This window comes from Erythrobacter insulae, from assembly GCF_007004095.1.
In the GTDB taxonomy this organism is placed as follows: domain Bacteria; phylum Pseudomonadota; class Alphaproteobacteria; order Sphingomonadales; family Sphingomonadaceae; genus Erythrobacter; species Erythrobacter insulae.
The window spans coordinates 115,344-339,507 of sequence record NZ_VHJK01000001.1 but is presented as its reverse complement, the minus strand read 5'-3'; the positions used below and the strand labels follow the sequence as shown (position 1 = coordinate 339,507).

Annotated in this window: 228 protein-coding genes, 3 tRNA genes and 1 riboswitch (1 of these 232 running past the window's edge); of the genes, 113 read left to right on the top strand and 118 right to left on the bottom strand. The window is 57.2% G+C overall.

All coding sequences use genetic code 11. From position 1 onward, the window contains the following. Positions 1-41 precede the first annotated feature (41 nt). The 10 genes from ftsZ to FGU71_RS01635 all read left to right on the top strand — a co-directional run bounded on the left by ftsZ (position 42) and on the right by FGU71_RS01635 (position 12,481). Positions 42-1,838: a cell division protein FtsZ gene (gene ftsZ, locus FGU71_RS01685; protein WP_142786963.1), complete on the top strand. Its 1,797-nt coding sequence runs from the start codon at positions 42-44 to the stop codon at positions 1,836-1,838. 134 nt (positions 1,839-1,972) lie between these two features. Then, the gene (locus FGU71_RS01680) at positions 1,973-3,499 is read left to right on the top strand and encodes a tetratricopeptide repeat protein (RefSeq protein WP_234035593.1); all 1,527 of its coding nucleotides are present in this window, start codon (positions 1,973-1,975) and stop codon (positions 3,497-3,499) included. A gap of 144 nt (positions 3,500-3,643) precedes the next feature. After that, on the top strand, positions 3,644-4,150 hold the full coding sequence (locus FGU71_RS01675; RefSeq protein ID WP_142786962.1) for a type III secretion system chaperone family protein: 507 nt from the start codon (positions 3,644-3,646) through the stop codon (positions 4,148-4,150). A 43-nt stretch (positions 4,151-4,193) separates the two neighbouring features. Continuing rightward, positions 4,194-5,006 (top strand): pyrroline-5-carboxylate reductase family protein, encoded by an 813-nt coding sequence (locus FGU71_RS01670; RefSeq protein ID WP_142786961.1) that lies wholly within the window; start codon positions 4,194-4,196, stop codon positions 5,004-5,006. Between the two features lie 111 nt (positions 5,007-5,117). Further along, positions 5,118-5,867 (top strand): Bax inhibitor-1/YccA family protein, encoded by a 750-nt coding sequence (locus FGU71_RS01665; protein WP_142786960.1) that lies wholly within the window; start codon positions 5,118-5,120, stop codon positions 5,865-5,867. 185 nt (positions 5,868-6,052) lie between these two features. Continuing rightward, positions 6,053-6,994, top strand: a complete 942-nt coding sequence (locus FGU71_RS01655) for a hypothetical protein (protein WP_234035592.1) — start codon at positions 6,053-6,055, stop codon at positions 6,992-6,994. Between the two features lie 16 nt (positions 6,995-7,010). Continuing rightward, positions 7,011-7,199, top strand: a riboswitch (cobalamin riboswitch). A 118-nt stretch (positions 7,200-7,317) separates the two neighbouring features. Continuing rightward, complete coding sequence (locus FGU71_RS01650) at positions 7,318-9,291, top strand: TonB-dependent receptor plug domain-containing protein (RefSeq protein WP_142786958.1); 1,974 nt, start codon at positions 7,318-7,320, stop codon at positions 9,289-9,291. A gap of 40 nt (positions 9,292-9,331) precedes the next feature. After that, positions 9,332-10,390, top strand: a complete 1,059-nt coding sequence (obgE, locus tag FGU71_RS01645) for a GTPase ObgE (protein ID WP_142786957.1) — start codon at positions 9,332-9,334, stop codon at positions 10,388-10,390. Between the two features lie 38 nt (positions 10,391-10,428). Next, the gene (proB, locus tag FGU71_RS01640; protein ID WP_142786956.1) at positions 10,429-11,562 is read left to right on the top strand and encodes a glutamate 5-kinase; all 1,134 of its coding nucleotides are present in this window, start codon (positions 10,429-10,431) and stop codon (positions 11,560-11,562) included. Positions 11,563-11,566: 4 nt separating this feature from the next. Next, the gene (locus tag FGU71_RS01635; protein ID WP_142786955.1) at positions 11,567-12,481 is read left to right on the top strand and encodes an NAD-dependent epimerase/dehydratase family protein; all 915 of its coding nucleotides are present in this window, start codon (positions 11,567-11,569) and stop codon (positions 12,479-12,481) included. Positions 12,482-12,508: 27 nt separating this feature from the next. On the opposite strand, the gene FGU71_RS01630 is transcribed toward FGU71_RS01635, so the two are convergent. The 9 genes from FGU71_RS01630 to FGU71_RS01590 all read right to left on the bottom strand — a co-directional run bounded on the left by FGU71_RS01630 (position 12,509) and on the right by FGU71_RS01590 (position 21,118). Beyond that, entirely contained in the window at positions 12,509-13,267 is a 759-nt protein-coding gene (locus FGU71_RS01630; RefSeq protein ID WP_142786954.1) for a phosphoadenylyl-sulfate reductase, read from the bottom strand. Next, on the bottom strand, positions 13,260-13,718 hold the full coding sequence (locus FGU71_RS01625) for a DUF934 domain-containing protein (protein ID WP_142786953.1): 459 nt from the start codon (positions 13,716-13,718) through the stop codon (positions 13,260-13,262). The genes FGU71_RS01630 and FGU71_RS01625 overlap by 8 nt, the downstream gene beginning before the upstream one ends. Beyond that, the gene (locus FGU71_RS01620; RefSeq protein WP_142786952.1) at positions 13,711-15,339 is read right to left on the bottom strand and encodes a nitrite/sulfite reductase; all 1,629 of its coding nucleotides are present in this window, start codon (positions 15,337-15,339) and stop codon (positions 13,711-13,713) included. The genes FGU71_RS01625 and FGU71_RS01620 overlap by 8 nt, the downstream gene beginning before the upstream one ends. 1 nt (position 15,340) lies before the next feature. Beyond that, positions 15,341-15,640 carry a DUF2849 domain-containing protein gene (locus tag FGU71_RS01615; RefSeq protein ID WP_142786951.1) on the bottom strand — a complete coding sequence of 100 codons (300 nt, stop codon included), beginning with the start codon at positions 15,638-15,640 and terminating at the stop codon, positions 15,341-15,343. Then, on the bottom strand, positions 15,637-16,395 hold the full coding sequence (cobA, locus tag FGU71_RS01610; protein ID WP_142786950.1) for a uroporphyrinogen-III C-methyltransferase: 759 nt from the start codon (positions 16,393-16,395) through the stop codon (positions 15,637-15,639). The genes FGU71_RS01615 and cobA overlap by 4 nt, the downstream gene beginning before the upstream one ends. Positions 16,396-16,474: 79 nt before the next feature. Then, positions 16,475-17,596, bottom strand: a complete 1,122-nt coding sequence (locus FGU71_RS01605; RefSeq protein ID WP_142786949.1) for a mechanosensitive ion channel family protein — start codon at positions 17,594-17,596, stop codon at positions 16,475-16,477. Then, on the bottom strand, positions 17,593-18,807 hold the full coding sequence (metC, locus tag FGU71_RS01600; RefSeq protein ID WP_142786948.1) for a cystathionine beta-lyase: 1,215 nt from the start codon (positions 18,805-18,807) through the stop codon (positions 17,593-17,595). Before metC ends, FGU71_RS01605 begins: the two co-directional genes overlap by 4 nt. After that, positions 18,804-19,658: a sulfurtransferase gene (locus FGU71_RS01595; RefSeq protein WP_142786947.1), complete on the bottom strand. Its 855-nt coding sequence runs from the start codon at positions 19,656-19,658 to the stop codon at positions 18,804-18,806. The genes metC and FGU71_RS01595 overlap by 4 nt, the downstream gene beginning before the upstream one ends. An 83-nt stretch (positions 19,659-19,741) precedes the next feature. Further along, the gene (locus FGU71_RS01590; protein ID WP_142786946.1) at positions 19,742-21,118 is read right to left on the bottom strand and encodes a hypothetical protein; all 1,377 of its coding nucleotides are present in this window, start codon (positions 21,116-21,118) and stop codon (positions 19,742-19,744) included. A 135-nt stretch (positions 21,119-21,253) separates the two neighbouring features. On the opposite strand from FGU71_RS01590, the gene queF reads away from it, so the two are divergent. Further along, complete coding sequence (gene queF, locus FGU71_RS01585) at positions 21,254-21,724, top strand: preQ(1) synthase (protein WP_142786945.1); 471 nt, start codon at positions 21,254-21,256, stop codon at positions 21,722-21,724. 121 nt (positions 21,725-21,845) lie between these two features. Next, on the top strand, positions 21,846-22,886 hold the full coding sequence (locus FGU71_RS01580; RefSeq protein ID WP_142786944.1) for an autotransporter outer membrane beta-barrel domain-containing protein: 1,041 nt from the start codon (positions 21,846-21,848) through the stop codon (positions 22,884-22,886). Here the strand turns inward: FGU71_RS01580 and FGU71_RS01575 are convergent. From FGU71_RS01575 to FGU71_RS01555, 5 genes are all read right to left on the bottom strand, one after another. After that, entirely contained in the window at positions 22,883-24,172 is a 1,290-nt protein-coding gene (locus tag FGU71_RS01575) for an NADH:flavin oxidoreductase/NADH oxidase family protein (protein WP_234035591.1), read from the bottom strand. The genes FGU71_RS01580 and FGU71_RS01575 overlap by 4 nt on opposite strands. 98 nt (positions 24,173-24,270) lie before the next feature. Further along, positions 24,271-24,346, bottom strand: a tRNA-Thr gene (locus FGU71_RS01570). 78 nt (positions 24,347-24,424) lie between these two features. Beyond that, complete coding sequence (locus tag FGU71_RS01565) at positions 24,425-25,201, bottom strand: hypothetical protein (RefSeq protein ID WP_142786943.1); 777 nt, start codon at positions 25,199-25,201, stop codon at positions 24,425-24,427. 15 nt (positions 25,202-25,216) lie between these two features. After that, entirely contained in the window at positions 25,217-26,116 is a 900-nt protein-coding gene (locus FGU71_RS01560; protein ID WP_142786942.1) for a hypothetical protein, read from the bottom strand. Further along, a complete protein-coding gene (locus FGU71_RS01555) occupies positions 26,116-27,429 on the bottom strand; it encodes a replication-associated recombination protein A (RefSeq protein WP_142786941.1) in 1,314 nt (437 codons plus the stop codon). Before FGU71_RS01555 ends, FGU71_RS01560 begins: the two co-directional genes overlap by 1 nt. Positions 27,430-27,535: 106 nt before the next feature. Between FGU71_RS01555 and FGU71_RS01550 the strand changes: the two genes are divergently transcribed. From FGU71_RS01550 to FGU71_RS01540, 3 genes are all read left to right on the top strand, one after another. Then, on the top strand, positions 27,536-28,180 hold the full coding sequence (locus FGU71_RS01550) for a PadR family transcriptional regulator (protein WP_234035590.1): 645 nt from the start codon (positions 27,536-27,538) through the stop codon (positions 28,178-28,180). Between the two features lie 163 nt (positions 28,181-28,343). Then, a complete protein-coding gene (locus tag FGU71_RS01545) occupies positions 28,344-28,778 on the top strand; it encodes a hypothetical protein (protein WP_142786940.1) in 435 nt (144 codons plus the stop codon). Positions 28,779-28,930: 152 nt separating this feature from the next. Further along, complete coding sequence (locus FGU71_RS01540; RefSeq protein ID WP_142786939.1) at positions 28,931-29,359, top strand: hypothetical protein; 429 nt, start codon at positions 28,931-28,933, stop codon at positions 29,357-29,359. 4 nt (positions 29,360-29,363) lie between these two features. Here the strand turns inward: FGU71_RS01540 and FGU71_RS01535 are convergent, their stop codons facing one another. Then, complete coding sequence (locus FGU71_RS01535; protein ID WP_142786938.1) at positions 29,364-30,566, bottom strand: glycosyltransferase family 4 protein; 1,203 nt, start codon at positions 30,564-30,566, stop codon at positions 29,364-29,366. A gap of 206 nt (positions 30,567-30,772) precedes the next feature. Here FGU71_RS01535 and FGU71_RS01530 point away from each other — a divergent pair, with 206 nt between their 5' ends. The 6 genes from FGU71_RS01530 to FGU71_RS01505 all read left to right on the top strand — a co-directional run bounded on the left by FGU71_RS01530 (position 30,773) and on the right by FGU71_RS01505 (position 37,437). Then, positions 30,773-31,951 carry a phosphoserine transaminase gene (locus FGU71_RS01530; RefSeq protein WP_142786937.1) on the top strand — a complete coding sequence of 393 codons (1,179 nt, stop codon included), beginning with the start codon at positions 30,773-30,775 and terminating at the stop codon, positions 31,949-31,951. A 102-nt stretch (positions 31,952-32,053) separates the two neighbouring features. After that, positions 32,054-33,637: a phosphoglycerate dehydrogenase gene (gene serA / locus FGU71_RS01525; protein WP_142786936.1), complete on the top strand. Its 1,584-nt coding sequence runs from the start codon at positions 32,054-32,056 to the stop codon at positions 33,635-33,637. Positions 33,638-33,810: 173 nt separating this feature from the next. Beyond that, positions 33,811-34,917, top strand: a complete 1,107-nt coding sequence (locus FGU71_RS01520; RefSeq protein WP_142786935.1) for an ATP phosphoribosyltransferase regulatory subunit — start codon at positions 33,811-33,813, stop codon at positions 34,915-34,917. A 15-nt stretch (positions 34,918-34,932) separates the two neighbouring features. Further along, complete coding sequence (locus FGU71_RS01515; RefSeq protein ID WP_142786934.1) at positions 34,933-35,334, top strand: RidA family protein; 402 nt, start codon at positions 34,933-34,935, stop codon at positions 35,332-35,334. Between the two features lie 152 nt (positions 35,335-35,486). Continuing rightward, entirely contained in the window at positions 35,487-36,776 is a 1,290-nt protein-coding gene (locus FGU71_RS01510) for an adenylosuccinate synthase (protein WP_142786933.1), read from the top strand. Between the two features lie 91 nt (positions 36,777-36,867). Further along, entirely contained in the window at positions 36,868-37,437 is a 570-nt protein-coding gene (locus FGU71_RS01505; RefSeq protein WP_142786932.1) for a L,D-transpeptidase family protein, read from the top strand. Here FGU71_RS01505 and FGU71_RS01500 read toward each other — a convergent pair. Next, positions 37,434-37,814, bottom strand: a complete 381-nt coding sequence (locus FGU71_RS01500) for a DUF6768 family protein (protein WP_142786931.1) — start codon at positions 37,812-37,814, stop codon at positions 37,434-37,436. The genes FGU71_RS01505 and FGU71_RS01500 overlap by 4 nt on opposite strands. Continuing rightward, positions 37,811-38,395 carry an RNA polymerase sigma factor gene (locus FGU71_RS01495; protein WP_142786930.1) on the bottom strand — a complete coding sequence of 195 codons (585 nt, stop codon included), beginning with the start codon at positions 38,393-38,395 and terminating at the stop codon, positions 37,811-37,813. Before FGU71_RS01495 ends, FGU71_RS01500 begins: the two co-directional genes overlap by 4 nt. Before the next feature lie 128 nt (positions 38,396-38,523). Here FGU71_RS01495 and FGU71_RS01490 point away from each other — a divergent pair, with 128 nt between their 5' ends. Continuing rightward, positions 38,524-39,528, top strand: coding sequence for a MarR family transcriptional regulator (locus tag FGU71_RS01490; RefSeq protein WP_234035589.1), 1,005 nt, complete (start codon positions 38,524-38,526; stop codon positions 39,526-39,528). A gap of 29 nt (positions 39,529-39,557) precedes the next feature. Here the strand turns inward: FGU71_RS01490 and FGU71_RS01485 are convergent, their stop codons facing one another. The 4 genes from FGU71_RS01485 to argH are packed head-to-tail and all read right to left on the bottom strand — an operon-like array spanning position 39,558 to position 43,299. Beyond that, entirely contained in the window at positions 39,558-40,415 is an 858-nt protein-coding gene (locus FGU71_RS01485; protein WP_142786929.1) for a precorrin-2 dehydrogenase/sirohydrochlorin ferrochelatase family protein, read from the bottom strand. Then, on the bottom strand, positions 40,412-41,671 hold the full coding sequence (gene lysA, locus FGU71_RS01480) for a diaminopimelate decarboxylase (protein WP_142786928.1): 1,260 nt from the start codon (positions 41,669-41,671) through the stop codon (positions 40,412-40,414). The genes FGU71_RS01485 and lysA overlap by 4 nt, the downstream gene beginning before the upstream one ends. A gap of 12 nt (positions 41,672-41,683) precedes the next feature. Next, positions 41,684-41,926 (bottom strand): hypothetical protein, encoded by a 243-nt coding sequence (locus FGU71_RS01475; protein WP_407644389.1) that lies wholly within the window; start codon positions 41,924-41,926, stop codon positions 41,684-41,686. Next, positions 41,926-43,299 carry an argininosuccinate lyase gene (gene argH, locus FGU71_RS01470; protein ID WP_142788917.1) on the bottom strand — a complete coding sequence of 458 codons (1,374 nt, stop codon included), beginning with the start codon at positions 43,297-43,299 and terminating at the stop codon, positions 41,926-41,928. The genes FGU71_RS01475 and argH overlap by 1 nt, the downstream gene beginning before the upstream one ends. A gap of 40 nt (positions 43,300-43,339) precedes the next feature. On the opposite strand from argH, the gene FGU71_RS01465 reads away from it, so the two are divergent. After that, on the top strand, positions 43,340-43,936 hold the full coding sequence (locus FGU71_RS01465) for a TlpA family protein disulfide reductase (protein ID WP_142786927.1): 597 nt from the start codon (positions 43,340-43,342) through the stop codon (positions 43,934-43,936). A 22-nt stretch (positions 43,937-43,958) separates the two neighbouring features. On the opposite strand, the gene FGU71_RS01460 is transcribed toward FGU71_RS01465, so the two are convergent. Continuing rightward, positions 43,959-44,034, bottom strand: a tRNA-Val gene (locus tag FGU71_RS01460). Between the two features lie 109 nt (positions 44,035-44,143). Between FGU71_RS01460 and FGU71_RS01455 the strand changes: the two genes are divergently transcribed. Further along, positions 44,144-45,124: an asparaginase gene (locus FGU71_RS01455; protein ID WP_142786926.1), complete on the top strand. Its 981-nt coding sequence runs from the start codon at positions 44,144-44,146 to the stop codon at positions 45,122-45,124. Between the two features lie 77 nt (positions 45,125-45,201). Here FGU71_RS01455 and FGU71_RS01450 read toward each other — a convergent pair whose 3' ends face one another. The 4 genes from FGU71_RS01450 to fmt all read right to left on the bottom strand — a co-directional run bounded on the left by FGU71_RS01450 (position 45,202) and on the right by fmt (position 48,588). Continuing rightward, complete coding sequence (locus FGU71_RS01450; protein WP_142786925.1) at positions 45,202-46,317, bottom strand: zinc-binding dehydrogenase; 1,116 nt, start codon at positions 46,315-46,317, stop codon at positions 45,202-45,204. A 95-nt stretch (positions 46,318-46,412) separates the two neighbouring features. Further along, the gene (truA, locus tag FGU71_RS01445) at positions 46,413-47,165 is read right to left on the bottom strand and encodes a tRNA pseudouridine(38-40) synthase TruA (protein WP_142786924.1); all 753 of its coding nucleotides are present in this window, start codon (positions 47,163-47,165) and stop codon (positions 46,413-46,415) included. Continuing rightward, on the bottom strand, positions 47,162-47,686 hold the full coding sequence (locus FGU71_RS01440) for a hypothetical protein (protein ID WP_142786923.1): 525 nt from the start codon (positions 47,684-47,686) through the stop codon (positions 47,162-47,164). Before FGU71_RS01440 ends, truA begins: the two co-directional genes overlap by 4 nt. After that, on the bottom strand, positions 47,683-48,588 hold the full coding sequence (gene fmt / locus FGU71_RS01435) for a methionyl-tRNA formyltransferase (RefSeq protein WP_142786922.1): 906 nt from the start codon (positions 48,586-48,588) through the stop codon (positions 47,683-47,685). Before fmt ends, FGU71_RS01440 begins: the two co-directional genes overlap by 4 nt. Positions 48,589-48,653: 65 nt before the next feature. Here fmt and recR point away from each other — a divergent pair, with 65 nt between their 5' ends. From recR to rmuC, 3 genes are all read left to right on the top strand, one after another. Beyond that, positions 48,654-49,250 carry a recombination mediator RecR gene (gene recR, locus FGU71_RS01430; protein ID WP_142786921.1) on the top strand — a complete coding sequence of 199 codons (597 nt, stop codon included), beginning with the start codon at positions 48,654-48,656 and terminating at the stop codon, positions 49,248-49,250. Between the two features lie 63 nt (positions 49,251-49,313). Beyond that, positions 49,314-49,886, top strand: coding sequence for a peptide deformylase (locus tag FGU71_RS01425; protein ID WP_142786920.1), 573 nt, complete (start codon positions 49,314-49,316; stop codon positions 49,884-49,886). Between the two features lie 172 nt (positions 49,887-50,058). Then, a complete protein-coding gene (gene rmuC, locus FGU71_RS01420) occupies positions 50,059-51,510 on the top strand; it encodes a DNA recombination protein RmuC (protein WP_142786919.1) in 1,452 nt (483 codons plus the stop codon). 104 nt (positions 51,511-51,614) lie between these two features. On the opposite strand, the gene FGU71_RS14035 is transcribed toward rmuC, so the two are convergent. The 8 genes from FGU71_RS14035 to FGU71_RS01380 form a co-directional block, all read right to left on the bottom strand. Next, positions 51,615-51,953, bottom strand: coding sequence for a UrcA family protein (locus tag FGU71_RS14035; RefSeq protein ID WP_185960174.1), 339 nt, complete (start codon positions 51,951-51,953; stop codon positions 51,615-51,617). 199 nt (positions 51,954-52,152) lie between these two features. After that, a complete protein-coding gene (locus FGU71_RS01410; RefSeq protein WP_142786917.1) occupies positions 52,153-52,956 on the bottom strand; it encodes a TrmH family RNA methyltransferase in 804 nt (267 codons plus the stop codon). 12 nt (positions 52,957-52,968) lie between these two features. Further along, the gene (locus FGU71_RS01405; protein ID WP_142786916.1) at positions 52,969-53,247 is read right to left on the bottom strand and encodes an HPr family phosphocarrier protein; all 279 of its coding nucleotides are present in this window, start codon (positions 53,245-53,247) and stop codon (positions 52,969-52,971) included. 7 nt (positions 53,248-53,254) lie between these two features. Continuing rightward, on the bottom strand, positions 53,255-53,680 hold the full coding sequence (locus FGU71_RS01400) for a PTS sugar transporter subunit IIA (protein WP_142786915.1): 426 nt from the start codon (positions 53,678-53,680) through the stop codon (positions 53,255-53,257). Between the two features lie 15 nt (positions 53,681-53,695). Then, on the bottom strand, positions 53,696-54,646 hold the full coding sequence (gene rapZ / locus FGU71_RS01395; RefSeq protein ID WP_142786914.1) for an RNase adapter RapZ: 951 nt from the start codon (positions 54,644-54,646) through the stop codon (positions 53,696-53,698). A 66-nt stretch (positions 54,647-54,712) separates the two neighbouring features. Continuing rightward, entirely contained in the window at positions 54,713-55,150 is a 438-nt protein-coding gene (locus FGU71_RS01390) for an HPr kinase/phosphorylase (protein ID WP_234035588.1), read from the bottom strand. Then, complete coding sequence (locus FGU71_RS01385) at positions 55,147-56,727, bottom strand: sensor histidine kinase (protein ID WP_142786913.1); 1,581 nt, start codon at positions 56,725-56,727, stop codon at positions 55,147-55,149. Before FGU71_RS01385 ends, FGU71_RS01390 begins: the two co-directional genes overlap by 4 nt. Next, positions 56,720-57,472 carry a response regulator transcription factor gene (locus FGU71_RS01380; protein WP_142786912.1) on the bottom strand — a complete coding sequence of 251 codons (753 nt, stop codon included), beginning with the start codon at positions 57,470-57,472 and terminating at the stop codon, positions 56,720-56,722. The genes FGU71_RS01385 and FGU71_RS01380 overlap by 8 nt, the downstream gene beginning before the upstream one ends. Before the next feature lie 287 nt (positions 57,473-57,759). On the opposite strand from FGU71_RS01380, the gene FGU71_RS01375 reads away from it, so the two are divergent. Continuing rightward, positions 57,760-59,376: a phosphoenolpyruvate carboxykinase gene (locus tag FGU71_RS01375; RefSeq protein ID WP_142786911.1), complete on the top strand. Its 1,617-nt coding sequence runs from the start codon at positions 57,760-57,762 to the stop codon at positions 59,374-59,376. A gap of 64 nt (positions 59,377-59,440) precedes the next feature. Here the strand turns inward: FGU71_RS01375 and FGU71_RS01370 are convergent, their stop codons facing one another. Next, the gene (locus FGU71_RS01370) at positions 59,441-60,424 is read right to left on the bottom strand and encodes an endonuclease/exonuclease/phosphatase family protein (RefSeq protein WP_142786910.1); all 984 of its coding nucleotides are present in this window, start codon (positions 60,422-60,424) and stop codon (positions 59,441-59,443) included. Between the two features lie 140 nt (positions 60,425-60,564). Between FGU71_RS01370 and FGU71_RS01365 the strand changes: the two genes are divergently transcribed. Further along, complete coding sequence (locus FGU71_RS01365; RefSeq protein ID WP_142786909.1) at positions 60,565-60,888, top strand: hypothetical protein; 324 nt, start codon at positions 60,565-60,567, stop codon at positions 60,886-60,888. Positions 60,889-60,917: 29 nt separating this feature from the next. Further along, a complete protein-coding gene (locus tag FGU71_RS01360) occupies positions 60,918-61,475 on the top strand; it encodes a DUF937 domain-containing protein (protein ID WP_142786908.1) in 558 nt (185 codons plus the stop codon). Between the two features lie 106 nt (positions 61,476-61,581). Here the strand turns inward: FGU71_RS01360 and FGU71_RS01355 are convergent, their stop codons facing one another. The 5 genes from FGU71_RS01355 to FGU71_RS01340 all read right to left on the bottom strand — a co-directional run bounded on the left by FGU71_RS01355 (position 61,582) and on the right by FGU71_RS01340 (position 67,760). Next, positions 61,582-63,135: a hypothetical protein gene (locus tag FGU71_RS01355; protein WP_142786907.1), complete on the bottom strand. Its 1,554-nt coding sequence runs from the start codon at positions 63,133-63,135 to the stop codon at positions 61,582-61,584. Positions 63,136-63,214: 79 nt separating this feature from the next. Beyond that, a complete protein-coding gene (locus FGU71_RS14030; protein WP_185960173.1) occupies positions 63,215-63,388 on the bottom strand; it encodes a hypothetical protein in 174 nt (57 codons plus the stop codon). 426 nt (positions 63,389-63,814) lie between these two features. Beyond that, a complete protein-coding gene (locus FGU71_RS01350) occupies positions 63,815-65,449 on the bottom strand; it encodes an FAD-dependent oxidoreductase (protein WP_142786906.1) in 1,635 nt (544 codons plus the stop codon). Between the two features lie 40 nt (positions 65,450-65,489). Continuing rightward, positions 65,490-67,346, bottom strand: a complete 1,857-nt coding sequence (locus FGU71_RS01345) for a DUF885 domain-containing protein (RefSeq protein ID WP_142786905.1) — start codon at positions 67,344-67,346, stop codon at positions 65,490-65,492. 48 nt (positions 67,347-67,394) lie between these two features. Next, positions 67,395-67,760 (bottom strand): DUF3597 domain-containing protein, encoded by a 366-nt coding sequence (locus FGU71_RS01340; RefSeq protein ID WP_142786904.1) that lies wholly within the window; start codon positions 67,758-67,760, stop codon positions 67,395-67,397. A 133-nt stretch (positions 67,761-67,893) separates the two neighbouring features. Here FGU71_RS01340 and FGU71_RS01335 point away from each other — a divergent pair, with 133 nt between their 5' ends. After that, the gene (locus tag FGU71_RS01335; RefSeq protein WP_142786903.1) at positions 67,894-68,103 is read left to right on the top strand and encodes a hypothetical protein; all 210 of its coding nucleotides are present in this window, start codon (positions 67,894-67,896) and stop codon (positions 68,101-68,103) included. Positions 68,104-68,157: 54 nt separating this feature from the next. Here the strand turns inward: FGU71_RS01335 and FGU71_RS01330 are convergent, their stop codons facing one another. Further along, on the bottom strand, positions 68,158-68,841 hold the full coding sequence (locus tag FGU71_RS01330) for an energy transducer TonB (RefSeq protein ID WP_142786902.1): 684 nt from the start codon (positions 68,839-68,841) through the stop codon (positions 68,158-68,160). A gap of 212 nt (positions 68,842-69,053) precedes the next feature. Beyond that, complete coding sequence (locus FGU71_RS01325; RefSeq protein WP_142786901.1) at positions 69,054-69,710, bottom strand: alpha/beta hydrolase; 657 nt, start codon at positions 69,708-69,710, stop codon at positions 69,054-69,056. Positions 69,711-69,811: 101 nt separating this feature from the next. Here FGU71_RS01325 and FGU71_RS01320 point away from each other — a divergent pair, with 101 nt between their 5' ends. The 3 genes from FGU71_RS01320 to FGU71_RS01310 are packed head-to-tail and all read left to right on the top strand — an operon-like array spanning position 69,812 to position 72,212. Further along, the gene (locus FGU71_RS01320; protein ID WP_142786900.1) at positions 69,812-70,810 is read left to right on the top strand and encodes a cysteine desulfurase family protein; all 999 of its coding nucleotides are present in this window, start codon (positions 69,812-69,814) and stop codon (positions 70,808-70,810) included. Next, entirely contained in the window at positions 70,807-71,880 is a 1,074-nt protein-coding gene (locus FGU71_RS01315; protein WP_142786899.1) for a cysteine desulfurase family protein, read from the top strand. Before FGU71_RS01320 ends, FGU71_RS01315 begins: the two co-directional genes overlap by 4 nt. Further along, on the top strand, positions 71,877-72,212 hold the full coding sequence (locus FGU71_RS01310; RefSeq protein ID WP_142786898.1) for a 2Fe-2S iron-sulfur cluster-binding protein: 336 nt from the start codon (positions 71,877-71,879) through the stop codon (positions 72,210-72,212). The genes FGU71_RS01315 and FGU71_RS01310 overlap by 4 nt, the downstream gene beginning before the upstream one ends. A 1-nt stretch (position 72,213) precedes the next feature. On the opposite strand, the gene FGU71_RS01305 is transcribed toward FGU71_RS01310, so the two are convergent. Beyond that, positions 72,214-74,850: a M14 family metallopeptidase gene (locus FGU71_RS01305; RefSeq protein ID WP_142786897.1), complete on the bottom strand. Its 2,637-nt coding sequence runs from the start codon at positions 74,848-74,850 to the stop codon at positions 72,214-72,216. Between the two features lie 180 nt (positions 74,851-75,030). Then, positions 75,031-75,585 (bottom strand): DJ-1/PfpI/YhbO family deglycase/protease, encoded by a 555-nt coding sequence (locus FGU71_RS01300; protein ID WP_142786896.1) that lies wholly within the window; start codon positions 75,583-75,585, stop codon positions 75,031-75,033. Between the two features lie 155 nt (positions 75,586-75,740). Between FGU71_RS01300 and FGU71_RS01295 the strand changes: the two genes are divergently transcribed. Beyond that, on the top strand, positions 75,741-76,508 hold the full coding sequence (locus tag FGU71_RS01295; protein ID WP_142786895.1) for an ion transporter: 768 nt from the start codon (positions 75,741-75,743) through the stop codon (positions 76,506-76,508). Between the two features lie 70 nt (positions 76,509-76,578). Here FGU71_RS01295 and FGU71_RS01290 read toward each other — a convergent pair whose 3' ends face one another. Beyond that, complete coding sequence (locus tag FGU71_RS01290; protein ID WP_142786894.1) at positions 76,579-78,114, bottom strand: hypothetical protein; 1,536 nt, start codon at positions 78,112-78,114, stop codon at positions 76,579-76,581. 635 nt (positions 78,115-78,749) lie between these two features. Between FGU71_RS01290 and parC the strand changes: the two genes are divergently transcribed. Next, entirely contained in the window at positions 78,750-81,044 is a 2,295-nt protein-coding gene (gene parC, locus FGU71_RS01285) for a DNA topoisomerase IV subunit A (protein ID WP_142786893.1), read from the top strand. Between the two features lie 71 nt (positions 81,045-81,115). On the opposite strand, the gene FGU71_RS01280 is transcribed toward parC, so the two are convergent. The 6 genes from FGU71_RS01280 to FGU71_RS01255 all read right to left on the bottom strand — a co-directional run bounded on the left by FGU71_RS01280 (position 81,116) and on the right by FGU71_RS01255 (position 86,170). Next, entirely contained in the window at positions 81,116-81,721 is a 606-nt protein-coding gene (locus FGU71_RS01280; RefSeq protein ID WP_142786892.1) for a hypothetical protein, read from the bottom strand. A 261-nt stretch (positions 81,722-81,982) separates the two neighbouring features. Next, entirely contained in the window at positions 81,983-83,176 is a 1,194-nt protein-coding gene (locus FGU71_RS01275) for a CCA tRNA nucleotidyltransferase (RefSeq protein WP_142786891.1), read from the bottom strand. After that, the gene (locus FGU71_RS01270) at positions 83,173-83,769 is read right to left on the bottom strand and encodes a CoA pyrophosphatase (RefSeq protein ID WP_142786890.1); all 597 of its coding nucleotides are present in this window, start codon (positions 83,767-83,769) and stop codon (positions 83,173-83,175) included. Before FGU71_RS01270 ends, FGU71_RS01275 begins: the two co-directional genes overlap by 4 nt. 4 nt (positions 83,770-83,773) lie before the next feature. Continuing rightward, positions 83,774-84,334 (bottom strand): DUF1285 domain-containing protein, encoded by a 561-nt coding sequence (locus tag FGU71_RS01265; RefSeq protein WP_142786889.1) that lies wholly within the window; start codon positions 84,332-84,334, stop codon positions 83,774-83,776. Between the two features lie 72 nt (positions 84,335-84,406). Then, positions 84,407-84,964, bottom strand: coding sequence for a GNAT family N-acetyltransferase (locus FGU71_RS01260; protein ID WP_142786888.1), 558 nt, complete (start codon positions 84,962-84,964; stop codon positions 84,407-84,409). A 45-nt stretch (positions 84,965-85,009) separates the two neighbouring features. Continuing rightward, the gene (locus FGU71_RS01255) at positions 85,010-86,170 is read right to left on the bottom strand and encodes a PQQ-dependent sugar dehydrogenase (RefSeq protein ID WP_142786887.1); all 1,161 of its coding nucleotides are present in this window, start codon (positions 86,168-86,170) and stop codon (positions 85,010-85,012) included. Between FGU71_RS01255 and FGU71_RS01250 the strand changes: the two genes are divergently transcribed. From FGU71_RS01250 to FGU71_RS01220, 7 genes are all read left to right on the top strand, one after another. After that, the gene (locus FGU71_RS01250) at positions 86,169-86,789 is read left to right on the top strand and encodes a ribonuclease HII (RefSeq protein ID WP_142786886.1); all 621 of its coding nucleotides are present in this window, start codon (positions 86,169-86,171) and stop codon (positions 86,787-86,789) included. The two genes, FGU71_RS01255 and FGU71_RS01250, sit on opposite strands and share 2 nt — an antisense overlap. 30 nt (positions 86,790-86,819) lie before the next feature. Further along, positions 86,820-87,743 carry a calcium/sodium antiporter gene (locus FGU71_RS01245; RefSeq protein WP_142786885.1) on the top strand — a complete coding sequence of 308 codons (924 nt, stop codon included), beginning with the start codon at positions 86,820-86,822 and terminating at the stop codon, positions 87,741-87,743. A 218-nt stretch (positions 87,744-87,961) separates the two neighbouring features. Further along, entirely contained in the window at positions 87,962-89,119 is a 1,158-nt protein-coding gene (locus FGU71_RS01240; RefSeq protein WP_407644388.1) for a site-specific DNA-methyltransferase, read from the top strand. A 164-nt stretch (positions 89,120-89,283) separates the two neighbouring features. Further along, positions 89,284-90,069, top strand: a complete 786-nt coding sequence (locus tag FGU71_RS01235; RefSeq protein WP_142786884.1) for an outer membrane protein — start codon at positions 89,284-89,286, stop codon at positions 90,067-90,069. 150 nt (positions 90,070-90,219) lie between these two features. Further along, on the top strand, positions 90,220-91,335 hold the full coding sequence (gene folP, locus FGU71_RS01230) for a dihydropteroate synthase (protein WP_142786883.1): 1,116 nt from the start codon (positions 90,220-90,222) through the stop codon (positions 91,333-91,335). Positions 91,336-91,461: 126 nt separating this feature from the next. After that, on the top strand, positions 91,462-92,232 hold the full coding sequence (locus tag FGU71_RS01225; protein WP_142786882.1) for an outer membrane protein: 771 nt from the start codon (positions 91,462-91,464) through the stop codon (positions 92,230-92,232). A 145-nt stretch (positions 92,233-92,377) separates the two neighbouring features. Further along, complete coding sequence (locus FGU71_RS01220) at positions 92,378-93,619, top strand: alkaline phosphatase D family protein (protein ID WP_142786881.1); 1,242 nt, start codon at positions 92,378-92,380, stop codon at positions 93,617-93,619. Positions 93,620-93,622: 3 nt separating this feature from the next. Here the strand turns inward: FGU71_RS01220 and FGU71_RS01215 are convergent, their stop codons facing one another. Both FGU71_RS01215 and FGU71_RS01210 read right to left on the bottom strand, forming a co-directional pair. Then, a complete protein-coding gene (locus FGU71_RS01215; RefSeq protein ID WP_142786880.1) occupies positions 93,623-94,381 on the bottom strand; it encodes an SDR family NAD(P)-dependent oxidoreductase in 759 nt (252 codons plus the stop codon). Positions 94,382-94,413: 32 nt separating this feature from the next. After that, positions 94,414-95,874, bottom strand: a complete 1,461-nt coding sequence (locus FGU71_RS01210; protein ID WP_234035748.1) for a sigma-54-dependent transcriptional regulator — start codon at positions 95,872-95,874, stop codon at positions 94,414-94,416. Positions 95,875-96,133: 259 nt separating this feature from the next. Between FGU71_RS01210 and FGU71_RS01205 the strand changes: the two genes are divergently transcribed. The 14 genes from FGU71_RS01205 to FGU71_RS01140 all read left to right on the top strand — a co-directional run bounded on the left by FGU71_RS01205 (position 96,134) and on the right by FGU71_RS01140 (position 108,529). Continuing rightward, positions 96,134-96,256: an aa3-type cytochrome c oxidase subunit IV gene (locus tag FGU71_RS01205; RefSeq protein WP_185960172.1), complete on the top strand. Its 123-nt coding sequence runs from the start codon at positions 96,134-96,136 to the stop codon at positions 96,254-96,256. Between the two features lie 16 nt (positions 96,257-96,272). Further along, complete coding sequence (locus FGU71_RS01200; RefSeq protein WP_142786878.1) at positions 96,273-97,397, top strand: NAD(P) transhydrogenase subunit alpha; 1,125 nt, start codon at positions 96,273-96,275, stop codon at positions 97,395-97,397. Positions 97,398-97,400: 3 nt separating this feature from the next. Next, entirely contained in the window at positions 97,401-97,682 is a 282-nt protein-coding gene (locus FGU71_RS01195; RefSeq protein ID WP_142786877.1) for an NAD(P) transhydrogenase subunit alpha, read from the top strand. Positions 97,683-97,685: 3 nt separating this feature from the next. Continuing rightward, positions 97,686-99,143 (top strand): NAD(P)(+) transhydrogenase (Re/Si-specific) subunit beta, encoded by a 1,458-nt coding sequence (locus FGU71_RS01190; RefSeq protein WP_142786876.1) that lies wholly within the window; start codon positions 97,686-97,688, stop codon positions 99,141-99,143. Positions 99,144-99,149: 6 nt separating this feature from the next. Further along, positions 99,150-99,542 (top strand): hypothetical protein, encoded by a 393-nt coding sequence (locus tag FGU71_RS01185; RefSeq protein WP_234035587.1) that lies wholly within the window; start codon positions 99,150-99,152, stop codon positions 99,540-99,542. Between the two features lie 60 nt (positions 99,543-99,602). Further along, a complete protein-coding gene (locus FGU71_RS01180) occupies positions 99,603-100,793 on the top strand; it encodes a parallel beta-helix domain-containing protein (protein WP_142786874.1) in 1,191 nt (396 codons plus the stop codon). Beyond that, positions 100,790-101,809 (top strand): SO2930 family diheme c-type cytochrome, encoded by a 1,020-nt coding sequence (locus tag FGU71_RS01175; protein WP_234035586.1) that lies wholly within the window; start codon positions 100,790-100,792, stop codon positions 101,807-101,809. Before FGU71_RS01180 ends, FGU71_RS01175 begins: the two co-directional genes overlap by 4 nt. Further along, positions 101,806-102,774, top strand: coding sequence for an alpha/beta fold hydrolase (locus FGU71_RS01170; RefSeq protein WP_142786873.1), 969 nt, complete (start codon positions 101,806-101,808; stop codon positions 102,772-102,774). The genes FGU71_RS01175 and FGU71_RS01170 overlap by 4 nt, the downstream gene beginning before the upstream one ends. Positions 102,775-102,866: 92 nt before the next feature. Further along, the gene (locus tag FGU71_RS01165) at positions 102,867-103,571 is read left to right on the top strand and encodes an aspartate/glutamate racemase family protein (RefSeq protein ID WP_142786872.1); all 705 of its coding nucleotides are present in this window, start codon (positions 102,867-102,869) and stop codon (positions 103,569-103,571) included. A 322-nt stretch (positions 103,572-103,893) separates the two neighbouring features. Further along, complete coding sequence (locus tag FGU71_RS01160) at positions 103,894-105,078, top strand: deoxyguanosinetriphosphate triphosphohydrolase (RefSeq protein WP_142788912.1); 1,185 nt, start codon at positions 103,894-103,896, stop codon at positions 105,076-105,078. Continuing rightward, positions 105,071-105,823: an NAD(P)H-binding protein gene (locus FGU71_RS01155; protein WP_234035585.1), complete on the top strand. Its 753-nt coding sequence runs from the start codon at positions 105,071-105,073 to the stop codon at positions 105,821-105,823. Before FGU71_RS01160 ends, FGU71_RS01155 begins: the two co-directional genes overlap by 8 nt. Beyond that, positions 105,823-106,269 (top strand): ABA4-like family protein, encoded by a 447-nt coding sequence (locus FGU71_RS01150; protein WP_142786871.1) that lies wholly within the window; start codon positions 105,823-105,825, stop codon positions 106,267-106,269. The genes FGU71_RS01155 and FGU71_RS01150 overlap by 1 nt, the downstream gene beginning before the upstream one ends. Positions 106,270-106,347: 78 nt before the next feature. Beyond that, positions 106,348-107,913: a long-chain-fatty-acid--CoA ligase gene (locus FGU71_RS01145; protein ID WP_142786870.1), complete on the top strand. Its 1,566-nt coding sequence runs from the start codon at positions 106,348-106,350 to the stop codon at positions 107,911-107,913. 16 nt (positions 107,914-107,929) lie between these two features. After that, positions 107,930-108,529 carry a DUF938 domain-containing protein gene (locus tag FGU71_RS01140; RefSeq protein ID WP_142786869.1) on the top strand — a complete coding sequence of 200 codons (600 nt, stop codon included), beginning with the start codon at positions 107,930-107,932 and terminating at the stop codon, positions 108,527-108,529. A 9-nt stretch (positions 108,530-108,538) separates the two neighbouring features. On the opposite strand, the gene FGU71_RS01135 is transcribed toward FGU71_RS01140, so the two are convergent. Both FGU71_RS01135 and FGU71_RS01130 read right to left on the bottom strand, forming a co-directional pair. Beyond that, positions 108,539-108,670 carry an entericidin A/B family lipoprotein gene (locus FGU71_RS01135; RefSeq protein WP_142786868.1) on the bottom strand — a complete coding sequence of 44 codons (132 nt, stop codon included), beginning with the start codon at positions 108,668-108,670 and terminating at the stop codon, positions 108,539-108,541. 56 nt (positions 108,671-108,726) lie between these two features. Beyond that, complete coding sequence (locus FGU71_RS01130) at positions 108,727-109,647, bottom strand: DMT family transporter (protein WP_142786867.1); 921 nt, start codon at positions 109,645-109,647, stop codon at positions 108,727-108,729. 65 nt (positions 109,648-109,712) lie between these two features. Between FGU71_RS01130 and FGU71_RS01125 the strand changes: the two genes are divergently transcribed. Beyond that, positions 109,713-109,961, top strand: a complete 249-nt coding sequence (locus FGU71_RS01125; protein ID WP_234035584.1) for a hypothetical protein — start codon at positions 109,713-109,715, stop codon at positions 109,959-109,961. A gap of 40 nt (positions 109,962-110,001) precedes the next feature. On the opposite strand, the gene FGU71_RS01120 is transcribed toward FGU71_RS01125, so the two are convergent. Then, positions 110,002-111,498 (bottom strand): CpaF family protein, encoded by a 1,497-nt coding sequence (locus FGU71_RS01120; protein ID WP_407644387.1) that lies wholly within the window; start codon positions 111,496-111,498, stop codon positions 110,002-110,004. A gap of 317 nt (positions 111,499-111,815) precedes the next feature. Between FGU71_RS01120 and FGU71_RS01115 the strand changes: the two genes are divergently transcribed. Further along, positions 111,816-112,949, top strand: coding sequence for a glycosyltransferase (locus FGU71_RS01115; protein ID WP_142786864.1), 1,134 nt, complete (start codon positions 111,816-111,818; stop codon positions 112,947-112,949). Here the strand turns inward: FGU71_RS01115 and FGU71_RS01110 are convergent. Genes FGU71_RS01110 through FGU71_RS01095 form a run of 4 tightly spaced genes read right to left on the bottom strand, consistent with a single transcriptional unit; the run spans position 112,894 to position 117,358 of the window. Next, entirely contained in the window at positions 112,894-113,850 is a 957-nt protein-coding gene (locus FGU71_RS01110; RefSeq protein WP_142786863.1) for a lysylphosphatidylglycerol synthase domain-containing protein, read from the bottom strand. The two genes, FGU71_RS01115 and FGU71_RS01110, sit on opposite strands and share 56 nt — an antisense overlap. Continuing rightward, positions 113,847-114,647, bottom strand: coding sequence for a class I SAM-dependent methyltransferase (locus FGU71_RS01105; RefSeq protein ID WP_142786862.1), 801 nt, complete (start codon positions 114,645-114,647; stop codon positions 113,847-113,849). Before FGU71_RS01105 ends, FGU71_RS01110 begins: the two co-directional genes overlap by 4 nt. 9 nt (positions 114,648-114,656) lie before the next feature. Next, positions 114,657-116,330, bottom strand: a complete 1,674-nt coding sequence (locus tag FGU71_RS01100) for an ArnT family glycosyltransferase (protein ID WP_142786861.1) — start codon at positions 116,328-116,330, stop codon at positions 114,657-114,659. 2 nt (positions 116,331-116,332) lie between these two features. Beyond that, positions 116,333-117,358 (bottom strand): glycosyltransferase family 2 protein, encoded by a 1,026-nt coding sequence (locus tag FGU71_RS01095; RefSeq protein ID WP_142786860.1) that lies wholly within the window; start codon positions 117,356-117,358, stop codon positions 116,333-116,335. 169 nt (positions 117,359-117,527) lie between these two features. Between FGU71_RS01095 and FGU71_RS01090 the strand changes: the two genes are divergently transcribed. The 3 genes from FGU71_RS01090 to FGU71_RS01080 all read left to right on the top strand — a co-directional run bounded on the left by FGU71_RS01090 (position 117,528) and on the right by FGU71_RS01080 (position 122,831). Beyond that, positions 117,528-118,442, top strand: coding sequence for a DMT family transporter (locus FGU71_RS01090; RefSeq protein WP_142786859.1), 915 nt, complete (start codon positions 117,528-117,530; stop codon positions 118,440-118,442). Positions 118,443-118,543: 101 nt separating this feature from the next. After that, complete coding sequence (gene glmS, locus FGU71_RS01085; RefSeq protein WP_142786858.1) at positions 118,544-120,379, top strand: glutamine--fructose-6-phosphate transaminase (isomerizing); 1,836 nt, start codon at positions 118,544-118,546, stop codon at positions 120,377-120,379. Between the two features lie 121 nt (positions 120,380-120,500). After that, positions 120,501-122,831, top strand: a complete 2,331-nt coding sequence (locus FGU71_RS01080) for a putative bifunctional diguanylate cyclase/phosphodiesterase (RefSeq protein ID WP_234035583.1) — start codon at positions 120,501-120,503, stop codon at positions 122,829-122,831. 36 nt (positions 122,832-122,867) lie between these two features. Here FGU71_RS01080 and purQ read toward each other — a convergent pair whose 3' ends face one another. From purQ to infA, 9 genes are all read right to left on the bottom strand, one after another. Further along, a complete protein-coding gene (gene purQ / locus FGU71_RS01075; protein ID WP_142786856.1) occupies positions 122,868-123,557 on the bottom strand; it encodes a phosphoribosylformylglycinamidine synthase subunit PurQ in 690 nt (229 codons plus the stop codon). Then, positions 123,557-123,808: a phosphoribosylformylglycinamidine synthase subunit PurS gene (gene purS, locus FGU71_RS01070; protein ID WP_142786855.1), complete on the bottom strand. Its 252-nt coding sequence runs from the start codon at positions 123,806-123,808 to the stop codon at positions 123,557-123,559. Before purS ends, purQ begins: the two co-directional genes overlap by 1 nt. A gap of 127 nt (positions 123,809-123,935) precedes the next feature. Then, a complete protein-coding gene (locus FGU71_RS01065) occupies positions 123,936-126,830 on the bottom strand; it encodes a M16 family metallopeptidase (RefSeq protein WP_234035582.1) in 2,895 nt (964 codons plus the stop codon). A gap of 67 nt (positions 126,831-126,897) precedes the next feature. Continuing rightward, on the bottom strand, positions 126,898-127,704 hold the full coding sequence (purC, locus tag FGU71_RS01060; protein WP_142786854.1) for a phosphoribosylaminoimidazolesuccinocarboxamide synthase: 807 nt from the start codon (positions 127,702-127,704) through the stop codon (positions 126,898-126,900). Positions 127,705-127,742: 38 nt separating this feature from the next. Next, positions 127,743-127,817, bottom strand: a tRNA-Phe gene (locus tag FGU71_RS01055). A 119-nt stretch (positions 127,818-127,936) separates the two neighbouring features. Further along, on the bottom strand, positions 127,937-128,125 hold the full coding sequence (gene yacG, locus FGU71_RS01050) for a DNA gyrase inhibitor YacG (protein ID WP_142786853.1): 189 nt from the start codon (positions 128,123-128,125) through the stop codon (positions 127,937-127,939). Then, positions 128,122-129,072, bottom strand: coding sequence for a ribonuclease E/G (locus tag FGU71_RS01045; protein WP_142786852.1), 951 nt, complete (start codon positions 129,070-129,072; stop codon positions 128,122-128,124). The genes yacG and FGU71_RS01045 overlap by 4 nt, the downstream gene beginning before the upstream one ends. After that, entirely contained in the window at positions 129,065-129,637 is a 573-nt protein-coding gene (locus FGU71_RS01040; protein WP_142786851.1) for a Maf family protein, read from the bottom strand. The genes FGU71_RS01045 and FGU71_RS01040 overlap by 8 nt, the downstream gene beginning before the upstream one ends. A gap of 15 nt (positions 129,638-129,652) precedes the next feature. Next, the gene (gene infA / locus FGU71_RS01035) at positions 129,653-129,910 is read right to left on the bottom strand and encodes a translation initiation factor IF-1 (RefSeq protein WP_108786584.1); all 258 of its coding nucleotides are present in this window, start codon (positions 129,908-129,910) and stop codon (positions 129,653-129,655) included. Between the two features lie 222 nt (positions 129,911-130,132). Here infA and FGU71_RS01030 point away from each other — a divergent pair, with 222 nt between their 5' ends. Next, positions 130,133-133,330: a TonB-dependent receptor gene (locus FGU71_RS01030; protein WP_142786850.1), complete on the top strand. Its 3,198-nt coding sequence runs from the start codon at positions 130,133-130,135 to the stop codon at positions 133,328-133,330. 111 nt (positions 133,331-133,441) lie between these two features. Here the strand turns inward: FGU71_RS01030 and FGU71_RS01025 are convergent, their stop codons facing one another. The 4 genes from FGU71_RS01025 to FGU71_RS01010 all read right to left on the bottom strand — a co-directional run bounded on the left by FGU71_RS01025 (position 133,442) and on the right by FGU71_RS01010 (position 138,880). Next, positions 133,442-134,266, bottom strand: a complete 825-nt coding sequence (locus tag FGU71_RS01025; RefSeq protein WP_142786849.1) for an alpha/beta fold hydrolase — start codon at positions 134,264-134,266, stop codon at positions 133,442-133,444. After that, entirely contained in the window at positions 134,266-135,885 is a 1,620-nt protein-coding gene (locus tag FGU71_RS01020) for a WS/DGAT/MGAT family O-acyltransferase (protein WP_142786848.1), read from the bottom strand. Before FGU71_RS01020 ends, FGU71_RS01025 begins: the two co-directional genes overlap by 1 nt. A gap of 183 nt (positions 135,886-136,068) precedes the next feature. After that, positions 136,069-137,286 carry a BaiN/RdsA family NAD(P)/FAD-dependent oxidoreductase gene (locus FGU71_RS01015; RefSeq protein WP_142786847.1) on the bottom strand — a complete coding sequence of 406 codons (1,218 nt, stop codon included), beginning with the start codon at positions 137,284-137,286 and terminating at the stop codon, positions 136,069-136,071. A 115-nt stretch (positions 137,287-137,401) separates the two neighbouring features. Next, on the bottom strand, positions 137,402-138,880 hold the full coding sequence (locus tag FGU71_RS01010) for a peroxidase family protein (RefSeq protein ID WP_234035581.1): 1,479 nt from the start codon (positions 138,878-138,880) through the stop codon (positions 137,402-137,404). A 216-nt stretch (positions 138,881-139,096) separates the two neighbouring features. Between FGU71_RS01010 and uvrC the strand changes: the two genes are divergently transcribed. The 5 genes from uvrC to FGU71_RS00985 all read left to right on the top strand — a co-directional run bounded on the left by uvrC (position 139,097) and on the right by FGU71_RS00985 (position 146,118). After that, on the top strand, positions 139,097-141,040 hold the full coding sequence (uvrC, locus tag FGU71_RS01005) for an excinuclease ABC subunit UvrC (RefSeq protein WP_142786846.1): 1,944 nt from the start codon (positions 139,097-139,099) through the stop codon (positions 141,038-141,040). Further along, the gene (locus FGU71_RS01000) at positions 141,015-142,421 is read left to right on the top strand and encodes a PIN domain-containing protein (protein ID WP_142786845.1); all 1,407 of its coding nucleotides are present in this window, start codon (positions 141,015-141,017) and stop codon (positions 142,419-142,421) included. The genes uvrC and FGU71_RS01000 overlap by 26 nt, the downstream gene beginning before the upstream one ends. A 58-nt stretch (positions 142,422-142,479) precedes the next feature. Further along, positions 142,480-142,962: a hypothetical protein gene (locus tag FGU71_RS00995; protein ID WP_142786844.1), complete on the top strand. Its 483-nt coding sequence runs from the start codon at positions 142,480-142,482 to the stop codon at positions 142,960-142,962. A gap of 363 nt (positions 142,963-143,325) precedes the next feature. Beyond that, positions 143,326-144,381 carry a BLUF domain-containing protein gene (locus FGU71_RS00990; protein ID WP_142786843.1) on the top strand — a complete coding sequence of 352 codons (1,056 nt, stop codon included), beginning with the start codon at positions 143,326-143,328 and terminating at the stop codon, positions 144,379-144,381. Positions 144,382-144,498: 117 nt separating this feature from the next. Continuing rightward, complete coding sequence (locus FGU71_RS00985) at positions 144,499-146,118, top strand: AbgT family transporter (RefSeq protein WP_142786842.1); 1,620 nt, start codon at positions 144,499-144,501, stop codon at positions 146,116-146,118. Positions 146,119-146,190: 72 nt separating this feature from the next. Here FGU71_RS00985 and FGU71_RS00980 read toward each other — a convergent pair whose 3' ends face one another. Beyond that, positions 146,191-146,802, bottom strand: coding sequence for a superoxide dismutase (locus FGU71_RS00980; RefSeq protein ID WP_142786841.1), 612 nt, complete (start codon positions 146,800-146,802; stop codon positions 146,191-146,193). 90 nt (positions 146,803-146,892) lie between these two features. Further along, positions 146,893-148,386, bottom strand: coding sequence for a carotenoid oxygenase family protein (locus FGU71_RS00975; RefSeq protein WP_142786840.1), 1,494 nt, complete (start codon positions 148,384-148,386; stop codon positions 146,893-146,895). A gap of 135 nt (positions 148,387-148,521) precedes the next feature. On the opposite strand from FGU71_RS00975, the gene FGU71_RS00970 reads away from it, so the two are divergent. Next, positions 148,522-149,340: a universal stress protein gene (locus FGU71_RS00970; RefSeq protein WP_142786839.1), complete on the top strand. Its 819-nt coding sequence runs from the start codon at positions 148,522-148,524 to the stop codon at positions 149,338-149,340. Positions 149,341-149,405: 65 nt separating this feature from the next. Here the strand turns inward: FGU71_RS00970 and FGU71_RS14265 are convergent, their stop codons facing one another. Further along, on the bottom strand, positions 149,406-149,531 hold the full coding sequence (locus tag FGU71_RS14265) for a hypothetical protein (RefSeq protein WP_267901805.1): 126 nt from the start codon (positions 149,529-149,531) through the stop codon (positions 149,406-149,408). Between FGU71_RS14265 and FGU71_RS00965 the strand changes: the two genes are divergently transcribed. Next, positions 149,530-150,132: a DUF1190 domain-containing protein gene (locus tag FGU71_RS00965; protein WP_185960171.1), complete on the top strand. Its 603-nt coding sequence runs from the start codon at positions 149,530-149,532 to the stop codon at positions 150,130-150,132. The genes FGU71_RS14265 and FGU71_RS00965 overlap by 2 nt on opposite strands. 12 nt (positions 150,133-150,144) lie before the next feature. Here the strand turns inward: FGU71_RS00965 and FGU71_RS00960 are convergent, their stop codons facing one another. The 8 genes from FGU71_RS00960 to hisG form a co-directional block, all read right to left on the bottom strand. Next, positions 150,145-151,065 carry an acyl-CoA thioesterase gene (locus tag FGU71_RS00960; RefSeq protein WP_142786837.1) on the bottom strand — a complete coding sequence of 307 codons (921 nt, stop codon included), beginning with the start codon at positions 151,063-151,065 and terminating at the stop codon, positions 150,145-150,147. Between the two features lie 31 nt (positions 151,066-151,096). Further along, complete coding sequence (locus tag FGU71_RS00955) at positions 151,097-151,996, bottom strand: cupin domain-containing protein (RefSeq protein WP_142786836.1); 900 nt, start codon at positions 151,994-151,996, stop codon at positions 151,097-151,099. After that, positions 151,993-153,168, bottom strand: a complete 1,176-nt coding sequence (locus FGU71_RS00950; protein ID WP_142786835.1) for a GNAT family N-acetyltransferase — start codon at positions 153,166-153,168, stop codon at positions 151,993-151,995. Before FGU71_RS00950 ends, FGU71_RS00955 begins: the two co-directional genes overlap by 4 nt. Before the next feature lie 176 nt (positions 153,169-153,344). Continuing rightward, entirely contained in the window at positions 153,345-155,450 is a 2,106-nt protein-coding gene (locus FGU71_RS00945) for a sodium-translocating pyrophosphatase (RefSeq protein WP_142786834.1), read from the bottom strand. Between the two features lie 194 nt (positions 155,451-155,644). Then, positions 155,645-156,505, bottom strand: a complete 861-nt coding sequence (gene thiL / locus FGU71_RS00940; RefSeq protein ID WP_234035580.1) for a thiamine-phosphate kinase — start codon at positions 156,503-156,505, stop codon at positions 155,645-155,647. 38 nt (positions 156,506-156,543) lie between these two features. After that, complete coding sequence (gene nusB, locus FGU71_RS00935; RefSeq protein ID WP_142786833.1) at positions 156,544-157,011, bottom strand: transcription antitermination factor NusB; 468 nt, start codon at positions 157,009-157,011, stop codon at positions 156,544-156,546. Next, positions 157,008-158,300: a histidinol dehydrogenase gene (gene hisD, locus FGU71_RS00930; RefSeq protein ID WP_142786832.1), complete on the bottom strand. Its 1,293-nt coding sequence runs from the start codon at positions 158,298-158,300 to the stop codon at positions 157,008-157,010. The genes nusB and hisD overlap by 4 nt, the downstream gene beginning before the upstream one ends. Continuing rightward, a complete protein-coding gene (hisG, locus tag FGU71_RS00925; protein ID WP_142786831.1) occupies positions 158,300-158,989 on the bottom strand; it encodes an ATP phosphoribosyltransferase in 690 nt (229 codons plus the stop codon). Before hisG ends, hisD begins: the two co-directional genes overlap by 1 nt. 89 nt (positions 158,990-159,078) lie before the next feature. On the opposite strand from hisG, the gene FGU71_RS00920 reads away from it, so the two are divergent. Then, complete coding sequence (locus tag FGU71_RS00920; protein ID WP_234035579.1) at positions 159,079-160,161, top strand: DUF2332 domain-containing protein; 1,083 nt, start codon at positions 159,079-159,081, stop codon at positions 160,159-160,161. Here the strand turns inward: FGU71_RS00920 and FGU71_RS00915 are convergent. The 3 genes from FGU71_RS00915 to FGU71_RS00905 are packed head-to-tail and all read right to left on the bottom strand — an operon-like array spanning position 160,158 to position 162,363. Continuing rightward, entirely contained in the window at positions 160,158-161,054 is an 897-nt protein-coding gene (locus tag FGU71_RS00915; protein ID WP_142786830.1) for an alpha/beta fold hydrolase, read from the bottom strand. The genes FGU71_RS00920 and FGU71_RS00915 overlap by 4 nt on opposite strands. Then, positions 161,051-161,863 (bottom strand): SDR family NAD(P)-dependent oxidoreductase, encoded by an 813-nt coding sequence (locus FGU71_RS00910; protein ID WP_142786829.1) that lies wholly within the window; start codon positions 161,861-161,863, stop codon positions 161,051-161,053. The genes FGU71_RS00915 and FGU71_RS00910 overlap by 4 nt, the downstream gene beginning before the upstream one ends. 50 nt (positions 161,864-161,913) lie before the next feature. After that, a complete protein-coding gene (locus FGU71_RS00905) occupies positions 161,914-162,363 on the bottom strand; it encodes an NUDIX hydrolase (RefSeq protein ID WP_142786828.1) in 450 nt (149 codons plus the stop codon). A 140-nt stretch (positions 162,364-162,503) separates the two neighbouring features. On the opposite strand from FGU71_RS00905, the gene FGU71_RS00900 reads away from it, so the two are divergent. Further along, entirely contained in the window at positions 162,504-163,109 is a 606-nt protein-coding gene (locus FGU71_RS00900; protein WP_142786827.1) for a DUF6445 family protein, read from the top strand. 19 nt (positions 163,110-163,128) lie between these two features. On the opposite strand, the gene FGU71_RS00895 is transcribed toward FGU71_RS00900, so the two are convergent. Then, positions 163,129-163,395: a BolA family protein gene (locus tag FGU71_RS00895; protein WP_142786826.1), complete on the bottom strand. Its 267-nt coding sequence runs from the start codon at positions 163,393-163,395 to the stop codon at positions 163,129-163,131. 70 nt (positions 163,396-163,465) lie between these two features. Between FGU71_RS00895 and FGU71_RS00890 the strand changes: the two genes are divergently transcribed. Together FGU71_RS00890 and FGU71_RS00885 are read left to right on the top strand one after the other, a co-directional pair. After that, the gene (locus FGU71_RS00890; RefSeq protein ID WP_142786825.1) at positions 163,466-164,059 is read left to right on the top strand and encodes a J domain-containing protein; all 594 of its coding nucleotides are present in this window, start codon (positions 163,466-163,468) and stop codon (positions 164,057-164,059) included. A 56-nt stretch (positions 164,060-164,115) separates the two neighbouring features. Beyond that, positions 164,116-164,760, top strand: a complete 645-nt coding sequence (locus FGU71_RS00885) for a DUF998 domain-containing protein (RefSeq protein ID WP_142786824.1) — start codon at positions 164,116-164,118, stop codon at positions 164,758-164,760. On the opposite strand, the gene FGU71_RS00880 is transcribed toward FGU71_RS00885, so the two are convergent. Further along, a complete protein-coding gene (locus FGU71_RS00880; protein WP_142786823.1) occupies positions 164,757-165,596 on the bottom strand; it encodes an oxygenase MpaB family protein in 840 nt (279 codons plus the stop codon). The two genes, FGU71_RS00885 and FGU71_RS00880, sit on opposite strands and share 4 nt — an antisense overlap. An 80-nt stretch (positions 165,597-165,676) precedes the next feature. On the opposite strand from FGU71_RS00880, the gene FGU71_RS00875 reads away from it, so the two are divergent. The 3 genes from FGU71_RS00875 to FGU71_RS00865 all read left to right on the top strand — a co-directional run bounded on the left by FGU71_RS00875 (position 165,677) and on the right by FGU71_RS00865 (position 169,630). Further along, positions 165,677-166,354: a cupin domain-containing protein gene (locus FGU71_RS00875; protein WP_142786822.1), complete on the top strand. Its 678-nt coding sequence runs from the start codon at positions 165,677-165,679 to the stop codon at positions 166,352-166,354. An 83-nt stretch (positions 166,355-166,437) separates the two neighbouring features. Continuing rightward, positions 166,438-167,427, top strand: a complete 990-nt coding sequence (locus FGU71_RS00870; RefSeq protein ID WP_142786821.1) for an AAA family ATPase — start codon at positions 166,438-166,440, stop codon at positions 167,425-167,427. Between the two features lie 40 nt (positions 167,428-167,467). After that, entirely contained in the window at positions 167,468-169,630 is a 2,163-nt protein-coding gene (locus tag FGU71_RS00865) for a transglycosylase domain-containing protein (protein ID WP_142786820.1), read from the top strand. 1 nt (position 169,631) lies between these two features. Here FGU71_RS00865 and FGU71_RS00860 read toward each other — a convergent pair whose 3' ends face one another. Beyond that, entirely contained in the window at positions 169,632-170,024 is a 393-nt protein-coding gene (locus FGU71_RS00860) for a PaaI family thioesterase (protein WP_142786819.1), read from the bottom strand. After that, complete coding sequence (locus FGU71_RS00855; protein WP_142786818.1) at positions 170,017-170,505, bottom strand: PaaI family thioesterase; 489 nt, start codon at positions 170,503-170,505, stop codon at positions 170,017-170,019. Before FGU71_RS00855 ends, FGU71_RS00860 begins: the two co-directional genes overlap by 8 nt. Positions 170,506-170,633: 128 nt before the next feature. Here FGU71_RS00855 and FGU71_RS14025 point away from each other — a divergent pair, with 128 nt between their 5' ends. From FGU71_RS14025 to FGU71_RS00845, 3 genes are read left to right on the top strand one after another with little or no spacing between them, the layout of a single operon-like run. Further along, the gene (locus tag FGU71_RS14025) at positions 170,634-170,792 is read left to right on the top strand and encodes a hypothetical protein (protein ID WP_185960170.1); all 159 of its coding nucleotides are present in this window, start codon (positions 170,634-170,636) and stop codon (positions 170,790-170,792) included. Positions 170,793-170,810: 18 nt separating this feature from the next. Then, a complete protein-coding gene (locus FGU71_RS00850) occupies positions 170,811-171,794 on the top strand; it encodes a hypothetical protein (protein ID WP_142786817.1) in 984 nt (327 codons plus the stop codon). Beyond that, a complete protein-coding gene (locus FGU71_RS00845; RefSeq protein WP_142786816.1) occupies positions 171,794-172,690 on the top strand; it encodes a transposase in 897 nt (298 codons plus the stop codon). Before FGU71_RS00850 ends, FGU71_RS00845 begins: the two co-directional genes overlap by 1 nt. Here the strand turns inward: FGU71_RS00845 and ruvX are convergent. Genes ruvX through pyrE form a run of 8 tightly spaced genes read right to left on the bottom strand, consistent with a single transcriptional unit; the run spans position 172,687 to position 177,687 of the window. Continuing rightward, on the bottom strand, positions 172,687-173,172 hold the full coding sequence (gene ruvX, locus FGU71_RS00840) for a Holliday junction resolvase RuvX (protein ID WP_142786815.1): 486 nt from the start codon (positions 173,170-173,172) through the stop codon (positions 172,687-172,689). The two genes, FGU71_RS00845 and ruvX, sit on opposite strands and share 4 nt — an antisense overlap. Next, positions 173,154-174,392 carry a DUF3089 domain-containing protein gene (locus FGU71_RS00835; RefSeq protein ID WP_142786814.1) on the bottom strand — a complete coding sequence of 413 codons (1,239 nt, stop codon included), beginning with the start codon at positions 174,390-174,392 and terminating at the stop codon, positions 173,154-173,156. Before FGU71_RS00835 ends, ruvX begins: the two co-directional genes overlap by 19 nt. 21 nt (positions 174,393-174,413) lie before the next feature. Then, a complete protein-coding gene (gene lepB / locus FGU71_RS00830) occupies positions 174,414-175,292 on the bottom strand; it encodes a signal peptidase I (RefSeq protein WP_234035578.1) in 879 nt (292 codons plus the stop codon). A gap of 22 nt (positions 175,293-175,314) precedes the next feature. Next, positions 175,315-175,725, bottom strand: a complete 411-nt coding sequence (gene acpS / locus FGU71_RS00825) for a holo-ACP synthase (RefSeq protein ID WP_142786813.1) — start codon at positions 175,723-175,725, stop codon at positions 175,315-175,317. A gap of 2 nt (positions 175,726-175,727) precedes the next feature. Continuing rightward, a complete protein-coding gene (locus FGU71_RS00820) occupies positions 175,728-176,033 on the bottom strand; it encodes a hypothetical protein (protein ID WP_142786812.1) in 306 nt (101 codons plus the stop codon). Continuing rightward, positions 176,030-176,332: a pyridoxal phosphate biosynthetic protein gene (locus FGU71_RS00815; RefSeq protein ID WP_234035577.1), complete on the bottom strand. Its 303-nt coding sequence runs from the start codon at positions 176,330-176,332 to the stop codon at positions 176,030-176,032. Before FGU71_RS00815 ends, FGU71_RS00820 begins: the two co-directional genes overlap by 4 nt. Beyond that, positions 176,319-177,074: a pyridoxine 5'-phosphate synthase gene (locus FGU71_RS00810; RefSeq protein ID WP_142786811.1), complete on the bottom strand. Its 756-nt coding sequence runs from the start codon at positions 177,072-177,074 to the stop codon at positions 176,319-176,321. The genes FGU71_RS00815 and FGU71_RS00810 overlap by 14 nt, the downstream gene beginning before the upstream one ends. A 7-nt stretch (positions 177,075-177,081) precedes the next feature. Beyond that, positions 177,082-177,687, bottom strand: coding sequence for an orotate phosphoribosyltransferase (gene pyrE, locus FGU71_RS00805; RefSeq protein WP_142786810.1), 606 nt, complete (start codon positions 177,685-177,687; stop codon positions 177,082-177,084). Positions 177,688-177,959: 272 nt separating this feature from the next. Here pyrE and coxB point away from each other — a divergent pair, with 272 nt between their 5' ends. The 16 genes from coxB (at position 177,960) to FGU71_RS00730 (ending at position 189,774) form a co-directional block, all read left to right on the top strand. Beyond that, positions 177,960-178,976, top strand: a complete 1,017-nt coding sequence (coxB, locus tag FGU71_RS00800) for a cytochrome c oxidase subunit II (protein ID WP_142786809.1) — start codon at positions 177,960-177,962, stop codon at positions 178,974-178,976. Between the two features lie 67 nt (positions 178,977-179,043). Continuing rightward, the gene (ctaD, locus tag FGU71_RS00795; RefSeq protein ID WP_142786808.1) at positions 179,044-180,768 is read left to right on the top strand and encodes a cytochrome c oxidase subunit I; all 1,725 of its coding nucleotides are present in this window, start codon (positions 179,044-179,046) and stop codon (positions 180,766-180,768) included. A 122-nt stretch (positions 180,769-180,890) separates the two neighbouring features. Further along, positions 180,891-181,838, top strand: coding sequence for a heme o synthase (locus tag FGU71_RS00790; RefSeq protein ID WP_142786807.1), 948 nt, complete (start codon positions 180,891-180,893; stop codon positions 181,836-181,838). Beyond that, positions 181,835-181,963 carry a hypothetical protein gene (locus FGU71_RS14260; RefSeq protein ID WP_267901804.1) on the top strand — a complete coding sequence of 43 codons (129 nt, stop codon included), beginning with the start codon at positions 181,835-181,837 and terminating at the stop codon, positions 181,961-181,963. Before FGU71_RS00790 ends, FGU71_RS14260 begins: the two co-directional genes overlap by 4 nt. Further along, positions 181,963-182,541: a cytochrome c oxidase assembly protein gene (locus FGU71_RS00785; protein ID WP_142786806.1), complete on the top strand. Its 579-nt coding sequence runs from the start codon at positions 181,963-181,965 to the stop codon at positions 182,539-182,541. Before FGU71_RS14260 ends, FGU71_RS00785 begins: the two co-directional genes overlap by 1 nt. 49 nt (positions 182,542-182,590) lie before the next feature. After that, positions 182,591-183,469: a cytochrome c oxidase subunit 3 gene (locus FGU71_RS00780; RefSeq protein WP_142786805.1), complete on the top strand. Its 879-nt coding sequence runs from the start codon at positions 182,591-182,593 to the stop codon at positions 183,467-183,469. Continuing rightward, a complete protein-coding gene (locus FGU71_RS00775) occupies positions 183,469-183,858 on the top strand; it encodes a DUF983 domain-containing protein (RefSeq protein ID WP_142786804.1) in 390 nt (129 codons plus the stop codon). The genes FGU71_RS00780 and FGU71_RS00775 overlap by 1 nt, the downstream gene beginning before the upstream one ends. Further along, entirely contained in the window at positions 183,855-184,424 is a 570-nt protein-coding gene (locus FGU71_RS00770; RefSeq protein ID WP_142786803.1) for an SURF1 family protein, read from the top strand. Before FGU71_RS00775 ends, FGU71_RS00770 begins: the two co-directional genes overlap by 4 nt. Positions 184,425-184,485: 61 nt before the next feature. Beyond that, positions 184,486-185,895, top strand: coding sequence for a threonine synthase (thrC, locus tag FGU71_RS00765; protein WP_142786802.1), 1,410 nt, complete (start codon positions 184,486-184,488; stop codon positions 185,893-185,895). Then, positions 185,895-186,803, top strand: coding sequence for a class I SAM-dependent methyltransferase (locus tag FGU71_RS00760; RefSeq protein WP_142786801.1), 909 nt, complete (start codon positions 185,895-185,897; stop codon positions 186,801-186,803). Before thrC ends, FGU71_RS00760 begins: the two co-directional genes overlap by 1 nt. Before the next feature lie 12 nt (positions 186,804-186,815). Next, on the top strand, positions 186,816-187,193 hold the full coding sequence (locus FGU71_RS00755; RefSeq protein ID WP_142786800.1) for a dihydroneopterin aldolase: 378 nt from the start codon (positions 186,816-186,818) through the stop codon (positions 187,191-187,193). An 8-nt stretch (positions 187,194-187,201) separates the two neighbouring features. Further along, a complete protein-coding gene (locus tag FGU71_RS00750) occupies positions 187,202-187,513 on the top strand; it encodes a Rossmann fold domain-containing protein (protein ID WP_142786799.1) in 312 nt (103 codons plus the stop codon). Continuing rightward, complete coding sequence (gene moaA, locus FGU71_RS00745) at positions 187,506-188,552, top strand: GTP 3',8-cyclase MoaA (protein WP_142786798.1); 1,047 nt, start codon at positions 187,506-187,508, stop codon at positions 188,550-188,552. Before FGU71_RS00750 ends, moaA begins: the two co-directional genes overlap by 8 nt. Before the next feature lie 5 nt (positions 188,553-188,557). Next, positions 188,558-188,800 (top strand): MoaD/ThiS family protein, encoded by a 243-nt coding sequence (locus FGU71_RS00740; RefSeq protein WP_142786797.1) that lies wholly within the window; start codon positions 188,558-188,560, stop codon positions 188,798-188,800. Between the two features lie 6 nt (positions 188,801-188,806). Then, on the top strand, positions 188,807-189,253 hold the full coding sequence (locus tag FGU71_RS00735; RefSeq protein ID WP_142786796.1) for a molybdenum cofactor biosynthesis protein MoaE: 447 nt from the start codon (positions 188,807-188,809) through the stop codon (positions 189,251-189,253). 83 nt (positions 189,254-189,336) lie between these two features. Next, entirely contained in the window at positions 189,337-189,774 is a 438-nt protein-coding gene (locus tag FGU71_RS00730; RefSeq protein WP_142786795.1) for a hypothetical protein, read from the top strand. Between the two features lie 47 nt (positions 189,775-189,821). Here the strand turns inward: FGU71_RS00730 and FGU71_RS00725 are convergent, their stop codons facing one another. Together FGU71_RS00725 and FGU71_RS00720 are read right to left on the bottom strand one after the other, a co-directional pair. Then, positions 189,822-190,526 carry a Crp/Fnr family transcriptional regulator gene (locus FGU71_RS00725; protein WP_142786794.1) on the bottom strand — a complete coding sequence of 235 codons (705 nt, stop codon included), beginning with the start codon at positions 190,524-190,526 and terminating at the stop codon, positions 189,822-189,824. Beyond that, entirely contained in the window at positions 190,523-191,032 is a 510-nt protein-coding gene (locus FGU71_RS00720) for a hypothetical protein (protein ID WP_185960169.1), read from the bottom strand. Before FGU71_RS00720 ends, FGU71_RS00725 begins: the two co-directional genes overlap by 4 nt. 236 nt (positions 191,033-191,268) lie before the next feature. Between FGU71_RS00720 and rplU the strand changes: the two genes are divergently transcribed. The 3 genes from rplU to FGU71_RS00705 all read left to right on the top strand — a co-directional run bounded on the left by rplU (position 191,269) and on the right by FGU71_RS00705 (position 192,835). Further along, on the top strand, positions 191,269-191,778 hold the full coding sequence (gene rplU / locus FGU71_RS00715) for a 50S ribosomal protein L21 (protein ID WP_142786792.1): 510 nt from the start codon (positions 191,269-191,271) through the stop codon (positions 191,776-191,778). Positions 191,779-191,790: 12 nt separating this feature from the next. After that, positions 191,791-192,060, top strand: a complete 270-nt coding sequence (rpmA, locus tag FGU71_RS00710; protein ID WP_142786791.1) for a 50S ribosomal protein L27 — start codon at positions 191,791-191,793, stop codon at positions 192,058-192,060. 229 nt (positions 192,061-192,289) lie between these two features. Next, positions 192,290-192,835 (top strand): GNAT family N-acetyltransferase, encoded by a 546-nt coding sequence (locus FGU71_RS00705; RefSeq protein WP_142786790.1) that lies wholly within the window; start codon positions 192,290-192,292, stop codon positions 192,833-192,835. A 74-nt stretch (positions 192,836-192,909) separates the two neighbouring features. On the opposite strand, the gene FGU71_RS00700 is transcribed toward FGU71_RS00705, so the two are convergent. Further along, the gene (locus FGU71_RS00700) at positions 192,910-193,839 is read right to left on the bottom strand and encodes a metal-dependent hydrolase (RefSeq protein WP_142786789.1); all 930 of its coding nucleotides are present in this window, start codon (positions 193,837-193,839) and stop codon (positions 192,910-192,912) included. A 30-nt stretch (positions 193,840-193,869) separates the two neighbouring features. On the opposite strand from FGU71_RS00700, the gene FGU71_RS00695 reads away from it, so the two are divergent. Next, complete coding sequence (locus tag FGU71_RS00695) at positions 193,870-194,466, top strand: TetR/AcrR family transcriptional regulator (RefSeq protein ID WP_142786788.1); 597 nt, start codon at positions 193,870-193,872, stop codon at positions 194,464-194,466. Between the two features lies 1 nt (position 194,467). On the opposite strand, the gene ygfZ is transcribed toward FGU71_RS00695, so the two are convergent. Both ygfZ and FGU71_RS00685 read right to left on the bottom strand, forming a co-directional pair. After that, positions 194,468-195,208 (bottom strand): CAF17-like 4Fe-4S cluster assembly/insertion protein YgfZ, encoded by a 741-nt coding sequence (ygfZ, locus tag FGU71_RS00690; RefSeq protein ID WP_142786787.1) that lies wholly within the window; start codon positions 195,206-195,208, stop codon positions 194,468-194,470. Next, positions 195,205-196,095 carry an ATP-grasp domain-containing protein gene (locus FGU71_RS00685; protein WP_142786786.1) on the bottom strand — a complete coding sequence of 297 codons (891 nt, stop codon included), beginning with the start codon at positions 196,093-196,095 and terminating at the stop codon, positions 195,205-195,207. The genes ygfZ and FGU71_RS00685 overlap by 4 nt, the downstream gene beginning before the upstream one ends. A gap of 64 nt (positions 196,096-196,159) precedes the next feature. Here FGU71_RS00685 and pyrC point away from each other — a divergent pair, with 64 nt between their 5' ends. Then, positions 196,160-197,197, top strand: coding sequence for a dihydroorotase (gene pyrC / locus FGU71_RS00680; protein ID WP_142786785.1), 1,038 nt, complete (start codon positions 196,160-196,162; stop codon positions 197,195-197,197). On the opposite strand, the gene rarD is transcribed toward pyrC, so the two are convergent. Beyond that, positions 197,194-198,114: an EamA family transporter RarD gene (gene rarD, locus FGU71_RS00675; RefSeq protein ID WP_142786784.1), complete on the bottom strand. Its 921-nt coding sequence runs from the start codon at positions 198,112-198,114 to the stop codon at positions 197,194-197,196. The two genes, pyrC and rarD, sit on opposite strands and share 4 nt — an antisense overlap. A 359-nt stretch (positions 198,115-198,473) precedes the next feature. On the opposite strand from rarD, the gene FGU71_RS00670 reads away from it, so the two are divergent. Next, a complete protein-coding gene (locus tag FGU71_RS00670) occupies positions 198,474-199,211 on the top strand; it encodes a hypothetical protein (RefSeq protein WP_142786783.1) in 738 nt (245 codons plus the stop codon). Positions 199,212-199,233: 22 nt separating this feature from the next. Here the strand turns inward: FGU71_RS00670 and astD are convergent, their stop codons facing one another. Together astD and FGU71_RS00660 are read right to left on the bottom strand one after the other, a co-directional pair. Further along, positions 199,234-200,646 carry a succinylglutamate-semialdehyde dehydrogenase gene (gene astD, locus FGU71_RS00665; protein WP_142786782.1) on the bottom strand — a complete coding sequence of 471 codons (1,413 nt, stop codon included), beginning with the start codon at positions 200,644-200,646 and terminating at the stop codon, positions 199,234-199,236. A gap of 163 nt (positions 200,647-200,809) precedes the next feature. After that, the gene (locus FGU71_RS00660; protein WP_142786781.1) at positions 200,810-202,219 is read right to left on the bottom strand and encodes a protein adenylyltransferase SelO family protein; all 1,410 of its coding nucleotides are present in this window, start codon (positions 202,217-202,219) and stop codon (positions 200,810-200,812) included. Between the two features lie 75 nt (positions 202,220-202,294). On the opposite strand from FGU71_RS00660, the gene FGU71_RS00655 reads away from it, so the two are divergent. The 5 genes from FGU71_RS00655 (at position 202,295) to FGU71_RS00635 (ending at position 208,145) form a co-directional block, all read left to right on the top strand. After that, a complete protein-coding gene (locus tag FGU71_RS00655) occupies positions 202,295-203,158 on the top strand; it encodes an alpha/beta fold hydrolase (protein ID WP_142788904.1) in 864 nt (287 codons plus the stop codon). Then, a complete protein-coding gene (locus tag FGU71_RS00650) occupies positions 203,158-204,303 on the top strand; it encodes a glycosyltransferase family 4 protein (RefSeq protein ID WP_142786780.1) in 1,146 nt (381 codons plus the stop codon). Before FGU71_RS00655 ends, FGU71_RS00650 begins: the two co-directional genes overlap by 1 nt. Before the next feature lie 165 nt (positions 204,304-204,468). Continuing rightward, complete coding sequence (locus FGU71_RS00645; protein ID WP_234035576.1) at positions 204,469-205,260, top strand: tetratricopeptide repeat protein; 792 nt, start codon at positions 204,469-204,471, stop codon at positions 205,258-205,260. Between the two features lie 64 nt (positions 205,261-205,324). After that, complete coding sequence (locus tag FGU71_RS00640) at positions 205,325-206,653, top strand: outer membrane protein assembly factor BamB family protein (protein WP_142786779.1); 1,329 nt, start codon at positions 205,325-205,327, stop codon at positions 206,651-206,653. An 82-nt stretch (positions 206,654-206,735) separates the two neighbouring features. Further along, positions 206,736-208,145 (top strand): methyltransferase family protein, encoded by a 1,410-nt coding sequence (locus FGU71_RS00635; protein ID WP_142786778.1) that lies wholly within the window; start codon positions 206,736-206,738, stop codon positions 208,143-208,145. A gap of 5 nt (positions 208,146-208,150) precedes the next feature. Here FGU71_RS00635 and FGU71_RS00630 read toward each other — a convergent pair whose 3' ends face one another. From FGU71_RS00630 to FGU71_RS00615, 4 genes are all read right to left on the bottom strand, one after another. Then, positions 208,151-208,453, bottom strand: coding sequence for a putative quinol monooxygenase (locus tag FGU71_RS00630; protein WP_142786777.1), 303 nt, complete (start codon positions 208,451-208,453; stop codon positions 208,151-208,153). A gap of 11 nt (positions 208,454-208,464) precedes the next feature. After that, a complete protein-coding gene (locus FGU71_RS00625) occupies positions 208,465-209,778 on the bottom strand; it encodes a CHAT domain-containing protein (protein WP_142786776.1) in 1,314 nt (437 codons plus the stop codon). Positions 209,779-209,799: 21 nt separating this feature from the next. After that, positions 209,800-211,173: a glutamate--cysteine ligase gene (locus FGU71_RS00620; protein WP_142786775.1), complete on the bottom strand. Its 1,374-nt coding sequence runs from the start codon at positions 211,171-211,173 to the stop codon at positions 209,800-209,802. An 83-nt stretch (positions 211,174-211,256) separates the two neighbouring features. Continuing rightward, positions 211,257-212,012: a 16S rRNA (uracil(1498)-N(3))-methyltransferase gene (locus FGU71_RS00615; protein WP_142786774.1), complete on the bottom strand. Its 756-nt coding sequence runs from the start codon at positions 212,010-212,012 to the stop codon at positions 211,257-211,259. Between the two features lie 39 nt (positions 212,013-212,051). Between FGU71_RS00615 and ubiA the strand changes: the two genes are divergently transcribed. Continuing rightward, a complete protein-coding gene (gene ubiA / locus FGU71_RS00610; protein WP_142786773.1) occupies positions 212,052-212,954 on the top strand; it encodes a 4-hydroxybenzoate octaprenyltransferase in 903 nt (300 codons plus the stop codon). 12 nt (positions 212,955-212,966) lie between these two features. Then, positions 212,967-213,596, top strand: a complete 630-nt coding sequence (locus FGU71_RS00605) for an SOS response-associated peptidase (protein ID WP_142786772.1) — start codon at positions 212,967-212,969, stop codon at positions 213,594-213,596. Positions 213,597-213,660: 64 nt separating this feature from the next. Here FGU71_RS00605 and FGU71_RS00600 read toward each other — a convergent pair whose 3' ends face one another. Further along, entirely contained in the window at positions 213,661-214,053 is a 393-nt protein-coding gene (locus FGU71_RS00600) for a VOC family protein (protein WP_142786771.1), read from the bottom strand. A gap of 102 nt (positions 214,054-214,155) precedes the next feature. Here FGU71_RS00600 and soxR point away from each other — a divergent pair, with 102 nt between their 5' ends. Further along, positions 214,156-214,611 carry a redox-sensitive transcriptional activator SoxR gene (gene soxR / locus FGU71_RS00595; protein WP_234035575.1) on the top strand — a complete coding sequence of 152 codons (456 nt, stop codon included), beginning with the start codon at positions 214,156-214,158 and terminating at the stop codon, positions 214,609-214,611. Here the strand turns inward: soxR and FGU71_RS00590 are convergent. The 4 genes from FGU71_RS00590 to FGU71_RS00575 form a co-directional block, all read right to left on the bottom strand. Further along, a complete protein-coding gene (locus FGU71_RS00590) occupies positions 214,608-215,150 on the bottom strand; it encodes a SixA phosphatase family protein (protein ID WP_142786770.1) in 543 nt (180 codons plus the stop codon). The genes soxR and FGU71_RS00590 overlap by 4 nt on opposite strands. Positions 215,151-215,337: 187 nt before the next feature. Beyond that, on the bottom strand, positions 215,338-216,207 hold the full coding sequence (locus tag FGU71_RS00585; protein WP_234035574.1) for a sterol desaturase family protein: 870 nt from the start codon (positions 216,205-216,207) through the stop codon (positions 215,338-215,340). 105 nt (positions 216,208-216,312) lie between these two features. Next, entirely contained in the window at positions 216,313-217,395 is a 1,083-nt protein-coding gene (locus tag FGU71_RS00580; protein ID WP_142786769.1) for an AraC family transcriptional regulator, read from the bottom strand. Then, positions 217,392-220,070 (bottom strand): ATP-dependent DNA helicase, encoded by a 2,679-nt coding sequence (locus tag FGU71_RS00575; protein ID WP_234035747.1) that lies wholly within the window; start codon positions 220,068-220,070, stop codon positions 217,392-217,394. Before FGU71_RS00575 ends, FGU71_RS00580 begins: the two co-directional genes overlap by 4 nt. Positions 220,071-220,337: 267 nt before the next feature. On the opposite strand from FGU71_RS00575, the gene FGU71_RS00570 reads away from it, so the two are divergent. Further along, the gene (locus FGU71_RS00570; protein WP_185960168.1) at positions 220,338-220,721 is read left to right on the top strand and encodes a nuclear transport factor 2 family protein; all 384 of its coding nucleotides are present in this window, start codon (positions 220,338-220,340) and stop codon (positions 220,719-220,721) included. Positions 220,722-220,781: 60 nt separating this feature from the next. Next, positions 220,782-221,405, top strand: a complete 624-nt coding sequence (locus FGU71_RS00565; RefSeq protein WP_142786767.1) for a TM2 domain-containing protein — start codon at positions 220,782-220,784, stop codon at positions 221,403-221,405. Between the two features lie 283 nt (positions 221,406-221,688). Here the strand turns inward: FGU71_RS00565 and FGU71_RS00560 are convergent, their stop codons facing one another. Further along, positions 221,689-222,060: a hypothetical protein gene (locus tag FGU71_RS00560; protein WP_142786766.1), complete on the bottom strand. Its 372-nt coding sequence runs from the start codon at positions 222,058-222,060 to the stop codon at positions 221,689-221,691. Between the two features lie 308 nt (positions 222,061-222,368). Here FGU71_RS00560 and FGU71_RS00555 point away from each other — a divergent pair, with 308 nt between their 5' ends. Next, on the top strand, positions 222,369-223,988 hold the full coding sequence (locus FGU71_RS00555) for a lysine--tRNA ligase (protein ID WP_142786765.1): 1,620 nt from the start codon (positions 222,369-222,371) through the stop codon (positions 223,986-223,988). A gap of 41 nt (positions 223,989-224,029) precedes the next feature. Here FGU71_RS00555 and FGU71_RS00550 read toward each other — a convergent pair whose 3' ends face one another. Further along, positions 224,030-224,164, bottom strand: the 3' portion of a protein-coding gene (locus tag FGU71_RS00550) for a prolyl hydroxylase family protein (RefSeq protein ID WP_142786764.1). Its footprint extends 534 nt past the window's final position; 135 of the gene's 669 nt are visible here — the last part of the coding sequence; the start codon falls outside the window, past its right edge; its stop codon occupies positions 224,030-224,032.

Here is a 224,164-nt window from a genome sequence, read left to right as displayed (position 1 = left end):
AATATAACAGGGGCGCCCCGTCTGCTTAGAGGAAGAGCAAAATGAGCATCAATATCGGACCGGCAGCAACTGATGACCTTCGTCCGCGGATTACCGTAGTCGGGATCGGCGGAGCAGGTGGCAATGCGATTGCCAATATGATCGCCTCTGAAATCGAAGGCGTCGAGTTCATTGTCGCAAATACCGATGCGCAGGCATTGAGCACGAGTCCGGCTGAAAAGCGGATCCAGCTTGGTCCCGATATCACGGGCGGTCTGGGTGCAGGCGCTCGTCCCGAAGTGGGTAAGGCCGCTGCTGAAGAAACCGTCGCAGAGATCGAGGAAGCGCTGGAAGGCGTGAATATGGTCTTCATCGCGGCAGGCATGGGCGGCGGCACGGGAACAGGTGCAGCGCCGGTCATTGCAGAGGCTGCGCGGCGCAAGGGTGTGCTGACCGTCGGCGTTGTTACCAAACCATTCCTCTTCGAAGGCACGCGCCGGATGCGGGCCGCCGATTCAGGGATCGCCGAACTTCAGGAATGCGTTGACACACTGATTGTCATTCCGAACCAGAATCTGTTCCTGATCGCCAAAGCAGAAACTACATTTAAAGAAGCGTTCGAGCTGGCGGATGAAGTTCTCCAGCAGGGTGTCCGCTCAATCACCGATCTGATGGTGATGCCCGGCCTGATCAATCTCGACTTTGCCGATGTTCGCTCTGTGATGAGTGAGATGGGTAAAGCCATGATGGGCACCGGCGAGGGCGAAGGCGAAACCCGTGCACTTGATGCCGCGGAACAGGCCATCGCCAACCCGCTGCTTGACGGTGTCAGTATGCAGGGTGCCAAAGGCGTGATCATATCGATCATCGGCGGCGAAGATATGAAGCTGCTCGAAGTGGACGAAGCGGCAAACCACATTCGTGAACTGGTAGACGAGGATGCCAATATCATTTGGGGTAGTGCGTTTAACCCCAACCTCGATGGGAAGATCCGCGTTTCTGTAGTTGCCACGGGTATTGAACCCACCTCTGCTGGTCGCGCGGATCAACGCACGCAAGTATCGCTGTCAAGCTCGCGCGCTCCGAAGCGCCCGGTCCTTGAACTTCCTGGTGAGAGCGAGGTCGCTGAAGAGGCGGGCGGTGATCTGACCGATGAAGAGCCGATGACCCTGACTGCGCCAGAGCTTCCTGATTTTGAAACCGAATCTGAGTCCGACGCGGAACCTGAATTCGAGCCTGCTAACGAAGCGGAACCGTTTGATCTCAGCGGTATGCAAGCAGGCGATGATATGGGTGAAGCTGAGGAAGACGATGATGTTGAAGGCATTGTCGATCCGCTTGCCGGGCTGCGCGGTGCAGATGATGAGCCTAATGATTCGTCCGATGCCGGTAACGCGGCACTCGCCGATCCGGCTGATGACAGCCATTTGGGTTCCGCTAGCCATAGTGGCTTCAAAAGCGGCGATACGGAAGAGCCACTGGATCTGACAGGTGAGTATGCCGCTGACGGCGATGAAGACAATATCTTCGGTGACGCTGATCGTCTGAGCGAAGAGGATAAGCCTGTTGAGGCGCGCCTAGGTGGAAGTCGGCGCAAGAGCCTTCTTGGAGGGTCTGCTGGCGCTGATGCCGATGGTGGGAAAAGCGAAGACGGCCCGAGCAGTGATAGCGGCTCTGCCTCGCAAGGCGGTTCTCCACCCGCCAAACCTGCCGCAGCATCAGGCGGGGGCAGTACGTTGTTTGAACGCATGGCCAACCTGTCCCGCACGGGATCGGATGAGAGCGATGATGACGATGACGACGATGATGCGCCCGCGCTCAGCATCCCGCGGTTCCTGGGACGTCAGAACAATCAGTAATATGGGCGCTTCGGCGCATCGCGAGATTTGAAAGCAGCGATCTTTCTCGGTTCGGCCTGATCACGGTGCTGTTCGCCCCGGGTTCAGGCTCAACGGGGTATTCGCGGCGCGAGTTTGGATTAGCTGACATTGCAATGATGATGCACATTTCAAATATGCTTCGCGCCGCTGCCCCCATCGCGATTGGTCTCTCGGCGCTGGCCGGTGCACCCCTTGCGGCGCAAGAATCGACCTCGCGCGAGGTGGTTCAGGCCCTGCCGTCAAAGGATGTTCAGCGCCTCAATCGAGCGTTGCTGCGTCTGGCAAAGCAGCCCGATAATGTCTCCGCATTGATCGAGGCGGGCGAGGCATCTTCCAATGCTGGCGATCTGGATGCGGCCATCGGGTTTTATGGCCGTGCCAATGATCTGGCGCCAAATGATGCGCGCATTAAATTGGGCATGGCCAATATCTATCTTCGGTCAGGCCGCCCGACTGAGGCACTGCCGCTATTTGCGGCTGCGCAAAGCGCGGGGGCAGACGCATCAGACCTTCTGAGCGACCGGGCGCTCGCGTTTGATATGCTTGGCGATACCGCCAGTGCGCAGGCCGCGCATTTGCGTGCTATAAGCCTCCAGCCCAAAGATACTGAGGCAAAGCGGCGGCTGGCCATCAGCTATGCGATTGCCGGGAACAGGGCCGGCTTTGAAGAAATCCTGCGTCCCCTGCTGGACCGCCGTGATTTTGCGTCCTTTCGTGCCCGCGCATTCGGATTGGCGATCATGGGTGAGCAAGACCGCGCTTCTGCGATTGTTGATGCGGTCATGCCGCGCGATCTTGCAGGGCGCATCAATCCTTACCTCGCATACATGCCGCGCCTCACAAAATCACAGCAAGCCGCAGCGGCCAATCTCGGGATTTTTCCCAAAGCGGCTGATATTGGCCGCGAGGACCCTCGTATTGCGGCCTATTCAAGCGGCGTCGCTAATAATGATGCGATGATCGCGCGCTCTGCGGGTTCAAAACTGGAGCCTGCTGGCGAGCCACTTGGAACGCCAACTGCGTCCCTCGCCAGTTCAGCGGATGCCGTCTCCACGCCCGTCTCCACGCCCGTTTCCGCGCCTGCGGAAAGAAAAGCGGCGCAATCTATGAATACGCCCGTTGCAGCGCCCGGGTTTGATCTGGCCAAGGCAGACACCTCCGCCGCAGCCAAACCCGTGGTAGCTCCTGCGCCAAAACCGGTGGTTCAAAAGGTTGTCCGAAAGGCCAACGTCGCAGATGCTTTCGCCGATCTGGGCGGTGTTGTATTGCCGGATACCGAGGCAAGCGGTGATGCGGTCGATCTGGCTATTATCGAGATTCCGCGCGAAGCCGCGCCCGAGCCAAAAGTCCAAGAACCGGAAAAACCCGATCACCCCAGCCGCATTTGGGTGCAGCTGGCGACCGGGCGTGATGTCTCGGCTCTTAAATTCGATTGGCGGCGGTTGAGTCGCAAATCGGCAGGCTTGCTTGATGATTTTGATCCGCATGTGACCCCTTGGGGACAAGCGAACCGGCTGCTTGCTGGACCGGTCAAATCGCTAAAGGAAGCGAGCGACCTCATCAATGCGCTGAAGGACAAGGGGATCGATACCTTTCGCTTCACCAGCCCTGAAGGCACTGAAATTAAATCAATAAAGTAACTGTTTGGGATCATCCCCGGCTTTCTGTGCACAAGGTTTGAACAGGCGAAATGGGTTCTCCCCAGCCGCCATCTGCCAGCGGATTGCCAAGCAAGGGGGCTTACAGGCATCTGTTTACATGATGTTAAAAAAGGCCCCTACTCAATGAGACCGCGCGAGCAGGAATTTGAAGCGCAGAATGACGCTCCGCCAGTCGATATGCTCGCCGCTTTGTTCGCAGCGCGCGGCTGGGATTGCGAGATCACGTCTGATGATGAGATGAGCGGCGAGGTACAGGGCAGTTGGGCCAAGTATCAATTGCGGGCGATTTGGCGCGAACAGGATAGCGTCCTACAATTCCTTTGCCTGCCCGATATTCGGGTTCAGGATGACAAAAAACAGCGAGCATACGAGCTGTTAAGTCTTGTGAATGAACAAATGTGGCTTGGCCATTTTGATATCTGGTCGAATGGTGATGTGCTGCTCTATCGCCACGGTGTGTTGCTGGGCGATGATCGAATGCTCAGCCTTACTCAGGCGCAATCTCTGGTCGAAAATGCAATTGACGAATGCGACCGTTTCTATCCGGCGTTCCAGTTTGTGCTTTGGGGGGATAAGAGCCCGCGAGACGCTTTAGATGCAGCAATGGTTGACGCGGCGGGGGAGGCATAACCACTTGGGGGCTTTCAAGGTTCATATTTAAAGGTGGTTTGCCATGTCGGGCATCAAACAACTTCTTATCATCGGCTGCGGAAATATGGGCGGCGCTATGCTGGCCGGATGGCTTGCGGCGGGTATCGATCCTGCACGGTTTGCGGTTCTTGATCCTGCGCTTGAGGCCGCGCCTGCTGGCGTGGCTTTGTATCGCAGTCCCGAAGAGGCCGCCGCAGCAGGCGGGCATGATGCGGTTATGCTGGGCTTCAAGCCTCAGCAGCTCGGCAAACTTGCACCTGGTTTACAGGCGATCACGGGAGGCGGTGTGGCGATTTATTCGCTGCTTGCCGGTCTTACTCTTGCGCAGCTTAAATCAGCATTCCCTGATGCTGCGGCGCATATCCGCGTGATGCCGAACCTCGCGTCGCGAATTAACAAATCTCCGATTATTCTTCTCGAAACCGGTCTGGATGCCGATGCGCGAGACGGCGTCTACGCGTTTTTCGATGCGCTCGGCACGGCGGTCTGGCTTGAAGCGGAGGAAAAGTTTGATCTGGTCACGGCGCTCGCCGGATCGGGTCCGGGTTTTGTCTATCGCTTTATCGATGCGCTTGCCGGGGCGGCAACGCAGCTGGGACTGGAAGCCAGCCAGGCCGAAGCCCTCGCCGTGGCGATGGTCGATGGCGCATCTTCGCTGGCGGCGGGCGAAACAATTTCTGCCGGAGAGCTGGCTGATCGGGTCGCCAGTCCCGGCGGTATGACGCGCGAAGGCATGAATGTTCTGGACGCGAACAGCGCGTTGCACAATCTGTTGGTCGAAACATTACAGGCGACCGCAGAAAAAGGCAGCGAGCTGTCGCGCGGTAACGGTTAATCCGCATCAACACTCTCATTCCGGTTTCGCTTGAAATTACGCCGGAAAACACCGATATTGCTGACAACTGGTGCGTATTGTCGCACCTATTTTGGAGACAAGGTATCCATTATGTCTGATTGGAATGAAACACAGCGCACCGGTTTTGGCTCGGTGCCACGCGCCGGCGGAGATGTCGCTGGCGTTGCTTACGATCAGGGCCTGCGCAAGCACATGCTCTCGATCTACAACTATATGGCGTCCGGCGTCCTGTGGACCGGCATTGTCGCGATCCTGTTTTCCTGGGGCGGAATGGAATCGCCGGCGGCTTCGCTCGCACTAAATGGCGGCATCCTGTTCTGGGCTGTTAAACTGGCTCCTTTGGCCTTTATCCTCGCCATGAGCTTTGGTTTGCACAAGATGAGCCAGACGACACTTCAGATCGTGTTCTGGTCCTTTGCGACTGTCATGGGTCTGTCTTTGTCGACGATTTTCCTCGTTTACACGGGTGAATCAATCGCGGTGACATTCTTCGCAACAGCAGGCGCTTTCGCCGGTCTTTCGCTGTTCGGTTACACGACGAAGAAAGACATGTCTGGCTTTGGCAGCTTCCTGATCATGGGTGTGATTGGCCTGATCATCGCCAGCGTGATCAACATCTTCCTGCAGTCCGAAGCCATGGCTTTTGTCATCAGCGGGATCGGTGTTCTGGTTTTTGCTGCGCTGACTGCATACGATACACAGCGCCTCAAGAGAGAATATCAGCACGTTCGCGGAACAGACTTTGCTGGCAAAGCGGTGATCATGGGTGCAACCAGCCTGTATCTCGATTTCGTCAACATGTTCATGTTTCTGCTTCAGTTTCTTGGCAGCCGCGAATAATCTCGCGTTGCTAACATGATCGGAACCGGTGTTTTTCGATCAAACTGGTGAAATCTACGATGCCCGGTGCCTTTCATTAGGTGCCGGGCATTTGCTTTGCTGTCCGAGGGGACTAACACTCGGTGCTTCATTTGCGAGTAAGGCGGGCTCTGGCATTGTCAGGGTAGCCAAAAGAGAGAGACAGAATGAGCAAAGCGGTTCGTGAAAACGCCAATCCTATCGGCCTTAAAATCACTTCTATCGCGGTTGCGATTGGACTGCTTGGTGCCTGCGCGACGCCCCCTCCGCCACCTCCGCCTCCGCCTCCGCCTCCGCCTCCTGCGGCAAAGATCATTCCGCTCCGGCCTCTGCCACCGGGCGGTGCATCCTATGTGATGAACATTCCTGGCAAAGATCTGCTGGGCCGCCGGATGACCGTCAATCGCGGGCTCTCCGACGATGAAAAAGTGTGGCATTTCCGGTCTGCATGGAATGTTGCTGCGCTGAATTGCACAGCCGCGCGGTTCCAACCTGTCCTCGATGCGTACAGCGTCTACATCAAAGATCACGCAACCGCGCTCATGAGCGTAAACCGCCGGATTGATCGTAAATATCGCAACGAAATGGGCGCCCGGCGGGCCGGAATTATCGAACGCGAAGGCAAAATGACCAGCGTGTACAATTTCTTCGCTCTGCCGCCTGCACGCAGCGGGCTTTGCGCAGCGGCGCTCGATATATCAAACCGGGCTCTGGCGGCTCCGCCCGCCGATCCGATTGCTTTTGCTATGGATAATTTCGAACTCCTCCTTGATCCTTTTTCTACGTTCTTTGACGAATATGAGGAATATCAGCGGCTTTCGGCACGCTGGGATCAAGAATACGGCGCTGAATACGGAGCATCGCAGCCCGGCTGGGTAGCCGTGCAGCGCGCGCTTGCAGACGGTATCGCAGTCCCAACCGTGGGCGAAAATCCGGCGGCGACATTGGCGACGCCAGCCGCGGCGGGTAGCACGGTCGTAGATAGCGCGACCGGAGCAGAAGTGCCTGTCATACCGGTTCAGGACGGATTCGTTTCGCAGCCTGTGGTCGAACCGATCCCGACCGAGGCAGCGCAAGATCCAGCGCCTGCACCGCGCGGCTTGCGATAAGCCATATTCGAGCGTAATCACGCGCCATCACTTCGGTAACGGGAATGCGGTTCGATTCCGCAGCTGTCCCTGCAACTGTAAGCGGTGAGCGATTGTTTCGCGCGGCCTTGATAGAGGGCGCAGCCACTGAGGGTAACCTTGGGAAGGTGAGATTCGACCGCGTCGATCCGTGAGCCAGGAGACCGACCGGAGCGAGTCGCTTGTTGCCCCTCTCAGGGATTGGAGAGGCGCGAAAAATACTTTCGTTTCGAGCGACGATAGATGGCCGTGCGGGACAATCCCGTGCGGTCAATACTGTTGCTCGTTCGGAAGGGATTACACCTGTGAGACTTGAATTACGAATTGGCGCTGCGATTGCGGCGCTTGGCTTTGCTGTGCCGGCCATTGCGCAAGATAATGCGGTGCAAAACACTCAAAATGACAGTGCCGGGGACACGGGTGAAGAGCCGGTCCTGCTCCATTCGAACCGCAAGGAATTGCTGGTTGTGGCCAGCCGATCGGAGAATCTGGCGATTGATGATTACACAGGGTCCGTGCAGCGTTTGTCTGCGGCTCAGCTTGAACAGCGCCAGACGCGCGACATCGCCGATATCCTGCGCGATGTGCCGGGCGTCGCCGTCAGTTCCGTCGCAGGGCAGACCCAAATCCGCCTGCGCGGTTCAGAGGCAAACCATGTCCTTGTTTTGGTGGACGGAATCGAAGTGTCTGATCCGTTTGCAGGCGAATTTGATATTGGCACATTGCAGGCAGAAATCGGAGCGGGCGTAGATGTACTTCGCGGTCAGCAGTCCGCGCTTTACGGGGCAGATGCGATTGGCGGCGTCGTTGCCTATCAAAGCGCAAGCGGCGCAGATCTGAACGGATTTGGCGGGCGCGTCGAAGCAGGAACCAACAATACGGTGAATGGATCTGCGCGGATCGGGATCGGTGATTATTACGGCGATCTGGCGGTCAATGCGACCATCGTGAGCACCGATGGGGAGCCAAATGCGAGAGGCGGAAACCGCAACCTTGCGCGCGACAGTTACACTGTTTCGGCCAAGGGATCCGTTCGCCCGGCCGAAAACTTTCAACTGCGCGCCGCGACCCGTTTCATTCGGACCGAAGGCGGATTCAACAATTCAGACTTTGATACCCAAAGCCCTACATTCGGACTGATTATCGATACACCTGACGCCGAGTTTGAAAACGAGGCAATTTATGTCCTCGCCGGAGCGAATTTGAGCACGTTTGACGGCGATTGGACGCATGATTTATCGGCCCAGATCGCGGATATCAATCGAGACACCTTTGGCGCTTTTGGTCGCAGCAGCGGAAGCGAGGGTGACCGGTTCAAGGCGTCTTATGTAAGCGCGGCGCAGCTCGGCTTTGCAGACCAGAAACACTATCTCACCCTTGCTGCGGATTGGGAACGCGAAGGGTTCCGCAATGACGATCCGTTCGGAACTGCATTTTCCGAGCGGCGCGTGATCGAGAATATCGGTCTTGCAGGCGAATACCGTTTTGAAGGCTATGATATTGATCTGTCCGCAGCGGTCCGCCACGATATCAACGACAGGTTCGCCGATGAAACGACCTTCCGCGTGGGGGCCGGGTATCAGGTGACAGATACCACTCGAATTCGTGCGAGCGCAGGCTCCGGCATCAAGAACCCCGGATTTTTCGAATTGTTCGGATTCTTTGATGGCCAGTTTATCGGCAATGAAGATTTGCAACCTGAAAAATCCACCGGCTGGGAAGTGGGTGTTGATCAATCCCTCGCCCGGGGTGATGCGGTGGTTTCTCTCGTCTATTTCGATAATGATCTGGAGAATGAGATATTTACGATATTTCCTGCCCCAGATTTCATTGCCACACCCGCCAATAGACAAACCATTAGCACTCGGCGCGGGGTAGAGGTCTCGGTCAATGCCATGCTGGGCGGGGGTTTCTCTTTTGATGCAGCCTACAGCTATTTGGACGCGCAGGAAGGCGGCGTGAAAGAAGTGCGCCGCCCCGATCACATCGCCAGCGCCGCCTTAAATTGGACTGCATCGGATGATTCCGCCTCTGTAACGCTGGTAATACGGCACAATGGCGAAACCGAAGATCTGGCCTTCACCGATCCCAGCTTTGTGCCGGTGCGCGAGACCCTCGACGATTTCACGCTTGTGAACATATCCGGAGAGATGCGAGTGAAAGAGGGGGTCAGCCTGTTCGGAAGGGCTGAAAACCTGCTGAACCGGACATATGAGCAAGTGTTCAGCTTCGTTTCGCCAGGCCGGAATGTGACAGTCGGAATTCGCGCAACGTTCTAATCCGCTCGCAATTTGGTGAGGAAATGCATAGGTGCACCTTATGCATTTCCTCGACCAAGCCAAAATCTATCTTAAATCGGGTGCCGGAGGGCCGGGAGCGGTCAGTTTCCGGCGCGAGAAGTACGTCGAATATGGCGGCCCAGACGGCGGTAATGGGGGCAAAGGCGGCGATATCATCTTTGAAGCCGTTCAAGGCCTCAACACGCTTATCGATTTCCGGTATTCCCAGCATTTTAAGGCCAAGCGCGGCAATCACGGACAGGGCAAGGATCGCACTGGTGCGGCGGCTCCTGATCTTGTGATCAAAGTGCCGGTCGGCACCCAAATCTTGTCGGAAGATAAAGAAGAAGTGCTCGCGGATTTTACCGAGATCGGGCAGCGGATCACCTTTCTTGAAGGCGGGATGGGAGGACGCGGCAATGCGTCCTACAAATCTTCCACAAACCGCGCTCCGCGCCAGCACCAGCCGGGCACACCTAGCGAGGAAATGTGGGTCTGGCTGCGGCTAAAACTGCTGGCCGACGTTGGCTTGCTCGGATTGCCCAATGCGGGAAAATCGACATTCATCAACGCCGTATCCAATGCAGGGGCAAAGGTTGGTCATTATGCCTTCACGACTTTGGTCCCGAAACTGGGCGTTGTGCATCACAAGGGCCGCGAATTTGTGCTGGCGGATATTCCGGGCCTGATCGAAGGCGCAGCCGATGGTGCAGGCATTGGTGACAGGTTCCTCGGCCATATCGAGCGCTGCCGGGTTTTGATCCATTTGATTGATATCGCTGGCGATGACCCGGCACAGGCAATGCAGGTCGTTCAGGATGAACTTGCAGCCTATGGTGCGGGTCTGGAAGACAAACCGCAATTGATTGTGCTGAACAAGCTGGATCTGGCCGATAAAGAACTGTCGGAGGCTTTTGCCGCCGAACTGCGCGACGCGGGCGCCGAAAGAGTTTTTTCCGTGTCAGGCGCCACAGGTGAGGGTATCGGGGAACTTATGGATGCGGTTCTTGGTTATTTACCTGACCGAACATCGACCGAAACGAAAACCGTCGAAGTTGAAGACGAATCTGAGGCGGATGCCGATTGGTCGCCAATCTGAATTCAGTCCGCCGCCGCGCGGACCATTAAGGTAGCTGCATGTCTGTCGAGAATCTCCTCGATTTCCGTGATGTTGAAAAATGCCCCCGGCTTGTAATCAAGATCGGGTCGGCATTGTTGATTCACCCCGATGGTGAGCCGCGTTTTGAATGGCTCCGCACCGTGGCGCACGAAATCTCCGGAGCGCGTGAACGCGGGCAGGAGATCATCGTGGTGGCGTCTGGATCGGTCGCGCTTGGTGCCTCTATGCTGGAATTGCCTGATGGAGGGCGCGGGACACTTGCCCATGCACAGGCCGCCGCATCCGTTGGCCAGGTGTTCTTGGCGTCCACCTGGGCGCAGCTGCTGGCTGAGTATAACCTTAAAGCCGGACAAATGCTGCTGACTTTGGATGATCTGGAAGGGCGCAGCCGGTATCTCAATGCGCGCAATACCCTGCGCGAATTGCTGGAACGCGGTGCCATTCCGATCATCAACGAAAATGATACGATCGCGACCAACGAAATCCGGTTTGGCGACAATGATCGTCTCGCAGCGCGCGTGGCGCAGGTCGCAGGTGCCAACGGTATCTTGCTGCTGACCGATGTTGACGGCCTGTATGACAAACACCCGGAAGAACCCGATGCACAAATGCTTTCAGAGGTCCGGGGCGTAACCGAAGAAATCCACGATATGGCAACCGGCGGGTCTGGGTCCGGGATTGGTTCGGGCGGGATGACGTCCAAATTGCTCGCCGCAGAAATTGCCGAGCGGGCGGGCATCGCGCTTGCGATCATCAAGGGCAAGGACGATTATCCGATCGGCCGCGCCATCAGCGCGGATACGGGTACCTTGTTCTTGCCGAAACGCGACGATAATGCGTTCAAGAACTGGATCGGCGGGCGGCTGCGTTTCAGCGGATCAATCCGCATTGATGATGGCGCGCTCAAGGCGCTGCAAAACGGCAAGAGTCTGCTCGCCGCCGGAATAACGGGCGTTTTCGGAGACTTTGAACGCGGCGATGTCATCGCGATCGAAGATGCCCAGGGTCGGATGATCGCCAAAGGCATGATCGAATATGACAAGGAAGACTGCGTCAAAATAAGAGGGCTGCGCAGCGATCAGGTCGCTCGCCGGCTTGGCCATGTCCCACGCTCTGCGGTGATCCACCGCGACCAGATGGTTATGTTGTAAGACCATGAGTGTCATTGCCATGACCGGCGCAACCGGCTTTGTTGGCAGCGCGACGTTAGAGGCCGCGTTGCACCGGGCGCACGGCGTTCGCGCACTCACCAGAAGCCCCCAGCCGGCGCATAATCGCACCCAATGGGTTCGCGGTACTCTAGACGATACAAAGGCTCTCAACGAGCTTGTCACAGGTAGCGATGCGGTGATCCACATTGCAGGCCTCACCAACACTCCCAATCCCGGCCGCTTTGAAGCAGCGAATGTCACAGGCACAGCCAACATGATTGCCGCGGCCAAGGATGCCGGGGTCCAACGGTTTGTGTTCGTATCGTCGCTATCTGCGCGTGAGCCGGACCTGTCGGCCTATGGCCGGTCAAAGGCCCGCGCCGAGGAACTGGTAAAAGACAGCGGTCTTGATTGGACCATCGTTCGTCCGCCTGCCGTGTATGGGCCGGGTGATAAAGACATGTTCGAGCTTTTCCGCGTGGCAAGGTTCGGCTTCGTACCGGTTCCATCCGCAGGCCGTACGTCCATTATCCATGTGGAGGATCTTGCCCGGCTGTTGGTCGCTTTAGTCCCGGAAAACCCGGTAACTTTGCGCCGGATTTACGAACCGTGGGATGACAATGCCTTTGGGTATGAACATTCCGAACTCGCCCAAATGATTGGTGAGGCAATGGGCAATGACAACGCCAAAGCTTTGCCGCTATCGCCTGCAATTATGCAATTCGGGGCGAAGGTTGATGGCTTTCTGCGGGGGGCGAACGCGAAACTCACGCCTGACCGTGTCGGGTACATGCTCCATCCCGATTGGGTTTGCGACATGAAGAAAGCGCCGCCGCTGTCGGTTTGGCAGGCGGTGTGGTCCGGGCCAGAAGGCCTGAAGATGACAGCCGAATGGTACCGTGAGCAGGGGTGGCTGTAAGGGCCGCTTAGACTTGGTCTTGCGTCCTTACAAAAACGGTTCCTCGCCCGGCTGGTGAATGCCGCATTCGACTTTGTCCCAGCCTTTCCACCGGCCCGAGCGCGGGTCTTGGCCATCTGCGACCTTGTGGGTGCAGGGTTCGCATCCGATCGACGGGAATCCTTGTGCGACGAGAGGGTGACGCGGCAGGTCATGTTCTTCAAGATAGTCCGCGATATCGTCTGCCGACCAATCGATCAGCGGATTGATTTTGAGCCGGCCTTGATCGTCCGATGTGTCCACCTCAAAACGTGGCAGATTTGCGCGGGTCGCGGACTGGAATGCTTTGCGCCCGGTAAAGCTCGCGTCGTAATTGGCGAGCGCTTTCGCAAGCGGAATGACTTTGCGGATTTCGCAGCAACCATCGGGATCATATGACCAGCGAAGCCCGGTTTCGTCCTTGGCGGTAAGGACGGTCTCTTGCGGTTTCAGAACCACCAGGTTCGTAAGAGAGAGCCGTTCGACAACGTGATCACGGTATTTCAAAGTGGCCGCAAAATGCTTCCCCGTGTCGAGAAACAAGACGGGCACCGACGGATCGACCTGCGCAATCAGGTGGAGCAGCACAATGCTTTCTGCGCCAAAACTCGAAACGGTTGTGACATCGCCTGCAAGGCTGCCTTTGATCACCGCGTCGAGCATTTCCTGCGTCGACGACCCGCGAAACATCCGGTTAAGCCGAACGGCATCATGTTCGGTAAAGCGCGGGCCTGCATCGATCCGATCAATTTTGCGCACTTCATTCATGGCGCAATTCCTGAATCGTGCGGCGGCCATCCACCGTGCTTTGATAGACATTTTCCCACGTTTCAAAGGCGCGCCGGGCGTCTTCTTCATCAAGGGGGACGTCCGGTGCAAAGGCATCAAAGCCGCAGCGGCGCATATGGCCGAGCTGATCGATCAGCACATCGCCAACCGCTCTGAGTTCGCCATGATAGCCCGCTTCGCGAAGGATACGCGCCGCCGAATAGCCGCGCCCGTCTGCGAAGCTGGGAAAGTTCACTTCTATCAGGGATAACCGGTCGAGGAAGGGCAGCAGCGTGCGCGCATCATCGCCGGGCTCGATCCGGACTGCGGCGGCATTGGTCTGGTCGCAGCAGGCATCGACTGTGATAGTGCCGTGATCAACCACTTCATCATCGCGGAACCGGAATTGCACTTCGTCCGGGCTTGTGCCGAGATCATTGGACTTATCCATAAAGCGCCTCCTTGAACGGGGCCATGCCGATGCGGCGATAGGTGTCGAGGAAGCGTTCTTCGCCTTCACGCTTATCGAGATAGACATCGGTGACTTTTTCGACCGCTTCGATAACGCCGTCTTCGTCAAAACCGGGGCCGGTGATCTTGGCGAGCGAGACGTCTTCTGCCTCGCTCCCGCCGAGCGAGAGCTGGTAGTTTTCCTTGCCCTTTTTATCGACGCCAAGGATGCCGATATGTCCGGCATGGTGGTGCCCGCAGGCATTGATGCAGCCGGAGATTTTGAGCTTCAATTCGCCGAGCTTTTCGGTCTTGCCGCTGGCATCGAATTTTTCGGAAATACGTTGAGCAAGCGGGATCGAGCGCGCATTGGCGAGCGCACAATAATCGAGGCCGGGGCATGCGATCATATCTTCGATCGTGTCCATATTGGGGGAGCCAAGCCCAGCCGCGTCCAATTGCGTCCAAAGCGCATGCAGATCGGCGATCTTCACATGCGGCAACACGACATTTTGCGTGTGCATAATGCGCAGCTCGTCAACGCTGTATTGTTTGGCGAGCTTTGCCATCAGACGCATTTGATCGCCTGTCGCATCTCCGGGGATTCCGGCGACCGGCTTTAACGAAATGACGGCGCTGACATAGCTATCATGCTTGTGGCGATGGGTGTTGCGATCAACCCACAGCGCAAAATCGGGATCAGAGCGATCGACGGTCTTTGCTCCATCCTCAAATGCAGGGTCGGCGAAAAATGGCTTGATCCGTTCCAGCTCCTCGCGCGGCGGCTCGACCCCTTGGTCCAGCATGTGCGCGAACTCTTCTTCGACCTGCCGGGTGTATTCGTCCTTGCCCAGTTCGTGAACGAGGATCTTGATGCGCGCCTTGTATTTGTTATCGCGGCGGCCATAGCGGTTGTAGACCCGCAGGCACGCCTCGGCATAGGTGATCAGCTCGTCAAGGGGCACGAAATCGCGGATCATCGGGGCGATCATCGGGGTTCTGCCCATGCCGCCGCCAACATAGAACGCAGCGCCAATTTCGCCATTTTGTTCGACAATCTGAATGCCGATATCGTGCAGGCGCATGGCTGCACGGTCTTTTTCCGACGCGATCACACAAATTTTGAACTTGCGCGGCAAATAGGTGAATTCCGGGTGGAAGCTCGACCACTGGCGCAGCAATTCCGCATAGGGGCGCGGATCGACCAGTTCATCATGCGCCGCGCCGGCGAAATGATCGGATGAGATATTGCGGATGCAATTCCCGCTCGTCTGGATCGCGTGCATCTCAACCTTGGCAAGATCGGCAAGGATATCAGCTGCATCCTCCAGCTTGATCCAGTTGTATTGCAGGTTTTGCCGGGTGGTAAAGTGACCATAACCGCGGTCATATTTGTCCGCGATATTGGCCAATGCCGTCATCTGATCGCCGTTCAGCGTGCCGTAGGGGATGGCAACCCGGAGCATATAGGCGTGCAGTTGAAGATAGAGGCCGTTCATCAGCCGCAATGGCTTGAACTGGTCTTCGGACAGCTTGCCTTGCAGGCGGCGGTTGGCCTGATCGCGGAATTCCTCGACGCGGGCATTCACCATCGCTTGGTCATATGAATCGTATTTGTACATGTCAGATTACCCAGTCGAGAGCTTCGGGGTCTTGGGGTTTAAGCGTGAGATCAGGCCGAACGGTTGGGCCAAGCGCGCGTACGCGGTCTTTGATATGGGCAGGACGGATATGTCCGTTCTCTTCGCGTGTTGCTGTGATCGTGTAGGGCACGTTTACGCGCCGCGCGGCTTCTTCTGTCGCAAGGATTTCTTCCGCCCGTTCGCCCGCATCGGCAGCGTCATCGACATGCCGCGACCAGCCAGATCCAGTCCACCAGATCACATCGCCGGTTTTCAGGTCATTGCCTGTCAAAACTTTCATCGGGCGGCCTCCAAAGCGGTGTTTGCAAGGGCAATATTATCGCGCGCGGTCACTTCCCCGATGACAATCAAGGCGGGGCTTTTGATGCGCTCGCGCCGAACAAGGTCAGGCAGGCTGGCAAGCATACCGCGCACAACCCGCATATCGGTGCGGGCCGCATTTTCGATCACTGCAACCGGCATGTCAGGAGCCAGGCCGTCAGCCATCAGTTTTTCGGCGATCTGCGGGGCTGTTTTCACGCCCATATAAATTACCAGCGTGCGGCCCTTTCCGGCAAGACCAGACCAATCCTGATCGGATAAGCCTTTGCATTGCCCCGCGACAAAGCTGACAATGCTGGCGGCATCACGGTGGGTCAGCGCAATCTGTGTGGCTGCTGCTGCGCCATTGGCAGCGGAAATACCGGGGACGATTTGCACCGGGACACCAGCGGCTTTGGCATCTTCGGCTTCTTCGCCGCCGCGCCCGAAGATCAAGGGGTCGCCGCCTTTCAGCCGCACAACGTCGCGTCCTTCGAGCGCCTCTTTCACGAGCAGAGCGTTGATCTGATCTTGAGGTAGAGTGTGTTTCGACCGTTTTTTGGCGACAGAGATCAACCGCGCCTCAGGCGAGGCCATGGCCAGGATTTCGGGACTGACAAGGCCATCATGCACGATCACCGAAGCGCGTTCGATCAATCGCGCAGCGCGCAGGGTCAGCAGATCAGGATCGCCCGGACCTGCACCAACGAGGTAAATTGTTCCGACATGTGTCATGCGGATCAAATGATCGAACCACGGGCCGTCCGCCAGTGAGAATGAATTTGTGCGTGCTAAGGAAAGCTATCGCCGCCGATCAGTCCGGCTTTGGCTGATTATTTGCAATCGCATCGATCAACCGATCCATTTGCGCACTAGATCGCAAATTCAGATCGCGTTGAGGGAATGGAATCTCGATGTCATGCTCTTTGAAGAGCTCCCAGATGCGCATGTAGACATCGGACCGGATGTTCGCGAGCCCCTCTTCAGGGTCTTGAATCCAAAACCTCAAATCGAAATCGACAGAACTGTCGCCAAAACCCATCAGATTCACCCGTGGTTTCGGGCGCGGCAGGATTCGATCGGTATCGCTTACTGCCTGATACAGCAGCTCCACGACCAATTTCAGATCGCTGCCATACGATACGCCAACGGGCGCCTTCACACGGACATCGCGTGAGGAATAGGACCAGTTTACCACCTGATTGATCATCAGGTTTTCGTTCGGGATAAGATGTTCTGTCTGATCGCGCGTAATGACGGATATCGCGCGGATGCCGATCTTGCGGATCTGGCCGATCGCTTCGTTGCCCGCCTGATCCGTCACAGAGATCACGTCGCCCGGCTTGATCGACTTATCAAGCAACAGGAGGATGCCCGAAATCAGGTTACCAAAGGTTTTTTGCAGACCGAAACCAATGGCAAGGCCAAAGGCACCGCCGAAAAACGCGAGCGCGGTTAGGTCAATCCCCAGCATGTCGATCCCGATCAGGAATGCGAGCGCCCAAATCGCGACTGTGCTCAACTTTTCTGCGAGCAATTTTTGAGTGCTGTCGAACCGCGTAATACGCCGGATCAATCCGCGCGACAGTCGCGTCGCGAGCCATGCAAGGGTGATGACAAACAGAATGACGCCGATAACCAGCAGCACATCCAACAGCGAAATGCGCAGGTTACCGATTTCAAACGCGAAATCCTGAAATGATTGCAGAATTGCGCCTGCAGTTTCGCTTTTCTCGCCAACCCCTTTTACAATTTCCTGCGAAGCCTCGATCGCCTCTACGGCTTCATCGGGCGCGGGATCGGGCGCGGGATCGGGCGCGGGGGTTGGTGTTGCCTCGGCGCCTTCGGCTGATGTGCCTTCGCTGCCCGCTTCGCCATCGGCGGCCGGGTCTGTGGTTTCTGTAACGTCGGCGGGAAGGGCTGCGGCAGTGGTCATTGCGTATCCATGGTTGCGAGCGCCTGCGCGAGGTCTTCGATCAGGTCGTCTGTATCTTCAAGTCCGATGGATAGGCGAACGGCGGGACGTATGCCAGCCTCCTCGGCGGGCTTTGTAGGAGATGCCATGGTGGCACGGTGATCATGCGGGAAGATTGGCAGTGCAAGGCTCTCATACCCGCCCCAGCTATAGCCGATCCCGAACAGATTGAGCGCATCGACCAATGCGCCGCTTGCCTCGGGATCCGAACTGTTCAGTACAAAGCTGAATAATCCGCAGCCGCCTGTGAAATCGCGCGCCCACAATTCATGTCTGGGATCATTCGGCAGCATCGGGCACATCACTTGCGCTACCTGTGGCTGCTCGGCCAGCCACTGTGCGATCCGCAGTGCGCTTGAACTCGATTGTTTGAGGCGGATAGCCATCGTTCTCAGCCCGCGTGCTGCGAGCGCAGCATCGTCGGGCGATACAACCTGCCCCAATTCCTGCGACGTCCGGCGCAGCGCCCGATACCACCGCTCGCCCGCGCTCGCCGAACCCATCATCAGATCAGAATGTCCGCCGACATGCTTGGACAGGCTCATCATAACGATGTCACACCCGTGTTCCAAAGCGGCAAAGCCAAGAGAACTTGCCCAGGTGTTGTCGATCAGGCTGACCGCCCCGTTTTGCCGAGCGATAGCGGTGAGAGCGGGGACATCGCACACTTCCATGGTGAGGCTGCCGGGCGATTCCAGCCAGACAGCTTTCACCGGAGCATCAAACTTTGCCTCAAAGGCTGGCATGTCCAGCGGATCGAAGAAATCATACTCGATCCCAAGCCGTTTCAGCAGGCCGGTGGCCATACTGCGCGAGGGATCATAGGCATTGTCGCTCATCAACAGCCGATCGCCGGGGCGAAGCACGGTAAGCAAAGCCCCCGCAATCGCTGCGACCCCGCTGGGGTACAGCACGGTACCATGCGCGCCCGGTTCGATCTGGGTCAACGCCTCGGCTAATGACCACTGGGTCGGTGCGCCCCGCCTGCCATAGAAAAAGCCGCCATCGGCATTGCTTTTTCCAGCCGCTTTGCGGTCTGCCTCTGTCTCATAAAGATGGGTGGAGGCTCGCCATACTGGTGCATTGACCACCGGACCGGTCCATTCTTTTCGCCGGCCCGCATTGGTCACGCGCGTTGCAGCGCGCATCTCTTTGGGGTCTTTCCCGCTCATGCCGGTCCTTGTTCCTTCGGCGTTTCCGGATCGGCGCTCCATTCCATCCAGCTACCATCGTAAAGCGCGGTATCATGCTTTCCGATCAGGTTGAGCGCGAACAGCAGGACACTTGCGGTTACGCCGCTGCCGCAACTGGTGATGACCGGACGCGAAAGGTCAATTCCTGCGGCCTCGAAAGCGGCGCGCAGATCATCGGGTGACTTATAAGTTCCGTCTTCGGCAAAGACTGCGCCGAACGGCAAATTCAACGATCCGGGTATCCGCCCGTTCTCGCCGCCATGAACCGGGTCTGTGCCAGCGCCGAACACGCGCTCTGCGCTGCGTGCATCAAGCACTTGATGCACGGGCCGATCCACATTGGCCAAAACTTCAGCTTTGCTCGCAACGCGCTTCACGGCGAGAATACGGTCGGTTTTGATCGGGACAAATTTTGCCGAAACGCGTTCAACAGGACGGTTTTCGGTACGCCATTTGCCAAACCCGCCATCCAGGATCGCAGCGCTGTCAATCCCGTGAGAGACAAGAATAAACCACGCCCGGGCCGATGTTTTCACATCGCTATCATCGTAAAGCACAATTTTGCTGGACGAAGTAATGCCAAGATCGTCCAAACGATTGGCCAATTGACGCGCGCTCGGCATGGCTGCGGGCACAGGCGATGCTGTATCCGTCAGGCTCGCCAGATCGAGGAACCGCGCGCCCGGAATATGGGCTTTTTCATATTCGGCGTGCGCATCGCGATTGGCGGCGGGCAAGTGCCGCGAGGCATCAATTACCACAAGCTCAGGATTGCCGAGGTTCTCAGCGAGCCATTGAGTCGAAACCAGACTTGGAAATGTATTGGTCATGGCAAAAGACGTAGCGCGCGCTGCACGGCACGCCAAGGGGCATCGGGCTGTCCGAATTCAGGTCAACGGTTTTGCCGGTCAATCTATGCCGCGCTTGCTGTTTCTTTGATCTCGTTTGCGCGCAGACCCTGAATACCGCCGGGTGCTGTATCAAGCGGGATCGGGTGAAGCCGCGTCGCGCTGGATGCGCTTGGCATTCCGACCACAAATTTGTGTGTTTTGGCCGATTGGCCAGCGGGGCTGATTGAAATCTCGATCAAAGGAATGAGCAATGGAACTGTCCCTTGCCGCAATGGGCTGATCTCGCTCAGGGGCAATTGCACAGAGCCGGAAATCGCGCCGCTTTGGTGGGGGCCGATCCGATCGACCGTTTTACCTTTGCTGACTGTTTCCGGTGATCCATTGGCTGCCCGCCGCGCGCAAACCAGCCGGGCGCTGATATTGAGATCACGCAGCGCCTTATCGCCGCGGTTTGCGATCTCAAGCCGGTACTCGACTGTAAACATCATCAAACTGCGTGAGGCGCTGGCGATCTCAAGCTTTAAAGCCATTCTCGGCAAGTCTGCAGCCGCCATCGGTGCGAGCGGAGCGGCCTGTGCATTGGGCTCTACCATCGCGGGTTCAGCCGGCTGCTGAGGTGTGACCGTTCGGGGCGGGCTTTGCGCCAGAGCAGGAGCAGGCATCAACGCGCCTTTAGGCGCAGCGCGCCGCTTCCGTAGCCAGACCCACCAACCGGCCGCCGCCAGTGCCGCCAGCACCGCCGAAAGCGCGATAATAAGCTGCCAATTGCTGCTGGCATCAGCCGATTCATCCTCGGCAGTCGAGCTTGCCGTGTCCGATGGATCGCTGACAGGACCAACCGGAAGCGCCCCTCCGCCTGGATCGTTCAGAGGGGCGATGCTGTTACCGGCAAAACCGGACTGCGCGCCTTCCGGGGCAGTGTTTGCAGCAGTGTTTGCAGCATCGTTTTCTGCGGGGCCCGGCCCTGCGGGAGCGCGTGACGGTGACGATGACGATGATGGAGCGGTGCTCTCTGGCTGCGAATTGGGAGGCGCTTGATTACTCCGCGACGGGCTTGGGGAGGGTGAGGGCGTACGGGTCGGCGCAATGCCGGAGACAGATCGTCCAGCTTCCGTTGGAGGCGCAAGGGTTGATGGTGCGGCCGATGGCGAGGTCGTTGATGTCGGCGGGGCAGCGGGAGAAGCAGCGGGCGTCGGGGCAGCCACTTTCGGTTGGTCAGGAATGCTGCGCGGGCCAATCACAACACCATCGCGAATATCCACCGGGCCTTGCGGCGCGGGTGTTGGCGTCGGCGTGGGTTCAGGAAGCGAAAAGCTGCCGGGCGATGATTGCGCGGATAATGGCCCTGCCGTCAAAGCGGCAAGAACCGTCAGCCCAAGAGTGATGAGCCGCAAATGGTTAGCGGTGTTGTTATGGTTTGGATCGTTGTGCGCGCGCATGGTGCGGGGGTCAGGCAATCATTTCTAAATACAGTCGGCCATCGGGGGGGGTGGCCGCCTATAGCCATAGATATTGCAGCGTCGCAGTCCAGTTCCATGCTTGCGTATGATCCACTTTCACGGCAACAGCGCGGCATGGAAAGCACACCTGAAAACTCGCTCAATCCCGCGTATCTCGGCAAAGATACGCCTCTGCCAACGTCTCCCGAGGAGGCAAAGCTCGATTACGTGCCAAACCCGCGAAGCGGCGCGTTATTCCTCGTGCGATTTGCGGCGCCTGAATTCACCTCGCTTTGTCCGGTTACCGATCAGCCCGATTTCGCCCATTTGGTGATCGACTACGCGCCGGGCGAAACCATCGTCGAGTCGAAAAGCCTAAAGCTGTTTCTCGGCAGTTTCCGCAACCACAACGGTTTTCACGAAGATGTCACGGTCGGCATTGGTCAACGACTGGCGGAGGAAATGAAGCCGCGATGGCTGCGCATCGGCGGATATTGGTATCCGCGCGGCGGAATCCCGATTGATGTTTTTTGGCAGACAGGTACGCCGCCTGCTGAATTATGGGTTCCAGATCAAGGCGTTAGTGGATATCGCGGACGCGGTTAAAGCTCGCGTATTTGTAATAATGTGTCATTGAAGGTCTCTTTTAACCATAATCGGCTATGACAGCCCCGTCTGTTTTGCGGCTGACAAGGTTTGCTTGCCGTACAATGCCAGGAGAGTTTCGTTGACCGTATTCCGATTTGATCATTTTCGCGTTCTATTTACGGCGGCTGCTGTGCTCACAGGAGCCGGATTGACTGTTCCTGCGGCAGCCCAATCGGCGCCAGCACCTTCTGATCCATCCACTCTTTTGAACGCTCTGCCATCGACCAGCGAAGGGGCGGGGCGAGAGATTTTCGAAAGCGCCAGCGCCGCGAGCGAAGCGATGGATCGGCATATTGCCAATGATCGTTCGTCGATTTGGGGCGAGATCATGGTCCGCGGAGCAGAGCAGGAACCGTTCGATGCGTCGGCTGCGGGCTATGACAGCAGCCAGACTATCATCACAGCCGGCGGTGATTTTAAATTGAGTGACGATGTCCGGTTAGGTCTGATCGGCAGCTATGCCGATATCAGCGTCGATGACACATCCCGCAGAGCCAGCGTTGGTGATGCCGAAATCGAAAGTATCAAGCTCGGCGTTTATACGGCAATCGAGCTGTTTGATCGCGGCTTCTTTAACGCCGAGGTCGCATATCTGACCGGGAATGTTGAAACAGAAAGAGCCGGGTTTTCAGGCCCGATTGCCTCTGCTTTCGACTTTGACGGGATCATGGGCCGCGCAGCAATCGGATATGATCTGCTCGAAGATGAGAATATCTGGATTGTGCCCACCATCGGTTTGAATGTCGCGAACATCAATTTCGATGACACTACCGAAACAGGCGGGCTTGGCCTGACCGTCGAACGAGGCGATGCGGAATTTGTCGAATTGCGCGGCGGCATAGAATTCGGAGCCGAAATATCTGATGACGTTACCGGTTTTGTCAAAGGCACGATCATTCACGATACCGTGAATACCGTTCGCAGTTTCCGTGTGTCGTCTTCGCAGGTTTCACCGCGTCTGATCGAATTTCCATTGCGGGGACAAGACCGGTTTGAATTCGCTGCGGGATTAACCGCTCAGCTTTCTGAGACTGTCGCAATCGCAGCCGGATATCAGGGTGATTTCAACGAAAACTATAAAGCCCACGCCGCCCGCCTGACGGTGCGTATCGGGTTTTAGCTGCGCGCTGCCATTATCGCTTTATTGCGGGCCTCGACTTGGCGGAACGCTTTGAAAACGGGATAGCTTTCGTCAACTCGTCCTTCGTGGCCGAGCATCCACAGCTGCTCATAAAACCAGTAGATACCGGCAAACCCGTTCACCGCCTTGATCGTTTGGAACCGTTTGAGAAACCCTAGCCAATCGGGGATCAGGTCCAGTTTGTCTTCGTAACGCGGCAGCATTTCGAGGCCGCCGATCAATTGCTTCGGAGCATCCGTCATCAAACACATCGGCCGGCCAAGCCCGATGACATCGGCGGCTCCCATTTCCAGCGCCTGCTCCATGGCTGCGCGGCTGCGAAAGCCGCCTGTCACCATTAAGGGCACATCCACTTCGGCCTGCATCGCTTTGGCAAAGTCGACAAAATAGGCTTCGCGCGCGGCGGTGGAGGGGGCAACATTCTGCACCTCTTCCGCTTCCATCCCCTCGACACCCATCAATTTGGGCTGTTCATAGGTGCCGCCGGAAATTTCGATCAAATCAATCGATGCCGCCTCCAGCCATTTGACCACAGAAATACTGTCTTCGAAAACAAAGCCGCCTTTCTGGAAATCGGCGCTGTTGAGCTTAACCGAAATGGGAAAGGCGGGGCCGACGGCTGCGCGAACGGCCTTAACCACTTCCAGAAGAAAACGTGCGCGGTTCTCCAGTGACCCGCCATATTCATCGGTCCGCAGATTCACGCGCGGGCTCAGGAACTGCGATATGAGATAGCCGTGCGCACCGTGAATTTGAACGCCGGTAAACCCTGCATCCTGACAGGCCTTGGCTGCAACGGCCCAGCGTTCCACCAGATCGGCGATTTCTTCCGCGGTGAGAGGTGTCGGCTTGCCAAATTGTCCGCCGGGCAAAGCCAATGCGACATCGGATGCGGATTTGGGATGCGGATTGACCAGTTTCGAGGTTTGCCGCCCGCCATGGCTGATCTGCGCCCAAAGATGATTGCCTGCACGCGTTCCGGCTTTGGCCCAGCCCGCCAGCCGCGCGGCCATATCGGCGTCAGGTGCACTGTCGATGACGACATTACCGGGCCGCTCCAGATGGTTTTTATCAATGATGATGTTTCCGGTGAGCAACATGCCGGCACCGCCATCGGACCAAATGCCATAGAGGCGTTCCAGCTCTGGCGTGGGGCGACCGTCAGGCGTTGCCAGCCCTTCGGTCATTGCGCCTTTGGCAATCCGGTTTAGCAGCACTGCCCCGCAAGGCAGCGTCAAAGCTCTGCTTAATTCTATGCCCATCATTCGCTCCCAACCCAATAGTGATCTGCACCGCGATTAGCGCAGCAGCGTATAATCACCAAACAGGCTGACAATCGCGGGTATGGGCGGAGATGGAAAAGTGGTGCCGGCTGCAGGAGTCGAACCCGCGGCCTGATGATTACAAATCAACTGCTCTACCAACTGAGCTAAGCCGGCACTCTCATTTCGAAGGCGCGCTTATCGCCAAAATGCGTCCAATGTCCAGCCCAGTTTCGTGCAAAATGACCGAAGTGGTCACTTCTTTACCCGCCAGTCTTTGCGATAGGTCGATTCTTCAGTGTATTTGCGCGTCGCTGCGCGGTCTTGCTGTGCGAGCTCGGCTTCGGTCGAAACGCGCGCTGTATGGCCTTTGATCAAGGCGTCGCGCCGGATCGGGATGATCTGTGCAATGGGCGATCCGGCAGGGATCATGAATTCGCCCGGTCCGCCGGTCCAGATGAAAGGAAGATTGACTGTCGTGTCAAAGCGGTCGCAATCGACCAGCCCGGAAAAGCAATAAAACGGCAATTCGGGCCGGTTCATCACCGGTTGGAACAGCACGGAATACCCATCGGGCACCTTGATTCGCCACGGATTGATGAATTTCAGTGGCATCACCTGCTGGAACGGCGGCTCTGGCGCGCCCAGCTGTTCTGGCATGTGCTGTTCCAGCGGCGCAAAAGCGCAGTTCTCCGCCCAACCCATTGCAATGTTTACGCCGTCTTCTGGCACGCGCAGATGCACATCGTAGGGCATGGGGATCACAAAACCCAAAGCGAACGCATCGGTCATCGGAAGGCAGGCTTTTGCCGTTAATCCGGGCAGGCCGTTGGCGTCGGGGATGCCCATATCCGGTTTGAGATTGCGGAACCAGTCGGGCGCAAACCGGACCGCGCGCTGTGGCTCAGGTATGGTCCCTGCGAGTGCGGGATTGCACAAAAATTCAATTTGCGCCTCGTCCTGTCCAGCTGAAGAAGTTGCCGGAGCCGACGGCTGATTATCAAAGCCGAAACTGATGGAGAAATCGCTCATATCAATCAGATAGTCTTACAGCGCTCCGAAGGTCCAGCCTTCGGTGTAGGCAATCTCCGCTGTCAGGCATTTCGGCTCCCATCGCTCTTGCTCGGGCGCGACCTTGCGCAGCCAGGCGGCGGTTAGCAGAGCGTCTGATGAATGGTCATCGATTTCGCCTTCGCTATCTACCGGAGGGCACTCCAGCACGGATAAAGCCGCGTTGAGATCGGCATAGGTCAGCAATTTGGTGCGTCCGCCCAGGTCAGCGGTCTCTTTGGATGCAAGGCCGGTGTAAATTTCGACCAACATAGATCCGCCCGAGGTGATCCGTTTTTCGGGCACCGGGTCCATCGGCCAGACGGGTAGATCGCCGCGCAATTGATGCAGCATTCGCATACCGGTGAGCGATGATTTTCCGACCTGCGCCGCCCCCACGAGATTGAAATTGCTGACCGGACGGCATTTTTGCGCGCGCTGAGCGGTCTCCGCTTCACGAAAGCGGCCCTCACGCGATACAGCGCCGGGCAGCAGGAACTGATCCCCCGTATGGTCTTTGCCATGCCGGAAATAGCGCGAGGCGACAGGGTGGGTGACGAAGGTATTTGCGCCAAGATGCGGTTCATTGGCGCAAATCTCGTCGATCATTGCCCAAAGCCGCTTTGCGCTTTTCGGGCTGGCTTGCCATCCGGGGAAGAAAGCACCTGCGTCGTTGAACGGCAGGCTGATGCCAAGATCGATGCCCACCAGCGAATTTGCAGGAAGATCACTGCGCAAGATCTCCATGACCTCGGGCCGAGAAAAGCCGCGCGCGGGCGGATCTACCAGCACCGGCGGCCCGCCTTTGCCATCGGCGATGGCGATTGCGATACCCTTGTGCCGTTCCCCTTTGGCGCCGGACCAATCGATGGCGACAAAATGATCAAATTCGCGCATTATGATCGCCCCTCACGCAGACGGTTCCAATATTCGATGCGCTCTTTCACTTTGCGTTCAAACCCGCGCTCGACCGGCTCATAGAATACCTGCGGGTCCATGCCATCGGGCCAGTAATTGTCGCCTGAAAAGCCCTCTTCGGTGTTGTGATCGTAGGAATATCCCTCTCCATATCCGATATCCTTCATCAGTTTAGTGGGCGCATTGAGGATATTGGCGGGCGGCATCAGGCTGCCGGTTTCCTTCGCGGTTCGAAAAGAGGCCTTTTGCGCATTATAGGCCGCATTCGATTTGGGCGCAGTCGCAAGGTACAGGCACGCCTGCGCGATGGCGACTTCGCCTTCGGGTGAGCCGAGAAATTCGTAAGCCTGCTTTGCCGCAAGGCACTGTGTAAGAGCATTCGGATCAGCAAGTCCGATGTCCTCGCTGGCGAAACGCACCAATCGGCGCAGCACATAAAGTGGTTCCTCGCCCGCAGTCAGCATTCGAGCCATGTAATACAGCGCGGCCTGCGGATCTGACCCGCGCAAGGATTTGTGCAGCGCGCTGATCAAATTGTAATGCCCGTCGCGGTCCTTGTCATACACAGCAACTCGGCGTTGGAGGAACGCCCCAAGAGCGGCCGGGTCCAAAGGCTCGGGCAGCGCCGCATTGTACAGCGTCTCCGCCTGACCCAGCAGGAACCGCCCGTCGCCATCTGCGCTGGAAATCAAAGCGGCGCGGGCATCCTCGTTCAGGGGAAGGGGGCCTTCCAATTCTTCTGCGCGGACCAGCAAAGCCTCCAAAGCGGCATGGTCGAGCCGTTCAAGGATCAACACCTGAGCACGGCTTAGCAACGCGGCGTTGAGTGCGAAGCTCGGATTCTCTGTCGTCGCGCCCACAAGCGTGACGGTGCCGCGTTCAACAAAGGGCAGAAATCCATCCTGCTGCGCACGGTTGAACCGGTGTATCTCATCAACAAACAGCAACGTACGCTGGCCTGCGCCCGCCATTTTTTCCGCTTCGGCAAAGGCTTTCTTCAGGTCGGCGACACCCGAAAATACCGCACTGATCGAAGTAAAGCGCATGCCCACTTCATCCGCGAGTAACCTCGCTATGCTGGTTTTGCCTGTGCCGGGCGGGCCCCAAAGGATCATGCTGGATAGCTTGCCGGCGCCGACCATTCGGCCAATTGCGCCTGCTTCTCCGGTCAGGTGATCCTGCCCGATGACATCCGCGAGGGCACGCGGGCGCAGACGGTCGGCCAGCGGTGCGTCCTTGGCGGGCGCATCGCCTTTGACGGGCGCGGGGTCATCTCCAAACAGATCAGCCATTCGTCGTCCGGAATAAGGCGCTCGTCGGAAAAAGCCATCCACCTCTTGCAACGACATTCCTAAGATATATCTTGAACCTATCAAAAGTAGTCTGGAGTAAGAAGTTATGACTTGGCAGAAATATGGCAAAGGCGGCTGGAACAATCTCGGCCCGATGATCGCAATGATGGCGGCTTCGGCGGCGAGCGAGTGGGACAGTGGCGAGCAACGTCAGCGGCGCAGCCGCAATTGGCAGGACGGCCCGCGCCGGAGCAAACGCCGCGGCCGGATGTTTGGTCAAGGCGAGCTGCGCCTCGCTCTGCTTGCGCTCATCAACGAAGAACCGCGCCACGGTTATGAGCTGATTCGTGCAATTGAAGATATGACGGGCGGCGGATACGCGCCGAGCCCGGGGGCGGTCTATCCGACGCTGCAAATGCTTGAGGAAGAAGGCCAGATCAAACAGGCCAAGCCCAAGAACAAGGAAAAAGACGAGGACACCGGCGGTAAAAAGCCGTTCAAAGCCACGAAAACCGGTGTGGCCGAACTTGAAGAGCGCGCCGATGAGGTGGAGCAATTGATGGGCCGCCTGACAGAACACGGCGACCGCGCAGAGCGTGTGAAGGAAAAATCACCCGATCTGTTTCGGGCGATGGGCAATCTTGCCAATGTCCTTAAAAATCGCGCGGCGAGCGGCAAGCTCGATAAAACCGCGATTGACCAGATCGTCGATATTATTGACGAGGTATCCAAGCGAATCGAGCGGATGTGAGCCGCACAGAACCGGCTGCTGTCTGCAAAAGCGTGAACAGCGGCCGGTTAAGGCATTAACCATTTCGAAGCACTAATATTTGGCGGTGCGTTCATATCTGTCCGCTATCAGAGGTTCCATAATAACAAAACAAAACCCCTTGGAGGGCATGATGGAACTCGCAATGCAAAACGAACCAATGATCGGCCAGACGGGCACCCTTCAGATCAGGTTTGTCGGCGGACTGACGTTGATCTGGGCGCTATACGGTGCTGCGCGGTTTTTGGCGGTCCAATTTGGTATTCTGGGTGATCCACACACGGCGTCGGCAGAATTGGCGCACTTTGCGTCCTACCCGATCTGGGCAAGTGCATTTTGGGCGCTAACTGTTTGGGGCTGTATTGCTGGTAGCGCCATGTTGCTGCTTAGATCCAGCTGGGCGATTCAGGCCTTCGTTGTGGCAGTTATCGGATTGATCGGAACGTCGGCCTACCAATTGTCCCTTTCTATCAACCCATTCGCGTTCGAAGCGATGCCGATTGCAATGGCAACCTGGATCATCGCCGTCGCCTCGATCCTATTTGCCTCGATTGCCGACAATGCCGGCCAGCTCGGCTGAAATAAGGCGCGAACAACAATCTTGGGAAAAGGCGGCTGCGGCCGCCTTTTCTGTGTCTGGGACCAAACCCTTAATCCGTTTGCCGCATTTTGCCTGGTCTATTATCCTGTCTCACGGGAATGCCGGGTCGCGCCGAGCGAGGAGGGATAGATATGGAACAAATAGGACGAGAAAAGACACCTTGGCACCTGTGGGTGGTAGGCATTTTGACGCTGTTATGGAATTCGGTCGGCGGGTTTAGTTACACGATGACCCAGCTTGGCAAACTCCATGATCTTGGCATGTCGCAATCAGAAATCGCATATTTCGAAAGCCATCCTGCTTGGGCCAATGCATTTTGGGCTTTGGGCGTTTGGGGCGCGATTGCAGCCTCCATTTTGTTGCTGCTCCGGTCGCGTTTCGCAGTTCATGCGGTGATCATCGCGGTGATCGGGTTGCTGGGGTCAAACGTCTATCAATACGCGATGTCAGATATTCCCGAGACGCTGCGAAGCCCCGCATTGACGGTGATGATCTGGGTAACGACCCTGTTCATGCTGTTTTACGCGTCGCGCATGACACGTGCCGGTGTGCTGAAGTAAAGTTTTAGGCAGAGGCGGCTGCAATGGCCTCTTCTGCCTGCAAAGCGCGCCGGTCTTTGATCAGCCGTATGTACGTGTCGGCTACCGCCTGATTGATAGCTTCCCAGCTAAATTCGCGGCTGCGCGCTTCGCCCGCGGCACCATGGGACATGCGCAATGCAGGGTCGGTACAATAGGGCGCGATTGCTTCGGCGAAAGCTGCGGCGTTCGTTTCTTTATCTTTGGTCGGCGGCACCAGCTGACCGGTGATGCCGTCATTTACAAGGCTCGCAGCGCCTGTTGCGCCGGCGGCGGCCACGGGCAGGCCGCAAGCCATGGCCTCCAACGTAACATTGCCAAATGTCTCGGTGATGGACGGGTTGAAGAAGATGTCACCGCTGGCCAGTGCCTGACCCAGATCGGCGCCCGTTTTGAACCCGGCAAAAATACCCCCCGGCAAATTGGTTTCAAACCATTCGCGCGCCGGGCCATCACCGATAACCAGCACTTTATGCGGAACCTGACGTTTCCGCAGCTGCACGATCGTTTCGGCAAACACGTCCAAGCCTTTTTCCATAACGAGCCGCCCGAGGAAAACGATCGCAACATCATCGTCCGCCAGTCCGAGCGAGCGCCGCCAGTCCAGATCGCGTTTCTCCGATGAAAAAACGGTGCGTTCTACGCCGCGGCTCCACAGCCCGATATCGTCGTGCATATCCATCGCCAGCAATTCTTCGATCATGCTGTCAGATGGCGCGACCAGAGCATCGCAGCGGTTGTAAAAACGCTTGAGCAGCTTGACCACGAGCGGTTCCATAAAACCGAGCTTGTAGTAGCGCGGATAGGTTTCAAACCGGGTATGAACCGACGCGAGCACAGGAATATCCTGATCTTGAGCCCATTTGAGCGCCGCGTGGCTGGCGGGATCAGGCGAAGAAAGATGCACGATATTAGGCGCGAACTTTTCCAGATCCCGCTTCACTTTGCGGCCAAGCCCGGTGGGAATGCGATATTCGCCGCGCCCGAATGGCAGGCCCGCTGATGGCACACCGATAAGATCGCCGGTCGGTTCAAACGCGGGCTCTGCGACGGTCGGTGAATAGATGCGCACCGACGCACCATTGCCAAGCAACGATCCGACGAGCCGGTTCAAAGCCTGATTCGCGCCATCGCGCGTATAATTGTAATTGCCACTGAAAAGGGCGATGCGAAGATCGGACGTTTCCATCGCGCCCGTCTAGGCGACCGCTGCTTGACGCTCAATGTTTGTTTTTCATTCGCCAACCGTTGCAGGCAAAAAACATCAGGCTCAAACCAAATAAAACGGATAACAAACCGGACTCGCGCGTTGACTATCTGAAAGCCGCCACTATTGCGGCCAGTGGGCCACGCGGTCCCAACGCCGCGCGAGCTCTCTGTAAGGAGAGAATACAAATGACTGATTACGCACGTGGGCTCAGCCATGAGCCGCCGCTCAAGCCTGAGCGTCCTCAATTTTCATCCGGTCCGACTGTCAAGTTCCCCGGATGGTCCCTCGATAAAATCAAAACCGCCTCGCTTGGCCGGTCGCACCGTTCAAAGCTCGCCAAAGGCCGGCTGAAATACGCCATCGACCTGACGCGTGAACTTTTGGGCGTTCCTGACGATTACCTTGTCGGCATCATGCCAGCATCGGACACGGGCGCTCTCGAAGCGGCCATGTGGACCATGCTCGATCCCGCGCGCCCGGCAACGGTCGCGGCATGGGAAAGCTTTGGCAATGTCTGGATTCAGGATGCGGTAAAGCAGCTTAAACTGCCGAACCTGCAAACCCTTTCTGCCGATTACGGCGAAATCCCCGACCTTTCGACCATCCCGCAGCGCAATGATGTTGTGTTCACATGGAATGGCACAACGTCGGGCGCGATGATCCCGAACACCGACTGGCTTGAGCCGGGGCGCGAAGGTATCACCATCAACGATGCGACCAGCGCCATTTTCGCCATGGAGATGGATTGGGCAAAGCTCGATGCGACGACATTCAGCTGGCAAAAAGTGATGGGCTCAGAAGCTCAGCATGGGATGTTGATCCTCTCGCCCAAGGCCGTGGAGCGGATCGAAAGCTATGATCCGTCATGGCCGCTGCCAAAGCTGTTCCGCATGAAAAAAGGCGACAAGATCAACACTGGTATCTTCGAAGGCGCTACCATCAATACGCCGTCGCTGCTCGCCACTGAAGATTATATCGCCGCGCTTGAATGGGCAAAGTCGATCGGCGGGCGTCAGGCGATGTTTGACCGGGCCAATGCCAATGCGAATATCGTCAAAGACTGGATCGAAGCCAAGCCGTGGTTGCGCAATATGGTCGCCGACCCGGCGCAGCGCACCAACACCGGCGTTTGCATGATGTTCCAGGGCGACTGGTATGAAAGCCTGTCTGCCGAAGAGCAGGCCGATGTGCCGAAGAAAGTCGTCGCGATGCTCGAAGAGCGCAACGTCGGTTATGATTTCAACGGTTACCGTGATGCTCCGCCATCGCTTCGCATCTGGTGCGGCGGCACGGTTGAACAGGACGACATCCAGCGTCTCCTGCCGTGGATCGAGTGGGCTTACGAAACCGTCAAGAACGGCTGATCGGTGCGCGGCCCGAGTGGATCGGGCCGCCGCCACCCCTTCATATAAGAATTGCAGACCGCGCGGCCTGAACGGGCGCGTGGCTGGCCAAAGGAAACACCTATGACCAAACCTAAAGTGCTCATCTCTGACAAGATGGACCCCAACGCAGCGCGCATTTTTGAAGAGCGCGGCTGTGATGTTGATGTGATCACGGGCGAAAACCCCGAAGAATTGAAAGCCCGCATTGGCGAATATCATGGCCTTGCGATCCGTTCTTCGACCACCGTCACTCCTGAAATTCTCGATGCTGCGACCAATTTGAAAGTGATTGGCCGTGCGGGCATCGGCGTCGATAACGTCGATATCTCTTATGCATCGGGCAAAGGCGTGGTGGTGATGAATACGCCGTTCGGCAACTCGATCACCACTGCTGAGCACGCGATCGCAATGATCATGGCGCTCGCCCGCATGATCCCTGCGGCGAACGCGCGCACACAGGCCGGCGAATGGCCCAAAAAAGACTTCATGGGCATCGAAGTGACCGGCAAGACGCTGGGCCTGATCGGTGCAGGCAATATTGGCGGGATCGTCGCCAGCCGTGCTCTGGGCCTGAAAATGAAAGTGATCGCCTATGATCCCTTCCTTACAGAAGACCGCGCGATTGAATTGGGCATTGAGAAAGTCGACCTCGACAATCTCCTCTCGCGAGCGGATTTCGTTTCGCTGCACACGCCTTTGACTGATCAAACGCGCAACATCTTGAGCCGCGAGCGGCTTGAAAACGCGAAGCCGGGTATCCGCATTGTAAACTGCGCGCGCGGCGGATTGATTGACGAGGCGGCGCTTAAAGACTGCCTCGAAAGCGGTCAGGTTGCAGGCGCAGCCCTTGATGTGTTCGCCGTAGAGCCAGCCAAGGAAAACCCGCTATTCGGTGCGCCAAACTTCATCTGCACACCGCACCTTGGTGCATCAACCACCGAAGCGCAGGTCAATGTCGCGCTGCAGGTGGCTGAGCAGATGGCCGATTACCTCGTGAATGGCGGCGTCACCAACGCTCTCAATATGCCATCTCTTTCTGCTGAAGAAGCGCCTAAGCTGAAACCGTATATGGCTCTCGCAGAGCGGCTCGGTTCGCTGGTGGGCCAACTCGCGCATGGCAATCTGACAAAGATCAGCATCGAACGCGAAGGCGCCGCAGCGCAGCTCAACGGTAAACCGATCACTGGCGCTGTTCTGGCTGGTTTCATGCGCCGTTATTCCGACACGGTGAACATGGTCAATGCGCCTTACCTTGCCAAGGAACGCGGACTTGAAGTCAGCGAAATCCGCCATGAGCGTGATGGTGCGTTCAACACCCTAATCCGCGTAACCGTGGAAACGGAATCGGGTCCGCGTTCGGTTGCCGGTACATTGTTCGGCAGCGACAAACCGCGGCTGGTCGAGATTTTCGGCATCGGTATCGAAGCCGAGCTGGATGGTCACATGCTTTACATTGTCAATGACGACAAGCCGGGCTTTATCGGCCGGATCGGTTCGCTATTGGGTGAGCGCGGTATCAATATCGGTACGTTTAATCTGGGTCGCCGCGATGCGGGCGGCGAGGCTGTGCTTCTGCTCAGCCTGGATGAAGCGCCAACGGTTGAAACCATTGCCGAGGCTGAACAGGTCGAAGGCGTGAAGATGGTGACATCTCTGGTTTTCTAAGACCTTTATTCGATCGCGGGGAGCTGGTTCCGCCAGTTCCCCGCCTCCCTTTGCAAAGGGGGCAGCTTTACGGCCTGCGAACGGTCGCCTTTGCGGTTCGCAGGTGAACCGGTTTTCGCGTCTGTCTGCTTGTGCTTGTCGAAGGGCTGCGGATTGGCTAGCGCGCGGGTGAAATGACAGACAACACCGACCTCCTGCCCGAAGGGCTAGAAGACCGACTGCCGCAATCGGCAGAGCGGATTACCCAGACCATGCGCGCATGCCTCGATGTGCTGCATGGCCACGGATATGATCGTGTGCGCCCGCCCTTGCTTGAATATGAAAGCTCGCTGAGCCGGCGCATGAAGGGGCTATCCACCCGCTGGATGTTCCGGTTTGTCGACCCGTCGAGCCTGCGCACGCTCGCCCTTCGGAGCGATATCACACCCCAGATCGGCCGAATCGCGGCAACCAGCATGGCGGATCGCCCGCGCCCGCTTCGCCTTGCCTATTGCGGCGATACGGCTGTCATTCGTGCCAACCAGCTTGATCCGGCGCGTGAGCGTTTGCAGCTTGGTGCGGAATTGATCGGTGCCGATACAGTGGCCGCGGCCGGTGAAATTGTTGCTCTGGCGGTGCGTGCGCTCACTGCAGCCGGGCTTACCGGGATATCGGTCGATTTCACTTTACCTGATTTGGTCGATACGCTCGCGGCTCAAGATCTCACGATGCAGCCGGACACCGTGGAAGCGATCCGGCGCGAACTCGATACGAAGGATGCCGGCGGACTTAAAGCGGTAGGCGGCGAAGCCTATCTGCCGCTTATCCATGCGACTGGGCCGTTCAACGATGCGATGGCCAAATTGCGCAAACTGGATGCAGGCGGCGCGCTTGGCAGCCGGCTTGACGGGTTGGAGGTAATCGCTGCGCGTATCGGCGATTTGGCGCGGGTCACGCTTGATCCGACCGAGCGCCACGGGTTTGAATATCAAAGCTGGTTCGGCTTTACGCTCTACGCCAAAGACGTACGCGGCGCAGCCGGGCGGGGCGGAACCTACAAGATCGGCGGCAGCGATGAGCCCGCGACCGGTTTTACACTGTATGCTGACGCGCTGGCCGACGCCGCGCCCCAGCCAGAAACAACGCGCACTGTCTATTTGCCGATTGGATTTAGCGAAAGCAAAGCGAAACGCCTGCGCGCAGAGGGCAGCCGAACCATCGAGCAACTGACCCAAGACGAAGATCCGATCACGCTGGGCTGCACGCATATTCTCCAGGGTGGAAATCCCGTCGAACTGTAAAGGGGTGCTGAAAATATGAGCGACAAAGTTGGAATGGTTTCGATTGAGCCTGATCCGCTCGCGCCGTATTTTATCGCACCTGCGCGGCGAGTGGGGGATTTGCTGTTCCTCTCTGGCCAGGCCGCAATAGACGAGGATGGTTCCATTGTCGGCGCCAAGGGAGAGCCAGGCGATTTTGATGCTCAGCTTGAGCAAACATTTGCCAATATCCGCCGCGTGCTCGAAGCCGCTGGAAGCAGCATGGCAAACATCGCCAAGGTTACGATTTATCTCACCGATATGGCCGAATTTCCAAAGATCATTGAGGCCCGCAAGGCGCATTTCACGCCGCCCTATCCCGCTGATACCACTGTACAGGTCACAGGGCTCGCCCTGCCAGAGCTGCTGGTAGAGATTGATGTGATCGCCGCGGTTTGATCCCGCCGTGCGGCAAGCGGCCCGATTAAATGACGCATATGTTTTGCACGGTTCAAAAAATAGGCTTGGATGGCGGTGCAATCGCCTTGCTCTCGCTTGCTCAAAGGCCTAGGCCCGCGCGGTTTGTCGCATCCGATTAGAAAGCAGTTTCCATGGCTAACGTTACCGTGATTGGTGCCCAATGGGGCGATGAAGGCAAAGGCAAGATCGTAGACTGGCTTGCGAGCCGTGCCGATGCCGTTGTCCGGTTCCAGGGCGGCCACAATGCCGGGCACACTCTGGTGATTGATGGCAATGTCTTCAAACTCAGCCTGCTTCCATCCGGTATTGTGTCTGGTACAATGAGCATGATCGGCAACGGTGTGGTGCTCGATCCGTGGGCGCTGCGCGATGAGGTCGCCAAGCTCGAAGGGCAGGGCGTTCGTATCGATGATGACAATCTGGCCGTGGCTGACAATTGCGCGCTTATCTTGCCGCTTCACCGCGATCTGGATGGCCTGCGCGAGACTGCGGCTGGCAAAGGCAAAATCGGCACCACGGGCCGCGGCATTGGCCCTGCCTATGAGGACAAAGTCGGGCGCCGGGCGATCCGCGTATGCGATCTGGAACATCTCGATGATCTGGAGCCGCAGCTGGACCGGCTTTGCGCGCACCACGATGCACTGCGCGCAGGCTTTGATCAGCCGCCCGTTGATCGTGAGGCTCTGCTGGCTGAATTGCGCGATGTTGCGCCGTTCGTGCTGCGATTTGCCCAGCCAGTCTGGAAACGATTGAAGAAGGTCCGCAAAGCGGGCGCGAAAATCCTGTTTGAAGGCGCGCAGGGCGTGCTTTTGGATGTCGATCACGGCACCTATCCATTCGTCACCAGCTCCAACACGGTCAGCGGCACTGCCGCTGCTGGCAGCGGCCTGGGTCCGAATGCCACCGGTTTCGTGCTGGGCATTGTAAAGGCGTACACCACCCGCGTGGGCTCTGGGCCGTTCCCGACCGAGCTTAACGATGAAGTTGGTCAGGGCATTGGCGAGCGCGGACATGAATTCGGTACGGTCACCGGCCGCCAGCGCCGCGTCGGCTGGTTTGATGCGGTTATCGTTCGGCAAAGCTGCTCGATTAGCGGCGTAACCGGCATCGCGCTGACCAAGATCGACGTTCTTGACGGGCTGGAAACAGTCAAAATCTGCACCGGATACCGGCTGCGGGGGAATGTATACGATTACCTGCCCAGCCATTCCGGTGATCAGGCCAATGTCGAACCAATTTATGAAGAAATGGAAGGCTGGAGCGAAAGCACCGTCGGCGCCCGCAGCTATGCCGATCTGCCAGCCAATGCGATCAAGTACATTCAGCGTATCCAGGAATTGATCGAATGCCCCGTGTCGCTGGTGTCCACCAGCCCAGAGCGTGACGATACGATCCTGATGCGCGATCCGTTTGAGGATTAATCCTGCAAACAATAGTGACGGAGTCCTTAAGCGGGACATAGGCCAAGAGGCGCAATTGTGCTGCGCGGCGTTGCGCGCTATTTATTGGGGCATGGAACGCGCACTTGCCTTCTTGCTCCTGGTTACCCTAGCTGGCTGTTCTTCACCGGCAAAAGACGTGGTGCATTCGCCCGCGTCAGATCCGCGTGTTGCTGGTGCGCGTTCCATCCCAACCCCTGTACCTCAGCGACCATCGTCTCAGGTCTGGGCCGATTATCTGATCGTTGATAAATCGGAACGGCTGTTGATCGCGTATAATAATGGCAAGCCGATCCGGGCCTATCGCGGATTGAAATTTGGCGATGCTCCATCGGGTCATAAGCGTTTCGAAGGCGACGAGCGTACGCCCGAAGGCATCTATCGCATCGATACCCGCAATCCGCGCAGCAGTTTTCATCTCAGTTTGCGCATTTCCTACCCCAATTCGCAGGACCGCGCCTTTGCCGCGCAATATGGCCGATCGGCGGGCGGAGATATCTTCATTCATGGTCAGCCGACCGGCTATCGCGGACCGCCCTTGCAAGGCGATTGGACCGATGGCTGTATCGCGCTGACCAATGAAGAGATCGAGGAGCTGTGGCAGATCGTGCCCGATGGCACCCCGATCGAAATTCGCCCTTAATCCTGTTTTTCAGACAAGATCGCGACTTGAACCTGCAGCTTTTTGACCTCGCGCAGGATGGTCAACATGTTCATGCGGGCAAACATCCATTCTTTGGCAAAACCGATCATGACAAGCAGGGCAACGCCGGAAATCGCCCAAAGAGCGTGCACAATCGGTTCATTTGTCGAATGGGCGACTTGCCAGATGACGAACACGAATACGAGACCCATGATGACCGTGAAAGCAAAGATCAGTTTTGACCACCCGCCCAGCGGCCCTTTCCATGTGTCACCGATCTGCTGGAACAGGCCGCGGTCCCCTTCGAGTGTTTTTAGAAATTCAAAGTCATCGTCATTCAGCGCATCTTTGATGCGATCATCGATGTCGGTCATCATACGTCTCCTTGGTTTAAGCTGGGGTCGAGCGCCGCTTTCAATTTGCGGCGGGCGTGGAACAGGCGGCTTTTGGCGGTGCCTGTCGGGATGGATTGCACGTCGGCGATTTCTTTGAGCGTGAGCCCTTCAATAAAATGCAGATGAGCCGCCAGCCGCTGATCCGGTGGCAATTTTGCAAAGGCTTGGTTCAGCGCGATCGCTTCATCCTGCTGCGCGGTGCCTGTGCCTTGGCCAATGTGTTCGGCGGCCGGAGGGTTCGCCATGTGATCGCGATCCCGGATCTTGGCGCGCAAATGCGTCGCCCCGCGCCGGTGCAGAATTGCAAAAGCATAGCTGCGAAAGCGGGCCGGTTCACGCAGCTGGGCAAGCCCGCGCCAAATGCCGATCCAGCATTCCTGAGCCAGATCGCGCGCTAGATCGGCATCGCCAGTATATCGGTACGCCGCACGGATAAGGCGCGCATTCCAACGTGCATGAAGACGATCAAGCGCAGCGCGCTCCCCCTGCTGTACCATCACGACGAGAAGTTCGTCGAACAAGACACCGGAATTCGGCGTTGAAAGAGGGTTTTGATCGGTCATTACATTGGTAGTCTGACCATAGCGCCAAATGGTTCAATTGCCCGGCGCAGAACCCGAAGATTGCGCTAAAATCTTGACCTGATCTTGATTTGTTCTACTCTCGTTCCGTTCTTAACGGAGGCGATTCGATGGGTCAGGCTACATATACAACCGGTGATTTCGGCTATGAGACGGCTGGCGACACGGCTGACGACATGGCCTGCGACGCTGCCGGATTGCCAGCGCGCGTTGCGATTTTCGCAGATCGGCCGAATATGCGTAGTGAAATCGCGCAGGATTTGACGGGTGCAGGCTTTCGAACGCTGGATGGCGGGGAGATTGCGGTCCTGCTTGACGGTCCGATTACATTGCTGGGCGATGTGGTGATGGTCGATTGTCCGGTCATGGATCCTGCAGGAATGGCGGCTTTGGCGCGGCTGGACATGCGCATTGCCCGCGCCGGCGCGCATTTGATTGTATCGACATCGCTCGATGCGCTTGATGATGTGTTTGCTGCGCTAGATCAGTCAGATCCGCAGATTCTGGTTCAGCCCAGCCGGGCGGAACGGGTCGTTGCGGTTGGCAGAGTGCTGGCCAATGTGTCGAATGCGCGCTTGCGCGAGATGGGTGAAGAAGATCGGATTGCGTTGCTGCGCCTGTCCCAGCAAGTGGATTCGATTGCTCAGCAGCTGGACCGCATTTCGCTCATCGATGATAGCGCGCCGTCGCACATGAACGAATTTAAGCAAGATTATCGCGGCAAGGATGATCGCCCGATTGCGGGCTTTGGTGGTGGCCGTTTGCCGCTCCCCAATCCGGCCCTGATCCGGCAAATCATCGCCAGCCGTCAGGCGCGCACGCGGTTTTTCGATGCGGAGCTTTTTGCCGACCCTGCGTGGGATATGTTGCTTGATCTGACTGCGGCCCATGCCGAGCAGAGCCGGGTCTGCGTCACGTCCTTGTGTATCGCAGCGGGAGTGCCAGCGACAACTGCGCTGCGGTGGATCAAACAATTGGTGGATACCGGCGTGTTTGAGCGGATCGCGGACCCTGCGGATAAACGCCGCGCCTTCATCGCGCTAAGTGACAAGTCAGTCGAAGCGATGGCGCGTTATTTTGCCGAGGTCGAAATTCCGCTTGCGCATGCTGCCTGATCGGCTGCCCGCCGCCGTCGTGCGGCCCTTTAGGCTGCGGGATGATATCGCAGGATTACGGTGAGCTGTGCAGTGGATTGATTCTTGAGACAGGCGGGCAGGGTGCCTTCTTTGCGTGCTTTTGCGCAGGCGGTACCAGGACATTGGAACCGCTCGGCGTCGGCGCGGGCTCTGGCCAGGATCGCTGACGGTACATCTCCATCTGCGCATACGGCATCGGCCTCTCCCAGAAGCCGTGCCTGTTTGATTGTCAGATCATCGGGATCGGCGCTTGAAAGGACAAATTCGGCTGTTCGCGCTGAAGGTTTTGGTGCGCAATGCGCCGCCCATTCCTGCACTTTTGCATGGGCATTCGGGTCGAGCGGATCGAGCACCCCGCCTTCACCCAGCGCGTGATCCAACGCTTTGCGCCGATCGGAGCCTGCGGGATAATTCTTACGCAGGGCCGGGCGCGCAGCAAACAGAGCGTTTGCCAGCTTACCAAGAGTATCGGGTAAAATCCGCTCCAGACGAAGCCGGATATGCTTGGCGAGCCCCGCCGACGCTCCGCCTGTCCCGACTGCGATTAATAACGGATTGCGGTCCAGAATGCTCGGCGTGGTGAAATCGCACAGCTCCGGGCGATCAACCACGTTCACCAGCATACCAGCGCACCGCAGGTTAATGGCGGCCACTTCGCACGCTTTGGGATCATCATAGGCAATGAAGGCGATCCGCACGCCTTCATCGATGGCGCGCTGCACATCATCGACAATCACGCCGCCCGCGCGCGCAACCAACCGCCGTTTGGGTTCAGCAGCCTCGCCTTCGCCCAAAACCAGAATCTGACTTCCGGCGATCTGGTGGAACAGCGGCAGGCTTCCCAATTCTGGGCTGCCCGGTGTCATGCCAGCCAGTCCGGCACCCGCTCTGCGTCCATAATTGAACCAGCGTCAATACGGTCTGCAACAACCGCAAAGGCATCGCCATCGACCAGCACTTCGGCAACGAAACCGCGCGAATTATAACTTGATGCCATCGTCGCGCCATAGGCGCCCGCAGTGCGAAAGACCGCAAGATCGCCGCTTTGCAGCGCGTCACATTCGCGGCCCATCGCAAACGTATCGCCGGTTTCGCAAATCGGGCCGACAATATTGGCGGTCATATCAGCGCCGCTTGGCTCAACCGCCTCAAAATGGTGATACGCTCCGTAAAGCGCGGGCCGGGCCAGATCGTTCATCGCCGCATCGACAATCACAAAGGGGTGATTGAGCCCGCGTTTCACCCGCACCACGCGGGTCAACAAAACGCCCGCATTGCCCGCGATCACGCGTCCCGGTTCAAAGATCAGCGATACGCCCCAATCTTTTGTCACTCGCGCTACCATCGCGCCATATTCGGCCGGGGCGGGTAGCACTTCGCCTTTGCGATAGGGCACACCAAGACCGCCGCCCAGATCGACATGCGTGATGGTGTGACCCGCTCCGCGAAGCGATTTTACCAGCGCGCCCAATTTTTCAAACGCATTTTCCAGCGGGGCAATCTCTGCCAACTGGCTGCCGATATGCACTGCGACACCGCGCAGGTTCACGCTTGGCTTGGCGGCGAGTTTGCCGAAAATCTGCCCGGCCTGATCGATGGGTACGCCAAATTTGTTGTCGGCTTTGCCAGTTGAAATCTTGTCATGCGTGCCTGCATCAACATCGGGATTGATCCGCAGCGCGCATTGCGCGGTGAGGCCCATCTCCGCAGCGATCTCGGCGAGCTCCAGCCCTTCCTCTTCGCTTTCAATGTTGAACTGGCCAATGCCTGCCTCCAGCCCCGCGGCGAGTTCTGCGGCGGTTTTACCAACCCCGGAGAAGACTATTTTTTCCGGGGCAATACCGGCGGCCAGCGCGCGGCGCATTTCGCCAACAGATACGCAATCTGCGCCGTAACCCTGTTTTTGCAGGACTTTGAGCACCGAAAGGTTCGGGTTGGCCTTTACCGCAAAGGCGATCAGTTTGTCAGGCACATCGCCGAGCGCTTCGCGAAAAACGCGGGCATGGCGCTCCAGTGTGGCGCGCGAATAGACATAGACGGGCGTGCCGACAGCTTCCGCGATACGCGGCAGCGGTACATCTTCGGCGTGCATCACGCCGTTCTTGATTGCGAAATGATCCATCAGCTTTTGTGCTTATTCCGGAGGAAGGTCAAAGGGGTCATCGCCGCGATCCTCGGATCTGCGGCGCAATTCCACACTGCGCTCGGGCGCAGCCAGCGTGTCGAGTTTGAGAAGTTCATCGGTTGTCGGCTGCGCAGCCGCGCCATAGGGGGCGGGGGGCAGGCTTGCGCCTTCAGGCGCCGCAAGCGGCGCGCGGGTACCGCAAGCGGCCAGCGTGACGCCCAATCCCAGACTTAGAACAATCCGTATCATCATCAATCCATACCCAACTGTTCGCGCGCACGCTTCACTTGGTTACGTACCTGAGCGGGAGCGGTTCCGCCATAACTTGATCGCGCCGCAACCGAAGCATCGACGCTGAGCGCGTCGAACACCCGCGCATCAATGCGCGCATCAATGGCTGTGAGGTCGCGCAAAGGCAATTCGTCGAGCGCAACGCCGCGCGATTCGGCCAGTTTTACAGCTGCACCGGTGATGTGATGCGCCTCTCGGAATGGAATATCCGCTGCGGTCACCAGCCAATCGGCCAGATCGGTTGCCGTGGCATAGCCAAGCTCGGCGGCTTCGCGCATTCGGTCGGTCTTAAACGTGCTGTCTGCAACCATGCCGGTCATTGCCGCGATGCTGAGCGCCATCAGGCCCGCGGCCTCGAAGACCGGCGGCTTATCGTCCTGCATATCCTTGGAATAGGCCAGCGGCAGGCCCTTCATCGTGATCATCAAAGCGGTTTGGCATCCGATCACACGCCCCGCATGGCCGCGCACCAGCTCGGCGGCATCGGGGTTTTTCTTTTGCGGCATGATAGAGCTGCCAGTGGACAGCGTATCGGGCATGCGCACAAAACCATAAGGCTGGCTGGCCCAGATAATCATTTCCTCGGCGAGCCGCGAGAGATGCAGCGCGCAGGTGCTGGCCGCGTAAAGGTAATCGAGCGCAAAATCACGGTCCGATACCGCATCGAGCGAATTGGCGGTTGGCCGGTCAAAGCCCAGCGCCTCTGCTGTCATATCGCGGTCAATCGGAAAGCCTGTGCCCGCCAGAGCTGCGCTGCCCAGCGGGCTTTCATTAAGCCGTATGCGCGCATCGGCAATGCGCGAACGGTCGCGGCGGATCATTTCGTAATAGGCCAGCAGATGGTGACCAAGGGTCACCGGCTGAGCGGTTTGCAGATGGGTAAAGCCGGGCATGATGGTTTCGGCATGTTCTTGCGCACGGGTGACCAGCGCGCGCTGCAATGCGGCAAGTCCTGCGTCCATATCATCAAGCGCCTCGCGCACCCAAAGCCGGAAATCTGTCGCTACCTGATCGTTGCGGCTGCGCGCGGTGTGAAGGCGTCCTGCGACAGGGCCAACAATCTCGGCCAGTCGGGCCTCGGTGGTCATATGAATGTCTTCGAGGTCCCAGTCCTCCGGCACGCCATCTTTCTCATATTCTGCCGCAACCTGAGCAAGACCGTCCTGGATCGTTTTGGCGTCGGCATCGCTCACTATGCCTTGTTTCGCCAGCATCGCCGCATGAGCGAGGCTTCCGGCGATATCCTGACGCCAGAGCGCTTTATCGAACGGGATCGAGGCATTGATTTCGCGCATGATCGCGCTAGGCCCTTCTGCGAACCGGCCGCCCCACATGGTGTTGGATTGCGGGCTGGTCGTGTTGGAGGTGTCGCTCATGATCCGGTCTTTGCTCATTCTTGCCGCGTCGGCGTTTACTCTTGCTGCGTGCGATAGTGCGAGCGAGACAGCGACGCAACGGGCTGAGGACACGATTGGCCCGAGCTACACCCCGCCGCCCCCGGCTTTGCCCGGACAAATTGTGCGCTTTAAAGCCGGGACCCAGCTTCCGCCGCTTACCGTTATGGACCCCGATGGCGCACAATTGAGCCTCGCCGACTTAAAAGGCACGCCGGTGCTGCTTAATCTATGGGCGACATGGTGCGCGCCATGCGTGATCGAAATGCCGACGCTGAATGCATTGGCCAGCGAGCTTGAAGGCGAGGTTAAAGTTCTCACCATAAGTCAGGATGTGCGCGGCGCAGAAGTGGTCGCGCCGTTTTTCGCAAGCCGCGACTTTGCCAATCTGGAACAATGGCTGGATCCGGACGCACAGCTTAATCAGGCCCTGAATGAAGAAGGCTTAATGCCGGTTACGATTCTGTTCGATGCCGAAGGCAAGGAATTGCTGCGGGTCGCGGGCGGTTATGAATGGGATTCAGAAGAAGCCATCGCCGCGATCAGGGAAGCATTGACGCCCGAAGGCGGTGATTGATCCATTGCGATGTCAGGAAACGTGGTGGGCGATGACAGGCTCGAACTGCCGACCCTCTCGGTGTAAACGAGATGCTCTACCAACTGAGCTAATCGCCCCACGTTGAGTCGCTTATAATCAAGCGAGAGAGCGCTATCTAGCGGCAAAAAGTGCAAAATCAATCGCTGATGTGGTGGAAAATGCACTTCGTGGGTAAAGGCGGTGCATATGAGCAACCCAAATCTCCTCGTTCTGGCCACTGGCGGCACCATTGCGGGCTCCGCCGATTCGGCGACGCGGCACGATTATCGGCCCGGACAAATCGGCATTGATGATTTTCTGGCTCGAATCGAAGAATTGGGGATTCCGGCCAATCTGACCGGCAAACAAATCGCCAATATCGGTTCGGAAAACATGACGCCTGCCATCTGGCGCGATCTGCACCGGGCAGCGGTAACGGCAATTGGTGATCCGGTATGCGATGGAATCATCATCACTCACGGCACCGACACGGTCGAGGAAACCGCATTTGTGCTCGATGTGACGCTGCCTACGAGCAAACCTGTGGTGCTGGTTGGCGCGATGCGTCCGGCTACGGCTGTGGGATATGATGGTTTGCGCAATTTTGCGAATGCCATGCGGGTCGCAAGCGATCCCGACGCGGCGGGCCGCGGTGTGCTCGTTGTGATGGGGGACCGGGTGTTTGCGGCGCGCGATATTCGCAAAAATCGCACGCGCGGCACCGATGCTTTTGCAGGATTTCCGCGCGATGCGGTCGGACTTGTCACGCCAAGCGCACTCGATTGGTTTGGCGCGCCGTGGAGAATGGACGAAACCGCGCGATTCGATTTCAGTGCTGACCTGCCCGATGTCCCGGTGCTGTTCATCCATGCTGGCATCACGCCTGAATATGTCGACCGGTTGGTGACAACAGAGACGCGCGGGATCATCGTGTGCGGTGTGGGGGAGGGCAATATGCCCGATAGCGTTCGCGAGCGTTTGATAAGGCTCGCCCAAGGCGGGCTTCGCGTTGTCCGGGCGAGCCGTCTGGGCGAAGGTCTGGTCGATCGCGAGCCAGAGGATGACGCAAACGGCTTTGTCGCTGCGCGCGCGCTCAATCCGGCAAAGGCGCGCATATTGTTGCAATTGTTGATCGCGGCGGGAATTTCCGATCCCGCCGCGATCCAATCAGAGTTTGATAGAAGGTAGTTTTCCCTACGCACGCCGTCCGGCGCGCCACATCCTCGCTATCGCGATCAAAGATCGCCTGCGAACACTCATGTCAATTACCCCCAAGGCGTGACGAGGTATTTCTCGCCCGTTTTCATCTGCCGATAATCTGTGATCGCTTCCTTGGTCAGCATACCTTCGAGATCGACTTTCGCTTTGTAGCTTGAGGCAAAGGTCGTGCCGAGGTTCTGTTGAACGCGGGCACGCATTTTCCCGACTGTTTCCATGCCGGCCTTGGCGAGGAAAGGGGTGAGTAGCCAACCCGAAACGGTCCATTGCAGACCGTAAGACGGGGTTAGAATGGTCGGGTTCTGGAGATCCAGACGGCCATATTGATACATTTTCTTGTCTTGGTTTGAGCCATAGCGCGAATATTCGCTCATCTGTTTGACCGCGACCTGCTCCATCGCTTTTAGGACGTGATCGGTGTTCTGACCGCCGCCAATCGGATCAAAGCCGAGAAACGCACCGGTTTCGGCAATCGCTTCGCGTAGTTTGCTCATGTAATCATCGTCAGAAGAGTTCACGACATATTTGGCGCCTTGGCTTTTCAGCAGATCGACATGCTCCTGGCGGCGCACAATATTGACCAGCTTCATGCCGTCTTCGATGCAGATTTTGTTGAGCATCTGGCCAAGGTTGGATGCCGCCGCGAGATGCACGATCGCATCATGGCCTTCCATCTTGGCGGTTTCGACAAAGCCGAGCGCGGTCATCGGGTTCACAAAACTGGATGCGCCTGCTTCGGCGCTGTGATCACCCAGCGGCAGGCACATCATCGCGTCTGCAATGGCATATTGGCTGAAAGCGTTGCCCGGTACGCAGGCGACACGTTGGCCCATCAGAGCCTTTGCCATGTCGCTGTCACCTGTGGCCACAACAGTGCCTGCGCCTTCGTTACCGGCTGGCAGGCGTTGACCATGGCGGCTTCTCTGGCCGGAAAGGAACGGTTCGGGCATCTGCGCCACGACTTTGCCTTCCGAATATTCGGCATTTTCAAAGTCGGCGGCGCTGGTCAGGATCGCGAGATCAGATGGGTTGATCGGCGCGGCTTCCATTTTGACCAGCACTTGATTGCCGGTGGGATCGGGGAACTTCTCTTCGCTCACCTCAAGCGTGAGCTGGCCATCGGCCGTGAGCGTGGTGAAAAGTTGTTTGCCGGTAGTGGTCATTATCCGTCTCCTAAAATTGTGTTGCCGCCGAGCTAGGGCACGGCGCCTTGCATTGCTAGGGTAACGTTAGGTCAAGTGCGGCGCGCTTTTCCGTTTTATGGATAGATTGCCTCGACAAAATAGAGCCCATAGGGCGGAGCGTTCAGGCCCAAAGCTTGCCGATCGCGCGCTTCCAGGGCTTCGGCAATTTGCTCTTCGCGCCATGTGCCTTGGCCCACCAGTCGCAGGCAACCAACCATCGATCTGACTTGATGATGCAGGAAACTGCGCGCCGCGACCCGGCAATGGATTTCAGGACCAAACAGGCCATCGACCTGTTCAACATCAAGCCGGTCCAACGTCTTTACGGGATCTTTTGCCTGACACATTGTAGACCGGAACGTGGTGAAGTCATGGAGCCCGATCAGCGATTGTGCGGCGCGGTGCATCGCATCAACGTCCAGCTCCGGTGCGACCTGCCAAACGCGGTTTTTCGCCAAGGCAAGCGGTGCCCGCCGGTTTACGATGCGGTACAGATACCGGCGTCCGATGCACGAAAAGCGCGAATGCCAGTCGTCATCCACAATCTCGCAATGGTTCACACCAATGGGATTGGGCCGCAAATGCGCATTCACAGCCTCCATCAGGCGGAACGGGGTCAGGTCTTTTTCAATATCGACATGGCTGACCATCGCGATCGCGTGAACGCCTGCATCCGTGCGCCCGGATGAGTGCATTGTGACCTGTTCACCCGTCACCTTGAACAGCGCCTCCTCCATCGCCTGTTGCACGCTCGGCCCATGCTTTTGCCGCTGGAGCCCCTGAAACGGGGTGCCATCAAATTCATATGTCAGCGCGTAGCGGGTCATGGTCCAGAGTTCACAAGGATGCCGAGTGGAGGTTTCTTGGAGGTGCAAGGCACAATTGGATTGAGTGTTGGCTCTAAATCCATGTTTGAGAAATTAAGATCGACTACTTCGTCCATCTCAAGCTTTTCGAGATCAACTAAATATGTGTAGGTCCGGCTGGGAGCAACCTCGATGACCGCGAGGCGCCCTTCAAACCACCCCATTTTGCAATTCGCGTTCGCGAGAGTGCAATCCCGATTGGCAATGTTGTCAAAGCTGTCGTATCTCCAGACTTTTCCATCAAGCACCAAGAAATCATAGAGTACAGAAACCGCTCCTTGGTCGTCCTCACAGCTGATTAGCTGATCCAGAACGGGATCGGCGATTGTTTCGGCAATATCTGCTGGTTTGACAATGGGGACCGGATCAGTTCGCGGGGGCAAGGGAGGCTCTGGCTCCACCGAGCATGAATTGAGTTGATAGGTAAAGAACCCTATCGAGGCCACCGCAACGCAAAGGGCAAAGACAGGTTGCCTGCTCATGATAGAACCGTGCTCGGTTCGACCGGTCGCCCACGCAGAAAGTCCTGCGTATCCATCGCAGGCTTGCCAGCGCGCTGCAGGCGCAGGGGGCGGATTGCACCAGTGCCGCAAGCGATAGTGAGCGCTTCATCGAGGATAGTTCCGGAATCGCCCGTTTGATCCACTTCTTTTGCACGCAACAACTTGATCCGCTCGCCTTCCAGTTCGAACCATGCACCCGGAAACGGGGCGAGGCCTTGTACGTGGCGCACCAGTTCGCTTGCGCTACGCGACCAATCGATCCGCGCTTCGGCTTTGGCGATCTTGGGCGCGTATGTGGTGTCTCCGTCATCTTGAGGTTGCGCGTCGTAACTGTCGAGATCAGCCAGCACTTCCACCATCGCGCCCGCACCAAGTTCGGCAAGTTCGGCGGTAAGATCACCCGTTGTCTTGTCTGCAATCGGTGTGCGGACAATATGCAGCATCGGGCCGGTGTCCAGCCCTGCTTCCATCTGCATGATGGTAACGCCGGTTTCCTCGTCTCCTGCCATAATTGCGCGGTGGATCGGTGCCGCTCCGCGCCAGCGCGGCAGAATCGAGGCGTGGATATTCAAGCAGCCATGCGTTGGCGCATCCAGCACCGCTTGCGGCAGGATCAGTCCATAGGCCGCGACAACCGCAACATCGGCATTCAGCGCGGCGAATTCGGCCTGCGCCGCTTCATCGCGCAAGCTTTTGGGTGATCGAACCGGGATGCCAAGCGCCTCCGCCTTGGCCTGAACCGGGGAAGGGCGCAGCTTCTTGCCCCGACCCGCCGGACGCGGCGGCTGGGTGTACACGCAAACGATTTCATGCCCCGCTTCGTGCAGCGCGACGAGCGCAGGCACAGCAAAATCGGGCGTCCCCATGAAAGCTATTTTCATTTTTGGGCGCATAACGCGGTGCCTTGGCCTTTCTCGAACATCGCCAAGCCCCTATCTCTACCCCCATGGCATCGCAAGAGATCGAAGCGCTTTCAGGCGTATTGGCCCGTTTGCCGGGGCTGGGGCCGCGCAGTGCGCGGCGGGCAGTGCTGTGGCTGGTGAAAAACCGCGAACAGGCTCTGCCTGCTTTGCTGGAGGCGCTGGATGCGGTGTCGGAGACGCTGGTCGAATGCCAGACATGCGGCAATGTCGATACCAGCGACCCGTGCGGGATCTGCGCCGATTACAAGCGTGATGCAAAATCGCTGTGCGTGGTCGAAGACGTGGCCGATGTGTGGGCATTGGACCGTGCGCGCCTGTTCCAAGGGCGCTATCACGTATTGGGCGGAAAATTGTCCGCGCTTGACGGGATCGGTCCAGAAGATCTCAACATCGCCAGCCTGCTCGATCGTGTTTCAGGCGGTGAGGTTGATGAGGTTGTGCTCGCCATGAATGCCACACTCGAAGGGCAAACGACCGCGCATTACCTTGCCGAGCGGTTGGAGCCGTACAATTTGCGGATCACGCAGCTGGCCCACGGCCTGCCTGTGGGCGGAGAGTTGGATTATCTCGACGAGGGTACATTGGCGCAGGCATTAAGAGCGCGGCGACCCGTCACCTGAACTGATTACGCAAATCGAACTGTTCTGCTTGCGAGCGGGCGCGGCACGCACTAAATTGCGCCTATGGCTATTCGCGAAATCCTTGAAGTGCCGGATCCCCGGCTCAAAACCGTGTCCGTCCCCGTCGAAGCAGACGAGTTTAACGACGATCTCAAAACGCTCGTCGAGGACATGTTTGAAACCATGTATGATGCGCCGGGCATTGGCCTTGCCGCCATTCAGGTTGGCGTGCCCAAACGGGTATTGGTGATCGATCTGCAACCCGACGATCCCGACGCGGAACCGGTCGAGTGTGACCATGACGGGCACAAGCACACGCACCCCGCGACCAAGAAAGAGCCGCGCACCTTCATTAATCCGGTTATTGTCGATCCGGCAGACGAGCTTTCAACCTATCAGGAAGGCTGCTTGTCCGTGCCTGAGATTTACGCGGACGTAGATCGCCCCGCGACCTGCACCGTCAAGTATCAGGATCTGAACGGCAACCATCACGAGGAAAGCCTCGAAGGGTTGCTCGCGACCTGCCTGCAGCACGAGATGGACCACCTCGAAGGCATTCTTTTCATCGACCACCTCTCGCGTTTGAAGCGCGGCATGGCTTTGAAGAAGCTGAAGAAGATCCGTCAATTGGCGTGATGGTTTGCGCAGAGCATCTGCGCTGCGATGCCATTGAATAGGCTTGGGCGGGCGGCCACTCTTGCGGTTTTCAATGCGAGCCGGCTTGTTCTGGCCAGTTTGAATTACATTGTTGTGCATCAAGTTGTTCTTGGCTCTGGCGTTCCCTGTCCGTTCCGCCTAGATTGCAGCGATGGACTCGACACTTCTCAGCATTCTCGCGCTTGTTCTTGGTCTCATTGTTGGCGGCGTAGCGGCATGGTTTTTTGCCTCACGCCCTGCATCGGATTTGCGCGAGCGGCTTGGCGTGCGCGAGGGCGAGTTTAAGACCGCGATTGCCGAACTGGGCGAAGCTAAGGTCGATCTGTCGGCTGCGCAGGAACGCGCGAGCCGCGCTGATGCGCTCGCGGTTGAATTGCAACAGGCGCAGCAGGCCAGGGCCGCTTTGTCCGAACGCCTCGCTGCAATCGAAAGCACCGCGCAAGAGCGCGAAAAAGCGTTTGAGGAGCAGAAACGGCTTCTGATCGAGTCTCGCGAAGAAATGCTCACTCAGTTCAAGGCGACCGGGTCCGAAGTGCTCAAGGCCAATCAGGAAGAATTCCTGAAACGCGCCGAGGAACGTTTTAAACAGTCGGAGGAAACCGGCGAACAGAAGATCAAGGCGCTGCTCAATCCAGTCGGCGAGCGGTTGGAGAAATACGAAAAACAGGTCGAAACGCTCGAAAAACAGCGTGTTGATGCATTTGGCCAGCTCGGCGGCCTGATCCAGTCCATGCGCGAAGGGCAGGAAGAAGTCCGGCGCGAAGCGCAGCGGCTCGGCAATTCGCTGACCAATGCACCCAAGGCGCGCGGACGCTGGGGCGAGCGGGCTTTGCAAAACCTGCTCGAGCAATGCGGGCTGGCCCAGCACACCGATTTTATGATGGAACATTCGGTCGATACCGAGGAAGGGCGCCTGCGCCCCGATGCGATCATCAATGTGCCGGGCCAGAAAAAGCTCGTTATCGATTCCAAAGTTTCCCTCAATGCGTATCAGGCGGCGTTTGAGGCAGAGGATGACGATACGCGCGATTTTCAGTTGAAAGCGCACGCCAAATCCATGCGCAACCACGTGCAGACGCTCGGCGCGAAAAGCTATCAGAGCCAGTTTGAAGAAGCGCCCGATTATGTGATCATGTTCATTCCCGGTGAGCATTTTGTCACCGCCGCTTTAGACGCCGATCCGACTTTGTGGGATTTCGCGTTTGAACGCCGCGTCTTGCTGGCAACGCCGACCAATCTTGTCGCCATCGCACGCACGGTCGCGCAGGTCTGGCGGCAGGATGGACTTGCCAACGACGCACGGGAAATCGGCCAGATGGGCGCAGAGCTTTACGGGCGTCTGCGCACCGCCGCTGAACATCTCAAAAGAATGGGCGGCGGGCTGGATAGCGCGGTCAAAAACTACAACAAATTCGTCGGCAGTTTTGAACGCAATGTATTGTCATCTGGCAAGCGTTTGGCGGACAAAGGCATCGAAATCGGCAAGGCCGAGATTGAAGAAGTACCGCTTGTGGAAAGCACACCAAACTATAACGCCGCAGACGCTGATGAAGCCGATGCGCCCGAGGAAACCAAAGCGCTCGGGCGGGACGCGGCTGAGTAGGCCGCTCCGGCGCTTTTCTAAACGCCTTGCACTGCCCTTTGCGCATTGACCTCTGCGCACTGGCCTCTGCGCACCGCCGTCACGCCTGGTGCTCTCTCCGATCGTCAGCCGCCGCGCGCCCGGTCGAGCGCCCGTTCCATTTGCGGCCGGGCACTGGCCCAGGCATAATCGTGGCAATATCGGCGCATTCTCAGGTTACCGACATTTGAGCAGACCCTCCGCACGGCTGAGGCAACTCGGTCTTCCATCTTGTCCGCATCGCGGGGCTTTGAAAGGTCGAGGTCATCGATATTCACCGCTCGGCTGACTGGTTCAAAGCCTCTGGGAATTTCCAGCTTTCCGGTGACGACGATTTCGTCATCCTGCGCGATGGCAGGGTCCGCCAAGAGCAGAACACCTGCCACAGCAATAAACGGTAATGTCAGTGTGCGAAGCATGGTCATGATCAATCCTTTGCTGACTGCCCTCGGACTTTGCCTCCCACACCGAGGTGTATTTTTGGAATCGTGCGCGCACGTTTGTCCGGCCCGGCTGATGCCGCAGTCCGCTGGGCAAATCGCAAGCGCAGCCCTGTATTGATGCTCCGGATCGCTGTTCCGGGTCATACGTATTGCTACGCAGGACGGCGCCTGACGCCGAAACCTAGCTCTTTTCGAGTCCAGCCAACACTTCATAAGCCAGCACTGCGCCAGCTACGGCCGCGTTCAGGCTGTCCGCGCGCCCGCGCATGGGCATGGTTACGCGCAGGTCGCATTCGGCTTCGTAAGATTCCGGCAGGCCTTGGGATTCGTTGCCGACAAGGATGAAGCATGGCGCCGCGTACGGAGCTCCGCGATAAGGCACAGCGTCGCGCAGGCTTGCGGCGACCAATTGGCCAGACCCGCTGCGCAGCCATGCCGTGAACTCATCCCACCGTGCCTGCGCCAAGGATTGGGTAAACACTGCGCCCATGCTCGCGCGCACGGCCTCGGCGCTGAATGGATCGGCGCAATCGTCAATCAGGATCAAACCGCCAGCGCCCACTGCATCGCCGGTGCGCAGCATCGTGCCAAGATTGCCCGGATCGCGCAGCGCCTGTGCGACCAGCCAAATTGGCGCGGCGTCCCGGTCTAACTGATCCAGTCCGGTATCCCATTCATCGAATACGCCGACGACGCTTTGCGCGTTCGATTTGCCGGTGATCTTGGTGAGAATATCGGGCGTGGTTTCGATGATTTCGCCCCCTGCTGCGATCACGTCTGCTTCCAGCCTGTCAATCAGTGGATGCGCGTCCCGATTTTCGGCCATCACAACCTGCCGCGGCAAGTGGCCACTCTCTCGCGCATCCTCCAGCAGCCGCAATCCCTCGACCAGAAACTGGCCTGAGCGTTTGCGGTGTTTTTTATCGCGCAGGGACCGCAGGTATTTGACGGTCGGGTTTGAAAATCCGGTGATCTGTTTGCGCATGACGTGGCCGGGTTATTCTTCGCCGAATCCGTCCTCGATCAGCCCCGCCAGATCGACGAGCACGCCGTCTGCATTCTCGCCCGAGACAATCACATCCACGCAATCGCCCTTTGCCGCGCCTAACATCATTAACCCCAGGATTGATCCGCCTGCGGCTTCATTCGCGTCCTTTGCCACGCGGACTGAAATCGTGCCGGGCAAAGCGGCCACTGCGCCCACAAATTTGGCGCTCGCACGGGCATGGAGCCCGCGTTTGTTGACGATGGTTACCGTTTTGCGCACTTCGCTCATTGCCCGCTCACCCTTTTGCCGCCGCCGGTTCCGCATTGTCGCCAAGCAGTTCGCTGGCGACTGTAATGTAATTGCGACCGGCATGTTGCCCCGCTTCAACCGCTTCGATGACGTTCATTTTCTTACGCGCACCGGCAAGACGGATGAGCATTGGCAGATTGATCCCCGCGATCACTTCAACCCGGCCAGCATCCAACAGCGATATTGCGAGATTGGACGGCGTGCCGCCAAACAGATCGGTCAGGATAATTACGCCGCTTCCGCTGTCGACATTTTCAATCGCAGCGGCGATTTCATCGCGGCGCCGCTCCATATCATCATTGGGTCCGATACAAACCGTCGCGACATTGGCCTGTGTGCCGACGACATGCTCCATCGCTTCGACAAATTGTTCCGCCAGGCGGCCGTGGGTGACCAGGATCAAACCAATCATGAAGGGGAGTGTCCGTTAGTTACCTTGACGCTTGCCGCGTTCGATTTCGTCAGCGGCGCGCGAGCCCAAATTGCGATGGCGGACAGTGGGCGAAAATCCCGCATCGCGCAAGCCTTGGGCCATGCTCTCTGCCGTGAAGACAGAGCGGTGCCGCCCGCCGGTGCAGCCAAAGGCGATATGGACATAGGATTTACCTTGCGCCTGATACCGCGGCAACAGCGTTAGAAGCAGATCGTGAATTTGATTGAAGGCGGCTGAAAAGGCGGGGTCTTTTTGAATATGCTCGCCCACCGGCGCATCCTGCCCTGTCAATTCGCGCAGACCGTCAATCCAGTGTGGATTGTCGAGAAAACGCATGTCGAAAACCAGATCGGCGAGCGGCGGCATTCCGCGGGCAAAACCAAAGCTGGAGACAGTCAGCGTCATCGCCCCTGTTTCATTATGTTCAAACAGATCGCGGACGTGGCCTTGCAGATCATTGGCTGAAAGTTCGCTGGTGTCGATGACGATATCGGCCCAGCGGCGCAGCGGTTCGAGCAATTCGCGTTCAGCTCCGATCCCTTCGAGCAAGGGGCGCCCATGGGTCATCGGATGGCGGCGGCGGGTTTCGTTATAGCGCCGCTCAAGCTCGGCGTCGGCGCAGTCGATAAACATGAAGCTGACTGAAAGATCATCACGGCCTGTCAGGCTTTTAAGCATGTCGATGATGTCGGACGGGACAAAGCCGCGGGTGCGCGAATCAAATCCGATGGCTAAAGGCCGGCGTTGATGATCAAGCGCCTGATGCGATGTGGCGACCAGACGATTCAGCAGGCGGACCGGGAAATTGTCGATTGTTTCCCAGCCGAGATCTTCGAGCACATCAAGCGCTGTGGATTTTCCGGCGCCTGAAAGCCCTGTGACCAGCAATATGCGCTGCGGCTCTATTGCAGATGAAGAAGACTCGGAAGGGCTGTCGCTGGTCATATGGCCTTATTCGCGTGGAACGCGCCGATTGCAAAGGGCCTTTTGCGCAGCGCCCCGCTGTGTCTCTCAATCGAACACCAATCCATGTTTTGCCAGCGCCCATTCTGCGCGAACAGCCGGCGCGATATTTCCGGGTTCAAATCCCAGAACTGGAATTGAAATGCCCATGATTTCGCGCGCTGGCACGGATAGGGGCAAGCGTTCGCTTGGCGTATCCAAAGACAGTATGATCGCAACCGGAGCCGCCTTTGCGACCGGCAAAGTGACGAGGCCGACGCCGCGCAGCTCGATCAATCCGGTGATATTGGCAGGGGGGCTGGCGACCAGCCTATCGCCGAGGCGTTCCAGCGTGACGCCGTCATCCCCGATCAATCCCGCTCCGCGATCTATCAACGCAAGCGCGAGAGAGGACTTACCCGATCCCGGAGCGCCTTCAATTACCATGGTGCGTCCGCTGATCACGACCGCGCTTGCTTGCATCAAAAGTGGGCCGGGCCGGTTCATGCAGCGGGCAGATTAAGCCGCAAACACGCGCCTTGCTGGCCGTCCGGGCGTGCATCTGCGACCAGTGAGCCATCGTGGGCTTCGGCAATGGCGCGCGCAATGGCCAACCCAAGCCCGGAATGATTGCCGAAATCCTCGCGTTCCGGGCGGACGGAGTGAAAGCGTTTGAAAACTTTTTCCCGCGATCCTTGGGGAATACCCGGGCCGGAATCGCAGACGGTCAAAGTGACGCAGGTGCCATCATTGTCGACTGTCACTTCGATCGGGGCTTCGGGCGGTGAGAATGAGACGGCGTTGTCCAGCAGGTTTTCAACCACACGCTCCAAACGCGTACCAACGCCAACGACATTGGCGGCAAAGCCAAGCGTCTTCAATTCAATCCGGTGGTTCTGGTTTTCTGCGCGATATTCTCTGCTGCCGATAATCGCCCTTACAAGATCGGCCATATTGATGTTTTCGCGGGTCGCGCGTGACATTTCCGCGTCGATCCGGCTTGCATCGGATATTTCACTTACAAGGCGATCAATGCGCCGCACATCATGCGTGGCGATCTGTTCAAGCTTCCGGCGGGTTTCGGCGTCTTCGACCTTGGGCAGAGATTCCACGGCGCTGCGTAAGCTGGCCAACGGGTTTTTAATCTCATGCGCGACATCGGCGGCGAAGCTGTCAACCGCGTCAATCCGTTGACGCAAAGCGCCGGTCATATCGGATACGGCGCGGGCCAGCAGGCCGATTTCATCGCTGCGTTCTGGCAAACGCGGAACTTCCACCTCGCGTTCGCGGCCTTGGCGCACTCTCACCGCTGCGCTGGATAATTGGCGCAGCGGCGTGACGATGGTCCGCGCAAGGTACAATGACAGCATGGCCGACGCGAACAGCACCAGCAGGACGGCTGTGACCAGTGTGGTGCGGGCAGAGCGCACGGTGGCCGTGATGTCCACAGCATTGCGCACCGTAAGCAGCGCCGCACCGTTCAGCCCGACCGGCGCGGCTGCGGTGATTACAGGGGTGCCATCCACCCAGTCATACAGGGTAATCTGGCTGACCCCCTGTTCGCGCGCGGCGATCAGTTCGGGCCAGGCATCGGCAGTCTGTCCTTCAGGCTCGACAAAATCGGTGACCGGTTCCGCGCTGACAATGGCGTCTACCGTATGGTCAAGCCATCTGGCGAAACGCTGATCCCAGCTGTCATCGCTGATATCGTTGAATTCAAATGCCGGTTCATCAAGCGCGAAACTGTCTGCCCATAACAGGCCCTCGGCATCAAACATGCGCAGCCGCATGCCCTGTTCCTTGCCGATCTGGACCAGCAGCGCCTCTTGGCGCTCGCGGGTCGCACCGGCAAGCGCTTCGGCTGTGATCTGAGCTTCGATCCGGGCGAGTTTGAACCGTTCATTGATCAACTGCGTGCGATAGGAATCGATATAGAACAACCCGCCGCCCAGCAGCGCGAGCGGCAGGATATTCACCACCAGAATGCGCGCCGTTAACGAAAGCCGCCCGGTTATGCTGAGCGTTTCCTTCGGTTTTAACAGCAGGGCATCTTCGCTGATATCTGGCGTAATATCATCAGCCATCGTTGAAACTGTATCCGGCACCGTAGAGCGTTTCGATTGAGGAAAATTCGCGGTCCACGCTGCGGAACTTGCGTCTCATGCGTTTGATATGGCTGTCGACTGTGCGATCATCGACAAAGATATCATCGGGATAGGCGGCATCCATCAACTGGTTGCGGCTTTTGATTACACCCGGCCGCGCGGCAAGGGCTTCCAGGATCAGAAATTCTGTGACTGTCAGGCTGACCGGTTTTCCATCCCAAAGCACGTGATGGCGGGCCGGGTCCATGTGCAGGCGGCCGCGCGCAATATCGTTTGCGGCTGCATCGGCAAGGCCGGTTTGGCTACCGCCGGTGTCACGCACCGGATCGGCCCGGCGCAGGATCGCGCGGATACGAGCGATCAAAAGCCGCTGGCTGAACGGTTTGGCGATGTAATCATCCGCGCCCAATTCCAGACCGGCTTCTTCGTCTTCCTCGTCATCTTTACTGGTCAGAAAAATAACCGGCAAAGCGACCTTTTCGCGCACACGTTTCAACAATTCCATGCCGTCCATCTTGGGCATTTTAATGTCGAACACACCAAGCGCAGGCGGGTTTTCTATCAGCGCTTTCAGGGCAGTCTCGCCGTCGGAATAAAGGCGCGTGACATAGCCTTCGGCCTGCAAGGCGATGGAGACCGTGGTGAGGATATTGCGATCATCATCGACCAAGGCGATGACGGGCGCATCGGGGCTGCTGTGTGCTTCTGGCGCGGTCTCGGTCATTTCGGTTCTCCAATGCCAGCGGTGCTAAGACCGAATTTCTTAAGGCTAAGCGTTCGGCGCGCCCAGCTAAAATCTGTCACAACCCGCCACGATGACTAGCGACTTCGCGGGCGTGAAACAACGCGCTGCCTGCGCTTTGCCCTCAGAATATCGTGTTTGGTGCACAAGACCGAGGGCAATTGTTGATCCTCTCTGGACCTTTATGCATACGTATGCGAATGGACGCCCGAATCCGATGAGAGCCGCGCTCTTGTCCATCTCACAGCTAACCTTCACGGAGCTTTACGTTGACCCCTCTTGCGCAATCGCTGTCCAGTCAAGGAATCGAAACCCGGGCCGACATTCACCCGAATCTGGGAACGCCCGCGCTGGTCGAGGCGGCCATTTCCGCTGGCGAGGGTGCACTGTCGCAACATGGCGCCTTGGTCGTGAAGACAGGCGCGAAAACCGGTCGCAGCGCGAAAGACAAATTCATCGTGCGCGATGCCGAGACGGAAAACACGGTGTGGTGGGGCAAGGTCAATGCATCCATGACGCCTGCGCATTTCGCCAACCTCAAAGAGGATTTCATGGCTGCGGTTGCGGGCAAGGATACGCTGTATGTCGCGGACCTGTTTGGCGGTTCACAACCCGAACACCGCGTGAATGTCCGCGTGATCAACGAATTGGCATGGCACAATCTGTTTATCCGCACTCTTCTGGTGCGTCCGACGACCGAAGAATTGTCCGATTTTGCACCCGAATACACGATCATCGATTTGCCTACGTTCAAAGCTGATCCTGAACGTCACGGTACGAACAGCGAAACTGTGATTGCCGTAAACCTCAGCGAAAAATTGATCCTGATCGGCGGGACGCGGTACGCTGGAGAGATGAAGAAGAGTGTCTTTGGCATTCTCAACTATCTGCTGCCGACCAAAGGCGTGATGCCGATGCATTGTTCTGCGAATGTGAGCGCGGATGGCAAGACGGCGGTTTTCTTTGGTTTATCAGGCACCGGCAAAACCACTCTTTCGGCAGACGCATCGCGCACCCTTATTGGTGATGATGAGCATGGCTGGTCCGATACCGCTGTGTTTAACTTCGAAGGCGGGTGTTATGCCAAGATGATCAGCCTTTCCGAAGAGGCCGAGCCTGAAATCTACGCGACCACACGCCGGTTTGGAACAGTGCTGGAAAATGTGGTGATGGATCCCGAAACGCGGGAGCTCGATTTTGACGACAATTCGCTCGCCGAGAACACCCGCGGCGCATATCCGATCCATTTTATTCCAAACACCAGCGAAAAAAATCTGGGGCCAGTGCCCAGCCATGTTGTGATGCTTACCGCCGATGCATTCGGTGTGCTGCCTCCGATCGCGCGGCTCACGCCGGATCAGGCGATGTATCACTTCCTGTCCGGTTACACGGCCAAAGTGGCCGGCACCGAAATCGGCGTGACAGAGCCTGAAGCCACGTTTTCCACCTGTTTCGGAGCGCCGTTTATGCCGCGCCATCCGAGCGTTTACGGCAATCTTTTGAAAGAACGTATTGCCAGCGGCGGTGTCCAATGCTGGCTGCTCAACACCGGCTGGACCGGCGGCAAATACGGTGTTGGTAATCGTATGCCGATCAAAGCGACCCGGGCGCTGCTTAATGCGGCGCTTGATGGTGATCTTGATGCTGTCGAATTCCGCAAGGATGCCAATTTCGGCTTTGAAGTCCCGGTCAATGTTCCTGTTCTTGCGCAGCAAGGGATTGACCAGACCATCCTCGATCCGCGCAGCACCTGGGCCGACAAGGGCGAATATGATGCCGCCGCCGAAAAGCTGGTGCAGCTGTTTATCGACAATTTCGCAGAATTTGCGCCGCATGTGGATGAAGGCGTCCGCCAGTCGGCGCCGGCGGTTCGTATCATCGCCTGAACCCGAATTACAAGTTGGAGAGGAAGCCCCGCCTGGCGTAAGATCAGTGCGGGGCTTTTATTCTCTACGGTTCGATCATCCTGATCGCTTGCGGCAGGCAAAATTCGGCAAAGAGCGCGCGGTGATCGGACCCGCTCCCGGCCAGCACTTTTAACATACGCACCTGAACGTCGCCTTTGACCATGACCTGATCAAGCGGCCAGCCGATTGGCAAAAGGAAGGACGGGAAAGTCGGATAAGTCCCGCGGCCAATTCGCGGATCTTTCCACTCGCCGCGTTCACGGAAATCGCTTGTCGTGCGCGACCAGGGAACATCGTTGAAATCGCCCATGACGATTGCCCCGGTTACCGCAGTGCCTGCTTTGTCGGCGGCGCGCTGGATGCTTTGATCGCGCTCCTGCGTGTTTTGTCCCGGCAAAGGTGCCTTGGGGTGCAAGCCGGTAAAGCGCACTGTGCCCGTGTCGCTGGCTTTCAAAAGGGCATAAAATGTTGGCGTATCCTCGCCCGGTTGCTCGATGAAATCGGTGTCGATGGTCGCCAGGCGGCTCGCGAACACTTTTCCGAAAGTATCATCTTGCGGATGCGTGCTGACATTTGGATAGCGCGATAAGACGGGCTTTAGCGCGTCGATCCATGCCTGATTTGTTTCCGTCAGAAAGATCAGATCGGGATCATAGGCATCCAGCTGATCAATCACTCCGGCAAATTCACGGTTTTCCATTTTTACATTGGCAGAAAGGGCCGAAAAACACCGCTCATCGCCAGCAGTGCCGACCAATTCCAGATCTGGCGCTGCGAAACGCGAATACGGCCAGATGCACCAGGCATTGATGCAAGCCGCAATCGCAAACAACCCGGCCGACCAAACGCGCAGGCTCTGACCGAATATCGCGCTGGTCAAAGCAAGCGCCGCAAACACATAAAGCGCAGGTTCGCGTACCAGATCGAGTGCACGGATTACCCACCAATCCGTTTGCACCAACGAGATGATCGTCGCCGTTATGGCCGCAATCGCGGTGCAAAATAATACGGATTTCATCGATTTCATCGGCTACCCCTCACAGAGTAAATCAAGGGTCAGGGCAAGGGTTCCGAATAAAGGTTTTACAAGTGCTGGGCCCATAAACCCCTTTATTTTATCGCTCGGGCAATCCATTCTTGTAATGTGTAAATCACATGGAGATTGATATGAGCCTTCTGGACGGAATTCTTAAAAACATTGGCGGCGCGCCTGATGATGTTGCGAACCTTGCGGCAAAGATCGGCATTGATCCGGCAATGGCAGAAAAAGCGATTGCGGTGCTCGGCAAAACGCATCAGCAGGACGGCGATACAGTCGACCTCGCTGCTGCGGAAACTGGCCTTGATAGCGGTGTGTTAAGCCAGATTGTCGAGCAAATCGGCGGCGAAGGCTCGCTTTCCAGTTTTGCGTCCATGCTCGACAGCGATGGGGACGGAAACCCGCTGAATGACATCGCCGGAATGGCTGCGGGCTTGTTCGGTAAAAAATAAACACGCCAGATCACACAGGAGGGACCGCAATGAGCCTAGGACAAATGCTGCAACAAAGCGGCGCAATCGCATCGATGGCCCGCGAATTGGGCGTTGATGAGAATACGGCCAAATCGGCTGCTGGGGCATTGCTTCCAGCGATTGTCGCAGGGATGGGACGCAGTGCCACGGGCGGCACCAGCACGCCTGATCCGATGGGCGGACTTGGCAGTCTTGCAGGGGCTATCCTTGGCGGCGGCGGTTCTTCGGGCGGCGGGCTTGGCGGCGCGCTTGCTGGCGGTCTCGGCGGCGGATTGCTTGATGCGGTTTTGGGCACCAGCCCGACACCGACCAAGCCGGGCAATGATATCCTTGGCAATATTTTCGGCAGCAAGGACGTCAGCCGTTCGGTCGCAGGCGAGGTTGCTTCGCTGACTGGTCTTGATGAAGGCATGCTGAAAAAGATGTTGCCAATTCTGGCGATGGCGGTTGCCGGTTATATGGCCAAAGAGGCAACCGGCGCTGCGGCTCCTGCTGGCGGGTCATCAGGCGGCAGTCCGCTTGGCGGAATTCTGGGATCAATCGTCGGCGGAATGATGAGCCGATAACGGCCACATTCTCAACAGAGAATGGATTGCGGTTTGTGCGCTCTGCCTGTCAGGGCGCACAAACCGTTTGTCATGCGGGTAAATCCGCGCGCGGGCTGTGGCGGGTTTACTGCGCCGCGTCATCCCCGTCTGGACTGGCCTCGTTCCCAGTGTCTGGGTTATCAGTGCCCGATGATGTCTCCCCTGCCGCGCGCGATCTCAGGTCAAAGGCGGTGCCTTCGGGCAATTGATCCAAAACCGCGATGAACCGCGCCGCCAGATCAGCGCTAGGCCCGCCATGGGGCGAGGCCGCGAGCGGCTTCAGACTGAATTTCGCCAGTTCAACCTTGCCCTCTTCCGCCTGCATGGCGGCCACTTGCAGCCATAATCTGTGATCAAACGGGGCAAGCATTGCTGCGCGTTCGAGCGCCTTTTTGGCGTTCTCCGGCGGCTTAAGGCCGCGCTCGGCATAGCTGCGATAGTAATAGATTAGCGGCAAGGGATGATCGTTTTCGCGCCGATTCAATGCGCTGAAAGGCTCCATTGCGGCGGCATAAGCAGCATTCGAATCCTCTTTTGCGTCCGAGGCTTTGCGAAACAGCGCATACCCTTTTTGCACATAGGGATTGGTGCGCGAAGGATCGATTGCGATGGCCGCTTCGGCGGCCGTGATTGCTGCATCGTCATTTCCCGCGTCATATTCAGCTTCCGCCAATGCGGACAAGACTCCGGGATCTGCGGGAAATTCGGCGGCTATCTTGCGGATCTCCGGAAGCAATTCCTGCGCTTGTTCGCGCGTGACGCCGCGCTGTGAGATCATACGCAAATCGATCACTTCGGCTTCACCTTTCGGCAATTTCCGCAGAGTGATCGGTCCGATATCATATCGTTCCGGCGGGAGGTTGAAGGTGAACATTCGGCGTTTGCGCAGATAGGCCGAAACCTCTTTTTCAAGCTGGTCCAGATCGCCAAATACAGCCTCCGCAGCTGCAAGAGAGGGGTCGCCAGAGGTGATCGTTTGCCAATATGCGTTCAGCTGGCCTTTGCGCTCATTGGAAAATGTCAGATAGTGATACAACAGCCAACTGCGTGCGTAAAAACCATCACCGCGTCTGCCCCGATCATCGCGCTCATAATCCGGGTCCAGCAATTCGCGCACGGAAACCGCGTTTGGATTGGCCAGCTCATAGGCGCGGTGCTGCGCGGGCCGGCCGATCATCACGCTACCGTCTTTGTCGAAAGTGGTGGCGGCAAAAAATTCCGCAGCACCCTCGCTCATCCAGCGCGGCATCGCATAGCGACTGCTCGAGATCAGAAAATGATGCGCATATTCGTGCAGCAAAACCACGGTTGAGAAATGCGGATAACCATTCTGATTGCGGATATCCTGAACAAAAGCGCGGCTCGCGCCGGCACGCGGAACATAAAAGCCAGCGATCGTGCTGTTTTGCTGACCTGCAAGTTTGCGGATCTCGCGGCCTGATCCGACGACAAAGATCGTGACCCGGTTTGACGGGCTTGGTTTGCCGACGTCGCGGCCCGTCAAATAGCCAAGGGCACCGTGATACCGTTCAAGATTTTCGGCAAACTGGCGGACATCTTTTTCGCTGTCATCGGCATAAATCACAAAATGATCGGATGATGCCTCGTACCAGGCGGCGTGCGCTGCTGGTGCGCACACTATTGCGGCAATTATAGCAACAAGGCCGCATGGCAGGCGAAAGGTCATTGGCTCGCTTCTCCTGTATCCAGCCCGATGATTACTCGACCAGACCGGGTTCGCCAAAAATCGTTAAGCCTGCCCACAATGTCGGGTCATTGGCATACGAATAATTACCCTGATTATCCCGATAATTCAAGGTATTCAACTGTGCTTTTTGCAATGCAAAGTCCGGAGTGATTCCGGTTTTCAGATGAATCATGAGCCGTGTCATGTGGATCTTCGCTGCGCTGTCGCCGACATCTCATCCAGCCCGGAATAAGGCACAGGCGATGCATCAGATACGATCCCGCCTTCAGGCGAGATCAGCCGTGATCTAATCGGCTCGTCCGGTTCAGCGGTATGGATCACTGCGCAAATGGGCGGGCCATTGCCCAAAAGCGATTTGAGATTATTGCCGATTGCGCTGAGATCACGCCTTGCTCTTGTCAGTTCGCGCGCTGTATTTGGCCGCGTCACATTGCCTGACCGCACATTACGGCGGATCGTATCGGAATAGCGCCGCGCTGCTGTGCTGCCGCGTTCCCGCTATGCCGCGACGGCGAGCAGCAGTTCGGTTTGCGTTCGGGTATCGACTGCGAACGTCAGACCCGAAAATACCTTCACCATGGTCGTCCCATCTCTGATTCTCCCGGCAGTGTTATGAAGAGGATAGAGCCGCGTTTTTTCTTTCATCAAGATAAGACCATATGCGGCTGACCACCACAGACCCTTCGCCCACCGCGCTTGCCACGCGTTTGACAGAGCCGCTGCGCACATCGCCGACGGCAAAGATACCGTCGGTTCCTGTCTCGAATGGTGTTTCCCGGCCCACGCTTGCACCGGACAGGACAAATCCTTTTTCGTCGGTTTCGACCAATCCCGATAGCCAATCTGTATTCGGCGCCGCGCCAATCATGATGAAAAGCGCAGTCGTATTGTGCCTGCTCTCGCCATCGGGAGTCTTGAAGGTCACACCTTCCAGCCAATCATCGCCGCGAAGAGCGGTGACTTTGGTATGATAATGGATTGTGACTTTGGGGTCCGCCTCAAGCCGGCTTGACAGATAACTGGACATCGAGGCGGCCAGACTGTCCGAGCGAACCACGAGATGCACATGTGCCGCACTGCGTGACAGATACATCGCCGCTTGCCCCGCCGAATTGCCGCCGCCGATTACCACCGCTTGCGTGCCCGAACAAAACCGGGATTCCATTTCGGTGGCAGAATAGAAAACGCCTGCGCCTTCCAGTTCTTCCAATTTTTCGAGAGGCAGGCGGCGGTATTGAACGCCCGTGCTTACCAGAATGGCGTTTGCGCAGATTTCATCGCCATCATCCAGAGTTGCACAAAATGAACCGTCTTTGCGTTTCGCCAAACCTTCGACCCGGCGAGGCATGACGAAACGGGTGCCGAATTTCAACGCCTGGATCTGTCCGCGCCAGGTCAGATCGGTGCCGCTGATGCCGGTGGGAAAGCCCATATAGTTTTCGATCCGGCTGGAAGTACCCGCCTGACCGCCGACGGCGGTGTCTTCGACAACAAGCGCCTCCAGACCTTCGGAGCCTGCATACACCGCCGCGGCGACACCGGCTGGCCCGCCTCCGACGATGAGCAGATCGAAATTGCGCTGAGAACAAATGTTGAGATCCAGCCCAAGATATTGCGCAACCTTGCGCGGGGTCGGGTCGTCCAGCTTTTGATCGGCGCCAATGATGACCGAAGGCTCATGCCCGCTCAGATCGCAGACTTTGGCGGTTTCGGCATCACGCGCATCCAGATCGAAACTTTGAAACGGGATGCGGTTGCGCGACATAAACCGTTCGACAGCCTGAACCTGCGGATCGCGGTCTGCGCCGATGATTTTCACTGCGGAATTGCGCAACTCGAACTGTTTCCGCCGCCGCGCTGCGAAGACCGTGATAATATGATCCGAAAGTTCGGGCACGCGGCTCATCAGGTCAAGCATCGCCGTGCGCGGCGCTTCGATAACGCGGGTGTCGCGGGCGGCCCGCATTTTCAGGTAATGAACGCCAGCATTCAGAAAACCGATTTCGCCCATGAACTGCGTCGGCCCAAGGCTTGCTTCCATCAGGCGCTCACCCGATCTGGGATCAACAACCTCGATCTCGCCTTCGAGTATGTATACGAACGTATCCATCGGATCGCCAAGGTCGGCGACGATGTGGCCAGCGGGAAACGTCTTTTCCTCACCGATTTCGCAGATCGCATCGACATGCGCATCAGCCAGCGGGATACGGCGCATTGTTTCCAGATCTTGGCCAAGTTGTTCCATCTGCGCCCGTTTCTATTTGCGGTTGAATCAGCGTGTTCGATTAAGAGCGGGCACCTGCGATGTAACGGTTGACCGTTTTTTCAACGACATCAAGCGGCGCATTGCCGCCCATGATGACCGCCGTGTTGAATGCCTTGAAATCATACGCACTGCCAAGCGCGGCCTGGGCGCGGGCGCGCTGGCGAACAATTTCGCTATGGCCGAGTTTATAGCCGGTCGCTTGTCCGGGCCAGCTGCAATACCGGTCCACCTCGCTGGCGACTTCATTTTCTTTCGAACCATTGCGCTCGACAAAGAACTGGCGGGCCTGTTCGCGGCTCCAGCCTTTGGAATGAAGGCCGGTATCCACCACCATCCGGCACGCCCGGAAAGCCAGACTTTGGAGATAGCCAAGCCGGCCGACTTTGAATTCGTCATACGCGCCAAGTTCATCGGCGATTTGCTCTCCATACAGCGCCCAGCCTTCGCTGAACGGATTGAACGCAAGGATCGACCGGATCAGCGGCAGGCGGTTGGAATATTCACCTTCCCAGACATGGCCCGGAATGGCCTCGTGATAGGTGAGATCGGCGAGATCATATTTGCGGTGAAGATCGGTGCTTTTGAGGTTGATCCAGAAACGTCCCGGGATCGTCCCGTCCTTGCTTCCGGCCCCGCCATAGGCGCCGGGCGCACCCGCTTCCTCGGCGATGGGGATGCGCGTGACTTCGAGATTGGGATTGACCAGGGTGTTGAAAGCGCGCGGCATTTGCGCCTTGATCCAGTCGACGCGGTCTTCGATGAATGCAAAGATTTCCGCGCGGCCCGGATCGCCTTCGCTGAACTGATATCGCGGATCAGCGCCCAGCACCTGCATCCGCTCGCCCACTGTGCCTTTGGTATAGCCGATTTCGCGCAAGATCGGGTCCATCCGGGCTTGCAGTTCCTCAAGTTCTTCAAGGCCCTGACGGTGGATTTCGTCCGGGGTCAGGCGGGTCGTGGTGCTGGATCGAAGCGCCCAGTCATAAAATTCGTCACCATAAGGGCGCGCCGATATGCCCGGATCCGAAGTCGCAACGCCGCGCTCTATCTTCAATTCTTCAAGCTGGGCATTAAGGGCGCTGGCCACTGCGCCGCTTTCGATCTGTTCGGCTTTGTCAGCATAACTTTCGGGCAATCCGCGCGTCTGCAACACGCTGCGCAGATGCTTGGCGAACAGATCGCCTTTGCCTGCGCTCGCCACGCTGATTTCCAATTGATCGATGGCTTTGTCGAGCAGGAAATCCGGAGGCACCACGCCAATCGCGCGGGCCTGACGGATACGTTCCAGCTCGCCGCCAAGAGCGGCAGGAATAGCCTGAAGCCGCTCAATGTAGAAATTGGCATCGTCGCGGTTTCGCACCGGTTGATCCGACTGCATAAAGCGGGGAAGGCCGATAAAGGCTCCGACATTCTGGATCACGACATAGGGCGCGGTTCTCCAGTTGCCGACAGGCGTATCGCCATAGGGCAGGGCAAAGCCATCTAGCGCAAGTTCATACGCGCTCTGGGTGACTTCGATATTGGTGAGCGTTTCTGTATCCAGACCCTCGCGCGGGAAAGCGCGCAGTTTCTCGAGGCTATCGCGCAAGGTGCTGGCATAGGCTTGCTGGCCTTCGGGCGATTGATCTTCAAGCTGGCCGCGAAGATGCGCAAACGCCCCGGCATCAACGCCCAGCGTGGTCGCGCGGGTCGGTTCATGTTCCAGCATCGCATAAGCGACATTATCAAGCAGCTGACTGGCGCCTGCTTGACCCGGTGGCAGCGGCGCGCCCGTATATGCCGTGCCCGCGCAGCCCGGCATCAATGCCAAAGCAGAAACGCCGCCAAGCCCGGATAGGGCCTGACGGCGTGTGAAATGTGTGTTTGTCTCGGTCATGGCGGGGGTGATACCCCGCGATGATCCGCTGTCAAACCCGTATTCGGATCAGTTTTTCAGGTCATCCGGTACAATGCCGCCTGCATCGGCGATCTTCTGCATCACCGCTTTGTGCAAAGCGATGTTGTCTTCGGCGGTGCCCGAATAATCTGTGTTGCCCATTTCCACTGCAAGCTCTTTGCGATTGGCATAGCTCGGGTCGATCTGAACCAGTTTCATCAGGTCGACAATCGACGAGCGCCAATTCAGTTTGTCCGCGCCGGGGATTGATCCGATGCGCTGTTCCACATCGACACCGCTAATGGCGGCCCGCTCTTTCGGAGCTGTTGCTGCAGGCGCTGCGGCTGCGGCTGCGGTTGTTTCTTCTTCGTCAGAGCCGAAGATTGCGCTTTTGATTGAACTGAAAATTCCCATATAATCCTCCGTAAATGTAGCGGGCGGCCTGCCCCAATTCATAAGAACGAACTGTTGGAACCATGATGTCTGTGGTTTACAAGTTTATCAAGGCGAAGCCTCGCTTCAGATGTAAAATAGAGTACTTCACAAGATGACCGATATCGTTCTTTCCATAGTCATGTTGGCTGCCTTTGCGTTGATCGCGGGCGCAATTGTGTATTGGCGGCGGACGGGCGAGGTGAAGCAACCGGCCTTGATGGTTTTTCTCGCTGTGATCGCGATCATGAATGTCCTGATCTGGACGATCCCGACATCGGATGGAACCTCGCCAGCTGAAAAGGTCGAAGCCGGAGCCCAATAGACCCCGGCTCCTGTACCGTGTTCGGCCAGCCTTTGCAGGCTGCGCCAGTTTGCTTCAGTCGGGCAGCCTCCAGTTTACGGAATTGCGATAGGTCCCGGAAACCGGTTTGCCATTGCTGTCCTTGGCGGGGTTAAAGCGTGCGCGCCGCTCCAGCAATTTGCACGTCGCATCGTCCAGCTGGCTGTGGCCGGTGGACCGGGTGATCGTACAACCGCTTACCCGTCCGTTCGTGTCGATGGTGACACTAAAGCCTGCGACACCGGACATTTCACGGCGAATCCAAGTGCTCCGGTAATCGTTATCGGTGACCCATTCGCCCGGATTGCCACGCGGCGATGCCGCGATCGGATCCGGTAGCGCGGTTGGCGGCACAATTTCTGCGGTGTTGCCGGGAATTTCGATCGGACCGATAATCCCGCCGGTCAGATCGGGCAGCGTTTCGATCGGCGTGGCAGGGCCCGGAACGAACTCGAAATTGAAAGTGGTTTCAACCGGTGCCTGAGAGCTCTTCGACACAGTTTGTTGCTGCGCCGTTTGTTGCTGTGGTTCTGGCGGTGGAGGCGGCGGCTGCGGCGGCTTTATCGGGACCTGATAACCGGCAAGGCGCGGATCGGGCGGGGCGACCGCTTGATGAATGGCAAGTCCCGTGACCAGCAAAACACCGAACGCAGCAGGCACGCCCAGCGCGCCCATGATGGCGACGGGGTTCGTCCTGTTTGCTTTTTGTGCATAGCTCATGATGTGGCTCCTCTATCACTTTTATGGGTGAGAAGGCGCCAGCAGCGGGAGGGCGAAGAGGGGGTGCTACCGGCACCTCTCAATTGCAATGTTACAACATCACATCATGAGGGCAAGAACTTTCGCGTTTTAAATCAGGATGCAATTGAACAGCATGTTTGTTGCGCAAACCGGATGGCGTGCGCAACAAGCGGCTCAGATGCGGCGTTGGGTTACTTGATCGGGCAATCCGGAGACAGGCGGAAATCGAGGTAATTATCGACCGATTTCATCATGTCTTCCATTTCATTTTCAAAGAAATGGTTCGCGCGCGGGATCTCATCATGATGGATCGTGATGTGTTTTTGCGTGCGGAGTTTATCGACCAGCTTTTGCACGGCGTTGGGCTGAACCACGGTGTCCGCTGCGCCCTGAACAAAGATACCCGATGCCGGACACGGCGCGAGGAAGCTGAAATCATACATGTTCGCTGGCGGAGCGACCGAGATAAATCCGCGCACTTCGGGGCGCCGCATAAGCAATTGCATCCCGATCAATGCGCCGAAAGAATAGCCCGCAACCCAGGTCGTTTGCGCTTCTGGGTGAATGGATTGGACCCAATCGAGGGCGCTCGCCGCGTCGGATAATTCGCCGATACCGTTGTCAAAACTGCCCTGGCTGCGGCCAACGCCGCGGAAATTGAAACGCAGCGTTGCAAAACCGCGATCGGCAAATGTTTGATAAAGGCGTTGAACGATCCGGTCGTTCATCGTGCCGCCGCCCTCTGGATGAGGGTGCAGGATCATCGCAACCGGTGCGCGCGGGCGGGGCGGAGGCGAAAAACGCCCTTCAAGACGGCCTTCGGGACCAGGAAAGATGACTGATGGCATGAATAAACCTTCGGTATATGTAATGACCCGCAGGCGCCGGGTGGCGCGCGGCAAAGCGCGCTCTATATAGGGACGCATGAAAAATGCGCAATTTTTTGTGAGTGGTTCTCATTTCTGAACGAATCTATCTTGATCACGCAGCGACCTCGCCGCTGCGACCTGAAGCGCGCGCCGCGATCGAGGCGAGCTTCGATTTGTGGGCGAACCCTTCCTCCCCGCACGGCGAAGGACGCAAAGCCAAATCGGCGCTTGAGGATGCCAGAGATCGCATCAAGGCCTCGCTTGGTTGGAGTGGTGAGCTGATTTTCACAAGCGGCGCAAGCGAAGCTCTGGCGATTGGTCTTCAACGTTCAAAGCAATCGCGCCGCATTGTCAGCGCGGTTGAGCACGATGCCGTATTTCGCGCAGTGCCTGACGCCGAAATTTCGTCCGATAATAGCGTTTTTGACGCGTCCACAATTCTGGCGCTTCAACACGTCAATTCAGAAACCGGCGTGATCAATCCGGTTGGACAGATTGCCGATAGTGTTCGTCCAGCGGGAACAGTGATTGTGTCCGATTGCTCGCAATCTGCGGGCAAAATCTCGCTTCCCGATGCCGATATGCTGGTCATTTCCGCGCATAAATTTGGTGGACCGATCGGGATTGGTGCTTTGCTGGTCCGCGATTTTGCTTTGCTGGAACCGATTGGCGGGCACGAGCGCGGATACCGTCAGGGAACAGAAAACCTTCCGGGCGCAATGGGAATGGCGGCGGCGCTCGAAGCGGGTGATTGGGCAACATCACCCGATGACCGCGCACGCTTTGCCGAAAGCCTGTCGGACGATGCGCTGTCTATCGGAGAGCAGGCGGATTATATTTTCGCGCTGACCCATCCCACCATGAGCGCGCAGGCGCTTTTGATCCGACTTGATGCGATGGGCATTGCGGTTTCTGCTGGCAGCGCCTGTTCTTCGGGTACGTTGAAGAAAAGCCGGGTGCTTGACGCTTTCGGCGTCTCGGATGATGTCGCCGCGCGAACAATCCGTGTGAGCATCGGCTGGAACACCGCCGCGCATGATTTGCAAAAATTCACAGAGGCATGGGGCTCGCTCAAATGATTTACCTGGATTACCAATCGACCACGCCGCTCGCGCCCGAAGCACGCGATGCGATGCTGCGCTGGCTTGATGGGCCGGATGGCAGCGCGTTTGGCAATCCCCATTCCCAGCACAAGATGGGTCGTCAGGCAAAGGCCGCGATTGAGCTGGCGCGTGACCGGGTCGCGGCTTTGTTACCACCGGGCGGGCGAGTGATCTTTACCGGCAATGCCTGCGAGGCGTTAAACCTTGCCATTCGCGGATCGGGCAGCGGCGGTTCGGTTTCGGTTTCGGCCATCGAACATGCGGCGGTTTACGATACGGCGAAAGCGCTGGGTCAGGCGCATATCCTGAATGTTTCGAAAGACGGGCAATGCAACACGGCCCAGGATGTGCCCGATGATTGCCGCCTGATTGCGGTGATGCAGGTGAACAACGAAATCGGCACCATCCAACCAACGATTGATTGGCATCGCAAGGCAAAGGAGAACAACGCGTTGTTCCTTGTGGATGCGGTGCAAGCATACGGTAAGATCGAGATTACTCACGCCGATATGATCGCGATCAGCGCGCATAAATTCCACGGTCCCAAAGGCATCGGTGCGTTGTGGGTGCGCGACGGAGTTGATCTTGATCCGCAGATTACCGGCGGGCTTCAGGAAGGCGCGCGCTCTGGCACGCTGTCACCAGCGTTGGTCGCCGGAATGGGCGCAGCAGCGCATCTGGCAAAGCAGCAGCGCGCCGCCGACGCCGATCATATCGATGCGCTGTGGAACAGGGCCCGCGATCTCTTCAGCGAGTGGGAAATGAACGGCAGCGAAGATGCGCGCTGGCGCGGTAATCTCAACATTCGCCGGGACGGGCTCGATGTGAACCGGCTTATGAGCGAATGCCGCGACGTCATGTTTTCCGCTGGAAGCGCGTGTGCCAGCGGCACGGGCAAAACCAGCCATGTGCTCAAGGCTATCGGGCTTTCAGATGCGCAGGCCAAGAGTTCGATCCGTGTCGGTTTCGGACGGTACACGACCATGGAGCAGCTTGAACAGGGAGCCGACGCAATCAACGCAGCGGCAAAGGATCAGGGCCTATGAGTATCGCCATCACCTTTATCGATCCCGACGGGAACACGGTGGCTGCATCCGCCGAGGAAGGCGATAACCTGTTAAGAGTGGGTCAGGCAGCGGGCCTGCCATTAGAGGGCACATGCGAAGGCCAGATGGCCTGTTCAACCTGCCATGTCATCGTCGCGGCGCAGTGGTTTGATCTGCTGGACGAGGCTTCCGAGGAAGAAGAGGACATGCTCGATTTTGCAGCCGGCGCGCGCCGCACCAGCCGTTTGTCATGCCAAATTGATCTGACACGCGCGATGGATGGTTTGACCGTCAGCGTCCCTGCGCAAAGCAACGACGCCCGCAAAATGTAGTTTAGCGCACCCGCGCTGGTGCGATCAGAACCGCGTTGGCCAGCAACAGATCAAGCCCGTCGAGATAGGCGCGCTCGGTCGGGTCATTGGCAAAACCGATTGTTATGCCGCCGCCGCTGCGCTGCGCCATCAAAAACGGTTTGAACGCCATTTGCCGGCGGTTTTCATCCCAGACATACCCGCTCGCGATAAGATCATCGGATGCCGCAAAGCGCATGACATTCGTCCCGACCGACCGGTCCAGTGGCGTGAAAATCTGCGATCCTCTGGCCATTACAACCGCCCCTGCATCGTAACCCGCCGACAGGAAATGATCTGTGTCCGCGACTGTATTGAGCAACGCGCCCGGCAATCTATCGGGCAATGCGCGCTGGTTTTGAATGGCTTCGCGGTATTCGCTTTCGCTGGTGAACTCGCTCGCCTCGACTAGGCTGGCTGTGTCCTTGCCGCCATCGCCGCCGTCCGCCGATGGATCAACCCCCAGCGCCGCCTCACGCTTTGTCGCAAGCAATGGGCGGTCACCTGCTGCAAAAATCGACAAAGACCCCTCAAACGTGACCAGCACGCCGCCGCCGCTCACAAAATCGCGGATCGTCGCAAGGCCGCCGCTGCCAAGGGCGCTGGCCGGATTGCCATCAGGCACAATCAAAACATCATAACCCGACAGATCGGCCCGGCCAAAACGTCCGGTACGGATCGGCACAACCGGCAGGCCAAGCCGCTGTTCAAGCACATAACGCGTCGCGCCTGCGCTCAATTGAGAAATCCCTTCGTCCCAGGCAATTGCCACTCTGGGCAGAGTCAACCGGACGAATTTTTCACTGCCAAGATTGGGACCGCTTTCGACCCAGCTGGATTCCAGCGCGACGGTGTGCGCGCCAATTTCGCTGGCAAGCTGGCCCAGCCGTTCCATACCTTCGGCACCGTTCATGGCAGCCGGGAAAATCACGGTGCCGCGCGGATATTCACGCCCGTCTTTGGTAAAGGCTGTGTCTGTGACGCGGGCCTCGATCCCTTCGCGCAGGGCGAGGGTGACGAGCCGCGCCTGACCGCTGTCGGTCCATGGAACCGCAATGGCAAAGTCGCCCGACCCTTCGGCCTTTGCCGCGATCGGTGCATCTTGCGACAAGGCATTGCCTGCAACAGCGCCGCTGCACAGATTAACGTCTACGCCCGACATGTATCCAATCGACCACGCGGTTACATCATACAATTCATGGCCAAGATCGCGCGCGCGGCGGCTTTCCTGTTCGGCCAGAAAATCGCTCGCCAATGGCGTGTCTTTATCAAGCAGGCTGCGCACAAGGCGCCCGGCAGGTTGCGCCTGCGATACGGCGATATAACCCGATGGATAGCTGCGTCCACAGGCATTGGCCGGGCCATCGCGGCGGACGACATTGATACCTTGCGCCGCCAGCCTGCGGCCAAGCGCCTCGGCATTCCAGCGCCGTTTGCCAAGGTCGATGATGTAGGTACCGCGTCCTGCCGCACCATTGGCATTGGCGGCGCGATATTGCGCGTAGTTCGACAGGAACCGGTCGGCATTCATCGCCACGGCTTCTGATGTGGAGAAGCTGGCGATGAAGTGATTGCGCACGGTATCGGCATAGGTGAGGGTGGTCCCGTCACGGCGATCAAACACCAGTCCGCGCGACGATCCTTGCTCATAGGTGCTGCCAATCGCGCCCTGATGCGTGTTCCAGGTGTCGCCATATCCCGGGTAGAACAGGTCATAGACCTCGCGGGTGAAATATGGCTCTCCCATGCGATCAAACCACGAGGCATTGTTGCGCCCGATCAGTTCATAGGATTGGCGCTGCTGAGCTGTGATGTTCGGGTTCAGCGGCCGTGCGGCGGGGCTGAAGAAATAGGTCTCGTCACCGCCCATTTCATGGACATCGACCACAACAACCGGGCTCCATTGCTGGATTGCGGCCACTTTGCCGCGGGTTTCCGGCTGGCTGAGGGTGAACCAATCGCGGTTAAGGTCAAACATATAATGGTTCACCCGGCCGCTCGGCCATGTCTCGTCATGTTCGGCGGCCTGACGGTCGCCCGATGCCTCAATCCCCAACGCGCCTCGGAAATGGTTCACGAACCGTGCTCTCCCGTCCGGGTTCTGCATCGGATCAAGCACTACGATTGTCTCGCGCAGGATCTGCTCGGCGCGCGCGTCACCCTGCGCGGCAAGCAGGTGATACGCCATCATCAGCGATGCATCGGTTGAAGAAATCTCGTTCCCGTGCACGCCATAGGTCAGCCACGTGACAGGCAGCGCGTCGCCATTGCTGGAACGTCCGGCAGCGATGTTGGCCAGATCGGCCTGGATCGCGCCAATTCGCGCCATGTTTTCCGGCGCTGTGAGGATCACGTAATTGAGCGAGCGCCCCTCCCAGCTTTTGGCGTATTCCACCATTTTCATCCGGTCGGGCGCAGCGTCGGCCAAGGCGCGCAGATAGCGCAACGTTTCGTCCGGTGACGTGATGCGGGTGCCGGGTTCGTGGCCAACCGTTTCGCTTAGCGTGGGAATGGAAGGGTCGAATTCCGCCGCAAGAAAAGACTGGGCTTGCGCTGGTCCGGACAAGAACGTGGCAGCAGCAACGACAACCCAAAAAGTACCCAGTATCGCGCGGCGCATAACATTACCTTTGATAGAAGTTTGTCCGAGAGCGATCGAACAAGCAAAAGCGGCGCTTAAACGCAAGGGAAAGCAATATTTTCTGTACCCAAAATGAAACCCCGGCCTGCGGGCGCAAACCGGGGTTTTAAAAAGCATGGGTTAGGGCGGCGTATCAGAGCCGATGACCCAAAGCCGGTGTTACGCGTTTTCGGAAATGCGCTCATTGTCTGCGACCATTTCCAATGCTGTCATAAAGGCGCTGGTAAAGGCCGGAATATCATCGGGATTGCGGCTGGTGATCAGGTTTCCGTCAACCGCGACCGTCTGGTCAACAATATCGGCTCCGGCGTTTTCCAGATCGGTTCGGATTGATGGCCAGCCCGTGACCGTTTTGCCTTCGATCAGATCGGCTTCGGCAAGCAGCCATGGCGCGTGGCAAATGGCCGCAATCGGTTTGTTCGCAGCTTCGAACTGTTTGATCAGATCAATGACTGTCTCGTTCATGCGCAAGATATCGGGGTTGATCTGGCCGCCCGGCAGCAACAGTCCGGCGTAATCGCCTTCGGACACTTCCTCTACCGTCAGATCGACAGAGACCGTTTCGCCCCAATCGCCATCATCCCAGCCTTTGATTTCGCCATCTTGCAGGCTTGCGACCGTAATCTCAGCGCCCGCTTGTTCGAGGATTGATTTTGGTTCCATCAGTTCCGATTGTTCAAAACCGTCTGTTGCGATGTTCAAGATGCGTTTCATGGTTCATTGTCTCCACTGTATCGTGTTGTATTTGCTATGATAAACTAATGAATAAGATGAAGCAGCGTTCCGCAATGGCGGATGAGGTGTTGCAATGGTAAGGCGAGCTGCAAGGACGCACCATGCCAGCCCCGCGATCCTCCGGAGTTCTTTAAATGACATTGCAGGCACGCGCGAAATCACTGGTGGAAACGCGGTGGTTTGAACGCTTCATCATTACAGTGATCGTTATCAACGCGATTGGACTGGGATTGGAAACTTCGCCTGCTGTAATGGAGAATGCGGGCGCTTTGATCCGTCAGCTTGATAAAATTGCGATTGCCATTTTCGTGGTCGAATTGGTGCTGAAACTGTTCGCGTACCGGCTCGCATTTTTCCGCAGCGGCTGGAATGTGTTCGATCTTGCAATTGTGAGCGCAGCCTTGATCCCGGCGGGCGAGCAATTTTCGGTCTTGCGGGCGCTGCGCATTTTGCGCGCCCTCAGGCTGGTCTCTGTCGTACCCAGCATGCGCAAGGTCATAGTCGGCCTGTTCAGCGCCATCCCCAGCATCGCAACCGTGATCGTCATGCTGCTGCTGTTGTTTTATATCAGCGCAGTGATGGCGACGAAATTGTTCGGAGAGGCATTTCCGCAATGGTTCGGATCGCTTGGATCATCGCTTTATTCGCTGTTCCAGATCATGACGCTGGAAAGCTGGTCCATGGGCATCGTGCGCCCTGTGATGGAGGTGTTCCCGTGGGCATGGATGTTCTTTGTACCGTTCATCCTTGTAACCAGTTTTATCGTGCTGAACCTATTTATCGGTGTGATCGTCAACGCGATGGCCGAAGCCACCGATGAAGAAGCGCATGACGAACGCGAGATGATCATCAACGAACTGCGCGCGCTACGCGGAGAGATCGCGAAGCTGCGTGAAGGGTGAGGCGCACTCAGGTTTGCTGGCTGCTGCTCGGCTATCAGGGTAGCTGACCAGTCAAATACGGATCCGTATGCTAGCTCGCATTTTCCAAAGGAGGCAGTGAAGTTGGCCAAGAAATGATCCCTTGGCGTAGATCATTGGCGAAGGCCGTATATTGTGAATAGTAAGCCTGTTGGCTCCCAAGGATGCCTGCGACGTAGGATTTGCGATAGGCTTCCACCTCATCATAAAAGCCGACGTGTGGATCGCAGCACCAATCACCGGTATCTTTGATGAAGTACACCAAATGGGGCATACTGTGCGTTCCGCCCTGCATGTCTGCGTCGTGGAAACCATATCCTTCGACTAAGTGCGGCCCACTTGTTCCCATCGAGCCCCAGGCAATTGTTCGTCCTGTTGGTTCAATACGATCCATCCTGACTTTGATAAGCGCATCAACTGCGCGATCAATGCGATCGGCCCAGCCAGCCAAACCAACATCAGACGCGCCGAGCATAGCAGTTCTGAGGTTATCGTAGTGTGGAGGTACGAGTTCAGCCCATTTCTTGTATTCGGCGTCTCCCTGATCTTTCAGGTGCCGCGCAACTACGGCTTCTAATTGCACTCTCATTTTGAGGGCGAGACAATAGACAGCAACAGAAAGGCACAGTTGATCAATCACGCCGGGTTTAATGACATGCTCGTCTTCACTGAGGCCATTGATGGATACAATCAGACTATCTGTGGTTTGGTCATCCACTGCCTTTTGCAGCTGAGGCAGCAAGTCATTGATAATATAGGCCGTTTCATCAACATTATTCTGCTGAAGCGCGTGAGCTTTAAGAGACCACCAGCTGACGAAGTCGTGAACATGCCGCACCCAGTTGTTGACGTCCCTTTGCTCCATGAAGTCTTTAAGCTCTTTGACAGCATCGCCGATCGACTGGCTGCTGCCACCAAAGATCAATTCAAAGATCGAGAGGGCCGCGTTGATCCCATCGCCATAGGGGGAGGGGAAGACAAACTTGAAATTTTTGAGAATTGAAATCGCGGTCTTCATCGGTTTGACCGACGAGGCAAAGGCATCCACTGCGATGGCTTGCGCTTGATTTGAGCCCGCAGGAAGATTTGGCAGATATGTCATCGCTGCGGCTTCTTCGCCCATAAAAGCCTTCGGCGCTTCGTCATTTGTCAGTGCAAGCTGTCCGGTCTTGGAGCTTACTCTGAGTTGAGGCAAAACGAAGTTGATGCGTGATCTGTTCGTTTCTCTTACATAGACCAATGTTCCCTTCTTAAAGGGTTTAGAAGCCTCGCTGATAAGACTGATATACTCGTCGTTGATTTCTTCGTCGGCCGGCAGAAAAAATGCCGAGCTGACAAGCTGGATCGCCCGACGCTCTTTTTTGCTGAGTTCGGCTGCATGCTCTTTTCCAACAAATTCGATACGCGAATCCTTGGCGACTATCGGGAAGTCTGCCGGTGCAAAGAGCATGTTAGTTTTTGGCCAGAATTCTTTATGGGCCGGATGGGAAGCTGAACGACCATAAGCACTCAGATAGGTTTCTTCTGGTCCGGAAATGACTTTTGCCAAAAATGGATGAGGCATGAGCTGTGCGATAATATCAGGCAAAATTGGCCTCCCAAATGGCTTAGTACAGTGACAGTTTCTTCGTGATTGGCGTTCGAAGTTCTTCGAGAATAACGATCTAAAAAGAAAGGCTAGACTACACTTCCTGCAACCGTCAATGACGCTCGGATAGCTGGCCGAATACATGCCAGACCGCGATATCTTGGCACAATCCGACTATATCATTCTTATTGCGGGTTTATTCTGCTGGCGGATACGGCAATTTGATTCCAAAAAAGAAAAAGGAATGGGAGCAAAGAAGGGCGACTTCTCAAGCTGCGACTTTTAGCCGAACCCAGTGTTGGCCGCAGCACAGGCGGAGCCTCAATCCGACATCCACTCGCATTTCCTACACCCGCTCGAACCGCTAATGCAGCAGCGGCTCTTTCAAATCGTCGATGCTCTTTTTCGCGCCAAATGCCCTCGCACCGCTATGGCGTTCAATTAGGACACTTGTCATCCGTGCCCTACAATGCGTTTCTTTAATAAAAACAGATCACTAACCCTGTAGGCACCGCATGACATGTTGGGGAATGTGTCATCTGTGTCCTACTGGCCCGTCAATGCCCGATCCTGCCCAAGCTATTCCTGTGGAAACGCCTCTCCCCCGTGCGAGCAAGCGTTGCTAAGCGTGGACAATGCCCAAGACTACGATTCCCGATGATTCCGACCCGTTTGATGCGATAGTCGATGCGCCTTTCGATGCTGCACTGTCAGAGCGGTATCTTGTTTATGCGCTATCCACGATCACTGCGCGTTCCCTGCCCGATCTGCGTGACGGGTTGAAACCGGTTCACCGGCGGCTGCTGTGGACCATGCGTCAGCTGAAACTGGACCCGTCCAACACGTTCAAGAAATCCGCTCGCGTCGTTGGTGAGGTGATCGGTAAATATCACCCGCATGGTGACACCGCCGCATACGATGCGATGGTCCGGCTTGCTCAGGATTTCTCGCTGCGATACCCGCTGGTTGAGGGGCAGGGGAACTTTGGCAATATCGACGGCGATAATGCCGCCGCCTATCGTTACACCGAAGCGCGCCTGACCAAAACCGCGATGCAGCTGATGGATGGGCTGGACGCAGGTACGGTTGATTTCATCCCGACCTATAATGGCGAGGAAGAAGAGCCCGAGCTGATGCCGGGCCTCTTCCCCAACTTGCTGGCCAATGGCGCCAGCGGGATTGCGGTCGGCATGGCGACCAATATTCCGTCGCACAATGTCGCAGAGATCATAGATGCCACGCTTGAGTTGATCGACAATCCGCATGTCGATCACGCGCGGTTGATGGAGCTGTTCCAGGGACCGGATTTGCCCACCGGCGGACAGATCATCGATAGCAAAGAGGTGATCTCTCACGCTTATGAAACCGGTCGCGGTTCCTTCCGGGTGCGCGGTGTGTTCGAAGCGCCGGAAGCGGATAAGGATGATGATAAGGCTGCAGGGATCGAGCGGCTGAGCGGAGGACAATGGCAGCTTGTCATTTCCGAAATCCCCTATCAGGTCGCGAAGGGTAAATTGATTGAACAAATCGCGCAGGCGATTGCGGACAAGAAACTGCCGATCCTCGAAGATGTGCGCGATGAAAGCGACGAAACGATCCGCATCGTGCTGGTTCCCAAGAGCCGCAATGTTGATCCCGAACTGCTTAAGGAAAGCATTTTCAAGCTGACCGATATGGAAACGCGGTTTGGCCTGAACCTCAATGTGCTGGACGCGACCCGCACGCCGATGGTCATGGGGCTTAAGGAACTGCTGGGCAACTGGACAGCTGCGCAGATCGAAATTCTTCAGCGCCGGACGCAGCACCGGCTGGATCAGATCGCGCGGCGGCTCGAACTGGTCGAAGGCTACATCACGGCGTTCCTCAACCTTGATCGGGTGATTGAGATCATCCGGTATGAGGATGAACCCAAAGCGGTGATGATGAAGGAATTCAGCCTCACCGATCGTCAGGCCGAGGCGATCCTCAACATGCGGCTGCGGTCTTTGCGCAAACTGGAAGAGATGGAGCTGCGCACAGAAAAAGACACTCTGCTGGCCGAGCAGGACGATCTTAACAAACTGCTTGAAAGCCCCGCGCGGCAACGCACGCGGTTGAAAAAAGACCTGCGCACGCTGCGCAAGGATTACGCTGAAGATACAAAACTGGGCGCGCGGCGTACGCGGATCCAAGAGGCCGAGCCTGCGGTTGAATTCAGCATGGATGCGATGATCGAGAAAGAACCGGTCACAATCATTCTCAGCCAGAAAGGCTGGATCAGAGCCGCAAAAGGCCACGTCGATCTGGAGCAGGAATTCAAGTACAAAGAAGGTGATGCGCTCGCCTTTATCCTGCACGCACAGACGACTGACAAATTGTTGATCGCTGCGGGCAATGGGCGCTTTTATACGCTGGGCTGCGATAAACTCCCCGGAGCACGCGGGTTTGGCGAACCGGTGCGGACGATGATCGATCTGGAATCCGATACCGGCATTGTCAGTATGTTGGTTCACAAGCCCGGCGGACGCCTGCTGCTAGCATCGACGATTGGGAAAGGGTTTGTCGCCGAGACAAACGAATTGCTGGCCGAGACCCGCAAGGGCCGTCAGGTGGTGAACCTGAAAGGCAACGCCGAATTGCGCGTCATCCGCGAAATCGGCGCTGAGGATGATCATGTCGCGTGTGTTGGCGACAACCGCAAGCTGATCGTTTTCAATCTCGAAGAAATGCCGGTCATGGCGCGCGGTCAGGGCGTGATGCTGCAACGGTATCGTGACGGCGGGCTATCAGATGCAATCACGTTCAAGCTGGAAGATGGCCTGAGCTGGCAAATGGGCGGTTCGGGAGAACGCACTCGGACCGAAAACGAGATTTGGCAGTGGAAAGTCGCCCGCAGCGCCGCAGGCCGATTGCCCCCTCAAGGTTTCCCCAAAAACAACCGCTTTGAATAAGACACAATGATAAAAGGCCGCGATCACGTATCGGTGATCGCGGCCTTTTTAGAAAGCTATGCAGCGTTCGCTTACATAATGGCGCCGGCTGGGCTGCTATCTTTGTCAGCTGCTGCGGTGTCCGCAGAGGCGGCTTTTTTGGCCGCGGCCTGAGCCGGGGTCATGATCTGTGCGCCTTCAGGCACTTCGACGGTGTTCGCCGCGATTTGCTCAAGCGAGTACAGAGCCATCAATGCGCCGTTTGCGTCGACTGCAAACGATTCTCTGGTGAGGGTGATGATGCCGCCTTCCCGTTCAAGGATCACGTTGTCTTCGCTGTCGACGGTGTACACTGTGCCCGCCGGCATGCTGTCAGCACTCATTACGGCAGCGCCTTCGATCAAGGCAGCATCACGCTTTGCTTCGGCTTCGGCTTTTTGTGCGGCCATCATACCATCGATCTGGCCTTTGGTGGCGTTGACCGTCCATTTGCCTTCACGTTCGGCAAGCAGGTTCGCGGGCAGCGGGGCTTTGTGGGCTCCGGTATCAACGGTCACGATCCCGTCAGCGTTGCTTTCTACGGTGCCGATCGGCGCGTCATCGTTGCCGAAAACTGTAGTTCCGGCGTCCTGAGCATTGGCTGCGATCGGGGTTGTGGCAATGGCGGTGGCTACAATTGCCAGCTTTGCAAACTTCATGTGATAGACACTCCGTGGTTTGATCTCTTCAGGTGGCCGCCGCAAGGGAGAGGGCAGCGCACGCAAACAAGGCGTAGGGTCCAAAGTTGAACCAGCATTTCAACGCCAAAAGCGGTGGATGCGCGCACCGGACCAATGTCCGAGGCGCATAAGGGTTCCCTTTTCCAAGGGACGATCACGACGGGACCGCCTGACCGATTTGATTTCTATGACAAACCGCGCCTGAAGGAAGGCTTAATCACGCCATCAATTTTCGCGCCTTCAGTTACCGCTCAGCTCTTCGGCCAGGATTTGTTGGACCCGTTGATCATCAGGAAATCCCTCGGCAACCCAGCGTTTTTCGACTGTTTGGAGAATCCGCGCGACTTCGGGACCTGCCGCGACCCCGCGTTGAACGATCTCGCCACCTTTTAAAGGCAGGTTGGGCGCTTTCCAGTCACGGATGACGGTGGCATCGACGCCCGCGATCAAAAGCCGATGGACGGCGATCTGCGACCCTTCGTTGTAAGCCAGCGCTTTCGGGCTTTCGGCGTCGTTTGTTAATCGCGCCGCGACCCCGACCAATACCCCGCGCTGCGCCCGTGACATCCGCAGCCGCGCAGCGACATCCGCTGCCACTTCGGGCGAGGGCGGGAGGAGCGCTGCCAAGCGCCGCAAGGGGTCCGGCGCAAAGCCTTGCGTCGCTTCATTTGCAATCAGCTCGCGCATGATTTCAACCTGGCGAAGCCCTGTCTCCGGCAGGATTACGCGCAAAATGGCCCGATTGAACATTCGTTCTACAGTTTCGCCGGGATCTGGCAGCGCCAGCAATTTGAGCAATTCATCGGCGACCCGCTCACGGCTTAAACCTTTCAGCGTTCCCGCCAGCTCGGCGCAAGCATCCTCAGCCTCGATATCCAGCTCTGCGCCAAACCGGGCCTGAAACCGGAAATACCGCAAGATCCGCAAGTGGTCCTCTGCGATCCGTTCGCGGGCATCGCCGATAAAGCGCACACGCCGAGCGATCAGATCATCGAGCCCGCCAAAATAGTCTGAAATTTCGAGTGTTTCGGGATGAGCATACAGCGCGTTGATCGTGAAATCGCGCCGCGATGCGTCCTCGCGCCAGTCGCTTGCGAATGAAACCGTTGCGCGCCTTCCATCGGTGGAAACATCATGGCGCAATGTGGTGATTTCAACCGGGCCATCTTCCAAAACGGCGGTGATTGTTCCGTGGTCGATTCCGGTCGGGACCGTGCGAATACCCGCAAGTGCACAGCGATCCATAACTTCATCAGGAAGGTGAGTGGTGGCACAGTCTACATCATGAACGTCCGCGCCCAGCAAAGTGTCGCGGACCGCGCCTCCGACCCATCGGATATTGTCCGGTCCAAGCACTTGGGTGAGTGTCCGCAAACCGGCCCGCCGGGGCCATGATGCCGCCGCCAAATTGCCAGTAAAGTCTGAAGCGGTCATTTTAATCGCTCACAATCAATGCGCCGCGCAAGATTCGCGAGGATTGCTGCGGTTACGCCCCAAATTCTGAAACCTTCGTAATCCATTTCGAGATATCGACGGTTCGCCCCTTTCCAGAACACTTCATTGACGTTCCAGTTACCCGGTTCCAGCAACAGCGCAAGCGGCGCCTCGAACCATGCCTCAACTTCCATGGGATTGGGCACCAGCGGCAGATCCGGCGGAATAACTGCCAGAACCGGTGTGACCGCAAAACCGGTGCCGGTTTGATACAGATCGCTTGTCCCGATCACACGCACATGTTCGCGCGGTAAAGAGAGCTCCTCTTCGGCTTCACGGACGGCAGCGGTAATGGCGTCTTCACCCGGATCAAGTTTGCCGCCGGGAAATGCGACCTGACCCGGATGGTCACGCATGGCGTTCGGTCGCTGGGTCAGGATAATTCCCGGCTGGTCACGGTCAGTCACCGCGATCAGAACGGCGGCCGGTGTTGACCGGCCATCGGCAAAATGCGCATCGGACAGCAGATCGGGAATGTCACGGCTGTGACCATCCTCAAACGCTGCAGAAAGTTGGCTGAAGAGGGCTGACATTCGCTCAGGGTATCAAAGAGAAAATCGAGCCCTGGCTGGTCACCATTAGGCCTTTGGTCAAATCATCGCCGCTCGTCTCAATCGCGATTTGTACCAATTGTTCGTAAGTGGACCGATTGAGTCGCGCCTCACATCCATGGCGGACATGAACATATATCGCCGGTGTTTCGGGATCACCGGCGGCTCGGATCGCATGTTCCGCCCCGGCGACGATCAGATCATCGGTATTCAGCCGGAATGCGATCTCTCCGTCGCGCAGCACGCAATCAACCGCAGTAAAGGCCGCATCGTCCACTTCGATGCTGAGTTTCTCGAATGGAGTGACCAACCAATGCTGGGCGGCATCATCACGGATTAACAGGCCGGAAAATGCGCGCACCATCGCCGGACGGCGGATCGGATCACCTTCATGAAACCATGATCCATCGGCCGCGATACGCATGTCGCTGTCGCCGATTTGCTTGGGCGACCAGTCTTTAACCGGCGGCAATTGGCGCCGTTCAACCTGTTCTGCGATCTGGGCCAGTGTGAGTTCGGCAAGGTAGGGGGGTGGTTCGTAAGGCATAATCAGATAACGCGATGCCAGAACCGCGCGTTCCCGAAAAGAGCGCGCTCCACTTTAGTCGCCGCCGGTCACTTAACCCTTGCCCGCGATACCGCCTTCGGGGTTCCAGGGTCCAAGCACGCCCTCGGCTGGCATCGCGGATAAAGCTGCGCCGCGCGCCAGCAGGCGATTTTGTTCATAGGGTCCAGGGCAACGCCATCCGCCAGTGGCATTGGGCGTAAAGCCCCAGCGGCTGTAATATTCGGCATCGCCGATCAAAACCTGCGGGAACGTGGGCGATCCGTTTGCTGTCATGCGGGCTTCTGCATCCAGCATGGCGGCCATCAATCCCATGCCAAACCCTTCGCCTTGGCGTTCGGGCAGCACCGCAACCGGTCCAACCATAATCAGCGGCACAGCCCGCGCATCATTGTCGATCAGCGCGATAGGCCAGCACTGGATCGTACCCACCAGCAAATCGTCTTCATCCAGCGCGGCAAAGCTTAACGCATCGAGCCATTCCATCCCGGCCCGGATACGATATGCTGTGCGCGCATGGCGATCAGGGCCGAATGCACGATCAAGCAATTCCTCGATCATTTCAGGTTCGGCCGCTGAAAGCGGAATCAAAGTTGCAGTGTTAACGCTCATAAGCTGCGGCGCTTAAAGGGTTTGGCCGCATCTTCCCAACAAGTTTTACTGGGGGGTCAGTTTAAGGATTCTACCCTCTGATCCATCTTCGGCTACCCAGATGCTCCCATCGGGTGATTGATCGATTGAGCGCAAACGATTGTCAAACGCATAGCGCCCGGTCTCGGTTGCTTTGTCGCCGTCGATCGAAACCCGCACGATGGCCTGGCTGCTGAGACCAGCGATCAAAGCATCGCCCCGCCACGCTTCGAACATGTCGCCGGAATAAAAGATCATATCGCCCGGCGCGATCACCGGGGTCCAGTGAATGGCCGGTTTGGTAAAGCCGTCATCGGCGCTGTGATCGGTGATCGGGTCGCCATTGTAATGATTGCCATAAGACCGCGTGGGCCAGCCGTAATTGGCACCTGCTTCGACAAGGTTCAATTCATCTCCGCCTGCCGGGCCATGCTCCAGATCCCACAACCGGCCTTCGGCATCCCAATCCATCCCAAGGATGTTGCGATGACCGTATGACCAGATTTCTGCAGTTACGCCGCCTTTGTCCGCCATCGGGTTGCCTGCGGCGGGCGTCCCGTCGAGATTGAGGCGTACAATAGTCCCGAGTGTGTTCGATGTGTCCTGCGCAGGCTCAAGTTTTTGCCGGTCGCCGCTGGCGATGAACATGTATTGCTCGTCCGGCGAAAAAGTGATCCGGTGCGAATAATGGCCTTTGCCTGTGACTTTCGGCGCCTGACGCCAGATCACTTCGAGCCCTTCGACAGCGCAAGCGTCGGTATCTTCGTTGCAGTTTAACGTTCCGCGTCCAACGGCGGCGCCGCGGGTGTCGCCTTCGCCTGCTTCGGCCCAGCTCAAAAAGATTGTGCGGCCACCCTCGCGGCCTGCCTCGGATGCGAGAAATGCGACGTCACCCAGTCCGCCTTGTCCACCGTAATCGACTTCGGGAACGCCGCTGACGATGGTCACTTCGCCGCTTTTGGTCTTCATGAGCTTGAGCGTGCCCGCTTTCTCGGTAATCGCGAGAGTTTCGGTGCCCGGAATAAATTCGATCGCCCATGGACGGTCAAACTCACCCTTTGGCTCCACGGCAAAAGATGTTTCGGTTTCGGTGGTTTCCGGACTGTCCCCGGTTTCGGCATTCGCACAGCTTGCGAGCGCGAAGGTGGAGAGCGAGAGTGCGAGTGGAAGTTTGGAAAAGTTGGTCATGAGTTTGATAACTCCCAAAATTGGAAACGGTGCCCGTGAAAAAATCATCGGCGTTGACGAGGCAGGCCGCGGGCCGCTGGCGGGGCCTGTTGTCGCTGCCGCAGTCATGTTGGGAAGCGATGTACCCAAAGGGTTAGACGATTCCAAGAAACTATCGGCCAAACGGCGCGCTGTGCTCGACCAGGAAATCCGCGAAAGCTGCGAATGGGCCGTTGCGGTGGTCGGCCCGGAAGAGATCGACCGGATCAATATTTTCATGGCGACAATGGAGGCAATGACGCGGTGTGTCGCGGACCTGTCGGCCAGGACTGCCGGGGAATGCTTTATCTTGATCGACGGGAACATGACGCCGCAGGGACGGTGTCACCAATGGCGTTGGCCCGCACGGGCGATTGTCGGCGGTGACGGGATCGAGCCTGCGATCAGCGCGGCCTCCATTATTGCCAAGGAATGGCGTGATCGATTGATGATCGAAGCCGCGGAAATCCATCCGCATTATGGTTGGGATCGCAACAAAGGTTATGGCACGGCAGAGCACATGAGAGCGCTTAAAGAATTCGGGCCGACGCCGCTGCATCGGCAAAGTTTTGCGCCGGTTGCGCAAGCAAACCTTTTGTAAGGTCTGCGGAAACAACCTAAGCGCTGCGGCATGTTGAACGCGATTCTTGTCAGTCTTGCCGGCCTTGTCGGTCTTGCCGTTGGCGGCGAATTGCTGGTGCGCGGGGCCGTGGGCATTGCCCAGAAGCTTGGCGTATCGACGCTTTTCACAGGGCTCGTGATTGTCGGATTTGCGACGTCGATGCCCGAAATGGTCGCCAGTTTGCAGGCGGCACTGGCTGGATCGCCCGAAATTGCGTGGGGCAATATTGTCGGGTCGAACATTGCCAACACCCTGCTAATTCTGGGTATTTCTGCGCTGGTAACGCCGATTGTGCTGATCGGGACGGGAAGGCGCGACGCCGTTGTTGCGTTGAGCGTTACGGTCGTTTTGTGGGCGTTGATTGCCTCGCAAATGGCGGGTCGCTGGATCGGCTTTGCGCTGCTCCTTGGCATTCTCGTTTATATCGTTTGGCGCTACCGCCATCCCGGCGCTGCGCCCGTAGATGATGTCGGCGATGAAGCGCCTAGCAAAGGCTGGGTTTCCGGCGTACTGTTTGTGGTCGGGCTTGGTATTTTGATCGCTGGCGGTAACGCGCTGGTCACCGGAGCGATCAGCCTGGCAACCATTTTTCAGGTGCCAGAAACGGTCATTGGCCTCACCGTCGTGGCCGTTGGCACATCATTGCCTGAATTGGCAGCGTCTATCGCCGCTGCATTGCGGGGCAAATCTGCGCTCGCAATCGGGAATGTGGTGGGGTCCAATATCTACAACATTCTGCTGATCGGGGGCGCAACGATGAGCATCGCTCCGCAAGCCATTCCGTTTGAATTGGCGGGTATCCAGATGGCCTTGCTCACGGCCAGCGCGCTCATGCTTCTGGCGCTTTTGTGGAAGGCGGAAAAGATTGGCCGCGTCCTTGGCGCGGTTCTGGTGACGGCCTTTGCAGCCAACATTGTGCTGGTTTTCAATTAAATCCGGGCTGCCGAGTCCTTCGCGCCACACCCCTCTATATCGAGTCCGGCGATACCCTGCGGACTCAATATCTTGTGCCGATCACCTTTCGTTCCGCGCTGCATGTCGTAATGTTTACGGCCTGTTAACCATGACTCTTCAGAATCTTTGCTTGACGGGTGTGCCGTGAGGACTCACCCTGTGGATAACTTTGAATTCAATTTACGGGGAAGTCTGTCGTGGGTGTCATCGAAACAACAAAGGTGCGTGCAAAGCGTGCCGTAAAGCCTTCTGAAGCGGACGTGCGGGCGCTCTTGCCGATCGGCAAAATCCTTGACGGTGACTGTATTGAGGCAATGCAATCCCTGCCTGACAATTCGATCGACTGCGTGTTTGCCGATCCACCTTACAATCTGCAACTGGGCGGTGATCTCAACCGGCCCGATGGCAGCGAAGTTGATGCCGTGACCGATCACTGGGACCAGTTTGACAGTTTTCGGGCCTATGACGATTTCACCCGTGCTTGGCTGACCGAAGCGCGCCGTGTTCTAAAACCCGATGGCGCTTTGTGGGTCATCGGCAGCTATCACAACATTTTCCGCGTTGGCGCGATCCTACAGGATCTGGGCTTCTGGATCCTTAACGATGTGGTCTGGCGCAAGACCAACCCGATGCCCAATTTCAAAGGCACCCGGTTTACCAACGCCCATGAGACTATGATCTGGGCGAGCCAAGGCGAAAAGGCGCGTTATCATTTTAACTACCGCGCGATGAAGACGCTGAATGACGAACTGCAAATGCGCAGTGATTGGGTCCTGCCCATCTGTTCGGGCAATGAACGCCTGAAAGAAAATGGCAAGAAAGCGCATCCGACCCAAAAGCCCGAAGCGCTTCTTTACCGAGTGCTGCTGGCCACCACTGAAAAAGGTGACGTGGTGCTCGACCCGTTCTTTGGCACGGGCACAACCGGCGCGGTTGCAAAACGTTTGGGCCGTGAATGGATCGGCTGCGAGCGCGAGGATTTTTACCGGGGTGTTGCGTATAAACGCATAGAGAAGGAACTTCCGCTGGACGAAAGCGCTCTGAAAACAATGCAGAGTAAAAAGTCCGCGCCCCGGGTCGCCTTTGGGACGCTTGTTGAAACCGGATTGATTGCGCCCGGCACAAAGGTGTTTGACAAAAAACGCCGCTGGGTCGCGATTGTCCGGGCCGATGGCTCGCTTGATTACAATGGACAGACAGGTTCGATCCACGGCCTTGGCAAAGACCTGCAAGAGGCACCAAGCTGCAATGGCTGGACATTCTGGCACTACGAGGCGGATGGGCCCGGTGGCAAAGAGGTGAAGCCTGTCGATGCGGCACGTCAATTGCACTTGCTCGCGAACGAAGACGGCTGACCGGCCACCGCTCGTCTTTCATACGGCACGAGTGCTGCGCCTTGGCGTTTTGCAAAAACCGTTTGTCTCAATAGTCTGAAACTCTGAGTATATTTCCTGATTATCCCCATTTCGCGGGCGCTTTACCCCTGTGCGCTCCGTGATTTGAGAAATGAGGAAATGCTATGATAAACCCATTGAAAAGCAGCGTTATCCCCGCAGCTGTGATCGCAATTGCGAGCCTCCCGACCGCGGCTCTGGCCGAAGGTCCCTATGTTAGCATCAGCGGCGGTGTCGCTCTTCCCGAAGACAGCACCAACAGCGGCGAATTTGATACGGCGGTGCCTGCAACCGAGGATTTTGGCGCAATTCCTGCGGGCACAGAACTCGGCTGGAACACTGAATTCGATACCGGCTTCGCTATCGCAGGTCAGCTCGGCTACGCTTTTGAAAATGGCTTTCGTGTCGAGGCTGAGGCGGCGTATTCCGAATACGGTGTGTCCACCCATTCGGGCCTGATTGTAGGCGGAACAAACATCGATTCAGTCGACGTTGCGATCCTGACCCGCGGCGCAGCCAATGCGGCAAATCCAACTGTCGGTGCGGTCATCGCCGACGGTCAAGGCCAGGTCTCTAACTTTGGCATCTTCGGCAATGTCTTTTACGATTTCGACACTGGCAGCGCGGTCAAACCATATATCGGCGCAGGCATAGGCTATCAGTGGGTCGATGTTGATTACAGCCCCTCTGGCGTGGCCGTTGGCGATGATACCGATGGCGTCTTTGCCTATCAGCTGATGGTCGGGGCAAGCGCTGAAATCACTGATGGTGTCGAATTGTTCGGCCAATACACCTGGCGCGACAGCACCGAAGACGCGGACATTGCTCTCTCTCTTGTGCCGGCAACCCTGGGCGTTGAATCGGCGCAATCAATTTTGTCGGCGGGTATCCGGTTCACCTTTGGCGGCTGACGCAGAGCAGACTGGTTAAACGATCGGGAAAAGGGCCGCGCCGCGATGCGCGGTCCTTTTTCATATGTGCAAACGCCGATGCATCATACTGTTCAGACCGGGCTGCGCTGCTAATGCTTATAGTCTCGATCTATCATCAGGCCTGAACCAATGACTGCATCTGTTTACATCCACCCCATCGCATTTGCATCTGGCCCGCAGGCTGAGGATGGCGCGGCGATCCGATTGGCCGGTTCGATGGTCTATGCCAGCCGCTTTGCGCTGGTACTGCGTGAAGGCGGCGCTGTGACCGATCGCCGGTTATTCGGTGCGCGCGGGCTCGATGAGGCTCTGAGCGGGCTTGATGATGGCCTCGCCGCCGAAGCGCAGCGCCAATGGGCGAACCTGCAAAAGGTGCATGCGCCGATTAAACTGGGCGAACGCACCATCCGCCTTGATCAGCCGCAAATCATGGGTGTGCTCAACGTAACCCCTGACAGTTTCAGCGATGGCGGCGAATTTCTGGAAAAGCCAGATGCTGGCCGCGCCCATGCCGCCGCCATGATCGAAGCAGGCGCTGCGATTATCGACATTGGCGGAGAAAGCACCCGCCCGGGCGCCGCTGCGACGTGGGAGGGGGATGAGAAAGACCGCGTTCTTCCTGCGGTTGAATACTGCGCCGAAATGGGCGCTGTGATCAGCGTGGATACCCGCCGGGCAGGCGTTCTAGAGGCTGCTTTGAACGCCGGCGCGCATATCGCGAATGATGTATCCGCGCTGCGCTATGATCCGCGCTCGCTTGAACTGGTCGCCAACATGCAATGCCCGGTCATTGTGATGCATGCGCCCGGCACTGGTGACGATTTACACGAAGGCGCCGAGTATCTCGATATCGTCAGCGACGTATTCGATTTCCTCAAATCAGCGCGTGAACGCGGCATTGCAGGCGGTATTGCCGAGGATCGCATAATCCTTGATCCGGGGATCGGGTTTGGCAAAACTCTGGCGGACAATCTTGCTCTGATTAACGCCTTGCCGCTGTTTCATGCGCTCGGCAGCCCGCTGCTTTTGGGCGTCAGCCGGAAACGGATGATTGGCGCGCTTTCGAAAGAAGAGGCCGCGCATGAGCGGCTTGGCGGGTCAATTTCCCTCGCGACAAAGGGGATGGACGCAGGCGTTCATCTTTTGCGTGTGCATGATGTTAAAGAGACCGTTCAGGCGCGCAATGTCTGGCGCGGAATGCGCGATAGCGCGCTTACCGATTTTGCGCAGTTACCGCAGTTTTAAAAAACTTTACCTGAATTGTAACGAACAATCGTGCTGCTGCGAATGTCCTTGTGACCCGCGCTGCACCCCCCCCTAAACCCCTGCTGGCGCGGGTCATCTTCATTCCCTGATCGACAAGAGGTATTTATGCCAGCCTATTTCCGTGCGCCCGCCAACCTGCTCATCCTTGGCTTCGTTGCCGCCATGCCTGCCGCTGCGATGGCGCAAGACGAGGATAAAGGCAGTGACGCCGGATTCTTTGTTGCGGTGAAAGCGGGTGTAACCTCGCCGACGGATGCGACGTTCGATGGTGTACAGGCACCCGAGGCCCCTTCGCCGGGATCCGCTGGCGCACCGGCGATTGTCGATGTCGAATTTGATGATGATTTCACCTTTGCGGGCGCTATCGGATACCGGTTTGGCACAAGGTTTCTGGGCATTTTTCAGCCGTCGATCGAACTGGAATATTCCAATGCCAGCGCAGATGTTTCCGGCGGTGCTTTAAATGGCGGCAACCAGACTTTTGCCGGCGATGCCGACATCAACACTTTTACTTTGAATTACCGGTCGGAAATTCGATGGTCCGACACACAGACTGTTGTTCCATTCACAGGCGGGGGAATCGGGATTGCAGATGTTGATTTGAACGCGGTCTATTTCCCCAATAATGGAATCGCCACCGCGCCGACTTTTGCCGCAACGGGAAGCGATAGCGGTCTTGTGCTGCACAGCAATGTCGGGCTCGGGTTCAAGCTGACCGATACTATCGAACTTGAAACCAGTATTCGCTATCAACGTGTCAGCGGTCTCGATTTTGAACGACGGTTTATTGCAGGCGGGAACGATGCCTTTAATGCCGATCTTGAAGGCCGGTATGAAACCGTTTCAGGCTTTGCCGGCGTGCGCTACCGATTCTGATCACGCATTGCACATTTGCGGATGTTGAACTTTCAATCCCTTCCTTTGCGATGGCAAGGGAAGGGATTGGCGTTTGTGCAATCGTCGCGAATTCGTCATGGAGATCGCATAGCCTTAGTCAGTGATCGATTTCCGGAGTGAGTCCATGCGCCGTTTCCGCCTTTTTGCCACCTCAGCTGCTATTTCAGCAGCCGCAGTTTTCATCGCCGCGCCGCTTTCGGCAGATGACCACTCAGCAAAAGAGGGCAAAACGCAGCAAGCCCAAACGCATCAAAACATGCACATGGACATGCACGGGGATGGGCATGTGCCGATCTATGCCGAAGACCTGCTGGATGCGTATTACGCGAAACTGAAACCGCGCGTTGATCTGCCGGTTGCGCCTGCCAATGTCACATTGGCTTCCGATGCGACCATTACGCGCCTCGCTTTTGGCAGCTGCAACCATCAATCACGGTCGCAGCATATGTGGGCTCAGATTGCGGCCACCAATCCCGATCTTTTCCTGTTCATTGGTGATAACAATTATGGCGATCAGGGGTGGAGCGGGGATGCCGCGCTGACATCGCTTCGCAATGCTTATAAAACGCAGGCCGAAACGCCTGAACTGGCCGAATTTCGCGCGAAAATCCCGATGATGATCACATGGGACGATCATGATTACGGGTTCAATGATGGCGGCGCTAATTTCACGTTCCGCAAATGGTCGGAAACAATCTTTGAAACATTCTGGGGCGCATCCGAAGAGGTGCAATCCCGCCCCGGTATCTATGAAAGCCGGATGTTCGGAACTGATGGTAAAGTCACGCAGGTGATTATGCTGGATACCCGGTTTTTCCGCAGCGATCTTGAAACTATGGAATACACTCCCGAACGCCCGCCGCTGGGGCCGTACAAGCCAAGCAGCGACGCCTCGAAAACGATGCTGGGCAAGGCGCAATGGGAATGGTTGCAGCAGGAATTGGCGAAGCCTGCCGATTTGCGGGTTCTCGTCTCCTCAATTCAGGTGATCACCGACGCGCATAATTATGAAAGCTGGGAGGCTCTGCCGCTGCAGCGTGAACGGCTTTATGAAATGCTGGCCGCGCGCGAAGAAAGCGGTCTGGTCATGCTGTCAGGCGATCGTCATGCCGGCGGCATTTATGCCGACACACCCGAGGCGGCTGATGGCGAGAAATTGTGGGAGCTGACCAGCTCTTCGCTGAACTATTCGTTTTCCTCAACCGAACGCAACACCGCTCGCGAACCCGATCCGAAGCGTTTGACCGATTTCATCTCCGAAGAAAACTTTGGGCTGGTCGAGATCGATTGGTCGGCCAAGACATTCACGATGAGCATGCGCGGCAGCGAAGGCGAAGTTCGCGTATCCCAAACAGCGTCCTGGTAACGGCTAAAGCGTAAAACCGCCGTCAGATACAAGCACGTGCCCGGTCAGGTTCGACCCTGCGTCGGACAGCATATACAGGATATTGTCCGCAATCTCTTCGGAGGTTGCAAAACGGCCGAGCGGCGTGGTGCTTGCCATATTCTTGATGGTTGCATCACGCCCGGCGGTTTCGACGGAGCGTTTGAAATCGTCCGAACTTTCCCAGATCGCTGTGTCTACGCCGCCCGGAGCAATGGCATTGACGCGAATGTTATGGGGCGCGCCTTCCAGTGCGGCGATACGGGTCATGTGCGAGACGGCGGCTTTGGCTACACCATACGGGCCAATGCCCGCGATGGGTTTCAGGCCGGTGGAAGACGATGTGATTACCGCGCTGCCACCATTTTCCTTCATAGCGCGCATGGCGCTGCGCATCGTGAGAAATACCCCGTCAAGGTTGACGTCCATTACACGGCGCCATTCTGCAAAATCGAGCGCGGCAATCTGTCCGTGCCCGCCAACTCCTGCGTTCGCGATTGCATGATCCAGCCCGGCAAGCTGCGGCTCCAATTGATCCCAAAGCGTTTCTTCAGCGACGCTGCCGATGACATGCACCGTCTCACAATCGAGATCCAGCGCATCCAGTCCGCTTTCATTCACATCAACAAGGAACAGTTTTTTGGCGCCTCGCGCTGCCAGCGCTTTGGCGCAAGCGGCACCGATGCCGGACCCGGCCCCTGTGACAAGAGCGGTGCGGTCTTTGAAATCTTGAATGGTTTGCATGTACGAACCGCTAGGCGGATCATACTTGGCGATCAAGCGGCGTTGTCGATCCCGAGATCGGAAAGCTTGCGATACAATGTCGAACGACCGATGCCGAGCCTGCGCGCGACCTCTGTCATGCGACCGCGATAATGGCCGATTGCAAGCCGGATGACATCGGCTTCAATCTCTTCGAGCGGGCGCAAATTGCCGTCTTCGGTGTATAGCATCACGCCCACGCCTTCATGCGCGCTTGAGAGAGGATCGTTTTCAATCTCGCCAAGCATTTCCAATAGCTGCGGAAAGCTGTCGGCCGAAAGCGTCTGACCTTCGCAATAAACAGCCGCCCGGAACAAAACGGATTGCAGCTGCCGAACATTCCCAGGCCAATCATAAGCAGAAAGCAGGGTGAGGGCGCTTTCGGACACGGAAAGGTGTTGCAGGCCGGGCTGTTCCCCGATCCGGCCAAGGAAATGGCGGGCAAGGGCAGGGATGTCTCCAGTGCGCTCTCGTAGAGGCGGCAAAGTGATCCGGGTGGAGCTGAGTTTTTCAGCAAGGCTGGCATCAAAATGGCCTGCCTCTACCAACACGGGCAAACTGATATTGGTGGCACACATGATGCGCACATCGACACGGAAACCGTGTGCCGCGCCCACAGGCCGGACAATCCCGCTCACGAAAACCTCGGCGAGCCTGGATTGCAGCTCCGGTGTCAGGCGATCAATTTCGTCCAGCACCAAAGTGCCGCCATCGCAGTGCTGCAACGCACCGATCTGGCGATCAAATGCTCCTGGGAAGGCATTCGGTTCGTGCCCGAACAGGACCGATTCAATCGAATTGGGAGGAACGGCGGCGACATTGATAATGCGCAGCGGTTCTTTTGAACGAGGGCTGGCGGCATGCATGGCGCGCATCAGCATCTCTTTACCAGTGCCGGATTCGCCTTCGATCACGGTATGGCTATGGCCGCGCGCGGCCTTTGCCGCCTGAGCCAGAGCGGTGCGGAATTTGGGCGCCGTGCCGATCATCGCGTCGAAATCGAGGCTGGCTGACATTTTTTCTGTCAGCGGTGCCAACTCATCGCGCGGACTTTCGCGCGTGGTGACGCTTCGCAAAGCTTCCATCAAGCGGTCGGGTGAAACTGGTTTGACCAAATAATCGCTGGCACCGGCACGCATGGCTTCCACCGCCAAAAGCGGTGATGCGCTGGTGGTGAGCATAAGAATCGGCAGCGCGGGACGGCGACTTTTCAGCTCGGCGATCAAAGAGCAGGCATCATCGCCCGGCACCCACTGATCCAGCAGAATTGCCGATAACTGCATACCTTCGCGCGTGCCGAGCATCGCAATCGCTGTTTCGGGATCAGGCGCCACAATTGTTCGCCATCCATCACGCGCCGCAATGGCAGAGATCAAACGGCTTTGCGCCGGTTCATCATCAATCAGCATAACCAGACGCATCGCATCGCGGTCTGCGTGCTGGTCATCCGGCTGCGCCTCTAGGTGCGAATCCATGTCAGACATAGGCTGGCCCAAGTGTCCTTTACCCTCCCCGGCAATCGTCCCAGGGTGAAACGTCGGACTGTCATAGGGTGGCGGAGTAAAGACGATGTTAAGGCTGATTGGCTTGCTGAAGATTTTGCAAAGCCACTTTTGCCGGATGATGAAAGCGGGCTTGAGTGAAGGCGTTTGTCGCGATACGGGCATCAAACACATTTTTCCGGCAACTTTCTGCCGGGTTCGACGTTAGGGATCAAACGGGAGCATCATAGCCATGGCTACGAACGACATCGAAAAAGCACGGGCAACCTACAGCAGCTTTATGGGCGTGCTGAAATGGGCCGTGCCACTCATCGCGATCATCACTTTGTTCGTTATTACGCTGATCGCCGACTAAAGGCAGATAAAACCACGTGAAAATCGCTGTCCTAAAAGAACGCGCACCGGGGGAAACCCGCGTTGCGGCTTCACCTGAAACGGTCAAAAAATTCATCGCTCTTGGCAATGAATTCGCTGTTGAATCCGGAGCCGGCGCGCATGCCGCCTTTACTGATGACGCCTACGCCGATGCCGGCGCGATTATCGGCGATGCGAAAGCTACGGTGAAAGATGCGGATATTGTCCTTGGCATTCAAGCACCGGAAGTTGCCGTTCTGAAAGGCGCAAAGGCCGGGGCATGGGTCGCCGCGTTGTTTGATCCTTTTACCAAGACGGACCTGTTAGAAGCCTATGCGAAAGCGGGCTATGAAGCGCTTTCGATGGAGTTTATGCCGCGCATCACGCGGGCGCAGAGCATGGATGTTCTATCCAGCCAATCCAATCTTGCAGGCTACAAATCGGTTGTTCATTCCGCCGATGTGTATGGCCGCGCGTTTCCGATGATGATGACTGCCGCCGGCACAGTACAAGCCGCGCGCTGTTTCATCATGGGCGTCGGCGTTGCCGGCCTTCAGGCGATTGCCACAGCCAAACGCCTCGGGGCGCAGGTCTCTGCCACCGACGTCCGTTCCGCTACAAAAGAGCAAATCCAAAGCCTCGGCGCAAAAGCGATTTTCGTTGAAGAAGTGGCCGGCATCGAAGGCGAAGGCTCCGGCGGATACGCGACCGAAATGAGCGACGAGTACAAGGCCGCTCAGGCCAAGCTGGTTTCCGAGCACATCGCCAAACAAGATATCGTTATCACTACGGCTTTGATCCCGGGCCGGGCAGCACCTGTTCTGGTCACCGACGCGCAAATCGCGACAATGAAGCCCGGCAGTGTGATCTTTGACCTTGCAGTTGCCCAAGGCGGTAACGTGGAGGGATCAAAACCCGATGAAGTCGTCGAAAAGCATGGCGTAAAAATCATCGGTTACGCCAATACGCCCGCGCATCTCGCGGCTGACGCATCGGCGCTGTTCGCGCGCAACCATTTCAACTTCCTCAGCGCCTTCTGGGACAAGGAAGCAGGCAAACCTGTACTCGATGAAGAGATCGGGGACGCTATCCGTCTGACCAAGGACGGCGATATTGTTAACGAGCGGCTGAAGGGGGCCTGATCCGTGGATTTCATCAGCATTCTCTCGATTTTCGTGCTGGCGTGTTTCGTCGGCTATTATGTGGTCTGGTCGGTTACGCCGGCGCTTCACACGCCATTGATGGCGGTGACCAACGCGATCTCTTCTGTGATCATTGTGGGCGCTTTGATCGCTGCGGCCGAGGCGAGCAGCCCGGTTGCCAAATATCTCGGCCTGTTCGGTGTGGTGCTGGCCAGCGTCAACATTTTCGGCGGCTTTGCCGTAACGGAACGAATGCTCGCCATGTACAAGAAAAAGGAGAAGTAAGAGATGACCTTCTCCATCCTTGCAGGCGCCGCTGACGGCGTCACCGGAAACCCATCCTGGGCGATGCTCGCCTATCTTATCGCCGGCGTGTTTTTCATTCTGGCACTGCGCGGGCTTTCATCGCCTGCCACGAGCCGTGCGGGCAACCGCAACGGTGTGATCGGGATGCTGATCGCAGTTGCGACCACATTGATCACGCATGACATCGCCAATATCGTAGAGATTGCGATCGCCATTTTCCTGGGCGGCATCATCGGTGTTACAGTGGCGCGCAAGATAGCGATGACTTCTATGCCGGAACTCGTCGCGGGTTTTCACTCGCTTGTGGGTCTGGCCGCCGTTGTCGTGGGCCTTGCTGCGTGGCTTGATCCGGCCAGCTTTGGTATCACCGACGCGAATGATCAAATCCTGCTGGTTAGCCGGATTGAGCTGGGTCTGGGGATCGCAATCGGTGCGATTACATTCTCCGGTTCCGTGATCGCCTTTCTGAAACTTTCCGGCAAGATGAGCGGTTCGCCGATCCTTTTGCCTGCGCGCCACATCATCAATCTGGGCACGCTGACTGCCATTCTGGCGATGATCGGTATCTACGCTGTGTCCCCCGATGGCGGTGCGGGCGAAGGCTATTTGATCATCGCTGTAACGGTGCTCGCATTCCTGATCGGTTTTCTCCTGATCATCCCGATTGGCGGCGCAGATATGCCGGTCGTTGTGTCGATGCTTAACAGCTATTCCGGCTGGGCAGCAGCGGCGATGGGCTTCACCTTGGGCAACAGCGCGATGATTATCACCGGCGCGCTTGTCGGTTCATCGGGTGCGATCCTGTCTTATATCATGTGTAAAGCCATGAACCGCAGCTTCATCAGCGTGATCGCAGGCGGATTTGGCGCCGAAGATAGCGGCGGTGCCAGCGGCGAACCGCGCGAACAGCGCCCCTATAAACAGGGCAGCGCCGAAGATGCCGCCTTTATGCTGGAGCAGGCAGAGAAGGTCATCATCATCCCCGGTTACGGGATGGCGGTGGCGCAGGCGCAGCACGTGCTGCGCGAGATGTCCGATGTGCTTGAGGAAAAGGGCATCGAGGTCAAATTTGCGATCCACCCTGTGGCTGGACGTATGCCGGGTCATATGAATGTGCTGCTAGCCGAAGCCAGCGTGGATTATGACAAGGTGTTCGAATTGGAGGATATCAACTCTGAATTCGCAACCGCAGATGTCGCCTTCATCATTGGTGCGAACGACGTTGTAAATCCGGCGGCGAAAACGGATAAGAGCTCTCCGATTTACGGTATGCCGGTGTTCGATGTGGATAAGGCCAAGCAGGTATTTTTCATCAAACGCTCGATGGGCGGCGTCGGCTATGCCGGGGTGGACAACGATGTGTTCTATATGAACCAGACCGTGATGCTGCTGTCCGACGCCAAGAAGATGGTCGAGGAAATCGTCAAGGCGCTTGATTGATCATCAATGGCCCAAGCAACGAAAGTGTTTCCTATGCGTTTGACCGCGATTTTGGTGGCGATAGTGCTGCTTGGTGCGGGCGTTTGGTACGTTTTCCGGGACGGCGGCTTGCTCAATCAAGTGACCGAAGAACGGGTAGAAGACGCGCTGATTCTAAACGGGGTGCCGCTGTCGATGGCAGAGTGCATGGCGCCGCGGCTGACGGAACGGCTTTCGATTGCGCAATTGCGCAGCCTTGAACGGCTGGCACCGGAAGACGGCGAAGCACGCGTGCCTCGCAATTTTACCGAGGCGCTTGATCGGCTGCGCCGGGTCGATGATGATGACGCTGTGAAGCAGCTGGCTTTGGTGGGCGCGCGCTGCGGGTCCGAAAATCTGCTGCGCAATTTGCCGATTTAGCGGGCTTGCCAATCGTCTCTCTTCTGCGCCACACTGCGCGCAGGGATGGGAGATACACCGATGATCAGATTGACCGCTGCCGCGCTGGCCCTCGCAAGCGCCGCGCCAGCTTTTGCCGACACGCACACCATTGCTCCGGGCGAAGGCGCTCAGGAGCGCTTGCAAGAGGCGCTGATACTCGCGGAGCCGGGTGATGAAGTCGTGCTGGAGGCCGGTCGATTTGAGCTGACAGACGGGCTTAGCCTTGATGTCGACGGTGTCACTCTGCGCGGCGCGGGCGCAGATGCGTCAATCCTCGACTTTACCAATCAAGCGGGATCAGGCGAGGGGCTGCTTGTTACGTCGGACAAGGTCACCTTGCGCGATTTTGCGGTCGAGAACGCCAAAGGCGACGGCATCAAATCCAAAGGCGCGGACCAGATTGTCTATTCCGCGCTGCGCGTCGAATGGACGAATGGGCCAGATCCGGCCAACGGCGCCTATGGCATCTATCCGGTCGAGGCGAGCAACATTCTGGTGCAGGACAGTTACGTTCGGGGCGCGTCTGATGCGGGTATCTATGTCGGTCAGTCGGAAAACATCATCGTGCGCGGCAATTTTGTCGAAGAAAACGTTGCCGGGATCGAGATCGAGAATAGCAATCGCGCCGAAGTGACCGAGAATCTGGCGACTAGGAACACTGGCGGCATTCTGGTGTTTGACCTGCCAAATCTTCCCAAGGTTGGGGGCGGCGATGTCCTGGTCGCGCGCAATGCCGTGATCGGTAATAACACCGATAATTTCGCGCCCGAAGGCAATATCGTAGCGAGTGTTCCCGCCGGAACCGGGATAATGATCATGGCCAATACGGGCGTCCAGGTGCTCGAAAATGCGTTGATCAACAATCAAACCTCGCATGTGATGTTGATCGCTTACACTCAGGATTTCACCGATGAGCGGTTTCAACCGCGGCCTGTTAACGTGACAATTCGCGGCAATGTGTATGGCGCGGGCGGCAATTCGCCTGATTTTACGGGCGGCGATCTGCTCGCTGCGGCCATGGGCGGGGCGCTTCCTCCGATCCTTACCGATGGATTGCATCGGAATTTGTCGATTGAGGATGCAGTTCCTGCGGTGTCGCTGGGTCTGACAACGGTCGGACAGCCTTTGACCGATGCAAAACCTGAAATGTTGAAGCCGGTAATCGCGGGTAAAGTTGCGCAGCTATCGCCGGTTGTACTGCCCGCTGAAATGGAAACGCGATTAAAGTGAGAGCGGCGCTTTTCGCTTTGTGTGCCTCGGCGGCCGCTTTGGCCGGATCGATTGCTGTCGGGGCCACAGTGATGGATGAACCCGCCGTCAACGACGATGCAATTCTTCAAGGAATGCCGCGCGCGCTGTCGGAATATGCCTTTTTCATCGATGGTGCCCGGCAATTGCCCAATTATGAAGTTGTCCGTTATGAACTCAACACGCCGCTTTATTCGGATGGCGCGGACAAGCTTCGGTTTGTTTACCTTCCCGAAGGAACAAAGCTGGTGAGCGAGGGAGACGGCTTGCTCGAATTTCCCGTCGGCAGCGCCATCGTAAAGACTTTCGCGTTTGGCAGTGGCGAGAACCGCCAATTAATCGAAACCCGTGTTCTGTTGCACCGGTCGGATGGCTGGCTTGCGCTGCCTTATCGCTGGAACACCGAACAAACCGAGGCGACGCTGGCGTTGGCTGGTGCCCGTATCGCACTGACATGGCCGGACGGCGAAGAGATCAGTTACCGGATTCCCAACAAGAACCAGTGCAAGGCGTGCCACAGCAAGCAAGGCGCGGTCATTCCGATTGGCCCCAAAGCGCGCAATCTGGACCGCGACTGGTTGACAATGATGGAAGAAGAACGGCGATTGTGGAGCGTTCCGCAGGGCGCGGATACTTTGCCTGTCTGGTCAAACGCTGAGCAGTTTGAAACCGCTGCACTGGCGCGCGCATACCTCGATGTGAACTGCGCGCATTGCCATCAGCCCGGCGGCGGAGCATCCAATTCGGGGCTCGATCTGCGTTGGGAGCAGGATGATCCTGTGAAGCTCGGCCTTCGTAAGCCGCCGGTTGCGGCCGGGCGCGGGGCAGGCGGGCACGCCGTTTCAATCGCGCCAGGTGATCCAAGCGCATCCATTATGGTATACCGGATGAGTTCAACCGAAGCAGGCATTGCAATGCCTGAACTGGGCCGCTCCACCAACGATCACGACGGGATTGCGGTTGTCCGCAAATGGATTGAGGAAATGCCCACATCATGAAATGGTTTGTCCGAATTCTGGCAGTGATTGCCGCACTGCTTGTGATTTTGTTTCTCGTATTTCGCACGCCGGATACCGACGCAGCCGAAATGCGGGCCAAATATGGCGCTGCGCCTTCGCAATTTGTCGAAATTGCAAACGGAGTGACGGTTCACCTTCGCGACGAGGGGCCGCGCGATGCGCCTGCGATCATTCTGCTGCATGGTTCCAATTCCGATCTGCACACGTGGGATGAATGGGCCGCGGGCCTGATAGACACCTACCGTGTCATCCGATTTGATCAGGTCGGTCATGGTTTGACCGGTCCCGATGCAGCGGGAGATTACTCACGCGCCAATTACGTGGAGGATATCCGCGAAGTGGCAGATGCTCTGGGCGTTAAAACCTTTGTGCTTGGCGGCAATTCGATGGGCGGAAAGCACACGCTCGCATTTGCGGCCCGTTATCCTGAACGGCTGAACGGATTGGTGCTGGTCGATGCCAGCGGCGGTCCTATGCCAGAGGATGATACGCAAGATGACGACAGCGGAAATATCGGTTTCACCATCGCCAAGACGCCGGGCATCAACAAAATTGCCGAACAAATTACGCCCCGCAGTCTGATCGCGCAAAGTCTGGAACAATCCGTTTCGATCAAGTCGGTCGTCGATGATGCGATGATTGATAGGTATTGGGAATTGCTGCGATATCCGGGCAATCGCGCGGCAACGATGGCGCGGTTTACAACTGGATATGATCCGCTGACGCGGGAACAGATCGAAGCGATCACCGTGCCGGTCCTGATCCAATGGGGGGATGAGGATCGATTGATCCCGCTTTCGGCGGGCCGCTGGCTTGATCAGACTATTCCAGACAGTGAGCTGTTGATTTACAGCGGAATCGGACATCTTCCGCAAAAGGAATTGCCCGCTAAAACTGTGGCCGATGCAAAGGCGTGGCTGTCTGAACTGGATATGCCGGATTAATCCGCTGGCGCCGCCTGAACGCCCGCTATAGACGCGCCTCTCGCTTACCCTCTAGACAGTGCCGAAACGGATTCGGGATTAAGGAATTGCTCTTGCGCAAATTGGGTTTGATCGGCGGCATGAGCTGGGTGTCGACCGGTATCTATTACGAACGGATCAACAAGATAATTCAAAAACGGGCCGCTCCGATGGCGAGCGCACCCTTGCTGATCGAAAGTCTTGATTTCCGGCAGCTTTATGGTCTGCGCGAAGACAAAGAATGGCAACACGCAGCGCAAGTCCTGAGTGACAGTGCGAAACGGCTCGAGGATGCAGGCGCGCAGGCCATCATCATTGGTGCCAATTCAATGCACAAGCTGTATGATGAAGTCGCCGCAAATATCGATATTCCGATCTTGCATATCGCCGATTATGTCGGGCTGGCGCTTAAACGGGCAGGGCACAAAAAAGTGGCTCTGATCGGCACCCGCAATGTCATGACAGAGAGTTTTTATCGGAAACGTCTGATCGCGCATGGCATTGACCTTTTGCCGCCGGATATGGGCAATGTCGAAATGCTCGATCAGATCATTTACGATCAACTCATGCTGGGCAAGGTCACTCGCGATGCGGAGCGCAAGCTCAAGACGATCATCACGAATAAAGCGCAAGATGGCGCTAAGGCGATTGTGCTGGCGTGCACAGAGCTCAATCTGATCGTCGATATCAATGCCAATGTCTTGCCAGTTTTCGACTCGACCAGAATCCACTGTGAAGTGGCCGCTGACTGGATCCTCGAACAGGATATAGACGCTTAAAAATCGTTCTGACTGTAGAACGCAACGTTTCGGCGTGTTGCAACATTTTACTAGGTGTAAAGTGATGGGCGGGATAATAACTGCTTGGAAAGCTTGCCAGTTCTTGAACCGGCAAGTTTCGGGTCCTTGGGTCGCTAAACCGAAGGTCCTGGGGCCGTCTTCCACCCCCCCAATGCACCCGGAAGACGGCCCTTTTTCTCCTTCAACCCTTGTTTTTGGTGCCCGCTTCTCGACAGGGCGGGCGCTGTCCACGGCTATCCCATGAGGTTGCCGATCTGTTCCCGTTGAGCGCGCGCGTCTGCTGACCTAATCGGGGGGAGTGATAAACCGCGCGCCCTATGCATCCGATCCCGCGAACCACGGCGGCCGTGAGTTCCAGCCTCAAGCCCGTGCGGGCGAGGTGAGCTTGGGCGGTGAAATGCGCGGGCCCCGCAGCGATTTTCAACGCGATCGTGACAGAATCATCCATTCGATGAGTTTCCGGCGGCTCAAATCGAAAACGCAGGTCTTTATCGCGCCAGATGGCGATCATTACCGGACGCGGCTTACGCATAGCCTTGAAGTGGCGCAGATTGGCCGCGTCTTGGCACGCGCTCTAGCGATTGATGAGGATCTGACAGAGGCGCTGTGCCTTGCCCATGATATGGGGCATCCGCCGTTCGGCCATGCCGGCGAGGCTGCACTATCCGATGCAATGCAGCGTCATGGCGGGTTCGATCACAACGCACAGACGCTGCGAACGGTAATGCGGATCGAAAACCCCTATCCCGAAAATGACGGGTTGAACCTGACATGGGATCTGCTCGAAGGTTTGGCGAAACATAATGGCCCGGTAATTGCGCCGAATTGGGCTTTGGCCGAATTGGATCGGGCATTTCCACTCGATCTCGGCAGCTACGCCTCGCTTGAGGCTCAGATCGCAGCGGTGTCGGATGATATCGCCTATGATAATCACGATATCGATGACGGATTGCGGGCCGGTTTCCTCGATCTGGATGATTTGATGGAATTGCCATTTCTGGCCGAGCAGTGGCGCAGCGTTGAAAAACGGTTTCCCCGCGCGCCGCGCGATCGGTTGCTGCGTGAGCTGGTTCGCGATCAAATCGGCTTGATGGTCAACGATGTGATCCAGCACACTTCGGCGCAGGTCAAAGGCATGAACAGTGCCGCAGAAATCCGCGCCGCTCATCGCCAATTGGGCGGATTTTCGCCTGAAATGGCCGGGCATGAGCGGACGCTCAAATCCTTCATGTACAAAAAACTGTATTATCACCCGGAGCAGATTTCTGCCGCAGAGCGAGCGCGTGATGTGATTGCGCGCCTGTTTGCCGCATATTCGCAAGATGCGCGATTGATGCCGGAGGATTGGCAGGCACGTTTACCGGAAAATGATCCGCAGCGGGCCCGCGTGATCGCCGATTTTATTGCCGGGATGAGTGATCGTTTCGCCATTCAGGCATGCGCGAAGATTTATGGCGAAGCGCCGCAGGGGCTTAGCAATGTCTAATCTTCGTGCGAGATCACCTGAGCGGCGCACCATTGGGCATAAGATGCCCGAACGCATCGGCATGGTGGGCGCAACCGGCCTGATCGGCCGGCGCGTAATCGAGATTTCGAGCGCAGGCGACCAGGCGCGGATAGTTGGCATTGCCCGCCGCGAAGCCGCCTTGCCGAAAGGCGCGCGAATGGAAATGTTCGTCGCTGATCCTTCGAAATGGGGTGAAGTGTTCGAATCCATCAAACCGCGCGCTTTTATCTGTGCGCTCGGCACCACTTGGAAAAAGGCTGGCCGGGATGAGGCCGCCTTTCGCGCGGTGGATCAGGATCTGATTGTGCAGACCGCGCAGGCCGCCAAAGCAGCCGGCGTGCTTAACATGGTCCTGATCAGCGCGGCGGGGGCCAATCCGCAATCCAAATCGCTTTATATGCAAGTGAAGGGAGAGACCGAGGCGCTTGTTTCCAAAGTCGGGTTCAAACGGCTCGACATTCTGCGCCCCGGATTGCTGCGCGGTGCCCGTGAAGGCGATTTTCGCTTTGCCGAAAAAGTGGCAATGACAGTCGCGCCTCTGATCGAACCGCTATTGCCGTCCAGCTATGAGATGTATCATTCGATCGATGCAGATGTGGTGGCAGAGGCCGCTTTGGGGCTCGCGATGCGCAATGCCGCAGGGCGTTTCACCCATGACAACGAATCAATGAAGCGCGCGGCGCGCGAATGGCGCGCCAAGGCCGATAAAGAGCAGGTGGATTGATGGATTGGAGCAGTGTTTTCAATGCGGTGAATGTCATGGCGTTGATCGCGTGGGCCGCGCTCATCGCCTTGCCGCGTTGGCCAGCCCTGCTTTCGGCGCTGCTGTTTTTGGGCGTTGGTTTGCTCTGCCTGGTCTATTCGGCATTGCTGGTCAGCGTGCTTGGCGGGTTCATCCCTGCCGGTGAAGGCGGCGCCGATTTTACCACCATCGACGGGGTGCGCTCCATCTTCTCCAGCGATGTCGGGGTGACGATCGGCTGGACGCATTATCTGGCGTTCGATCTGTTCGTTGGCATATGGATCGCCCGCGATGCCGATGCGAAATATTTCTCGCGGTGGTTCCAGGCACCGATCCTGTTGGCGACGTTTATGGCCGGTCCGCTCGGCCTGCTTATATGGCTGATCGTGCGCGAGCCGCGCTCGCGGGCTTCTGGGCGTTGGTCTTAAGCCAATCTGCGGATAGATCGCTAGACTGACAGCGGAAAAACCGTATCCTCTTTCCAAGAGAGTTTGGAGAGAAACAGAATGAGCAATCCGTTCCACCACGATTACACGCATTTTGATGATGTTTTGCGGTTCTGGGCAAAAAAACGCCCGGACCAGACGGCTCTTGACCAGGACGGTCGCACCACCAGTTACCGCGATCTGGATCAGAACACACGCCGGATCATCGCTCTGTTTGCGGACCATGGCATTGGCAAGGGGGACCGCGTCGCGTGGCTCGGTAAAAACAGCGATCTGTATTGTCAGCTTTACATGGCATCGGCGCGTCTTGGCGTGGTGGTTGCGCCCGTTGGTTGGCGCCTTGCGCCCCCAGAAATTGGCTACATCCTAAAGGATACCGGGGCGAAGCTGGTTTTCGCAGGTGAGGAATTTGTCGATATTGCAAAACGCGTTGCGCTTACCCTCGATACAAAGCCAACCGTTATTGGCGAGATGGAAGCGCGGGCTGCAATCGCGGCGCAAACGCCTGCGGAAGATTACGCAAAGGCTGATCCGACAGATCCGGTTCTTCAGCTTTATACTTCGGGCACGACAGGCAATCCCAAAGGGGTGATGCTGTCCAACGCCAATCTGTTTGCGCTTAGAAATCCGGGCAATGCGGCGAACCTGCCATGGAACCATTATCAACCAGATGATTGTATGTTGGCGGCGATGCCATGCGCGCATATTGGCGGCACCGGCCTGATCAATATCGCCATTGCCAATGGCATTCGCTGCCGGGTGGAGGCCGAATTCAATCCGCTGGGCGTGCTGGAAGCGATTGAACAGGGCGCGACCCATATGTTTATCGTTCCTGCTGCGCTGCAAATGGTGGTGCAGCATCCGCGCGCTGCCGAAACCGATTTTTCAAACATGCGCTATCTGCTTTACGGTGCGGCTCCGATGCCGCTCGAACTGTTGAAAGAGGTGGTGCGCACGATGCCGGATACCGGGGTTATGCAGGTTTACGGCATGACCGAGACGACCGGGACCGTGACCCATCTTCCGCCGGATGACCATTCTATCGATGGCAATGAACGGATGCGTTCCGCCGGTAAAGCCGTGCCCGGCGTGGAAATCGAGGTGCGCGGGTCCGATGGCAAGGCCGCGCCGCTAGGTGAAATTGGCGAGATTTGCGTGCGTTCGCCCACCAATATGTCAGGCTATTGGAACCTGCCTGAGGCGACCACCAGCACTATCGATCCCGATGGCTGGCTGCATACGGGCGATGCTGCGATCATGGATGCAGATGGCTACGTCTACATTCAGGACCGGATCAAGGATATGATCATCACCGGCGGCGAGAATGTTTATCCGGCTGAGGTGGAAAGCGCGATCTATGGCCATCCTGCCATCGCAGAAGTTGCCGTGATCGGCATCCCGAGCGAAAAATGGGGCGAGGAAGTGAAAGCCTGTGTCGTGTGCAAACCGGGCCATGAGCTCGATCCCAACGATGTGATTGCGTATGCGCGGGAACGGGTTGCTCCGTTCAAGACACCCAAAAGCGTCGATGTGATCGCGGAAATGCCGCGCAACCCTTCGGGCAAGATTTTGCGGCGGCAACTGCGCGCGCCCTATTGGGAAGGGCAAGAGCGGCAGGTCAGTTAGACACACTGTGCAAAGCATGAAGAAATACGCACCTGCAACGCAGCGTAATCGGGACGCTATTGCTGCGGTGCTTGTTCAAGAACTGCCGGAAACCGGCACTGTGCTTGAAATTGCGAGCGGATCGGGCGAACACGCGGTCTATTTCGCGGAGCAATTTCCTGCACTTGATTGGCAGCCGAGCGATTGCGTCAAAGATGCGCTCGCATCGATCATCCAGTGGCGCGAGGAAAGCGCGGCCCCAAATTTGCGTTTCCCCACGGTAATTGACGCGGCCCGCCCAGAGTCTTGGGAAGTGAAAAATGCTGATGCAATTTTGTGCATCAACATGGTGCATATCAGCCCGTGGGATGCGACGGAGGGATTGTTTGCCGGTGCTGCCCGAATCTTGGGCGGCAAAGGCTTGCCGCTGATCCTGTACGGCCCATTTTTTGAGCAGCAGACACAGCCAGCAGCGTCCAATGTTGATTTCGACGCCGGCCTGCGCGCACGCAATCCCGATTGGGGAATTCGGGATGTTGAAAAATTGGACAGCGTTGCGCAGAAATACGGCATGACGCGCGCTGCGCGCCATGTGATGCCGGCCAATAATCTGATCTTGGTCTATCGCCGCGATTAGGCGCGCGAATTAATCAATCGCGTCTTCGCCTGCTTCACCAACGGATTTAATATCATCGCCAAGACCTTTGACCGTGTTGCAAGCGGTCGACGTCAAAGACAAAGCAGCAAGGGCGGCGGCGATAATGGTTTTGCGGATCATATTTATCTTTCCAAAAAGCTGTGTCTGGTACTTATGCCTTCAAATCGGCGACGCGCCTAGTCTGCGATGGGTTGAGCTTTGTTTCGGGCGAGCTGCCTTTCGCGCCATGCGATCAAAACGCCGGCTCCGATGATCAACGGCGCACCCAGCCAAAGTCCGGTACCAGGTGATTGATCGAAAACGGTATAGCCGTACCATGTCGCCCACAGCAGCGATGTGTAATCCATCAGCAAGATGACCGCTGCCGAACCGAACCGCAGCGAGGTGGTCAGCAATATCTGACCCAGCGCCCCGCATAGCGCCATCGCAACGATGATCAGCCACGTTTCCTGGCTATGCGGCTGATACACAAATGGCATCGCAATTAGCGTAAGAGGGGTGGTTAAAGCGGCAAACCAGAATACAATGCTCCATGGTTGTTCGGTTTTGTTCAAATCCTGAACCTGGAAACTGATAAGCGACACCAGCATCGCTGCGATTAGGCCAATGGCCGCCCCTACAGGATCAACCAGATCGCTGTTACCACCCAGAAAACTTGGCTGCGTAATAAGCAGGACGCCTGCAAAGCCAAGCACGACCGCGCCCCATCGATATTTGCCGACGCTCTCGCCAAAAAACAGAACAGAGATCATGACGGCAAAGAACGGCGCGGTAAAACTGATCGCGGTTGCCTCTGGCAGGGGCAGTAACATCACTGCGCCGTAGACAAAAAACATACCCGTGATGCCGTATAATGCGCGGCGCATATGGGCATTAAGCCGCTTTGTTTTAACAGTGGCGAGTTTGCCCCAGACGGCGAGCAACGCGATCACGCAGACAGCCATGATGGCTTGCCGCCAGAAAATCAGCTCCGCCAGATGGACGCCTTGATCTCCGGCGAGCTTTACAAGCATTGCCATGGTCGCAAGCGTGCCCGCGGTAAGCAAGCGAACGCCCAGAGCGAGCAGTGGGCGAGGGCGGGCGACTGATCCATCCATTACTGGCGGGCTTTACGCCGCAGCCGGGATTTGCGCAAGCGCCAAGCATGTTTACATGCGCAGACGTGGCATATCTGTGGATCCAGTTTGAATTGCTGAGCGATGCGGCTCAACTTGCCATTGTTGGCGGTGGATTTTGGCTGTTCGCAGGCTTTTGCGCGCTTATGGAGCGCCGCCGCAGCAAAAAACGCGATGTCTCGCGCTTGGAACGGGTCGGTTTTATGCCTTGGACGACCTTATTCGTTCTCTGCGCGATTATTGGCGGCGGGTGCCTCGCGATGAGCCTGCCGGTTGTTTTGGGGAGTCTGGTGTAAGCCTGTTCGGCTTGCTGCGCGCCAAGGCGCGCAAAGCGTGTTACAGACACGCCTCCAGATAGGCCTGATCAAACCCGTATTGGCGCGCTTTTTCCAGCGTGTAGGGACGCAGACCCGAGGCACGGAATTCACCGATGATCTTGCCGTCGTCGCTTTCGTCCAGATATTCGAACTTGAACAGGTTCTGGGTCACGATCACATCGCCTTCCATTCCGATCACCTCGGTTATGTCAGTGGTGCGGCGTGAACCATCGCGCAGGCGTTTGACCTGTACGATGATATCGACCGATTCCGCGATTTGCGTTGAAATGGCCTGTTTCGGGATCTTGATGTCGCCCATCAAAATCATGTTTTCCATACGGCCAAGACATTCGCGCGGGCTGTTGGCGTGAAGGGTACACATCGAGCCATCGTGGCCGGTGTTCATCGCGGCGAGAAGATCGAAACATTCCGCGCCGCGAATCTCGCCCAGAATAATCCGGTCAGGTCGCATACGCAGAGCGTTCTTCACAAGGTCGCCGATCGTAATTGCGCCTTGGCCTTCGAGGTTCGGCGGGCGCGTTTCCAGCGGCAGCCAGTGAGGCTGTTGCAGACGAAGTTCGGCAGCATCCTCAATGGTGAGAACGCGCTCACCCGGGTCGATCATTTTCGACAGGGCGTTAAGCATGGTTGTTTTACCCGAACCGGTACCGCCTGAGATAACGATGTTCATCCGGCAAGCGCCCGCAATTTTCAACGCGGTACACATCTTGTCGCTCATCGAACCAAAGTCTTTGAGCATGTCGAGCGTAATCGGCTTTTCGGAGAATTTACGAATGGAGATCGCGGTGCCGCGCAGGGATAGCGGCGGAACGATGACGTTCACACGGCTACCGTCTTTCAAACGAGCATCGGCCAGCGGTGTGGTCTGGTCGACCCGGCGGCCAACCTGGTTCACGATGCGCTGGGCAATCTGGAACAGATGCTGTTCATCGCGGAACTTAATCGGCGCGATCGTCAGCTTACCCTTTTTCTCGATATAGGTTTGATCTGGGCCGTTCACCATGATGTCGGACACATCCGGATCATTCAGCAGTTCTTCGAGCGGTCCAAATCCAAGCAGTTCGTCAATCAGAACCTTTTCAAGCGCGAATTGCTCGCGGCGGTTCAACGTGACCTTCAGTTCGGCCAGAACTTCCATGATAATCGGGCGAAATTCTTCCGACAGCTCTTCTTTGGAAAGCGTCGCAGCCGCTTCGGGATCGACCCGTTCCAGCAGCCGCGGCAGAACCTGTTCTTTGATCTTGTGGACGCTGGCTTCGAATCCGCCTTGTTCTTCCTGAACATGGACCGCGTTCATGCGCTCGCTAAGGCGATCCATCGCATCGGCGGTGCTCGCAGGCTTATGGCTTCTCTTTGGTGCAGCTTCGGGTTTGGGCGTGCTGTCTTCTTTGGGCAAAGGTGGGAATTGCTCACCACCCTTGGCATCTTCACCGGAATTGCTGCCGCTTTTCATAGGCCGCGCCACGCCGAAAGCGGGGCGTCCACCCGATTTCATGCTTCCGCCACCTTTTTTACCGAATGCGCTCATTCCAGGCCCCCGAGGACAAAAATCTTAATCAGTGCACTGCTCAACTAGAACGAACAGCGCCTCTCGAAGTTTGGTGAATAAATCGGAAACCTTATTTTTTTCCTAAAGTCCGGCAGGAACTTGCAGGCTTTCGTGACACCAGCAGCCGAGCACAGGATCAAGCGGGAGATGCCCGAAGCGCAGGTGGTTTGCCCACGATCCATTTGCGCGGTGCAATTGCGCCGTGATCGCCTTCGCATCTAAAGTTAGCCCGCATTGTCTTTCATTCAGGTTTCATTTCGAACATGGCTGCAAAAATCATCGTATTCGGAGGCTATGATACGCGTAAACCGCGTGTCCGTTTGCTGATCGAGGCTTTGCGGCGGCAGGGCGCTTTGGCGCAGGAAATTCACGTTTCTGGATGGGAAGACGTCCCGCAGACCAATATCCCCTCCAAAACCGCATTTCTCAAAGTTCTGGCGAAATTGCTGCTGGGTTATCCGCGTGCCTTGTGGCGGTTGCTGCGCAGTGCGAAAGGCACCGCCGTCCTGCTTCCCTATCCCGGTGTTATCGAGATTTATCTGATCGGCCCGCTTGCCCGGATGTTGGGCCGCACGGTGGTGCTTGATGCCTTTCTGCCGATTTACGATACGATCGCGGTGGATCGCGGGCTTGTGAAAACAGGCGGGGTTCTGGCGAAATTGATCTGGCAGTTTGAGCGGATGGGTTTGCGGCTCGCCGATATCGTCCTTGTCGATACCGACAGCCATGGTGATTATTTCGCGCGCGAGTTCGGATTGGACCGGGACCGGTTTGAGACTGTTCTGGTCGGCGCGGAAAACCATTTCGCACCTTCAGCCCAAAATGACCCGGTCGAAGATCTGCTCGGTCCACGCGATGATCGCCCGATCATCTTGTTCTATGGCCAATTGATACCGCTGCACGGCGTACCCACCATTATCGAGGCCGCGAAACGCGCCCGGACCATGGGCGCGCGCTGGGTCATCATCGGGCGCGGTCAATTAGAACCGGTTATGCGACAGACCATCCAGAGTGATGATGGCAGCGCGATCGAATGGATCGAGTGGGTCGAATACGACCGCCTCCCTTCGGTGATTGCCCGCGCAGATATCTGCCTCGGTGTTTTCAGCGCGTCTGATAAGGCTGCGCGCGTCATCCCGAACAAACTGTTTCAGCAATTGGCCGTTGGTAAAACGGTCATCACACGAGCCAGCCCCGCGGTTGACACTCTTGCAAGCGATTTTCCCGCGGCTTTGCGCACGGTCCCCGCTGATGATCCAGACGCTTTGGCCATGGCGGTTGAGGCCGCATTGGCGAACCGATCGGCTTTGGCGCCGCTGCCTGAAGAATCACTGAAAGCCCTCAGCCCTGATGCGGGTGCGGCGCGTCTGATGAAACGGCTTGAGGCTGGGGCATAGCGGCCGCAATGCCCGCGCAGATAAAGTCTGCAAGCGTCACAACAAGCCGGGACAACAAAACGACAGCAGAAGCCTGTGCCAAGCCCATGCTCACTGACAGGACAAGGATCAGACCGCCTTCGCGCGCACCAAGGCCAGCGGGCGCGATAATCACGAGGAAACCGGCGACCCATGCAAACGCATAGGCACCAGTGGCCGATAAAATGTCAGACCATCCGTACCCTGCGCCGATTGATTGCGACAACAGGACAATCTGGGCTCCGGCAAATAACCACGCGAGCGCGGCAACAACCGCCGATAGCAGAAGAGAGCCGAGCGGCACATTGAAGTCTATCTGTGCGATCCTGAGCAAAAAGCTGCGCACTTTGGGAAATCCCAAAAGCAATGATGCCATGCCGCCTGCGGCCAGGAGGATTGGACTGTCCGGCAAATAACCCAACGTTTGCGGGACGAGTAACAGAGCGATGGCAATGCCCGAACCGACCCCGATCATCAGTGCAAGCAGCAAACTGGACATGGCGGCGCTGCGCGGGAAACCGGCACGTTTGGCAAGCTCTCCCGAAGCGAGAAAGGACCAGACTGTGCCGGGCAGATATTTGCCAATCTGGCCAAGGAAAAAGATATTCGCAGACTGGGGCAGTGACAGATTTACGGGCGCATCCATCAATAGGACACGCCATGAAACGCCGGTAAGGACCACGTTAATAATTGCAGCCAGCAATGCCAGAGCGATCAATCCGAAATTGGCATCGGCAAGGGCGGCGGCGATGCCATCCCATTCCCGAGCCAGCAACATTGCGCCACCGACGAGTGCCGCTGTCAGGAAAAGCGCGCGGGCCGCAGACTTCCACGCAAAAGCTCCGCTGTGCGGTGCTGCATCAGAAGTCTGGACCTGTGTCATTCAGGCAGGCGCGCACGGGCGACGAGGCCAACGCCGCGGCCTTTGAACAGCCGCTGGGCCCAAACCATCGGGCGGGCCAGCGTGGCAGTGACCACTCCGGTAAATCCGCGATTTGGTTGAAACAGACGGCCTGACCCAGCAGTGCGTTCGGCAATGTCGAGGTCTTGCGCGCCATCAGCCAGCAGTTTCTTGGCTGCGTAATTGCGGAATGCCTCGAGCAGGTATCCTGCCGGTGCGCCGTATGCCTCAACATGCACATCGACAAAGCCTGCTTCTTCGAGCCGGGCCTTGAGCTGTGCGGGATCATAGCGCCGGAAATGACCGGCGATGTGATCTGCCGCTGCGAAACGATCCTGCCATCCAGGCACACTCAGAACCAGATGGCCGCCAGCGCGCAGTTTTGCTCGCCATTCCTGCAGGGCACCAGCGTCATCTTCGATATGTTCAAGCACTTCGAACGCGCAGATCGTGTCGAAAGTATCGGAGCCGGGCAGCTCGAAGCTCATGCAATTGTGGACCGTGGCGATGCCGCGCAGGTTCTCTTTTGCGACCGCGAAACTCTGATCGTCAGGCTCTACCGCGACATAGCGGCTGGCGCGCTGAGCGATGCGCGCGGCTGCTGCGCCGCGGCCGCAGCCGACTTCCAATACCTCGCCGACTTTCGCTGGCAGCAACCGTGAAAGCACATCCCAGCGCAAAGACGCATTAGGCGTAAGCGGGGGTAGGGTGCGCTGGCTTTGCCGCGGCTCTTGGCCGGAGGCCTGATCTTTGAATGTATCCATTGGTCGAGTGGTCATGGGCTATCCTTAAAAGGCGGTCCAATATTTTTCTGGAGAATTGGCCGCCGGAATCGGCAGATTGTCGCCCCAGATCAGCCGCGTTTTTGATTGTCCGGGATTGGCAAGGGGCGTCTGGCCGCGATCCAGCGTGACTGTCTCTCCATCGGAATAGACGGTTTGGCCAATGATCAGATCATCGCCTTTAACGGTGTAGATGCCCGGCACCAGCACATCCCATTGCACTTGCTCGCCGCCATCCAAATCGCGCCCGGCAACAAAGATATCGCCCCAGTGACGGACGAAAGTGGTCTGTAACGCGGCAAAATCATCAGGATGATAAACATCCGTTCTGATACCGAGCAGAGCGCTGGTGAATTCGCGATTGTTATCGACCAGCAGCGGAACTGGTTTGGCTTGCATCGTCTCCAGCATGACGGGGCGACCGGTGGAAAGGTATTGATCGACGCCCCACTGCGTGCGGAAATGGTTCGCCTTTGGGAAAGGCGCGATCATCCCGCAGCAATCAAAATAATTGACCGGATCGGGAAACACCTGATGGACAGCATCAACCAAAATTCTCTGTTTTTCCGTGACCCCGCGCGCATCGACAATCCAGACCGCAGCCGCGCTTAAGGCAATCACTGCGGCGACCAGCGCAGTTCCGTATCGCTGTGTGATCACCGGCAGCGAGAACGCGCAGGCTACTGCGACCGGAGGGAGAATGAAGACGTAGAAATAGGGGAAGGAATTGTAGTAAAACAGCGGTGTCAGAACCGGAAGCCACAGGCCAATAATGGCTATCCGGCGGGTAACCCCGGCATTTGATTTCAGCACGATCCACGGGACCAATGCCGCCGCGATCAGCAATGGCAGCGCTGTAACAGCCCCTTTGGAAACAATGTCGAAACGGACATTGTCCAGAAATCCGATCATGCGAGAAGCGGAACTTCCCAAAGTACCGCTCGCCGATTGGGTGGCTTGCTCGGCTGCTCCGGCGGAATGAAGGGCGTACAATGCGGCGAACACTGCGATTGCCGTGACACCGGCGGCGATCCAACGAAGCGGGTAACGCCAGTCGAACCCTTCCTCATCCCAGCGATACAGCGCGATTCCGGCAAAGGCGGGAGCCCACAGCACGAATTTTATCGTAACCATGCCGGCAAGCCCAATAAGCGCACCCAGGGCAAGGATAGCTGGCAGTTTAAGCTGCGTTCGGGCGGCGATGGCAAGGCCGATTGTCAGACACGCGGCAACAATGGGGTCCACGCGGAAAGCGCTGCCATGTTGCAGCACAAAACCTGCGCCCAAATAGGCTCCGACTGCAATCAATGCTGTGCGGCGGTCTGAAAACTTTTCCGCTGTCAGCATAATGCCCAGAGCGGTGATTGCCAGGCACACAAACATGGTGAGCCGGGCAATGATGATGTGGTCGATTTCGCTGCCGGGCATAGCGGGCAGCCACCATGCGAAAAAGCGGGTGTGGATCGTTTGCAGCGGCTGAATGAATTCTCCGCGTGCGACGGTTTCGACCTGGCTATAAAACCAGAACTCGTCCCAGTTTACAGACCTGCCCAAAGCGGAAGACAAGTGCATCGCCGCCAGCACGCCGACAAGCGCATATAGCCACACGGCCGAACTCGCCGCCGGCAGCGATAGGCCGGTGCGCTCAGGTATCCTTGCCGGTGTGGCGGCGGCGGTCATGTTCAGGACGCTTTGCTATGGATTGTTTGAGTTGCGGATGCAGTAATTGACGCTTGGGCCTGATCGCTGGCGCGATCTGCTGCCTCCAGCTTTTCCTCGATCCGGCGAAGTTTTAGCATGCTGGCTTCCATCAACTTGCGGTTGGTGGCGATCAGATCGGCCAGAATGCCGAGCGTCGTAACCAGAACGCCAACCGTCAGCAACGCGCCGCCGATCACCAGTGACTGAATATGGCCATCGCCCTGTCCGATGATAAAGAACCAAAGGAACCGCGCCATGGGCATTAATCCGATCAAAGTGAGCGCGGAACCTAGCAACACAAAGACACGCAATGCGTTGAACGTTGTGTAGGCGCGGGTGATCGTGACGCCGGTATTCATGATGAAACGCGGAATGGATTTGAACAGGCGCGAAGGGCGCGTGGCGGCGTTCGTGCGGATTGGTACAGACAGGATCGCCAAGCGTTTGCGCCCTGCCTGGATCAGCATGTCCGTGGTGTAGCTGAAATCGGTGGTGATATTGATCCGCTGCGCCGCATCGCGGCTGATCGCGCGAAATCCGCTGACCGCATCGGTAATATCGGTTGCTGAAAGCGTGCGGACAACTGTGCTGCCGAGGCGCTGCAAGAGGCGTTTGAAAGGCGAAAAATGGGCATTGTCTGCGACTGAACGGTCGCCAATAACAATATCGGCTTCACCGGCTACAACCGGAGCAACGATCTGAGCGATGTCTTCGCCTGCATATTGCCCGTCTGCATCGGTGTTGACGATTATGTTTGCGCCTTCGGCAAGACATTTGTCGATCCCGTTGCGGAATGCTTCTGCAAGGCCGCGATTGCCGCGGTGGCGGACGATATGATGCACACCCCAACGCCGCGCGACGCCCGATGTGTCATCCGAAGAACCATCATCGATAATCAGATATTCGATCACGTCCACTCCCGGCAGGCTGCGCGGCAGTTTGGCGAGTGTGTCGGGCAGCACTTCGGCTTCGTTAAGGCACGGGATCTGGATGATCAGCTTTGTCATGACGGTCGGTTTGCCCCTGATTTGCGCAAAAATACGCAGGTGTAGAGCCTCGATACCGTGCGGTGTTTAATCAAACGTAAACCATGAACATCAGCAATTGGTTTGTGGCTTGTGTTTCGCGGCTGCGAAGTTCAGTGGGCCGTATGAAGTGGGCGCGCGGGATGATGCGATGACGAAAGATGAACGCGCGGGCTTGGCTTATGCAGCGACGGGTTTTGCGATCCTGTCTGTGGGTGATGCCGTGGTTAAGAGTATGGCTGGTGAATGGCCGCCCTACGCCGTGGCCGGTCTGCGCTTTACCATCGGAGCGATTGCGCTGTCGGTTTTACTGTGGCGCCGCGAAGGCGTGGAGGCTTTCCGGCCTACCAATCCGTGGTTGCAGGTTGCCCGCGGGTTCTGCCTCGCCATGGCGTCTGTTGCATTCTTCTCGGCAGTTTACCTTATGCCTCTGGCAGAAGCGATGGCGATTGCCTTTCTCGCACCTGTTTTGACACAGCTGCTTGCGGGATTGTTGCTGGGTGAGACCGTTCGCCGCGCGGTTTGGTTCGTTTCGGTTGTTGCATTGCTGGGCGTGGCTATCATCCTGCGCCCAAATCTTTCGGAGCTTGGTTGGGCGGCATTTCTTCCGCTGGTTTCTGCCTGTTTCTTTGCCTTGATGATGGTCGCCAATCGGGCCAGCGCTGGGCAGGGCAGCGCGCTGTCGATGCAGGTTTTTATAGCCGCCCTGTGCGCACCGGTTCTGCTTGTGATTTGTCTGGGCGCCAAATTCTCGGGGATTGCCGAGCTTGATTTCGGGTGGCCCAGCTGGAGCGTGGTCGCGCGCTGCACCCTTGTCGCGATCACAGCAACAACGGCGCACTGGCTCGCCTATGTCGGCACAGCCAAAGCGGGTGCATCACAGGTCGCGCCCGCGATATACGTGCAGATGCTGATTGCCATCGCTCTGGGCTGGGCGGTGTTCGGTGATAAACCCGATATGCTGACGATTGCGGGCGCCAGCCTGATTATCGGGTCGGGGCTTTATCTATGGCGCGACGGGCTGAAATCGTCGAATCCAATTAAATCTGGCCCAACAACCCGTTAGAATTGAAAAATTTTTGACTTGTCTCAAGTCTCTGTTCACCAGACATGCTTAAAGGGGCAGCAATCATAACGGCCACCGGCCAATAGGAGATTTGTTCAAGCATGTGCGGCATTATCGGAATTGTAGGCAGCGAAGCGGTGGCGGATCGTTTGGTCGATGGGCTGAAACGAATGGAATATCGCGGATATGACAGTTCGGGCATTTGCACCCTGCATGACGGCCAATTGGTCCGCCGGCGGGCGAAGGGCAAGCTTGCCAATCTGGTAAATGTGCTGCGTGAAAGTGACGCTCCGGGAAGTATCGGGATTGCCCATACACGTTGGGCCACGCACGGCGCGCCCACAGCCGAAAATGCGCATCCGCATGCGACAGAAGAAGTCGCGATTGTCCATAACGGCATCATTGAGAATTTTAAGGAATTGCGCGCCGAGCTGGCCGCCAAAGGGCGTATTTTCGAAAGCGAAACCGATAGCGAAGTCGTGGCGCATCTGATTTCGGACCAGATCGAGGCGGGGGCGGACCCTGTTGCTGCGGTAAAGGCTGTTTTGCCGCGATTGCGCGGTGCCTTTGCCCTTGCGATTGCATTTCGTGAATACCCCGATCTGTTGATCGGTGCGCGCCTCGGGTCGCCGCTTGTCGTGGGATACGGCCCCGAAGGCGATGATGCGGAAATGTATCTGGGGTCTGACGCACTGGCGCTGGCGCCTCTGACTCAGCGTATTGCCTATCTCGAAGAAGGCGACTGGGTCGTTCTTGGCCATTCAGGCGCGCAGATTTTTGACGCCGACAACAATGAGGTTACCCGCGAAATTCAAGCCTCGGGCGCTTCGGCGGCGGCGGTTGAGAAGGGCAATTATCGCCACTTCATGCAGAAAGAGATTTTCGAGCAGCCGACCGTGGTTGCGCAAACGCTTTCGTCTTATCTGCGCCGTGACAACAATTCAGTCGCGCTGCCGCAGTTTGATTTTGATCTCTCTTCGGTCAAACGGCTCACTATCGTTGCTTGCGGCACGTCCTATTACGCCGGAATGGTCGCCAAATATTGGTTTGAGCAATTCGCGCGTGTGCCAGTCGATATCGATGTCGCCTCCGAATTCAGGTATCGCAATCCGGTATTGGAGGATGGAGGCTTGGCGTTGTTTATCTCCCAGAGCGGGGAAACGGCGGATACTTTGGCGGCGCTGCGCCATTGCAAGGAAAACGGGCAGATCATCGGTGTCGTTGTAAACGTCCCGACCAGCACGATGGCCCGCGAAGCGGATTTGCTGTTGCCAACGCATGCGGGCCCGGAAATCGGGGTGGCCTCAACCAAGGCTTTTACCTGTCAGCTGGCGGTTCTGGCAGCTCTCGCGGCGAATATGGCGGTGGTAAAGGGTCTGGTCTCTCGCGAGGAAGAGATGGAGATCGTGCGGCACCTGCTCGAAGCGCCGGCCGCGCTTAATGATGCGCTAAAGCATGATGACGATATTGCCGCGATGGCGCCATTGGTCGCCCCGGCCCGCGATGTTTTGTATCTCGGGCGTGGTCAGGATTACCCGCTCGCGCTCGAAGGGGCGCTAAAACTCAAAGAAATCAGCTATATCCATGCCGAAGGTTATGCCAGCGGAGAGATGAAGCACGGCCCCATCGCCTTGATCGATGATGAGGTTCCGGTGGTGGTAATTGCGCCGTCGGGTCCGCTGTTCGAAAAAACAGTGTCGAATATGGAAGAGGTCCGGGCGCGCGGCGGCCAAGTTGTGCTCATTTCAGACGCAGAAGGTATCTCCAGCGCTGGAGAAGGGTGCATCGCAACGATCGAAATGCCAGTGGTTCACCCGCTGATCGCGCCGCTAGTCTATGCCATTCCTGTGCAGCTACTGGCCTATCATGTCGCGGTGGTGAAGGGCACAGATGTGGATCAACCACGAAATCTTGCGAAATCGGTGACTGTTGAGTGATCTGAAAAACGCAAAACTTTTTTGAAAAAAAGCGACTTAGCTGCCTAAAGTTTTACCGGGCTATAACCTTTTACACTTAACTCGCTTGATTGTGAGTGACCCCAATTCTTCCTCTTCACAGGTGGCGCAGCCCAACCTGTCCGCATCCGCTGTGCTCGGTCTGAGGAATCAGGGCGATGCCGAGTGGGTGCGTCTTCGCGGATTGCAGTTCTCTGCTCTTGCCGGACAAACCTTTCACCGGGTCTATGCTCATGCGGTTATGGCGGTCCTTGTGGCGCAGCTGTATTTTGAGCATATCAGTCTCGTATGGCTTGTTGGTTGGGTCGCCGCGCTCGCGCTGATCAATTTCCGCGGGACAAGGTTTGACCGATCGCTCGCGAACACCGATCGACGGGCTCTGCAACCCACTGAATTTTTCCAGCAAACGATAAATTCGGTCGTGTCGGGCATGTTATGGTCTGTTCCGATCCTGTTTTTTGCGCCGCTTGGCTCCGCTGGGGATTTGGCTGCTCTCCTACTTATTCTTGCCATGCTGACGCTTGGCTCGATAACTTTCTATTCCGCCGCTCCGGCTGCGGTCGCCTCGCTTACGGCCTTGGTCGGGTTGGCGACTGCGACACATCTCATAATCTTCGAAATGTGGTTTCTCGCGGTGTGCAGCGGCTTTTTCACGGTCACAGCTTTGCTCGGCACGATCACTGTCTGTCGGACTTTCCTCAAAGCGAGGCTCGCCGAATGCAATCTTGCCGAGAAAGAAGAAGTTGTCTCGTTGCTGCTGAGAGAGTTCGAAGAGAACGAAGCGGATTGGCTTTGGGAAATCGACACCAACCGGAAATTGCGTTCTATCAGCCCGCGCTTCGCTTTTGCCCTCGGTTACCGGCAAGAGGAAGCCGAAGGCAAACCGTTGATGGAGCTGATCTCAAGCAAGAACTGCAAACCTAGCGATTACGCCCCAAGCCTGCGCGAATTGGCTGGACGTCTGAAACATCGCGAGAATTTTTCGAACCTTCTGGTTCATGTGACCATTAACGGCGACGAGCGCTGGTGGGAGCTTTCAGGCACGCCGATGCGCGATGATCGTGACCGTTTCGTCGGGTTCCGCGGCGTTGGCTCTGACGTTACCGAACAACGCGAATCCAGCGAGAAGATCGCTTATCTGGCGCGCTACGATACGCTCACCTCGCTTCCGAACCGTCTGCAACTGCACGAAGCGCTTGGCGATGCGTTAAGTTATGCCGCGCAATGGCGCACGCGCTGCGCATTGATGATGGTCGATCTCGATCGCTTCAAGGCGGTGAATGATTCGCTGGGTCATATGACCGGTGACAAATTGCTCGCGCAGGTTTCTTCCCGGCTTCAGTCGATTCTTGGCAAAGACCAGATGTGTGGCCGTTTGGGCGGAGATGAATTCGCAATCGTCATCCGTGATGCCAGCAATAGCGACAGAATCGAAGATATCGCGCGAAAGGTCATTGCAACCTTGTCCGAACCTTACGAGGTTGATCAGCATACGCTGTATGTCGGAGCCAGTGTCGGATCGGCATATGGGCCGCGTGACGGGGATACGGTCGAAGAATTGATGCGAAATGCCGATCTTGCCCTTTACCGGGCGAAAGACACAGGCGGCGGCGCGCATTGCCGCTTTGAACCTGCGCTGCATGCCTCTGCCGAAGAACGCCGCCGTCTCGAGGCGTCTTTGCGCCAGGCCATACTTAGCGACGAATTCGTGCTGCATTATCAGCCCGTGGTCGATGCACGCAGCGAAAAAATCGTCAGTTTTGAAGCGCTCGTGCGTTGGAACAGCCCGGAGCACGGCTTTGTCAGTCCGGGCAAATTCATCCCGCTCGCAGAAGACACCCGTCTTATTGTCCCGATCGGCAGATGGGTTTTGCAGCAAGCCTGCATGGAGGCGCGCGCATGGCCCGAACACGTGAAAGTCAATGTCAACGTATCGCCCGAGCAATTGCTTGAGCCGCATTTCCATGAGGAAGTGATTGAGGCTCTGGCGACCAGCGGACTGCGGCCTGAACGGCTGGAAGTCGAAGTGACAGAGAGCATCTTTGTCCGTGACGCCACGACTGCGCGAAATTCGCTGGAGCAGATTATGGCGCTGGGTTGTTCTGTGGCGCTTGATGATTTTGGCACCGGCTATTCATCGCTAGGCTACCTGCGGACGCTGCGTTTCTCGACGATCAAGGTTGACCGCAGCTTTGTTCAGGGTGCGGCGCAGAAGAGCAACGAAAGTCTCGCCATTATCAATGCCGTGGTCGCAATGGCCAAAAGCCTCGATATGACGACGACGGCCGAAGGTGTGGAAACGCCGGAAGAAGCGGAGCTTATCCGCAATCTTGGCTGCGATAAAATTCAAGGGTTCTACTTTGGCCGTCCGATGGTCAAAGAAGACGCCCGCCGCCTGTTCAAACGGCATACGCGCCAATTGAAAGCAGGGTGAAAAGCGGGGTGAGGCAGCGGATTAACGCGAACGGGGTCAGGCGCTCGCTAGTGCTGTGATTACGCCTTCAAACAATCGCTTTCCATCATCACCGCCCAAAGACGGGTGGGACGCGGGAGAAATGGCGCGTTCGGGATGCGGCATCATGCCAAGAACCCGGCCATTCTCGCTAAGAATACCGGCAATATCGCGCTGTGATCCGTTGACCGGCTCATTATACCGAAATGCCACGCGGCCTTCGTTTTCGAGAGCATCCAACGTCGCAGTGTCGGCGAAATAATTGCCATCGTGATGCGCCACGGGAATTCGAATGGTTTCCCCCTGGTTATAGCCTTGGGTGAATGGTGACGCGGTGTTCTCCACTGTCAACGCAACTGTGCGGCAGACGAAGGTTTGCCCCGCATTGCGCATCAGAGCGCCTGGCAAAAGGCCGCTTTCGGTGAGCACCTGAAACCCGTTGCACACGCCGAGCACCGGAACGCCGCGCTGCGCCGCATTCACGACCGCGCGCATGATTGGGCTTTTCGCCGCCATCGCGCCGGATCGCAGATAGTCTCCGTAAGAAAAGCCGCCGGGAAGGGCGATAAAGTCGAGCCCCTCGGGCAGATCAGCATCCCCGTGCCAGATGCGGATCGCGGGTTTCCCCAGAGCCGCTTCGATAGCCACCGCCATATCGCGGTCGCAATTTGATCCGGGGAACGTGATGACGCCAGCTTTGAAAGCCATCAGGCGGTTTCCTTCTCGCCTTCGAGTTTTTCAATCGCGAAATCTTCGATGACCAAATTGGCGAGCAATTTTTCGCACATCGTGTTGAGCGTTTCGTCGCTTGTATTATCGGCCACATCCATTTCGATCATCCGGCCAATGCGAACATCCTCTACGCCATCAAAGCCGAGCCCTTCGAGCGAATGATGGACGGCGCGGCCCTGAGGATCGAGTACGCCGGGCTTGAGACGGACAAGGATGCGGACTTTCATGGGCGATTCCTGATTGGTGCTGCGATACTGCGAAGCAGCCTATAACGAGGATGGAGGAAGGCGCAATCGCTTGCCGCGCCTTGCCCACTCTCGCGAACAGGCTCACCTTGGGTTGAACCTGCTGGGATCAGCCCGCAGCTGAGCTTGGTGTGCCGGCGTCTTTTGCCGCTTCGCCGGGAAGAACATGCACCTCCACCGCCGCGGCCGGATCAAGATATTGCAGCGCTTCTGCCTGAATATCTTCCGGTGTGATTGCGTTGAGCAGATCAGGGGCAGCAAACCAGCGTTTGAGCCGGTCCGGTTCACTTTGCGCACGCGCAGCTAGGCTCATCCAGCCGCCCAGACCTTTTAACGCATTGGCATAGGATTCCAGGATCGGCTTACGCGCGCGTTCGATCACGTCCTGATCGATTGGATCACTGCGTAGGTCTTCGATCAGATTGAGCACCGCTTTGCGCGCCGCGTTCACTTCATCCACATCGACCGATGCAGCGATGGAGAATGTGCCGTAATCATCGTAAATCCGGCTGGTAGAGCTGCCTGCAGACGGTGAGTAGGCCTGGCCCAGATCCTCGCGCAGACGGTCGGTCAGTTCTAATCTCACCACGCGCGCCAACAGCGCAAGGCGGAGGCTTTCGGCAAAATCTGTGTCATCCGTCGTCGGCCAGATCATCCGCACGACTGCCTGATCTGCCTCGCCTTCATGTTCAATCGCCGTGAGGCCGCGATCTTGCGTGAATGTGCGTTTTCGCGCCTCGGAACGCGGTTGGAAATCCGCCTCACGCGGCGGGAGAGCCGCGATCGTTGATGCGACCGCAGCAATTGCGGCAGCTTCATCCAGATCGCCTACCATTGCGATTTCTACCGCCCCGTTTCGCAATCGGTCAGCGATTGCGCTTTGCAGGTTTGGGAAATCAAGCGCGAGGTAGTCCTCTTTGGATTGCAGCGAGAAACGCGGATCGCCATCCGATAGCCGCGCGCCAATAGCCGTGCTGTACGCGCGCCCCGGTGTTGAACGCAGCGTTTCAAAGAAATTGTCGATCCCTTTGCGAAAGCGCTCGACGCCCTCTGCGCGGTACCCCGGATCGGTAAGGATCGCTGCAAATACCTGCATTTGCAGATCAAGATCGCGGGCTGTGGTGGTCCCGCCCATCGTGAACCCATCCGCGCCGCTGCCAAAGCCATAGGAAACGCTCCGCCCGGCAAGAACAGTCTGCAGCTCATCGACAGAATGCGCGCCAAGCCCGCCAGCGATCAAGGAGTCGGCCAGATAGACGCGCAAGGGATCATCGCGGGTCCGCAGCAGATTGCCGCCATCAATCCGCACCGAAACACGGATGCGATCTTCGCGAATGTCGGTTTTTTTCAGATTAAGCCTGACACCATTGGCAAAAATCAACTTGCGAATGCCCAGCGCATCGTCGGTTTGATCTGCCACGACCTCGCCTGCTTCGCCAAAATCGCCATAGGCGAATTCGAGGATACCGGTATCCTGAGGTGCCGCAATCGGCAGCGACATGGCTTCGGTAAAGGCGCTGCGCAGTGCCTCTTCCCCTCCGCCGGGCGCGGTGCGGCCGCTAAACCGGATCAGCGGGTTGGTAAGCGGCGCGGCGTGATCCAGCACAGCCTGGTGGACTGCCTCCGGCGTGATGTCAGAGGCGATGGCTTCAAATTGCGCGAGAATATAGTCGGGTGTTGCAGGGACCCTGTCATTGGCCACGAGGCTGAGCGCGCTGCCTGCGAAATAGCTGTTGGAATAGGTGCTGAAACCGGAGACTGCATTTTCCGCCGCCGTGCGCTGTCGTTTGATCTGTTCGTCCACTTCGGCGGCGGTGAAGCCATAGGTCAGCGCTTCATTGACGATACGTATGGCGGCAAGCATCCCTGCGCGCCATTCACCGTCTACAGTGCTGACGCCGACCGACGTGCTGCGTGCATCCTCAAAAATATCGCCGGTGGAATAGCTTGCTCCGCGATAGGGAGCGTCTGCTTGTCTGGCCAACCGCGCCAGACGCCGGTTGATGATAGCATAGCCAATCGCGCGGATCAGCTGGGTCTGGCGATTGGCGAGTGTGTCGGGCTCATGCTTCCATGGGCTCAGCCGAAAGATTTGCACGCTTTCCGACAGCGCCGGGTCGACATAAATGTCGGTTAAACCCTCGCGGGTCACGTCAACCGGGCCGGTCAGCGGCTCAACCGGCGCGCCGCCAGCCTTCCAGTCGGAGAATTTGGCGCGAACGGCGGCTTCCATCACTTCGACCGGAAAATCTCCGACGATCACCAGAACGGTGTTGGCCGGGGTGTATGTGCGTTCATAAAGCGCGCGCATCTGATCGGCGCTGGCGGTTTCGAGAACTTCGATTGTCCCGATTGGCAATCGCTGCGCAAAGCGCGCTTCGGGGGCTGAAAACGCAAAATTGTCCTCCCGCGCCCGCTCGGCAAATCCGGCGCGGTCGCGCCGTTCAGCCAGCACGACGCCGCGTTCGCGCTCCACTGCGTCCTGAGCAATTGTAAGCTCGCTTGCGGTTTCACGCATCAGCATCAATGCCGTGTCCAGCAATGCTTCATCGTTGCGCGGCAGGTTGAGCTTGTAGGTGATTGCTTCCAAACCCGTGGACGCATTGGTATCGGCGCCAAAGGCCAACCCTTCACGTTCCAGCAGTTTGATCATTTCGCCTTCGGGAATGTTTCGCGACCCGTTAAACGCCATATGTTCGAGGAAATGCGAAAGGCCGCGTTCGTTTTCCGCTTCATCCAGCGACCCTGAATCGATCCGCATACGGACCAGAGCAGTGCCTTCGGGCGTGCCATTTTGCCGCAGGATATAGCGCATTCCATTGCCGAGCCGGCCAAAGGTGTAGCCCGGATCGACCTCTACATCGCTGGTTTCGAAGGCCCAGAGGGGATCATCAGTTGCCAGCTCATCGCTTGCCAGATCCTGCGCGGCGACAGGCTGGAATACAGCCACAGCGGGAAACGCAACAAGCAGAGCGCAGCCAAGCGCGCGGGGAAATAGCATCATAAGTTAAAGGCGGGCCCTGAATAATCTGTTCAGGCGCACTGTAACGCAAGAATTCTGTCTGTCAGCTTTACTTCTTGGGTGCGGGCGGAGTTCCGCGAAGACGCGTGCGGTGGCTTGATAGATCAAGCACCTCGCCGGGGTTGCTGTCTTCATCCTGAAGCAAGCCAAGCCGGCGCGCGACCTCGCGATATGCCTCTTCCTCGCCGCCGAGATCGCGGCGGAAACGGTCCTTGTCCAGTTTCTCGCCCGTTTTCATGTCCCACAGGCGGCAGCCATCCGGGCTGATTTCATCTGCCAGAATGACGCGGCTGTAATCGCCATCGTAAAGCCGGCCAAACTCCAGTTTGAAATCGACCAGACGGATATCAATCGCTGCAAACATGCCGCACATGAAATCATTGATGCGGATCGCCATCGAGGAGATGTCGTGCATTTCCTCATGCGTGGCCCATTGGAAACAGGCGATGTGCTCTTCAGCGATCAAAGGATCGCCCAGCGCATCATCCTTGTAATAATATTCGATCAGGGTGTGCGGTAGCGGTTCACCTTCTTCAAGACCAAGCCGTTTGCAGATCGAACCGGCGGCAACATTGCGCAGCACGACTTCGATCGGGATGATTTCCACCTGACGGACAAGCTGTTCGCGCATGTTGAGGCGGCGAATGAAATGGGTTGGTATGCCGATGTGAGACAGGCGGCTGAACACATGCTCGCTGATGCGATTGTTGATCACACCCTTGCCGTTGATCGTGCCTTTTTTCTCGGCGTTGAAAGCCGTCGCATCATCTTTGAAATACTGGATGATCGTGCCTGGCTCTGGACCCTCGTAGAGGATTTTAGCCTTGCCTTCGTAAATCTGGCGACGACGGGACATATGCGGAGCCTCCCAGCTCTGTTGCAAACCGCAAAGCGTGGTGCCCGGGGGCGGAATCGAACCACCGACACGCGGATTTTCAATCCGCTGCTCTACCCCTGAGCTACCCGGGCACTCGCTGCGGCGACGGTCATGTCTGAATCAGCCAGACCGGCGAGCAAATGAGTGCGGGCCTATGGCGAACCCTCGCGCGCTTGGCAAGAGGAAATGGCCATTATCTGTCTAAAGAGGTTTAGTCCTGTGCATCCCAATCGGCGCTGGCGATTTCTTCGGGAGATGCCGGACGCGCGGGCACAGCATAGCCATCGCCAAACCACTTCGCGAGATCGCGGTCCTTGCACCGGGTCGAACAAAACGGTGTGTGTTCCTCGCTGCGCGGCTTTTTACAGATCGGGCAGGGTTTTTGCGGCTTCGTGCTCATGATCCGATTATTTGGGCCTGCGCCGCTTCAAGTGCAAGGGACGGACTTGTTTCAATCCGCACCTGTTTGCCGGTACGGCGCGCCAATTCATCCAGCCATTCGGGTTTTAATTCGGATTTAAGAGCAGGGTGCACGGTCATCAGAATTACGCCGTGACCCTCGGCCTGTTCTGCGCGGCGCAGCGCCATTCGCGCGCACATTGCCGTGCGTGACGTGGCAAAACGTTGGAGCAATGAAGGGCCTTCAAGCCGTGCGACCAGCTGGACAAAGCCAAACCCGTTCATGGCGGTGCGTTCATGCGGCCAATCGGAAAGGTGCTTATCCAGAAGCGCATCGATCCTCTTGCGCTCGGATTTTTCGGTGATCGTTGGAAAATCCACGCCGATATTCCCGCCAATATCGAACCATCTCAACGCTTTGGCGATGGCGGGGATTGCGCCGGGATTGCCGTTTTTGATGTCACTGCAATCGATGTCGATCAGTGTCATAGCGGGGGTGGGCGAAACCAGAAGCGATCCCCCCTCGAACTCCAATGCACCTGCCGCTGCGCTGGGCCAGACTTCTTCCCATAAACCAGCCGGAAACCGGCGGACTGTTTTGCCCTGCGGAAGAGGCGCCGCGGAAACGGGCGCGTCATCTGTGCAAAACCGGGCTTGAGCAAGTTTTAGCCGGCCGCGTTCGGCAATTGGCGCGCGAACAATGCGGAGCGTGATTTGCGCCCCTTCTGTCACATCACGGGGAAGCTGATCGACCAGCACAGCTGTACCGCCGTGCAAGTGCGCCGTGCCCCGGCGTGCCCCTGCGTTTTTGGAGGTCAGATGCGCTGAAGCGACCATTCCGGCATAGAGTTCGCCCGGCCAGTAAACCTTTGCCGCGCAAACCTCGTCGTTTTCGACCAGCAAAGCGCGGTGTTCGCCGATGCCTTCTTCGATCAGCCATTCAGCCAATGGGAAACCCTGCGGATTTGAGCAGAGCGCGGGTTTCGTAAAGCGGCAGGCCCATAACGCTGGAATGGCTGCCGCGCATCCATTGGATCAGCGCCTCGGCACGCCCCTGAATAGCGTATCCGCCCGCTTTGCCGCGCCATTCATCGCCGGCAAGATAGGCGTCAATTTCATCGCGGCTGAGTGATTTGAATCGCACCACATTTTCGCTGAGGCGCGATTTAAGCGAACCATCCGGCAGACGAAGAACCACGCTGGAAAGCACGGTGTGCCGCCGCCCTGAAAGCAATTCGAGACAGCGCCGCGCTTCGATCGCATCCTCGGTTTTGGGCAGGATTCGCCGCCCTGCCGCGACCACTGTGTCACCGGCCAGGACAAAGCCGGGCGCATCAAGAGCCGCCGCTTTTTCCTCACCCATGCGCAGCGCATAGTCGCGCGGCCGCTCTCCATCGCGGGGTGTCTCGTCGATATCTGCTGGCGCGATTGCATCCGGCACAATTCCAAGCCGTGCGAGCAAATCGCGCCGTCTTGGGCTCGCCGAAGCCAGAGTCAGGTGAAGGGCGCTCATCAGCGCGCCGTGCAATTATGCGGGGCCGGGGCCCTGACCGGGGCCGCCGCGACCGGGCATAAAGCGATAGGTGATGCGCGCCTTGGTCAAATCATATGGCGTGAGTTCGCACAGCACTTCATCGCCCACCAGCACACGGATGCGGTTTTTCCGCATTTTGCCTGCTGTGTGGCCGAGCACTTCATGGCCGTTTTCAAGCTCTACCCGGAACATCGCATTGGGCAGCAGCTCGACGACGCGCCCGCGCATTTCGAGGAGTTCTTCCTTGGCCATGTATTTCCTTTACATTGAGACACCAAAAAAGATGGCGTCTGTCGATCATGGCGCGCCGTTTAACGATGACTGCAGCAAAAGGAAAGCCTTCTGCGACATTTGATCGTCCAGAGCGGAACCCGCCGCGCCGCGGCAAGTTGATAGGCCATACCAAGCTCCGCAATGCAATTCGATACAATTCAGCCGCTTGTTTGAACAACGCGTCCCTATCAAAGGTCAATCATGATCCCCTATCTCTCCTCTCGCGCAAAACTGCGCTCCGGTGTGTGTGCAGCAACCACGTGGATCGGCCTGTTGGCTGTGCCCGGTGTCGCATACGCTGATAATGTCGCGAACGAGAACGCAGCCGAGGCAGCGGCAACGCAGCAATCGCAATCCGACCAAACCGCCCAGGATCCCCGCGATGAGCAGGGTGTTGGTGTCGGGGAAATCGTTGTCAGTGCTGGCCGGCTGCGCGGACAGCTAAATGTGGAGCAAGCCCCGCTTCTTGAGCTCGGAGAGGAAGATATCGCTGCCGAAGGCGTGACTTCGATTTCCGAATTGATCACCCAGATCAGCAATCAGACAGGCTCTGCCCGCGGCCGCGGCGGCGGCGGCCGCCCCGTCATTCTGATCAATGGTATCCGCGTCGGGTCATTCCGCGAATTTGCCAATTACCCGCCCGAATCGCTTGCCCGCGTAGAGGTTTTCCCAGAAGAAACAGCACAGCGATTTGGCTTTCCGCCTGATCGCAGGGTCATCAATCTTATCCTGAAAGACGATTACCGCAACGCCGAAGTGGAATTCGAATTCGAAGGCCCATCACGCGGCGGTTATAATGTGCGCGAACAACAGCTTGGTTTCCTGCAAATCGCCAATGGTGCGCGTATCAACGTAAACCTTGAAGCTAGCGATACATCGCTGCTGACCGAGGATGAGCGCGATATCATTCAGACGCCGTCTTCGATTTCCGATATCGCTGGCGATCCCGATCAGGCGGCCTTTCGCAGCCTGATTGCGGACAGCCGCTCGCTAGAGGGTAATATCAGCTGGGCGAAAGCCTTCATCGACAGCGGCACATCGGTTAGCGCGAATATCAATTATGACCGGTCCGACCGCCGCACTTTGCAGGGTCTCAACACGGTTCTGCTAACTGATGATTCCGGCAACAGCGCGGTGCGCACTTTTGGCGCGGACACGCCTCTGGAACAGCGCGTTGCGGTCGATACGATTTCAAGCTCGGGCTCGATCACAAAGCCGGTTAATGCATTTCGTCTGACGACCACGTTTGATGCCAGTATCGCCGAAACAACGCGCGAGATTGATCGCAGGTTTGATACCACCACCTTCGAAGCAGATGCTTTGGCTGGCACGTTTGCCCTTGATGGTGCTTTGCCCAGCAGCGTTGCACCGGGTTTCGAGGTTGCCGACAGCCGCAATATCAGTGCAAGCACGCTGAATACGCTACGCGGCCCCTTGGCCGATCTGCCAGCCGGAGAGCTGCTTGCGACCTTCGATGTCGGGTACAACTGGACCAATCTGCAATCCTCTGACAGCCGCACACTTCAATCCGCGGATCTGACGCGCGGCGAACTATCAACCGGCGTCAATCTGGTCATTCCGATCACCAGCCGCCGCACGGGCTTTGCCGATGCGCTGGGCAGCTTCTCACTCAACGCGCAAATCGGCTTGGATCACCTGTCCGATTTCGGAACCTTGGGCGATTACACGATTGGTCTGACATGGGAGCCGACCGATACGCTCAATCTGTCCGCAACATATATCCAGCGCGAGGTCGCGCCGTCTTTGTCGGCACTGGGCGATCCCGAAGTCACGACATTCAACGCGCCGGTGTTTGATTTTACCAATGGCGAAACTGTGCTCGCCAATGTGACAACCGGCGGTAATCCCGATCTGCTGGCAGAGACCCAGCGCGACTGGAAATTTGCCGCGAACTGGGAATTGCCGTTCTGGGAAAATACCCGTTTTACAGTCGAGTATGTCCGCAACCGGTCAGACGATGTAACCAGCGGTTTTCCCGTAATTTCGCCTGAGATCGAAGCTGCTTTTCCGGGCCGTGTCACACGCGATGCCGGTGGCCGGTTGCTGGCGGTGGATAACCGCGCGGTTACCTTTGCCGAAACGCGGGCAGATCGTCTGCAATTCGGTTTGTCGACCAGAGGCAGCATTGGCGGTAGCAGTCGCGGCGGACGGCCCGGAGGAGGCCCGCCCGGTGGCGGCAGGCCGCAAAGCGGCGGCTCTGATGCGAATGGCGGCGGAGAGGCTCAAGGGCGGCCTCAAGGCGAGGGAGCAGGCAGACCAGAAAGCGGTGCGCCAAGCGCCGACCAGCGCGCCGCATTCATGCAATTCCGCACCCGTATTTGCGCAGATGACGGATTGGATGTTCTCATCCGTCTGGTCGAAGCGAGCGAGAATGGAGAGGACCTCTCCACCGTTATCCCAGGCTTTGATGCCCAGCGTTTCGAACGGCTGCTTTCGCGGGTTCGCGATGATAACGGGGACGTTGATCAAGAACGGCTCGCCGCTGTCAGAGAACAAATTTGCAGCGTTGACCCGGCCAGCTTTGGCGGACCTCCCGGTGACGCGCCTGATGGCGAACGCCCGCAAGGGTTTGCCGCATTCCGGGCAATCGCCTGCGCCGATGATGGCGCCGCGCGTATTCGCGCGCTAATCGCCCGGATCGAGGCGGGCGAAGACGTATCGGATGAATTGCCCGGTTTTGATCCCAGCATGGCCGGTATGATGCTGGGCCGGCTGCGCGATGAAAATGGCAATATCAGCGATGAACGCATCGCGTCTTTGCGTGAGCGTTTCTGTTCAGCCGAAGCCGGTGGTCAAGGCGGTCAGAGCCAAGCTGCCCAAAGCGGCGGGCAAAGCGGCGGCGGGCAGGCCCGCGGCGGCCCTCCCGGTGGTTTCAACCCGCTCGCCCAGCGCTCATTTTCTGGCTTCCGTTACTTTGTCTCGCTCAATCACACTCTTGAGCTGGAAAATGAGATTATCATTGCTCCGGGCCTTGCCCCGCTGGATCAGCTCGACGGCGACGCCACAGGGGCATTCGGCTTCCCGCGCAACAGCACCCGGCTTGAAGCTGGCGTCTTCGGCTCGGGCATTGGGATGCGGCTTTCGGGCATTTACACCGGTGAAACACGGCTGAACGGTTCGGGTCTGCCGGGCAGCAGCGATATCTTCTTTGAAGATTTGCTGCGGTTTGACCTGCGCCTGTTCTCCAATGTCGGGGAGCTGATCGGCAAGAACGAAGGCGTTCTTAAAAATCTGCGGATCAGCCTGCGCGCTGATAACATTTTCGACGCGCGCCGTGATGTTACCGATGAAAGCGGGAATACGCCGATCAATTATCAGCAGTTCCTGATTGACCCGACTGGCCGTTTCATCGGGATTGATATCAGAAAACTGTTCTAAGCCTGATCGTCATACGTTCCTGATAAAACGGGGCCCAAACACAACAAGGCCGCAGCTTCTCTTGGGAAAAGCTGCGGCCCTTTATTTGTTTGGCGTAATCGCGATGACCGCTCAGGGAAGGTCGAGGCGGACCTTTGGAAACAGAAGGCGTTGATGGATTTTGGCTTCGAATGGAGCCCAATCGCCCTCTTTCTGAGCCAGTCGATCCGCCAGAGCGATCATCACGCTCGGGTTCACGCCAAGCCCGCAATGGCTGGCATAAACTTCGATGTTTTCAAACGGCTGCGTCTCATGTCCCTTATGAGCATGTTGGACACTGCCGCGCCAATGGACCACGCCATCGGTTTTGGTCCAGATCGATGTTGTCGGAACAGGCGGAGCGATATCGAGCCCCTCGAACTGGCCGCCGCGCAATTTTTCGGGCTCATCGCCGTTAAACAGCTTGAACAGGCGCGCTGCGTTGGTGTGATTGCGATCATCGGAAATCGGGCTGCCCAGACTGATGACCTGGCGCACTTTTTCAGGGTGAAGTTTGGCCAATTCGCGTGCCAGCACGCCGCCAAGGCTCCAACCGATCAGCGAAACCTTGCGGCCCGTATCTTTGAAATGGCGGTTAAGCTGATGCTCAAGCCGCGACAAGAGCTCTTCATTTACCCGAATATTGCGGCCAGCTTCCCAGCCATGCGCATCATAATTCAAGCGTTTGAGCAGTCTGCGCATCGGCACGGTCGAACTGTCGGTCGCCATGAAGCCGGGCAACGCCATAACCGGATGACCATCGCCCTTTGGCAATGTCATCAATAAAGGTGCGGTCGCATAAAATGCGCCGAGTTCAAAGAAGGCGCGGCCTTCGGCGAGAGTCCAGAACCGGTTGGGCGGAACTGCTGCGGGCAGTTCAAGTCCACCGGCATGCGGACTGGGGGCCATGCTTGCCATTATTTCGTCTCCTTCGACTTGCGACCAATTGTAGTTGTAGGTTTGCGCTTCGCCGCTGCTTTTGATGGTGTTTTTCGGGCGGTCGAAGTTTTGGTTGAGGCTGCTCTTTTGGCGGGCGCTTTGCGCGCCGTGGTTTTCGGAGCAGGCGTTTTAGCGGGCGCGGATTTATCTGGCCGGGCTTTTGAAGCCTGCGTCTTGGATGCGGGTTTGCCTTCGACAGCTCGCGCTGCGGCCAGCATATCATCAAAGCTATCTTGCAGACACTGCGAATAAAATTCCGGGTCGGGCATGATATCCCGGCACGCCGTGAAACTGATAATCGCTTCGTCGACATAGCTTTGGACAATATGGGCAAGGCCCAGACCATCCGTCAGACAGATCAGGGAAAGCGCCATACTTTCCATCCGCGCACCGGCGGAATAAATGTGGATCGGCGGGCCCGGTACATTCGTCACAACGGTGTTGAATGGCATCGCGACGCGGTGGGCCAGGCTGACGCGGCTGAACAATTGCGAACCCAGCGCCATATAAAGCAGCGGGTTGACCTTGCTGACCTCTGTCATGGTGCGAGCGCCCAGCGCGTTGGTCATGGCTTTGGAATTGCTTGTCTGGGCAAACACATAATCAAGCCGTTCTTTCGGATCGACGATATGCGTGCCCAGCGGTGCAATCATAGCTGCGACCTGATTGCCCATATCGCCTTTTTCATTGTCCGAACGGACCGAAATGGGCGCCATCGCCGTCATGGTCGATTTAGGCAGATCGTCTTTCGCGGTAAGATATTTGTTCAGCGCACCGCCGATAATCGACAATGCCACATCGTTCACTTTCGCCTCGGGCAACAGCGCGCGGATTGATTTCAAATCGGTCAGCGAGAAACTGCGCCCTTCCACCACGCGGTGCGATGAGATCGAGCGGTTAAAGCGCGTGCGCGGCGGGACAAGATCGGTGCTCAACTTAAAATCGCGGGTCACCAGACCTTTGATTGCACTGGCCACACCGGGGATAGCCTGCGCGGCAACCTGCGCCTGTTTAAGCGGATTGAGCAGCGCGTTGATATAGGATTTGCCGAGCAATTCAGCCGGTCCGGGGATCTTTTCCGGTTTCCAGTCATCGGGCTTGTTCGGCGGCGCTGTGGAAGGGGTGACGGTGTGAAGCGCCTCCATCAAATCAATCCCGCTCATCCCGTCGATCGCCGAATGATGGACTTTGGTTACAAATCCAAAGCAACCGGGCGGAAAATCGCGGACATTGTCCAGCCCTTCGATAACGGTGAATTCCCATGGCGGACGGGTGAGGTCCATCGGGCGGGCGTGAATCCGCGCTGTCTGGATACACAATTGCCGCCAATCGCCCGGTTTGGGCAGCGCGACGTGCCGGACATGATATTCCAGATCGAAATCAGGATCTTCGATCCAGTATGGATAATCCAGATCCAGCGGGACGCGGACCAAACGCTGGCGCATTGTCTTGGACAATTGCATCCGGTCTCTGAAAAATTGCAGGATATCTTTGAATCTGACAAAACCGCCGGGCGCAGTAGCCGGATTGTAGATAAGCAAGTTACCGATATGCATCGGCGAATTTGGCGATTCCAACGCTACGAACGATGAATCCATGCCCTGCAATTGACGCAAGGTTCTCTCCCGCTGTCCTGGTGCCCCGCCGCGGCATCTTGTATGCTCACGCAGCTCGAGGGTGACCTGGCCTTTTGGCTCTATGACCGAGGGGTAAGCGGGTTTCAGTCTTGTTACAACCCTAGCGGGCGTAAGTGTTACGATTCTTAACGTTTCCGTGTAACATTATTTCACGCGCGCAGGGTCTGACATGGCCTCAGCCGCAGCCGCGCCGCTCGCCCAGGCCCATTGGAAATTATACCCGCCGAGCCATCCGGTGACATCCACTGCTTCGCCTATCGCATAGAGCCCGGGCACTTTCTTGGCCTCCATGGTTTGTGATGACAATTCAGCGGTTGAAATGCCGCCGATGGTTACTTCTGCTTTGGCAAAGCCTTCTGTCCCGTTGGGAGTAAAGCGCCAATCGGCCAATTGCTGACCGGCGAGGCGCAAGGCTTTGTCCGGCACGTTGCTGAATTCCGTTTCGATGCCGATACGGTCGGCCAATGCATCGGCAAGCCGGTCCGGCAGATGATGGCGCAGCACGGTTCGCAAGTTGGCGCGCGGGTAATCTTTTTTCAAACCGATCAGCCATTCTGCGTCCGCTTCGGGAAGGAAAGTGATGCCGATCTCTTCGCCGTGGCGCCAATAGGACGAGATTTGCAGGATCGCGGGTCCCGATAGCCCTTTATGCGTGAACAGCGCAGCTTCGGCGAATTCCGCTTTCTTTTTGCCACTGCCAGCGCGCGCCGAAACCGGAGCGGACACCCCCGATAGTTCGCGGAAAAGCACATCATCTCCGCCCAGCGTCAGCGGCACCAGCGCGGGGCGCGGTTCGACCACTTTCAGCCCGAATTGGCGCGCGAGATCATAGGCAAAGCTGCTCGCACCCATTTTCGGGATCGATGGTCCGCCGGTTGCTATCACCAGTTTTGGGGCCGTGAATATCTGGCCGCTGGCCATCACAGCGAACCGGTTATCCTCGTGTTCGACAGCCGTAACCTCTGCCTCGCAAATGACATCCACTCTATCATCCGGACATTCATCCAGCAGCATCTGCACGATCTGTTTCGCAGAGCCATCGCAGAACAGCTGACCCAGCGTCTTTTCATGCCAGGTGATGCCATGGGCATTCACAAGATCGATGAAGTTTTGCGCGGTGTAACGGGCGAGGGCGGATTTGGCGAAATGCGGATTGTCGGACAGGAAATTGCCCGGACCAGCATTTACATTGGTGAAATTGCAGCGCCCGCCGCCAGAGATCAGGATCTTCTTGCCTGGCTTATCGGCCTTTTCCAGCACTGCGACACGCATGCCTTTTTGACCTGCGCGCGCGGCGGCCATCAGGCCGGCTGCACCTGCGCCAAGGATGATTGCGTCATAGGATGTTGGGGAAGCGGCCATTTCGATCCGATAGGCGTGCAGCGGATGAATGCCAATTGCTGAAACCACAAAAAGAGCGGAGCAGAACACGCCGGGGCCGGCTGTGTTCCGCTCCGCTCACTGCAACGCAGGCCGTTCAGGGCTGGGCCACCGTCACAAGTTTGCCAAGCGTGTTCCATTCGGCGCGCGGGGCCCAATTGCGGTTCGCGCCGAGATAGGAATGATCGTCCAGTTCAAGAAGACCGATGAGAACCTCGGCCACGATGGTCGCGCCTACCGGGCCCAAGCCTTCGCCTTTCTTGGTTCCACCGCCCACTTCGGCGCGGCCAATCACCTCGGCTTCGGCGAGCAGATACAGCCACAGCGGTATGCCTTCGTCACCAAAATCGCTGTTGATGTCATTGGCTTTCTTGACGACTTTGTTGATGTCGGCCTGATCGATACCCATCAATTCAGCGATCTTCTCGCCAGCGGGCAAAAGAAAAGCATTACCGCGCAGCAGATTGCGAGTGGCGAGCGATTTTTCCGCCGCATTGCCATCCACAAAAGGCAGATCGAGCAGATCGCCCGCAAGCAGCGTATCCAGTTTTTGCGCGCGCTCTACCGTGCGGTTTTCCGGCGTGAACAAAAGCTCGTGCCAGTCGACGACTGCATCAGGGTCGGTGAGAGGGCCGAAACCGCGGCCAAGTTTCGTACCGAACAGTTCAAACCGGTTGCCGTTTTTCTGGACCTGAATTTTCATCGGAATCATGGAATGGCCGAACCGGTAAGCCGCGACTGAAAATTCCACCGGGATCAACGGAACATGGCCGCAATAATATTCGCGTCCGCAGCCAAGAATGCGCTCGACCACCGGTTTGCCGCACATATCGGTAAGCAGATCGTTCACCACGGCCCATTGATAATGCCACGTGGTGGTTCGCCGCGCCGCTTCGTACAGGTCATGCCCTTCCAGTGTTTCGGCATCGGGATCGGCCATGCTTTCATCGTAGAGCGTTTGCGCCACGTGATTGTGGAACCGGATGATTGCCAGTTGGATCTGGCTGATGATGCGGTTTTCATCGTTGCGCGGATCGCCGATGATCGCCCGGTTGTTGGGATCGGGCGCGCGGAACAGATCATGTTCGTAAAGGCCCGCTTGACCGGGATTATCTGCACCGGTCAACAGCTTTACGCCCGCAAACGGCCCCGGCTTGTTGCCAATACGGTCCTGATTAAACAGGTATGGCTGCGCCTCCGGCCCGAGCCCATATATGCAATCCAGATCCAGCGTGGGCGTGCGGACATTCGCAATTTCGCCCGGATTGTCGATCACGCTGTCGAACGTGGTGGACGCGTCCAGTGTGATATCGTGGTCTACGAACTGACCAAAAAACACCATGCCGACAGGTACGCTGTCGGTCCGCCCCTTGTCATCGGGGTCTTCCATATTGCCGCCGGCCTTGCCGGTTTCGATGAGAATGTCGGGCCGCGTGTAATTGGGGGCAAGATCGCCAAACAATCGGCCGAAACGATCATCCCGGTCGCCGTCATCATTCTCGCCATATTGGCTCATGCGACAATATGGCGAAAGCCCCTCTAATGGCTTCATACCATGGTGTTCTGAATTACTCATGCGATTGCCTCCTGTTAATCAGTTTTAGGCAACCCGTTATTATTTTTATATTTGTCAGTTCATCTGATTTGATCGTTAAATGACAATAGAGTGCGTCAGTATTGTATTTTTTGGTCGATTCCGCTCGATTTGTCTGATCTTCGCCTCTGGCCGTCTTTTGTGGGCGTTTGAACTCTGGTGCTTCCATCTCGTGCGTGAGCGCCCTATTTGATGGCGATGGCTAAAACCCCGGCTGGCACACCCCATAATCCCGGAGGGGCCGAGCGCTTTAATGAAGAGCGCGCGGCCTACACCGTGTCGCGTGCTCAGCCGAACCTTGAAGCGGGGGTTGAGGCGATCCGCGATACGGTAAAGACGTTGAAACCTGTGCCCGGCGTATACCGCATGATCGATGCGCGCGGCGATGTGCTGTATGTCGGCAAGGCGCGGTCCCTAAAGGCGCGGGTGGCGAATTACACGCAGGTGAGCGGCCTGACAGGGCGGCTGCAACGCATGGTCAGCCAGTGCCGCAGCATGGAGATCATCACCACCAATTCCGAGGCCGAGGCGCTGCTGCTCGAGGCGCAATTGATCAAGCGGTTTCGCCCGCCGTTCAACGTGCTGCTGCGCGATGACAAGAGCTTTCCGTTTATCCTCCTGCGCGCCGATCATGCTTTCCCGCGCATCCACAAACACCGCGGCGCGCGCAAGGCGAAGGGGAATTATTACGGCCCGTTTGCCAGCGCGGGCAGCGTCAACACCACGCTTAATGCGCTGCAAAAGCTGTTCCTGCTGAGGAATTGCACCGACAGCTTTTTCAACAATCGCGACCGGCCCTGCCTGCTTTATCAAATCAAACGCTGCTCCGCGCCGTGCGTGGGACGCATCAGCGAGGATGATTACGAAAAGCTGGTGAAGCAGGCGAAGGATTTCCTCGCTGGCAAATCGGGGCAGGTTCAGGCTGATCTTGAAAAGCAGATGGCCAAAGCCGCACAGGATCTGGATTTTGAAACCGCTGCGATCCTGCGTGATCGGCTGCGCGCGGCGACATTTATCCAGGGCAGTCAGGCAATCAACGCCAGCGGGGTCGGGGACGCAGATGTATTCGCGCTTTCGGCAAAGGGCGGCCACATCGCGGTACAGGCGTTCTTTATACGCGGCGGGCAAAACTGGGGCCACCGCGCTTTCTTCCCCAGCCACACAAAGGACGTGGAGGAGGATCAGGTCCTCTCCAACGTGATGCTGCAATTTTACGAAGAAGTGCCGCCGCCAGCGACCGTTCTGGTCGATCGCGCGCTGCCTGAAAGCGGCCTGATCGAAGCGGCATTATCCGAAGTGGCAGAGAAGAAGGTGGTCCTGTCCGTACCCCAGCGCGGCGACCGGCGGCGGTTGATGGAGCAGGCAAGCAGAAACGCTGTCGAGGCGCTGGAGCGGCGGCTGGCAGAACGCGGCACGCGGGCAAAAATCGGCCGCGAAATGGCGGAATTCCTCGAACTTGATGCGCCGCCAGAGCGGGTCGAGGTGTATGACAATTCGCACATACAGGGCGCCAAAGCGGTCGGCGCGATGGTGGTTGCCGGGCCAGAGGGTTTCGAGAAATCGCAATACCGCAAATTCAACATCAAGACCGCGCAGACCGATGACGACTTCGGCATGATGCGCGAAGTGATGGAGCGCCGCTTTACCCGCGCGATGAAGGATGATCCCGACCGTGAGCGGGAAGGCGTGTGGCCTGACCTTGTCCTGATTGACGGGGGCAAGGGCCAGATGTCGAGCGTGCAATCGGTGCTGGGCGAATTGGGCATTGATGATGTGCCGGTGATCGGCATCGCCAAGGGTCCGCATCACGGGCGCGAGGGCCGCGAAGTGTTCCATTTCCCCGATGGCCGCGAGAAGACGCTGCCGACGAATTCGCAGCTGCTATTCCACCTGCAAAACCTGCGCGATGAAGTGCACCGCTATGCCATCGGCGCGCACCGCGCCAAACGCAGCAAAGCGATCACCGCCAGCCCGCTGGACGAAATTCCCGGCATCGGCCCCGCACGGAAACGCGCATTGCTGCTGCATTTCGGCACGGCAAGCAAGGTGAGAGCCGCGTCGCTAGAAGACCTGCAACGCGCGCCGGGCGTCAGCGAAAAGGTCGCGCAGCAGGTTTATGATTTTTATCACGCTGGGGGGTGAGAGATTGCGACAGACCATTGATACATCCAAATATGACAATGTAGTTGTCATTGATGCACAAGTTGTTTTGCAAGGCGTGCCGCTCGAGCAGATGCCTTGGTCGGAAATTTTTGATGGCTCAATCCTTTTACTTGTCACCAGACAGGTTCAGACGGAGATCGATAGGCGCAAAAATGACGGGCGGCTTGGCAAGCGGGCTCGCTCATTCAATCGTCTGCTCGACAGTTTCATTGAGACCCGAATACCCGCAACAATATGTGCCGAACCAAAGGTAGACATAGCTACCGTTTCAAACCAAAGACCCGACTGGGACCAACTTGATGATCTTGATCGCGAGGATCCTGATGATCGGATAGTTGCTCAAGCTCTGAACGCCAATGTCGATGACCCCGACCGGTTGGTCTTGTTAAGTCACGATATGCGACCTCGTGATGCTGCACAGTGTCACGGACTTACGGCCAAGAAGCTGCCGGAGCACTGGCTGCGTCAAATCGAGCCGTCACCGCATGAACGAAAAATAACTGAATTGGAGGCCCGCAACCGCCTTTTGTCGCAAGATCAACCTCAGCTTGAGGTGAAGATAAGCTGTGAAAGTCCAGCGCCGTGGGAATGCACCAGTGTTTCACCAGCGAATGAACAAGAAGTCAAAAGACTCATTCAGAACCTTGTCTTGGGAGCTCCAAGACAGCGCTCTCGGTCTGGTTTTGAACTTAGCGGTTTCGATTATGACAGCAGCCACTCAGGAAGGTTGAAGGAATGGGAGAACCAACTACGGCAAGAACTTCCTTTTATTCACAAGGGTCTATCGAGGCTGTTCAGTCAAAAACGCATAATCGTGTCGGTCAAAAATGTTGGCTCAGTGCCCGCTGAGAACCTCTCGCTTGAAATCCGATCTGGAAACACAGTTCTTCATTCCAAGCCATTTTGGGTCATGATGTGCGGTGCTTCGGCACCTCGCCCGCAAATGATGCCTTACGCACATCATTTGCATGCGGGCATAAGGCCTGAAGATCTTATTTCTCCGAGGCGGGAACCCTTCGATTTTTACTGGGATGAGCGAGGACCTAGAGGACACCTCATTTTATCGTGCAACTCGTTTCGACAAGAAAAACGCCACGAAATAGAAATTTCAGCGGAGTTACTGAGTTCGACCGTTCCGAAAGCCGAGTTCACGGCCGTTGTTACAGCTTCAAACCTTAAAGGTGATGCGCGAGATCAGTTGTTGGTGGAGGTAAGTCTCTGCGAAAAACGAGCCGATGAGATTTTTGATTTTGGAGAAGGTGTCCTCGTTCTGCGGCCGGACTTCGACCTGCCCGACGAACTTTCGCCCGAAAAGTTTGCTTGGTATTTGAATTCGGGTGATCGGTACGATCCTAGCTGAAGTCGGGTGGGGCATAGGCTCTTTCCTACACACCCCAATCCGTGCCCTAACATCGCGGATGAAGCACTACGCCCCCCCGCTTAAACTCCCGCCGTTCCATGCCGTGCAAACCCGCGCGCGGTCTGATGGCTGGACGCCGCTTCGCCAAGCGCAGTTTATCGGCCATCTGGCGCAGACCCGATCTGTCAGCGCGGCGGCGAAGGCTATCTCTATGTCGCGGGAAAGTGCTTACCGATTGCGGGCTCGCGTGGGTGCGGAAGGTTTTGCCGCCGTGTGGGATATGGCGCTCGCGCGGCGTGATACAGCAGAAGGCTTTGCGCAGGTTCATGCGGCGCGGATGCGGGCTTTGGCGGCGCTTGCGCCTTCGCGGAAAGTCACACTTGATGCGCTCGACTGGCGGATTGAAACGGGTAAATTTCAGGTGGTCATGCGCGCTGGCCGGTTTCATCGGGTGCGCCATGTTCTTGATAACAATGCGCTTTTGTGCGCGCTGCGCCGGGCCGGGCTGGTCGATGCAAAAGCGATGGCGATGCCGCGATGACTGCCCGCCGTTTCATCCGCTCGCGCAGTTGGTGTCATGCAAACCGGCGAGCTGGATCAGACGGCGGATCAGGCAGCGGAATAGACGGCGGCACGGATGCCTTACCGTGTGCCGCAAAATGCGTGTGTAAACGGATGTTGACAGTTCTGCTCTGCTGCCTGACACATGTCGGTGGGATAAAACGAGAGACTCGAAGATCTGCCACAAGATGGCGGGCAGATCTTGCAGTTGCTACCATTGGAATGGTTCTGGTGATGCAGATGCGCCGCGCAATGCGGGGCTGCTTGCCGGGCTTTTTAAGGGTAAAGCACGCAAGCATATATCGTTCTCAGATACATCCCGCCTGCACTCTGGGGGTATCGAATGTCGTTAGAATTGAAGCTGGCAGAAACCGATCCGGCCAACTGGATCGCCACTTTGACATATCGCAGCGTAGCCGCCGTGGATCTTTCCGCGCGCGAGCTTCAGGATTTGACCACACAAGCGCGGGCGCGAAATCACAAAGCCGGCGTGACCGGCATGATGATTTATCAAGACGGGCAGTTTTTCCAAAAGCTGGAAGGCCCGCCGGAAAGCCTGAAGACAATATGGGCCTCGATCAGCGCGGATCGCCGGCATCGCGACATCGAAATGTTGAGCGAACATATCGTTCCGGCGCGGCTGTTCAGCGACTGGGATCTGCTGGTTTACAGCCGCAACGATCCGGCATCGGGCAATCCCGGCGCCATTTCAGAGAATAGCGGTCTGTTTGCAAAAGTCCCCGTACTCGTCGATCTGGCGCTGGGCGGCGATGATATCGGCATCAACACGCTGATCGCCTCGCTCGCGGAACAGGGTTGGGATGGCGATGTCATTCTGGGGCAATTGCTTGAGCCGACGGCGCGTGCGCTTGGCGATGCGTGGCTTGCCGATGATTGTACAGAGCTGGATCTGACCATGGGGCTGAGCATGTTGCAGCTTGCCGGTCATGCGGTGCGCCATCGCCCGACACCGGAGGCCATTCGCGAGACGAAGTACAGCATCCTTTTGGCCACGGCACCCGGTGAGCCGCACATGCTGGGCACATCCATGCTGGCGGATCTGTTCACCGATGCGGGCTGGCACGTGGATATGGCATTTCCCGATAGCAACGAGGCGCTGGCCAATCAGCTGGGATCGCAGCGGCCCGATGCACTGGATATTGGCATGTCGGATGCGTTCTCGCGCAGCCACACTTTGGCGACCTTGCGGCAGACGATCCTGAAAAGCCGCGAGGCCTCGCCCGATCATTTGACGGTGGTATCGGTGGGCGGCCGGATGTTCGCGGAAGCAGCGGCAACGGCAGATTCCGTCGGCGCAGATCACGCGCGCCAATCGGTCGTGGGCACAACCGTTCGCATCGCCGAGCTGATCAGGCAGAAACGCCAAATTCGAAGCTAACGCAGCGAAATTGCGGCGCGGCCAAGCGAGGCTTTGCCATGCCCTTCGCGGCGATTATCCCTCAGCGCCCATCTTTGCCCCGCTAATTTTGGCGCTTCACGCGATTGGAATGAATTGATGGCTGAGAGCCAGGACAACCCCCGAACCGGAACCGCTGCCGATCACGCACCGGCGCAGCGCAATGCCTTCACCCGCTTTCTTGATGGGGTGGAATGGCTGGGCAATCTTCTGCCGCATCCGGTAACGCTGTTCGCTCTGCTTGCAGTCGGCATCGTGCTGCTTTCGGGGCTGCTCGGCTGGATGGGTGTGGCGGTTGACGATCCGAGGCCGTTGGGCGCGAAGGGCGTGGCAGATGACGGGATGATCCGCGCAGTCAGCCTGATGGATGGCGACGGGGTCCGGCGCATATTCACCGGGCTTGTAGACAATTTTACCGGCTTCGCCCCGCTTGGCGTGGTGCTGGTCGCCATGCTCGGAGTGGGCGTGGCAGAGAAATCAGGGCTTTTGAGCGCAGCAGTGCGCAGCTTGGTCATGGGCGCACCGCCCAAGCTGGTGACGGTCGCGATCGTTTTTGCCGGGATTATATCCAACACCGCCAGCGAGGTGGGTTACGTGGTTCTCATCCCGCTTGGCGGAGCGATCTATTATGCTCTCGGGCGGCATCCGCTGGCGGGCATGGCGGCGGCTTTTGCAGGGGTTTCCGGTGGCTACAGCGCCAACCTTCTGATCGGGACAATCGATCCGTTGCTGGCCGGGATCACGCAAGAGGCCGCCCAGCTGATCGATCCCGATTACACCGTGCTGGCAACAGCGAACTGGTACTTCATGTTCGCCTCGACTTTTCTGGTTGCGGTCATCGGTTCGCTCGTCAGCATCTATATCGTCGAGCCGAAATTGGGCGAATACGATGCGTCGAAAGCCGACCCGACCATCCTTGATGACGGGATGATGCAGCCTTTGGCCGATAAAGAGCGCAAAGGCCTTCGCTGGGCGGGCATCGCCTTGCTCGGCGTTCTTGCCCTAATGGCGCTTACGCTGGTTCCTGAATGGGGCATCCTGCGCAATGCAGAGGATGGGGATCGGATGGACTCGCCGTTCTTTGATGGCTTCGTGGTGTGGATTTTCATCTTCTTCGTCGCCATCGGATATGCTTATGGCCGCGCGGTCGGAACGATGAAGACAGACCGCGATGTGATTGACGCCATGGCGGCGGCTTTATCCTCGCTGGGCCTGTATATTGTGCTCGTGTTTTTCGCGGCGCAATTCGTGGCCTTTTTCGGCTGGACCAATATCGGCGCGATCACCGCTGTGACCGGGGCGACATTTTTGGTCGAAACCGGCATGACTGGCCCGCTGATCTTCTTTCTGTTCATCCTGCTCTGTGCAGTCATCAACCTTTCATTGGGTTCGGCAAGTGCGCAGTGGGCGGTGACTGCGCCGATCTTTGTGCCGATGCTGATGCTGATTGGTTATGCGCCGGAAACCATTCAGGCAGCCTATCGGATCGGGGATAGCACAACCAATATCATCACGCCGATGATGAGTTATTTCGGACTGATCTTGGCGTGGGCGACGCGATATCAGAAGGATCTGGGCGTCGGCACCCTGATCGCGATGATGCTGCCCTATACGATGTTCTTCCTCTTCTTCTGGTCGATCTTCTTCTATCTTTGGACCTTTGTGCTTGGCATCCCGGTCGGGCCGGGTTCGCCAACCTATTACACCGTGCCCGGATGATAGAATGAAATACAAAAAACCCCGGAGCGCAATAGGCGATCCGGGGTTTTTGAAAATGTTATTGCGCTCGGTTTAGGCGGGGTATGTCCACGCCGATCCGCGGGCGAGGTTTTCGCTGGCGAATGCCCAGTTGAGCTTGTTGTCTACCACAGCATCCAGATACGCAGGACGTTTGTTCTGGTGATCGAGGTAATAAGCGTGCTCCCACACGTCGATTGTCAGCAGGGGATTAAATCCGCTGTCTGCAAGGGTATCGCCGTCATGGGTTTCTTCGATTGAAAGCGCCCCGTCTTTTTCTGCGAGCCAGACCCAGCCGCTGGCAAAGTGACCGGCGCCGCGCTCTTTAAGTTGTTTCTTCAATTCGTCGACCGAACCAAAAGCGGCGTCGATTTTCGCTTTGAGATCATCCGAAGGGGCCGTTTCTTCAGCGGCCATGGAATGCCAATAAAAGGCGTGGTTCCAGCTTTGCGCCGCGTTGTTGAACAAACCCTGGTTGCTGCCGCGTGCTGCCGATACGATGGCTTCCATCGGCTTATCAGCGTGATCGGTGCCTTCAATCGCAGCGTTCATCTTGTCGAGATACGCCTGATGGTGCTTGCCATAGTGGAACGAAAGCGTTTCGGCAGAGACTGCCGGTGCCAGAGCGGTATCAGGATAAGGAAGGTCAATCAGTTGAAATGCCATGTTAGGTCTCTCTAATTAAAAGGAATACGATTGGTGTGGAAACGCGCTGGCGCGGTAAAAGTTTCAATCTGTTCTGACAATACTCGACAGTCAGGCTGCCAAAGACCGCCTTTTGAAGTCGGCATCGGCCTGCAATTGCGAATGTTCGACCCAGGTTGAATGCACTCCGCTGGAAATCTTGTGTGGCAGGCGCGCACGGCAGATCGGGCCTTTCGTCACATCGCTGGCATCAAGTATGGCGAGCTCGGAAGTCCCGGAATTCTCGTCGATCAGGAAAGTGACAAGATACCCGTCATCCTCTGATGCTGCGCCTTTGCGAGGCACCATCGGGCTTTCGCTGGCATACACCCCGTCTGGCAGTTGAAAAACCTGCTCTGTGCCGGTTTGCGTATCGTGCCGGACATATCCGTTAAACAGGAACCAGCCGGGCCGCGTGGTGGTGGACCAGATGTACCGGTTTTTGCGCATCAGATAATCGGGGTTGATCATTCCGAATTCGACGATGCGATCACACAGCCGTTCTTCGGTGGTCGCACCGGTCTTGAGATTGAAGCGCCACCGGTGAAGCCTGCTTTGAAAGGAATGTTCATCCACATAGGCCATCATATGGCTGTATTCGCCCGCTTCTTTGATCGGGTCAGGCATCGGTTTGTCTTGATAATATCCCTCAAGCACAACCTCATCGCCATCCTCCCACGCATTTGTCCAATGAAGAACATAGGTTGGCGAGGCTTCGAACCAGCGGATATCCTCGGGCTGACCATGGCGCGGGATCAGCGCAAAACGCGTTGGTATGCCATCGTGAATGCGCGCGGCATGAATATCCCGTTTCAAAAGCTCTTCATCCCAGAACAACGGCATGTCATTCAAGATCGACCAGTTTTTGGTAATTGCCATATCATGCGGCAGGCGCGGGCCGGACAACGGGATGGGCGCATAATGCACGAGCATTCCGGCCCGATCGACGACGCCGTAATGCATATAAGGCGCGTGCTTTGAATAATTGAAGAACATCAGCTCGCCGGTATCCTCATCCACTTTGGGATGGGCGGAGATCCCGTCAATCGGCCCCCACGATGCTTTGCCGAGATTTTCGAGCGACACCGGGTCAATCTGCCATGCTTCACCGCATTGATAGAGCGTTGCCAAAGCTGTGCCGGCATGAACGATGATATCGGTGCTGCCTGTATCTTTCAGGCTGCCATGGGCCCCGAAACCGGGCCGCTTGGAAAGGGCAGGCGGATCCATCAACCCGCCCCAAAGCGCTTCGCCGGCGATCTGTTCTTGGGTAAAGCAATGCGTCCGTACGAAACGGTTGCGATAGCTTGCTTTGCCGCCGCTGATGCTGACTTGATGGACCATTGCATCGCCATCGAAGGGATGATGCCGGCCGAGCGGTTGGTGGACCGGATTTTCGGTGTTGCGCAGATAGATCCCGTCAATGTCCGCAGGAATTTCGCCTTCGATGATTTCAAGCTCATCGACGTCAACTTCTTCATGAACAGGTGTCCATGGCCCGGAAAGATACGGGTGGTTTGATGGTTTCAGGGTCGTTTTGACTGGCGGCTGACGTGTAATCTGCATGGCACTCTCCCGCGCACGAACTTAGCGGAGTGTGAAAGTAGGGCAAGCCTAACAAAACTCACCAAAGTTTGATCTCGATCAATTACGCGGCGGTATCTCAGGTGCATCTTTGTAAACATAAAAAGGAGAAGCCCAATGAAATCCATCCTCGTTCACGCCGCTGATGACAGCGCTATGGAAGCCCGTATGCAGGTTGCGCTCGACATTGCCCGGGCAACGAATGCTCACATCACATTCTTGCAAGCGGTCAGTTATGAAGTCTTTGCGCCCGGCGACTTTTATGGCTCGGCCATGGCGGCTGCATTGCCGCAGATCAAAGAGGCAGCCGAGAGCTTTCGGGCCAAAACCGAAGCCGACCTCGCCAATGAAGATGCCAATTGGAGCTGGAAATTCATTTACGGTATGGCCGAACGAAGGCTGCTTGAACAATCGGCGCTGCATGATCTGATTATCGTGGGTCCTTATGATGTCGGTGAAGACGGCAAACGCGCAGCTTCCAATATGGTTGGCGAGCTTGCGCTAAAAGCACCTGCACCGGTTCTGGTGGTGCCTGCATCCACCAAACGGTTTGACATAAGTGCGCCAATCCTGGTCGCATGGAATGGCTCGTCAGAGGCTTGCGTGGCGCTGCGTGCCTCTGTGCCGCTTCTGGCACTGTCTGGCAGCGTTCATCTGGCCTATGTATCGGAATTCAATGACAAGGAGCGTGTGGATTTCCGCCTTGATGAAGGCGCGAAATATCTCAGCCGGCATGGAATAGAGGCAGAGATTGTGGAAATTCCGCGCGGCAATGGAACCGTATCCGAAGCATTATTCGAGGCTGCAGAAATGCGGGGATGTTCGATGATGGTAATGGGCGCATATGGCCATTCAAAACTGGCCGAAATGTTGCTGGGCGGGGTGACCCGGCGCTCTCTAACCGATCCGCACCTGCCAATTTTCCTAGCGCATTAGCCTTTTGTCTATGGGGGGCTCCTTGCGGCAAAAACGCGTGTGCACCTTGTGATAACCATTTCAGGCTAAACCATCATCAACAGCCGGGTCGACGGGGAATATGTGATGGAAATGCCTGCAAATTCAAAGCGCTCAAAGCGTTCTTCTAAAGTCGTTTTGACGGCTTTGGCCGCAATCGGGGGCGGTGCCATGTTGACCGCGTGTGGCAGTGAACCTGCCGCGCCGTCCGCAAACGCGGCGCAAAACGAAGCGAAGCAGACCGAAGTTCAGGTGTTCGAGAACGTGTTTGCTTGCGCAAAGACGACCGGAAAGACCCGCGATGAATGTGATGCCATGCACGCAGAAGCCGTCGCCAAGGCCGATGAAGAGGCCCCGCGCTTTGCCGCACTCGCTGATTGCGAGACGGAATACGGAGCTGGCAAATGCGTCGAAAGCGGTGTCGGCGAAGAAGAGCAGGTTCAGGCCGGGCAGCGCCATTTCTCCCCGTTTGTCGTCGCATGGTATTCGAGCAACAAACGCGCCAGCGGGCCGTTGTTCAATAGCAAATCGGGCGGCTATCAATCTGCCAACGGCGTAAGCTTAAGTCTTGCCGGGTCGCCTGGACTATACACCATTTCGAACCGCGCTTTTGAGCGTCCGAAATCTGCGCCTAAAATAAAGCCGGCATCGCGAGTAGCGAAGAAGGGCGGGGTTGGCGGCCGCAATGGGGTTTGGAACCTGTCTGATCGCAATGGCGGTTCGTCTAAAAAGGCCCCAGACGCTGTTGTCGCAGCGCCCAGCGAGGGCAGTTAATCGCTTCGGCGCCTAATCCGGTTTCTTCTTGCGCTTCCGCATCATGCCTTCCTGGGCGACACTGGCGACAAGTTCACCCGACCGGTTGAATATTCGTCCGCGATTGAACCCGCGGCCGCTGCCTGACCATGGTGCATCAGTGACATAGAGCAGCCATTCATCCGCCCGCGCTTCGCGGTGGAACCATATTGCATGGTCAAGGCTGGCCCCGACCAGCTCGCCCCGCATCCAAGACAGACCGTGGGGAAGGGCGCTTGTCCCGAGCAACGTGTAATCGCTGGCATAGGTCATCACCGCACGGTGCAGATTGGGATCGTCCGGTAAAGGTGCCGCAGTCTTGAACCAGGTGTGCGCATGTGGTGGCCGTGGTTCGGAATTCATCCAATGCAATCGATCAATCGTACGCATCTCAATCGGACGAGGGCGGAGCATGAATTTGCGCTGGGATTCATCGAGCTTGTCACCCAGTGCATCAACCATCTGGAGCCGCATTTCCATATCCGATTTTAATTCATCCGGACCGGCAACGTCGGGCATCGGCGAATCAACATGTTCCAACCCATCTTCGGGCGTCTGAAAACTCGCGGTCAGATTGAGGATCGGTATGCTGGTGCCGTCATCGCCTTCTTGCGATGCCACAACACGGCGATTGGCAAAGCTGCGCCCGTCAAAATCGCGCTGAATGCGGTATTCAATCGGAATGCCTTCTTTGCCGCCGCGCAGGAAATAGGCGTGCAGCGAATGAGCGGTTTTCCCGTCGGTGACGCTGGCCTGAGCCGCCTGCAATGCCTGAGCCAGAACCTGCCCGCCAAATACCCGGCCAACGCCGCCTTTTTGCGGGTTGCCCGCGTAAATATCAGCCGCACGTTTTTCTGTGGTCAAGAGGCGGACCAAGCCATCGGTCAGCTGCTCTGCAGTTGGGGTGTCGCTCATCATGTGCCTTTGCGGCGCGGGTTGGCCGAGGTCAAGATTGCCCGGTCAGACCAAATTTCCGCAATGCACGGTATGCGCTGGCTTTGACCCGGTTTTGAGCGGGCCAACGCTTGGGCGCATTCGGAGAAAAACCACGTTGCCGTAACCAGCGGTTAAAGGCGCGGGCATCGCTTTCAAGGTAGCTCCAGTCGGACCGCCATGTGATTGAAAGCGAAACGGAACTTTCCGGGCCATTGTTAACAAAGTGCGGCGCCATGACTGGCACATACACAGCATCGCCGGCACCAAGTTTGAATGGCATCCCGTCCTTTAGATAAGCGTCATCCCAAGCAAGCTCACGCGGCCCGCCCGTATGGTAGCTCTCATGCGTGGTGTCGGACGCAAAATGCGGATTGCCCGCTGGAAACTGGGTCATTACTTTCGATCCTGCGATCTGCAGCAGAATATTGTGCTCGGGATCGAAGTGATACGGCGTCACCGCATTAGGGCTTGAGATGAACAGAAAGCCCTGCGGCGTCAGCAGCTGCCCGGTCGCGTTCTCGATCTCTGGTCGGAGATCGCCGAGCAGATCCATGAGCAGTGATTGATATGCCGGCACTTGTTCAATGTTCTTCAGCACGGCCCAGCTGTTGGCTTCGCGGACCCTGCGGATCGTCTCGCCAATGGAAAGGCCATTGGATGCAGGCTTTCCATCCACGCCCAGCGGCAGGTCGCCGCGATTATATTCGACACTGCCTTCGCCGAGCCGTTCGGCGAGATTCGCCAACGCCTCTATTTCCAGCAGCGGATGTTTTTGAAGTCCGTGACGCAGCAAATGCGGTTTTTCGGGATAGTGCTGTCCAAAGTGGGCGCGTGCTGCCTGATCAAACACCCCGGAAACGGATTTCTGATCGAGTTGCCATTCAGCGTTCTGATGAAAAGGTGCGTTCATGCTACTTTCTCGCTGCGATTTTCGTAAGCTGATAAACGTGCGAAAGCGGCCCGGCGCAGCCTACCACCGATTGCAACGTTGCGACTGACAAGTCGACGGCGTTCGGTCCACAACCGGTCGATCATGGGATGGCCTTCTGCGGCGCAGCTATCGGTCCATTCAATATTGGGCCGGTCGAGCGCGGTGAGATTGTCGATCTGCAACTGCATACCCGGCGAATGCGCAGAGTAACGTTCATCAAACGCGGTTTTGAAACTGTAGCATCCCGGCGCTGTGACAAAACTGGTGAGCATTGCGATTGGTTTTCCATCGAGGCGAAGGGCTATTCTATCCAACTTGCCCACGGATGCCGCGCCGCGCATGCATGCTGTGAAGAAATTACGAGTTGCCGGGGTGCCTGCAAGTGATGAGCCCGCATCGCCTTTCCATCCCGCCGTTTCAAGCGCGAGAAATTCTGCGATCCATTCTTTGAGCCCGAAATCATCGCTTCTGCGCTCGACGGTAAGCTCACCGTGCTCGGACAGACGCCGGCGTTGACGGCGCAATTCCTTGCGATGCTTTTTGCTCAATGCCCGATCAAGATAGTGTTCGGCAGACAGCGACGAGGCATGAAGCGCGCGTTCGCGGCGCAGCACGACCGATGTATTGCGCCGCGATGCGCTTAGAATTGCATCAAGCGCAGCATCGAGCGGTCCGCCCTGTTCCAGCAATGGCAGATGGGCAAACAGGGCAAGGCCGGGCCGCGCGTCAAAATGGCTAAGCAAGTCGGTCCAGAAATCATGTTCGAACCCCTCTATAACCAGTGGTGCGCCGTAAAATGCATTGGCGTGCAGCCACGCCGAAAAATGCGGCACGGGATAGCCGTAATACTCGCGGGACTGCTCAATCGGCATCACGCCGGTAAGCTGACCTTTTGTAAAATGGGCAAGGATCGAAACGCGCGGTCTTCCAGAGGCCGAAGGCGTAAGAAATTCGAGTGAGGGAAGGCAGAACCAGGGTTCAAAGAACGGATTAGGTTCAGCAGCGCGATTGGCTATGTCTTGCCACTGCGCGACGAATTCCGGCGTGCGCGCCTGCTCTGCGCAAAGCACGCGGAAGCCGCAATAGCGGTCAAAAGGGGCGCCGGTGGCGCGCCCTTTGTTCTTCAGATCTGGCGCATTTGCCAAGTCCATCCGCAGCAAACCTTACTCTGACGCACGGCATTATGCGTCTAAGCTTCCATTATCATGGAGGGATGAAGAAAACTTTTGTCCTGCGAACAGTGTCCAGAATCTGGACGAACCTTAGGCAAAAAATAACCCCGCCGAAATCGCTTCCGGCGGGGCTGATTTGATCATTTTCGGCAGCGTTAGTGCGTGCCGGCCAAGGCCGCGAGCAGAAGCAGTGCGACGATGTTTGTGATTTTGATCATCGGGTTCACAGCTGGACCTGCGGTATCCTTATAAGGATCGCCAACAGTGTCGCCTGTTACCGCGGCCTTGTGGGCTTCGGAGCCCTTGCCGCCGTGATTGCCGTCTTCGATGTACTTCTTCGCATTGTCCCATGCACCGCCGCCAGCGGTCATGGAAAGCGCGACGAACAGGCCGCTGACGATCACACCAAGCAGCAATGCGCCCAGTGCAGCGAAAGCGTTCTCCTGACCGGCAAGGCCGAGGATCACGAAGTAGACAACCACCGGAGCCAGAACCGGCAGAAGCGAAGGAATGATCATTTCTTTGATCGCAGCCTTCGTCACCAGATCCACGGTGCGGGCGTAGTCGGGCTTCTCGGAGTAATCCATGATGCCCGGCTTCTCTTTGAACTGCTCACGAACGTCTTTCACAACGTCGCCCGCAGCGCGGCCCACAGCGGTCATGCCCATCGCACCGAACAGATACGGGAGCAGCGCACCAAGCAGAAGACCGACGATCACATACGGGTTCTCAAGGCTGAAATTGACCTCAGCCTCTGGAAAGTATGCACGCAGGTCAGCGGTGTAAGCCGCAAACAGCACGAGTGCAGCAAGACCGGCCGAACCGATCGCATAACCCTTGGTCACAGCTTTCGTGGTGTTGCCAACCGCATCAAGCAGGTCGGTTTTTTCACGCACGCTGTCATCAAGGCCCGCCATTTCAGCAATGCCGCCCGCGTTATCGGTGACCGGACCGTACGCGTCGAGCGCGACAACCATACCGGCAAGCGCCAGCATTGCGGTCGCACCGTATGCCAGACCGATCAGACCAGCGAGCTGGTATGCACCGATAATCGCCGCAATGATGGCAAGGGTAGGCAACGCGGTTGATTCCAGACTGATTGCCAGACCCTGGATCACGTTGGTGCCGTGCCCCGTTTCCGAAGCCTTTGCGATTGATCGGACCGGACGGAAATTCGTGCCGGTGTAATACTCGGTGATCCAAATGATGACGCCGGTCAGAACCAGACCGATAATCGCACACAGGAACAGATCCATTCCGGTGAATTCGACCATGCCAGTTCCGGCATTCAGGACCGTGTTCATATCGCCGAGCGCATATTGTGTGACCACATAAATGAGCGGAACAGACAGGACTGCTGTCACAAGGAAGCCCTTGTACATCGCGCCCATGACATTTGTACCACCGCCAAGGCGCACGAAGTATGTGCCAATGATCGAGGTGACGATGCAAGCACCGCCGATAAGCAGCGGAAGCGCCATCATCGGAAGCAACAGATCGCCCAACTGGGTCAGCAGAAGCGCGGTCAGAACCATCGTCGCACCAACGGTAACGACGTATGTTTCAAACAAGTCAGCCGCCATCCCGGCACAGTCACCGACATTGTCGCCCACGTTATCTGCAATTACTGCAGGGTTACGGGGGTCATCCTCCGGAATGCCTGCTTCGACTTTACCGACAAGATCGGCACCGACATCTGCGGCCTTGGTAAAAATGCCGCCGCCCAAACGCGCGAAGATCGAAATCAGCGATGCACCAAAGGCAAGGCCGACGAGGCCATCAATCACAGTCCGGCTGTTCGGTTCGAGTTCCATCGGACCAACAAGCACATAGAAGAACACAGCAATCGCCAGCAATGCGAGACCAGCCACCAGCATGCCGGTGATTGCACCTGCACGGAACGCCAACGTCAGACCGGCCTGCAAGCTGGTGCTGGCTGCCTGAGCGGTGCGCACATTGGACTGAACAGAAATGTTCATTCCGATATAGCCTGCCACGCCGGAAAGCACGGCGCCGACAACAAAACCAATCGCTGGAATCATTCCGAGGAACACCCCGACGATGATTGCGACCACGACACCAACGATCCCGATCGTCGTATATTGCCGATTGAGGTAAGCCTGCGCGCCTTCTTGGATGGCGCCTGCAATCTCCTGCATTTTCTCGTTACCGGTGCTGGCCGAAAGCACCTGCGCGCGGGTCACAACGCCGTATACTACGGCGAGCAACCCCAGCCCGATAGATATTAGAATTAGGTTCACGAATAATCCCCTCTCGTGACGCGGGACTATTTTTTATAACTGCGCCCTTTTCAAAAGATCCCGCTTTATTTTATGCGGCGCAGCGCATCAGTCATACGGTCTTGCTTGCAGGTGACAAGTGTCTAGCGCGGGCCCCGTTTTTGTTACGCGTCAATTTCACCAGTTTTGAAAGGCTTAGCCGCGCCGGTCGTCAATCAGCCGTGTTCATAACCGAGGCCTGCTGTGCTGCTTACAGGCTTACCATCGACGAATAGCCGAATTGGCGCGCGTGGTTCGACAGTTCCAATCATCGTGGCTGGCCATGGAAGCTCGACACCTTGGGGAAGGGTGAACAGCAGCTGATAATCGTCTCCCCAACGCAGACATTCATCACGCCGCGCTTCATCGGCAACTGGCACGGCAATACTCTCCAGGGAAATTGTGACTTCGCTGGCCCCGGCCATGCGATAGATATCGAGCAATAATCCATCGGAGACATCCATCATCGCGCCAACATGGGGTGCGAGCGCCTGACCTGCTTCGACAAGAGGCGTTGGCCGGTTGAACGCTTTGAGATGGGCCACATGACCTTCAAAGCCAAGCATTGCGCAGCCGATCGATCCTGTGACGAAGACACCGTGACCAACCTTCGCAGCGTTGCGCGCCGGGACTGGTTTGCAGGTCGCTTTACCAATCGCCGTAACCGCATAGGTGCTTGCCCCGGTCGCAGCGACTGTGTCTCCGCCCATCAATTTAACATTGTACGCCGTCAGAACTTCACGCAGGCCTTCGATAAATCTCTGATCGTTGCCGCCTAGGGAGTGGCCCAGCAAAATTCCGACAGGCTTGGCCCCTTTCGATGCGAGATCGGACAGGTTGATCGCAACCAGTTTCCAAGCAACATCAGCTAGATCGGCTTCGGGTCGGAAATGCGTGCCCTCGGCCATGGAATCATGATTGAAGATGAGCGTTTCGTCGCCAATCTCGATTAGCGCGCAATCGTCTTTCAGACCGCGAGCTCCTTCATGAAGGGGCAATGTTCTCAGCGCAGCGAGAAACTCATGTTCGGTCATCATGGCGCAGACAGTACCACGGTATTACCGGCCTTGCGAAGTCAGCTTCTCACTTCTTTTGCCACAGCATCCAGAATGCCGTTGACGAATTTGGCTTCGCGGTCGTCAAAGAATGCCTTGGCGACATCGACATACTCGCTGATGGCCGAAGCACTGGGCACATCGGCGCGGGCCAGCAATTCATAACAACCGGCTCGCAAAACCTGCAACATGGTTTTGTCCAAACGTTTGACGGTCCAACCCTCGGCAAGCTTGCTCATCAACAAAGCATCGATTTCCTCGCGTCTGGCATCCACTCCGCGCACGATATCATCGAAAAATTCGATTTCGGCATCGGCAAAGACTTCGCCTTCGTGATCTTCATCGTCCACTTCGCGTCCGAGACGGTGCTGATGAAATTCATTCAGCAGTTTGGACAGGGCAGTTCCCTCCATTTGGAGCTGATACAGCGCCTGCACACTGGCGAGGCGCGCAGTAGATCGGGCTTGGGAACGGGCTGGCGTATTCATTTTTGGCGAAGCTCCACCGATTTTGCATGGGCAGGAAGCCCTTCTGCGTGAGCAAGAGTGGCCGCAGCGGGGCCAATCTTGGCGAAGGAAGCCTCGTCAAGGCCAAGGAAACTGGTGCGTTTCATGAAATCGAGGACCGAAAGCCCACTGGAAAAACGCGCGCGTCTGCCAGTTGGCAGAACATGGTTCGGTCCGGCAACATAATCGCCGACCGCCTCCGGTGTCATCCGGCCCAGAAATATGCTGCCTGCGTGGCGGATGCTTTGCAGCATGGGTTCGGGATTATCGACCGCCAGCTCAACGTGTTCAGCCGCGAGCCGATTGGCGAGCGCAGGCGCTTCGCTTTCCAGATCATTCACCACAATGATCGCGCCATTTGCATCCCAGCTGGTCTTTGCGACCTTGCCGGTTGAAAGCTGGCTGAGCTGGACGGAGACGCTATCTTCGACCAACGCGGCAAACCCCGCATCGTCTGTTATCAGGATCGATTGCGATGTGGGATCGTGTTCGGCCTGACTTAACAGGTCTGCCGCAATCCAATCGGGATCGGTTTTGCCATCGGAAATGACCAGAATTTCTGACGGTCCAGCGACCATATCTATCCCGACCACACCGTAAAGCTGACGTTTCGCCTCTGCGACGTAAGCGTTTCCGGGGCCGGTGATCACATCGACGGGTCTGATTTTGTTTGTACCATAGGCAAGCGCGCCCAAGGCGTGCGCTCCCCCCACACGCCAGATCTCTCCCACGCCAGCGACATGGGCCGCGGCCAAGACAAGCGGGTTGGAATTGCCCTTGGGTGTCGGAGTAACCACCACAATACGTTCGACGCCAGCGACCTGCGCAGGGATGGCATTCATCAGCAGCGATGAAGGGTAGGCCGCGCGTCCGCCGGGCACGTATAGCCCCGCCGCATCAACCGGCCTCCAGATCGCGCCCAACCGCACGCCGGCATCGTCGGTGTAATCGCGATCCTGCGGCATTTGCGCCTCGTGGTACGCCCGGATCCGCGCAGCTGCGAGATCCAGCGCCTCGCGAAGCCCGGTTTCGAGCCCGGCATAGGCTTCGGCGCAGCGTTCCGGGGTGATGATCCAGTCGCTATCATCGGCCAAAGCATAGCCATCGAAGCGCTGACTGTATTCGATCAGCGCGTCATCACCGCGGTTTTTGACCGAGCTGAGAATGCTGGACACTTGTCCTGCAACATCACTGTCTGTTTCACGCCGCGCGTTGACCAGCCGGGTGAAGTTTTTATCAAAATCAGGTGAGAGTGTGGAAAACATCTGCATCAGGCAGCATCCTTGCTAGCGCGCGTTTCCGCATCCGCTCGAAACGCTGCGACCAATTCTGCAACGCGAGGATCCTTTTTAAGAGCCGCCCGGTTCACGATGAGACGGGCAGAAATATCGATAATCTTGCTCGTTTCAGTAAGGCCGTTTTGCTTCAGCGTGGCGCCGGTTGAAACCAGATCGACAATCTGGCGTGCCAATCCAAGTGAAGGCGCAAGCTCCATCGCACCGTTCAATTTCACGCACTCGGCCTGAATTCCGGCGGCTTCAAAGTGCTTGCTGGTCAGGTTTGGATATTTGGTGGCAACTCTGAGGTGGCTGACGCCGGAACGCTCGTCTGTATCCTCGGCAAGGCGCGCCACCGAAAGGCGGCAATGGCCGATATCCAGATCGACCGGCGCGTAGAGATCAGCATAGTCAAATTCTTCAACCACGTCCGATCCGACAATCCCGATTTGTGCGGCTCCGTGCGCGACAAACGTCGCCACATCGAACGCCCGCACACGGATCAGACGCATGTCGGCGCGGGTCGTATCGAACGATAGCGAACGGTTGGACTTGTCGTGGAAGCCTGCATCAGGCACCACTCCGGCACGCGCCATCACTGGCAACGCCTCGTCTAGGATGCGGCCTTTGGGAACAGCGAAAGTCAGCTGTCCAAATGTTTCATTGGCTTGGTCGGTGGTCATTGTCTGTCTTTTCTAATCAGGGCCGCGACTTAGGCATTGCGCGGCCAAAGGGCAATAAGATCGCGTGAACCGAAGCGAAGGAAATTGGGATGAGCAAACCAGACGTGATGGCGATCGAGGAATTTATCGAGGCGCTTGATTGGCAAGCGGACCATGCCGAACAAAACGGCGCGCCCTGCACGGCAAGGGTTGTTCGCTCGCTCGCAAAGGTGCGTGAAAGCGATACAGCGACGGGCGCGCGCATCGCAAACTGGGCCGGGTTGACGCTGAAAGACGCGATGCCGCTGCGGCTCGCAGGCGGGCTGCATCATCTGGTATTGTCCGGGGCAGATCGCCGGCTGGCACGGGTATATAGCGGACAGGTCACCGATCAGGACCGGATTGATGCACTGGTCTGTGAATTGGTCGAAACTTTTGACACGCAGTTGCTTCCTTGGCTTGATGGACCGCCCCAGACGAATGAGGCTGGACGCGCAGCCAGCATTATGGGCGGTTTGTTGTGGCTCGCTCAAAAAACGGTGCCCAAATTTGAGCTGTTCGAATTGGGCGCGAGTGCAGGGGTGCTGACGATGTTGGACCGGTACCGGTTCCAGCTGGGCGAAACAATTGCCGGGCCAAGAGGTTCGCCGATGCAGATCGCACCGGAATGGCGCGGCGAAGTGTCTCCGGCCGCCGCGCCTGCGAATTTTCAGATCCTGTCCGTGTGTGGCTGTGACATTGCGCCGATTGATCTGAGCGATCCCATTAGCGCTCTTCGACTCAAAAGTTACGTGTGGCCTGATGCCCCGGGCCGGATGGCGCGCATTGATGCAGCGATCGCTCTGGCAAGCGCCCGCCCGCCCGATCTGGTCAAGCAGGATGCAGGTGAATTTGTGACGGCGATGCTGGCTGAGCCGCAAACCGAAGGCACCACCCGCGCGATGTTCCATTCGATCATGTGGCAATATATGCCTGCCGCCACGCAAGCGACGATTACCGAGGCGTTTGAGACAGCGGGCAAGGCCGCGAGCGCTCAATCGCCCTTGGCGTGGATCGCGCTTGAAACCGATCCGGCCACTTTTCGGCATGAATTAAAAGTGCGGCTATGGAATGGATCACCCGATGACGGAACGCCGCATCTGATCAGCCATTCCCACCCACACGGCGCATGGGTTGAGTGGCTCGTGCATTAGCTGTTCAGGAATTCTTCCATCGCGGCATTGAACCGTTCGGGCGCTTCCCAAGGCACAAAATGACCGCAGTCGGGCACTTTTACGATGGTCAGCGGGTCAATAATGTCCTCCAACCCTTCGAGGTTTTCCGGCGGCAATGCCAGATCGTCCATCGCCCAGATCACCAGCGTTGGAATGGTTAAGTCCGGCAGAGCCGGCGGCGTATAGCCATCGGGCGGAGCGTAGGGCGCATCCATGGGCGGGACGTGTAAGGAGCTGCCGCGATAGTAATTGATCATTCCGAAACACGCGTCGCGGTCTTCCCAATCGCGGAGCAATTGCGCGCGTTCTTCGGCTTCCATCGTGCTGGGCTTGTCCCATTTGACCTCTTGCATCATCAATCCGGTCAGCCCCTTTTCACGGATCAGTGCATCGTTCGCCGGATCACGGAAACCGCGAATATACTGGCTGGCCTCACGTTGTCCCTTGTGGGTGTAAAGCAGTTTTTGAAAGATCGACGGATGCGGCGCATTGGCGATGATCGCCCGTTCGACCCGCATATGTTGACCGCCAAGCGCCACACCCCAGGCAATCGCTCCGCCCCAATCATGCCCGACTATGGTGAACTTTGCGATGCCAAGCGCATCGGCGAGCAAGAAAATGTCGCCGATCAGTTTGTCGGGCGTATAGGCCTCGATCTCTTGCGGCTTGGACGATCCGCGATAGCCGCGTTGATCGGGGGCAATACAACGGTAACGATCTGAAAAATGCGCAATCTGATTGCGCCAGGTCCGATGACTTTCGGGAAAGCCGTGAAGGAATATGAGGGCCGGGGCGTCGACCGGCCCTTCATCGACCACGTCCAGTTTAATTCCATTGGCAAGCGTAACGCGCTTTTGCTCCAACGTGATCATCCCTCGGCCTCCATCTTCTCCATGTACCCGCCGGCAACCATCTGTGCGACCTGATCAAACAGCGCGTCTGGCGTTCTCCGCATTTCGCCCATCTGCTCCTCCATACCCTGAGCAACGATGATCTCGCGCGTGCCGGCTGCCATTTCATCAAGCATCTTCCTGGCAGCGTCTGCGGCGGGAATACCCTCATCGATGGCTCTGTCGCTTACGCCCCGTTTTGATCCGTCCGCGACCATCGCGTTGCGAGCGACATCGGTCGCGACCGAGCCGGGATAGATTACATGCACATTCACGCCTGTTTGCGACAATTCACCGCGCAGCGCATCACCATAACCGGCAAGGCCGAATTTCACCGCACTATAGGCCGTGCGCATTGGCACTCCGACCTTGCCCGCAATAGAAGATATAAACGCCAGAGCACCCGAACCGCGCTCTGTCATATGACCGATTAGACCCTGACTGAATGCAATCTGCGCTGTCAGATCTATGTCGATGATATCCCTGTAAACCTGCATATCGGTTTTAAGCGCACGGCTGCGCTGCGAAACACCCGCATTGGCAAAGGCAACATCAACGCCGCCTTTCCAGTGGATCGCTTTGGCAGTGGCATCGGCCAATGCGGCATCATCACGCACATCGAACGGTATGATCAATGTCTCACCGCAATCGGCGGCAACTTCGGCAAGGCGGGCCTCGTCTCGTCCGGAGAGCACAATGTGCGCGCCGCGCGATGCCGCATCGCGGGCCAGAGCCGCTCCGATGCCCGATGAAGCGCCTGTTATCCAGATAACCTTGCCCGTGTAATCCATGTCGTTCTCTCCCTTTGCATAGGGATAGCGAGACACCGTGGGCGCGGCAATCAGGTTGCGGCGTGCAACGTAATAATTTCAGCAAGGCTCTCGGGAAAAACGGCCTCATGCCAGTCTGAAAGCTCGTCCACCGTGAACCAGCGGTGCTGCGTCATGACCTTTTGCTCAAGCGCGGTGTGATTGGTTGTATCAATCCGTGCCCCGCCAGCGCGGACAATAAAATACCGCTCATCCGCTTGCACTGGCTCGCCCTCTACGGTGACAAATTCCGGCGTGGTGCGTGCAACCTGATGCCCCGGATCGGCAACAATGCCGGTTTCCTCGAAAAGTTCACGGCGCGCCGCGTCCTCGAAGCTCTCGCCCGGGTCACATTCACCGCCGGTCGTAACCCAAAAGGGCGGTCTGTCCGCAACATCGAACCGGAACATCAAAACCCTGTTTTCAGGATCAAGCACAACAATGCGCGCCGATTTGCGAACACGTTTGGCGGCGTCTTTCATCGCGCACCGCCCAATGAAATGGCGGATCGATCAGGCAGGGTTAGCAATGCGATCACTGCCCATGCATTCCGGCGGATCATTGGCATTTTACCCTTTTCATCATCGCTGTTATCAGGCCGCAACTTGGTTCGGAGCTCGCTATGCCTCTCTCATTTCTCGTCGTCGATGATTTTCTGGATAACCCCGATGCATTTCGGGCGCAGGCGTTAAACCTCGATTATCCTGAACAGGAAGGGCCATATCCGGGGCGCAACAGTGTGCAGCGGCTCGATCTGCCCGGCCTTTCCCAATATGCATCACAATTGGTTGGAGAGCCGCTAAAACCCGTTGAGCCGCTGGATTCGCATGGCAAATGCCGGGTCGCGTTGAAAACAGACCCGCGCCGGGGACAGGTTCACGTCGATCCGTCCCAATGGTCCGGAATATTATATCTGAGCAAGAACGGTGACGGGGTCAGCGGCACCGATTTCTTCCGTCATAAGGCCACTGGTCTGGAACGCTCGCCGATCACCGATGCCGAGGCAGTTTCCATGGGATACAGCAGCCGCGACGCGGTTTTAAACCAGACTATTGAGAAAGACGGAAACAAACGTGCAGCTTGGGAAAAAACGATGGAAATCCCGATGCGCTACAATCGTTTGCTTCTTTTGCGGCCCTGGTTTTTCCATACGTCCGGCCCCGGCTTTGGCCGATCGGTTGACGATGGCAGGCTGATTTATCTGATGTTTTTCACGCTTGCACAATAACGACCGGTGGTTTCCGCGATCAGGGCGCGCTGGCCTTGATCGCGACTGCATGAACCCGTTCACCAACAATATCGCCGAGCGCGGCGATAACAGCGCGCTGGCGGGCAAGACGCGACATATCTGCAAATCCAGGCGCTTCGATCACTATTGTGAAGTGCGATTCGCCTGATCCGTCATCACCGGAATGACCGGAGTGCTGCGCACTGTCATTGATTATGTCCAGCCCGGTAGGATCAAAAGCCTTGGTCAAAAGCTGCTTCATTTCATCTGCGACGGTCCCGCTCATGTCCGCTTGTCCTTTTTGCAATCCGGTTGTTCTTGGCATTTGGGGGTAAAGACACCATTCTCAAGCCCCTATGCCTTCTGCGAAACTCCACGGACGCTACGAAGACGCTGATCGCGTCTGCGAACACCCCACTTGCCGCGATGCGGGTGAATTTCGCGCGCCCGGATACCAGCCGAGCGGATTTGACGGTCCGGGCACGTGGCGCTGGTTCTGTTTGGACCATGTGCGAGAATTCAACGCGGGTTATGACTGGTTTGAGGGGATGAGCGCGGAGGAAATTCTCGCCGCGCAAAGCCCGGCGAGCGGCTGGCGCACGGAAAGTGCGGCATTTTCACCAAGGGCCGCGGTGGATGGGATGCCGCGCTGGGCCGATTATCAGGATCCGCTGGATGCGATATCTGCGCGCGCTGGCGGGATCCGCAGCCGCGCAGAGCGCGAGGCGAAAATGGCTATGGATGGCCGGTTTTCAAAGGTCGAAGCCGAAGCTCTTGAATCCATGGGACTGGGATCGGATACGGATCGCCGCAAATTAAGGCGGCGTTATTCCGAGCTTGTCCGGCGCTATCATCCGGACCGCAATGGCGGCGATCGCAGCCACGAGGCACAACTGAATAAAGTGGTCGAAGCCTATCAATTGCTGCGCAAAAGCGCCACGATACAATAAGTCAAACTGATGGCCCTTCACCAAGTCACTGCGAGATAGCAGTCGTTAGGATTTCCATGGATAACAATCTCGCAAAATCAGCCATTTGGGCTGGAATGTTTCCTCTCCCCGTATGGCTTTTACTGACCACCTTCGCCGGGTTTCTCGCACAGGATTATGACCCGGTATCGTCTCACGTCAGCGTGATGACTTTGCAGGACGGGGCCGCGCATATGATCGCGAATATTGCGGCTCTGATCGCTGGGATAAGTCTGATCGTTTTTGGTGCCGCGATCTGGCGGATATCAAGACGCGCGTTTTCCGGTGGAGCAATGTGCTGGATTGTGTTTGGCATTGCGATGATTTCTAACGGAATTTGGCCGATGGGGTCACCCATGCACGGTTTTTACGTCATCGGAATTTTCAATATCCTTGCGCCGGCTCTTTCTATGCTCGACCTGCAGGATGTCGAGTTTCAGGACGAAAGTGGCAGGCGCAAAATGAATGTGATCACGACCTTCGTCAGTCTATCCGGGATGCTGTATCTATGGCTGGCGCTCACAGGTTTTGAGCCGGAGGGTTTTGCAGGTTTGTCGCAGCGGATCTTCGGCTCGATCAACTTTGCGTGGCCGCTGCTCTTTGCTTATTATTTTAGAGGCTCCGGCGCAGCGTCATTGGCGGATCGCGTGAAATCAGAAAGCAATACCGCCCCGTCTGCCTAATTCTGACGGAAAGCCCATCGCAAGGTGCGTCCGACACCCCATGTCGCGGCGCGAGCGGGCAGGGCGGTCAAAACCGGTTTTTGCAATTTCAACATATGACGGGCCCAATCGGGAAGCATGGCAACGCTTTCCGCGCCGATCACCTTTTGTAATGCGGGCGGCGTTCCTTTTGGACGCTGGCTGAGCACAAGCTGCGCCACTTCGCGCGCTTCGGGTGATGGACGAAGGTCGGACCGCAACTCTCGAAAAACCGCTTCGGCCTCGCTCCTGCTTTCCGGTACTGGATCGGCGCCCAATGCACGGGCAATCACGGCAAATTGCCGGTAATATTCATCCTGATCGGCAAATGGCATATCAGGGCGGACGTGGCGCAAATATCCCGCCAGAAAACTTTGCGCTTCAGCCACATGGACCCAAGCGAGCGTGCGCGGATTGTTGGCAATATACGGGGTGCCATCCGGCAGTGTCCCGCCGACTTTGGCGTGAATCCGGTTAACCCGCTCGATAGCTTTCATCGCCTCGTCGCGGTGACCAAAACTGGTAACAGCGATAAACTTTGCGGTGCGTTGCAGCCTGCCGTGCATGTCTTCGCGAAAGTTCGAATGGTCGAGCACACCCTGAAGCGCATGAGGATGCAGCATTTGAAGCATCAGGCTGCGGATGCCGCCGGTCATCATTCCGACCAGATCGGCGTGCACCAGACGGATCGGGGTATCGCGCTTGAACAAGGCATCGTCCGATGGAGGTACGGGCTTTTGCCCCTTGGACGCATCGTTAAATACGCCGCGCACCTGTTCAACGAGGCGTAGGCGCATGGTTTCAATCGGGTCAGCCATGGCAGTAATGTAATCACTGGCGGCAAAAATTCGAGTATTCAGCCTCTTAATTCTTTCGCGGCTGCTCCCATCTACCGAATATGGAAATCAATGCCGACTTTGAAGAGCCCGTTCTGCGTCATACCAGCCAGATCGACTGGGTCGCCTCGCCGATGGCCGGGGTCGAGCGCCGAATGCTTGATCGAATTGGCGGTGAAGTCGCCCGCGCAACTTCGATCGTCCGCTACGCAAAGGGCAGCTCGTTTGCCGAGCACACCCATTCCGGCGGAGAGGAGTTCATCGTTCTCGAAGGCGTGTTTCAGGACGAGCACGGCGATTATCCGGCGGGCACATATATTCGCAATCCAGTCGGGACGCATCACATCCCCCGCTCTGATCCCGGTTGCACGATTTTTGTAAAGCTGTGGCAATTCGATCCGGCGGATCAGGAACAGATCGCAGTCGATCTGGACTCAATCGAGATATTGCCAGCCCTTGATCGGGCAGGTGTCTCAAGCGCGACGCTGGCCGCGCGCGAATATGAACATGTTGCGCTGGAAGTGTGGGACGCACATGCCAAAGTCGGACTGTCCGATCCGTGCGGGCTTGAAATGCTGATCCTCGACGGTTCGTGCTCCCATAATGACGAAATATATGGCCGCCACGATTGGATTCGCTTGCCCGCCGGAGCAAGCGAGACATTTGTCGCAGAGAGTTCCGGCGCTAGAGTTTGGATCAAGCGCGGGCACCTCGCAAATATTGTCGCTCCTGCGAAATAAGTCGCAAAAACGCACTGACTTGCAAATTTAGCAGCCTTGTCTGTCTTGCAGCATTGCGAATCCCTCTTTAACGCGGGCGCGCAATGAACTCACATTCCTCAGAAGAATTCACCGGCCATAGCGGCCTCCCCACCACGCCAGAGGCGATGATCGATGTGCGCGATACATTTGGTATCGACATTGATCTGCAGGTTCCGGCCTTTGCCGAAACCAGCGAACACGTGCCCGAGCTTGATGAGAGCTATGTCTTCGATCACGACACGACTCTCGCGATCCTGGCTGGCTTTACGCATAACCGCCGTGTGATGGTGCAGGGGTACCATGGCACCGGTAAATCGACCCATATCGAACAAGTCGCAGCGCGCCTGAATTGGCCCAGTATTCGGGTCAATCTGGATGCCCATATCAGCCGAATCGATTTGGTTGGCCGGGATGCGATTGTGTTGAAAGACGGCTTGCAGGTTACCGAGTTCAAGGAAGGTATCCTGCCATGGGCGTTGCAGCATCCTGTGGCGTTGACGTTCGACGAATATGATGCGGGCCGGCCAGACGTAATGTTCGTGATCCAGCGTATTCTTGAATTCGATGGCCGCCTGACGCTGCTCGATCAGAACCGCGTAATCACCCCGAACCCATATTTCCGTCTGTTCGCGACCACCAACACCGTTGGCCTAGGCGACACGAGCGGGCTTTATCATGGCACGCAGGCAATCAACCAAGCGCAAATGGACCGCTGGAACGTGGTTGTTGCGCTGAATTATCTGCCTGCTGAAATAGAGCAGCAGATTGTTAAATCGAAGACCCCGGATGCCGACGAAGCGATGATCGCGGACATGGTGAAGGTGGCCGAGCTTACACGTCAGGGTTTCATGAATGGCGATATTTCGACCGTGATGAGCCCGCGTACAGTCATCACCTGGGCTCAGAATGCCGCGATCTTCAATTCGGTTGGTTTTTCATTTCGTCTGTCATTCCTGAACAAATGCGACGAAGCAGAACGAACCTTGGTGAGCGAATATTACCAGCGGGTCTTTAATGAGGATCTGCCGGAAAGCGCGGCGCAGAGCGTGTAAATCTTGCGTTCAGGCGTATTAGTCTGATAACACAGTCTTGATGGGCCTATTTGCGCGATTCCGAAAACGCTCGAGCGACGAACCGCGAGGCGGCGATAACGGGTTTTATCCGTTATACGAATCGCAGCGAGATTATCATCCCGATGATGACGACGACGCTGGCAGCGATGGCAGCGATGGCAGCGCGTCGCGCCCATCGCCAGATTACAGCGCATGGGACCAGCAGCTTTCGCAGGTCGATCAAAGTATCATTCGCGAAGAACGCCGCCGCATCCCATGGTGGAGGCCAGACCATTACCGTGGCCGCAAAAAGCGCTGGTGGGCGCTGCGAATCATCGCGGCGATATTTCTTTTGTTCTTTGCTCTGGTCGCTTGGCTTGCGATTACTGCGCCGCTTTCCAAATCGCTTGAGCCAATCGCTGCACCTCAGGTCACACTGTTAGCGAGCGACGGAACACCAATCGCTCGAAGCGGAGCGGTGGTGGATGCGCCAGTCAAGGTGGCCGACTTGCCCGAACATGTGATCCAACCATTCCTCGCAATTGAAGATCGCCGGTTTTATTCGCATTGGGGCGTTGATCCCCGCGGTATAGCGCGTGCAGCCTGGACCGGGCGCGGCGGCGGCAGCACCATCACACAGCAGCTGGCCAAATTCACCTTTCTGACACCAGAGCAAACCATGACGCGTAAGGCGCGCGAGGCGCTCATCGCGTTCTGGCTCGAAACCTGGCTGACGAAGGACGAAATCCTCTCGCGCTACCTCTCCAATGCTTATTTCGGAGACAATCAATACGGACTGCGCGCAGCCAGCCTGCATTACTTCTTTCGCAAGCCGGAAAACCTTAAGCCGCAGCAGGCCGCGATGCTTGCCGGCCTGTTGCAAGCGCCATCGCGGTACAATCCGACCAAACATTATGATCGCGCAAAAGCCCGGATGGATCTGGTGATCGGCGCAATGGCCGATGTTGGTTATATCACCGAGGCGCAAGCCGCGAACATGCCTGCGCCTCGCATTGATGTGCGCGCCAGCAACGATGTGCCAACGGGCACCTATTTTGCGGACTGGGCACTGCCGATCGCCCGCGAAGAAATAGAGGCGACCTATTCAAAGCAGGTGATCACGACGACGCTTGATGCCCAGTTGCAGGCTTTGGCCAACAGGGTGACTTCGCGGGCTGCGTTGGGCGATGCGCAAGTCGCTTTGGTGGCCATGCGTCCGACTGGGGAAGTGGTCGCAATGGTGGGCGGCAAAAGTTACGCCAAATCGCCATTCAACCGGGCGACGCAAGCAAAACGCCAACCCGGATCGACTTTCAAACTGTTCGTCTATCTCGCGGCGTTGGAAGCAGGGTGGAACCCAGAAGATACGATCGACAATACGCCAATCGAAAATGGCAGTTACCGCCCGAAAAACTCGCGTGACCGCTATTCCGACACGATCACTCTGGAGGATGCGCTGGCCACGTCGAGCAATGTCGCTGCGGTGCGATTGTTCAATGAGGTTGGAAGCGAAAATGTGATCAGGACTGCCCGTTCGCTTGGCATTGCATCGCCCATGCCCGAAGGCGATCCCAGCCTTGCTCTGGGAACTTCGACGATGACCCTGCTGGAGCTGACGGCTGCCTATGCAGGGGTCTCGGCCAATACGTTTCCAGTAAGGCCGCATGCCATCCCAAAAGCAGAAACAGGGTGGTGGGAATGGATTACCACGACCACGGACAGTGTCTCCAGCCGTGCGCATCAAGATCTTGAACAGATGCTGCGCGCAGCCATTAACCGGGGAACCGGGCGGGCCGCGACATTGCCCATTGCCAATTATGGAAAGACCGGAACAACCCAGAATTACCGCGATGCTTTGTTTGTCGGATATGCGGGCGATCTGGTTGTCGGAGTGTGGGTCGGGAATGACGACAATTCCCCGCTTAACAAAGTAACCGGCGGCGGGCTTCCTGCACGAATCTGGAAAGATTTCATGCGGTCTGCACTGTCATTGCCAGCGCCCAAGCCATCCTCTGCCCCCGATCCCGAAGGTCCGGTGCAGCCGCTGGATATTGAGGAAGGCGAAGAAATCCCGTTGGGACAGGACGGGACTTCAATCCGGTTCGAGGAACAGGGGATCATTCTTTCGCAGGACGGTGTGCCGGTCGAATTGCGGCTGGATGAAAACGGTTTGCAGGTCGAGCAGCTTGAACCTGACCGCTAAATCATGACGCCATCAATATATTCATGATCGCTGTGGCGATGGGCCGGTCGCGATTATCCTGCCATGCCTCGACCGTGATGTTCGCATTGCGACGACCAAGACGGGTTATCCGCCCTTTGGCAAAGCTTGGCTGCGTTTTTCCGGCGGACAGGTATTGGACGGTAATATTGACCGGCTTGAGCTTGGCTTCGCGGCCTTCCTCAATCAGGCGGGCCCGCAGCACCGCGTAGCCTGCATTTTCCAGCAATCCGGCGATTGCGCCGCCGTGATAATGGGCGGGGCGGCCTTCAACTGACGGTCCGAATTCAACTGTCAAAACAGGAACGCCGTTTTCGATGTCATGACCGCGAATGCCAAGCGCAATGGCATAGGGCGGCAGTTCAAGCTTACTCATCGCCGGTCCCCGCTTCGCTGCCATTGGGCACTTTGCCTTGCCGCGGATCTTTGCCGATGGTCATGAAGACACCGGCCACATGCGCCACTGGATCATTGTGGTCACCATCGTGCGCTATCCCGCGAACAAATGCTGCGGATCGGGTGATGCGATAGCATTCAACGCGCCCCCATACAGAGCTGCGCTCGCGCGCGGGGCGTTGATAATCGACCCTCAAATCGAGTGTGGCGATGGGCGTGAACGTGCCCTTTGTTTGCCAGATGGACATGCCGCTTGCCATGTCCATCAGGCTGATGATCGGACCCGATGCAAGCACCGCACGATCGGACTCCCCCAGCAAATCCTCGCGCCACGGCAATTCCAGCTCAACCCAATTGTCCTGATGGGCGCTGTATCTAAGCCCGAGCCAGCCGGTGTGGCCGTGCCTGAAGAAGAATTTCGAGGCTTCGCTGGGATCAAAACGGGCGAGTGGTGTGCTCATGGCAAGACCATTGGAATGCGGCGCAGCGCATTACAATCATTTAATTTCTCTAGCGCAGCTCTTCGCGTCACTTTGGCTCCTGCGCTTCGGCAATTCCGCTGAAGCGCGGGTGCAAAAGGGACCTACACATGAAACTTCCAACACTTGATATTGCTGCCATTCCTGGTCTTGAGACCGCGCAAGGTCTGTACGGATCAGTCAGTCAAATCGGTGCCGCTTACGAGGAATCGATCGTGTCGATCATGGTCTATGTCTATGACAGCGTACCGCCTGAAACGGTCATTTGAACTGGTGATACGGCGGAGATGATTATCCATCCCGACATCGCGGCGCTGCGGAGCGATACAGCTTTGCAGCGCCGCATCTCAGACCGAATGGGCCGCGGTAAAGAGCAGTGGCAAAGGAGCCATGTGGCCCGGGTTCTGGCGCGCGACCTCACCGAATTCGGGGGCGGTTGCGCCCTGTCTCAATGCCCCGGCTTGGCTGCTATCATGACAGCTGCGGATAGCGCCGTTGAGCTGACCGAGATGTGGATCGCATCGGCGCTTGATGCCGTTCGCCAAGAGCCGCTGGGAGAGGTGCCGTATCAATACCGGTACTCTCCGGGCCTCGCCAATATGCAGATCATGCAGTCGGGCCGAGCGTCCTTGAACCTGATTGTTTATGAACGGCAGACCGAATGCAAAGTTCGATTCCCGCAAAGCGTGCTTTTCGCTGATTGTGAATGCCACGAGATCATCCTTTCTGGATCAGCATTGGCGACGCGGCATCAGATGGATGAAACGAGCCAAGACGCGGCATCGATCATCACCACCCGGTTCAATCTGAATGCCGGAGATTGCCTGTCGTTCACCGGGCGCTCGCAGGCTCGTCAGATAGTCAAGGTTGAAAGCGTCATGGCTATCCTGCGCCTGACACGATTGCCGCAGCAGGCCAAACCGTCGCGCGAATACCGGCTGCCCGATGGAGCGTTGCTGAAAAGCACAAGCGGGGATAAAACAGCGAGCCAGCGATTGATGGGGCTCGCGGTGCTGGGCGCTCTGGAATGCTGCGATCCAGTCATTGGTGAGACGTTCCGGTACAGCGCCTTGAACCGCGATGAAGCCCAGGATGTTCGATGGGAGGCGGTGCGGCACATGCTGGCACGCGATAGCAGGGATGGAATGGCCCTTTTGGTGCAGATCGCAGCCGACAAAGGGGATCAGTTGTGTGAGCCAGCGGAGCAGCTGCGCGGGCAATTGTCTTTGGCTCATCCGGAATTGCGACAGCTCTGCGCGGGGGCTGAGTGATGCCGCAATTAATCGAAAGCACATCGGCGCAAACGTGTTCCCTGTCCGAGTGTGAGGAGGCACTTGCACATTGCAATTTTGATCCGCTTGATCCCGAAAGTACGGCCGTCGCTGCCCATTGGCTAAAGCGGCTGACGAATAATCGGACATTCCTGGCGGACATGCTGATTGACCGGATCACAGGGCGTACACAAGGGGACATAGAGAGCGGCTATGGTCCGCAAGCTATCGTGCTGAGCCACAGACGCGGCAATATGTTCTTGCGCGCGAATATCTGGCCTGCGGAACAAGATCTGTGTTTCCGCAACAGCGGCGCAGGCAGCTTCGTTTATGGCGTGCCGCATGATCACAATTTCTCGTTTCTCACGAGCGGATATTGCGGGCCTGGATATCGCAGTGATTATTTTGAGTATGATTATGAAGCGGTGGCCGGTTTCACCGGCGAGCCTGCATCGCTCAACTTTATTGAGCGAAGCGCCCTGCATGAAGGCAAAATCATGCTCTACCGCGCGCACCGCGATGTTCATTCCCAACTGCCACCGGAAAGCCTCTCAGTCTCGCTCAATGTGATGCATGTCGATCCGGCGCAGTGCTGGTTCGATCAATACGGATTCGATCTGGAACAGCGCGAAGTGACACGCGTGCTCAGCCCGAACGCGACCGAGACTTTCTTGCGTATTGCGATCGGCGTTGGATCGGATGAAGCGCTGGATTATTCAGAATGGGTAGGGCGCAACCATCCCAGCGACAGGCTGCGGCTGGCCAGCTTTGAAGCGCGAGCGGCGCGGCTTTCCAATCCATGCGAACAGGACGATCTGTGGCGAATGGCGGAAAAGTCGGGCGGCGAGATGGTAATGGCTATCGCAAAACGGCGCAGAGCGGCGTTGGCCGGTTAGAGTATTCCGCCTGCCAGCCGGTCAATTGCGCCTTGCAAAATGATCGCCGCAGCATGGCTGTCAATGGCCTCGGCACGTTTGGCGCGGCTCATATCTTGTCCGATCATCGCGGCTTCGGCGCTTTGTGTGGACCAGCGTTCGTCCCACAAAAGGATCGGTAAATCAAAAGCTTCGGAGCAATTTCGGGCAAAGGCACGAGCCGCCTGAGCGCGCGGCCCCTCGCTGCCATCCATATTTCGCGGTAGCCCGATGACAAGACCTTGTACGCGGCGCGATTGGATGACTTCCGAAAGCAAGCCTTTATCGCGCGTCCATTTGCCGCGGCCTAATGTCTTGCCATTCGTGGCGAAGCGCCATCCGGCATCGCAGATCGCGGTGCCAATGGTTTTTGTGCCCGGATCCAGACCCAGCAACACGCCGCCATCAGGCAATGCCTCGGCGAAATCCAATGCGGCCTCTGTAATCAGCGCGCCGCCTCCCATGCGGGCACACGGCGATTCACATCGGCTTGGGTGTTGGCCCAAAACAAAGGCAGATCGTAAACATGATAATTGTTGCCCGGCAGCACGTATGAGCCAAGTTCCGGCGGATCACCGATCAGCAACAATCCGCGTTCATCGCAGCGAGCCGGAACCGCGCCGGGCACTAGCTGGCCGGTCGACATCATATCATCGGGGACAAGCGTACCGAGATTGGCGCTGGCCGGCGCCTTGCCGCCATAGGTGCCGGTCAGGGGGTTGGTGCAGAGAATCTGGCTGGTGCCGCGTTTGTTGCCATCAAAGCCAATCGAATTCGCATATGTTTCGATCACGCGCGACGGGTCGGCAGGCTCTGCAAAGCTGGACCATGATACGATACAGCCAGTCTGAGCGGGAGTGGCACATGCGGCAAAGCCGAGCTCGGGTACGTCATGATCGACCGATATCGGCCATCCAATCACATATGCCCCTACCAATCGCTCGGCGGTGGGTGAGCCTTTCACTTCTTCGCGCAGCAACCTTAAGAGATGCAGCGATCCCTGTGAATGTCCTGCAAGCACAATCGGCGTGCTGTCATCCAGTGAACTGAGGAAATACCGATAGGCTTCGACGACATCGGCATAAGCAGCATCGATGGCCTGCTCTGCTTCGGGCGCATCGGTAAGAAACGAACCCATAGTCGCCTGGCGATAACGCGGCGCCCAGATTTCGCTCGCTGAATTAAATGGGCTTGCCATTCCGCGCACATACAGCCGCGCGATACGTTCTGCTTCATCATCGCCGATCGGGGCATTCCAATTGTCACGGCTTAGATAACTGGTCGGGTGAACGAAAAAGACTGCGTAATCGCCGACCGCATCAATAGCAGTTGCATCGGCTGCTGCCTTTGGGCGCGTTACGGCCTTGCCCGCCACGCTTTGGGTAGCTGCTGCATTGGCGTTATTTGCTGTGTCGGCGCCCTCTGCTCCATCGGCGCTATCCATAATGCTGGTCGCCATCGCAGGTTGCCAACGCGCAGGGTCGGTTACCCCGATCCCGGGCCGGGAATACCACAAGGCGGTATCTTGGTACGCGTTCGCCTCGAGCGGCTTTGTCGGGTTGAATTCAGATGACGGGACGAGCGCAAACTCGGCCAGTTCGTCCTGAAACATCTCGTAACCGATGCGGCCGACGAGGAAGAGAACGATACAGATCGCGATGAAGTAGAGAAATTTTTTGGCCATGATGGTCCACTAACGCCCGCTTCACTCTTCGGTTTCATATCCTTCGGCGATTGGCGGGCGCAGCGTTGTCCATGCCCGATCACCGCGAAGGCTTGAGAACCAGCTCGCCGGGTTCCACGTGGTCGATCCGTCGAGTGAGAAGGTGATGAATTCCGCGCGGCCGCCAATGTTTTCCATCGGAATGGCTCCGCCTAATCCGCGCGCTTCGGCAGGCGCGCGGCTGTCGGCGCTTTCATCACGGTTATCACCCATGACGAAAACGTGGTCTTCGGGAATGACCTGAGGCCCGAAATTATCAAGCGGCTGGTTGGTGTGGTCGATGACCAGATAGGTCGCGCCGTTGGGCAGAGTTTCCCGGTAGGTTTCCGGCTCAAAATAGTCTGTCCCGTCTGCACCGGTCACTCTGTACCGGTCAAAATTTTCAAGACAGGCACGCTTGCCCAAGCTGCTATCGCACAGCAATTCTGGTTCGAATGGAATACGAACCGGCGGCACGATTTCGCGTTTTACCGGAACTCCATTAAGGATGATCCGGCCATCGCGAACCTCAATCGTGTCCCCCGGAAGCGCAACGACACGCTTGATATAATCCTCGTTACGGGTCGGATGAACCGGAATGACGATGTCACCATATTCAGGGTTTGAGCCAAGCACGCGCCATTCGCCGCGCGGCAGCATGTGAAAACTCGCCGATGCCCATGACCAACCATAGGGATATTTGCTCACCACGAGGCGGTCACCAACATACAGGCTGGGCATCATGGAGGTGGAGGGAATGTAGAATGGTTTGGCGACGAGACTGTGAAACGCCAGCACTGCGAGCAGCATGATCGCCAGCCCGCGCAGTTCGGCGAACCAGTTGATCTTTTCTTCGGTCTGAGGGTCGGTTTGATGGTTCACAATTTTGGTTTCGGCACTCTGTTCAAACGTCGGTCATGGGCAGGGCTTCGATTATGACGAAGGCCTGTGCCCATGGATGATCGTCGGTTAGGGTAAGATGAATATGCGCCTCATGGCCTGAAGGGATCATTTCTTCAAGCCGCTTTGCAGCGCCGCCGGTGAGAGCAAGTGTGGGTGCACCCGAAGGCGCGTTGACCACGCCGATATCTTTCATGAACACACCGCGTTTAAACCCCGTGCCTACGGCCTTGCTGAAGGCTTCTTTCGCAGCGAAGCGTTTGGCGTACGTTCCGGCAATGGTAAAAGGGCGGCGACGGGCTTTCGCGCGCTCGATATCAGTAAAAACGCGGTTTTCGAAACGCTTGCCAAACCGGTCGAGCGAATTTTGAATGCGTTCAATATTGCACAGATCAGAGCCAAGACCGATTAACATATCTAAATGACCGCTCCGGCTGCGAGTAAGATGATTGCAGCGCCAATGACGCTAAGCCCAAACAGCATAAAGACAAATTGTTCCTGGCCCGTGTTCCAAAGATACACCGTGAGTGCAATAAACGCCACTGTGATCAATACAGTGGCACAGATGATCGCCATTTCGCCAAGCGGGATTGGCCTGCCGCGATAGGCCTCCGATCCAAAAGCCAGCGCGAGCAAGAACATGCCCCCGGTGCCGATCAAAAGTATCCCGTACCAAACCAGCAACAGGATCAGCGGCCAACTGCGAGGCGTAGCCGTTCTCAACCCGGAGTTGCCCTGATAACCAAAGCGATCAGCAGGCCCAGCACCATCATGTGCAGCATCACCTGAGTTTTGAACAACGGATGGGCAAGATCGCCATTGCCCAGTTTCAATGATCCGACATACCCGAACATCTGCAACACCACCCATCCTATCGCGAACGGCAGCATGATGCCTTCTGCAAAGGCAAACCCAAGAAAACCGACCGCCGTAAGCAGCATTGTCGATCCGAGGAACGCCCAGCGTTTCTGTTCTGCCGTCAGGTCCGGTGCTTTGCTGGTGTCCATATCAGCGTGCATCATCCATCAATTCGCGCATCCGGAGCACAGCATTTTCCAGCCCCACAAAAACCGCCTCACCCACCAGATAATGTCCGATATTCAGTTCGGCGATGTGAGGTATTGCGGCAATCGGTTGGACATTATCATAGGTGAGTCCGTGCCCTGCGTGCGGCTCGATTCCGTTCTTTGCTGCGAGTGCGGACATGTCGGCGATGCGGCGCAGTTCGCGCTCTATACGGTCACTGTCGCCGTCAAGAATGGCATGGGCATATTCGCCGGTGTGAAATTCAACAACTGGAGCGCCAAGGCGTAGCGCGGCGTCGAGCTGGCGCTCGCTTGCCTCGATAAACAGCGACACACGGATGCCCGCGCTGCGCAGTTCATCCACAATCGGCACCAATGTGTTGTGCAATCCAGCTGCGTCGAGCCCGCCTTCGGTCGTGCGTTCTTCGCGCTTTTCCGGGACAATGCAGGCCGCATGGGGTTTGTGGCGCAGTGCAATATCCAACATTTCGCGGGTTGCGGCCATTTCCAGATTAAGCGGAAGATTGGTCGCCGCCTGAATGCGGGCCAAGTCCTCATCGCGAATATGGCGGCGATCCTCGCGCAGATGCGCGGTGATCCCGTCACCGCCAACGCGGCTTACGATTTCGGCTGCGCGGACGGGATCGGGATGATCGCCTCCGCGCGCATTTCGGATCGTCGCGACATGATCAATGTTCACGCCGAGACGCAGTGGGTGTGGGTGGAGCGATGCTGTCATAATCTGCTTATTCTTTGCGGCTGCCGGGCTTCGTTATATCTACGCTCGCCAGGCTTTCCGGGATGCTGTCTGCATCATAAGTCGGAAAATCGAATGCGGCGAGCGGGTAAAACGGGACGCCAAGATCGACTGTCCCGACCGACCGATCAATCAAAGCGCATTCGGCGATTACTTCACCGCCTTCGCGGGCAATTGCGGCGATAGCTTCGCGGCTAGAGAGTCCGGTTGTCACGACATCTTCAACCATCAGGACTCTCGATCCCGGCTCTAGCGCAAAACCGCGCCGCAGATGAAATGTACCCTCGGGCCGTTCAAGAAAGATCGCATCTTTATCAAGCACCCGGCCAATTTCATGGCCGATTATGATACCGCCCATGGCCGGAGATACGACGACATCCACGTTTTCCACGATTTCATCGGGTAGGCCAGCGACTACGGCCTGCGCCAATCGGGCGGCGCGCGCCGGGTTCATCAGAACACGGGCGCATTGTAGGTAATGGCCACTATGTTTGCCCGAAGAGAGTTTGAAATGCCCCTCCAGTAGGGCACCAGAGCCGCGAAACTCGGCGAGCACTTGCTCTTCAGTGCGGGGCAGATCGGAGGCTGGGTTCATGAGTTTCAAAGCCTTTGCATAGCAGTTTTGGTGACAATTAGAGGGTTTTTACCCAGCTCTAGACCGGGCTTTACAGGGCGAACTTGCGCAGGAAACACAGACCATTGCATAATTTTCTCCCTAGAACCGCTTGAGACACGGGGCAAGCACGGCTAATAGGCCATCAAAGCTGACATAAGTGTCGGCAAAGGCGTCGTCCGATTCACTTCGCAAAAGCGCGGCGGATCAGAGGCGACATGGGATTAAAATCGAAAGTTAGTTTGGGCGCATTTATGATGGGGCACATCCATACCCGTTTGAAGTTTGGCTTTTTGACAGCGTTTGCTGCGTTGCTTGCTGTGGTTACGCCGCAGACTGCAATTGCGCAGGAAACCGTTGGCGCTGAGGTTCCGGCCACTGCGGCTCCGCAGGAAATTTCTGCCGGAGACACTGTGGCACCAGAGGCTTCTGGCGCTTACACGCCGATGACGCCGACAGAGGGCAAAGGTATGCCCACCAGCGCGAATGACGATGTCCTGAAAAGCATGACTTTTCAGGATCAATATACCGAAGATGGTCTTTATGCGCTGGCCATGCACGATTATATCTTGATGCCGGTTATCACCGCTATCAGCGTGTTTGTGCTGTTCCTGCTGTTCTGGGTTGTGATCCGGTTCAACCGCAAGGCCAATCCTGAGCCTTCGAAGACCACGCACAACACGCTCATCGAAGTCGTCTGGACGATTGTACCGGCGCTCATCCTTGTCGTGATCGCAGTTCCTTCGATCACGCTGCTTGCGCGTCAATACGAGACACCGCCGGAAGAGGCGATCACGATCAAAGCAACCGGTTATCAGTGGTATTGGGGCTACAATTACCCAGACTATGGCGATGTGGAGATCATCTCCAACATGCTTTCTGATGCTGATGCAATTGCCAATGGTGAGCCAGCGAAGCTCGCAGTCGACAACCGGATGGTTGTTCCTGCCGGTGTTCCGCTGCGCATTCAGACCACTGCCGCTGATGTGATCCACGCATTTTCCGTACCATCGCTCTGGTTCAAAATGGATGCTGTACCGGGCCGGTTGAACGAAAAATTGCTGACAATTAAAGAGCCCGGCCTTTATTACGGTCAATGTTCTGAATTGTGCGGCGCGCGCCACGGCTACATGCCCATCGCGGTTGAAGCTCTTCCGATGGAAGAATTCGAAGCATGGATCATCGAGCAGGGCGGCGAAAAGCCCGGCGTTGAAGAAGTTGCAGAAGAAGCTGCGACCGAAGACGCTGCAGAAGCGGTGCCAGCTGCATAAGACGCTGAGCGCTGATACAAACGCCGATTGAATAACGAAAACGATACGAACCGAGAGAATCAAAACCATGGCTACCACCGCTGAAGGTTTCGACACCCCAACAACCGGAAACGCCGGAGACCACGGACATGATCATGCCGATCATAAGCCGAGTTTCTTCGCGCGCTGGTTTATGTCGACCAACCACAAAGATATCGGCACGCTTTATCTGATCTTCGCGATTATCGCGGGTATCGTGGGCGGCGCCATGTCAGGCGTGATGCGTCTTGAACTGGCCGAACCCGGCATTCAATATCTTGGCGATGCGGTGGCTTTCTTTGGCGGTAACCCGACAGAGAACGCCAACCTTCACATGTGGAACGTGTTCATCACGGCCCACGGTTTGATTATGGTCTTCTTCATGGTCATGCCGGCTATGATCGGCGGTTTTGGTAACTGGTTCGTACCGCTTATGATTGGTGCGCCGGACATGGCCTTCCCGCGCATGAACAACGTATCGTTCTGGCTGACTGTAGCCGGCTTTATCAGCCTGTGTTTCTCATTGTTTGTGCCGGGTACCGGGCCAGACGCGCTGGGCGCAGGTGTGGGCTGGACAGTCTACGCACCGCTTTCAACCACCGGTAACCCGGGGCCTGCGGTCGATTTTGCAATCTTCTCGCTTCACCTTGCGGGCGCGGGTTCTATCCTTGGTGCCACCAACTTCATCACCACCATTTTCAACATGCGTGCGCCGGGTATGACCCTGCACAAAATGCCGCTGTTTGTATGGTCGGTGCTGGTCACAGCATTCCTGCTTCTGCTTGCGCTTCCGGTGCTTGCTGCGGCGATCACGATGTTGCTGACCGATCGCAACTTCCAGACCACATTCTTTGATCCAGCTGGCGGCGGGGACCCTGTTCTTTACCAGCACCTGTTCTGGTTCTTTGGTCACCCCGAAGTGTACATCATGATTCTGCCAGGGTTTGGCATGATCTCCCAGATCGTCGCGACTTTCAGCCGTAAGCCGGTCTTCGGTTACCTCGGCATGGCCTATGCTATGGTTGCAATCGGTGTCGTCGGCTTCATCGTCTGGGCGCACCACATGTACACTGTCGGCCTCGACGTAAACACGAAGATGTACTTCACCGCAGCCACGATGGTAATCGCGGTGCCAACCGGTGTGAAGATCTTCAGCTGGATCGCCACAATGTGGGGCGGCAGCATGGAGTTCAAATCACCGATGGTTTGGGCGATGGGTTTCATCTTCCTGTTCACCGTCGGCGGTGTGACCGGTGTTGTGCTCGCCAATGGCGGTATCGATGATAACCTGCATGACACGTATTATGTGGTTGCCCACTTCCACTATGTCTTGTCGATGGGTGCGGTCTTCTCGTTGTTCGCCGGTTTCTATTACTGGTTCCCGAAGATGAGCGGACGGATGCATTCCGAACTTCTTTCGCACCTTCATTTCTGGGGTTTCTTCATCGGTGTGAACGTGATCTTCTTCCCGCAGCACTTCCTGGGTATGAACGGAATGCCGCGCCGTATCCCTGACTATCCAGAGGCCTATGCATACTGGAACGAGATCAGTTCTTATGGCTATGTGATCATGGCTGCTTCGATGCTGATCTTCTTCGTCAACCTGGTCTATGCATTCACAGCCGGTAAGAAAGCCGCTGCGAACCCATGGGGTGAAGGCGCGACGACGCTGGAATGGACGCTTTCGAGCCCTCCACCGTTCCACCAGTTCGAAACGCTTCCCGTGATCGAGGATCACCACGACTACCACGACCACCGTCCGGCTTCGGCCTGATCGTGATGGACCGGCGGATCGGTGCAATTGCTCCGTGATCCGCGGCCAAACAGAAAAGGGGGAGAGCGCGCTGGAGATAGCGCGCTCTCTTTCAAATCAGACAGGCACTTGAAACGTAGAATATGGACACGCTTTTAACCCCAACTGCCAAACCGCATCCGATGCCGGCCGATTGGCGTGATTTTTTCACGCTGACAAAGCCGCGCGTGATGACGCTGGTGATTTTCACCGGCATTTGCGGTCTGCTTGCGGCTCCGGGAAGCATCCATCCGATCCTCGGCTTTACAGCGATCCTTGCCATCGCGATGGGTGCTGGCGGTTCCGCCGCACTTAACCATTGGTGGGAGATGGATCTTGATGCGGGCATGAAGCGCACTGCCAATCGGCCGCTTCCCTCCGGTCGGATGCTGCCAAAGGATGCCAGAGATTTTGGTATTTTCCTGTCGGTTACATCGGTTGGCCTGATGGGTGTTGCGATTGGTTGGCTGGCTGCGGCTTCGCTTGCGGTGGCAATTGTCTATTATGCGGTCGTCTACACAATGTGGCTTAAGCCGCGTACGCCGCAGAACATCGTGATTGGCGGCGGTTCGGGCGCTTTTCCCCCGTTCATCGGCTGGATTGCAGTGACCGGTGAGATCACTCTCATGCCGGTCTTGCTGTTTGCCATCATCTTTATGTGGACACCGCCGCACTTCTGGGCACTCGCGCTGTTTATGAAATCCGATTACGCGAAGGTCGGCATCCCCATGATGCCGGTTGTCGCTGGTGAGAAATCCACCCGTTTCCAGATACTGGTTTATACCGTCTTGCTTGCTCCGGTCGCAATCGCGCCGTGGGCCATTGGCGCGACAAGCTGGGTATTTGGTTCCGTCGCCGTAGTCCTTTCGTTGATGTTCCTCGCACTTGCCATGCCGGTCGGCACGCGCACGCGCGCAGACGAAGATCCGATGGTGCCTGAAAAGACGCTTTTCAAATTCAGTATCTATTACCTGTTTGCGCTGTTTGCGGCATTGGTCGCAGATCGTCTGCTTGAGAATAACGGCCTTATCGGTGGAGGTTTCTTCGCATGACACCGGAAGACGAGAACGAAGTGAAGCGCCGTCAAAAAGCCCGCAATCTTGTGGTTGGCGGCACTCTGTTGTTTTTTGTGGTGCTGTTCTACATGATCACCATCGCAAGGATTGGTGGTCAATAATGAGCACTGCGAATGCCTCGGTGGATAACCGTAACCTGCAGACCGGTGGCCTGGCGCTGCTCGGTGCACTGGCGATGCTTGGTCTCGGTTATGCTGCGGTTCCGCTTTACGATCTGTTCTGCCGCGTAACCGGCTTTGGCGGGACGACTCAGGTCGCAACAGAAGCGGAAGCGATATCGGCGGCCCGCGCCGGGATTTCTAAGCAGATTTCAATTCGTTTTGATGCATCCACCGCCCGCGATGTTCCTTGGACTTTCAATCCCGCGCAGGCGACCGATACGGTGCGCATCGGGCAGCGCGATTTGGCGTCCTACATTGCGCGCAACGACAGCAAATATCCCGTAACCGGCACCGCGACATTCAATGTTGAACCGGCACAGGCGGGCAAATACTTCCATAAAATCCAATGCTTCTGCTTTACCGAGCAGACGCTGCAACCCGGGCAGGAAGTGAACATGCCTGTGCTGTATTACGTCGATCCCGCGATCCTCGAAGATGAGTTTATGGCGGATGTCGAACAGATTACTTTGAGTTACACTTTTCACCGCGCGAAAGAACCCGTAGGAACGGGATCGTAACGCGCAAACATGATTGAATACGCATCCTAAGGGACGGGAAAAGCAGACCATGGCTGGCAACGTAAACCACGATTATCACATTCTTGAACCCGACATCTGGCCATTTGTAGGCTCTTTGTCGGCTGTTACATTTACCAGCGGTCTGGTGCTGAATATGCATCCAGACACCTTTGGCAGTTCGGGCAGCATCATCATGTGGGCCGGTCTTGCCGGACTGATCGCAACGTTCTTCATGTGGTTCAAAAACATCGTGGTCGAGGCGCAGCGCGGCGATCACACTCCGGTGGTTCAGCTTCACATGCGTTACGGCATGATCCTGTTCATCGCATCGGAAGTCATGTTCTTTGTCGGTTGGTTCTGGAGCTTTTTTGACTTCGCTCTGTTCCCGACGCCGCTGACAGTCACAGACGCTGGCACAGCCGAGCAAATGACGACCAGTCTCTTTGGTCAAGCAGGCGCCACCGCTACGCTTGTCCCGCAAGGCATGGAGGTGCTGGACGCTTTCAGTCTGCCTTTGCTCAACACGCTGATCCTGCTGTGTTCGGGCACAACAGTCACATGGGCGCACCATTCGCTCATCCATGGCGACCGTGATGGCCTCAAGAAAGGGCTTTGGGCGACTATCGCACTCGGCGTATTGTTCAGCGCAATCCAGGCTTATGAGTACAGCATCGCGCCGTTCAACTTTGGCCAGAACACGTACAGTTCGGCGTTCTACATGGCGACCGGCTTTCACGGCTTCCACGTATTGATCGGCACCCTGTTCCTCGCTGTGTGCCTGTTCCGCACATATAAAGGGCACTTTACCCCGCGCCAGCATTTCGGTTTCGAAGCTGCGGCCTGGTATTGGCACTTTGTCGACGTCGTTTGGCTGTTCCTCTTTATCGCCGTATATGTCTGGGGCGGTTGGGGCGCTGCAGTCCACTGATGCGCCCGGACGAAAGTCTGAAACACACAGAGGGGCAGCCGGGTTTATTCCAGGCTGCCCTTTCTGGTTTGTGTCCGCGATGCAGCGATCCAACCCTGTTTGAAGCGCCAGCGCGCATCGCCATTTCGTGCGAGAGTTGCGGGCTTGATTTCAGCGAGCTCGAACGCGGCGCACGCTGGTCGGGATTGCTGACAATCCTGATAGCCGTCGTCCTGATTTCTGCAGCAATCGGCATCGATATGGCATTGCAGCCCCCGTTCTGGCTTCAGGCAGTTTTCTGGAGCGCGGCAACGATCACCGCGGTGCTGGGCGGATTGAGGCTGTACAAAACCGCGCTGCTATATGCGCAGTATGAAGCGCAATCTGACAAAGAGAAACCGAGCCAATGACCTCTCGCATTCCGATTATTCCAACCATCATCGTAATCGCCGCTGTGATTACGATGGTCTGGCTGGGGTTCTGGCAATTGGGCCGGATGGATGAGAAGCAGGCCATGCTTGCCGCCTATTCTCAGGCGTCGGCAAATGCCGATCCCGTCAGTTTCCCGGTTTCGGGTTCGGGCAGGGATGTGTGGTTTCGCCGGAGCGCGATCGATTGTGTTGAGGTTGTCTCGATCGAAACAGTCGCCGGCACATCGCAGCGCGGCCAGAAAGGATGGGCGCAGCGCGCAACTTGCCGGCTTGAGGATAGGGCCGTAATCCTTGTCGATCTGGGATATTCGCGCGGCCTTGCCGCACCCGAATGGACCGGCGGAGAGGTGACCGGCATCATTGCACCGGGCCCGCGTCTTGTCGCTGACCCACCGCAAGCCGGCCTTGCGCCGCTGATAAAGCCCGACCCGAGCAATCTGCCGAACAACCATCTCGCCTATGCGGGGCAATGGTTCTTCTTCGCGCTGACCGCCTTGATCATCTACGGTTTTGCCATTCGTTCGCGGCTCCGAAAGAAAGACTAGGGGGAGGGCGAAGGCACCCTTGCTTGCTCTCAAACCCGCACGGCGCTAACCGCTGCAAACTATGGAATATATCTCCACCCGAGGAAGCGCGCCGACGCTGGATTTCGAAGGCGCAACATTGGCCGGTCTCGCCAGCGATGGCGGATTGTATCTCCCGCGCGAATGGCCGCGCTTCACCGAGGCTGAGATCCGCGCAATGCGGGGCAGGCCGTATCCCGAATTGGCGGCAACGATTATGCGCCCGTTCGTCGCTGGAAGTCTGACCGACGATGAACTCGATGCGCTGTGTCACACGGTGTACGGCGATTTTGGCCACGCTGCTGTGACGCCTCTCGTCCAATTGGACCAGCAGCAATGGCTGCTTGAACTGTTCCACGGTCCGACGCTCGCTTTCAAAGATGTCGCGTTGCAAATGTTAGGCCGGTTGTTTGAGACTTTTCTCGACCGGCGCGATCAGCAACTCAAAATTGTCGGCGCGACCAGCGGCGATACCGGGTCCGCTGCGATTCGCGCGGTGGCCGGGCTTGAGCGCGTTGAGATTTTCATGCTCCATCCAAAGGGCAAGGTCAGCGATGTTCAGCGCCGCCAGATGACGACAGTGCGCGCGCCCAATGTCTACAACCTTGCCATTGAAGGCAGCTTTGACGATGCGCAGGCGCATGTGAAGCGGATGTTCCGTGACGATGACGTAACAGGCCGGTTGCAATTGGGCGCGGTAAACTCGATCAATTGGGCGCGCCTGATGGCCCAGGTGGTGTATTATTTTTACTCTGCATTGCAGCTTGGCGGGCCAGACCGGACGGTCGCCTATTCCGTGCCGACCGGCAATTTCGGCGATGTGTTCGCAGGCTATGTTGCGGCCCGAATGGGGCTGCCGATTGAGCGGCTGATTGTGGCCACAAATGTGAATGATATTCTGCACCGTGCGATCAGCGAAGGCGATTATTCGGCGGGCGGTGTCACGCCGACGATTACGCCTTCGATGGATATTCAGGTCAGCTCGAATTTTGAACGCTTGCTGTTCGATTGCGGCGGGCGTGACGGCATGGCCATGGCTGACCAGATGCATGCATTTGAAGCATCCAAGAGTATGCGCCTGACCAATGCGCAGTCGCAAGGTGCCTCGGCGTTGTTCACCAGTTTGAGGGCGGATCAGGATGATACCAATCGCGCGCTTGCGTGGGCGCATCGCGAAGCGGGGCAGGTAATTGATCCGCATACAGGCGTTGGGCTTCATGCGGGCATTACGGCGGGCGCATCGGGCGTGATTGCTCCAGATGTGCCGATTGTGACGCTTGCAACGGCGCATCCGGCCAAGTTTCCAGACGCGGTCGAGCGCGCAATCGGTGTACGGCCTGGCCTGCCCGCGCGCGTTGGCGATCTGTTCGGGCGCGAGGAACGCTTTATCGAGCTGGCCGGTGATTATGAGACAACCCGCGATTTTGTGCTGCAGAACGCGGCCTCTGCCTGATGGTGATGCTTGCGCCTCAACCTATGGTGATGGAGTGCGCGGGGTGGCCTGATGATGCGTATTCGCTGCTTGATAGCGGTGGCGGACGCAAGATTGAGCGGTTCGGGCCGCATACCTTCATACGTCCGGAACCGCAGGCGCTTTGGCAACCCAGACTCCCGCAATGGCCGGCAGATGGTGAGTTTGTGCCGGGCTCCGATGAGGATGGCGGCGGCCGATGGCAATTGGAAAGCGAGCTTCCCGAAGAGGGTTGGGAGCTGGCATGGAATGATATCCGGTTTACCGCGCAGCCGACCCCGTTCCGGCACCTGCAATTCTTCCCAGATATGGCACCCGTTTGGGATTGGATGACGGGCCAGCTTGCAGGCCGCGATGATGCCGAAACGATGAATATGTTCGGCTATACCGGCCTAGGCACGCTGGCGCTGAGCGATCACGGACGCGTTACCCATGTCGATGCTTCCAAGAAATCGGTGGCACAGGCTCGCGATAACTCGGCGCTTTCCGGTATGGATGACCGCCCGATCCGCTGGTTGGTGGATGATGCGGCGAAATTTGCCGCGCGTGAAGTGCGGCGGGAGCGGCGCTATGACGGGATCATTCTTGACCCGCCCAAATTTGGGCGAGGTCCAAAGAACGAAACATGGCGGTTGGAAGAAGGCCTGCCCGATCTGATCGGTGACTGCGCGCAGCTGCTTGATAGCAAAAGCGCGTTCTTGTTTTTGACCGTCTATGCCGTTCGCATGAGCGCAATCTCTCTTGCAGGGCTGCTTGAGGAAAAACTGCGGCATCTGCCGGGGCTTGTCGAGTATGGCGATCTTGTCGTCACCGAAGCGAGCTTGGGCGAAGGCGCGCCGCGGCGCCGATTGCCCACCGCAATCTTCGCACGATGGTCCAATCCCGTCTAAGAGCCAATGACTATGACCGATTCGCTAATTCTCGAAGTTGCCGATCTCGAAGTGGATGTCCTGACCGGCATCTATTCAGAGGAAACCGGCAATCCGCAGCCGCTGCGGATAACGATCCAAACGCGCTATGATATCGCGGATCGTTACGATCCCGATACCCCGCTTGATGCCAGCAAAAACTATATGGATCTTAAATTCGCAGCCTCCGAAGGGCTACCGAAGGATGTCCATTTCAAACTGATCGAAGCGGTGGCCGACCACATCTGTGAAAGCCTGTTTGTGCAGGATACGCGGGTTCAGGCTGTAACGATAAAGATCGTGAAGCTCGCCATCGCCGAGGCGAACGAGAAAATCGGTATCACCATGCACCGTGAAAGACCGGCTGACTGATGCAGGCCGTGCTAACCGTGAATTCACTGCCTGATAGCGGCATCGCGGCGAGCGCTGAGTTTTTCAAATTGTACTTGGACCAGGCCGCTGCCCTTTTGAGTGCAGCAGAAACCGAGGCTTTGGTGATAATACTGCCGGCCGCTGGCAAGGATCATGATGACTGGCGGCGCTCGCTCGCGCGGGATCTTGCACGAGAATACACCCCCAAACGAGCCAATGTAATCGGCGCAGCGCGTGTGGGTGCGGGAGTGGATGCGATCATTTCCTACTTAAAGGATGCGCCCGGCGTTACCGGGCAGTATCTTCCTGCTCATGGGTGAAATTTCGACTCGCAAACCAGACCGCATTGATCTTGGCGGCAGGGAAGCGCCGCTGATCGATACGTTCCAGCGTTCAATTTCCTATCTGCGCATGTCAGTGACGGATCGCTGCGATTTGCGCTGCACCTATTGCATGCCAGAACGGATGCAGTTTCTGCCGCGCAAAGAGGTTCTTACACTCGAAGAACTCTATGATCTGGCGAGCGGTTTTATCGAACGCGGTGTCACCAAGATTCGCATTACCGGCGGGGAGCCCTTGGTGCGGCGCGATATTACTGATCTGATTGCTGCGCTAGGGCGGCGCATCGGGGATGGTCTTGATGAATTGACGCTCACCACCAACGCAACCCGATTGGCCGATCATGCTGATGCGTTGGCAAAAGCGGGTGTGCAGCGTGTCAACGTCTCGCTCGATACACTGGACCGTGATCGTTTCGCCCGGCTGACCCGCCGCGATGTGCTGCCTCAGGTGCTCAATGGCATCGCCGCTGCCAAAGACGCTGGGCTCAAGGTCAAACTGAACGCAGTCGCATTGAAAGGCGTGAATGAGAACGAACTGCCCGATTTGATCGCATGGGCCCATTCAGAGGGGCACGATGTGACGCTGATCGAGGTGATGCCGCTGGGTGAGATAGAGGAGGAGAGGCTTGATCAGTTCCTTTCTCTCGGCCTTGTTAAAGAGCAACTGGAACAGCGATGGACGTTGACGCCGAGTGATCACACCACCGGCGGACCGGCGCGATATTTTGATATTGCCGAGACAGGAGGCAGGCTGGGCCTTATTACGCCGCTTACCGGAAATTTCTGTGCAGGCTGCAACAGGCTCCGCGTGACGGCAACGGGTCAGCTTTATCCGTGCCTTGGCGGGGCCGAGCGCGTCGATCTTCGCGCTGCATTGCGATCGGATGACCCGCAGGCAAACCTCGCCAAAGGATTGGCGCAGGCGATGATGATCAAACCGGAAAAACACGATTTTCGCATGGACAAGCGCGGCGCAGTTCCGGCTCAACCGCGCCATATGTCGATGACAGGGGGCTGATCGCTGTGGCCGTAACAATCTTATTTCTTGGCCCTTTGCGCGATATAGCAGGTGAAGACAGCCGCAGCGCGGCAGCGCCGCTGGATTGGGAGGGGTTGCTGGCTGAGGTTGGCCCCGAGATTGCCGATCAACTGGCAGAGGACCGGGTTAATGTTGCATGCGCGGGCAAAGTCCTGACTGAAAAGGCTGCGCTGAATGCCCGGGATGGCGACGAGATCGCGCTGCTACCCCCGGTTAGCGGGGGGTAGCGCCGCATGCACCGCGATATCCGCTTGCTGCATGACCCGTTTGTTCCGGGCGAACTTACGGAACCCTTCGCAAGAATTTGCAGTGATGCGGGCGGCATTTGCACCTTTATTGGTGAAGTTCGCAGAGAGGCCGATGTCGAAGCGCTGGAGCTATCCCATTATGAGCCTTTGACCCTGCCGGGTCTGGATCAACTGGCTGATAAAGCCTCGAAGAGGTTCGACTTGCTGGGATTGCTGATTGTTCACCGCGTGGGAACGATGGGTCCGGGTGAACCGATTGTGTGCGTCTCTGCGGCATCCCGCCACAGGCGCGACGCCATCGATGCGGTCGATTTCTGCATGGATCATCTCAAAAGCGCGGCATGGTTCTGGAAACGCGAACTTAGCGGTGGAAACTGGCGCTGGATTGAGCCGCGCAGTGCAGATTACGCCGATCTGGCCCGCTGGAATTGATATTAAATTTGGCAGTTTGATTTGGATCAAGGTCCGCCCTGCCGGACCGCTCTAATTCTCTTTCCAACGAAGGAGAAAGCCCCATGAGTAAACAAGTCCATGATATTCTCGCCCGCGGTGATGCCCGCATTGTCGAAGCGCCAGCCAACGCTAATGCTCCGCGCAATCAGGTTGAAAGTGATCGCAATTTCGGGCTTCCAACCGCGCTCTATGGCGCAACTGTTGGCTGCTACCTCGCCTTTATTGGGATCATGGCGGCCGCTTTTTCCACTCCCGGCCTTATCATCCCGATGGTGATCTTTGCCGCGATCATCGCAGCGGGCTTTGGGGTGCCCGCGCTCTGGACGCGGCTTAGGGATAATGACAGCGTCCCCATGACAATGGGGAAATTTGCGCAGGCCGGCATCATGACCAACACCGGGCGGCTTGCTGCACGGGATGCGACAATTCAGATGTTGATCCTGCCGGTGTTGATCGTTCTTTGGGCCTGCACTGTTGTTGTGATTGCCGCTTTGGTGTGATCAAGGGGCTTTGATCGAAGCCTTATGCAAGGATCACAATATGCAAGCTAGGCCTGAGCAGCCTGGCGCCCAGACAGGACCTGAAGGAGCGCGGGATCGATTATTTCGATCCCGCGCTTTCCTTTGCGTTTGATCGCGCCATTATCCTCAATCTCGCCAAGTTTGCGGCTAACGGTCTCGATCGTAAGGCCAAGCATATTGGCAATCTCTCCGCGGGTCAGCGGCAATTCAAATTCCGAGGCAAGATGGCATGACGTGTGGCTCGCGGCGGCTGCAAAGTCGTGGATCAGCGCAGCCAGCCGGGTTTCAGCGTCGGCAGTCGCGTTCAATTCGAGCAAGCCGCGCGTTGCGAGCAAGTCTTCCTGACTGCGGCGCAGCAAGGCACGGGCGAGCGAGGGAAATTCGTCAATCGCGCGTTCGATATCTTTTCGTGCGAACGTGCAAAGGCGGCTATTGGTCAGCGCCACGACATCGTGATGGGCAAATGGTGAAAACAGCTCACCGATGAAGCCTGATGGATGCACAAGAGCCAGTATTTGTTCGTTGCCATCGCGATCAATTGCCGAAACTTTCAGCGCGCCGGTAACAAGTGTGGCGCAGGCGGCGTCTTCGTCGCCCGCAGCAAACAACATTTCACCGCGTTTCAAATCGCGTGTCCGGCCAGCGCTGGCGAGAGCGTTACGTTCTTCCTCGGTCAAAACAGAGCAGGCTGCGCTGTCTTTTACAGGACAGGTTGCGCAGTTGCTATTCATTGGCCCAAATCTGCCCAAAGACTGTTGATGATGCCATTTTGGACATTTAACGATAGCCCGATGCGGGCTTGCGCCTGAAAAATGTCGTCAGTCGGCGCGAACGTCGTTTCGGCTTCGGCTCTCAACAGATCCAGATCTCCTAATGAAAGAACTGTATCGCTGCGCAAGGATGCCAAATCCGCCAGTGCGATCAGAGCGCGCTGCCGGACATTGCTTTCGATATTGGTCAGGCGGGCTGATTCGACCAATCGTCTCGCATCGGCCCGTCTGGCGAGGAATCGACGGTGCGCTTCATCAGCTCGCCCGACAATCTCGGAAATCTCTTTCTCTGACGCGACGGGGCGAATCGCCTCGGCGCTTTGCGGCGGGGCGGGCCGGAACTGGCCTGCAACGCGTTCCACATCTCTGATTGCAAGAGACGGGTATTTATCGCTGCTGTCTGCGCACGCAGACAGGGCAAGCGTGCTCGCTGCGATCAAAAACAGTAGGGGGTTACGCCGTGTCATATTGATTTTGGCGAATATCACGAAGGCCCAGTTGCGCAAAGTCGGATCGGCATGCTCTTGAAAAAGAGTCGGTCCAGAGCCAGATTCATCGCCAGATAGCGTTGACTTGCTTTGGCGTTTCCCTTAACGGCACCGTTCTTTCCGACGCTGCGTGAATGCGGCGTCGCAATGCCGTTCGGTTGGTGTGAACTCTTTACACGAAGCCGGACACGCCAAGAGATTGAGAGTATAAAGCCATGTTCGCGATAGTGCGCACAGGCGGCAAGCAATATCGGGTTGCCGCCGGAGACAAGATTGCCGTTGAGAAACTCGCTGGTGAAGCCGGCGATACCATCACCCTGGGTGACGTGTTGCTCGCCGGCGAAGGCGATAGCATCGCTGATGCCACCAAGGTGAGTGTATCGGCAGAAATCATCGCTCAAGCCAAGAGCGAGAAAGTCGTCGTTTTCAAAAAGCGTCGTCGCCACAATTACCGCCGGAAAGCGGGCCATCGTCAGCAAATGACTTTGCTGCGCATCACCGATGTCGGCGAAGGCAAAAAAGCTCCAGCGAAAAAGGCTGCTGCTCCTAAGAAGGAAGCAGCGCCAAAAGCGGAAACCGAAGCCAAGGCGGCACCTGCCAAGAAGGCTCCGGCAAAGAAAGCCGCTCCGAAAACTGCAGCCACTAAAGAACCTGCAGCGAAAAAAGCACCAGCCAAAAAGGCACCGGCCAAAAAAGCCGCGCCCAAGGCTGACGAGACCAAGTAAGGATCAGGACCCATGGCACATAAAAAAGCAGGCGGTTCATCGCGTAACGGTCGCGACTCAGCAGGTCGCCGCCTTGGTGTGAAAAAATTCGGCGGTCAGGACGTGATCGGCGGAAACATCATCGTGCGTCAGCGCGGAACCAAATTCTATGCGGGCAGCAATGTCGGCATGGGCAAAGACCACACGCTATTCGCCCTCGGCGAAGGTGTGGTGCGATTCCATAAAGGCAAACTTGGCCGCAAATTCGTGTCGGTAGACATTATTGCGCAGGCAGCTGAATAATCGGATGATCTAAAACAGGATCGTCCACCGGGGCGGTCCTAGCCGATGACACAATCGGCAGCGTAGAGGGAGAAGGGCCACCCCGTTTCGGGGGAGCCATCTCCCTCTTCTCGTTTCTCCCTCAGAAAAATCCGTGGAACAATAAAATTTCACGGCAACGCAATTGTCATGCAGGCCGTCTAAGCGCGTGTCTGTGCGAGGGTTGGGTTCTCTATTGGGGAGAAAGTTCGTGTTCCATCGAAGCGCAAGACTGCTGCTGAGACCGCTTTGGCCAGAGGATTGGCAAGGTGTGCTTTCGGGCATTGCCGATGAAGATGTCGTTCGAAACCTTGCAAGCGCACCGTGGCCCTATGCGGCGGAAGACGCGCGGCGATTTGTTTCATTACCGATTGATCCCTTGTTCCCGCGCTTTCTCATTACGCGGGCTCGCGACGCTGAAATTGTTGGATGTATCGGTATGGATCCGATGGATGGCGACAAGGATGCCGTTGAGCTTGGGTATTGGATCGCGCGTCCTTATTGGGGACAGGGATTTGCTACCGAGGCGGGGACGGCAGCATTGAAGGTCGCTCGTACGCTCGGTCACAGGCGGCTATTCGCATCACATTTTCTCGACAATCCCGCATCGGGTGCAGTTTTGCGCAAGATCGGCTTTTGCCCGACCGGTCGAATTGTTGAGCGCCATTCTTGCGGTCGCGGGGAAAAGTCTCCGACGGCGGAATACGAATTGTTGCTGGAAAGCGGCGCAGATGAAGACATTTCCCGCGCTGCGTGATTGCGCGGCGTCAGATACGAAAAACCCCGGCTATCCCAAAGGAACGCCGGGGTTTTTCATTCATCTATCGCCGTTTATTCGGCCGGCATGACCGCATCGGAATACGGGCTTTCCCATTTCTGGATCAGATCACGGTCATCATGATCCCAAGGGTGAAAGCTTGGTTTCAGGATGCTGGCCCATTCAAAAAACATGCGGCGCATCATGCCGGGTTTCCACCACAGAAAGGCATACAGTTTACGCTTTGCCTGTGAACGGGTGAAACCGTCCTGCTCCAAAAGGCCAATCGCATCACGGATACGGTTGCCGAAATACTTCTTGGTTATCAAAGCAGCAATCAAAGCGCGGGTCTTGTAACGCTTCCAAGCGCTCCAATCCCGTGTTGCGTGCATCCAGACGTCATAAACCAAGCCCTTGTGCTCGATCTCTTCCGTTGCATGCCAACGCCATACTTCTGCGGCCACCGGATCGGCACCTTCAAGATAATCGGGATGCTGCAACAAATGACGGCTGATGATCGCCGCGAAATGTTCCAGAGCGATCGTGATGGCAAGATTGAATTCTTTCGGGCGCCCTTCGGTCAATGCAAGCATCGCCTGAATACCCTGATCAATGCTTTCCACGTTATAGCCGTGGTCGGAAACAAGCCGGTTAAACGCGACATGTTCGCGCGTGTGATTGATTTCCTGCGTGGTGAAGGCTTTTACCTCCCGCGCAAGTTGCGGCGGCAAATCATCGCGGAACAGGCGCAGCGTATCGATGAAAAACGCTTCGCCGCGCGGCAGGCTGGCCGAAACCGAATTGTACCAGGCTGTCGCAACTGGATCGCCAGAGTGCCAATGGCGTGGTACCATTGCGTTTCGCGGGAACCGTTCATTTCGAACAATCAGTTCGTGTTCGGCCGGAGTTGCCGTAGCACGCGCCAGTCCGACTGATTTTTCATTATCCGGCGCTGTATCAACGGGTGATGCGCGGTCGAGATCGATCGAGGTTTGCTTGTTCATAAGGTAAACTTTTATTAGGGATGGTCGTTAATGACAAGTCGTAAGAGATTAACGCCGGAAGAGTCCCGCAGTTCCGCACTACAAGCGGCGCGGGATTTATTGATCGAAACAGGTCCGCAATCGGTCACATTAAAGGCTGTTGCGGGGCGTATCGGGCGTACGCATGCCAATTTACTTCATCATTTCGGGTCGGCTTCCGGCCTGCAGAAGGCGCTGGCGGAGCATCTGGCCAAAACCGTATGCGAAACGATCATCGAAGCGGTCCATGCCACCCGCGCGGGCCTTGGCTCGGCGCGCGAAGTGGTTGATTTGGCCTTTGATGCGTTTGACCGTGAAGGCGCGGGCGCTTTGACCAGCTGGATGCTGCTGACTGGCAATGAAGATGCCCTCAACCCCATTATCAGCACGATTCACGAATTGGTTGATGAGATCGCGCCGGGAGAAGCGGATCATTCCGGCGATTCGATGCACGTGCACAAAGATACACTCAGCCTGGTGCTGCTTGCGCTGGGAGATGCGCTTATCGGCGGAGCGCTTGCCAAATCGCTCGGTTTGCCACGTGATACCGCGCGGGAACGCGCTGCGGCCAATCTTGAAGCCTCACTTGCAGAGCATCATCAGGCGTAGATTAGCCGGAAAGGCCGGCACTTTGCCATTCAGGCAGGCTGGCCGGATCTAGGTCCGAAACGCGCAAATGGTCTACCGCCATTCCAAGCTCGGGATAGATCGCCTTGCGCCGCTTTTCGTCTGACTGATCGGAAGGCACCACAACCAATCGGCGATTGACCTTTTGCCGCCAATTCATGCGCGCGGTGTTTTCCTGACCGATGTAGCACCCTTTTTCGAAACTGACGCCGTTGAGTTCAACCGCGTTCGTCTCCAGCCACAGTATATCTGAAAGCTCGCCGCGCCCTTCCGGAATGCCGAGCGATAGACGCAAAGACCGGTAGGCATCGTCGGCGGTATCTGCGGCGCGCATCGGAGCGATTGTTCGGTATCCCAAGCCTGCGTGGCGGGGATCGACTGCGGCGTCTTCAAACCGGTCTGTGTTCCAATAAACGGCCACTGTCGCATCGCGCGCGATCGCAATCTTGCGGCGCAAACGGTAAAGCGAGAGACGTTTTGCCAGGTCGTCTGCCGATTGTGCTTCGCAATCAATCAGCACCCCTCCGCCTTCGTCTTGGGTATTTTCGAACACGAGAAATTCGAACATGGTTTTACCCTGAGCGGACAACAAAGCCGCATAGACGGGCAGCCTGCCGCTCACATCGTTGGTGACAAGACCCTGCAAAAATCCCCGAACATCCTCGCCCGTATCCGTTGGTGCCAAACGGATCACGGCGCGGTCTGATAATATTCGTGCAGTCATTGGCTTAGCCTTTTTGCGACAGCGAGGGCGAGGCGCCTGCCCAGATCTGGCCCTTGTTCGGGATACAGATAGGGTTCGATCAGCTCGGCTTCCATGATTGTTAATCGGCCATCTACAGCGCGGAGCATATCGATGCGGGCATATAGCGGTGCGGGAAAGGGTAGGGCGGCGATAATCGCGGAGGCGGCCTCGATCTCTGCCGTGCCCGGCTCATGCATGCTTTCTGTCCCGCCATACAGCGATTGAATGCGATAATCGCCTGCAGCCGGACGTTTGCGAAGCGCATGGCTTAATGCTCCATCGATAAAGATAAAGCTCAGTTCGCCTTCTTCGGCAATTGCCGGCAGAAATGGTTGAAGCATAGCGGCGTGGCCATAGTGCCAATCGCTTGGCGGCATATCGCCGCGCGACAGCAATATTTGATCCAGCGCACCGGCGCCCACCTGGCGTTTCACGACCATTTTATCGCATCCGAACCGCTCCATCGCAGCGAGCGCATCTGCGGTTGTGACATCGCTGCGCCACTCGGTCGGGATTGTATGCGCGCCGCGCTGCGCAAGATCGCGCAGATAGGTTTTCGTCGCGTTCCAGCGAACAACCTCAGGCGCATTGCATACGGTGATCCCGCTGGCGGATAAGGCATCGAGCTTGGCGATGAATTGATCGGACTTGTCCTGATAATTCCATGCCGTGCCCAGCATGGCCAATGCGATACCGTCAAATGCCTCGATCGGCGCTTCCCAATCGATGACATGCAGCTGCAACCCCTGCTCAGCAAAAGCAGGCTCCAGCGCCGCGATCATCAGGTCATGTTCAAACGCGTCACCGCGCCGCTCTCCTGAACTGGGAACGGTTGTTTCGCATGCAAGAAATCCGATTTTTGTCATGCAAAGCCTGTATTGCTGTCTGGCGGGACTGGAAAGAGTTTCTGTGCCAGACTAAGGGTCCGGCATGAGCGATACCATTACAATCCGCCGCCCCGATGATTGGCACCTGCATTTTCGCGATGGTGAGATAATGCGCGGCGTTGTGCCTTATACGGCGCGTCAATTTGGCCGGGCGATTGTCATGCCCAATCTCACGCCTCCGGTCACAACAGCGGCTTTGGCGGCTGAATATCGGGATCGGATCGCGGCCGCAGTGCCCGCCGGGATGACTTTTACGCCGCTGATGACGTGTTATTTGACCGACGCGACCGATCCGGATGATCTGGCGCGCGGGCACTCCGACGGCGTTTTTACAGCAGCCAAACTCTATCCCGCCAACGCAACCACCAATTCCGCTCATGGTGTGAGCGATGTGACCAAAATCTACCCCGTGCTTGAACGCATGGAGGCGACAGGCATCGTGCTGTGTATCCACGGTGAGGTGACCGATCCAGATATCGATGTGTTTGACCGCGAAGCTGAATTTATTGAACGCCACTTGCGTGCGATTGTTCGCGATTTTCCGCAGCTTAAAGTCGTCTTTGAACATATCACAACAGCCGATGCGGTGACCTTCGTCGAGGAATGCGGACCCAATGTTGCCGCAACAATCACACCGCAGCATCTTCACATCAATCGAAACGCGATGCTGGTTGGCGGGATACAGCCGCACAATTACTGCCTGCCGGTGGCCAAGCGTGAATTGCACCGGCTTGCGCTGCGCAAAGCGGCAACTTCGGGATCGCCGAAATTCTTTTTAGGCACAGACAGCGCCCCCCATCTTCGCGGTGACAAGGAAAGCGCATGCGGGTGTGCGGGGATTTTTGGCGCGCCCTATGCGCTGGAAAGCTACTGCACCGTGTTTGATCAAGAGGGCGCTCTCGATCAATTCGAGGCCTTCGCCTCGCTCAACGGGCCTGCGTTTTACGGTCTTCCGGTGAACGAAGCGACAGTCACACTGGAACGCGCAGAGATTGCTGTTCCGGCAGAATTGGAGCTTGCCGGATCGACCATCGTGCCTTGGCATGGCGGCCAAACGATAGGCTGGCGGATCGCGGGTTAGGCGGCGGCTTTCGCTTTGCGGCTGCGCGCCCAAAGATCGAACATAAAGATCGCAACTGCTGTCCATATCAACAGGAAACTGCCCAGCTGGGCCGGACGCAATTCTTCGTCGAACACCGTCAGGCCGAGCAGGAATACGATTGTCGGCGCGAGATATTGGATAAAACCAAGCGTCGAGTAATTCATCCGTTTGGCCGCAATCGCGAACAGCATCAGCGGGACCGCTGTGACCACCCCTGAAAAAACAATCGCAGCGCTCAAGAACCAGTCATTGCCAAAAGCCGATCCCGCTGGGCTCTGTCCATACCACCATGCGATCCCAGCCGCCGGAATGAGCAAAATCGCACTTTCGATAGTCAACCCGGGAAGTGACCCGACAGGAACCTGTTTCCTTACAATGCCATAAAGGCCGAAGCTAAAAGCAAGGCTTAGACTGATCCACAGAGTGGTGAGCGCCCCGGCTGCCAAAATAGCGACCGCCGTCAAAGCAATGCCGACGGCCAGCCACTGACGCTTCGACAGTTTCTCGCCCAGAAAAAGCGTGCCGAGCAGGACATTCAAAAGCGGGTTGAGATAATATCCAAGGCTGGCGGCGTAGACCTGATTCTGCATGATCGCCCAGATATATACGAACCAGTTGATCGCAATCAGGATCGCGCTTGCAAACAGCGCCATCACTGTGCGGCGGTTCGATAACGCCTCTAGCAACGCGGGAAATTGCTTGCGCAGCGCCACAATCAGCAAACAGAACGGCAGCGTCCAGATGATGCGCCAGCCCACAAATTCAAACGGCGGGACCGATGTAACCAGCAGCAGATAAAGCGGCAGGAAACCCCAGATCAGATACGCGCCAAGCGCAGCAGGCAATCCGGACGGCTGAGTATCGCTGTCAGTGGGGGAGGGTGTCGGCGTCGCCATGAAGCACGGCCCGTAGGCTCCGCATGAACCAAGCGCAAGCGGCGCCGTGCTTCGGTGGTGATCCCGGTCGGCTGCAGCGCGGGTGTTACATCTGCTTGCAACGCTGAACCGTTGCTTTCCGCGCTGATTGCAGGCTGTTCATATTGGAACCCATATACATGAACACATCATTTGAGGGGCGCCGCAAAAACCCACCATTTTGCGGGCCTCCTCCTCCCATCTTGGGCCAACCCACCAGCGGCCTGAGCGCGGTAACCACCAACCGCGGAAAACGCTTTCTTGTCCTTTGGGCTCGGGGGCGTTTTCATTTTTGGCCCGCAGATAGCGAATGTTAACCTTGATGCGCCAAAGCAATCTCCATGTTTACTCGCGGTGCCTTCATCAAACCTTTGGTTGCTGTTCCTTTGTTGGCGGCGATGGCCTTGCCGGGCTGTGGATCGGAGGCTGAACCCGAAGCCGTGCAGAGCGTGTTTTCAACCGATCCGTTGATGGCGCGCGCATTAAACGATCCGTTGATGGTGGACCCTGATCTGGCCTATCGTAACGAGGCAAATGCGGCTGTGACCGTGCGTTATGACCATGCTTTGCCGCCGCTTGTCGCGACAGACGAGCTGGCCAATCAAGCGCGCGAGGCCGCTCGCGTCGAATTGTTGAATGACGGCCCCATACCTGAATTGCCATTCGCTTTTGATGGCGATGCGCCGGGTAATTTTGCCGATCTCACAGATGCAGGCGCGCTGTTGTTGGCCGCTGGCGGTCCTGACCCATGCGCCGCCGCGCTTATATCTGGCTTGCGCTGGGCGGCTGACATGCCGGGACCGTCATCGATAATGCCCCACGGTCTGGTTCAACAGGCTGCCGGCGTATCGGACGCAAAATGCACCGCGCGAGTCGTGCGCTATGTTACGCCAGTCGATATCGGCGACGTGATGCAATATCACTTTACCCTCGCAGACCGTGCGCGGCTTCGTCCGATCATTTATGAAACGCCGGAAAGTTCGATGATAGGCGACGGCAGAACCGAACAACTGGTTGTCCATGTTCGCCCCGGACCTGGCGGTATGAGCGCGGTAGATCTGATTTATTGGACCAAATAGAGCGAGTTTTTCGTCCGGCGGTTCAGCTTTTCAGGCCAACGCCGATATTGGCGCGCGGTTGTTCCATTTCATTACTGGCAACGGGATAGGCGCAGTAATCTGCGGCGTAAAACGCTGCGGGACGGTGATTGCCAGACAGACCAATACCGCCGAATGGAGCCGATGATGATGCTCCGTTGGTCGGCCTGTTCCAGTTGATTATGCCGGCCCGAACATTCGCCCAGAACCGGGCGTAGTCTTCGGGTGAGCCGCCAATCAGGGATGCCGAAAGACCGAAACGCGTGTTGTTCGCCTCGGCAATGGCTGCATCCAGATCCGGCACCCGAATCACCTGCAAAATCGGGCCGAACAGCTCGATATCGGGCCTTTCCGGGATATCGGTCGTATCAATAATGCCGGGCGTCAAAAATGGTTTGTCCGGGTATATCCGGCGCAAATGCGTAATCGGCTTACCGCCCGCTGTGACCAGCGCGAGGAAACTTTCGCCGAGCAATTCGGCGGTTTCGTTGTCGATCACCGGCCCCATAAATGGTTGCGGATCACCCAAAGGATCACCGACGAGCAGGCTCTTGGTGAGCTTGACCAGCTCTTTAATCAGCGCATCATACATCGAATCAACGATGACCAATCGGCGCGCTGCGGTGCAGCGTTGGCCCGCACTGGTAAAAGCGCTCTGTACAATCAGAGCCGCCGCATCGGTGAGCAACGGTGTGTTGGTCACCACAATTGGATTGTTTCCGCCCATTTCCAGAGCAACAATCTTACCCGGATTCGAAGCGAGTTTGCGATTGATTGCGATGCCTGCATTGGCGGAGCCTGTGAACAGCACGCCATCAATGCCGGGATGTGCAACCAGTGCTTTGCCTTCGTCAGGGCCGCCGATCACAAGCTGGACCACGCCTTCGGGAAATTCGGCCTTGCGGAAACATTCAACCAACGCCGCGCCCACAGCTGGCGATTTTTCCGATGGTTTGAACAACACAACATTGCCAGCAATCAATGCCGGAATGATGTGACCATTCGGGAGATGTGCCGGAAAATTGTACGGACCAAGCACAGCCATCGCGCCGTGCGGCTTGTGACGCAGCGCGGCGGTTCCGTTCATCGCGCTATCCAGCTTTTTCTTGCCAGTGCGTTCAGCATAGGCGTTTACCGAGATATCAACTTTGTTGATCACCGCATCGACTTCCGTCCTTGATTCCCACAACGGTTTGCCCGTTTCGCGAGTGATCAGTTCGGCAATGCCATCTGCTTCGGCGCGAACTTCGTTGGCAAACCGGCGAACCATTTCGATCCGGTTGGCAAGGGGGCGTGCGGCCCATTCGGGAAATGCGCGGCGTGCGGCGCTGACTGCGGCATCAACATCGCCGTGTTCACCGCGCCACAATTCTTCGCCAGTCGCAGGGTCATATGAAATTAGGGTTTTATCGGTCACGCTTGATAATCTGCCCTCTCTGTGAGGTTCCTCATGTGGCTTTACCCTACATCGGGGCAAGGCTCGATAGCCAAATCAGCTAACGATCCCTTTGACCAAAGGAAAGAGTGCGGTGCAATTTTACAAATTGATAACAAGGTGATGTTGCCTCGATTTGGCTGCGTTATTCGGGTTTTGAATGACAAGCTGCCACGGGCGGTTCGCCGTGCGCCTCACCCATGCGCCGCAATTGATCCACTTTGGCGTTGAGAGCGCTCCAATCGTCCCGCTCGTCAATCGCGGCCCAGATTGCTTCGACTTCTTCGATCAGCATGCTTTGCGGGACATCATCGGACCAGTAATCATGCGAGCTATCAGCCGCAGTGTATTGCGCCAGAGCCTCGCCGAATTCACCCGCTGCATCGCCGCGGCCCGCGCGGTGACCGAAGAAAAATTCATCCGGTCCGGTCGATGATGCGCGCATCGCCTGTTCACACAAACCGACCAATGCCGTGTCATGCTCGGTTCCGCGTGGCTCTACGCCCAATCGCCAGCACCACCGCCGCGCGATTGCTGACATGTATAATTCGCCAAACCGGTTCATTGCGGCCACCAGCGGCTCTGAATCGGCCAGCAATCGCAGCGACACCGCCAATTGACCGCAATTCCAATGCAAAGCCTCTGGCTGACGCCCGAACGCGTAAAGGCTGCTATGGTCGAAATAGGCCGCAGTGAAGCCCGGATCCCAAGTCGGCAGCCAGCGCCACGGGCCATAATCGAAACTTTCGCCCGTAATGTTCATGTTGTCGGTGTTGAGCACGCCATGGACGAACCCTGATACCATGTAACTCGCCGCCAGATCGGCCATGCGCTCGACCACTTGATGCAGCAAAATCACCGCCGGTTCATCGCGGCCCGGTGCGTCTTCGGGCGGCATGTTGCCCGGAAAATTCGTCAGACAATACTCAACCAGCGCCTCCATTTGCTCGCTCTCTTCGTGGGCGAGCAGACGTTGGAAAGTCCCGATTCGGATGTGCGAGTGGCTAAGCCGGACCATCGCGGCAGACCGAGCAGGCGAGGGTTCGTCTTGCCGGATCAGCTTTTCGCCGGTCTCGATCACCGAAAATGTTTTGGAGGTATTCACGCCGAGCGCCTCCAGCATCTCTGTCGCAAGGATTTCGCGCACGGCGCCTTTGAGCGTCAGGCGCCCGTCTCCGGCGCGGCTGAACGGGGTCTGGCCTGTCCCTTTTGTGCCTAGATCAAGCAAACGGCCGCCGCCATCACGCATCTGCGCGAACAAGAAACCGCGGCCATCCCCGATATCGGGATTGTAAACGCGAAACTGGTGCCCGTGATATTTCAGCGCCAAAGGCCGCGGCAGATTGTCCTGCAAAGGCACAAACTGCCCGAAATGCCTCGCCCAGTCGGAATCGTTGAGATGATCAAGCCCGACGGTGCTGGCCCATCGATCGTTGCGGAACCGCACCATCATCATGGGGAAGTCGGCGGCAGCAACCGGCGCGGCTATCCAATCGGTAAGCTGCGCAATGACGGTATCGGCGCGATATGCGGAAGGTTGCGGTTCGGAACGCATCCGGCGATAGTGGGGGCAAGAGTGAGCGTGCGCAAGCGCGCAGACGAGACAATCTGTGAAGGATATGCGCCTGACATGGCATCAAAATACGAAGACCGCTCTTGGACAAGCGCGGACGGGCTCAATTTGCACTACCGCGATTATGCCGGGCCAGCAGACTATGATGGCCCGCCGGTTCTATGCTTGCACGGCCTCACCCGCAATTCGCGCGACTTTGCAGGCCTTGCGCAGCATTTGTGCCAGACCCGCCGCGTAATCGTGCCCGAGATGCGCGGACGCGGATTAAGCGATTATGCGCCGTCATCGGAAACCTACAATCCGATGCAATATGTCGCCGACGTCGAAAAGCTGCTCGATGAAGAAGGCATTGACCGATTTATTTCAATCGGAACGTCGATGGGCGGATTGATGACGATGCTGATGGCGGCGGCAAAGCCGGGCCGGATCGCAGCTGTGGTGATGAACGATATCGGGCCAGAGATTAATCCGGTCGGTGTTGAAAGGATCGGGCAGTATGTCGGTCAGGGCGGCAGCTATCCGACATGGATCCACGCCGCGCGCTCGCTCAAAGATGTGCATGGCGCGGCATTCCCCGATTACGATCTTGATAGATGGCTTGAGATGGCAAAGCGGACTTTGGTGGTCAGCCAGAATGGCCGGATCAGCTATGATTATGACATGGCCATCGCAGAACCGTTCAAACAGCCCGGCAACGCCGCACCGCCCGATTTATGGCCAGCATACGAGGCTTTGTGCGATGTACCCATGGTGTTGCTACGCGGGGAATTATCGGATTTGCTGACGCCGGAAACGGTCACAAAAATGGAAAGCCGCAATCCGGCGTTAAAAACCGTGACAGTGCCCCGTGTCGGCCATGCGCCGACTTTGGACGAGCCGGAGGCACGCGGCGCGATTGATGAATTGCTGGCGGCAATCTGATGAGTGATACGCCCAAGGTTCTTCACTGCCATTCGACATTCTCGGCAGGCGGCAAGGAGGTGCGCTGCGCCGCTTTAATCAACGCGTTTGGCAAAGGGCTATTGCATCATATTGTCTCTGCGATGCCGAATGAAATGGGGGCACGGTCCCTGATTGATCGCACACGGGCGGTGGTCGGATATCCCGATAACTTCCCGTCTCTCACCGGGAAGCCGACACCGGGCCGGCTGGTCGCCATTGCGCAGGCTTTGAAAGCCTATGATCTGATCCTGACATACAATTGGGGCGCGATGGATGTGGTCATGGCGCATACGGTGTTTGCGCAGCAATTCGATTTGCCGCCGCTGATCCACCACGAGGACGGCTTTAACGAAGACGAAGCGCACCAGCTCAAATGGACCCGAAACTGGTACCGCCGAATTGCGCTTGGCCGGGCGCATTCGCTGGTTGTGCCAAGTGAAACGCTGGAGAAAGTGGCGCTGGATGCGTGGGCACAGCCGCGCCAGCGGGTCGTACGCATTCCCAACGGGATCGATACAAAGGCATTCGCGCGCAAACCCGATTCCAGCAAATTGCGCCTGTTAAAGCATGATGGTGAAAAATGGGTCGGAACACTGGCCGGGCTGCGCGCTGTCAAACAGCTGCCGATGCTGGTCGAGGCGATTAGGGACCTGCCTGAAAACTGGCATTTGGTGATTCTGGGCGAGGGTCCGGAGCGCGATGCGATCCAAGATGCGGCTTTGCGCCATGATATCAGCGACCGCGTCCATCTGCCCGGAGCTGTGGCCGATCCGGCATCGGTAATCGGGCTGTTCGATATTTTCGCGCTCTCATCGAAATCCGAACAATTCCCGCTGTCCGTTGTTGAGGCGATGGCCGCTGGCCTGCCCATTGCTGCGCCCGATGTGGGCGATGTGAAGGGCATAGTCGCCGACAAGAACCGGCCATTTATCGCGGTTCCAAACGATACCAACGCGCTGTCAATCATGCTTGCAGAGCTGGCCGAAAATCCTGCGCTGCGCACTGAAATCGGAGCGCAAAATCGAGCAAAGGCGGCGGAGTTTTTCGACAAGTCAAAGATGGTCGCGCGGTATGCCGATCTGTATTCGAGCGCGCTGGGCGGCGCTTGGACCGGCCCGAAATAACGCGTTGCCATTCCTGCTTAACGCGCCGTTCAACTTGGAATGCGCAGGTTCGCAGGCAATTGAGACGGGGAGAGCAAAGCCCCGCGAATATGCGCGGCATTGCGGAAGAGTGCAGGCGCGCCTAAAGACGCCCGATTACAGTAATGGCATGAGGAATAGAGCTCCGTGGCGCTCAAACCTACCGGTTCGAAAAAAACACCGTCAGTCACCGTCGAGGATCCGTCTCCTGAAGATGAAATCCTGATGCGCGAAATTGACGAAGCTGTGCGGCAGGATGATGCCACGCAGTTTTTCCAGAAATACGGCGTAATGCTTGGCTCTGCGCTCGCGCTGGTACTGGCTGCGTTTGGTGGATATCTGCTGTGGGACAATTACCGCGAAGGCCAATTGGAACAGCAGTCTGAAACACTTGTGAAAGCGCTGGATCAATCCGAGGCAGGCGATTTCTCCGCGTCGAGCGAAACAGCAGACGCGTTGCTTGATTCTGAGAATGACGGTGCACGCACCGCAGCCCGCTTTATCCAGGCAGCGGCGGCATTGGAGCAAGGCGATACTGCGAAAGCAGTCGAATTGTTTGGCATGATCGCCGCCGATGAAAACGCACCGCCAGCGCTGCGCGATCTCGCCTTGCTGCGCGAAGTCTCGACCAATTTCGATGATCGTGATCCGGCCGATGTAATCGCAAAGCTCAAAGGCCTTGCGGTGCCCGGCAATGCCTTTTTCGGAAGCGCCGGTGAGCTGACAGCTATCGCGCATCTCGAAGCGGGCAACCGCGATGCCGCCGGCGCTTTGTTCGGCGAAATCGCGAAAGACGAAGAGCAACCCGAAACTCTGCGCTCGCGCGCTCGTCAGATGGCGGGCTTGCTTGGTGTCGATGCGGTCGTGGACGTCGACAAGCTGCTTGAGGATCAGGGGGTTGATCCCGAAGCAGGCTTGGGGCCTTCAACAGGTCTTTAACTCCACTCTGAGATACCCACCCGCCGCCTTTCACGGCGCATGAAAATTCAATTTGGACGGACCGATGATGAAACAGCTACCTTCTATTCGAACAGCTTTGGTCGCAGGCGCATTGGCCGCCGTGTTGACCGGTTGTGCCGGTGAAGAGAAAACGACCCCGACAATCGGCGAGCGTATGCCGATCCTGTCGCGGATCGAAAGCGGCGCTGTCGTCGATCCTGAACTGGCCGGTGTCAGCGTGGTTTTGCCGCCTGCCCGAAACAACGCCGAATGGGCACAAGTGGGCGGATCAGCCAGCAAAGCCTACGGCCATTTGGCTCTGGGTGAGAACCTTACCCGCGCCTGGACCGCGCAGGTCGAAGGATCGACCAATCGCGCGCGCCTTGCGGCGGCACCTGTCATCGGCGGCAATAAACTGTTCGCGGTCGGGTCTGACGGAACGATTCACGCGTTTGACAAGCAAACCGGTGCGGTTGTGTGGCGGTCCGATGCTGTGATGGACGATGACATGCGGCCATCGGCGTTTGGCGGCGGTGTCAGCTATGACAACGGCCTGCTTTATGCGACCAATGGCGCCGGCGAAGTCAAAGCCTTGCAAGCGGAAACAGGCGAGCAGATCTGGAAGGTAAAGCCCGCCGGCCCGCTGCGCGGATCGCCGACAATTGCGTTCGGGCAAATCTTTGTCATGACGCAGGACAATCAGATCATTTCGCTGCGCGCATCCGACGGGTCGCTGGTGTGGGACGAATCGGGTTCTACGGCGCAGTCGGGCGTGTTCGGCGTTGCGGCTCCCGCTGCGGGTCAGGGCACCGTGATTGCGGGATATTCCTCTGGTGAACTCAACGCCTATCGGTACGAGAACGGACGCACGCTTTGGGCGGATGCGCTGGCGCGGACCAACATTTCCACACAAGTCGGCTCGCTTACCGACATTGATGCCGATCCCATTATCGATTCCGGCCGCGTCTACGCGCTGGGTCAGGGCGGCAGAATGGCGGCGTATGAACTGGTAACGGGCCAGCGCATCTGGGAATTGAACTTGGCTGGCATTTCCACCCCGGCAATTGCCGGGGAATGGATTTTCACCCTTACCGATGATGCGCGTGTTCTGGCGATTGCCCGGTCCAGCGGCCGTGTCCGCTGGATCACCCAGCTTCAGCCATTCCGCAATGAGAAGAAAAAGCAGGACCCGATCTTTTGGACCGGACCGGTGCTGGCCGGAAATCATCTGTGGGTGGCGAGTTCGCGCGGTGAAATCTGGCGGATCAGCACAGGCGAAGGATCATCACAGCTGTTCGCCGAGATCAAGGAACCCGTCAGCCTTCCTCCGGTGGTTGCCGGCGGCCATCTGTATATCCTCGATGATGCGGGGACGATCCACGCCTGGCGTTGATAGGGCGGGGTCCATGCGGCCTGTAATCACGCGTGGTTTGGCACCGGCCTGTTAACCATTTTGCGCTACGGCCCACAGGGTCATGAGCGCAAACATTCAACCCGGCGCGGCAGCTTTCAAAAGCGAGCCGCCGAAAAGCGACGTATCGGCAGGCGTAGGCCTTGCCGGATTGTTTGGCCTGTTTGGCTGGATCGCGTTTTGCCGGGCATTTCCCTTAATCGCCGAAACCTTCGGGTTTTCAGGGGCTTTTTCGGCAGAGCGCGGAGTGCTCTCCGGCCCTTATGCGGCGCTTGCCTCCATGCTGTTTACAGCTGGTCCGATGGCGATGTGGTCGTTGGTGGTGGACCGTGTGCATTTGCGCCCGTCGACCGGTATCGACTGGAGCCTAAAGCGCAGCGTCGCCGAAGTCTTGCCGGTTTCCGTTGTCAAAATTGCGGGCATCTGGGCAACCTTTGCGGTTCTTGCTGGCCTTTACGCGCTTGGCCGGTGGTACTGGGACGGATCATATCTGTTTGCGATGGAGGTCTTGTCTGTCGCAGTGGTGCCGTTGATTGTGCTCGCGGTGCCTTACATCATCTGGCTTGACCGGTTCATGGTCGATCCCAAAGATTCGACCTGGCATTTTGGAGCGATGTTGATCGGGCGCGAAGAATGGGACGCCGAAGCGATCAAGAAACACTGGCGCGCATGGATCATTAAAGGGTTCTTTGGCGCATTTATGATCTCGATCCTGCCGGGCGGTTTCGCTTTTGTGGTCGAGGCCAATCTTGATTTGATTGCGCGCAACCCGGTTGAGCTCGGGATGCTCCTGATCTCGCTTTTGTTTGTGATCGACGTGCAGATTGGAACCGTAGGCTATCTGTTCACGCTGCGCCCGCTGGATGCGCATATCCGGTCGGGCAATCCATTCTTGGCGGGGTGGCTGGCTGCGCTGTTGTGTTATCCGCCATTTGTCTGGGGCCTCATCGGCAATAACAGCCAAGTGCTAAGCTATGAAAGCAATGTTGCGAGCTGGGGGCATTGGCTGGCAGGCAACGAAGCGCTGCTATGGGCGTGGGCGGCATGGCTCGTATTTCTTACTGCAATGTATGCTTGGGCCACGGTTGCGTTTGGCATCCGCTTTTCAAATCTGACCTATCGCGGGGTGTTGACCAACGGACCGTACCGCTACACGCGGCACCCGGCCTATCTGTCAAAAAACCTCTATTGGTGGTGCTCTGTCATGCCGTTTCTGGTGACCAGCGGATCACCGGCTGACGTGATCCGTAACACGTTCTTTTTGTTGATGGTCAACGCGATTTATTACTGGCGCGCTCGCACCGAAGAGGCCCACCTTTTGGGCGAAGATCCAAAGTACCGCGAATATTACGACTGGATGGAGCATAACGGATTGATCACTGCGCCGTTTGCCCGGTTAAAACGCCGCGTTCTTGACCGGATAGACCGCCGGGATACAGGCGCCGGCAAAGCTGCACCCGAACCCGCTGAATAAAGCGCCTATAAAAGCGGCGCGCCTTCGTCGGTCCGGAATTTCTTCACGTCGATGATCTGCACATCGAGATCGCCCAGCGCCGATCGAAATGCCGCCATATGCGGGGTTTGAAAATGTTCGGCCAATGCGGCCTCATCCGTCCACTTTTCGGTAATGTGCATGACCGAGGGATCAATCACATCGAGCGCATAGGCATAATCAATGCAGCCTTGTTCTGCGCGAGAGGCTTCGATCATGGTTTTGAAAGCATCGAGGGCTGCATCCTTGCCCGCCTCGCCCAGCGTCGCTTTTCCAATTACCATCAGCATCACTATCTCTCCTACCGAGGAGTCCCGAACAGTGTGAACGGCGCCCACAACGCGGGATCGGGATATTTTTTGCGCGTGTCCAGCATGGCGAGGCGCAGGGCTTCGGCGGGCATATGTACCATCGCGGCAAGTTGGAACCGGTCCATCAGATAAACGGTCGCCTCGTCGCTGACACTCCAAAGGCTCATCACCACACGCGGTACGCCCGCTTTCTGGAATGAACGGGCCAGCCCGATCACGCCTCCATCATGCTCCATACCAAGGCCGCTCTGACACGCGCTCAGCACAGCGATGCTGGCGCTCAAATCCATCCTCTGGACTTCGCCTGCGGTCAAGAATGCGGCATCGGGAGTGGGGCCGGACAGCATCAAAAACCCGCCTGTCAACGGCGCGCGCGGATCGGACAGGCCATGCGCCGCGAAATAGAGCATCCGTGCGCTTTCCATACGGTCCACCACCGCCACCTTGGTTGCGTATTCACCGATCAGTGCTTTGGTATTGGTGCGGCTGGCGAGGAGCTGTGTCTCCTTCACTGCGCCGGGCAGGCGAGGCACGCTCCAATCAGGTGTGGCCGGAACCAACGGATCACCAACCAGCAAGATATCATTATATTCCTTCAGACCGCCCCAGGGCCGGATCATCTGGTCCAGATCGAACAGCCCAGCCGATACCGTAACACTCATCCTGTCGATGAGCAGTTCGTCACCGTTCAGGGGAAAGGCCGCGAACGGATTGGTTGCGATCACACCATTGGCCACGACCACCAGATGCCGGACATCGCGCAATTTTGCGCGGATCGGTTGGGGCAGCAGGATATCGGAAATTTGGCTTTCCCAATCATGCTCGCTGGTCGAGATTTTGAAGGTTGGTGCTGGGATGTCCTCGCCTTGCCAGACCGGCGCGCGGCTTCGATCAATCCCGTCCACATCCATTTCGAGCCGGTACATCCCTGCGGCATCGCGCAGATCAAGCTGAGAAACCGCGGAGATATGGTGTGCCAGTATACCCGAGGTATCCATCAGATAGATCGCCAGACGGTCCCCCTTATGCGCATAGAACAGAACCGCTGTGCCTGCGGGATAGCCGGGGCTGTTATCAGCGCGCTGTGTCGCCAGATACTTCGCTATGTCCTGAACCGTAGGGTCTTCCATCTTGGGTGACGAAAGGCCGCGCAGCGAATAAAGATCATCCAGATCGCGCCGGTGCTGGGCTGCGTCGGCTGCGAATTTGGCTTCAATCTCGGCAAGTGTCTGCGCCGAGGCAGCCGGGGGGAGAGTGCAAACAAATAGCGCGGATAGAACTACCGCAAGAAATTTGATCTTCACTTTTCCCCCTGACAAACAGACCTAAAACGAATATTTGTAGACCCGCGTTACATCGCCGCCCCATTCGCCATGATATGCGTCTAACAGGCGCTGCGCCGGTACTTTGCCGGTGCTGACGATTTCGTCGAGCGTTTCGAGATAGCCGGTTTCATTGTCGCCGCTGGCGTTCAGGCGCGCTCTGGCGGCAAGCCCTTTGTGGGCGATGGCCAAGACTTCGCGGCCAAGATCCTGCATCGTGCCTTTACCGCCGGGCAGTTTCGTGTCGAGCGCCAGACGTGGCACTTCATTGCGGAGCCGTTCGCGCTCTTCCATCGACCAGTCTTTGACCAGGTTCCATGCGGCATCCAGCGCGCCTTGATCATACAATAAGCCGACCCAAAATGCCGGCAGGGCGCAAATGCGGCTCCACGGGCCACCATCTGCCCCGCGCATTTCGAGGAAACTTTTCAGACGCACTTCGGGAAAAGCAGTCGAAAGGTGATCCCACCAATCACTGGAGGTTGGCCGCTCGCCCGGCAGTACAGAAAGATTGCCGTCCATAAAATCGCGAAAGCTCAAGCCCGCCGCATCAATATATTTGCCATCGCGAAACACGAAATACATCGGCACATCGAGCATGTATTCGGCCCAGCGTTCGTATCCAAAGCCGTCCTCGAATACAAATGGCAGCATTCCGGTGCGATGCGGATCGGTGTCCGACCAGATATGGCTGCGATAGGATAGGTAACCGTTGGGTTTGCCCTCGGTAAACGGGGAGTTTGCAAACAACGCAGTCGCGAGCGGTTGCAGCGCGAGGCCAACGCGGAATTTCTTCACCATGTCGGCTTCGGATGAATAATCCAGATTGACCTGAATGGTGCAGGTGCGCAGCATCATATCAAGGCCCAAATTGCCGACCTTCGGCATATGTTTGAGCATAATGCCATACCGCCCTTTAGGCATAATCGGCAGCTCTTCGCGCGTCTTGTCAGGCCACATGCCCAATCCAAGATAGCCGACCCCGCAGCGTTCACCGATGGTCTTTACCTGCTCGAGATGGCGGCCCGTTTCTGCGCAGGTCTGGTGCAGGTTTTCAAGCGGGGCACCTGACAATTCAAGCTGACCAGCCGGTTCAAGGCTGATCGCGCCATCCGCGCCTTTCAGGGCGATGATGTTGCCGTTCTCTTCGACCGGCTGCCAGCCATATTCCTGCATTTCGACGAGAATATCACGAATGCCGTCTGGCTCGTCATACGACGGCGCATGGCGGTCTTCGCGTTTATAGACGAACTTTTCGTGCTCTGTGCCGATGCGCCAATCGGATTCGGGTTTTTCGCCGCCAATCATGGGGGCAACGAGCTGCTCGATGCCTTCGATTACGGGTTCATTGCCGTCGGATACTTCTCTTGTGCTCATCGGGGGCACCTCTCTAACTTAAAAGTCGCCCTAGAAAACGGGGTGGGATGTGGGAAGCGTAATCTGACCTTTGATCGACGAAATCATTCCTGGTCAAGCCAGTCGCCGGCCTTGGCCATCCATACAGAAAGCGCCGCAATCGCCGCTGTTTCGCCGCGCAGGATGCGCGGGCCCAGCGATACGGCGCGCGCCGATGGATGGGCTTTGATCGCCTCGCGTTCTGCATCGTCAAAACCGCCCTCAGGCCCGATCAGGATCGCTGCGGGGCCTTCATGGTCACAAAACGCATCCGCCACCGGATCACCGCCCATTTCATCGGCAAAGAATAAAGCGCGCTCGCTCGGCCATTCGCGCAGCAGAGCATCCAGTTTTGCCGGTTCGCAAAGTTCAGGCAGCGCGGTGCGCGCGCATTGCTCTGCGGCTTCAATCGTGAGTGTGCGGGCCCGGTCCATATTCAGTTTGTCCGCCACGCATCGCCGGGTCAGCACCGGAGCGATCCGGCCGACGCCAAGTTCTGTTGATTTTTCCAGCACCATATCGAAGCGATCTTTTTTAAGCAGCGCAGGACATAGCCACAGATCAGGCACACTTTCGCGAGGTCGCAGCCGTTCGGCCACGGTAACATCGACGCGGCGTTTATCCACCTGACCCACACGCGCGGCCCATTCGCCGGTCTTGTCGTCGCACAAAATGATCGCGTCACCTTCGCGCACCCGCATGACCTTGCCCAGATAATGCGCGCGCGGACCGTCCAGTGTCAGAACTTGTCCTTCACAAAGTGCATCCTCGACGAAAAGCCGCGGTGCGCTGCGCGGGGGCCATGATGGAGTGGCGGGCATGGCTTTTCACTAGGCCGAGGGGGCGCTAGGGAGCAAGTCATGAATGACCAAGTCGTCCCAGACAGCGAACATCGCGGGATTGTAGAACGCCTGCCGCAATTGCCGCGCGATCTTGCGCAGCTGGCGCGGTTTGACCGGCCAATCGGCTGGTGGCTGCTATTTTGGCCCTGCGTCTTCGGCGTCTGGCTGACAGGGGCTGGTTGGCAGCTGCCGCTGCTGGGCTGGCTATTGCTCGGCGCGATAGCGATGCGGGGGGCAGGGTGCGTCTACAACGATATCGTGGATGCCGACCTCGATAAAAAAGTCGCGCGTACGGCCGCGCGCCCTGTTGCCAGCGGTAGAGTATCGAAAAAGCTCGCATGGGGATGGCTGTTTGTTCTGTGCCTGATTGGTTTGATCGTGCTGCTGCAATTGCGGCTGGAGGCTCAGATCGTGGCGCTCGCGAGCCTTGCTCTTGTCGCCGCCTATCCGTTTATGAAGCGCATTACATGGTGGCCTCAGGCGTGGCTTGGCATGGTGTTTAACTGGGGTGTGCTGGTCGGGTGGACACAGCTGCGCTGGGACAATTGGGATGTGCTTGCCTGTATCTATGCGGGCTGCATCTGCTGGGTGATCGGTTTTGATACGATCTATGCCTTGCAAGACCGAGAGGACGATGCGCTGGTCGGGATCAAATCCTCGGCGCTGCGGATGGGTGATAAAGTTCACGCAGGTGTGGGCGCGTTTTATGCGGCCACGATCGGGCTGTGGGGGCTGGGCATATGGCTGTACCGGCCAGATTGGCTGGCGCTTGCCGCGCTTGTGCCTGCGGCGCTGCATTTGCTGTGGCAGGTTTCCACGCTTGATGCAGAAGATCCCGCCAATCCGCTTGCCCGGTTCCGGTCCAACCGATGGGCCGGCGCGCTGATGGCGGCGGCGTGTTTTGTGGTTGGCAATGCGTGAGGACCGGGCCTGATGTGCAACCTCTACCGCATGACCAAAGGCAAAGACGAAGTCGCCCAGTGGTTTGACGCGGTAGACGCGCTGGGCGGTGCGAATTTCGGTGAAGAGGTGTATCCCGGCTATCCGGGTCTTGTTGTGACAGGCGGTGAGCTTAAACAGATGACTTGGGGCTTTCCGCTGGTGATGAAAGGCAAAAGCGGCCAGCCGCTCAAGCCTAAGCCGGTCAACAATTGCCGCATGGACAAACTCGACAGTTTCTTTTGGCGATATTCTTTTGAAGAGCGGCGCTGTCTCATTCCGATCACCGCCTGGGCAGAGGCGCAGGGGCCAAAAGGCAGCAAAACCCGTACATGGATTTCACGGCCTGATGCAGAACTGTTTGCGTGCGCAGGCGTGTGGCGGGAAAGCGATGAGTTTGGCCTGTGTTATTCCATGGTTATGACCGACAGCGCCGGATCGGCGGCGCAGGACGTGCACAGCCGAATGCCGGTGCTGCTAAAGTCTGACGATTATGCCGGTTGGGTTTCCGGCTCGCCCGAAGATGCACGGGCGCTGTGCGTCGCTTGGGCGGGCGAGTTGACGATAAACTGTACCGACCAGCCTTGGGTAAAAGGCAAGGCGACGCAGAAAAACCTGCTGTAGGGCCGCTTTGGCCGGGTGCGGTTTGCCCTTGCGGGAAACATCGGTTCGCGGGGCATAATTTCGTTCATGATGCCGCCTCATCATAGCTGACGACTTCGAATTCGATCCCGTCCCAGTCAAAGAAATAGAACCGCCTGCCAGGGTCATAATGATCATGGCCGAACGGTTTGAGGCCAGCGGCGGTGACCACCATTTCGGCCGCGTCCAGATCATCAACAACAAAGGCAACATGGTTGAGAGGCCGGCCTTTGGAAAAATCGCCGGTCACGTGATCACCGGTGTAAAGCGCAAGGTATGTCTGCCCGTTGCCGGGATCGCCGACATGCAGGCTCCAACCGTATTTCTGGCTTGGCCCGCGCCAGCGTTCTTCCCAGCCCAGCATTTGTTTGAACAACTCCGCGCTGCGTTCGGGCTGGGTTACGGAGATATTGGCGTGTTCGAGAGTGCCTGTGGGCATCGTTCTGTTTCCTTCACAAAAGCTGATCCGAATCAGCAGACTTGAGAAGTATGCAATCTCAACCTAACTTGAGGTCAAGAGTTGATTTTCAGGAGAATTGCGATGGCCAAAACGCTGCGAAAAACCGATCTGATCGCCATTGGTGAAATGGCGCGGCGCACTGGCCTTTCGGTGTCGGCAATCCGGTTTTACGAAGACAAGAAACTGGTCGAGCCGGTGCGCACGGGCGGCAATCAACGCCGCTTTTTGCGCTCCGATATCCGCCGCGTCAGCTTTATCCGTATCGCTCAGCAGCTTGGCCTGACGCTTGGCGAGATTGAAGCCGAATTTGCCAAGCTGCCCCATGGGCGCACGCCCACCGCGCGCGATTGGCAAAGCATTAGCAAGGGCATCCGGGGTGTGCTGGATGCCAAGATAGCGGAATTACAGCGGACCCGCGACGCTTTGGACGGATGCATTGGCTGCGGCTGTTTAAGCCTGAAGACATGCGCAATCTATAACGATAATGACCATTTGGCCGCTAAAGGCCCCGGTCCCCGTCAGCTTATCCTGGATTAAAACTGCGGACCCAGATCAGGGTTGAGGTCGCGCGGACGGGCGAAATGGACCAGTGTCGCGCAATAATTTTTCAAATCAGCCCAGCTTTCGATGTCGCATTTCAAAACTGCAAAAGTGGCGGTTGGAAATTTGACCGATGCCTCTTTGAAAAGGTCATTCTCACGCGCTGGAGAAACCAGATCCAGCAGCACTTCTTGTAGTCCGGGATTGTGCGCTGCGATCAGGACCGTGTCCGGCTCTTCATCGCGGGCCATTGCATGCGCCTCAACCGTTTCGAGGATTGTGTCCGAGCTTGCAAGGTAAAGCCGTTTGTCAAAAATTGCTTCGAGCTCGGGCAGGGCACCGTCCAACGTGGCGACGACCCGTGCGGCTGGGCTGGCGATGAGCATGTCCCAGGCGATGCCGTGCTCGCGGATGTGATTGCCAATCGTTTCCGCGCCAAGCCGCCCGCGATCATTCAGAGTCCGGTCAAAATCGCGCTGCGCGGTGTCATCCCAATCGGATTTGGCGTGACGCAAAAGTCCGAGAATTTTCGTCACCCGCGTGGTTCTCCGCTAAAATAATGCCACCATAGCGCGGCGCGCCATCCGGATCCCTTCAGCACGATATACCCCGCCGTGTAAAGCAAATGCGGCAGTCTCATGATGCGCCTGTGGAGGGCATCATCAAGACTGCCGCTTGACCTGCGCGAGGAGTGCGCGGGCCGCTGGGGACTGGTGATCGAAGTTACGCGTTTTCGCGGGCGGCTGTATCTGCAGATGCAACCGGACGACCAAACATGATCAGCGGCTTTGCGTTCTTACGAAACTCTTCTTTGTAACGCGGATGTTCGGTGCCCATCATCTTGTCCCACCACGTGAAATAGAACCCGTAATTGTGGCCCGAGGAATGATGCAGATCGTGATGGGTCGTGGTGCTGATCCAGCTGGTGAGTGGGTGATCGACCCAGCCCGCTGGAAAGAGCTCGCTGCCAGCATGGGCCATCACGTTGCGGATGATCTGGTGCCACAGGAAGAACAGGATCGCATAGCCTGCATAGGACATGCCCAGCTGGCTCGTAATCAGCAGGAATAATGGCACATAGGCCGCCTCCAGAAACGCCTCCGTGCTGGCGAAGCTGTAGGCTGTCCACGGGGTGGGCGTGCGCGATTTGTGGTGATGCATGTGTGTTGTCTTGAACAACGCCTTGGAATGCATGCCGCGGTGAAGCCAATAGAAATAGGCATCATGCACCAGAACCATCAGGGCAAACTGCCATGCAATCGTAAGCAATGCCGGATTATCGAGGTGAAAGTTGATTACACCCATTTCGCGCCCGACCAGCGTCGCGAGAGTTGTCACTGCAAACACCAGTATGGTGCGCCCTGAAGATAGCACCTCGCGGCGATAATCCGCAGCGCTTGCCTTTTTCGCGCGCTGGATGCGGCGGTTGGTCGCCCATGTTTTGAACACCAGCAGGAATAGCGTGAGCACGCCCGCCGCGATCAGATAGCGCCCGCCATCAAACCAGATCACCTTCAAGAAGTGTTCGCCCACACGGTCAAGTGCGGCTGCAAATGTTGCAGTCTGTTCTGGTGCTGACACTAAATTCGTCACGGCGCATCTCCTGAGCGGTTGATGTCCGCTTTATGCTCGAAGCTATCACAAAGCTCTTCGCGCTCCTGCACAATCCGCATCATTTCTGAAAATGCTCATGCTTTTTCAGTTTTGACCAGCGGTGTCTGCCCAGACCTCCTCGCTATCGGAAAAGGCCAAACGTCTGAATTCGCTGGGAGTTGTGCCTGTTTCAGAGCGGAATGCCCGATTAAATGTCGGCAGCGAATTGTAACCCAAATCCATCGCAATGGTCAGCACCGGCAGATCGACATCGTCTGGGCTGGACAGTTTTTCGCGTGCTTCGGCAATGCGGTGCCGGTTAAGGAACGCCGAGAAATTGCGGTGACCGAGGCGGCGATTGATAAGCGCGCGCAATCGGTGCTCGGGCGTATCGAGATGGTCTGCAAGAACCGTAATAGTCAGCCCAAGCTCGCGATACGCGCCTTGTGACATCGCGGCTTTTAATTTGTCATGCAGCACCTGTTCTGACGGTGTCAGGTCAAGCGGCTGCGGCAGATCCTCTGGCGGGGTGCCTTGTTCCTCTTCGGAGGGTAGCAGATCGGGCTGCGTGCGAAACAGGGCAAGCGCGGCGAACAGCATGATCAGCAGAATAATTACCGAATTAAACAACGAAGCAGGCGGATACCCGCTGTCTACATCCGAAAACAATTCAAGCAATTCCACGATCAGGATTTGACCGGCCTGCGCCGCAACAAGCAACGGTAGCCACAATCGCACGATGCGGCGCTGTTCGACCAGATCATCTACGCGTTCGAAAATGCCCACCCGAACCAGATCAGCGATCAGGGCAAGCGCAACCAGATGCAGCAAGATAAAGCCCGTAAGCCCTGTGACGGGCACGAAATTGGACAAAAACCACCCAAGCAGCATCGCCGCAGCCGCGCCCAGCATAACTCGCTGTTCCGGTTCGCGCTCAAACAGACGGCGGGCAAACAGCCAGATCCAGAATGGAGACGAAAGCGAGACCAGATCGATCCACGGGTCCATTGGCCCATTCGATGTCATCAGCGGGGTTGAATTCAACAGGTACCCGATCACGCCAATCAGCATACCGATCAACGGCACTCTGATCGCCAGCCGCACTTCGCTGGCGACGACCATCGCAATCAGCGTCAGGCCGCTGCCGATGGTCATCACTCTGACCAGAAAGACCCAGTTTTCGATCATGGCATCCAGTCTGGCGGTTCCAGGTCCGCATGGCCATCGGTTTCGACCGGCTTCGGTGCGCGTTCGCCGATTAGACCGGTTTTTATGCGCTCCAATGCCTCGTCCAAAGTGACACGGTGGATGGCGGTGCCATCGGGAAAGGCGGTCAAAAGCCGGCTTGGAAATGCGGAGGACAGAACGACGAAATGGCCGTGATCATCCTTGTTTCGGATCAGCCGCCCAAATGCCTGCGCCAATCGTGCGCGGATAATCCGGTCATCATATTGTCCGCCTGCACCGGAGGCCGCGCGGCGGGCCTTGTGCAGAATATCCGGGCGCGGCCACGGCACCGCTTCCAATGCGACACAGCGCAGCGAACGCCCCGGCACATCGACCCCGTCGCGCAAGGCATCGGTGCCGAGCAGGCTGGCGCGCGGATCATCGCGGAAAATATCAACCAGCGTGCCGGTGTCGATCGGGTCAACATGCTGCGCGTAAATCGGCAGGCCTTCACGCGCGAGCCGGTCGGCAATGCGGCCATGCACCGCGCGCATCCGGCGGATCGCGGTGAACAGGCCCAGTACGCCGCCTTCGGATGCCTCGATAATGCGCGCATAGGCACCCGCAAGGCCCGGCAGGTCGCCTTTTTTCACATCCGTGATAATCAGCACTTCGGCGCGGGCGGCATAATCAAACGGGCTTTGCGCAGCGGACAACATCGGCTGCGCCTCGACATGGGCCGCGCCCGATCTTGCGATTGCGCTTTCCCATTTTGTCTCTTGGGCATCGCCTGCCTGCGAACCAATCCTGTCGGTCAGTGTTGCACTGGTCAGCATCACCCCATGCGCAGGCTCCAGCACCACCTTTGCAAAAGGCTTCATCGGGTCGAGCCAGCGGCGATGGATGGCCACGTCAAATTCGCGCGCGTCCGACCGGTCAACCGCCAGCCAGTCGACAAATTCCGGGTCCGCAGGACCGCCAAGACGCGCCAGCAAAGCCTCCCAAGCTGCGATCAGATCAACCCGCCATTGCAGCGCGAAACGCGCGCCTTCGATGCGGGCGCGGCCTTGACCATCGAGCCAGTCGGGCGGATCGGTCATGATCGCTTCCAAACGGCCGCCCAGCCGGATCAGGGGCGTGCGGATCGCGGCCAGCGCCTCTGCCGCGGCGGTCGCGGCTTCGATCACGTCGCCGGGCAATCCGCCTGCTTCGGTTTCGATACCGTAACCCGCTTCTTGTCCGCCGCTTTCATCGCGCGCATATGTCGCGCCGCGCACAGTCGCCAGCAGCTTCTCTAGCGGGCCGGAGGGTTCGTTTTCGACCAGGCGTTGCAGCCAGCCTTCGCCGGGTAAGGCCGCTCCAGCCTCGCATGCGTCCTCTATCGCCTCGCCGCCTGCGTCATCATAGCTGGCGACATCGGCAAGGCGCGCGGCAAGTCCACGGCGGCGCCCTCTGTTTTTGCGTTCAGGCCCCATGATCCAGCGGCGCAGTTCGATCGCTTCTTGTCCGGAAAGGGTCGCTGCAAAAGTCGAATCCGCAGCTTCGAAGACATGGTGGCCCTCGTCAAAGATCAAACGCGTCGGGCGCTGCGCATGGTCGCGGCCCCGCGCTGCGTTGACCATGACAAGCGCGTGGTTGGCAATGACGAGATCAGCCTGCGCGCTGTCGCGGGCGGCGCGTTCGATAAAGCATTTCCGGTAATGCGGGCACCCGGCATAGATACACTCTCCGCGTTGGTCGGTCAGCGCCGCGATACCGCGTTTGCGGAACAGCGTGCCGAGCCAGCCGGGCAAATCCCCGCCGATCATATCGCCATCGCGGGTGAACGCCGCCCAGCGCGCAACAAGCTGAGCGAGGATTGCAGGGCGTCCGGCAAATCCGCCTTGCAGCGCATCTTCCAGATTAAGCAGGCAGAGATAGTTTTCGCGCCCTTTGCGCACAACAACCGGCGGGGTGTTGTCGGGCCGCTTTGCCGGCCATGCTCTGCGGCTTTCAGTGCGCAATTGGCGTTGCAGGTTCTTGGTAAAGGTTGACACCCAGACAGTGCCGCCCGAGGCCGCCGACCACAGCGATGCAGGCGCAAGATAGCCAAGCGTCTTGCCGATACCCGTACCCGCCTGCGCCAGCGCAACATGCGGCAATTCGCGCTGGTCACGCGGAGCAAAAATTCGCGCGGTGTTTTGCGCGTAATCTCGCTGGCCTTGGCGTTTTTCCGATCCGGCTCCGGTAAGATGATCGAGCTGCGCCAGGACATCGTCATTGGGCAATTCAACCTGACGCGGTGATCCGCGTTCGGGTGCTTCGTCCCATTCAGGCAGTGCCGCGAACAGCCATTTTTCGGCGCGCTCAGGCTTGGCAATATGCGGTTTCAGCACCTGTGCCCATGGCCAGCGCAGCCGTTCCATCGTCTGCAAAGTGCTCCAGGCGCCTTGTCGCTCAAACCATTCGGGATCTTCACATGCCGCAATCATCGCGCCCGCTGCGCGTTGCAGAAATCCGGGTACATGCTCGTCGTTTTCAGGTTCGTCTATTCCCAAGGCCTGCGCCAGACCGCGCGGGGTCGGCACGCAAAACCGGGCCGGATGCACAAACGCGAACAGTTCCAGCAGATCAAGGCCGGACAGATCGGGATAACCCAGCCGATTGGCGACCAGCGGCGCATTCAGGATCAGGACCGGCGTGTCCGATGCCGCCATGATCGCATCGCCTTTTGACACAGCCCCGGTGCTTCCCGTGGGGGATCGCAGCCAGTTGCCGCCGTGATTGGCATGCAAGGCGGGCAAGGGCACCGGTGCGGCAGCCGGGCTTGAAGGAGGGAAAGGGGCGTCGCTCACATCCCGACAAATGCGTAAAGACACACGAAAAGTAAACGATTGCACGCGACACTTCTGGGTAGTTTTTAAAGACCGGGATGAACGGGCGGCACCATGCGATTGCGAAACATCATTTTTACAGCTGCGATATTGACCGCGTCACCTGTGGTCGGCGCTGAAGAAGACAATCCCGAAAATGGGCAGGATCAATCCGCAGCCCGCGCGGTTCAGGCGCATGTTGATGCCTACAGATCGGGCGATCTTGGGCGGTTCCTTGGCACTTTTGCGCCGGATGCGATCGTCAATTTGAACGGCGTGACTGTGGCCACCGGTCACCAGCAAATCAGCGCGCTCTACCGCGTCAATTTTGTCCAAGGTGCGCCCGCCATTCGTGTCGACAGCAGCGGGATGAACGGCGATCTGCTGTTCCTGTCGATTGCGTATATTTTTCCGGACGGCAGCGAGGTCTGCTGTTCTTATTCCGAATATGAAGTCACGAACGGAAAAATCACCCGCCTTTATACGCAAGGGTAACGCGATAAAGGCATTTTGACGCCTCCAAACTATTACGATTGCTGAATTTTTGGAGGGGTTATGGGTTTCGGACGCAAGGGGATGTCTGCCAAAGAGGCGGGGGCGCAGGATGCGGCCATCGGCAGCGCGTCCACCTTTGGCGGCCAAGCGCAGCCATCCGCAGACGAAGTGGCTGCCAGACGCGAGGCCTTTATTGCGTCTGAAAGAGCGAACAAATCGCGCCGGTTAAACCCCACCAGCTTTAGCCCGTCCGGATCGAATGCGCCGCGTTCGACAACATTTGATCATCTGGCCGATGAGCCTCGCGCGGCCCGCCCGCTTGCGGCCGGGTTCCGGCGTAGCTCGCCAGTGGGGCAATCGGCCAAAAATCGGCCAAATAGCGGCCTGATAGACAAGGTCTTCGGCCCGCCAAAAAAGCGTCATGTCGTTATCGCTTATCTGTTCTGGTTTATCCTCGCGCAGGTTTCCGCCCACCGCTTTTACTGCGGCGACACCAAAGGCGGGCTTGCTCAGACGGGCACATTTTTCACATCACTTTGCGTGCTGATTATCGTCCCTGAGATCGGAATGCTGGGATTGGGTATCTGGTTGTTCTGGATACTTACGGATCTGTTTTTGATCCCCGGACTGCTGCACAAATTTCAGGACGCACAGCGCATCAGACGCAGCGGCGTATTTGCCTAGCCCAAAAGCTAAGAGGGACAACGCACGCATTGCTGCGGCGCTGCCCCTCTCATGCGACCCTAAGGCGGGGGGATGCCCTAGGGCTAACGTGTTAAAAGGCTTTTTGAAGGCCTGTTGTCAGCGTGAAATCTGTCGGCATTTGCGGGCCGTTCAGATCCTGAATTAGAGGAAGACCGCCCTCGACACCGAGGCGCCAGCCTTTCAGCGCGCCGCCTGTTGCCGCAAAATTGACGCCCGCAAATGCGGTGATTGTTTCTCCGCCCTGAAAATCTGAAAATGGTGTTCAGATCAGGAGCGGCGGACCCGTAGCGTTATAGGCGGGGTAGGGCGGGCGCGTTGCGAGCTCGCGGATGGGTGCAGGCTCGGGCGCAGCGCGCGGCACGATGGGAACATTGGCGGAGGCCGTTTCAGGCGGCAGCGTTGGCCCGCATGCAGAGCAGCACGGATTCGCCGTGTTCTTATCGGCGTGATCGCTGTAGGGATCATCGGCGGATTGCGCGGTTTCAGCCGATTGACTGTGGCTGTTTTTGGCAGCGTGCGTTTCAAGCGGAGCGGCCTGAGCCTGATCTATGCAGCATGGCGCCCCGAAAACGGTGCGGACGGCAATGGCCATCAGCATCAACGTGAGTAGAACAGAGCGCGATCTGTAATGCATCTTGGTTTGCTATTATCGCGCTAAACTCACGCCGCAAGCGCAAGTTTCTGCTGATCATAGCTTTTTCTGTCCTACACCGCGCCTTTGCCATAGGCAGGAACCGAAATCGCGTCCCGATCATTCGGCAGTTGAGTTGGAAAAGTGTCACCCATGTCCAACATGGGCCAAACCCTTGTCCTGCATATATAAACGCAATTTTTGCACGGGTGACACATTCTCCAACATGTCACCCAGGTCCTACAGTAGCCAGCCCGGAAATCGTCTTCGCGCTTGCAACCCCGCCAACCTTCCATAAAAGCCGCCACACTATGACAGATACATCGCTCCAAGACGCCGCTCGCAATTCCAAGGCATGGCCATTTCAGGAGGCTCAGCGCCTTGCAAAGCGGCTGAACGGCAAGAATGGCAAGGGCAAACCGGATGGCGAACCCGTGCTGTTTGAAACCGGATATGGACCATCGGGCCTGCCGCATATCGGCACATTCCAGGAAGTGCTGCGCACCACGTTTGTTCGCCGCGCATATGAAGCGTTGACGGGTCAGCCGACCCGGCTGGTCGCATTCAGTGACGATATGGACGGTCTGCGCAAGGTGCCCGACAATTTGCCCAATCAGGCGATGCTCACCGAAAATCTTGGCAAGCCGCTTTCGCGAATTCCCGACCCGTTCGAAAAATATGAAAGCTTTGCGCATCACAACAATGCGATGCTGCGGGAGTTTCTCGACCGGTTTGGTTTCGACTATGAATTTGTCGCTTCTAGCGAGCGGTACAATTCCGGCGCGTTTGATGATGCTTTGAAAAATGTGCTCGCGCATAATCAGGACATTCTTGATATTATGCTGCCGACATTGCGCGCCGAACGCGCCGCCACATATTCGCCGATTATGCCGATCAGCCCGACAACCGGCGTCGTTCTTCAGGTACCGGTAGAGATCGTCGATGCGCAATCCGGCCTAATCCGGTTCACCGATGAAGACGGCACCGTGATCGAACAAAGTGCGCTTGGCGGCATGGCCAAGCTGCAATGGAAAGTCGATTTTGCGATGCGCTGGGTTGCTCTGGGCGTCGATTACGAAATGTACGGCAAGGATTTGACCGATACCGGCGTGCAATCGGGCAAGATTGCGCGTGTGCTTGGCGGTAACAAGCCAGAGGGCCTGATTTACGAGCTGTTCCTCGATGAAAAAGGCGAGAAGATTTCAAAATCGAAAGGCAATGGTCTGACGATTGAGCAATGGCTGGAATACGGGACGCAAGAGAGCCTTGGCTTTTACATCTTCCCTAATCCGAAAAGCGCAAAGCAATTGCATACCGGCGTGATCCCGCGCGCAGTCGATGATTACTGGCAATTCCGCGAACGTTTGGCGGAGCAACCGCTCGATAAACAATTGGGCAATCCGGTTTGGCATTTGCTGCGCGCGAACAAGCATCATGAGGGGCCCGAGGCTCCGGGAGCAGGTGACACTGTGCCTGTGACGTTTGGCCTCTTGCTCAATCTTGCAAGCGTCCTTGGCGCAGAAGCGACCGCCGAAAATGTATCAGATTACCTGACGACCTATCTCGGCGAACCGGTTAACGATCCTTCTGTCGATGCCATGATTGATGCGGCGGTCGCCTATACTCGTGACTTCATTGTTCCAACGCTGAACAAACGCGCGCCTTCGGAAACAGAGGCGGCGGCTTTGCGCGCGCTTGATGATGCGCTTGCAGGGGCCGCCAGCGATGCCGATGCGGAGACGCTGCAGACCGCAGTCTATGAAATTGGCAAACGTGAAGAGTTCGGCTTTGAAAACCTGCGTGACTGGTTCCGGGCCTTGTACGAAACACTGCTTGGCAGTGAACAAGGGCCGCGTATGGGCAGTTTTATCGCGCTTTACGGTGTTGAGAACAGCCGCAAACTAATCGCCGAGGCTTTGGCCAAGGCATAATCGCAAAGGGGTAGGAATAGCGGGCCGAAAACCCGCCTTTCCTACGCCCACTTTCGCGTGCGATACCACTTTGTGATGATGTATTTGCTGCCCTTCAGGACAGGGGTGCCGGCATGCATCGTGTCTTCGTTCGGGCTGCCGTCGGGTTTGGCATTGTTCCAAACCAGCAAAACGCC

What these genes read in the sequence shown, in the direction of transcription:
- FGU71_RS01340 (WP_142786904.1), bottom strand. Translation starts at nt 67,760, where the DNA reads ATGGGAATTTTCAGTTCAATCAAAAGCGCAATCTTCGGCTCTGACGAA.
- FGU71_RS01270 (WP_142786890.1), bottom strand. Translation starts at nt 83,769, where the DNA reads ATGTCAGCCCTCTTCAGCCAACTTTCTGCAGCGTTTGAGGATGGTCAC.
- FGU71_RS00770 (WP_142786803.1), top strand. Translation starts at nt 183,855, where the DNA reads ATGACCTCTCGCATTCCGATTATTCCAACCATCATCGTAATCGCCGCT.
- purQ (WP_142786856.1), bottom strand. Translation starts at nt 123,557, where the DNA reads ATGGCTTTCAAAGCTGGCGTCATCACGTTCCCCGGATCAAATTGCGAC.
- thiL (WP_234035580.1), bottom strand. Translation starts at nt 156,505, where the DNA reads ATGATGACCGAACATGAGTTTCTCGCTGCGCTGAGAACATTGCCCCTT.
- FGU71_RS01120 (WP_407644387.1), bottom strand. Translation starts at nt 111,498, where the DNA reads ATGAAATCGGGTGGACGCCCCGCTTTCGGCGTGGCGCGGCCTATGAAA.
- FGU71_RS01325 (WP_142786901.1), bottom strand. Translation starts at nt 69,710, where the DNA reads ATGCCATCAGTCATCTTTCCTGGTCCCGAAGGCCGTCTTGAAGGGCGT.
- coxB (WP_142786809.1), top strand. Translation starts at nt 177,960, where the DNA reads ATGATGGGGCACATCCATACCCGTTTGAAGTTTGGCTTTTTGACAGCG.
- FGU71_RS01315 (WP_142786899.1), top strand. Translation starts at nt 70,807, where the DNA reads ATGATTTACCTGGATTACCAATCGACCACGCCGCTCGCGCCCGAAGCA.
- purC (WP_142786854.1), bottom strand. Translation starts at nt 127,704, where the DNA reads ATGTCCCGTCGTCGCCAGATTTACGAAGGCAAGGCTAAAATCCTCTAC.
- FGU71_RS01145 (WP_142786870.1), top strand. Translation starts at nt 106,348, where the DNA reads ATGAGCAATCCGTTCCACCACGATTACACGCATTTTGATGATGTTTTG.
- FGU71_RS01190 (WP_142786876.1), top strand. Translation starts at nt 97,686, where the DNA reads ATGACCTTCTCCATCCTTGCAGGCGCCGCTGACGGCGTCACCGGAAAC.
- FGU71_RS14030 (WP_185960173.1), bottom strand. Translation starts at nt 63,388, where the DNA reads ATGACACGGCTCATGATTCATCTGAAAACCGGAATCACTCCGGACTTT.
- FGU71_RS00720 (WP_185960169.1), bottom strand. Translation starts at nt 191,032, where the DNA reads ATGACACGGCGTAACCCCCTACTGTTTTTGATCGCAGCGAGCACGCTT.
- FGU71_RS00640 (WP_142786779.1), top strand. Translation starts at nt 205,325, where the DNA reads ATGATGAAACAGCTACCTTCTATTCGAACAGCTTTGGTCGCAGGCGCA.
- ruvX (WP_142786815.1), bottom strand. Translation starts at nt 173,172, where the DNA reads ATGGGAGGCGGCGCGCTGATTACAGAGGCCGCATTGGATTTCGCCGAG.
- FGU71_RS01025 (WP_142786849.1), bottom strand. Translation starts at nt 134,266, where the DNA reads ATGGCAAGCATGGCCCCCAGTCCGCATGCCGGTGGACTTGAACTGCCC.
- FGU71_RS00630 (WP_142786777.1), bottom strand. Translation starts at nt 208,453, where the DNA reads ATGCTGATGGTAATTGGAAAAGCGACGCTGGGCGAGGCGGGCAAGGAT.
- FGU71_RS01485 (WP_142786929.1), bottom strand. Translation starts at nt 40,415, where the DNA reads ATGACACCGGGCAGCCCAGAATTGGGAAGCCTGCCGCTGTTCCACCAG.
- queF (WP_142786945.1), top strand. Translation starts at nt 21,254, where the DNA reads ATGGAAAGCACACCTGAAAACTCGCTCAATCCCGCGTATCTCGGCAAA.
- FGU71_RS01385 (WP_142786913.1), bottom strand. Translation starts at nt 56,727, where the DNA reads ATGGCTGATGATATTACGCCAGATATCAGCGAAGATGCCCTGCTGTTA.
- FGU71_RS00835 (WP_142786814.1), bottom strand. Translation starts at nt 174,392, where the DNA reads ATGGCCAAAAAATTTCTCTACTTCATCGCGATCTGTATCGTTCTCTTC.
- FGU71_RS00600 (WP_142786771.1), bottom strand. Translation starts at nt 214,053, where the DNA reads ATGCCCACAGGCACTCTCGAACACGCCAATATCTCCGTAACCCAGCCC.
- FGU71_RS01530 (WP_142786937.1), top strand. Translation starts at nt 30,773, where the DNA reads ATGACTGATTACGCACGTGGGCTCAGCCATGAGCCGCCGCTCAAGCCT.
- FGU71_RS00990 (WP_142786843.1), top strand. Translation starts at nt 143,326, where the DNA reads ATGTCGTTAGAATTGAAGCTGGCAGAAACCGATCCGGCCAACTGGATC.
- FGU71_RS00620 (WP_142786775.1), bottom strand. Translation starts at nt 211,173, where the DNA reads ATGAGCACAAGAGAAGTATCCGACGGCAATGAACCCGTAATCGAAGGC.
- FGU71_RS00910 (WP_142786829.1), bottom strand. Translation starts at nt 161,863, where the DNA reads ATGGATTACACGGGCAAGGTTATCTGGATAACAGGCGCTTCATCGGGC.
- ygfZ (WP_142786787.1), bottom strand. Translation starts at nt 195,208, where the DNA reads ATGACTGCACGAATATTATCAGACCGCGCCGTGATCCGTTTGGCACCA.
- FGU71_RS01030 (WP_142786850.1), top strand. Translation starts at nt 130,133, where the DNA reads ATGATCCCCTATCTCTCCTCTCGCGCAAAACTGCGCTCCGGTGTGTGT.
- FGU71_RS01495 (WP_142786930.1), bottom strand. Translation starts at nt 38,395, where the DNA reads ATGACCGATCAAAACCCTCTTTCAACGCCGAATTCCGGTGTCTTGTTC.
- FGU71_RS01575 (WP_234035591.1), bottom strand. Translation starts at nt 24,172, where the DNA reads ATGATGGGCATAGAATTAAGCAGAGCTTTGACGCTGCCTTGCGGGGCA.
- parC (WP_142786893.1), top strand. Translation starts at nt 78,750, where the DNA reads ATGCCCAAGACTACGATTCCCGATGATTCCGACCCGTTTGATGCGATA.
- FGU71_RS00880 (WP_142786823.1), bottom strand. Translation starts at nt 165,596, where the DNA reads ATGGCTGACCCGATTGAAACCATGCGCCTACGCCTCGTTGAACAGGTG.
- FGU71_RS00555 (WP_142786765.1), top strand. Translation starts at nt 222,369, where the DNA reads ATGACAGATACATCGCTCCAAGACGCCGCTCGCAATTCCAAGGCATGG.
- FGU71_RS01130 (WP_142786867.1), bottom strand. Translation starts at nt 109,647, where the DNA reads ATGGATGGATCAGTCGCCCGCCCTCGCCCACTGCTCGCTCTGGGCGTT.
- FGU71_RS00890 (WP_142786825.1), top strand. Translation starts at nt 163,466, where the DNA reads ATGCCTTCTGCGAAACTCCACGGACGCTACGAAGACGCTGATCGCGTC.
- FGU71_RS01510 (WP_142786933.1), top strand. Translation starts at nt 35,487, where the DNA reads ATGGCTAACGTTACCGTGATTGGTGCCCAATGGGGCGATGAAGGCAAA.
- infA (WP_108786584.1), bottom strand. Translation starts at nt 129,910, where the DNA reads ATGGCCAAGGAAGAACTCCTCGAAATGCGCGGGCGCGTCGTCGAGCTG.
- FGU71_RS00860 (WP_142786819.1), bottom strand. Translation starts at nt 170,024, where the DNA reads ATGAGTAAGCTTGAACTGCCGCCCTATGCCATTGCGCTTGGCATTCGC.
- FGU71_RS00885 (WP_142786824.1), top strand. Translation starts at nt 164,116, where the DNA reads ATGGATAACAATCTCGCAAAATCAGCCATTTGGGCTGGAATGTTTCCT.
- pyrC (WP_142786785.1), top strand. Translation starts at nt 196,160, where the DNA reads ATGAGCGATACCATTACAATCCGCCGCCCCGATGATTGGCACCTGCAT.
- FGU71_RS00785 (WP_142786806.1), top strand. Translation starts at nt 181,963, where the DNA reads ATGAGCACTGCGAATGCCTCGGTGGATAACCGTAACCTGCAGACCGGT.
- FGU71_RS00685 (WP_142786786.1), bottom strand. Translation starts at nt 196,095, where the DNA reads ATGACAAAAATCGGATTTCTTGCATGCGAAACAACCGTTCCCAGTTCA.
- FGU71_RS00905 (WP_142786828.1), bottom strand. Translation starts at nt 162,363, where the DNA reads ATGAAAGACGCCGCCAAACGTGTTCGCAAATCGGCGCGCATTGTTGTG.
- FGU71_RS01450 (WP_142786925.1), bottom strand. Translation starts at nt 46,317, where the DNA reads ATGACCACTACCGGCAAACAACTTTTCACCACGCTCACGGCCGATGGC.
- nusB (WP_142786833.1), bottom strand. Translation starts at nt 157,011, where the DNA reads ATGAATACGCCAGCCCGTTCCCAAGCCCGATCTACTGCGCGCCTCGCC.
- FGU71_RS01350 (WP_142786906.1), bottom strand. Translation starts at nt 65,449, where the DNA reads ATGGAACAACTTGGCCAAGATCTGGAAACAATGCGCCGTATCCCGCTG.
- FGU71_RS14025 (WP_185960170.1), top strand. Translation starts at nt 170,634, where the DNA reads ATGAAACTTCCAACACTTGATATTGCTGCCATTCCTGGTCTTGAGACC.
- FGU71_RS01295 (WP_142786895.1), top strand. Translation starts at nt 75,741, where the DNA reads ATGACATTGCAGGCACGCGCGAAATCACTGGTGGAAACGCGGTGGTTT.
- FGU71_RS01235 (WP_142786884.1), top strand. Translation starts at nt 89,284, where the DNA reads ATGATAAACCCATTGAAAAGCAGCGTTATCCCCGCAGCTGTGATCGCA.
- purS (WP_142786855.1), bottom strand. Translation starts at nt 123,808, where the DNA reads ATGAAAGTCCGCATCCTTGTCCGTCTCAAGCCCGGCGTACTCGATCCT.
- FGU71_RS01250 (WP_142786886.1), top strand. Translation starts at nt 86,169, where the DNA reads ATGAGTTTGATAACTCCCAAAATTGGAAACGGTGCCCGTGAAAAAATC.
- rmuC (WP_142786919.1), top strand. Translation starts at nt 50,059, where the DNA reads ATGGACTCGACACTTCTCAGCATTCTCGCGCTTGTTCTTGGTCTCATT.
- FGU71_RS00895 (WP_142786826.1), bottom strand. Translation starts at nt 163,395, where the DNA reads ATGAGCGGGACCGTCGCAGATGAAATGAAGCAGCTTTTGACCAAGGCT.
- FGU71_RS00655 (WP_142788904.1), top strand. Translation starts at nt 202,295, where the DNA reads ATGGCATCAAAATACGAAGACCGCTCTTGGACAAGCGCGGACGGGCTC.
- FGU71_RS01370 (WP_142786910.1), bottom strand. Translation starts at nt 60,424, where the DNA reads ATGAAATCGATGAAATCCGTATTATTTTGCACCGCGATTGCGGCCATA.
- ctaD (WP_142786808.1), top strand. Translation starts at nt 179,044, where the DNA reads ATGGCTACCACCGCTGAAGGTTTCGACACCCCAACAACCGGAAACGCC.
- FGU71_RS00605 (WP_142786772.1), top strand. Translation starts at nt 212,967, where the DNA reads ATGTGCAACCTCTACCGCATGACCAAAGGCAAAGACGAAGTCGCCCAG.
- rplU (WP_142786792.1), top strand. Translation starts at nt 191,269, where the DNA reads ATGTTCGCGATAGTGCGCACAGGCGGCAAGCAATATCGGGTTGCCGCC.
- pyrE (WP_142786810.1), bottom strand. Translation starts at nt 177,687, where the DNA reads ATGAACCCAGCCTCCGATCTGCCCCGCACTGAAGAGCAAGTGCTCGCC.
- FGU71_RS01280 (WP_142786892.1), bottom strand. Translation starts at nt 81,721, where the DNA reads ATGAAGTTTGCAAAGCTGGCAATTGTAGCCACCGCCATTGCCACAACC.
- FGU71_RS01020 (WP_142786848.1), bottom strand. Translation starts at nt 135,885, where the DNA reads ATGGATTCATCGTTCGTAGCGTTGGAATCGCCAAATTCGCCGATGCAT.
- FGU71_RS01260 (WP_142786888.1), bottom strand. Translation starts at nt 84,964, where the DNA reads ATGAGCGTTAACACTGCAACTTTGATTCCGCTTTCAGCGGCCGAACCT.
- FGU71_RS00735 (WP_142786796.1), top strand. Translation starts at nt 188,807, where the DNA reads ATGCACCGCGATATCCGCTTGCTGCATGACCCGTTTGTTCCGGGCGAA.
- FGU71_RS01620 (WP_142786952.1), bottom strand. Translation starts at nt 15,339, where the DNA reads ATGTACAAATACGATTCATATGACCAAGCGATGGTGAATGCCCGCGTC.
- FGU71_RS01255 (WP_142786887.1), bottom strand. Translation starts at nt 86,170, where the DNA reads ATGACCAACTTTTCCAAACTTCCACTCGCACTCTCGCTCTCCACCTTC.
- FGU71_RS01520 (WP_142786935.1), top strand. Translation starts at nt 33,811, where the DNA reads ATGACAGACAACACCGACCTCCTGCCCGAAGGGCTAGAAGACCGACTG.
- FGU71_RS01630 (WP_142786954.1), bottom strand. Translation starts at nt 13,267, where the DNA reads ATGAATGAAGTGCGCAAAATTGATCGGATCGATGCAGGCCCGCGCTTT.
- metC (WP_142786948.1), bottom strand. Translation starts at nt 18,807, where the DNA reads ATGAGCGGGAAAGACCCCAAAGAGATGCGCGCTGCAACGCGCGTGACC.
- FGU71_RS01560 (WP_142786942.1), bottom strand. Translation starts at nt 26,116, where the DNA reads ATGCGCGAATTTGATCATTTTGTCGCCATCGATTGGTCCGGCGCCAAA.
- FGU71_RS01305 (WP_142786897.1), bottom strand. Translation starts at nt 74,850, where the DNA reads ATGCGCCGCGCGATACTGGGTACTTTTTGGGTTGTCGTTGCTGCTGCC.
- FGU71_RS01275 (WP_142786891.1), bottom strand. Translation starts at nt 83,176, where the DNA reads ATGACCGCTTCAGACTTTACTGGCAATTTGGCGGCGGCATCATGGCCC.
- FGU71_RS01670 (WP_142786961.1), top strand. Translation starts at nt 4,194, where the DNA reads ATGTCGGGCATCAAACAACTTCTTATCATCGGCTGCGGAAATATGGGC.
- FGU71_RS01505 (WP_142786932.1), top strand. Translation starts at nt 36,868, where the DNA reads ATGGAACGCGCACTTGCCTTCTTGCTCCTGGTTACCCTAGCTGGCTGT.
- FGU71_RS01170 (WP_142786873.1), top strand. Translation starts at nt 101,806, where the DNA reads ATGAAATGGTTTGTCCGAATTCTGGCAGTGATTGCCGCACTGCTTGTG.
- FGU71_RS00960 (WP_142786837.1), bottom strand. Translation starts at nt 151,065, where the DNA reads ATGAGCGACACCCCAACTGCAGAGCAGCTGACCGATGGCTTGGTCCGC.
- ftsZ (WP_142786963.1), top strand. Translation starts at nt 42, where the DNA reads ATGAGCATCAATATCGGACCGGCAGCAACTGATGACCTTCGTCCGCGG.
- FGU71_RS01665 (WP_142786960.1), top strand. Translation starts at nt 5,118, where the DNA reads ATGTCTGATTGGAATGAAACACAGCGCACCGGTTTTGGCTCGGTGCCA.
- cobA (WP_142786950.1), bottom strand. Translation starts at nt 16,395, where the DNA reads ATGACACATGTCGGAACAATTTACCTCGTTGGTGCAGGTCCGGGCGAT.
- serA (WP_142786936.1), top strand. Translation starts at nt 32,054, where the DNA reads ATGACCAAACCTAAAGTGCTCATCTCTGACAAGATGGACCCCAACGCA.
- FGU71_RS01065 (WP_234035582.1), bottom strand. Translation starts at nt 126,830, where the DNA reads ATGATGCTATTTCCCCGCGCGCTTGGCTGCGCTCTGCTTGTTGCGTTT.
- FGU71_RS00725 (WP_142786794.1), bottom strand. Translation starts at nt 190,526, where the DNA reads ATGAATAGCAACTGCGCAACCTGTCCTGTAAAAGACAGCGCAGCCTGC.
- FGU71_RS01655 (WP_234035592.1), top strand. Translation starts at nt 6,053, where the DNA reads ATGAGCAAAGCGGTTCGTGAAAACGCCAATCCTATCGGCCTTAAAATC.
- FGU71_RS00775 (WP_142786804.1), top strand. Translation starts at nt 183,469, where the DNA reads ATGCGCCCGGACGAAAGTCTGAAACACACAGAGGGGCAGCCGGGTTTA.
- FGU71_RS01515 (WP_142786934.1), top strand. Translation starts at nt 34,933, where the DNA reads ATGAGCGACAAAGTTGGAATGGTTTCGATTGAGCCTGATCCGCTCGCG.
- FGU71_RS00950 (WP_142786835.1), bottom strand. Translation starts at nt 153,168, where the DNA reads ATGGACTTGGCAAATGCGCCAGATCTGAAGAACAAAGGGCGCGCCACC.
- FGU71_RS01180 (WP_142786874.1), top strand. Translation starts at nt 99,603, where the DNA reads ATGATCAGATTGACCGCTGCCGCGCTGGCCCTCGCAAGCGCCGCGCCA.
- FGU71_RS01365 (WP_142786909.1), top strand. Translation starts at nt 60,565, where the DNA reads ATGAGCCTTCTGGACGGAATTCTTAAAAACATTGGCGGCGCGCCTGAT.
- FGU71_RS01100 (WP_142786861.1), bottom strand. Translation starts at nt 116,330, where the DNA reads ATGACCGCCGCCGCCACACCGGCAAGGATACCTGAGCGCACCGGCCTA.
- FGU71_RS01565 (WP_142786943.1), bottom strand. Translation starts at nt 25,201, where the DNA reads ATGAGCGATTTCTCCATCAGTTTCGGCTTTGATAATCAGCCGTCGGCT.
- recR (WP_142786921.1), top strand. Translation starts at nt 48,654, where the DNA reads ATGGCATCGCAAGAGATCGAAGCGCTTTCAGGCGTATTGGCCCGTTTG.
- FGU71_RS00660 (WP_142786781.1), bottom strand. Translation starts at nt 202,219, where the DNA reads ATGCGTTCCGAACCGCAACCTTCCGCATATCGCGCCGATACCGTCATT.
- FGU71_RS00970 (WP_142786839.1), top strand. Translation starts at nt 148,522, where the DNA reads ATGAAATCCATCCTCGTTCACGCCGCTGATGACAGCGCTATGGAAGCC.
- lysA (WP_142786928.1), bottom strand. Translation starts at nt 41,671, where the DNA reads ATGGATCATTTCGCAATCAAGAACGGCGTGATGCACGCCGAAGATGTA.
- FGU71_RS01380 (WP_142786912.1), bottom strand. Translation starts at nt 57,472, where the DNA reads ATGACCGAGACCGCGCCAGAAGCACACAGCAGCCCCGATGCGCCCGTC.
- ubiA (WP_142786773.1), top strand. Translation starts at nt 212,052, where the DNA reads ATGAATGACCAAGTCGTCCCAGACAGCGAACATCGCGGGATTGTAGAA.
- FGU71_RS00560 (WP_142786766.1), bottom strand. Translation starts at nt 222,060, where the DNA reads ATGCATTACAGATCGCGCTCTGTTCTACTCACGTTGATGCTGATGGCC.
- proB (WP_142786956.1), top strand. Translation starts at nt 10,429, where the DNA reads ATGTCTGTCGAGAATCTCCTCGATTTCCGTGATGTTGAAAAATGCCCC.
- rapZ (WP_142786914.1), bottom strand. Translation starts at nt 54,646, where the DNA reads ATGACCAGCGACAGCCCTTCCGAGTCTTCTTCATCTGCAATAGAGCCG.
- FGU71_RS00955 (WP_142786836.1), bottom strand. Translation starts at nt 151,996, where the DNA reads ATGAACGCACCTTTTCATCAGAACGCTGAATGGCAACTCGATCAGAAA.
- FGU71_RS01400 (WP_142786915.1), bottom strand. Translation starts at nt 53,680, where the DNA reads ATGATTGGTTTGATCCTGGTCACCCACGGCCGCCTGGCGGAACAATTT.
- FGU71_RS00845 (WP_142786816.1), top strand. Translation starts at nt 171,794, where the DNA reads ATGCCGCAATTAATCGAAAGCACATCGGCGCAAACGTGTTCCCTGTCC.
- FGU71_RS00875 (WP_142786822.1), top strand. Translation starts at nt 165,677, where the DNA reads ATGGAAATCAATGCCGACTTTGAAGAGCCCGTTCTGCGTCATACCAGC.
- FGU71_RS01265 (WP_142786889.1), bottom strand. Translation starts at nt 84,334, where the DNA reads ATGCCTTACGAACCACCCCCCTACCTTGCCGAACTCACACTGGCCCAG.
- FGU71_RS00760 (WP_142786801.1), top strand. Translation starts at nt 185,895, where the DNA reads ATGGTGATGCTTGCGCCTCAACCTATGGTGATGGAGTGCGCGGGGTGG.
- FGU71_RS01095 (WP_142786860.1), bottom strand. Translation starts at nt 117,358, where the DNA reads ATGACAAAGCTGATCATCCAGATCCCGTGCCTTAACGAAGCCGAAGTG.
- hisD (WP_142786832.1), bottom strand. Translation starts at nt 158,300, where the DNA reads ATGCAGATGTTTTCCACACTCTCACCTGATTTTGATAAAAACTTCACC.
- FGU71_RS00985 (WP_142786842.1), top strand. Translation starts at nt 144,499, where the DNA reads ATGGCTGAGAGCCAGGACAACCCCCGAACCGGAACCGCTGCCGATCAC.
- FGU71_RS00565 (WP_142786767.1), top strand. Translation starts at nt 220,782, where the DNA reads ATGGGTTTCGGACGCAAGGGGATGTCTGCCAAAGAGGCGGGGGCGCAG.
- FGU71_RS00995 (WP_142786844.1), top strand. Translation starts at nt 142,480, where the DNA reads ATGAAGCACTACGCCCCCCCGCTTAAACTCCCGCCGTTCCATGCCGTG.
- rpmA (WP_142786791.1), top strand. Translation starts at nt 191,791, where the DNA reads ATGGCACATAAAAAAGCAGGCGGTTCATCGCGTAACGGTCGCGACTCA.
- yacG (WP_142786853.1), bottom strand. Translation starts at nt 128,125, where the DNA reads ATGAGCACGAAGCCGCAAAAACCCTGCCCGATCTGTAAAAAGCCGCGC.
- FGU71_RS14265 (WP_267901805.1), bottom strand. Translation starts at nt 149,531, where the DNA reads ATGGCACCGCCCCCGATTGCGGCCAAAGCCGTCAAAACGACTTTAGAA.
- FGU71_RS00980 (WP_142786841.1), bottom strand. Translation starts at nt 146,802, where the DNA reads ATGGCATTTCAACTGATTGACCTTCCTTATCCTGATACCGCTCTGGCA.
- FGU71_RS01110 (WP_142786863.1), bottom strand. Translation starts at nt 113,850, where the DNA reads ATGACACAGGTCCAGACTTCTGATGCAGCACCGCACAGCGGAGCTTTT.
- argH (WP_142788917.1), bottom strand. Translation starts at nt 43,299, where the DNA reads ATGTGGGGCGGCCGGTTCGCAGAAGGGCCTAGCGCGATCATGCGCGAA.
- folP (WP_142786883.1), top strand. Translation starts at nt 90,220, where the DNA reads ATGACTGCATCTGTTTACATCCACCCCATCGCATTTGCATCTGGCCCG.
- moaA (WP_142786798.1), top strand. Translation starts at nt 187,506, where the DNA reads ATGGGTGAAATTTCGACTCGCAAACCAGACCGCATTGATCTTGGCGGC.
- uvrC (WP_142786846.1), top strand. Translation starts at nt 139,097, where the DNA reads ATGGCTAAAACCCCGGCTGGCACACCCCATAATCCCGGAGGGGCCGAG.
- FGU71_RS00580 (WP_142786769.1), bottom strand. Translation starts at nt 217,395, where the DNA reads ATGATCGAAAACTGGGTCTTTCTGGTCAGAGTGATGACCATCGGCAGC.
- FGU71_RS01675 (WP_142786962.1), top strand. Translation starts at nt 3,644, where the DNA reads ATGAGACCGCGCGAGCAGGAATTTGAAGCGCAGAATGACGCTCCGCCA.
- FGU71_RS01605 (WP_142786949.1), bottom strand. Translation starts at nt 17,596, where the DNA reads ATGACCACTGCCGCAGCCCTTCCCGCCGACGTTACAGAAACCACAGAC.
- hisG (WP_142786831.1), bottom strand. Translation starts at nt 158,989, where the DNA reads ATGACCACCGACCAAGCCAATGAAACATTTGGACAGCTGACTTTCGCT.
- FGU71_RS01490 (WP_234035589.1), top strand. Translation starts at nt 38,524, where the DNA reads ATGGGTCAGGCTACATATACAACCGGTGATTTCGGCTATGAGACGGCT.
- FGU71_RS01550 (WP_234035590.1), top strand. Translation starts at nt 27,536, where the DNA reads ATGACTTGGCAGAAATATGGCAAAGGCGGCTGGAACAATCTCGGCCCG.
- glmS (WP_142786858.1), top strand. Translation starts at nt 118,544, where the DNA reads ATGTGCGGCATTATCGGAATTGTAGGCAGCGAAGCGGTGGCGGATCGT.
- FGU71_RS01010 (WP_234035581.1), bottom strand. Translation starts at nt 138,880, where the DNA reads ATGAGTAATTCAGAACACCATGGTATGAAGCCATTAGAGGGGCTTTCG.
- FGU71_RS01205 (WP_185960172.1), top strand. Translation starts at nt 96,134, where the DNA reads ATGGCTACGAACGACATCGAAAAAGCACGGGCAACCTACAGCAGCTTT.
- FGU71_RS00635 (WP_142786778.1), top strand. Translation starts at nt 206,736, where the DNA reads ATGAGCGCAAACATTCAACCCGGCGCGGCAGCTTTCAAAAGCGAGCCG.
- FGU71_RS01590 (WP_142786946.1), bottom strand. Translation starts at nt 21,118, where the DNA reads ATGCGCGCGCACAACGATCCAAACCATAACAACACCGCTAACCATTTG.
- FGU71_RS01410 (WP_142786917.1), bottom strand. Translation starts at nt 52,956, where the DNA reads ATGCGCAAACAGATCACCGGATTTTCAAACCCGACCGTCAAATACCTG.
- FGU71_RS01360 (WP_142786908.1), top strand. Translation starts at nt 60,918, where the DNA reads ATGAGCCTAGGACAAATGCTGCAACAAAGCGGCGCAATCGCATCGATG.
- FGU71_RS01330 (WP_142786902.1), bottom strand. Translation starts at nt 68,841, where the DNA reads ATGAGCTATGCACAAAAAGCAAACAGGACGAACCCCGTCGCCATCATG.
- FGU71_RS00865 (WP_142786820.1), top strand. Translation starts at nt 167,468, where the DNA reads ATGGGCCTATTTGCGCGATTCCGAAAACGCTCGAGCGACGAACCGCGA.
- FGU71_RS00975 (WP_142786840.1), bottom strand. Translation starts at nt 148,386, where the DNA reads ATGCAGATTACACGTCAGCCGCCAGTCAAAACGACCCTGAAACCATCA.
- FGU71_RS00650 (WP_142786780.1), top strand. Translation starts at nt 203,158, where the DNA reads ATGAGTGATACGCCCAAGGTTCTTCACTGCCATTCGACATTCTCGGCA.
- obgE (WP_142786957.1), top strand. Translation starts at nt 9,332, where the DNA reads ATGCATTTCCTCGACCAAGCCAAAATCTATCTTAAATCGGGTGCCGGA.
- FGU71_RS01635 (WP_142786955.1), top strand. Translation starts at nt 11,567, where the DNA reads ATGAGTGTCATTGCCATGACCGGCGCAACCGGCTTTGTTGGCAGCGCG.
- FGU71_RS01335 (WP_142786903.1), top strand. Translation starts at nt 67,894, where the DNA reads ATGACCGATATCGTTCTTTCCATAGTCATGTTGGCTGCCTTTGCGTTG.
- FGU71_RS01140 (WP_142786869.1), top strand. Translation starts at nt 107,930, where the DNA reads ATGAAGAAATACGCACCTGCAACGCAGCGTAATCGGGACGCTATTGCT.
- FGU71_RS00965 (WP_185960171.1), top strand. Translation starts at nt 149,530, where the DNA reads ATGTTGACCGCGTGTGGCAGTGAACCTGCCGCGCCGTCCGCAAACGCG.
- FGU71_RS01625 (WP_142786953.1), bottom strand. Translation starts at nt 13,718, where the DNA reads ATGGATAAGTCCAATGATCTCGGCACAAGCCCGGACGAAGTGCAATTC.
- FGU71_RS01545 (WP_142786940.1), top strand. Translation starts at nt 28,344, where the DNA reads ATGCAAAACGAACCAATGATCGGCCAGACGGGCACCCTTCAGATCAGG.
- FGU71_RS01000 (WP_142786845.1), top strand. Translation starts at nt 141,015, where the DNA reads ATGATTTTTATCACGCTGGGGGGTGAGAGATTGCGACAGACCATTGAT.
- FGU71_RS01300 (WP_142786896.1), bottom strand. Translation starts at nt 75,585, where the DNA reads ATGAAACGCATCTTGAACATCGCAACAGACGGTTTTGAACAATCGGAA.
- FGU71_RS01345 (WP_142786905.1), bottom strand. Translation starts at nt 67,346, where the DNA reads ATGACCGAGACAAACACACATTTCACACGCCGTCAGGCCCTATCCGGG.
- FGU71_RS01465 (WP_142786927.1), top strand. Translation starts at nt 43,340, where the DNA reads ATGATCCGGTCTTTGCTCATTCTTGCCGCGTCGGCGTTTACTCTTGCT.
- FGU71_RS01105 (WP_142786862.1), bottom strand. Translation starts at nt 114,647, where the DNA reads ATGACCACTCGACCAATGGATACATTCAAAGATCAGGCCTCCGGCCAA.
- fmt (WP_142786922.1), bottom strand. Translation starts at nt 48,588, where the DNA reads ATGAAAATAGCTTTCATGGGGACGCCCGATTTTGCTGTGCCTGCGCTC.
- FGU71_RS00870 (WP_142786821.1), top strand. Translation starts at nt 166,438, where the DNA reads ATGAACTCACATTCCTCAGAAGAATTCACCGGCCATAGCGGCCTCCCC.
- FGU71_RS00730 (WP_142786795.1), top strand. Translation starts at nt 189,337, where the DNA reads ATGAGTAAACAAGTCCATGATATTCTCGCCCGCGGTGATGCCCGCATT.
- FGU71_RS00755 (WP_142786800.1), top strand. Translation starts at nt 186,816, where the DNA reads ATGACCGATTCGCTAATTCTCGAAGTTGCCGATCTCGAAGTGGATGTC.
- thrC (WP_142786802.1), top strand. Translation starts at nt 184,486, where the DNA reads ATGGAATATATCTCCACCCGAGGAAGCGCGCCGACGCTGGATTTCGAA.
- FGU71_RS01555 (WP_142786941.1), bottom strand. Translation starts at nt 27,429, where the DNA reads ATGGCTGATCTGTTTGGAGATGACCCCGCGCCCGTCAAAGGCGATGCG.
- FGU71_RS01310 (WP_142786898.1), top strand. Translation starts at nt 71,877, where the DNA reads ATGAGTATCGCCATCACCTTTATCGATCCCGACGGGAACACGGTGGCT.
- FGU71_RS01150 (WP_142786871.1), top strand. Translation starts at nt 105,823, where the DNA reads ATGGATTGGAGCAGTGTTTTCAATGCGGTGAATGTCATGGCGTTGATC.
- FGU71_RS00670 (WP_142786783.1), top strand. Translation starts at nt 198,474, where the DNA reads ATGTTTACTCGCGGTGCCTTCATCAAACCTTTGGTTGCTGTTCCTTTG.
- FGU71_RS01455 (WP_142786926.1), top strand. Translation starts at nt 44,144, where the DNA reads ATGAGCAACCCAAATCTCCTCGTTCTGGCCACTGGCGGCACCATTGCG.
- soxR (WP_234035575.1), top strand. Translation starts at nt 214,156, where the DNA reads ATGGCCAAAACGCTGCGAAAAACCGATCTGATCGCCATTGGTGAAATG.
- FGU71_RS00855 (WP_142786818.1), bottom strand. Translation starts at nt 170,505, where the DNA reads ATGAGCACACCACTCGCCCGTTTTGATCCCAGCGAAGCCTCGAAATTC.
- rarD (WP_142786784.1), bottom strand. Translation starts at nt 198,114, where the DNA reads ATGGCGACGCCGACACCCTCCCCCACTGACAGCGATACTCAGCCGTCC.
- FGU71_RS00815 (WP_234035577.1), bottom strand. Translation starts at nt 176,332, where the DNA reads ATGATGCACGCTGATATGGACACCAGCAAAGCACCGGACCTGACGGCA.
- FGU71_RS01615 (WP_142786951.1), bottom strand. Translation starts at nt 15,640, where the DNA reads ATGAAAGTTTTGACAGGCAATGACCTGAAAACCGGCGATGTGATCTGG.
- FGU71_RS00575 (WP_234035747.1), bottom strand. Translation starts at nt 220,070, where the DNA reads ATGGCGGCATCGGACACGCCGGTCCTGATCCTGAATGCGCCGCTGGTC.
- FGU71_RS00915 (WP_142786830.1), bottom strand. Translation starts at nt 161,054, where the DNA reads ATGATCACGTTGGAGCAAAAGCGCGTTACGCTTGCCAATGGAATTAAA.
- FGU71_RS01595 (WP_142786947.1), bottom strand. Translation starts at nt 19,658, where the DNA reads ATGACCAATACATTTCCAAGTCTGGTTTCGACTCAATGGCTCGCTGAG.
- FGU71_RS01040 (WP_142786851.1), bottom strand. Translation starts at nt 129,637, where the DNA reads ATGAGCGCCCTTCACCTGACTCTGGCTTCGGCGAGCCCAAGACGGCGC.
- FGU71_RS01015 (WP_142786847.1), bottom strand. Translation starts at nt 137,286, where the DNA reads ATGGCCGCTTCCCCAACATCCTATGACGCAATCATCCTTGGCGCAGGT.
- FGU71_RS00695 (WP_142786788.1), top strand. Translation starts at nt 193,870, where the DNA reads ATGACAAGTCGTAAGAGATTAACGCCGGAAGAGTCCCGCAGTTCCGCA.
- FGU71_RS14260 (WP_267901804.1), top strand. Translation starts at nt 181,835, where the DNA reads ATGACACCGGAAGACGAGAACGAAGTGAAGCGCCGTCAAAAAGCCCGC.
- FGU71_RS00810 (WP_142786811.1), bottom strand. Translation starts at nt 177,074, where the DNA reads ATGACAGCATCGCTCCACCCACACCCACTGCGTCTCGGCGTGAACATT.
- FGU71_RS00780 (WP_142786805.1), top strand. Translation starts at nt 182,591, where the DNA reads ATGGCTGGCAACGTAAACCACGATTATCACATTCTTGAACCCGACATC.
- FGU71_RS01475 (WP_407644389.1), bottom strand. Translation starts at nt 41,926, where the DNA reads ATGATGATACGGATTGTTCTAAGTCTGGGATTGGGCGTCACGCTGGCC.
- FGU71_RS01220 (WP_142786881.1), top strand. Translation starts at nt 92,378, where the DNA reads ATGCGCCGTTTCCGCCTTTTTGCCACCTCAGCTGCTATTTCAGCAGCC.
- FGU71_RS01390 (WP_234035588.1), bottom strand. Translation starts at nt 55,150, where the DNA reads ATGAACCGGCCCGGCCCACTTTTGATGCAAGCAAGCGCGGTCGTGATC.
- FGU71_RS00615 (WP_142786774.1), bottom strand. Translation starts at nt 212,012, where the DNA reads ATGCCCGCCACTCCATCATGGCCCCCGCGCAGCGCACCGCGGCTTTTC.
- FGU71_RS01680 (WP_234035593.1), top strand. Translation starts at nt 1,973, where the DNA reads ATGATGATGCACATTTCAAATATGCTTCGCGCCGCTGCCCCCATCGCG.
- FGU71_RS01155 (WP_234035585.1), top strand. Translation starts at nt 105,071, where the DNA reads ATGTCTAATCTTCGTGCGAGATCACCTGAGCGGCGCACCATTGGGCAT.
- FGU71_RS01090 (WP_142786859.1), top strand. Translation starts at nt 117,528, where the DNA reads ATGACGAAAGATGAACGCGCGGGCTTGGCTTATGCAGCGACGGGTTTT.
- FGU71_RS01210 (WP_234035748.1), bottom strand. Translation starts at nt 95,874, where the DNA reads ATGGATTCGCACCTAGAGGCGCAGCCGGATGACCAGCACGCAGACCGC.
- acpS (WP_142786813.1), bottom strand. Translation starts at nt 175,725, where the DNA reads ATGTTAATCGGTCTTGGCTCTGATCTGTGCAATATTGAACGCATTCAA.
- FGU71_RS00790 (WP_142786807.1), top strand. Translation starts at nt 180,891, where the DNA reads ATGGACACGCTTTTAACCCCAACTGCCAAACCGCATCCGATGCCGGCC.
- FGU71_RS01225 (WP_142786882.1), top strand. Translation starts at nt 91,462, where the DNA reads ATGCCAGCCTATTTCCGTGCGCCCGCCAACCTGCTCATCCTTGGCTTC.
- FGU71_RS14035 (WP_185960174.1), bottom strand. Translation starts at nt 51,953, where the DNA reads ATGACCATGCTTCGCACACTGACATTACCGTTTATTGCTGTGGCAGGT.
- FGU71_RS01535 (WP_142786938.1), bottom strand. Translation starts at nt 30,566, where the DNA reads ATGGAAACGTCCGATCTTCGCATCGCCCTTTTCAGTGGCAATTACAAT.
- FGU71_RS00850 (WP_142786817.1), top strand. Translation starts at nt 170,811, where the DNA reads ATGATTATCCATCCCGACATCGCGGCGCTGCGGAGCGATACAGCTTTG.
- FGU71_RS01115 (WP_142786864.1), top strand. Translation starts at nt 111,816, where the DNA reads ATGGCTGCAAAAATCATCGTATTCGGAGGCTATGATACGCGTAAACCG.
- truA (WP_142786924.1), bottom strand. Translation starts at nt 47,165, where the DNA reads ATGACCCGCTACGCGCTGACATATGAATTTGATGGCACCCCGTTTCAG.
- FGU71_RS00920 (WP_234035579.1), top strand. Translation starts at nt 159,079, where the DNA reads ATGAGCAAACCAGACGTGATGGCGATCGAGGAATTTATCGAGGCGCTT.
- FGU71_RS01245 (WP_142786885.1), top strand. Translation starts at nt 86,820, where the DNA reads ATGTTGAACGCGATTCTTGTCAGTCTTGCCGGCCTTGTCGGTCTTGCC.
- FGU71_RS01405 (WP_142786916.1), bottom strand. Translation starts at nt 53,247, where the DNA reads ATGAGCGAAGTGCGCAAAACGGTAACCATCGTCAACAAACGCGGGCTC.
- FGU71_RS01440 (WP_142786923.1), bottom strand. Translation starts at nt 47,686, where the DNA reads ATGAGCAGGCAACCTGTCTTTGCCCTTTGCGTTGCGGTGGCCTCGATA.
- FGU71_RS01135 (WP_142786868.1), bottom strand. Translation starts at nt 108,670, where the DNA reads ATGATCCGCAAAACCATTATCGCCGCCGCCCTTGCTGCTTTGTCTTTG.
- FGU71_RS00700 (WP_142786789.1), bottom strand. Translation starts at nt 193,839, where the DNA reads ATGAACAAGCAAACCTCGATCGATCTCGACCGCGCATCACCCGTTGAT.
- FGU71_RS01185 (WP_234035587.1), top strand. Translation starts at nt 99,150, where the DNA reads ATGGCCCAAGCAACGAAAGTGTTTCCTATGCGTTTGACCGCGATTTTG.
- FGU71_RS01215 (WP_142786880.1), bottom strand. Translation starts at nt 94,381, where the DNA reads ATGCAAACCATTCAAGATTTCAAAGACCGCACCGCTCTTGTCACAGGG.
- FGU71_RS01500 (WP_142786931.1), bottom strand. Translation starts at nt 37,814, where the DNA reads ATGATGACCGACATCGATGATCGCATCAAAGATGCGCTGAATGACGAT.
- FGU71_RS01540 (WP_142786939.1), top strand. Translation starts at nt 28,931, where the DNA reads ATGGAACAAATAGGACGAGAAAAGACACCTTGGCACCTGTGGGTGGTA.
- FGU71_RS00900 (WP_142786827.1), top strand. Translation starts at nt 162,504, where the DNA reads ATGCCTCTCTCATTTCTCGTCGTCGATGATTTTCTGGATAACCCCGAT.
- FGU71_RS01425 (WP_142786920.1), top strand. Translation starts at nt 49,314, where the DNA reads ATGGCTATTCGCGAAATCCTTGAAGTGCCGGATCCCCGGCTCAAAACC.